A 221,837-nucleotide genomic window follows, 5' to 3' on the forward strand; every position below is an offset into this window, starting at 1 on the left:
ATCGGTAACTACTGGAGTGGGAGACCCTCTGGGAACGCCGATTCGCCGCCCCATTCATACTCCATTTCAGTAATTGAGAGCCGCAGGTACCGTCGAGGTGCCTGTGGCTTTTTTCATGTAATTCGGCCCCGAGTGGTAACACTAGCTAGAACTGCGGTAATACTATTTTATACCAACAATCCGAACTGTTGCTGTCGCTGCCAGCCGTTGCTTTCGTCTCCGTTATTGCTCGTCACTCGAGCCTTCGTCCATCCGGTCGAACAGTTGCCAGAGTCCGAAGAGGATAAAGAAAAACGCCAGTCCGATCGAGCCTCGTAGTGCCAGTTCCTCCCAGCCCGTTACCTCTGCGTGGACGAGACCACCTGCCCAGCCGCCGACCAGGACGGCGAATCCGGTCGCGACGACGAGCATGACCAAGAGCCGATCAGTGGGAACGTTCATCGGCGAACGTCGGTCACGGAGTCGGTTAACCGATGAGCCTGAATTTTATACTGGATCGAGCGGCCACGATTGCTATGATCGATATCGAGACGGAAACGGAACGGCGTCACGGAGTCACGTTCGTCAACGCGGCCGTGACGAACGAGCGATCGACACCGCAGTTGATTCTCCTCGAGCCACGTGTCGACGGACAGATCTGGTCGCCACGACCCGGGACGGCGACGGCGGCCGAGTGGACTGACGGTTCGTGGTCCGGCGTCGTCGAGCCGGGACGCACTCGTGGACTCGGATTTGCAACTCCCGAATCGCCGACGGACCGGCCACTCGAGTTCGTCTCCGCGACGCGCGTCTCGAGTGATGAGGTTTCGAGGCCGGAACGGAGGCTTGCGACGCTCGAGGGATGGTCGCCGACCAGTGCTGTCCTCGCTCGGGAGCCACGCGGATGATCGTCGCGGTCGGTGGCGGCAAGGGCGGCGTCGGTAAGACTACGGTCGCAGTAAACCTCGCGCGCGAACTCGGGGCGGTGGTCGTGGATGGTGATCTTGCGACAGGCGACGTCCCGAAAGGAGATGGACCACTCCTTCAGGACGTGCTGGCGGGACGGGTTCGTCCGGTCGCAGCGGTCGACGATCGTGACCCGATCAGGATGCTCTCGAGCGGCCGGACGCTCGCTGCCGCTCGTTCCTCGGATCTGTCGGCGCTTCCGGCAGTCCTACGGTCCCTCGAACGCGAGTTCGGCCGCGTCGTCGTCGACTGTCCGGCAGGGATCGCACGTGATGTGGGGTATCAGCTATACAGTGCGACGATAGCCGTCCTCGTAACGACACCCGATCGAGCTGCACTGGCGGATGCGATTCGGACGCGGGATCTCGCTTCGGATCTCGAGACGCCAGTTGGTCTCGTCGTTCTCAACCACGTTTCTCGAGACGGTGCGATCGAAACGACTGTCGATCGAATCGAGGAAACGCTCGGTGTCTCGGTATCTACCCTCGAAACGCGGTCGACCATCGCCGAGTCTTTCGAGTGCGGTCAGCCAGTCCGAGACGCTTTCCCTTCTTCTCCAGCAGTTGACTCCTTTGCGGAAATTGCCCGTCGAATCGATGCTATCGAGGAACGTGGAACTTCGTTACGATAAGTCACCAGCTTCGACTTCGGGCCAGTCGGCACCGGTCTCCGTCTTATCATTCGAGCAGAGGTCGTGATCGAACTCGATCGTCTCTGCTACTCGTCCATCGAATCGGAACTTCGGAACTGACAGCCGGTGGGTAACACCCATATTTTCTCCTGCCGTAATCGTCCGGAGGTCGAAGACGGCATCGACGAGGTGGCGGGTTACCGTCCGGTTCTCGGAACTCGTGGGTTTCAAGCAGTGGAGAACGGCGATTCCACGAGTTTCGTGCATTCGATCCACGATCCCGTTCAGGAACTCGAGATAGTCATCACGATTTGTGCGTTCGAGAGCGTTCATCGAGTCGACGACGAGGTTCGCACCGTCCGGTAGTTCGTCGACGAGTCGCGTGGCATGCTCGAGCGGGTCGTTCTCGAGGTGTCGAACAGTCGGATTTCCGGTTCGAACCGTAGCCGAGCCGATCGCAGCTTCGACGGCGGTGCCCGTTCGATCTGTCGTCAGGTAGAGCGTTCCCCGGGTTGCGGTCGCCTGGTAGAGGAACTGTTCCGATTGACTGGCCGGATCCGCTGTCAGCGCAATCGTCGTTCCTGGCGGGACACCACCCTGGAGAGCGCGATCGATGGCCTGGTTGCCGACCGGGAGGCGATTGTCGTTGTATTCACACCTTCTTCTGTACGATTCGGAGCCACCGACCGTTAGCCGTGCTGCGATATCGTCGAACGCCTCACGGGTCGCTGGTCCAGTCAATGGCGATTCGTGCTCCGGGATCGTCCCGAGAACCGGTGCCTCCAGTTTCGACTCGAGTACGTCCGTCACGCCGCTACTTTGGTTGATGACTATCCCTGCGATGGGAACGTCGAGCCGATGAGCGACGTCGATCGTCGTTCCGGCACCGCGCAGACCGCGATCGGTATTCGTGGCCACGACGACGACCCTGTCGGCGTACTCGAGTGCTTCGATCGCGTCGGGACCGGCTCCCGAGGGACAGTCTACCAGCACTCGTTTCGGACTCCGCCGCAGCCGACCGATTGCTGCCTCGAGATCGATCTGCTGAGTGGTCGTCGCTGCGGGGAGAACACCGACGTCGTCTGTTTCTGTCCGACTATGGGTGATTTCGTCGATATCCGTCGCGTTCTCGAGTTCCGCGATCGTTGGTTCTCGATCCACGTCGGCGAGGACGTGCAGGTTCGGTAGCTGTCGGTCGGCGTCGACTGCTACGGTCGGCGTTCCATTTCGCGCGAATGCATCCGCGAGGCCGAGCGTTATCGTCGTCTTTCCACAGCCGCCTTTCGCGCCAGCGATTGCGAGCATGACGCCGTTGGCCGCGTCTTCCTTTTTGAACCTCCAGATGCCGGTGCTCTCGCTCGAGTAATGACGGTGATGCGTATCTTCGAAATCGCGAACGAATCTCCGATGCCATAACTAATAACCAAAAGTGTAAATACAGTCTGGGTCGGATAAAATTCACGAAGTGAAGATTGGATGAAACGAAGCGAACGCACTCGCCGCCAGTGGCTGACCACCTGTGTCGCCACGACGGTTGGTCTTTCCGCACTCGCCGGTTGTACGGACAATTCCGACGAAACTGATCGTGAGAACGGAGCAGAATCGAGTACTAACGGTTCACTCGACGCAGGATGGCGAATGTACGGTGTCGACCTCGCTAATACTGGCCATCAGTCGAATGCATCTGGTCCGACGGAGGACGTCGACGTCGACTGGACGTTCGAAACCGGGGATTCGCTCGCAGCGACGCCGATCATCGTCGACGGCATCCTGTACGTCGGTTCCCACGACGAACATTTCTACGCACTCGACGCCGAAAACGGGGACGAAGAGTGGTCGGTCGATCTAGGAACGTCGGCTCGCCGAACTCCTGCCTATGCTGATGGCAACATCTACATCTCGGGGAGTCGAGAGTTGCTGTCGATCGATGCGGAAACCGGTGAGATTCGATGGCGCGAAGACGGAACGGATTCGAACCCCTATTATCCACTCATCGTCGACGAGGAAACTGGCATCGTCACTGACGATGAGTACATCTGGAGGTTCGACCCAAAGACTGGTTCGCTCGAGCAAGTGATCGACTTGCTTCCCGATCCGTTCGAGATGGGCGTCTCCGGAGCGCCTGCTATCGCTGACGGGATCGCATACGTCGGCTACGAGGATCGTCTCGGAGCGATCGATCTCGAGACCGGCGAACGGGAGTGGGAGTTCGAGAACGAGACCGGTGAGATATTCCACCAGATCAGCCCAGCCGTCGCGGACGGACTGGTGTACATTGGTGACGTCGACGGGAACTTTTACGCTGTCGACGCCGAATCTGGTGATCTCGAGTGGGAGTATAACGAGGCTACTGAGGTCGCCTCGAATCCGTCAGTAGCCGATGGGATGGTTTTCTTTGGTGATAGTGATCGAGTCGTCGCTCTGGAAGTCGATAGTGGAAATAAAGAGTGGGAAGCCGATGTTGGCCCGACACCAGATGTTCAGCCAACAGCTACCAATGAGACGATATATTTAGCTGTACATAGGTTTCTCTATGCAGTTGAGGCTAAGACCGGTAACAAAATATGGTCGCATGAATTTGGGTCTCATGTAGATGAACCACGTATAGGCACTAATTATGCAATGCAGGCTCCACCTATAATCGTGGACGGATCACTATACGTCACGACATCGAATAATAAGATTCACAAATTCAAGACTAGATAGGTATCGCATTATCTCAATCTTCGTACTCGAATTCCGGACCAGTACTCTCCCAAGTCACTGACTGATTCTCATCAGTTCCAATATTTCCAATACCTGGTGATCCTCGAGTCAAAAGCGTCGGGCTAGGAACGAAAGCGACAACCGGAACCGAGTTCTCGAACTCGATTGCCTCGACTGACCCTGCTTCGAGTTCCGTTTCGGGCCTAACGTCGAGATGCACGTCTTTATCCTCGCGAACGTACGTCGTCGAGTCCGTACTCGAGCCGTCCCCACTGGTGGATTTCACCTCGAATCTGGCGTACTCTCCCTGGACTTCGACCTGCCAGGCATCGAGTTGCAGGAAGAAGAACTGTGGCCACGGGATAACCGGTGCGCCGGGGAATCCGACCTCGTTCTCGTATTTCGATCCCAATGGAGCGTGTGTCGTTCCTGTGGGGTTCACAGGTCCCTCCTCTTCTGGCCGGACGGCAGGAACTTCCTCGCGTTCGACCGGTTCGAGTTGTAGATACGTCGGCGATCCGTCGACGGTGATGTGGACGTCCTCTTTCAGTGGTGAGCCGTCAGCTCTCGCCAGTTCGTCGTCCGATTCGTCCTCGAGGATGTGTTCCGAATCGGCTATCATTCCCTGGGTAAATCCGGCACTTTCCTCGAGTATGCCGTTCGCACCACCGAGGAGATCGTCGATCATGCTGTCGGCTGCGTCGTTCGAGTCGTCGTGAATTTCGCCCATTACGTCGATCCAGGCGTAGAGATTGTCGAAATATCGCTGCCGGAGTTCGACTCGTGCCATATCGGGTGGGTTCTCGTACTCTCCGTCGACTCCCTCGTAGACGAGTTCCTCTTCCAACTGCTCGACCTCGGACTCAAGTTCGTAGATCGGACTGTCTCCCTCGATCATTTCGAACAGATCGACCTCGAGCGGCTCGACTTCGGTAACGACAGTCACGTGTGTGATCGCTAGCTCGTTTTCTAACCACGCATCGAGGTAGCCGCTCTCGAGGTCTATCTTACCATCTGTCTCGTAATCGATCGCGGTCTCGAGATCGCTTTCACTGAGGATGTCTCGTGATTGAGCTTCGATTCGACTCTCGATCGTACTCTCATATCGTGTGCCGAACAGCTCGTCGAGCGCCTTACCGGGCGCATCGTCGAAATTACTTCCAGCCACAGGACCGACTGATCCTCCTTCCTCGAGTGCCGTCTCGATTCCTTTCGACCGATCGATGTTCGAATCAGGCGCGAAGGAGCCCGAAATCGTAAACGTAGCCGTGTATCTGATCTGTCTCTCTTCGGAGCGAATCGTTACGTTGGTTGCGTTCTCGTTGCCTTCCCACGTTGCTCGTTCCTGGACCGTGTTCCGAAACTCGACGTCGATATTGACGAGATCTCTATCTAGGTCGTCGGACTCGTCGTCGCACTCGGAAATCGTAACGTCAGCGTCATCGCTCGAGACGACGTGGTACTCCGATCCTTCGTAGGTGTGGTTCTCACTCCCAATCGGTCCCTCGCTGTAGTCGACACTGGGTAGAGTTCTGTGTTGTGTGGTGTCATCAGTGAGATCTACTTGGGTATCATAAATCCTTGATTTGCTATCAGACAACTCTTCACTCCTCTCTGCATCGTCACTCAGCCGTTCTATATCATCTAAAATACTATTAAAAACATCAATTTCTTCAGCATTACCTAACTCTTCCTGATAATGTGAATCCAAATACTCCTCTTCGAACCGCTCCGTCTCCACAAGCGTTTCGTTAAACTCGTCTTCCATATCACCCATTCTGAACGCCGTCGTCTCGGAAAAAGCAGCTTCGGCGAACGGATGCACCTGCAACTCGAGTTCCATCTCTCCTTCCACGTAATCTTCGAGCAGCCACAGCAACAATTCCTGTACCGTCGGCGGGTCCTCGAGGTCGCCATCCGCATCACCGAACAAATACTCGCTCTCACAGAGCGTTTCGAGGTCTTCAAGGTCGGCTTCAACGACGTCGTCACCGAGGTCGACGGCGAGACAGGCTGCAGCGCCACGCATCACGCGGTCCTCGTAGGGGTCGGCAGCCCCTTCGCCGAACGCGTCCTCTTGTACTGCAAAGACCGCGTCGTTTGCCAGCACCTCGGTGTGGTTGTGTGGCGTGACGTTCTCGAACGCTCGATCGGCTGGGTCGCTGTCGAGACGATCGTAGTAGGCTTTCGCCCACGTCAGTGCATACAGCCTGGTAGCGAGCGTTCGACTGAATCCCTCGTATCCGTCTGCCTCGAGGAATTCTGTCTCGAGTTGCTCTTCGAACTCCTGTGTTCGTTCTCGAAGTTCGAACAGCGTCGTGCCCACGGTGACGGTGACCTCGCGTTGTTCTCGAAGCTGGGTGTCTCGTCCATCGAGATGGATCGAGACGGGGTCGAGGGTCACTTCGAGCGTACCGTCGCCGGCCTCGAGGTCGACGCGATCGATCGCGTCTTCGATGCTTTCCGGGTCGTCCCAGTCGACGGACTCGAGTTCGACGGTCGTTTCGACGTCACGAAGTTCTTCTCCGGCAGCCGGAAGCGACTCCTGTGCCTCGAGGTAGATCAGTAGCTTCAGGTAACGTTCGAACTCGTCCTCGCGGGGATCGTCGATCGCGTTTCCGACGGGAGTGTCGGCCGTCGTCGCCAGCGGTGCTCTCGCGGCCTCGTCGGTCGCACGGAGTGTGGCCTCCCTGAGTTCGGACTGGACGAGCGGTTCCGTTCGGTCGATCGCGAGCATCGGATCGACGTCGGTCTCGGGCGTGTCGCGCGACTCGAGGATTCCGACGACGGTGACGCTGCTCACCAGGAGTAAGACGCCGATGATCGCGAACGGGACGCGTGCGCGTTCGTCGACGGTAAACGAGACGGTTCGTGGTCGGTTTCCGGTCATGGCTATGAGTCCCAGGTCTGGATCGTGATCGTCAGTTCGCCGACCGAGACCGACTCCGCGAGGAGCTCGCCGACCCGTTCGTTCGCGGCGTCGCCGTCGTACTCCTCGTCGATAGCGTCAATCTCGTCCGCGAGCGCTTCTTCAGTGATGTCCTCGGCGATCAATGCTGCGAGGCCGTTTGCTTCGTCGTCGCCGATGAGCCACTCCCAGAAATCCTCGAGAAACACGTTCCGGTCCTCGTCGCCGTAGACGAGTCGCTCGTTTGCGGCCGTCGCGTTCGCTCCCGTCCTGCTGAGTGGGCTCTCCCCGTCGTCGGGATCGTCGAACTCGACGTTGGTCGCGGCTGCGGTCTGCTGGTAGTGGTAGACCTTCAGTGACCGATCGATCCCCTGGCTCTCGAGGGCGTGCTGTGACGCCTCGTGGTCGAAGTAGCCGTCGACGATCCGTTCGGCGATCAACTCGGAGACTAGGGCGATTCCTTCCTCGCGGTCGTCGCCGTTCTCGTAGGCTTCCCTGATGGTCTCTTCCTCGAGGTCGGTCATCCCGCTCGAGACGGTCAACGTGGCGCTGCCGACGTCCTCGTCGGGTGGCGATCGCTGACCGGCAGTTGCTTCGCCCCGGACGGTAGCGTTCTCGTAGGGTTCCCAGACGGCGACGGCGTAGACGTGGTGGTTCGACCCCACGAGCGTACTGCCGATCGAGGCGTCGACGGCGTCTTCGTACTCGTCGCCGTAGGTGAGCAGTCGGTCGTCGTCGACCCGCGCGTTCGTCACTGCTGCGTCGGCGAGTAACCCGGTCGCCGGTCCGTACTCGGTTCGGTCGTACGTGTTCGCCGAGGTTTTTTCAGGTGGAACGAACTGATCACCCTCCTCGACGGCGCTCAGGTCGTACTGGACCGAAATCGTCGTGGCGGCGAGCGTCTCCGCAGTGCGATCGGCGTCCGTCTCCTCGAGTCCGTCGTCGGAGTCCTGCAGGTAGAGCCCGAGAACCAGGACGCTCGCGCTGACCAGCAAGAGCGCGAGTGCCACGTCGAGGACGGTGCTGACGGCTCTCTCGTTCACGGCGACCACACCTCCACGCGAAGCGTCCCGCCACGGACGTCTCCTGGCTCGAGTTCGACTGGAACCGGTCGTTCCGCGACGCCAGCGTTTTCTGGCGGATCCTCGAGTGCGTCGGGATCGAGAGCGTCACCAGCGGCGTCGAATCGTGCCTCGGTGACGAGGCGATTTTCTCCGTTCTGAACGGTCGTAACGGCAATCCGGACGTTCTCCCCCTCGGGAAGTGACGCCAGCCGAACCCGGTCCGCTATCGGTTCTCCCTCGCCACCGACAAACACGCCCGTCTCCGAGACGTCTTGCCAGACGCGCTCGAGAGTGACGTCTTCCGGCGAGCGGTCGGTCGTCTCCGAGAGCACGCCGGTGAGATAGCCGCTGTACAGCCCCAGTGCGATCCCGATCACTGCGACGGCGACGAGTGCGGCGAGCGGTTCGGTCTGTGCTCTACGCGTCGACGAGCGTAACATGGTATACCTCCGATTCTCCGGTCGCTGATCGCTCGAGGTAGCCGACTTCGTCGGTGTCTTCGTCGATCTCGATAGATCCTTCGTCCCGATCACATATCTCGACCGTCTCGCCGGCACCGTCGCTCTCGATCGTCTCCTGGCAGACGCGTGCTCCACTCGTCCAGATGTCGACGGTTATCGGGAACTGGAGCGTGTTACTCTCGATCGCGGTGTGATCGATCGTCACCTCGCCTGTTCCTTGCTCGGACGTAGTGTAGGTCTCTGCCTCCATTCCGTTCGCGCCCTCCGCCCGAAACGAGAAATCGACTGCGCGGTTCGTCTCGTACTCGAACGCGAGTTCGTCGGTCTGGATCCCCGGCAGGTCCTCGGTCGCCACGGATGCAGAGACGGCGGGTGTCGGCATCGTTCGCACCGTCGTAGCGCGCAACTTGCCGTCTGCAGATCGCCACTCGCCGGCGGTTTCCACGTGGGCCGTTTCGACGTCCTCGAGGAAGGCGTCGATCCCGGTCTCGCCGGGGGCCTCGATCTCTGCGGCGTACTCGTCTTCGATCGCCGTCCCGTGGGTGACGTTCTCGAGTCGGTCGTGGCCCATCACGGGGACGACCTGGCCGTAGGCGATACTCGAGTGGGCCGTCCCGTGCTCGTTTCGCATGGAGACGGTCTTGCCGTCGATCTTGACTGCGTTGGCCTCGTGTCTGTAGCTGGTTGTCGCTTCGTAGGTGTCGGCTCCGCTCGCTCGTTCGATGGTGTTTGCGGCTTCGGCCGCGTCGGGCGGCGGTCCGGTCGGGAGTCCGATCGCGACGGCGGCCATCGCGAGGCTGACGATGCTGACCGCCAGCCAGACGTACCACGCGTCGGCGGGCGCCTCGAGATCCATGCTCCCAGTGGCCCGACGTTCGTATTTAAACCTCAGCGCGGGAGTCGGCGGTCAGAACGACAGCAGGAGATCGATCGCGACCACGGTGATCACGTACACTGTCGTCGCCGAGAGCAGCGCCCGGCCGACGTGGTAACCAAAGAGCGCTCGATCGAGCCCGTAGCGCAGGGCATAGGAGAGCGGGATCAGGACGAAACAGAGCACGAGGACGAACGCGCCGATCGAGAGCGCGAGCGACTCGGTCGGGAACGCTGCCGACTCGGTCGTCGCCTCCACGTCGATTCCGCTCATCATGTCCGCGAGTCCGACCGTCGCGCCGGCGACAAGCGGTCCGAAGTAGGCGGCCGTGTTGTCCAGGGTTCCCGTTACCTGCTCGAGGTCGCGCTGGGTCTCGCGCTCGAGGTCCTCGAGTTCCTCCAGGTGGTCCGCCATCGCGACGATCGCTCGTCCTGCGGGCTGACCTTCGTCGGTGGCGATCGCGAGCAACGACGCCGTTCCCCGCGCTCGAGGACTCGGAACGTGCCGGAGCGCGCCGTACTCGCCGAGGAACGCTTCGTCGACGCCGACGTGGAGGCGACGCTGGAGGTCGGCGGCTGCCTCGAAGACATCACCCGTTTCTGCGGGCACGCGCTCGCCCGCGAGTGCGATCGCCGACTCGACGGATTCGCCCTCGGCGACCTGTCGACCGACGAGGTAGAGGGCGTCGGTGAGGTGTTTCTCGACGTCGCGAACGTAGTGACGGACCGAGAGTATCGGGCTGTAGACGGCCAGTAGCCCGATTCCACCACCGAGGCCGAGGCCTGCGATCGGTGCGAGGTGAGCGTAGCCGGCCTGTCCCGTCGCGACGTAGGCGACGCCGCCGATGACCAGGCCAGCCACGAACCGGAGCCACAACTTCTCCGGGAGATCGGGATGGGTACGATCGATCGACGGCGGCGGGAAGGCGACGGGTCGACGGACGAGCAGCCAGAGACTCGCGGCAACGAGAACAGTCGGAAGGACGACGTTGTACAGCAGGACGACCATCCAGATGTTGACCGAAACCCCGACCATCGGGACGGCCGGAACGAGCGCGACGAGCGCGAGGGGTAACATTACGCCGAACGCGAACAGCGCACTCGTGGGTGCACGGATCGCGGCCGTAAACGTCGCCATCTGTTCTCGAGTCCCGTTCAGGATCGCACCCAGCGCCCGGTCCAGCGTTCGCGACCGTTCGCCTTCCGGAGCGTCCTGGGCGGTCGCGAGCAGGTGACTCGAGCGTCGAAGGGCGGGAAACCGGTCGGCCCACTCGTCGGCGAACGACAGTAGCCCCGTCTCGGACGTCCCCATCGACCGGTCGACGTGGGCGGCGAGACTCGCCGACAGCGGGCCGCGTCCGGTGTCTGCCGCGAACCGGATCGCGCTCTCGAGGGAGGGCTGGACCTGCATCCGCAACACTGCCCGGCCGACGAGGTTGGGCGCGTCGCCGAGTGCTTCCGTGCGTCTGAACGCCGCGAGTAGCTTCGGAAGTTCGTGTACGACCTGGATCGTCGCGAGCGGAACGACGAGCAGGAAGAAGGCGAGAACGGCGACCGGTATCGACGTCACGGCGAGTGCGAGCAGCGGGACTGTCGAGACGATGCCGGCACCGTACCCTGCACGAACGACGGTTTCGGGGGCAACTTTCGACTCGAGAAAGGATAGCGACTCGGTGAGTTCCTCGCTCGCCTCGACCGGCCAGGGGTACAGCCTCGCGAGCGTACGGGCGAGCGAGACGAGGTTCGAAGTCGGGTCGTCTCTCATCGCTCCCGTTCCCGCTCGAGTCTTCGATCCGCGTACGCCGTGGCAACCTCTTCGGGATTCGTCCGCTCATCTGCCGCGAGCGACGCGAGCAGTTGCCGTCGCTCGTCGATTGCCTTTCGGACGTTCGCGTACGAAGTGTCCGGCCCAGTCAACTGATCGACGAGACGACTCTCGCCGCGGTCGATCCGGCCCGTCGGACGGGCGCTGTCGCCCTCGATAGTGTACAGCGGTTCGAACCGGATCTCGTCGCCGCTGCCGACGACTTCCTCGATCAGCGCGAGCCGTCGTTTTCGGCCTCCAGCCGTTCGGTAGGCCTGGACCGTGACCACCAGGTCGGTCGTGCCGAACGAGGAGGGTTCGACGTCCAGGTCCGAGACGACGCGTTCGTAGACTTCGTCCGCGCCGTCGCCGTGGATCGTCCCGAGGACGGCGTTTGCGTTCGCGCCGACGCGCATCGCTTCGTAGAGGACGCCCGCTTCCTCGCCGCGAATTTCACCGACGACGAGCGCCCCGTCGCCAAGCCGGAGTGCGGTCCTGAGCGCATCTTCGGGCGTGATCTCGGGCCCGTCTCCGGTTCCGGTCCGAAGCGCCTGGACGTCCCTGCCGACGGACTGGAGCGGATCGACCGGGAGTTCGGGCGTGTCCTCGATCACGACGGTCCGGACGTCCGGTGACAGTTCGTACAGCAACGTCCCGAGAAGCGTCGTTTTCCCGGCTCCACGGGTTCCCGCGATGAGCGCTGCCGCGTTTCGCTCGACCGCAACCGATAGAAGGGCCGCTGCTTCCGCCGGCATCGTTCCGTTCGCGACGAGTGCGGGCAGCGTGAAGCTGTCGTCGGCCTGCTCCCGGAACGCGAAGGCGGTCCCGTCGGCGACCGGATCGGTGACGCCGGCGATCCGCAGTTCGGTTCCGTTCTCGAGTGCAGCCGTCGCGTCGACTGTCGGCGTCGCCCGGGAGAACGCCCGTCCGCTAGTCCGGCGCACGCGAGAGCCCAGTGCTCGAGCGCCTTCGTCGGTCAGGCGGACGTTCGTCGCCATCGATTCGCCGTCGACGACGACCCGCAACGGGTTCGTTTCGACGGGGGCGGTTGCGTAGACGTCAGTTACCGCTGAATCGGCAAAGAGGTCCTCGAGAATCCCGTAGCCGGCCGTGTGTTTCGCGAGGATCGAACTCAACTGCGGATCGACCGGGCCGTCGCTGACGCGTTCGATCGCTCGTGATGCGGCTCGCTCGCCCTCGACGACACCCGTCGCGATCGCCTCGTAACCGTCGATCAGCCGCGATCGATCCTCGGCCGAGAGCGAGAGATCGACTACGTCCAGCGCGTACAGCGGGACGCCGTCGGCTCGAGCGTAGATCCGTGCCTCGCTACCGGTCTCGAGCGAGCGAACGTCTCGGAGGCTGGATTCCTCGCGCGAGCGATCGAGGACGTAGTGACCGATCTCGAGACCGACCGACGGCGTGAGATCGGTGTAGCTCTCGAGTCCGTCGGCGGCGGCGACCAGTCCGGCTTCGGCCCCGAGTTCGCCGATTCGATCGACGCGGGATCGAAGCTCCGTGGCGACCGCGAGCGGATCCGTGGCGGCGGTCTCAGCCAGTCGTTCGTTGTGATCGCCGACCAACTCGAGAAAGCGGCCGGCCGCACAGAAGAGTGCAACGGCGCGGTCGCCGTATCGGTATTCGAGACCGTTCGACCTGACCGTCAGCTGTCGGACTCTGTGGTCGACGAGCGCGTCGACGACGGTCCTTCGACACGATTCGTCGTCGATCAGGTCGCCCGAGCCGTCACAGTCGCTGGCGTCGACAACGAGGGTCCGATCCTCGAAGTGGGTCGTACACGAGCAGGGCCGATCCTCGCCATCAGCGGCGCTCAGTGCGAACAGTCCCTCGAGTCCGACGCGCTCCAGCGTGGCCTCGAGTCGGTCGGGACGGTCCCGGATCATTGGCTCGCGACGACGACGGGTTCGTCCCGCTCGTCTCGTTCGACGGTGAGCGTGAGGGTTCGGTGTTCGCCGACGCCGCCGAGTTCGACCGTCTCGTTTTCGTGCGGGTCGGCGTGGACGATCGGTGCGTCGATCGGGTGCTGGTGCTCGCTTCGGCCTGTCGCTGCGAACGTCGCGAGGCTTCCTGTCTCGTGGATCCGTTCGATCCGCAGGTACTCGACCGGCGTCGAGGTCAGCGAGTCGTCGGGGAAGGGAAGCGACACCGTTCGCCGCGGGGCAGGAACGCCGTCGGGCGTCGGCTCTTCGTTCTCGAGCAGCGACACCGCCGCGTCGTCGATCGCAGCGAGGTCGCTCTGGAACTGTCGCTCGGTACTCACCGCCGCAGCGTGGTCGATTGCAGGGATCGACAGGGCGACGAGCGCGACCGCGAGGAGCGCGACGAGAACGTACCGGATCATAGCTTCGCCCGGAGCGTCTCGAGAACGCTCATCTCCTCGTTTGTCTCTGCCTCTCGCGCCTCCTCGCGGTCTCTATCGTCTCCGTCGTCGGTCGGTATCGGCCGCTCGAGGTAGCGTTCCACTGAACGCTGATCCGCCGGTGTGACGGTCTTTTCGTCCTCACTATCGCCGCGTTCGTTCCTCCGGGGGTCTCCGGTACTCGTCTCGCTAGCCGTGGGTTCGAGGACGCGCTCGGCTGTCTGTCCCGGAGAGGGCTCGGTTTCGGACGTCGTGCGTCCGCTATCGGCGTCGTCGGTTGCATCGGTGGAATCGACCTCGTCCGCTCGATCCGCGCTCTTCGACGACTCGCTGACTCCACCATCTGCTTCCTCGAGTGCGTCCAGTCGCCGCTCGAGTCGATCCACAGTAGCGACGGCCGTCGCAGCCTGTCGTTCCACGTCGTCGTTGACCGCGCGTATCTCGCCGGTGAACCCCTCGAGCGCTCCCGTTCGTCCCTCGAGGTCGGCGATCCTGTGTTCGAACTCCTCGAGGCGGGATTCGAGGCGCTCGAGGTCCGAACGCGTCGACTCGAGGTCCGCGAGGTCGGCGACTGCGGCGTCGCCGTCGACGACCGCCCGTTCGACGGCGGCGAGTCGCTGTTCGAGTCGCTCGGTATCGGGCATGGCCCGTTTCGCCGCCCGTTCGTACTTAAACCTCAGTCTCGTGGGGCGCGACGAAATCGCTCGCCTGTGGACTATCGCCGCCGTGTGGGGTGTCGCGCGCTCGAATCCGGGCTGCGTGGACGGTTTCAGTCGCGTCGTCGACGACGACCACCTCGCCCGGACGCTCGGGCATGCGATCGGACAGCGACGCGTCGACATACGTCGGCTGGGCCGACTCGAGTGCCTCGAGGTCCGCACCGGCGGTTAGTCGGTGGGAGACGAGCACGTCCGACTGGGAGACACCGACTGGCGGGACGGCGCTCGGTCGCTGGGTTGCAGCGACGAGCGTGACACCCGGCGCGCGGCCGCGCGTGAGAATCGTCCGAAGCGCGGGTTCCGCGATGCCGTCGAAGAACGCGTGGGCCTCGTCGAGCAACAGCCACGGCAGGCGGTCGATTCGGTCCGTGACGCGAGCACGATAGAGCGCCTCCGCGATACCCCGACAGACGGCATTCATCGGTGCGGCGTCGAGTCCGGCAACGTCGACGACGGTCACCTCCGGGCCGGCGAGCTCGGCCGCCGAGAGGCCGTCAGGATCGAAGATCCCCCACGACTCTGCGAGCGTGAGGTGGTTGATCGCCGCTCGTCGGTCCGCCTTCGGTGCGTCCGCCGCGTCGACGGCGTCACACATCTTAGCGACCGCCGATTCAGTTCCGGCGGCCTGCCAGACCAGTCCGCCGGGTCCGCTCTCGGGCTCGAGTCCGAGCAGTTCACACCACGAGCGCGGGTCGAGCGCCGACGGGGAGACGGTAGGATCGTCGAGAACCTCCGCTGGAACCGGCTCGCCGTCGGCTGGGTCGGCGAGCGAGCGAAACGCCCCCATCGGATCGACGATAACGGGGGCGAGTCCGACCGACCGAGCCAGCGCCTCCGCGACGACCCCGAGCGTGTAGGACTTGCCGTAGCCTCGTTTCCCCACGACCAGCACTGCGTGCGGTCCGTCGAGGTCGAGGTAGAGGGGTGCGCCGTCGCTCCCGTCCAGCGCTCGATAGCTCCCGAGGTGTCCAGCAGGTCCGTCCTCGAGATCGGTGTCGCGTCCGAGTACGAAACTCATCGACGGGAGTTGTCCGGTGCTGTCGTTTCAACCCTCGGACGGGAGTTTAAGTCGGAAGGCGGGACCAGGCAGGGTATGCGATCGATAGCAATCGGCGACGAGCGTTGCTCGCGGCCGAACCCTGGCCGATCGTTCGTCGACGACGACCGTGGGATCGAGGGACTACCGATTCGGCTCGTGATCGCGCTCACCGTCGGCGTCGCCGCACTGGCGCTCATGCTGAACATGCTCGGCGGCATCGGCGACGTCGGCGACACCGAGGTTACGGTCGAAGTCGCCAACGACGATCAGGTCATCGAGGAAGGTGAGGACGTCGACGTCTCGATGTACGTGATCGACGAGAACGGAAACGATGTCACGGACGCGACGGTGCTCGTCTCGGCAGGCTCCGCACAGTTAGACGGCGTCGAAGAGGCCCACACCGGCGAGAGCGGGGCCGACGACCACGAGGCGATAGTTTCCCTCGAGAACCACGGGCTCCGGGCCGACCAGGACATGGGAACGCTCGAGATCGACGTCGTTCCGCCGTCGGATAGCAACTACATCGACGAACAGCCGAATCCGGAGATCATCGTCACTGAAGGCTAGTATGTTCGAACTCACGACTGCCGTCATCGTCGCCGTCGCGTTCGGACTGGTGCTCGGCGTCGGGCCCGCAATTACTGTCGGCGTTCTGACCGGCGGGTTCGCCGTCCTGGATCGAGCCGTCCCGCGTTCGGGAGCGGCGGTCGTCGCCCTCGTTCTCGCGGGACTCAACGGCTACGCCGTCGGCGTGACGGACGCTGCCACGTTCTCGAGCGACGCCACGGTTGCCAGCCTGTCGGTCCTCGTTGGCGGCCTCGTCGTCGCCGGACTCGCACTGTACGCGCACAGCCTAGCCGAAACGGTCGCCGACGACCTCCCGTTCGACGTCGCTCGGCCAGTCCGACGCGAGCGCGGACTCTCGGCGGAAGCGATCGACGCCGTCGACGGTGCGGGCTGGATCGTGGTCCGTTCGACCGGATCGGTTCGCGACGTCGACGGCTACCCACCGCTCGGACCCGAATTACGGGCGATGCTCGAGGAAGACACCTGGCGATTGCCGGCCGATCTACCGCTGTCGGCCCTCGAGTCGCGACTCGAGGCGCGGCTTCGAACGACCTACGATCTAGCGACTGTGTCGGCCTCGATCGACGAACGCGGTCGGGCGACGATCGCTGCAGCGCCGCCGTCGAACGAAATCGCGAACCGAATTCCGGAGGGGTGGCGGACCGTCACGGTGTGGGCCCTGCTGCCGACCGGTCTGGCGCCTGGCGACGTGGTTTCTGTCTCTCCGGAGACGGCGGCCGACACCGTCACGGGTCGGGTTATCGACATCGACCGCACCGACGAACTGGATCGAGGCGGGTCGATCGACGATCCGATCGAAATCGGGACGGTCTCCGATCGAGTCGTCCGTCCATCTACCGCCGAAACGCCCGGTGGGGAGGGTCGAATTACCGTCGCCGTTCCGACGACCGACGCCGGCACCCTGCTGGAACGCGATCGTGCCCGGATCGTGGCTACGTCCGGAACGCCGAACGCCGATCGTGCCGCGTTCGCCGTCCTCGAGCGTGCGGGCCAGTCAGTTCGTTCAGTATCCGTCGGCCGATTGCAGGCGGTGATCGAATCTGCCGATCTAGCCGTCACGCACGAGGACGTTCGCGTTCTCGCGGGCTGGATCGACGGCGAGGACGACGGCTGGATCGAAACGTCGGAAAGCATCCGACCACAGCTGGTCGTCGAACCCGACCTCTCGACGCTCGAGGCCGACGACGAGGTGTTCGTGGCCGGCGACTCGGTATCGCTGCGACGGATCGTCGACGATCAGGCCGACGTGGAACCGACGGAATCGGAGACTGCCCGTTCGCCGACGACGACGGAGCGACGGGCGGTGGAGGCGAGTTGACGATGTCGGACGTCGCTGTTGTGATCCTCACTGCGACGATCGTAACCGAGTGGACCGAAGTCGCGCTCGTCAACGTCTTCGGTTTCGCCGTCCTCGCGACCGTCGCTTCGATGGTCGTCTCGTTCGCCTACCGGCGGTACAGCACTCGCCCTGTTCCGCCCGGCGTCACGGCTCTCGTCGGTCTCGCCGTCGTCGGTGGCTGGCTGAACGTCGCCGGGATCGGGCGGTCGACGATCATCGACGAAACGTCGCTGTTTCACCACGCGACTGCCGTCTACTTCCTCGGGGCGTTTCTCACCGGCGTGGTCGGAGCGGAAGGCGGCCGTCACGTCGGCGACCACCTCGCTCGAGAAGTCTACGGGATCGATTCGGTGGCGGCGCCGGGAACGGCCGCGTCGATCGTCCGTGCAGGCAGACGATCGATCGAACTCGACCTCCCCGAGACGATCACGGACGCGGACGGCTATCCGCCTGTCGAGGAGTCGGTCAAACGAACGCTTGCGGGGAAACCGATGCTGTTCCCTGCACGTCTCTCCGTCGACGACCTCGAGTCCAGACTGGTCGATCGACTCGAGCGCGACTATGGAATCGGCTGTGCGACCGCCGATCTTGCGCCCGACGGGACGGTCGAGCGGCTGGCGATCGGCCGCCGGCGGTCGGGACTCCATCGGACGCTTCCGCCGGATACTGCCGCCGTCGCGATCCGTTCTGATCCGCCGGCGGACGCGAGCGTCGGTGATCCGATCGAGGTGTGGGACGACTCGAGTCACCTGGTCGCGACGGGGATGCTTCGAGCAACTGCGGGCGACGTCGTGACTATCGTGGTCGACGAGAACGACGCGGGTGCGTTCGACTGCGGGCCCGGAACACGGTATCGGCTGGTTATCCGTCCCGAGTCGCCTACTGCAGTTCCCGCGTTCGTCGCCGCTCTTCGTAGCGCGGACGAGACGATCGTCTCGGCATCGGTTCGACCGGAGTCGGAACTCGTGAACGAGTTCGTCGGGTGGATTCCGGGAACGGTCCTCGCCCTCGTGCGAGACGACGGGGACGAGGTTCTCCCGTTCCCCGACGACGAAGAGACGCTCGTCGCCGGCGACGACCTGTACGTGCTCGGGCCGCCGACCGCGGTACAGAACCTACAGTCGGCCGGCTGATGGGATCTCTCGTCACGGCCTCGAGACGGAACAGCGACGGTTCAGACGTCGACGTACTGTCTTTCCCACTCCCGTCGCTGTTCGATCTGTTCCACCCCCATATCGGTTATCTCGTAATAGTTCGTTCGCCGGTCGAGTTGTCCCTTCTCGACGAGTTCCCTGTTGACGAGGGTATCGAGGTTGGGATAGAGTCGGCCGTGGTTGATCTCCGAACTGTAGTACGTCTCGATCTCGCCTTTGACGTCCTGTCCGGACGGCTGGTCGGCGCCCGCGATTACGTACAGGAGGTCACGCTGGAATCCAGTCAAATCGTCCATGTTTCATCCGTTTAATTACACCACACGACTGACTATTTGTTATCGATCACGTATCGCGACTGTGCAGGCCGTTTTTGACGAGTTACTGTGTGTTGTATCCGATTGAGGGACGTTTTATCGTCCATAATGAATTTTTGATGACAGCAATCGATACGATCGACCGATAGGCGGTCCGTCGACTGCCGTCGATTTCATCGTGAGGTTCCGTATTCTGTCCGTATCGACGTTATTAGCTCCCAACACACAGCGTTTCGTCGTTCAATGTGTTCCCGGTTCGATCTCGAACCGTTTAGGTGTCGTCGATGGATACGCGACGGTTATGGCCCACTCTCACGCAGAGTCACCGCCGCGTCGCGGCGTACCGACAGTGCCACAGGTGGCACTGATCGGTCTGTTCGTGACGGCGCTGGTGACGGCGCAGGTGACTGCATCGAAGGTGCTCGCGTTCTCGATTCCGTTCTCGTTACCGGTTACGGGTTCGGAACTCGTCTTGCCCGGTGCGGCACTCGCCTACGCGCTCACGTTCATGGCGAGTGACTGCTATACCGAACTCTACGGTCGGCGAGCGGCCCAGATCGTCGTCAACGTCGCCTTCGCGTTGAATTTTGTCGTGCTCGCGCTCGTCTGGTCGACGATTGCGGCGCCGGCCGCCGAGACGAGCATCGATCCGGGCATGTTCGCCGACGTGCTCGGTGCGTCGACCAACATCGTCCTCGGAAGCCTGCTGGCGTACCTCGTCAGCCAGAACTGGGACGTGATCGTCTTCCACCGGATTCGCGAGTATACCGGTCGGAGCAAACTCTGGCTGCGCAATATCGGCTCGACGGCGACCAGCCAGGCGATCGACACCGTCATCTTCGTCGCGATCGCGTTCGCGATCGCTCCGGCACTGCTCGGCGTCGGGGTCGTGCTCCCGCTCGAGGAGATCGCGGCGCTGATGATCGGCCAGTACCTGCTGAAACTAGCCATCGCGGTCGTCGACACGCCGATCGTCTACGCGATCGTCGCACTCGTCCGCTCGCGAACCGACGGCGAGGTCGCGACGACGGCGTCGTAACTCGATTCTCCCGCTGTCTATCCGTCGCGAACGGCTGGAATTTTGTACCCCGCTCCTCACTGTCGGGTATGGACGAACGCGTTCGCGAACACGCCGAGGTACTGGTCGACTGGAGCGCTCGCATCGAGGAGGGCGACGACGTCGTCCTCTCGGTGGGTCCAGACGCACACGAACTGGCCGTCGCCGTCGCCGAGAAACTCGGCGAACGCGGGGCGAACCTGCTTGCAACCTACAGTTCCGGCGAGATCACGCGAGCGTACCTCCGCGCTCACGACGGCGAGTTCGACGAGAACCCCGACCACGAACGAGCGCTGCTCGAGGAGACCGACGTCTACCTCTCGATCGGCGGTGGGCGGAACACGAGCGCGACTGCTGACGTCCCCGGCGACGTTCGAAGCGAGTATCGCGACGCCCGCACGGAGATCCGAGAGGCCCGTTACGATACGCGCTGGGTGTCGACCTACCATCCGACGCGGGCGCTCGCACAGCAGGCCGAGATGGCCTACGAGGAGTACCAGGAGTTCGTCTACGACGCAGTCCTTCGCGACTGGGAGTCGCTGGCCGACGAGATGGCACAGATGAAAGAGCTGCTAGACGAGGGATCGGAAGTGCGACTCGTCTCCGAGGGGACCGACCTCACGATGCAGATTGACGACCGAACCGCCGTCAATAGCGCGGCCTCGGTCGCCTACGACTCGCACAACCTCCCGAGCGGCGAGGTCTTTACCGCACCCTACGGGACGGAGGGAGAGGTCACCTTCGACGTCCCGATGACGCTGCGTGGCGAGTCGGTCCGGAACGTCCGCCTCGAGTTCGAGGACGGCGAGGTCGTCGACCACGAGGCCGAACAGGGCGAATCCGTCGTCGGCGACATTCTCGAGGCCGACGAGGGGGCTCGGCGACTGGGCGAACTCGGGATCGGGATGAACCGTGCGATCGACCGCCACACGGACAACATCATGTTCGACGAGAAGATGGGCGACACCGTCCATCTGGCGGTCGGGCGCGCCTACGACGCCTGTCTTCCCGACGGCGAGTCGGGCAACGACTCCGCGGTCCACGTCGACATGATCACCGACGTCAGCGAGGATTCCCGACTCGAGATCGACGGCGAGGTCGTTCAGGAAAACGGCCAGTTCCGCTGGGAGTGAATCGCCCCCTCCCTGGCTACGAGTAAGGGGTGCTTACGGTCGTTTAGTCGGCGGTGAACACAGGAATCCGACGTATACTAATACGGCAATCGGTCGTCGTACCCAGTACCGCCTCGACCGGTGGCGGCCAGTAACCGGTTGGGACATCGCGTCCCTCCTCCCCCGTTTTCGACAGTTGTCTGCCCGCCCCGCCGGAGGCGGAAGATATCCGGCATCACCCGTCTTCGCCGACAGGCACACAGTTCTCCAGGCCCAACCGACGGTATGCGCGAGCAGCTTCGGGCAGGTGCCGCCATCTACAACGACGGTTACTACCACGCCGCTCACGACGCCTGGGAGGAGTACTGGCTCGACCTCGAGTCGGGGACCGACGACGAACTGTTGCTCCACGGGCTGATCCAGCTTTCCGGGGCCGTCTACCACGCCCGAACCGGTAACTGGGAGGGAGCGGTCGGACTCGCCGAGAGCGCGGACGACTACCTCGAGTCACTTCCGCCGACGTACCGAGACGTCCCGCTCGAGGGAATTCGATCGTATCTCGCCTCGCTCGCGGCGGATCCGGAACTCCTCGAGCGCAGACCGCCAGTTCGAATCGCACACGAGGGAGCGGTCCCGACGCTCGAGACGCTGGACGTCGCGGCAACGGCTATCGCGGCGGTCGTCCTCGCGGAGGAACTCGGGTTCGACGAGGAACCGGTCGCGAGGGCCCGAACGTACGCCCGACGGGACCTCGAAGCGGGCGAAGACGACAGCCAGTTCATCGCGTTGCTCTTCGATTTCGTTCGGGAGGACGACCACCGCGGCCTCGTCTACCAGCGGCTGTCGGAACACGTCAGCCGACGGCAGTCCCGTGAGGAAGACGTCGAAGGGCTGTTCGGGTAATCGATTGATTTCAGTACGTTTTCCTGCTCGATGTGGTAACGAGTTCGAGGCACATCCGGACGCGAACGCGGTCCAGCGCGGATTCTGCAGTCCCGCGTGTACGCTCGTGTCCTCGAGTTAAGTTCCTGAAATAACGCTTCGATTCTTTTTCGACGCTTGTCGTCCGACAACGAGACGCCGTCTCAGTCGTGCTCGGCGGAGTTGTCCTGTGGGTTGTATCCGAGCACTTCTCGAGCGCGATCGATCGAGTAGTACTTCCGGTCGTTGTCGGAGATGCCGTAGACGATTTCGTAGCCGTAGTCGGCCTGGATGCAGCGATCGAAGAGGTGTGCACAGTCGCGGTAGGAGAGCCACATCGCCTGGCCGCGCTCGTAGTCGATCGGCGGGTGGCCTTCGGTGAGGTTGCCGATCCGGACGCAGGCGACCGAGAGGCCGTACTCGTCGTGGTAGTATCGTCCCAGAGTTTCGCCGGCGGCCTTCGAGACGCCGTAGAGGTTGCCCGGCCGGGGAAGTTCGGAACCGTCGAGCAAGAAGTCGTCTTCCTCGCGGTACATCTCGGGTGTTCGCTCGTCGGTTTCGTAGGCGCCGACGGCGTGGTTCGAGGAGGCGAAGGCGACCTTCTCGACGCCGGCGTCGACCGCGGCCTCGTAGACGACCCTGGTGCCGTCGATGTTGTTCGGCAGGACGCTCTCCCACGGTGCCGTCTTACGGGGGTCGCCCGCGAGGTGGATGACGGCGTCGATCCCCTCCATCGCCTCGCGGACGGCCTCCTCGTCGGTGATGTCCGCGACGACGAACTCGCCCGGATGATCCTCCGTCGGCGGATCTCGATCCAGCAGCCGCCACTCGTAGTCGCGTTCGTCCACGAGACCGTCGAGAATCGCCGTCCCGACGCGCCCCGCAGCCCCAGTAAGGAGGACGGACTGTGCCATTCGTTCGGTGTGAGGGAAAGCGCCGATAAGTAACGTGCGATTCCGGACGGGTGCGGTCGTCGATGGCACGCGGACCACAATTCCCTTCCCGACCGCCGGCGAGTGCTCGAGTATGTCCGAAACGACGCCGACGGACGCCGAAGCCGCCTGTTTCGAGGCTGGAATCAAGTTCGGGTCGCTCTACCACCAGTTCGCCGGGACGCCGCTGTCGCCCGACAGCGCAGCGAGCATCGAGACCGCGATGGAAGAGGCCATCGAGAACCAGCCCCATTGCGAGGAGGTCACTGTCGACGTTCGCGAAGACGAACTCGAGGCCGCACTCGAGGAAGCGGCTGCCGACTACACCGAACTGACTGGCCGATTTCTCGAGGTCGAGATCATCGTCGACTACGATGGCTGTGAGGTCGTCACCCGAATGGCGATGGAAGACGGGTATCCGCTGATGCGACTCGAGTCGGTTCGGGAGCGGTAAGCCGGGAGTCGTTCAATGTCGGACTCTGGACAACTGCCAGTAGATTCATTTTAATTGAATCAGCTACTTTGGGTGTATGTCCACAGGCACCAATCAGTCGGGGACGATAGAGCGGGTCGGCTATCGGCTCGCGAGTGTAGTCGAACGGTGGATGCCGAGTCCATTCCTGTTCGCGATTCTCTTGACGTATCTGGTCTTCGTTGCAGCCCTCGTTCTGGGCGAGTTCGGTCTCATAGAGTCTGCAGAAGGGGGTGCTGCCGGTCCGTTCGCCCTGGTCGAACACTGGTTCGACGGGTTCTGGAACTTCCTCGAGTTCGCGATGCAGATGACGCTGATCCTGATGACTGGATTCGCGCTCGCGTATCATCCGCGGGCCAACGATCTGCTCGTCCGACTCGCCAAAGTGCCCGATACGGCGCCACAGGCAGTCATACTCGTCGCCGTGTTCTCGATGGCGATCGCCTGGATTCACTGGGGCTTTAGCCTCATTCTCGGCGCGATTTTCGCTCGCGAGATGGGGAAGGTCGCCTACGAGAAGGGTATCGACGTTCACTATCCGCTGCTCGCGCTGTCGGGATACATGGGGCTTGCGCTCACCTGGCACTGGGGGCTGTCCGGTTCCGCACCGCTGTTGCTCACGGATGCAGCCCAGGTCGGCGAAGGAACGGCGTTCCACATGGTCCCAGAGGAGGGGATTCCGCTCAGTCAGACGATCATGCACGGCTACGGTATCACGCTGACCGTTCTCTCCATCGTGTTCGCCGCGCTCGTGCTGTACCTCATCACGCCGTCCGGCGAACGGTCGCGCGACATCACGGAGTACATTCCCGAAAGCGAACTGTTCGATACCGCTGGTGACGGCGGTGAGACTGTAGAAACCGAGTCCGAACCGTCTGAGAAACCAGCCCCGGCCGAACGAATCGATAACAACCTCGTTCTCGGTGGGCTTATCGGATTAACTGGGTTCGGCTACGTCCTCTACCTGCTCGTTTCGCAGGGTATCGACGCACTGAACCTCAACGTCGTCAACTTCGGGTTTCTGATGGCCGGACTGCTCATCTGGACGAACCCCTCGGCGTACCGTGACAAGTTCGGCGAAGCGGCCACGGCCGCCGCGGGCGTCATCCTGCTGTTCCCCTTCTTCGCCGGCATCCAGGGGATCATGGCCGGCTCCGGGCTCGCTGCCGAAATCGCCGACGCCATGGTCGGACTCGCGACCGAGTCGACGTTCCCCGTCATCGCGTGGCTGACGGCCGCGATCGTCAACGCGTTCGTTCCGTCCGGTGGCGGCGAGTGGATCATTCTCGGGCCGTCGATCCTCGAGGCTGCAAACGATCTCGGCGTCGACCTCGGTCACGCCACGATGGCCTATGCGGTCGGTGACGCCCACACGAACCTGCTGAACCCGTTCTGGGCGATCCCGCTGCTGGCGATCACGCGAATCAAGGCTCGTGAGATGTTCGGCTACGCCATCGTGATGATGCTCGCGCTCTTCCCGTTCCTGGCAGCGGTCCTGTACCTGCTGCCGTACGAAGCGCTGGCGTTCTGAACACGAACAGCTACTCTCCGTTGCTTTTTTCGGCGATCGGTTCCGTCAGAAGCCTGCCACAACTGGAGTTCGAAAGCTGACGACACGATCCGTTTCGATCAGGCAGTCCACGTATCGCCCCACTCCGACTGGGGAATCGTAACCCGGTCCTGTTCACCCTCTCCGTCGACGGGTTCGACGACGATTGCCTGTATCTTCCCGACGGAACTCGTCTCCTTCTCGACGACTCTGTACTCGCCAGTGTCGGTTCCTTCGACGTTCCGGATGATGTCGCCGACCTCCATCGAACTAATGTCTTCCATCGTCGGGACAATCGACTGTCATTCGCTTAAGTCCGCCGGGCGTTCCGACCCGATGGGAGAGTATAGTAACAACTGCAACTATTTACACACTGATCGCACAGCTGTCGTGCGATCAGGTGTGCATTGACTTGCAGTGGCTACTATATTCGCATCGATCCTGGATCTGTGCGTATTCACGATTCGATCGATTACTGACCGCTCGAGCCGATTTTTACTTTCACTTTCGGGAAATCTTTTAACCACAGTCGCGGTGAACGTGGTAGCATGAGTCAAGCGACGCTCGGCGACGACGACGAACTGTTCGGCGAAGCGGCCAACGAGATGCGCGAGGACGTCGAGGCCTCGCTCGAGGAAGCGTGGGCAGCGTTGCCCGCGGCCGACGACGTCTGGGAGACCGACGCCGACAACGTCCTGGGCGTGCTCAACGGTCTCAACTCCGCGCTCGATGCCGGCAACGCCGAGGACCACCTCCGGGACGCCAAGAAGTGGTTCACCATGGGCAAGCGAGCCGACGCCTTCGAGGACGCCGACGACCTCGAGGCTGAGATCGCCGACCTCGAGGATGCGATCGAGGACATCGCTGCCGCCGGCGAGCAGGTCGGCGAACTGACCTCGACGATCCCCGCGCTTCGCGGTACGCTCGAGGAAGCCGGTCCCGACGAGAACGCTGACGAGAGCGACGACGAGGAGTGACGTAGCGGTCCGTCGTCGCTCGTCGACTACTTTACTTCCGGCCGCGAGACGTCTCGCTCGGCGACCGCCTCGAGCAGTTTCGCCAGCGCTGCACTCGCCAGTTCCAGTAACTCTTCGCCTCGATCGGCGTCTCCTTGCCGTGGATCACCGACGACGCCGTTGTCGGAAAACTCCGCGGAGTCGTAGGCCAGGTTCGCGTAACTGACCCATTCCCCCCAGCCGTCGGCAGCTCCCTCGCTCGCCTCGTCGATACGATCCTCCCGGACGAGGTCGGGTACGATGTGTCGGGCCAGCGCCGTCTCGAGCGGCCCGCCGTGGCCCATGTCGCTCGAGTGGTCGCCGACGGCGTCGAACCAGGTGAACGGGACCGCGTAGGCGTCGCCGTCCCTGGTGAGCCGCGCGCCGACTTCGCGCAGGGCATCGACGTTCCCGCCGTGGCCGTTGACGAGGACGACCCGTTCGAAGCCGTGCGAGGCGAGGCTCCCGACCGACTCGCGGACGTAGCTCCGGAAGGTATCCGCCGAAACCCACATCGTCCCTGGGAACTGGCGGTGTTCCTCGGCGACGCCGATCGGGATCGCCGGCGCGCGGACGACCTCGCGATCGATCCGCTCACAGCCGGCGTCGGCGATCGCTTCGGCGGTCAGGACGTCCGTACCGAGCGGCGCGTGCGGGCCGTGCTGTTCGGTGCTGCCGACGGGGACGACCGCGAGATCGGTCTCGCAGTCGCGGACGTCGGTCCAGGTCGCGTCCGTGAGGTGCATACGGGAGGACTCCGGCCGTGCGGACATGAAACCACCGACCCGGGCACCGTGGCGAGCGCAGGCTCAACGGGTTTGGTGCTGGTTGCTCTGTACCCGACTATGACCGACGATAGCCGCGAGCTCGGCGTCGAGTTCGGCGACCTGGGCGACGACCTCGAGGACGTCGAGTATCCGATCAGTCAGGACGACCTCCTCGACGAACACGGCGACCGCGAGATCGACTTCGGCGAGGAGACGATGAACCTCGAGGAACTGATCGGTCCGTTGAACGAAGACGAGTACGCCTCCTACGACGAAGTCCAGCAGGCGATTATGAATATGGTCGGCGACGAGGCGATCGGACGGAAGAATTACAGCGACCGGACGCCGCCCGCGATCGGCGAGGATCGCCAGGACGAGGGTGCGCCGGACCAGGAAGGCCAGCGCGAACAGGAGTCGTTCTAGTTTTAGTCGTCGTCACCGGCGTCGACGTCGATTTCCGTCCGCGCCTGTCGGCGCTGGGCTCGTTCGATGAACTCCTGTGGTAACTCGTCGATCTCGCCGGCCTGAACGCCCCAGAGGTGCGAGTAGAGTCCTTCGTTCTCGAGCAGTTCCTCGTGCGTTCCCCGTTCGACGATCTCTCCGCCCTCCAGAACGAGGATCGTGTCGGCGTCTTTGATCGTCGACAGCCGGTGGGCGATAGCGAAGGTCGTCCGGTCTTCGGCGAGTTCGTCGATCGATCGCTGGATGAGCATCTCCGTCTCGGTGTCGACGTCGCTGGTCGCCTCGTCCAGAACGAGAATGTCGGGGTCTTTGAGGATCGCACGAGCGATCGAGATCCGCTGGCGCTGCCCGCCAGAGAGCTTGACGCCGCGCTCGCCGACCTCGGTGTCGTAGCCGTCCGGGAGGTTCTGGATGAAGTCGTGGGCTTCAGCCATCTTCGCGGCCTCGACTACCTCCTCGCGATCGGCGTCGAACGTGCCGTACGTGATGTTCTCCTCGACGGTGCCGTAGAACAGGAACGTATCCTGGCCGACGTACCCCATCGACCGCCGGAGACTCGAGAGTGAGACGTCCCGGACGTCCTGGCCGTCGATCAGGATTTCGCCCTCGTCGACGTCGTACAGCCGGAGCAGGAGTTTCAACACGGTCGATTTCCCGGCTCCGGTCGGACCGACGAGCGCGACCGTATCGCCGCCGTCGGCTTCGAACGAGATGTCGTCGATGATCCGCTCGCTCTCGTCGTAGCCGAAGTCGACGTTCTCGTACTCGACGCGGCCGTCGTAGACCTCGAGTTCGTTCGCCTCCTCGTCGCGTTCGATCCGGCCCTCCTCGTCCATCAACCCGAAGATGCGCTCGCTCGAGGCCTCCGCGCGCTGGTACATGTTGATGACCTGGCCAAACTGGGCCATGGGCCAGACGAGTTGCTGAGTGTACATGATAAAGGCGACGAAGACGCCGGTCTCGAGCGTGCCAGTGAATGGGCCGGGCGCACTCTCCATGAACACCCAGTAGCCGCCCACGAGGAACGTGAGGACGAACCCGATCCCGGAGATCACCTGCAGGCCGGGGAAGAACTTGATCCGCAGCCAGATGGCGTCCCAGTTCTTGTCGTAGTAGTTGCGCGAGACGTCCTCGACGCGGTCGGACTCGAACGCTTCGGTGTTCGAGGATTTGATGACGTTGATCCCGCCGAGGTTGTTCTCGAGTCGCGAGTTGACCTTGCCGACCGACGAGCGGACGGCGGCGTACTTCGGCTGGATCTTCTTGACGAAGACGTAGGTGAAGATTGCGATCAGCGGCACGGGCGCAAGCGATACGAGCGCGAGCTGTGGGTTGAGCCAGAAGAGCAGGCCAGTGATCCCGACGACCATCACGATCAGTCGCGTCGCGGAGTTCATCCCCTCGTTCAGGAATCGCTCGAGCTGGTTGACGTCGTTGCTGAGCACCGACATCATCTCGCCGGTCTGTTTGTTCGCGAAAAACTCCATGTCCAGTCGCTGCATCTTGTCGTAGGTCGCGGTCCGGACGTCGTGCTGGACGCTCTGTGAGAAGGCGTTGAATCCCCAGTTGCGCAGCCAGTGGAAGATCGCTCCCAGCGTGAACGAGCCGGCGATCACGATCACGACGAACCAGAACTGCTCTAAATCGCTCGTCGGTAACCATGCCTCCGGCAGAACGACGAGCGGAACCTGTTCGGCGAACGCCGCGTCGTAGAAGATCGCGTCGATCGCGACGGCGAGCATCAGCGCGGGCAACAGATCCAGCGCACGCGCGAAGACGCTCGAGACCAATCCAACTGCCATCGAGAACCAGTATGGACGCCCGTACTCGAAGATCAGCCGTCGCATCGGACTTTCGACGTCCTCGCGCTGCTCTTCGAACGGATCGTCTTTCTCCCAGTCGACGCCGTCCATTACCTTGGCGTCCGGCTCCGCAGGTCATAAGGGTTTGCTACGAACCGAAACACGCCGGTTCTTCGCGAGCCGGTCACTCGTACTCGATTTCGACCTCGTCGCCGACCGCCATCCCCGTCTCGTTTGCGTACCCACGCGGGACCTCGAGCACGTACTGTGCCTGTCCGGTGTACTGCAGGTCTTCGCCGTCCTCGCCGGCTTCGGGAGCGCGTGCGTGTTCGATGGTCGTGATTTCGCGGTCGGCGTCGATGAAGACGATGTCGATGTCGAAGTCCATATCGCGCATAACGTACGTGCGCTCGCTCTCCCTGTCGTGAACGAACAGCATTCCCTCGCCGTCCTCGAGGGAGTCGTGGTCGCTCAACCCGGTGTATCGCTCGTCCCAGGTGTCCGCGACTTCGACGTCGACGGCCGCTTTCGGCTCGTCGCTCCCGTCCTCGAGGACGTGGACTTCCGCGCGGTCTTCGCCCCAGGGCGCCGAGACGACACCACCCTGGACGAGGAAGAATCCGACGAGCAAGACCGCCGCGACGACCAGTAGCGTCTTCCAGACGCGCTCGAGGACCATACTCGGTCTGCGACGCGAGAAAGTAAAGGTTATTCGGACGGGCCGACTTGGTTCGGGTGCGGGCTCGTGGTCTAGCTGGTTATGACGCGGCCTTTACAAGGCCGAGGTCGGTGGTTCGAACCCGCCCGAGCCCATTTCTCTGGCGAACAACACCGTGAGCCAGAGAAATGTATATGAGCGGCGGTTCGAACTAGACGAGACGCGCGCAACGTAGTGAGCACGTCTCGGCGTGGTTCGAACCCGCCCGAGCCCACTTCCCCCGCTGCGAGCAAACTCGCGAGCAGCAGGTATGTGGATCGAGGGCGGGTTCTAATCAGAGAGGAGCTTGCTCCGACCGTGGTTCGAACCCGCCCGAGCCCACTCTACTCGAGCAGCCCGCAGCTTTACCGACGTCTCATCTGTAAGCGAGTCGCCTGAACCGTTTCCAACCGCTCGTAACCGCGTCACTCGAGAATCCGTCGAACGTCTCGGACGATAATCCGTCCAGAACAGCCAAAGAATCCCTCCCCCGCTTTCGACTCGAGTCCGTTGTAATGGATCACTGTCGACCCCGTATTCGCATACGGGTCGGGAGTAGTCACTGCTTGAGTCGTGCGACGTTTTCCCGGATCTGGCTGAAGAACCCGTCCCCGGATTCTGCCTGCAACGCCGAGTGCAGCCTCGAGTTCTCGGGTTCGTCTCTGATGACGACCCGGAGGTACGGCTCGAGTTGTTCGAAATTATCGGAGAGCACGACGGTGTGGTTCTCCTCGTTGTGGTCGACGACGCCCGCGTCGGCCAGTTTCGGGACGTGGCACTGGACTGATGAGACGTAAACGCTTTTGTACTCGTTTTTCGCGACGTCGTCCGGTTCGACGTCGTGTTCCCAGCCGGCGATCTGTTCGGCGAGCGTGGATAGCTCTATCGGGTCCTCTCGGCCCCGCAGCGCGTAGAGGAGGTATCGCCGACGCCGGTTGGCGAGTAACTCGAGGATGGTGTCGGCCGAGAGTTTTTCCTCCGTTTGACTCGAGGTAAGGGATTCCATAACACAAGGTTACTTCCCGGAGCGGAAAAGCGTGACTTGAATATCCGTATATCCAACAGGCAGCCGTTAACGCGTGGAGGTACGATGCGTATCCGGTGCATACTTCGCCGTTTCTCGCCCGATTGGGCCGCAAACTCGATGAAACGGACGATCGCCGTCACGTCGTTCGATCCTCGTCGCAATTCGAAATCCTTTTTTATACGATGGACGGAGTGAGAGGTAAGCCGCCTTAGCTCAGACTGGGAGAGCACTCGACTGAAGATCGAGCTGTCCCCGGTTCAAATCCGGGAGGCGGCATCCGGATTCTACACGACTTCCATTCGAGAAGCTTGCCCGCTCGAGTGAAGATCGAGCTGTCCCCGTTCCCGCGAGCGAAGCGAGCGGGAAGTCGAAAGACGAGCGCAGCGAGTCTTTCGGAAGTTCAAATCCGGGAGGCGGCATTTTCCTGCGAACGAAGTGAGCAGTGAAAATGCTCCCGAGCGGATTTGTAATCCTGAAAGTCACGCGCAACGAGCGTAGCGAGTGAGCATGTCTTTCTTCGGTTCAAATCCGGGAGGCGGCACTTCTCACCGCGAACAACTCCGTGAGCGGTAAGAATGCGATCCGAGAGGCGGCATTGCATTGTTTCTATCCCGGTGAAAACGACTTCCGGGAGCGCGAATAGAATCCCTCCGCGCGGCGTTCAGAGAATCGATCGGAGACGTTTGGACGGGTTTGTGAAAACGTCCTTTATATGGGGAATTGATCCTTAGACCGTGATGATCGCGAAAAAACTACTCACGGCGTTCGTCGTGATGCTGCTGGTAACGGCCGCTATCTCCCCCGCCGCCGCAGCGAGCGGTGGTGAAGGAGAAGTCTCGGAATCGATCACCGTAACGATCGAAACCGATGAAGAGGAAACCCTCGTGACGGTCGAACGCGCTGGCTCGGCTGCAGCGGGCGCCGACGTGACGGTATCGCCGCTCGGCACCGAGACGAACGCCGAGGGAAGCTACGAAACCGACGCGAACGGGACGGTTTCGATCCCGACGCCCGACGCAGACGCGACCGTGGCCCTCGAGATCGAGACAGAGAACGTATCCGCGACCGGAACGGTGACGCTTCAGGCATACGACGGCCAGGAGCGGACGATCACCGTCGAACTCGAGGGCGACGCAGCGGTCTCGAGCGAAGTCGAGTCGGGTGAAGACCGTGAAAGCGAGAGCGACGAAGCTGATGACGAGACCCACGCCGACAACGAGGATGCCGCCGACGAAGCGGACGACGAGACCGACGAGGAGCGTGGTGTCTGGCTGACGGGACTGTTCTCTTCGGCGCTCGAGTTAGCCGCCGAGACGCCGGTCGTCGACGCCGAAACTGCTTCCGAGATCGGAGGCGAGTTCGCGTCGGGAGCAAACGACGATGGTGACGATACCGAGTCCGACCGAGACGAGGGGTCTGCTTCGATCGAGGCGGACGCGAACCTCGACTCGAACGCGAGCGTCGAGAACACGACTGAGGTCGGCGTCGAGAGCGAAACCGAAGCCGGTGTGTCCATTACGGGCGACGAATCCGATAGCGACGAGACGTCGAACGACTCGTCGGCCTCGGTCGAGGCGAACGCAAGCGTCGAGTCGAGTACCAGCGTCGAGGACTCGACCGAGACCACTGTCGAGAGCGAAACTGACGGCGAGATCGCTGTCGGTGGGTCGGACGGAGACGACGATACCCAAGGCTAACGTAGTCCAAAGCAGGGCGGAACTGTTCGGACGATAGTACTCGTCCGGTGCGCTTCGATCGCGTCCCCGCTACCGCTCCGCCGGCGATCGGCAGTTCAAAACACATTTGATCGAAGACGTGGTAATTCTCCGGTAAGCGACTTACAATCTTATGGACGCGTCGAGTCCGGTCGTCGTGTTGCTGCTACTGGCAGTCGCGGGACTCGTAGTAGCCGCGCCGGCGAGTGCGGCAGGAACGAGCGGAGATGGTGTGGTTTTCGATAGTGCGGACGGGGACGTAACGACTCTCGCGTCTACGGAAACGTTCGACGACGAGACGTCGGCCGACGTCGAAGACGATACGGTTTCGGATTCCGAGGACTCCGACGATACGGTCGCCGATTCCAACGACTCCAACGACGTGCTCGAGGATTTGGACGGTGACTCGGCAGACACCTCCGAGGACGACACCGACGCCGAGGACGATTTGTTCGAGGACACCGAGACGCTCGACGACGTCGACGAGACGATCGAAGAGTCGGACGAGGTCGTCGACGACGTGAACGAAACGGCAGGTAACGCGACTCCTTCGGAGATCATCGCCGAGACGGGCGTAATCGTCGGAGCGAACGGGACGGTACTCGATGCGGACCTCGAGGCTGACACCGAAGCGCCGACGAACGAGTCGGACGGCGAGACGGCAAGCGACGACTCGACTGACGACGACTCGGGCGAACCGGCGGCCAACGGGGAGTCGAACGCCGACGATGACGGTGACCTCACCGGCTCGATTCCTGGTGGAGCCGCGGGTGCAGGTGTCGCGGCCGGCGCGAGTGGACTCGCACTGCTTGCGCGCCGGTTCGGAACCGCCGCGGCGCTCAATTCGAGCCAGGGAGCGGGCGCGATCGGATCCACGTTCTCTTCGCTCCTGACAGCGGCTCGTGAGTGGGGCTGGCGGGTATTCGGTCTGTTCGGGTATCAGCGGTTCAGCGACGACGATCCCCTAGAACACGACGGACGGCGAACGTTGTACGAGTATATCCGGTCTTCACCGGGGTCGTACTTCAGCGAGATCAGCGAAGAGACCGGCGTTCCGCTTCAGTCGGCACGATACCACCTCCGAATACTCGAGTTCGAGAATCTGGTCGAGAGCGAACGGATCAGGGGACGCCGACGGTACGCTCCCGTCGGGGTCGACTCGGCCGAACTCGAGGCGGCGCTGAACGACGACGCGACGGCGGCCGTCCTCCGGACGCTGGCCGACGAGGGACCGGGTTCGGTCAGCGAACTCGCCCAGCGGCTCGGTCGCGACCCGAGTACGATCAGTCACCACCTGAACCGACTCGAGAACGAGGGGCTGGTCGAACGCGAACGTGAAGGGCGGAGCGTCGTTACCCGACTTCCCGACGACGTCGAACGGGCGCTCGACCGACGCGAACCCGCGGAGAGTACGGCCGCTTCCGTGGACATGGCGAGTCGTCCGTGAAGAGCAGAAATGTGATCCGAGGAAATAGGATTCGTTTCTGTCGTTTCACGTCGACTGGTACTGAACGGCACCCGCTACTGCCGGTCGCGGCAGATGTGTAGCCAGCTACTCGACCCGTCGCCTCTCGCTGCCGGATAGCGTTCTCAGTCGTCAGACCACGGCCGAGGATCGGCGTCGATCTCCGGATCGTAGCGGTGGCAGGCCACGGGACGGCCGTCGTGATCGACGGTCTCGGGCGAACAGCGCTCACAGACCGTTTCGATGGTGTCGGCGAGCCGAGCGGCCGCACGTTTGTGATCGTCGGTCGTGACGGCCGTGATCGCGTCGTCGACGGCTCGTTCGAGGTCGTCGTCGGGGATGGGATCGGGGAGACCGAACCGCTCGCGTATCGTTGTATCGGTCTGTCCGTGGTCGGCGAATTCCCCCGTCTCGAGCGTGAACCGGAACGCGGCGACGGCGGTCCACGTCTCGGGGGAGAGATCGGCGTTCGTTGGCGGAATCACCTCCGGGCAGCGGGTGTGGAACGAACAGCCGTCCGGCGGGTCGGCGGGGTCCGGAATCGTCTCCGTGAGCGGGCGTCCGAGGCTTCGGTCCGTGGGATCGAGACTCGGGACGGAACGGAGCAATACCCGCGTGTAGGGGTGGGCCGGCGCGTCGAGAACCTCGTCGATGGGGCCTCGCTCGACGATCTCTCCGAGGTACATTACTGCGACTCGGTCGCAAAACATGCGGACGGCGTCGATGTCGTGGCTGATGAACAGCACCGAGACGTCGTACTCTCGCCGGATGCGGTCGAGTAATGCGAGGACGTCGGACTTGACGCGGCTGTCGAGGGCACTGGCCGGTTCGTCCGCGACGATGAGGTCCGGATTGACGACGAGTGCGCGAGCGATCGCGATGCGCTGTTTCTCGCCGCCGGAGAACTCGTGTGGGTGGCGGTCGGCGTCGGCAGCGGACAGCCCGACGCGCTCGAGCAGGTCGGCGACGATCGCTCGACGTCGGTCGGCGTCGTCCATCCCGTGCAGTCGTAGCGGTTCCGCGACTGCTTCGCCGACCGTCATGCGCGGACTAAACGCGTCGTCCGGGTTCTGGACGACGAGCTGGACTCGTCGCTGGAACGCCCGGCGATCCTCGCCCTCGAGGTCGTCGACGGGAGTTCCTCCGAACCGGATCTCGCCGTCCGTGGCCGTCTCGAGGCCCATGATCGTTCGGGCGACGGTCGATTTCCCGCTGCCGGACTCGCCGACCAGTCCGAGCGCCTCGCCGCGGCGAAGGTTGAAACTGACGCCGTCGACGGCGCGGATGCGACCGACCTCGCGTCGGAGCCACCCTTTGTGGATGGGGTAGTGGGTCTTCAGGTCCTCGACGGTCAGGATGGGCTCGTCGGTCGCGGACGGATCAGTCATCCGTCTCACCTCCGGTCGTCCCGGCGACGGCGCCGTCCGTGAGGATCTCGCTCGGCTCGCCGTCGGGTGCGTAGTGGACGCAGGAGATTTCGTGCCGGCCCCGATCCCGGCCGGGTGGTGAATAAAATGTCGGCTGTTCGCCACCGGCACAGTCGTCGACAGCGTGGGGACACTCCTTCCGGTATCGACAGCCCGTGGTCGGGACGTCTGCTCGAGCGTAGCGACTGGAGCGACGTGTAACGCCCTCGTAGCTCTCGAACAGCGCCTGCGTGTAGGGGTGTGCCGGCCGGTCGAATACGTCGGTGACTGGTCCGCGCTCGACGATCGTTCCGCCGTACATGACCAGCACGCGATCGGCGAGCGAGGCGACCACGCGGAAGTCGTGGGTGATCAGTAGGACTGCGACGTCGCCGTCGGTCAGCGTCCGGAGGAGTTCGATCAGTCGTGCCTGGACGGTCACGTCGACGGCGGTCGTCGGTTCGTCGGCGATCAACAGGTCGGGGTCGGCTGCCAGCGCGATGGCGATGGCGACCCGCTGTGCCATCCCCTGCGAGAACTCGTGGGGGTAGTCGTCGACGCGGCGTTCGGCCTGTGGGATGCCGACCTCGCGGAGGAGTTCGATCGCGCGGGTTCGAGCCTCGGCCGTCGCACAGTCCTCGTGGATCTGGATGGTTTCGACGATCTGATCGCCGACGGTGTAGACGGGATCGAGCGCCTCCTGTGGTTGCTGGAAGACGTGTGCGATGCGGTTTCCTCGAATCTCTCGGAGTCGGTCTTCCGTCGCGTCGTGAAGCGGAACGTCGTCGAAGCGGACGGTGCCGCCGACGAGTTTCGCCGGCGGTTCTGGGACGATCCGGGTGAGCGACTCGCAGGTGACGCTCTTCCCGCTGCCGGATTCGCCGACGAGACAGACCGTCTCACCAGGGTCGACGGTGAAGCTCACGCCGTCGACCGCGTGAACCGTGTGGTCGTCGGCTCGAATGTGTGTCTTCAGGTTCTCGACCGAGAGCAGCGGTTCCCGGTCGGCCGTTCCGGACGTCGAGTCGGTCATCGGCGCTCACCTCGCGGATCGAGGGCGTCCCGGAGTCCGTCCCCGAGGAGTTTGAACGAGACCATCGTCAGCGTCAGTGCCAGCGCGGGGAGCGTGGATAGCCACCAGATCTGGTAGGCGGGAACCGACGCCCGCGTCTGATGCTGGCCGGCTATCTCCGCGGTGATCGATTGGCTGATGGTCGATCCCCAGGAGTCGACGCTCGCCTCGTGGAAGCCGAGAAACGCGACGCCTGCCTCGTAGAGGACGAGCAACGCGAGGAGGTGACAGACTGCCGGCAACAGCGTATTGGTGATGTTCGGAAGCACGTGACGCTTGACGACGTACAGCTCCGACGCGCCGAGACTGCGTGCGACGGTCACGTGTCCGTCGTCGCGACGCTGTAGCACCTCGCTTCTGACCAGACGGGCGATACCACCCCAGCTGAACAGCCCGAACGCGAGCAACAACACCAGCAACGACGGCCCGTAGTACATGTAGACGACGAAGTAGATGAGAATCGCCGGGATCGAGAGCTGTAGGTCGACGTACGACATCAGTAGCTTGTCGACGAGTCCTCCCCGAAGTCCGGCGATCACGCCCACGGCGGTCGCGATGGGGACGACGAGAACACCGCCGATAGCGAGCACGTACAGCGCCGGTCGAGCGCCAGCGAGCACGAGCAGTTCGGTTCGCTCACCCATACTGTCGGTCCCGAGCGGATACTGCAACGTTCCGTAGCAGGTCTCGTCGAGCGGATCGCCAGCCGTCGAGCCGAAACACTGCGCGTGGACCTCACTCGTAAAGCCGACGGGCGGGTTGTAGTGATAGACCGTCGGACTCGAGCCCGGATCGAGAAGCGGCCAGAGGAGGCCGACGATACCGAGCAGCACGAGGTAGCCGCCTGCCGACAGCACCAGCGGTCGTGAGCGGAGTCGGCGGAGCGTCCTGACGACCGTCCGTCGACGCTCGAGTGCGGGGACGATACCGTACGCGAGAACGACGACGATGGAGACGAGAAACACCCAGTCGATCCAGTCGCTGCGCCAGTCGGCGATCAGGTAGACGTGAGCGACCAGACTGTCGTAGAGAAAGAGTGCACCGACGATTGCGAGGCCGATCAGAAGCGTCGCTCGTGCGGGCGTGACGAATCGTCTCGACCGATTGATCTCGTCCCAGTCGACATCCTCGAAACGGGAGTTCGTGTCAGTTTGTGACGTGCCAGTACCACTCATGGAGGGCGTACGGTTCTGTTATAGAAATAACAATAAATAAATCCATTGATCGGTTTTGCCCATCAGGACACTCGTGGCGCCTGAACCCGATGTTGGGTTGAACGACCGACACTTTTAGTACGGTTTCGTGGTAACTTGGTCCATGGTCCCTGGTATCGGATATCGAGACAGTCCACTCACTCCGAAAATTCGAGAGAGATGACGTTCCTCCGAATCCTCGCCAAACGGTTCGTCGCAGGGCTGGTGACCGCCTGGGCCGTCCTGACGACCGTTTTTCTGGCTTTCTCGGCAACAGAGGACTGGGTCGCTTCCCGAATCGAGGGACGGATCCGCCACGCCAGCGGCGGCTTCGACCCGATTCCAGAGGAGGAACTCGAACAACAACTCGAGGAAGCGATGGCCCAGCACGCCGGTCCTAGAGACCTCGACCGACCGCTTCGCGAGCGGTACGTCGACTGGATGGGGAACATGGCGACGTTCGACTGGGGCTACTCTCACGAGACCGGCGAGGCGGTGTTCCCGCTCGTAATGAGCGCAACGGCCCGGACCGCAACGTACGTCCTTCCTGCGATCGTCCTCGCAGTGGCGCTGGGAATGGCCATCGGCCTCTACGCTGCACTCCGACCCGAGAGCCGACTCGCCGACTCGAGTCGAATCGGCTCGTACGTCCTCTTTGCAGCCCCCGGGTTCTGGATCGGTGGGTTGCTCCTCTCGTCCGCCCAGGAGGAAGTCATCGGCCCAAGCCCGTTGCTGTTCGATCACGTTCTCCCGATCGTACTCGTAGCGGTGACGCTGCTGGGCGGCTACGTCAGCTACTCGCGAGCACACGCACTCGAGTACGCGGCCGCGGATTTCGTCACGCTGGTCGAGGCGAAGGGAGGCGGTCCGTTGCTCGTCGCACGCCACGTCGTCCGAAATGCGGCGATACCGCTGTTCTCGATGCTGTTTACCGAGGCGCTCGGTCTGCTCGTCATCGGTATCTTCGTCATCGAGGTGTTGTTCGGAATCGAGGGGTTCGGACTGACGTTCTTCTTCGCTATCGACGCTCGCGACGTGCCGGTCCTGCTCGGCTCGACCATGGTCATCATCGCGGTCGGGATCCTCGGAAACATCGTTCAGGATCTGTCCTACCAGTTCCTCGATCCGCGCGTCGACGGGTGAGCAGACGCCGAATCGTTCTCGAACGAGAGCGTATCCGGGAGAACCGTCGGGTCCCGGAACTACAAGTGGACGAGTCGGCGATCGATCGGATGGTCGACTTTCCGTCGGCACCCTGGAACCAGTAACCCTGTCGAACAGCAGCGTCTCAGGGGCCCACGCCGTACTCGACGCGAGTCGCGACCTCGTTGCGCCGGAGGAACGGGAGCGTCCAGGGGGCGTCGTATCCCATGTAGAACGGTTCTCGGGCAGGTGTGAGGCCCGCACGCTCGAGCGTTTCCAGAAGTCGCTCGCTCTCGCGGGCCACGCGGTCGTCGGTACGGCGGCCGGCGAACCGGCGAACGGCGAGGATCCGTTCGGGAGCGGTGACGAGTTCGACATCGTCGCTCGTCGGCCGAGGCGCCGACTCGAGATCGTACTCTTGCGGGAGATAGAACGCCATCCGGACTTCTTCACCGTCACTCGAGGCGGTTTCGACCGGTGCCGTCATCGGTATCTGCTGGCTTTCCGCGCCGAGTTCGACGGGTGCAGTCATCGAGACGGAGTCGGCGCTCTCGTTTTCGCCGCTGATGTACCGGAACAGTCGGCGGAACGCCTCGCGATCGGAAGCGGCGGTCGTCTCGACGAGAATCGTCGGCGGATACCGACGGAGTTCGAACTCACCCACGCGGTCGACGACCGTGTACGGGACGGTCTCGGTCGTTCGTCGCTGGTAGAAACTCCAGAGGCCACTGGCGGTGACGATACCCGCGACACCGGCGAGACCGCCAGCCAGCGCCAGAGCAAGTGACGATTTCCGAACCATCGGGATTCGTAGAACGGCGGGGCCGATAGTTCTTGGCCCGAGACCGAGGACGGCCGAGCTATAGTAACAACTGAAACTGTTTGCACACCGATCGCACCGCTGTCGTGCGATCGGGTGCGCACTGACTTTCAGTGGCTACTATATTGGCAAGAAATCATTACGGTTCGGTGAGAGACCTCTTGATATGGGAAAGACGAACGCGGACGACCTCGAGTGGTCCACCCTCGAGCGCGGTGAGACGAAGTTCCGTCGAAAGCAACTCGCTGCGGCCGCTGGCGGCGAGGAACTCGGCTGTAGCCTCTACGAACTCCCCGAGGGACGCCGCTCGTGGCCCTACCACTACCACACCGGCAACGAGGAAGCGCTGTTCGTCCTCGAGGGAACCGGCACCCTGCGACTCGACGGCGAGACGCTCTCGCTCGAGGACGGCGATTACGTCGCCCTCCCGAGGGGCGAAGACGGCGCACACAGGATCGTCAACGACTCGGATGGGCCGCTACGCTACCTGATGCTCTCGACGATGACCGATCCCGACGTCACCGTCTATCCGGACTCCGGGAAGGTCGGCGTCTTCGCCGGTTCGCCACCTGGCGGCGACGGCGACCGGACCGTCAGCGGCTACTTCCGGGAGGACGACGCCGTCAGCTACTGGGAAGACGAAGAACAGGAGTCCTGATTACAGGTCCTCGAGCTCCCAGCCGACGAACGGGGCCTCGAGGTCGACGTCGAGCGCCTGGAGCACTCGAGCGAGTCCGAGGTAACAGCCCGCGAGCATCCCGATGCCGAGAATCCGCTCCTCGTCGTAGTGCTCGGCCAGCCGTTCGTGAGTCCCGTCGTCGACCGATCCCTCGACGAACGCCTCGACGTACTCGACGATAGCCGCGTGTTCGGGCTCGAGCCGATCGAGTTCCTCCGCTGAAATCGCAGCGATCTGTTCGGGCGTCATCCCCGCATCCAGCGCGACACGGACGTGCTGTTGCCACTCGTAGCTCGTCTCCGCGTAGTAGCCCGTCGCCAAAATGGCGAACTCCCGCTGGTGATCGGTGAGCCCGCTCTCCTGCCAGACCGTGGATCCATAGTCACGGAACGCCTCGAGCAAGTCGACGTTGCGCCCCATCGTTCGGTAGACGTTGAGGGTGCCGCCCTCGAGGGAGTGTTCGTCCGACCCGCTCTCGTCGTCCGAGAGCGTGTCGAGAAGTTCGCGCTTTTCGGGTGGCAGATCTTCCGGATCGGCGTACTCGATTCGTGCCATGGTGGTGGATATCTCTCGAGGGTGATTATGCTGTGGGTTACTGTCACGTGATAGGTTGCTGGAGTCGTTGGTTGCTCGCGACTCGAGGTGGCTGTTTAGAACGTCCGGGTGCGAGAATCGAACCCGACTGCGAGACTCGCTTCGCTCACGGCTTCGCCGTTCGCATTTTCGAGATCGTAAAGCGATCTCGCACCGCTCGTCTCGCGTGGTTCGATTCTCTGCGGATTCCTGCGGCTCACGTATTTGTTCGCCGCAGGAAGTCCGGGTGCGAGAATCGAACCACGGTCGATCGCTTCCTTCCTCACTTCGCTCGGAAGACTGCGCTCTCCCTGATTCGATTCTCGCCTTCCGGCTTTTCCACTCCTCACTTCGTTCATCGTGAAAAAGTCCGGGTGCGAGAATCGAACCCGCGTCTCAGCCTCCACAAGGCTGAAGGATAACCACTACCCCAACCCGGACACGCTTGCAGATTAGTTTACGCGTGGTCTGACTGAAATACGTTACGACTCGAGCACGGTAGTGTGGGTGTCCGTACCGTGCGATTTCCAGCCATCCGACCACACAACCGCACTCACAACCGAGACGTTTTTCGCTCGAGGCCAGCTAGACCCACCAACGCGTGGCCATCACCGACAAGATCTACGTCAAGAACCACCGCCAGCTCAGCTCCCAGCTCGAGACGAATATCCCCAAGGGCGCGTTCAAGGGGGCGACCCTCGACATGCTCTTCCAGGGCGAGGGCTTAGAGAAACTCGACGACGCAACCCAGGAGCGGGTACTGGACTTCTCGAGTGACTTTCTGGACTGTGCGTGTGACAACAACCCCTACTGTGGCTGCCCGGAACGGAAGTTCGTCCAGTACCTGCTGGACCTGCGCGCACAGGGGCTGGGACCCGATGCCATCGTCGACGTGATGACCGACGACTACATGGTCTATGCCTATCCCGGCGACGTCCTCTCCTTCCTGGACGACGGCGTCCGTACGCTCGAGGCGGCAGAAGCACTCGCAGGCGTCGAAGGAGACGGTGAGAAGCGAGACGAGATCCGGCAGGCAAAGCAGGAACTCGAGCGGTAGTCGGCTCCGTTATCGAAGCTGGTACGTTTCCTCGTCCTCGTCCAGATCGTCGAGCAGGAGGACTTCCTCTTCTTCGTCTTCCAGCCGATCCTGCAGGCCGTTGACGTACGCCTTGTACTCGTCGAGCTGTTCCCGGAGGTGTTCGGCCTCGAGTTCCAGCCGTTCGTGTTCCCGGATGAAGCTCTTGGGTACCTCGACGCTCGGTGGGAACGAGGCGTCGTCCTCGTCGGAGTCCGTGATCGTTCGAGACTCGAGTTCCGACTCCGGCACGACCGCCACCTGGCCGTCGTGTTCGACCAGCAGGTCGACGTAGTCACGGAAAACAGCGGACAACGAGATGTCGCGCTCCTCGGCGATGTCCTGGAGCGATTCGAACGCGTCCTCGTTCACGCGAAACGAGATGGTCTTGTTCTTGTTGCCCATTCGTCTCTCGTCAACCCGATTCTTGTTCGTGATACTTAACGCTTCGTCAGACGACCATCGCCGCAGCCGTCTACCCGACAGGCTATCCCGCTCGAGCCCGAACGACGACCCGATGGTTACGGATACGCCGGGAATTCACCACGTTACGGGAATCGTCGGTGATGCCCAGGAAGCCGTCGACTTCTACACTGGCGTCCTGGGTCTCCGACTCGTCACCCTGACGGTGAACTTCGAGGATATCCTCCAGCACCACCTCTACTTCGGCGACGCTACGGGATCGCCGGGGACGGTGTTCACCTGCTTTCCCGACCCGCACGGCGACACGGGTCGCGTCGGGAGGCCACAGGTCGAAACGGCGTCGTTTCTGGTCCCCGACGACGCCCTCGAGTACTGGCGCGACCGACTCGAGAAACGAGAGAGAGACGTCCAGTCGGTCGAGCGATTCGACGACCGCGCGCTCCGGTTCGAGGATCCGGTCGGGACGCGCCTCGAACTGGTCGCTGGAACGACCGACGAACTCGCGGCTGCCGGCGATCCGTGGACTGACGGCTCCGTCCCGGCCGACGCTGCCGTCCGTGGACTCCACGGGGTCTCGGTGCTGTCGGTCAACCCGTACGCGACCGCGGGCACGCTCGAGACGCTCGGATTCGAGTACGAAGGCGAACGGGACGACCGTGTCCGGTACCGGGCACCGGGAGCCCGGGCGACGGTCGTGGACGTCCTCGACCGTGACGCACCGTACGGCCGCGAGGGAACGGGGACGATCCACCACGTCGCAGTCCGCGTCGAGAGCGAAGACGACCTGCACGAGTGGCGCGAACTCTTCGACGACCGCGGGTACGACGTCTCCCGCGTGAAGGACAGACACTTCTTCCACTCGCTGTACGTCCGCGAGCCCGGCGGCGTCCTCTTCGAACTGGCGACCGAGACGGACGGCGTCGCCACGACTGACGAGAACGACCTCGAGCCGTCGATATACCTCCCGGACTGGTTCGAGCCGGATCGCGACCTGATCGAGAGCCAGTTGCCAGAGTTGACGGTTCCGCTGAATGGAGGACCCAGCGATGAACGACGATAGCGAAAGCGACGCCTCGAGGCGAACGCGACGGTCAGTTCCGGGTCCACACGGCGGACAACCCGTCGTCACCGCGGGCGCACCTGCACTGGCCGCGGACGCCGCCCTCGTTCTCTGTCACGGCCGTGGTGCGACCGCACAGGGCGTCGTCAACCTGTTGGAGCCGGTCTATCGCCACGGCGTTACCGTCATTGCGCCCCAGGCCGAGCGAAGCCGCTGGTTTCCCACCCCCGCGTCGGCACCACGGTCCGACAACGAGCCGTGGCTCACCTCGAGCGTCGAGTGCGTCGACGCTGCGCTCGAGGCTGCCCGGGAAATCGACGTTCCCGCCCATCGAACCGTCATCGGCGGCTTCTCGCAGGGTGCCTGCGTCGCCGCCGAGTTCGTCCGCCGCCGACCGGCGCGGTACGGTGGCCTCTGTTGTTTGTCGGGAACGCTACCGGGATCGAAAGCAGACGACCTGTCGATCGACACCGATTCCGACGGTAACGCGGCTCTCGAAGGGACGCCCGTACTCGTCGGCTACGGCGAAGACGATCCGTACGTCGATTCCGACCGCGTCGCGGAGACGGTTCGAACGTTCGAGGAGGCTGGAGCCACCGTCGACGAACGCGCCTACGCCGGTGTCGGCCACGAGGTCACCGACGACGAGTTCGACGCGATCGGTGCGTTGCTCGAGCGGATTCTCGAGGACGCAGCGTGACGACGACCACTAGTTAACCGGAGTCGGGAGCCATCCCCTTTTCCGCAAGCTCCTCGAGTGCTCCTTCGGACTTCTCGAGTCCCTCGAGGCCCATCCCCTTGAGGACATGGTCGGCTTTCGTGAACTGGATCTCCTCGTAGTCGACGATCTGGACGCGGTTTCCCCACGGATCGTGGAACTCGAGACCGGGAACGTCCAGTCGTTCGACGTCAGTCTCCTCGAGTCGCGCTTCGACGGTCTCGGCGTCGTCGACGACGAGCCCGAAGTGGCGAGCGTCGTCCGTCTCGACCGTTGCCTCGTCGGTTTCGGCGAGTGCGACGAACTGGTCACCCATGTCGAGAAACACCTTGGTGTCGCTTCGGCCGCGGAGTTCGAACCGGAATAGCGACTCGTAGAACTCGAGGGCCTCTTCCACGTCGCCGACCTCGAGGGCGACGTGGTTACTGCCGACGAGTCGAGCGCGATCCGGATCGTCGTCACTGGTGTCGGATTCAGAAGCGGTCACGGTCGCCGTACGACCTGGGGAGCGATACCGTCGCTGCTGGACAATGCAGCCGAAAAAACGAATCCGCCGAGTCGTCCTATGCCGTCGCTTCGGCGTCGTCGACTTCCTCGAGCTGCTCGAGTGCCTGGATGACGTCGCGGCGGTAGTTCTCGACCGGGGAGTCGTACCGCTCGCGGGACATCTGGGCGTACTCGTTGGTCGGCGCGGTCGACCCGCTCTCGGGTGCTTCCTGTTCGGCTTCCCACTCCTGGAACGCCTCGATGCGCTCTAAGGTGCGTTCGGCGGTTTCGACGACCCAGCGATCGCGGGTCGCCTCGTCGACGACCGAGATGGATTCGGGTCGGACGGAGACGTTGACGGTGCCGTCTTCGGTCTCGTAGGTTCGGGGTTTGCCGACGACGGAGACGTAGGCCGGCGGCTCGGTATCGCGGAGCGCTGCGGCTGCTTCCGGCTGGTACTGGCCGGCGTAGACGAAGAACGTCCCGGTCGGGTCGACGACCCGGCCGCGCCAGTACTCGCTGTCCTCGCCGACGTCTTCGGTTTCGGTGAGCGTTCCAACGAAGAACACGCGGTTCGCGCGGTCGCCCGTCGGCATGAGCGCGTAGTTGGGCGCGCGTTCGTCGTCGCTTTCCTTGAACGAATACGTCGAGTCGTTGAATTCCGAGGCGAAGACGCGGCGTGCGACTTCGCGGGTGAGTTCTGCCTGGCTCATGTTACATCGACCTCGCTTTGATCAGCAGGTCCTCCGCATCGGCTGGTCCGTCCAGTTCCTCGACCTCGTCGGCGAGCACGTAGCGGCCGAAGGTCGGCCCTTCGATCCGGTAGTAGGTGCCGACGACGTCGTCGGCGATCTCGTCCGCGACGATCGTCGTGTCGAGTGCGTCCATCGCCATGTCCTTGGCTTCCTCGAGACTGAGCCCCGTCAGTTCCTCGGTGGCGTCCTTGTCGAAGATGACTTCGTGGGCGTCGATGCCGTCGTCGACGACGGCCTTGATCCGGAGGTCGAACTCGCCTTCGACCTCGCCGTGTTCGTTACAGCGGCCGTTCTGGAGGACGCGGGTACAATCTTCCTTCGGACAGCGCTTGATCAGTCCGCTGCCGCTTTGCATGTCGACGAGCGCGCCTTCGATCTCGCTGGTGTCGTCGCCGACTTCGATATCTTCCTCGAGTTCCTCGATCACCGTCGTCGAGTTGAGTTTGACCGAGTATCGGCCCTGATACTCGTCGGTGACGATGTTACGAAGCTCGTAGACACCGCCTTCCTCGAGTGCGGGCAGGTCGGACTTGGCCCACTTGGTGAACTTGATCGTTCCCGTGGGGTCGCCCAGCAGCCCGACCTGGGCGACCGAGTCGCTCCGTGGGTCCCAGAGTTCGATGACCTTGGCGGTGAGGTCGATCCACTGCTCGGGTTCGTCGACGTCCTCGATTTTGGCGTCGTCGCTCGAGCCGCTCGCAATGTCTTCGCGCTCGAGGTCTGCCTCCTCGAGGTAGTGGTTGGTGACGCTGCGGCGTGCCTCGTCGGTCGGCACTTTGTACTCGTCGACGAGTGTCGTCAGGCGGTCCTCGATCTCGTCGACGCTGACGTCTATATGGTCTGAAAACTGCTCGTGTATGTCCTCGGCGTGCTGTCGTACGTCGCTCATTGTGTCACGCCTCCTCTTTCGTTTCACTGGGAGGCATACACCTATTCGCGCCCAATCCTATTTAAACTACGGTGACCGGAGCGAAAGTGGACGTTCCGTTCGAAACGCTCGAACCGTGGCTACCCGTCGTTTCCGTACTCCGACAGCGACTGGTCGGTCGTCTCTTTGCGGTGGCTCGTCGCCAGTCCCGCGAGGTGAGGCGTTTCGGGGACGATGAGTTCTTCACAGGCAGTCTGGCACGCGCCGGTACTTCCGGGAATACAGAACACCGGCGTGTCGACGGCGATGCCGGCTGTTGCACGCGAGGCGATCGCTCGAGTCCCGATCTCCTCCCACGAAAGGGCCCGAAACCGTTCGCCGAAGCCGGGCAGTTCGCGCTCGAACAGCGACGAGGTCGCCTCCGGCGAGACGTCGTCGGCCGTGACGCCCGTCCCGCCGGTCGTGACGACGACGTCGATGTCCCGCCGAGCGACGAGTCCCCGTACCGTCGTTCGAATCGACGAGTAGTCGTCCCGGACGAGCAGTCGTTCCTGGACCTCGTGGCCTTCGGCCTCGAAACACTCCTGGATGGTGTCGCCGCCGGGATCGTCGGGATCCTCCTCGTCCGCCTGTGCGCGTGAACTCGAGACCGTCACGATTCCGACGTAGAGCGGATCGATGATATCGTGACCGTGGTCGTCCGTGCTGCGTCGATCGCTGCGGTCGGTTGGCATGTGTACGTGTCCACAGTCCACCGCCATAAGATGTCGCGTCGGTTCCACCTTCGGAACGTTTTACTGCGTTTCGGACGACTTTCATCGCAGATGTTCGGACGCGGTGTCGCCGACGAAGTTCCGCCGGCCGTTCGATTCGTGCCGATCCTCCTCGCCAATCTGGTGCCGCTCGTCGGCGTCCTCGCGTACGGTTGGGAGCCGTCGACGCTGATCGTCATCTACGCCCTCGAGGTGATACTCGCGCTCCCGCTGGCGGCGGTGAAGGCGCTGTTCGCCGGACAGCCACCGCGAATCGAGGAGCTAGAGACAGACGAGGACGAGAGCGACTCGAGCGTGATCAGCGTCGGGAACACCGATCTCGCACGAAAGCGCGGGAGCGTCGAACTGGTTTCGTGGCTTCCGCCGGTCTATCCGCGGAACCTGCCGTTCGTCGGTGCAGTGCTCTTCGCGACCGTATGGGTCGTCCTCTTCGTCGTGGGTGCCCTGGCAGAGATCGCCGTCGGCGAGGCGCTCACACGACCGGAGGTCTGGCTTAGCGTCGCCGGACTGATGGTCGGACAGGGTCTCGAGACGTGGCACGACTACCTCCGTGATGGTCGGTACGAGACGGCGTCGCCGTACGCCGTCATCGAGACGCCAGCGCGTCAGGGGTTTTTCCTGATGGCCGTCTTGCTCTTCGTCGCGGAAGCCGGCGGGATTGCCGTGCTCGCGACGTTCGTCGCCGTCAAACTGCTCGTCGACTGGTCAGCGTTTCGCGCGACCCACGGCGGTGGCGGACGGTTCACGGGATGGCTCTCCGGACCCGAGAACGCGGGCGAACTTCCCAACCCACCACAGCTACCCGATGGCGATCCGGACGCTCGATGCAGGACGCATACGCGCACGGTACTGCTCACTGGACTTCTCAGCACGCTGGTGAAACCAGCCCCATTCTACACCGGCATGGTCCTTCTCGCGTGGTTCGTCACCCTCGCCGTCCTCGGCAGCAGTGGCGAGTACACCATCGTGCTTACGGCCGTCGTCACTCTCGGAGCGCTCGCGGCACTCGTCGCGTTTCTGGCGAGCAAGACCGCCGAACACGTCCTCGAGTACGCCCCGCTCGAGTACCGCCGGTACGACGACCGTCTCGTCGCGTACGACACGTGGGTCGAGGAACCGCAGTGGAGCGTTCCGATCCACGAGATCCGTGACGTCAGCCTCGTCTACGACCGGTTTCCGGATCGCGTATTCGACACCCGGACGCTCGAGGCACAGATGGGATGGGGTGACGACGAGACGACGCGAGAACTCGGCCCCGTCGTCGACGTCGAGTCGTTCGTCGGGTCGTTCGACTTGCCGGTTCGAACGGCCGAGTTGACGCTAGAGCCGATCGACCGCCGACTCGCTGGGCTCGCCGTCACCCCCATCGGTGTCGTCTTCGCTGGAGCCGGCGCGTTCGCGGCTGGTCCGTGGCCGCTGGTGGTCGCGTTACCGTACGTCGTGTTCGGCCTCCCCTTCCTCGCGCTCGTCCTGCAGTTGCTCTGGCGGCAGGCGTATCCGGATCCCGAATAACCGGGGTGGCGCTCGAGCCAGGTTAGACCGGGTCCTGGTCGGAGATAACGGTTGTCTCACCCATCGCCGTCGGCGCAGGATTGTCGTACTCCTGCCAGTCGTCGTCCATCTCGGCGTCGGTCAGCAGGCAGTCGTCCAGCCGGTCCTCGAGGTCGTCGAACTCGAGGTCGCGCCCGATCACCGCCAGTCGCGTCTCGCGGTCGCCCCACTCTTCGTCCCACTCGAGGTGAGGCTGGCCCTGCCGGTACGTCTCCTGGCGTTCTTCGGAGAAACTGGCGATCCAGCGGCCGGTCACCTCGAGGCTCGTCTCCGTTCCGGCGTAGCTCATCGTGATGGCCTGATCCTCGCGGCCGGCGATCCAGCACAGTCCTTTCGCACGCACGAGGCCGTCGGGCAGGTCGGCGAGGAGGGCCGCGAAACGTTCGGGGTGGAACGGCCGCCGACGGTGGTAGCCGTCGACGCCGATCCCGTAGCGTTCGGGTGGATGTGCGTGGTCGTGGCCGTCTCCGCTGTGCTCGTGACCGTAATCGTGGTCGCCGTCGCCCTCGTCCGCGTGGTCGGCTTCGATCGCCTGCTTCCAGCCCGCCGATTCGCTCGCGGCCTCGAGGTCGAACCGCTCGACGCCGAGCAGTTCGTCGGGATCGATCCCGCCGTACTCCGCCGTCACGACGTCCGCGCGGGGCTGGAGCGCCTCGAGCAAGGCGACGACTCGCTCGCGTTCGTCGGCGTCGACGAGGTCGCATTTGTTGACGACCAGCAGATCACAGAATTCGACCTGCTCTACGACGAGGTCCGCGAGCGGGCGCGTCCCGTCGTCCTCGCTTTCGCCTCGAACGGCAGGCACCTCGTCCTCGTCGAGGTCGACGTCGGCGAACCGGTCGTGGAACCGGCGAGCGTCGACGACCGTGACGACGGCCTCGAGATCGTATGGCCCACCAGCGGGACCACGGACGAACTGCCGCGCGATCGGTTCGGGTTCGCCTACTCCCGACGCTTCGACGACGAGGTGGTCGAACTCGTGTTCCTTCCACAGTTGAACCACCGCTCGCGACAGTTCGCCGCCGAGACTACAGCAGATACAGCCGTTCTCGAGCGCGACGACCTCCTCGCCGGTGGCGAGGTCTGTACGGGCTTCTACGAGGTCGGCGTCCACGTTTACAGCGCCGACGTCGTTGACCAGGACGGCGATATCGCGGTCTGCGGACTCGAGTAGTCCCGACAGCAGCGTCGTCTTTCCTGCGCCGAGTTCTCCACAGAGGACGGTGACCGGGACGGACATTCCTTACTGGTCCGCGAGCGCGAGTTCACGTCGTTCTTCCGGTTCGAACGGATCGGGGTAGTCGTTCCAGTCCGCTTCCATCTCGGCGTCGGTCAGGAGACAGTCGTCCAGCCGATCTATCAGGCCGTCCTCGTCGAACTCGCGGGCAATGAAGACGAGTCGGGTCATGCGGTCGCCCCACTTCTCGTCCCAGTCGTCTTTCAGGTCCGGTCGGGCGGCGAAGTACTGCTCGCGTTCCGCTTTCGGCAGGTTCGCCAGCCACGTTCCGGCCGGTCCCGCACGCACGGACGTTCCAGCCTTGTCGACGCCCATCGCGACGTCTTCCCGACCCGCACTCCAGAAGAAGCCCTTCGCCCGGATGATCTCGTCGGGGAGATCAGACAGCAGCGCGGCGATCCGCTCGGGGTGGAACGGCCGGTCGCGCTGGTAGACGAAGGAGGTGACGCCGTGTTCTTCCTGTGGGTCGTGGTGGTGGTCGTGCTGGAGTTCGTGCTTCCAGCCCGCGGAGTTCTGGGCGCGCTGAAAGTCAAAGCGTCCGGTCCCGAGAATTCCGTCGGGGTCGACGTCACCGAACTCCGTCCGGACGATCTGCGCACGCGGCTGGAGTCGCTCGAGAACGGCCTCGATCTCTTCCAGATCGTCGTCTGGAACGAGGTCACACTTGTTCAACAGGAGGACGTCACAGAACTCGATCTGATCGAGCAGGACTTCCTCCGGAACGCGTCCCGAGTGATCCTCGAGTTCGTCGCCGGTCAGCGCCGAACCGGAGTCGAACGACTCCCAGAAGCTGTGGGCGTTGACGACCGTCACCATCGTGTCCAGCCGGTAGGTGTCGGTCGGATCGAACTCCGCGTCCTCGAACCCGAGTGCGAACGTCTGGGCGACGGGGACCGGTTCGGAGATCCCCGAGGACTCGACCAGCAGGTAGTCGAACTCCCGGCGGTCGGCGAGTCGGCCGACCTCCTCGAGCATGTCGCCTCGCAGCCGACAGCAGATGCAGCCGTTGGACATCTCGATGATCTCTTCCTCGCTACCCAGGTCGGACTGCTGGGCGACGTGTTCGGCGTCGACGTTTACCTCGCCCATGTCGTTGACCACGACGGCGACCTCGAGGCCGTGGTCTGCAGTCAGGACGTGGTTGAGGACGGTGGTCTTTCCTGCGCCGAGACTTCCACTCAGAACGGTGACGGGGATACGGTCGTCAGTCATGGCTCGTTGTGAATACGAACTCTGTGTTTGTTAATGTTAGTTATTACGCCACCGGTGCCCTGTGAATAACAGATATTATTATATCCTATGTGGGGTTTCATATATGCCCGTAGTCAGCGTGTCGATGCCCGAGGAGTTGATCGAACGGCTGGACTCGTTCGCCGACGAGCACGGATACACCGGCCGAAGCGAAGTCGTCCGCGAGAGTGCTCGAGGCCTCCTCGGCGAGTTCGACGACAACGGTCTCGAGGACCGGCGTCTCGCGGGCATCGTCAGCGTGCTCTACGACTTCGGAAACCGGTCGATCGAGCGTCGCGTCACGGAACTGCGCCACGACTACGAACACGCCATCGTTGCGAACGACCACAGCCACGTCGCGGACTACTGTCTGGACCTGTTCGTGCTCGAGAGCGACCTCGAGGAAATCTCCGGGTTCATCTCCAGCTGTCGCGCGATCGAAGGTGTCGACACCGTCGACTACTCGTTCGTGCCGCTGGATGCCCCGGAGACGCTCGAGGAGGTCTGAACCGCTCACGCCGTCGCTTCCGGTTCCCGCTCGACCGTCAGCCGACCGTCGATCGCTCGACCGTAGATCGATAGCAATCGATCCACGACCTCCCGCTGGCTCACCTCTCTGGCTGCCTGCCGGCCGTTCGATCGCTCGCCCCGTTCGAGTCCCTCCTCGAGTCCACGAACGAGTTCGGCGTCGCTCGTCGCGACCGTGGAGGGGTCGACGCCCTCGAGTCGTTCGCGGACGTCGCCGACGTCGGTGGCGACGACCGGGAGGTTACAGGCGAGTGCCTCCTTGACGGAGGTCGGCGATCCCTCGTGTTCGGAGGTGAGCAGGAGTGCGTCCGCGGCGTTCATGTAGGTCGGAACGCGCTCGTGATCGACCCCGTGGACGACCTGAAGATTGACGGGGCGGTCGACCCGGTCGTCGACGGCGTCGACGATCTGCTTTGCCCGCGGATGGTTCTTGACCGTTCGCTCGGGTGGGTACGGGAAGAGGACGTGGTGTTCGTCCGGATCCCAGTTGACTCGTTCCTTCGCCGCGTCCGTCGGTTCCGGTCGAAAGAGATCCAGGTCGATCCCGAACGGCAGGACCGTACAGTCACTGCCCAGTTCCCGGCGCATGTCCTCCGTCATGACGACGACTTCCTCACAGCGGGGCGCACAGAACCGGCTGACCGGTCCGCCAGGCCCCTCGAGGTCGGTTCCCCACAGCGTGAGCACGACCGGCACCTCTCGCTGTGCGAGTGCCATCGGCGCGGTCAGCCCGTAATGGGCGTGCACGAGGTCGTAGTCGCCCTGTCGCACTTCCCGTCTCACCTGGGGGAAGAATCGGAGGTAGTCCAGGACGCTCCGCGATTCCTCCGCGGAGACGTGGCCGGAGACGGTGAGAGTGTCGACGGAGAGCCCGCGGGATTCGAGGGCGCTGATCTGCTGGTTCAGAAACGGTGACTCGTCGTAGGTCGTCAACACGAGGACGTTCACGCTCATCGATCGGTCGTCTCGGACGTCCGGCGTGGGACACATTGTTAATTCGTTCGCTTACGGAGACGGTCACTGCGAGACACCGGTTAAGGAGGGCGAACAGCCGTTTTCGATCCGACTTCGGCGATTCGGCGTCGATTCCAGCCGCCCGTTCGCCGTCGGTAACGCGAGTTTCGTCGCCGATCGATCGTCCGGACTCGAGCCAGAGATCGCTGTAAGGCGAGCCAACGCCGTCCGTCTCGGTGTAGCGTTCGGATTACAAAGGCCGACCGAGGGGTGGCTACGCCACATGTCGACAACGCTTGCGGGGCGGAACGTACTCGTTACCGGCGGCTGTGGCTCGATCGGAGCCGAAGTCGTCTCGGAACTGGTCGACGACGATCCCGACCTGATCCGTATCGTGGACAACAGCGAGCAGGGACTGGCGTCGTTCAGAGGATCGTTCGGCGACGTCGAGCCGACGATCGACTGCGTTCTCGCGAACATCCGGGACAAAGACCAGCTCGCGGTCGCGATGCGCGACGTCGACGTCGTCTTCCACGTCGCGGCGATGAAACACGTCCCGATGGTCGAGGACAACCCCTACGGGGCCGTCCAGACCAACGTCACCGGGACCAGAAACGTCGTCGAGGCGGCGGCCGAGGCCGGCGTCGATCGACTGCTCGGGGTCAGCACGGACAAGGCGGCGAACCCGACCTCGACGATGGGCTCGACGAAACTCATCGCCGAGCGAATCATCTCCTCGTTCGACAAACACCGGCCGCCCGAGGACCTCACGCTCGGCTCCGTCCGCTTTGGCAACGTCGTCGGAACGAAGGGGTCGGTCGTCCCCCTGTTCTACGATCAGCTCCGCTCCGGCGGCCCACTAACGGTGACCGATCCGTCGATGACCCGGTTCGTCATGCGACCGCGAGAGGCCGCCCGGTTCGCGATCGACTCCTGTCTCGAGATGGACGGCGGCGAGGTGTTCGTCAAGAAGATGCCCGCGCTGACCGTCGGCGACCTCGCGGAAGCGATGCGCGACCACTACGCGCCCCAGTTCGGCTACGATCCCGACGAGACCGAGATCGACCTGATCGGCCCGAAACCGGGCGAACGGTACCACGAGAAACTGGTCGCCAGAGACGAGATCCGGTACGCCGACGAGCGAGAGGACCGGTACGTCCTCTATCCGCAGGCGGAGAATCCCGACGTCTCGAACGACCTCGAGGACGAGTACACCTCCGCCAGCACGCGACAGATGTCCCACGACGAGATCGTCGAGATGGTTCGGGGGACGATCGACGACGTCGAGACGGACGACAGGGAAACGGTTGCACCTGACGGGGGAACTGACGTCCATAGAAACGATGAGTGACCGAGTCGGGGTCCTCGGTGCGACCGGCTACGTGGGAGCGGCGGTCGTTCAAGAACTCGGGGAGCGAGGCTACGACGTCCGGCCTGCGGCGGGATCGGATCACGAGGAGTATCCTGTGGTCGACGTCTGCGACCGGGAAGCAGTCCGCTCGTTCGTCGACTCCGTCGATTATCTGGTCAACGCCGCCGGACTGGTCGGAATCGACGCCTGCGAACGTCGCCCGGAGGCCGCCTTCGCGATCAATGGCCTCGGTGCCGCGAACGTCGCGTGGGCGTGTACACGCGCCGACGTTCCGCTCGTCCACCTCTCGAGCGTCGCGACGATCGGCGACCCCGACGACCTGCCGATCACCGCAGCTACCTCGAGAAACCCGACCACGACCTACGGACGCACCAAACTGGCCGGCGAACGCGCCATCCGGACGCTGACCGACGGCCACGTCCCATCGATCACGTTCTCCGTAACGAACGTCTACGGCGGCGGCGGTAGGTCGGTCGTCGACTACTTCCTCGAGCGAGCGACCGCCGGCGAGGACCTGACGGTCCACCGGCCGGGAACCCAGGAACGAGATCTGATCCACGTCCACGACGTCGCTTCCGGAATCGCAACTGCCGTCGACCGCCTCGTAGACGCCGACCCAGTCGCCCGATCGTACGTACTCGGCCGCGGCGAGTCCTACAGCGTCCTCGAGTTGGCGGAGCTGGTGGCTCACGAACGCGAAGCCGTCACTGGCTCTTCGGTCGGTATCGAACTCTGCGAGCGACCGAACTCCGGTTCACCCGTTCTCGAACGGTTCGACGTCGACCTCGAGCGCGTCCGCTCGGAACTCGGGGTCGAACCAGAGCGTAACCTCGAGGAGTGGGTGGAGATGGAACTAGAGCGGCGGCTCGAGCATCGAAGCAAGGTGCAGTAGGACGGGAGCGCCGAAGCCAGGACTCGAACAGGTGCGAGACGGTCGGCCTCACTTCGTTCGGCCGCGTGCGACTCGCGTGCTCGAGTCTGGCTTGTTCCGCGCCCGTTATACCAGATCCGTTCGCTCGGAGCTAGCGCTCCTCGCGAGAGTTCGGTAGAACGGGAGCGCCGAAGCCAGGACTCGAACCTGGGACAACCTCGTTAACAGCGAGGTGCTCTACCATCTGAGCTACTTCGGCTCAACTTCGAGTAGTCGAGTGTATTTGATAGGGCTTTCGTTTTCGCTTCCCGTGGTTCGACACCCTTTCACGCACCGCTCGAGTAGGATCGAGTAATGAGCGACGATTCGGACGACCACGGGAACCGCGACCGTGACGAGGAGTCGGACGACCTCGAAGCCGTACTGACTACCGTTCGCGACCGCGTCGACCCCGATGCGGACGAACGTGGGCGGCTCCGCGAGGTCGCGGACAGACTCACCGAACGTGCCGAGGCCGCGGCGACCGACCGCTGTGCGGACGCCGACGTCATTCTCGTCGGCTCGACTGCGAGAGGAACCTGGACCAGCGGTGACCGCGACATCGACGTCTTCGTCCGTTTCCCGCCGGATCTCGATCGGGAAACCCTGGAAGAGTACGGTCTCGCCGTCGGCCACGCCACACTCCCCGAGGGCCACGAGGAGTACGCCGAACACCCCTACGTCAAGGGCACCGTCGAGGGGTTCGACGTCGACGTCGTCCCTTGCTTCCGGCTCGAGTCGGCGACCGAGATCCAGTCTGCCGTCGACCGGACGCCGTTTCACAACCAGTACCTCCGCGAGCGACTCGACGACGACCTCGCGGCCGACGTCCGCCTCACGAAGCAGTTCCTGCGCGGGATCGGCTCCTACGGCAGCGATCTCCGGACGCGAGGGTTCAGCGGCTTTCTCACCGAACTTCTCGTCTGCGAGTACGGCGGTTTCCGGGAACTACTCGAGGCTGCACGCGAGTGGCACCCCCAGATCGAACTCGATCCCGAGGACCACGGCCGGGAGACGTTCGGTGACCCGCTCGTCGTCGTCGATCCGACGGACCCGGAGCGCAACGTCGCCGCCGTCTGTTCTGAAGAAAACGTCGCACGACTCCAGCACTACGCCCGCGAGTTCCTCGAGGACCCCAGCGTCGACTACTTCGACCCCGTCGACCCCGAACCGCTGACCGAGAGTGAACTCCAGAATCACCTCGAGCGACGCGAGACGACGCCGATCGCGGTTCGGTTCGACGCGCCGAACCTCGTCGAGGACCAGCTCTACCCACAGCTCGAGAAGTCGATCGAGGGGATCACCAGCGGACTCGACGACCGCGGATTCAAGGTCTTCCGCGGGACGGCGATCGCCGACGACGCCGCGGTAATCTTCGTCGAACTCGCCGTCAGCGAACTGCCGGCCGTCGAACGCCACGAGGGACCACCAGTCCACGTCCGAGGCCACGCAGAAGGGTTCTACGACGCCTACACCGACGACCCGGACGCCTACGGACCGTTCATCGAAGGCGGTCGCTACGTCACCGAACGCGACCGCGAGTTCACCACCGCACGGGAATTCCTCGAGAGCGACCGCCTCTTCGACGTCGGACTCGGCGCGCACATCGAGACAGCACTCGAGTCCGACTACGAAGTCCTGGTCGAGGACGAAGTGACGGCACTGCTCGAGGAGTTCGGTCGCGAATTACGACAGTACTTCGAGCCGTCGCCTCGTCGCTAAATATCGACGTCGTCTTCCAACCCGTGTTCTTCGAGGACGTCTTCGATCGTCGAAACTGCCCTGTCACCGATCTCACCGTCGGGTTCGATCGGTTCCCGGCCGTCGAACGTCTCGTGAACGATCGAGACGCTGTCGGCTAACACGTCGAGACTGTACCCGCCCTCGAGGACGAACGCCAGCGCCGCGTCGGTCCTGTCGGCCAGATCCCGGAGCCGATCGGTCATCAGGGCGTAGGCCTCCGACGAGAGACGGATTCGCGAAATCGGATCGTGACGATGGGCGTCGAACCCCGCGCTGACGATTAGCAGGTCCGGATCGTACGACTCGAGCGCGGCGGCGATCGGACCGTCGACGATTGCGAGGTACTCGTTGTCGTCGGTGCCGGCGGGCATCGGGACGTTCATCGTCGTCCCCTCGCCGTCCCCCGTTCCCGTCTCGTCGATATCGCCGGTGCCGGGATACAGTCCCTGCTCGTGAATCGAAACGAAGTAGACGTCGTCCCGGTCGTAGAAGATGTCCTGTGTCCCGTTACCGTGGTGGACGTCCCAGTCGACGATCGCGACCCGATCGACGTCGTAGTCGTCGGCCTCGAGCGCTCGCTGGGCGGCCACCGCGACGTTGTTCACGAAACAGAAGCCCATCGCGTCGTCGACGACCGCGTGGTGGCCCGGCGGCCGACCGATCGAGAACGGCGTCTTTCGGCCAGTCGCGCCCTCGAGTGCTTCCTCGACCGCCCAGCAAGCCTGTCCCGCGCTGTACCGGATCGCGTCCCAGGTCTCCTCGACGGCACCCGTATCCGGATCCCAGTTCCCACCACCCTCGGCACAGAACTCTTCGACTGATTCGACGTACGAGCGGTCGTGGACGTCCGCGATCGTATCGATCCCGACTGGATCGCCCTCCACGTACTCGACGCCGTGTTTTTTCTTCAGCCGCTCCCTGATCGCTCGCAAGCGGTCCGGCGTCTCCGGATGCCGTTTTCCGGGATCGTGTGCGAGACAGACCTCGCTGTAGCCAAATTGCATCTCACTCGAACAGCGAGAAGTACGTCTCGATGTCGTCGTCCGTGATGGTGCGTCGGTCGGCGTGTCGAGCGAGGATCGCCGCCGCCTCTGCTACGTTGTCGGCGTAGTCCTCGAGAATGTCCGCCAGCGCGATGCGAGCGTCCATCGAGACGCGGTATCGGTCGTCGATTTCCAGTCGTGCGATTCGGTCGACCGGCGCAACCGGTAACTCGAGGTCGTCCTTGTCGACGACCTGTTCGACGCCGAAGTCCTCCGCCATCAGGGTCTTGCGACCGTCCTCGGTCGCGTGTTCGGCGGCGTCGATTGCGAGTTCGCTCCCGTGTTCCTGGATCCGCGTTGCGAGTTCCTTCGACGCATCGGCACTCACCCGAAGATCGCCCGCGTTCCGCCGGATGATCGTGTCAACCGGGGCGAACGGGAGTTCGACGTTCATATCATGATAGGCGGAACTGACCCCCTTAACGCTTTTCCTAGCCGTTCGAGGCGTTCGTTCGCCGTCTCAGAACACGTCGTTTGCCTCGAGACGCCCGTCACGGACGACCCCTCGGGCGGTTACTTCCTCACCGAGGCCGACGTCGGCGTCGGTTTCGACGCTCATCGTCGTCTCGCCGTCGTCCAGGACGACCGGCTCACCGGCCTGGACCACGACGCCGGTGAACTCGAGTTCCTCGCCGTCGGTGGGATCGTCTTCGTCCTCACCCGAACCAGCCTCGTCGTCGCTACTCGCCGTGCTCTCGGCGTCGCTTTCACCGCCCGCGAAGTCCGAAAGCCCCGCGTTGTCGTCGCTTCCCTCGTCGGCTTCTGCAGTGGCACTCGAGTCGGACTCGAGCACCGTGATCGTCGACTGCCAGCCCGCGGAGGCCTCGAGGTCGTCCTGCCAGCCGTCCTGGATCTCGACGTCGCCCAGCGCGACCTCGTCGCCGGGACCGATCTCGAGGTCGGCCTTCTCACCCCAGAGCGCGACGCGGATGTCGTCGGTCGCGTCCTGTACTCGGATGTTGCGCACCTGCCCCTCGGAGCCGTCGTCGCGGTCGAAGGTCCGTTTCGGATCTGCCGAACGAACGACACCCGCGAGATCGACCGTCTGGCCGATCTCGGCGCCCTCGATCGGCGTGCTGTCGGGGACGTAGTCGACCTCCTCGTCGACCTCCTCGATCGCGCCACGGTTGCCGACGTGCAACTCGAGGTTCCCGTCCCGTTCCCGGACGTAACCGTCGACGACCTCGACCGTCGTGTCGGGCTCGAGTTCCTCGGCCAGATCCGCCTGCTCGTCCCACAGCGTCACGCGAATTCTGCCGGTCGAGTCGCCGAGCGTGACGTTCGAGACCTTCCCTTCGGAGCCGTCGTCGCGGTCGAAGGTTCGGACGCTGTCGGTGTCCAGTACGAGTCCGACGAGATTGACGTTCGAAAGGCCAAGCGAGAGGTCCTCGACGGCGTAGGTATCCGAAAGCTGGACGTCGATCTCGGTGTCCGGATCCGGTTCGGCCTGATCGACGCTGACCTCGACGCCGGAAAAGCCGTCCTTCGGCCGGCCCTTGATCCGCAACACGTCGCCCTCCTCGAGTTCGTCGGTCGCTGCCTCGGCGTGCTCGTCCCAGAACGCCGCTCGCACGGAGCCGGTCTCGTCGGCGACCTCGACGTTGACGACACGGCCGTCCTCGTCCTCACCGTCGCGTTCGAACGTCCGGACCTCGCCGATCGAGATCACCTTCGCGACGAACTTTGCCTCCTCCATTCCGGGTTCGATGTCCGCCACGCCGCCGACTTCGCTCTCGCCGACCTCGTGAGCGACGAGCATCGCCGCCGTCTCCTCGTCCGCGAGTCCACCCATCTGCTCTACTTTCTCCTCGACGGCCTCGCGAAACTCCTCGAGAGAGACGTCGGCCTCGAGATCCTCGTAGACACCCTCGATGTCGCTCATTCTATAGTTGTGCATGCATAGGCCGCGCATAAGCATTGTCCATTCGGTGGCGCTTTCTCTCGCCGAACCCGCGACAGTTCCGTCCGCCTGCTGGCGTTCTCGAGCGTTTCGGGACCCACGGTCGGTGCGGAGTCATACGACCGCTGGCCGCGTCTCGGTATATAAATCTGGGCGACGCGCTCGATCGAATGCCACGGTGACTCACGACGCGGGGCCGGCGTTTCGAAAGGGCTTTATTGGTATCCCGGCTACAAAGAGATGAGTCCTGATAGGGTAGTGGACTATCCTCTTGGCTTGCGGAGCCAGGGACCGGAGTTCAAATCTCCGTCAGGACGCTCACTTATCGCGGGCGCTTCGCATTGCTCAGCGCCCGCTCTTGCGTTCGCGACCTGACGTGCCCAACGCTCGCTGCGCTCGCGTTGGACTCCGTCAGGACGCTTCTACGGTGGATTGTCCGCCACGTTGAGATGTTCGAAGTCGTCGTGCTCGTAGGCACGTCGCCACAGTTTCAGCACGGCTCGAGCAACGAGTCGCGATTCCTCGACCTCGATACAGGACGAGACAGCAGTATCGGGTTCGGCGTCGGGTGGTTCGTGGAAGTGTCGTAGGGGAGAGTGTGGATTCGGATGGTTGTCGAAGCGCCAGTTCACGCCGGTTTCGTCGACGTAGTGGAATCGATAGGCTCCCGACGTGTACCACGTCACGTCGAGCCGACACCAGTCCGCAGCACCGATTCCGTCGGCGAAGCAGATCCGGACTTCCTGTGGGTCGAGGACGCTGTCGAACTGTGCCGTCTCGACGAGCGGTTCTTCCCCAGCGAATAGATCGCGGATACGCCGCATCACGCTTACATCCGGCGTCCCGAGATCGCTACTGCGCTCTTTCGGTGGGATTCCCGGTGTACCGTCGGTCATTAGGCAGGGAGATCACCGGCGTCGTTCGCGAACGAACCACGGGAGTCCGAGGCCGAACCGCTTTCGCCGTCGGGATCGAAGTCGTACAGCGAGAGGGCTGCCTGAGCGAGTTTCAGGTTCTCCTCGAGCGCTCGCCACCTCGAGACTGCGGTCCAGCCGTCGCCGTCGTCGGCCTCGAGTTCGACCGCGAGTTCGTCTGGGTCTATCGCATCGTACTCGTCCTGGAATTGCCGGATCTGTGATTTGAGGTCTCGGATGCCGTCGACGAGTTCGTCTTTCGTCAGCTCAGAGTGTAACTCCTGAATCCGACTCATCGCGACGGTCTCTCGAGAGCGTTTGTATCTCGTTCCTTTCCCGGCGTCGTCGGTATCGGCGTATCCCGCTTCGGCGAGCGTGTTCAGGTGCTTTCGAGCACTGGGTTCGCTCACCCTCGCACGTTTGGCGATCGACTTCGCGTACTGGTACGACGTGGTCTCGAGCAGCACCTCCTTGACGCGGTCGAACGGAGACGTCTCCGCTTTCCACTCGTCGACGACTGCATCGTTCACGTTGCCTTCCCAGAGCGGTTCCTCGGGCATTGGTCTGCTACCGGGTACGGCCTGGAACAAAAAATAGATTTCCTATAGATAGCTATATTTTCTTTCACGGCCGCAAGCTGCCCGACTGTCTCGACTAAATTGCACTAACTACTGAATTCGTTAGCTAACGCGGGTGAGTCTATCTCGAGGAGACTCGTTCGACTCTACGTCGACACGCCGCCAAGTCCGGTGAACCCGCCTATGCTGCCCCCATCAATACCGAGGGCGTAGACGAGGCCGACGCCGACGAGACCATATGCGAGCAACAGGACCACGAGTCGCGTTCCCTCGGGGAGTTCGTTGAACTGGTCGACAGCGGTGGCAGTGGCCTTTTCTGACATACTGATAGCCCAGCGGTTTCGAACCCAGGTGAATATGAATTCTGGCCGACCAGTAAACTACTCACCATGTAGTGGCTCGACGGGTCTTGGCCCAGGAATCACAACGCTCATCTCGAAACGTCAACGATTCGTACTGAATGCCCTCCAGACGCGAACTCCTCCTCGGCGTCGGAGCCGCGAGCACTGCGGCAGTCGCCGGCTGTCTCGGGAGTCGTACCGACGAGCCGGGAACCGACGACGACTACGCGTGGACCACCGTCGGCGCGGACCTCCGGAACTCGAGAACCATCTCCGACGGCGCGGCACCACGGGACGACCCGGACGTCGAGTGGTCGGTCGACCTCGAGTCCGGCATGGCGACGGGCGAACCGATCGTGACCGACGACACCGTTCTCGTGAACACGGGGCGCGACGTCGTCGCGTTCGACAGAGAGACGAGAGAACGACGCTGGTCGATCAATCCCGAGAACGAGCCCTACTCCTACTATGGCTCGCCGACGGTGTTCGACGATACAGCGTACGTCCCCGAACGCGAGACGCTGACGGCTCGAAATCTCGAGACGGGCGAGGTCGACTGGTCGTTCGACCTCGAGCGGATCATCAGCAATAGCTCCCTCACGGTAACGGACACGGACGACGGTCGGGTGTACGTGGCTGGCGGCAATACCGTCCACGCGCTCGACGCGGAGAGCGGCGAGGAACTGTGGGAGCAGGAACTGCTCGGGATCGCAAGCTACGTGATCGCGAAGTACGCGGACTGGCTGTTCGTCGCGACCAGGGGCGGGGAACTGTACCGGATCAACCGCTGGGAAGGCCGCATCGAGTGGCGACGGACGATCGAGGCTGGCATCTCGAGCGCGCCGATCGTCCTCACCTCGAGTGACCGCCGGGTCGGTCACGGCGTTGCGGTCGCGGGCGGTGACGGCTCGGTCACTTACTTCGATCTCAGCGGCAAACGTGAGTGGCGAACGGAACTCCACGCGTTCGGAAACGACGGCCTCGCGATCGGCCACCGGACCGTCTTCGCTCGGTCGGGTTCGACGCTGTACGCGCTCGACGCGAACGACGGTGACGAACGCTGGCGCGTCGACGTCGGACGTAGTTCCCGGAATCCGCCGATTATCGTCGGCGACACGGTGTACGTCGGCGGCGATCGGCTCCGTGCGTTCGACGTCGGCGGCGGATACGGGATTCGATCGCTACGGATCGGCGGGAAGCGGTTCGAGCGCGAGAGAACAGGCGATGTCAACTACGTTACCGCAGCCGATGGGAGGCTGTTCGTGACGACGGACGTCGGTCGGTTCGAGGGCGACGACACCGCGGAGTTGCTCGTGTTCTCCTAGGATACCGGAAGCTGCCTGCACGAGGCCTACTCGCCTCGAGTCCTCACTCGAACCGTGAGCGAACCGCACGCCCGAACGGACGGCAACGGCGACGAGGAGAACTCGAGTCGAGTCAGTAGACGCCACCTGCTCGGATCGGTGGCGGGTGCGAGCGTCGGCGTCGCGGGTCTCGGTGCTGCGACCGACTCGGCTTCGGCGGCGGGCTTCACCGGCTGTGACGACTGGCTGGACGCGCCCGCGGAGTATCCCGAGATCGATCTTACGAGTTCGAATCCGACCGCGTCGAACGTCGACGCCCTCGAGGACGAGGACGAATTCGCCGTCTACGTCCACGGCTGGCTCGGGCTCGAGACGAGCACGGACCAGGCGTACACGCTCGAGCAGGCGCTCGAGGACGAGGCGTACGACGCGCCGGTCGTCGCGGCGTCCTGGGAGGCGGACACGCTCAACTACTGGCGAGCGGAAGGGCGAACGGAGACGGCAGGTCGGCGACTCGCCTCCTGGCTCTCGACGGTGGCGGATACCGAGGACGCGACGATTCGCCTCGTCGGTCACTCGCTCGGTGGACGAGTCTGTCTCGAGACGCTGCTGGCACTGGAAGACACCGCCGTCGAGAGCGTCGCCCTCCTCGGCACCGCCGCGGACGACGATTCGGTCTGTACGGACGGCCGATACGCCTACGGCATCGCGACCAGCGGGGCCGACGTCTACAACTACCATTCGGGAGACGACGACAGCGTCTGTTACGGCTACGACGTCCAGTCGCTCTCGAGCGGCCTCGGCTGTGGCGGAGCCGACTGTACCGGGAGCCTGTTCACCGACGATCAGGGGACGACGCCGGAGGAGTACACGGACGTCGACGTGACCGATACGGTCGACGATCACTGCGATTACGCGAAACCAGACGTCGGCTGTGTGCCACGGGTCGTCGACGACTTCGAGTGACTCGAGTGTGGCCACTCAGGTACGAAAAGCGGGTGAGAGGAGTAAGCCCCCTTCTGTTCGTCCCGGCATTCGGCTGAGCGTCCGTGCCGTTCCGCGGAAACCGCGGGACGTTCGGGCTACCACGGCACGGACTTGCACCGGTGAGGGTTCGCCGTTCCATCGCTCCTCGGCCGTCCGGGTGCAGTCAATCGCGCCTGCGTGTTCGACGGCTCGCGCCGTCTCACTTGGTCGCGGTTCTCGCGTCGGAGACGCGTCGAACCGCGCTCGCGATTCGTGGATTCGAACCACGAGATATCGACTGCACTCCCTCTGCGGGTTATCTCCCCTTCCTTTCGGTCGGGTTCGCGCGCATCATCGGTCGGGCCGAGACGTGTCGTTTCTGTTCCAGAGCCAGCGGTCTCCCGCTCCGGACTTGCGCCCGGTCACCTGCCCGAACAGGTGGGGGGACTTTCCTCGCGGGCGTGACACATCCCGAAGGATGAATCACGTTGGACGGGGGACCGTTTCCGGCACCTCCGTCGCGGCAGCCAGGCTCTCTCTCCCACCTTTCCTAAGTCCTTCGGCCGAATAAGTCCCCCGGTCGCCGTTACAGCCGGATCGGAATGGAAGCGTTTTAGGAGCGGTGTTCCCATGTGCATCTGTATGTCCCAGCAGCGACAGGGCGTCGACCTATCCTACGAAGACGGGGCGCGCGCCGTGGAACTCGCGCGTGAAGCCGTCGAATCCTACGTGGAACACGGGCAACGAGAACAACCGGGAAGCATGCGAGAGACCTTCTACGAGCGAACGGGTGCGTTCGTCCGCCTCGAGTCGACGCGCGGCCGGGGCAGCTTGCGGGGCTGTGCCGGCGGCTACCGATCCGACGACCAGCTCGGTCACGTGATCGTCGACGCGGCGATCGAGGCCGCGAGCGAGGACTCCTGTGGCTCGGAGGTCACTCCCTCTGAACTCCCGAATCTCACTGTCTCTATCTGTGCGGTCAACAACGTCGTCCTCACGGACGACCCGGTGGCCGACCTCAAGCTCGGCAAACACGGCGTCGCCATCGACGGTAGCGGCGAGGGTGGCTGGCTCTACCCCACGGTTCCGGTCGAGAACGGCTGGAGCGAGCGCGAATACCTCGATCGCACCTGCCGTAAGGCCAAGCTCGCACCGGGGGCCTGGCAGGACGACGACGTCGTCGTCACCCTCTTCGAGGGCCAGGTCTTCCGTGAGCGGGCAGCCGACGGCAGCATCGAAGAAGTCTAACCGGCGACGAGACTTACCACCGCGCTCGAGACGTGTAGCTGCTGGTACTCGTGCCGTCGTATTTTCGCGGAGTCCGTTCTCGAGCGGGCGCTACGCCGAACCGTCAGCCGCTCCGCCGTCGGTGCTGGCCCGACCGTCGCTACTCCCGTTCGAATCCGCCGTCTCGACGAGGACGCGCGTCGCTTCGAACCATAGCTGGAGGGCGATCCAGAGTCCGGCGAGGTAGACGGTGACTCTCGCGAAAAAGGTATGCTCGAAACCGAGGCCGACGAGCGACACGAGTAGCTCCGAAGCGACCATCGCGACGTAGAACGTCAGCACGGCAAGAACGACGAACCTGACGAATAGCCAGTTCGCGAGTTCGAACGCCGACGCCGTCGGCTCGGGGGTGAACGCTGCCATAGCGGGGATCCATCGCGAAATCAGGTTAACTTTCCGATAGCTTCGGTCACGATGATCGTCCTTCGTCCTCGAGTCGTTGCTCGAGTTTCAACTCGAGCAGGTCGTCGAACGCGGTGAAGACGGCGTCGACGAACAGCCAGAGGACGGCGACGTTTCCGAGCAACAGGAGGGTGGTACCGAGCGGGCTGACCGGATCCGAAAGTATCGAGACGAGTCCGTTGACCACCAGTGCGAAGAGGCCGATGGCGATCAGTTTTACCGTCAGATGGTTTACGATGACACTTCGAGAGTGCTTCGTGGTCGTGGAGGGCTCCATACGAGATCGTTTGCTGGTGAACTATTCAATCCGTTGAACCGAAACCAACTCGTTCGGCGTCTGTCAGACACCGCTCGCTCGCTTCCTCGAGGTCGAACTCCCGGACGAGTTCGCCGTCGCGGATCAGTGGCTCGAGCAGCGGGTCGCCGTCTTCGGGACTCTCGCGGTCGGCGAGCGCGACGTGGTGGCCGCCGTCGGGGGTGCGGTAGACCTGCTTGACGCCCGAAAGCTTGCCGCGCTTGGAGATCGGTTCGCCCTCTACCTCGACGATGTCGAGACTGAAATCGACGCTCGGCGCGCTCGTGATGTGGCTGCCGACGCCGAACCCGTCCGCGACGTCCCGGAGGTTCCGGATGGCGTCGGGGCCGATGCCGCCGCTACAGAAGACGTCGACGTCCTCGTAGCCGTGGGCGTCGAGTTCCCACCGGACCTCGCGAATAATGTGTCGGAAGTCGCCCCGTCGGGAACTCGTCGTGTCGATTCGGACGCCGTCCAGTCGGTCGCCGAGCGTCTCGGCGGCCAGCAGGCTCTCGCTGACCTCGTCCCAGAAGGTGTCGGTCAGCGCGATCCGTGGCACGTCCTCGGGGACGGCCTCGTCGAACGCTTCCCAGGCCTCGTCCTGGTTGCCCTCGCCGAAACAGAACATGAGCGCGTGGGGCATCGTGCCGCCGGCCTCGCGCCCGAGAATCTCCCCTGCAGCGACGTGAGAGAAGCCGTCCAGTCCCGCGAGCAACGAGGCGCGTTCGACCGTCGCCGCGATCGAGGGGTGGACGTGCCGCGCGCCGAAGGAGAGCACGAGCGAGTCAGGTCCCGCGACCCGCGCCTCGAGTGCGGCCGTCGCGAAGCCGCTGGGCTGGGAGCAAAAGCCCAGCAGCGAGGTCTCGAGTTCGGCGAACTCGAGGTACGGCCCCTCGATTCGCATCACGGGGCCGCCGTCGAACAGCTGGCCGTCCGGCAGCGCGTCGACGTCTACGTTCCGCCCCTCGAGCAGGGTCGCGACGTCTTCGATCCCGGTGAAGACCTCGAACTCGCCGGTCGGGAACTGGTCGGCCGTGACCTCGGCGACGACGTGAGGGTTCTTTCCCGCGCTCTCGAGTGTCGTGCGGGTGCGTTCGAAGTAGGCGTCGGTTGCGTCCCCTTCGAGAATCGCCTCGGCAGGGACGGTTCCGAACGGATTCGTCATATCGCCGACTACCAGCGGCGCATAAAAAAGCTACCCGTCTGCGGCCGCTCGCGCCGTCGCGGAATCGGTAGCCGCCGGGGTCGCGGGCTGTGGCGGATCGATGGTCGTTGCGGTCCCGTCCGTTACCGTCTGCTCGCCCCCGATCGCCTCGAGGTCGTCGACGGTTGGCGCGCCGACGATTTCGACGGTGTCGCCCGCCACCTCGATTCGGTAGGCACCCGCGAACGGTTCGTCGTCTGGAATCCGGTAGACGCTCTCGTTTTCGACGGATTCGCCCTCGTTGTTCTCGAGCAGGGTTCGATAGGCGTCGGCGAAGGTGTCGGCGTCCTCGTCGCTCTGCCAGACGAGTCGCCAGACGTGGCCGGTTCGGTCGCCGTCTTCGTAGACCTGGAACGCGTCGCCGGCCCAGCCGTCGGTCGCCGGGTAGGAGTAGTTGTACGGCGAGCGCTCCGTTCCGCCCTCCGTGAGCGGTCGATCGACGACGCCGTTCGCCCACAGCGTCGCAAACAGGGTCGCCTCGCCGACGGTCTCCGCGTGTGGTTCGCCGTCGCGGGTAACCGGTTCCCAGTCGTCACTCGAGCGATCCTCGAGATCGACCTCGACGGGTCCGTCGTCGGGATAGCGTTCGGGGTGGATGATCTGGCTCGTGCTCGCGGGCCGGTCGTCGTAGGCGTCGTCGACGGCGTCCCAGCCCTCGCGCTCGTGGAGGTGGCCGACGAACGCGGGCCCTTCGGAGTAGGGGGCGTAGATCGAGAGGAACAGGCCGACGTTGAACGGCCGATCGACGGGCGCGGGTTCCGAACCAGTGGAGGCGCGTTCTGGAATGCACTGCCAGTCCGTCTCGCAGCGGTCGTCGTACAGTTCCGGTACGTAGTTTGCCTCTCCCTCGATCAGGCCGTCCTCGGCCCGCCGTTCGTCGAGCGTCGCGCTGTAACGGGCGAGTCCGAACTGCTGGTCCTGCAGTGCGTGTGTCAGTTCGTGGACCAGCGTCCCGCGGTCGATCCTGATCTCCTCTGTGTCGTCGGTCACGACGACGATCCGATCGTTCACGTAGTAACCCTGAACGGCCGTCCCGTAGAGGTCGTCTCGAGCCGTCGCGACGTCGGTCTCGCCGTCGACGACGAACGTCCCGCGCCACAGTTCGTTCTCGGCCGCCGTCGCCTCGCTCGCGCTGCGCTGGTCGCGCAACTCCGATCTGGTGATCACCTCGAGGTCGACGTCGTGGTGGAACTTCAGCCCGCGAACGACCTCGATGCGAGCCATCGACCGGTACTTGACGTCCTCGAGTTGGGCCTCGGTGAGCGGTTCGTCGCCGTCGAACGCGAACTCGTCGTCGTGGGCGTAGTCGCCGACGTAGCCGACCTCGCGGTCGGTATCGAACTCGTCCGGCGATTCGGGGAGCGTACAGCCAGCCAGCGCGACGAGTCCGACGAGGACGACGAGCGAACACAGCGCGAGTCGTCGCCGAGTCATTCGTCACCGGTCGTGTTCGTGACGTCACTCGCGTCCCGCTGGCGACGAACGAGCAACCAGATTCCCGTCCCCGACACTACCGCCACGGCGAGTGCTATCGAACCGGCACTGGAGCCGCCAATGCCCGGTATCGCGTCGGTTTCGTCGTCGTCGCCGTCGATATCGACCGACCCGACCTCGAGTTCGTCCTCGCCTTCGGGCGCTGCACCGTCCTCGACGTTCTCGAGGTCGTCGACCGACGGCGCGCGGACGACCGTTACGGTCTCGCCGTCGTCGCTTTGCTCGATGTAGTAGGCACCAGGATACCCACTTTCGATCACGTAGGTGTCCTGCCGGTCGTCGATCGCCTCCTCGTCGTAGAGACGCAGCAACTCGAGGTAGCCCTCGACGAACTCGGCGGCGTCCTCGCTCGAGGTCCACTCGGTCCGCCAGACGTAGGCGGTCTCCTCGAGGTTGTCGTCGGTTGCGTTCGCGTCGACGTCGTCGCCTACGTAGGTGACGAGTTCGTCGCCGGCCCAGCCGTCGGTGTAGGGCTGATCGTAGTCGTAGCCCGCGCCGTCGGTGAGGAACTCCTCGCGGTCGATCACGGACGGCTGGGCCGGATCGAACGCGCCGGCGGCGAACATCGCCACCATTCCGGCCTCGCCGATAGTCTCGTTCGCGACCCCGCCTTCGACCTCGAACTGCGACCACTCGTCGCTCGAGCGGTCCGGCACCGCGACGTCGGCGGGTTCGCGCTCCTCGCCGGGGCGGATCACTTCCGAGGAACTGGCCGGCGGGTCGTCGTATGCCTCGTCGACGGCGTCCCAGCCGTCTTGCTCGTGTAGGTAGTCGACGTACTCGGGACCGTCGCTGTAGGGCTGGAAGACCGAGAAGTACAGTCCCCAGTTCGGCTCGCTCGTCGGTGGCTGGCTATCGTCGGGGAGCACGCAGTCCCACTCGTCCTCGCAGCGTTGTTCGTACTCTCGGTCGACCCAGACGGCGTCACCCTCGATGAGGCCGTTCTTGGCGTTGTCCTGGTCGGTCGTCTCGCGGTCGTAGCTCGTCAGGTCGAAGTGCTGGTCCTGCAGGGCGTGGAGTAACTCGTGGCCGAGCACGACCTCGTCCAGTTCGGGCGTCTCCGGCGTATCCGAGACGATGACGATCTGGTCCTCGCCGGGATCGTAGTAGCCGTCGACGGTGCCGCCGTAGAGCGACTCGACTTCACCGACCGCGTCCGTCTCCCGGTCGACCATGAAAAGCGCCTCGTAGGTAACGCTCGCGTGCAGTTCCTCCTCTTCGGTGAGGTCGACGAAGACGTCGTCTTGCTCCTGGAACTCCTCGCGGTCGATCACGTCGACCGGCACCTCCTCTTCGAAGGTCAGCCCACGGATCGTCTCGACGCGGGCCATCGACCGGTAGACGACGGCCTCGAGTTCGTCGTCCTCGAGTGCGGCATCGTCGCGGTCGTCGACGGGGAGGTCGTCGTCGTACCAGTACCCCTCGACGTAGCCGACGGTGTCGGTCGTCGATGGACCGTCGTCGACGCCGTCCTCGAGCGCGGATTCCACAGGCGTAAACGGCACCACACCGGCGGCAACGACTGCGAGAAGGGCAATTACGGCGACCGCGAGAAGAGCGACGACCAACCGCGTTCGGGACGACGTCATGGGGATGTGTTACCGACCCGTAGGAAAGGGAGTGTAAAAAGGACGGCGGTCGGGACGGCGTCGTCCGAACGCGGTTTCGGCGAACGTTTTTACGCTCCGGTTCGAACGATTACACATGTCCATCGAACTCGAGCCAGAGCGGACGGCGCTGGTCGTCGTCGACATGCAAAACGGCTTCTGTCACCCCGACGGCTCGCTGTACGCGCCGGGCAGCGAGGAGGCCATCGAACCGATCGCAGACCTGATCGAGTGGGTCGACGACGCCGGCGCGTCGGTCGTCTACACGCGGGACGTCCACCCACCCGAACAGTTCGAGGATGCCTACTACTACGACGAGTTCGACCAGTGGGGCGAACACGTCCTCGAGGGTTCCTGGGAGGCCGAAGTCGTCGAGGAACTGCCGGTCGACGAGGCCGATCACGTCGTCGAGAAACACACCTACGACGCCTTCCAGCGGACGGAACTCGAGGGCTGGCTGAACGCCCGCGGGATCAAGGATCTCCTGTTCTGTGGGACGCTCGCGAACGTCTGTGTTCTCCACAGTGCCGGTAGTGCCGGCCTGCGTGACTTCCGTCCGATCCTCGTCGAGGACTGTATCGGTTACATCGAGGAAGACCACCACGAGTACGCCTTAGAGCACGCCGACTGGCTGTTCGGCGAGGTCGAACACAGTGACGACCTCGAGTTCGCGTAGGTAGGCGACCGGCCACGCCGCTGTCCTGCCCACTCGAGGAACGAGGGTTTTTGTCCTCTCCTTCGAAGAAGTCGATATGAGCGAGTTTACCTCGAGAGCGGGTGAGCGTCGATGAACGAGCGTCGTCTCAAGGTGATGTACATCCTCGGTTTCGTTCTCTGTACTATCGCACTCGTTTCGGCGGCAACGACCGGCGATATACTGTTTGCCGTCACCTTCGGGTTCGTTCTCGTCTACCTCGGCATCCGCTACTGGATGGTCTCGACAGGACGGCCGTAAAAAACGCGAACGCGTGCAGGCCTGCACGTATCGGCTACGGGTGCGATACGCGACGTATGGATCCCGTCGCGCTCCCTGCCGTCCCTCCAGCCGTCGAACTGGCGATCTACGGCTACTTCGTTCTCGTCGCAGCTATCGGCTGTTACCTGCACGGTCGACTCTGGTTCGGTGCCCGCGGGAGAGACGGAAACACCGTCCTCGAGGGATAGACCGAGTGCTATCAGGCCGCCGATCCGAACCAGTTCCGAACTGTCCGCTTTGTCAGCCGATTTGTCTACGTTCGTCGAGGTAGGCGGAAGACCTCTTCTGCCACAACAACGAACTCGAGTAATACATCTACAATCGGCAAAAACGATATACGTTCTTCCGTATTTGTGGGGAGTATGTCTACGAACGTTGGAGAAGTATGCGATGAAACGGACGATCGTTCGGTACGTCTCCCCGATATACGGTCCCGGCCCGACCACTCGACGGTATTGTTCGCCCACCCACGACACTTCGACGTTCGGTACCGGATCAACCCGTACATGGGTGGCCGCGTCGACACCGATCGCGCACGGGAACAGTGGCGAACGCTCAAGGACGCCTACGAGCGCTACGCGACCTCGGTCGCCGTCCTCGATCCCGCGGAGACGTGGACGGCGCTCGAGGACGGCGAGTACAGCGACGAGGACGCTGACGCCGTTTCACCCGCCCACTTGCCGGATATGGTCTTTTGTGCGAATCACGGGCTGGCGACCCCCGACGGAACAGGGGTCGTGCCGGCGACGATGGCCACCGACGAACGCGCGGGTGAACCGACTCACTTCGCGGCGTGGTGTGACGACCGCGGATACGAGGTGCTCGACGCGCCCGATTATCGGTTCGAAGGCACCGGCGACGCCATCTGGCACCCCGAAAAACGATTGCTCTGGGGCGGGTATGGCGTCCGGACGGACCAGCGAGTGTACGACGAACTCGCCGACAGGCTCGACGCGACCGTCCTCACGCTCGAACTCACGGACGACCACTACTACCATCTCGACGTCTGTTTCGCCCCGCTCGATGCGTCGACGGTCCTGATCCAGCCCGACGCGTTCACCGCCGACGGACTCGCGACGATTCGGACGGTCTTCGACCGCGTCCTCGAGGCCCCTCTCGAGGAGTCCCGGAATGGACTGGCCTGTAACTGCCACTGCGTCGACGGCGAGACCGTCCTCCTCGGCGCGGGCAATCCCCGGACTGAGCGCGTCCTCTCCGAAGCAGGGTTCGATCCCGTTCCGATTCCGACCGACGAGTTCCAGAAAGCCGGCGGCTCCGTCTGCTGTCTGAAACTCGAACTCGGCGCTCTCACCTGACGGCTGAACAGTGACCGATTCGGTCAGAAGAAGCCAGGCTCACTCGAGGAGAGCTGTCCATTCGCGGACCGTTCCCCCGTGCTCGTCGGCGAACGCTGCCGCGTCGTCGGCCGTGGAGAACGGGAGTAAATCCTCCCCCATCGCGCCTTCGACGTCGCTGTCGACGACGTAGTGCAGTTCCGTCGCGTCCGCGAAATCGTCCGCTGCGACGTGACTCGAGATGTACGTCGTGCCGTCACGTTCCTCGAGGTCGTAGTCGACGCTCGAGTAGTCGGTGACGAACCCCTCGCGGAGTTCCCAGCCGAGTCCGACTCGTTCCTCGTGGTAGACGACGAGTTCGGCGACACTGTCGAACCATGCCGGGCCGTCGCGCTCGTCGGGGTTTCCGTCGGCGTAGAATAGCTGTCCCGCGGGTCCGTAGTGGTCCTCGATCACCATCCCGCAGACGTCACAGGACTGTCCGTCGGTCAGGGCAACCGGCTCCGCGGGTGGCTCGTCGGCAGCGTCGTCCTCGAGACAGCCGGCGAGACCGGTTCCGGCGACGGCGATAGCCCCGGAAAGGACGCGACGACGCGAGAGACCACCGGAACGTTCAGTCCGGTGGTTACAGCATCGGCTGCTCGAGCCGTGCGGAGCTTGCCTGTCGTGGGTGTGAGTGCGTTCGGTCATAGTCGTCGTCGTCGAATCGCGAGTGCGGCGAGTGCGATCGGCAGGACGATCCAGGCGACGAGCGCCGCGACGAGGACCGGCGTCGAGAGGCCGGATTCGGCCAGGACAGACGCGAAGCCGGCGTCACCGGCGGCCCCGAGCGATCCCAGCACCAGCGCGCGGAAGATGCCGGTCGGGTTCGCCAGCAACATCGCGGAGACGGCGGCCTCGGAGAGGTCGAACGCCGCGATCACGCCGAGTCCGATCAGGTCGTGGACGAGGACGAACCACGCCCACGCGAGCAGCGAGACGCCGAGCGCGTGGGTCTTCTCGGGAACCAGCGTCGAGACGAGGACGCCGAGCGCGAGAAAGACCAGTCCGAGACCGATCGTCGCCAGCAGGAAGCCGGCGTAGGCGTCGAAGCCAGCCAGTCCGAACTCCTGGAGCAGGAAGAAACCAGCGGCCCCGAAGCCGATCAGCGCCGCACTCGAGAGGACGACCGCTCGACCGACGGCCGTCCCGACGACGATCAGTGCGCGATCGACCGGCAGGGCAAACAGCGTGTGCAGCCAGCCGCTCTCCTCGCGGCCGACGACCGCGTCGTAGGAGAACGCAAGCGCCACCAGCGGGACGAGATACACCGCGAGCACGGCCAGGCTCGCGACCGTTCGCTCGAACCCGTCGGGGCTGACGCTCGAGCCGCTGAACGTCGTCAGCCCGAGCGCGAACGCGGCGAAGATGGCGGTCAGCGCGACCGCCCACCGGCCGCGAACCGCGAGTCGGTACTCGGTCTCGGCGACGACCAGGAGCTGACGGTACCAGCGTCCCGAGCCCAGGCCGTCGACGCTCGTCTCGGTCTCGAGATCGGTCTCGGTCGCGTCTTCCGTCGGCGAGACCGTACTGTATCCGCCGTCCGGCCGCGGAATGGAGTCGTCGCTCGTGGCTTCCGGATCGACATCGGGGTCGACTGAGGGACTGTGTTCGTCGGTCATCGTGCGCTCACCTCCGCTGGCTGTTCGGCGTCGTCCGCGAGCGCGTCGTGGAACGCCGCCTCGAGTCCGGGTTCCCGGACCTCGAAGCGATCGACCATGTCCGACTCGAGTTCCGAGAGGAGCTCGAAAGCACGCTCGCGGCTGCAGGTCACTTCGATCGAGTCGCCGGCGTCGGCGACCTCGCCCCATCCCTGGACGGTGTCCAGGAGCCGGCTCCGGTCGTCGGCCGCGTGGAGGACGACGGTGACGCCGTCTCCGGCCGTCGTACGAAGGTCGTTGACGGGCCCGACGGCGCGAAGTTCGCCAGCCTCGAGGATGGCGACCTCGTCGCAGAGCCGCTCGACCTCCGAGAGGACGTGCGACGAGAGGACGACGGTCGCGTCGGTCTCGCGGTCGATGCGTTCGATGATCTCGTGGAAGGTGGCGACGCCGCGCGGGTCGAGTCCGGCGGTCGGCTCGTCGAGGACGAGTACCGGCGGTTCGCCCAGCAAGGCGGCTGCGAGGCCGAGCCGTCGTCCCATCCCGTTCGAGTAGCCCGAGACGGCGCGGTCAGCGGCGTCGTGCAGGCCGACCGTCTCGAGGGCGTCCGCGATTCGCTCGGCTCTCGCGTCGAGTCCGCGGATGCGGGCGTGGACGTCGAGGACTTCGCGGCCGGTCATCGAGGACGGGAAGCCGGCGTGTTCGGGCAGGAACGAGACGCGTTCTCGGACCTGGTGGCCGGCCTCGGCGACGTCGATGCCGCCGACCTCGATCGTTCCGCTGTCGGGTCGGTCGTGGCCGACCAGCAGTTCGAACAGCGTCGTCTTGCCGGCTCCGTTCGTTCCGAGGACGCCGAACGTCGATCCCGACGGGATCTCGAAGCTCGGCCCGTCGAGGGCGACGACGTCGCCGTACCGTTTGTGTACGTCAGTTATCGTGATCTCCATAGTACTCTCTCCAGTCGTCGTGTGGCGGTTCGGCGAGCGGTCGGTGGTCGACGATGCCGGGCGATTCGATCAGGGGGAACGAGCTTTCTGCCATCCGGACGGCGTCGAACGCCGGACTTTCGGCGAAGACGGCGGCCTGTGGCTGCTCCTGGACCAGCCGTTCGGCGCTGCCGGCGGGCTGGTGGCGCACTTCGCTGGTGCCGTCGCCGTCCAGATCGACCGCGCGGGCGTCCGACCAGTAGTTGCCGCCGTCGGTGGCGTTCCACTCGAGCTGGTCGTTTATCGTGGCGTAGGCCGACTGGTCGTTGGCGACGAAGCTGTTGCCGACGACGCGCTCGTCGGAGCTTCCAGCCGTGAACTGGATGCCGACCTCGTTCTCCAGCACCAGGTTGTCGACGACGTCGTTGCGGTGAGCGTTGTAGACGTAGAAGCCGTTTCCGTTGGCGACCACGGCGTTCCCGCTGATCTCGCTGTCGTCGACGTCCTTGACGAGGATCCCCTGGCCGCTGGGACCGTCGTTGTTGACGGCGGTGTTGTTCACGATCTCGAGGCCCTGCGAGACCATCAGCGCGTAGCCGACGTCGTTGTCGAACGCGACGTTGTTCTCGAGGCGGTTGTCGTCGGAGTACATGTAGTGGACCCCGTATCGGAGCTCCCAGATGACGTTGCCCTCGGCGACGACGCCTTCGGACCACGAGAAGTAAATCCCGTCGCGGGTCGTCGTGATGTAGTTGTCGCGTAGTTCGGCACCGTCCGCTCGGTCGAGGTGGATGCCGTTGCCACGGGTGGCCTCACTGACGTCCTCGCGGCCGGCGATGATCGACTCCTCGACGGTGACGTCTTCCGACTCGCCGATCCAGATGCCGTAGGTCGTCTCGGTGATTCGAAGGTCCGAAAGCGTCGATCCCGAGCCGTTGACCAGCACGCCTGCGTCCTCGTCGCTGCGTTCGTAGCCGGAGCCGCGGATCCAGACGTCTTCGAGAGTGATGTCTTCGGCGGTGACGTGGACGACGGTCCCCTCTCCACCGCCGTCGATCAGCGCCTGCCGGTCGGCCTCGTCGCTCGTCACGAGCGTGAGACCTGGCGTCTCGATCGTCACGTGCTCCTCGAATGCTCCCTCGAGGAGGACGGTGTCTCCGGGCTCTGCCGCGTCGACAGCAGCCTGGACGGAGTCGTACTCCTCGCCGTCGACGGTCGCGACGCCGGGTTCGGTCGGCTCTTCGGCGTCGTGGACGTCGGGCACCTCTGGAGTCCATCCCTCGACGGTCCGTTCGGCGTCGCTGCTCGAGCCGTCGGCCGCGACGACGGCCGCCGCGCCGATTACGGCCAGGACGACGAGAGCCAGGACGAGGAACCACGTCTCGGATCTCGTCACGGTGACTCACCTCTCGATGATCCGGGATCGGCCGTCGTTTCCGTGTTCGGCCCGGTTGCAGTCTCGGCGGTCGGTCCCGACTCGGATCGGTCGTCTCCGCCCCGCCACGAGCGAATCCTGTCTCGCAATCGGTCACGCCCGTCGCTCGTGAGTTCGGGGACGTCACCGATCGTCGCCTCCGAATCCCGCAGTGCGTACGCGGTGACGAGGAGGGCGAGTGCGAGTATCGTGAGGTACCCGCCCGGGGCGAACCACGCGAGCCCGCTGATGTTGGCGATCTCGTAGGTGCCGAGCAACGGGGGCGTGAACGGCTCGATGCCACGCATCGGTGCGTCGGGATCGAGCGAGTGTCCGGCCTGGTGAAGCCGGTACTGGATCGCCGCGAACATCACGACGAACACGGTCAGGGTGCCGGCGAGCTGACAGGTCAGGCCGAGTTTCAACTTGCGGACGGTCGGCGCGAGCGCGACGAACAGGCCGGTTGCGGCGACGGCGACGAACGCGAGCGGGCCAACCGACCACTCGGGTACCTCGATCGCCTTCGGGTGCACGTCGTAGTTGGGGTCGAGATACACCGGATCCGGATAGTAGAATCCGACGTACTGGTTCAGCCCCTGAGTCTCGGCGACGTCACCCTCGAGCCGTGGATAGGCGTACAGTTCCACGAACAGTCCGTCCGGATACTGTGGTGCCTCGAGGGTGATCCGCCACATCGGGAGCGCGAGCGCGACGAGCAACAGCACAGCCGCTGCGAGTGGGAGTGCACGCCGGAGTTCGGTGAATTTGGCGAGTCGGGACATGAGTGATGGGTGAGGGGAGTCGCGGGCGATCAGTCGGCCGGTTCGACGAGTAGTCGCGAGCGCATCTCGAGGTGGAGTGCGCTACAGAAGTACGCACAGTACATCCAGTAGACGCCGGGCTGGTCGGCCGTGAACGTCACTTCACGGGTCTCCTGTGGCGCGAGTTTGACGTTGATGTCGTACTCGGGGATCGCGAGCGAGTGGAGGATGTCTTCCTCCTGTTCGATGTTCGTCGAGCGGATCGTCACCTCGTCGCCTTCCTGGACGGTGATGTCCTCGAAGCCGAAGTGGTTGCGCTGGTTGTACATCTCGATGTGGACCTGATCCCCGTCGCGCTCGATGAAGTTGTCCTCGTCGGCGGGGGAGATGAAGTCCAGCTCGAGGTCGTCGGGATCGTAGACGCTGGCGGGGTCGAGCCGATCGGCCCGGACGATCGAGGCGTCGTGGGGTTCCGGGTAGGCGGGTGTGTCCTTGACCAGTTCCATGCCGGCGTCGTCGTCGCCGATGTAGAACAGCTGGTCGTTCTCGGGGAACACGGGTCCGACCGGGAGGAACCGGTCTTTCGAGAGCTTGTTGAGGACGATCAACCAGTCACCTTGTGGATCGCCGGTGTAGGATTCGGAGGCGATCAGGTGGCCGGGACTGTAGTGGACGTCGTGTTTCTCGATGACCGGATCTTCGGAGCCCATCTCGGCCTCGACTGCTGCTTCGATGTCCCACTTGACGACCTGGGAGTCGACGAACAGCGTCGTGTAGGCGTGACCGCGACCGTCGTAGGCGGTATGAAGCGGTCCGTTGCCGACGTTCACGCGTCCGACGACGGCGTCGTTGGGGTCGTCGACCTCGTTCAACTGGTCGATCTCGATGACCGTACAGGTGGGGTCGAGTTTCCCGGAAGCGATCGCGTACTGGCCGTCCGGCGTGACGCTGACACCGTGGGGGTTCGTCGGCACGTCGACGTATCGAACCAGTGGCTCGTCGCCGTCGTTGAGCGGGCTGTCTTCGGTGCCGTCGACGACGGGCACGCCGTTGAACTCCTCGTACTCGCCGGCCTCGACGGCCTCTTCGATTCGCGGGATGTTGAACGCGACGACGTAGTCGGTGTCGGCCGCGGTCATCTCGGATTCGGTGACGCCCTCCTCGCTGTTGTAACTGGTCGTGAAGAACCACTCGCCCTCCTTGCCGGAGTCGCCGTTGTCGAGGTTGCAGTCGACGCGGACGTCCCACTCGTGGTCGAACGGGTCCGGTGACATCGCCGAGAGGGTCGAGCCGTACTCGCTCGGGTCGTCGAGGTCGCGACCGTCGTTGGGAAGTGGGACACGGAGTTCGCCGACGCCGAAGACGTACCGGCTGTCGGGCATCAGCATACACGCGCCGTGGGTCCCCTGCTGGTTCGGCAGGTCGATGATCGCGTCGGTCTCGAAGTACTCGAGGTCGATGCGAGCCATCCGGCCGTTTGCCTTGTCATTGACGAACAGCCACTCGCCGTCGTACTGGTTGTCGGTCTGGCTGACGCGGGGGTGGTGGGTGTCACCCCACGTGTAGCCGCCCGATTCCTGGAGCATCTCGTGGGTTTCGTCGTCGAAGCCGTAACCGCGTGCGCTCTCGACGTTGAACACCGGGATGCGCATGATCTGGCGCATCGACGGGACGCCGTAGACGCGAATGTCTCCGGAGTGGCCCCCGGAGAGGAACGCGTAGTAGTCGTCGTGTTCTCCGGGCGGGACCGTAGCGTCGACGTCCGCGGCAGCCGGCTGGTCGTCACCGGAGAGCAATCCTGTACACCCTGCGAGTGACCCCATTGCCCCGGCCGCTGCACCGGCCTTCATGAAGTCTCGGCGGGGGATCCTGGCGAACAGCGGATCTTTGTCGCTGGCGTCGGCCTCGATAGTCTCTCGGTCGCTGGTTGGGTTAGTGTCGGACATTGTCTTTTGATTACGTGTCGTTTTTGTGCCTGTTCCCTGGGTCTGGCGTTCGGTACAGTCACAACTCGACAACCCGTCGTATTAGGGGCGTCTCGAATTCTCGTGTATCAGTAACTAGACCGAACGCGTTCGTCCGATCTTTTATATGGCCGGTCCAGCAGTCGTGGTCGCTCGGTCACCGTGTCCCGCGTTCGGTTCGGCATCCACTCCTGCGTCCGCGCCGAAACCATCAGAAAAGAAGGATAGTATTGGAGGCTCCGAAGCGAAACGACGGTCGTCTCCTCACTCGCGGAAAATACGGTACGCACCCTGGCCCGTCGCGACCTCTCGAGTCTCACCGTCCGGCGTCGTGCTCTCGACGGTGACTTCGCTGACGCCGACGCTCGAGCCTGCACGGACCACGTCCGCCGTCGCCACGAGGTCGCCCGTCGCCGGCCGAAGGTAGTTGACGTTCAGGTTGATCGTCGCGATACTCGCCGCGAACGGGTCCTCGAGTTCGGTCCGCAGGGAGAGGCCGCCGACGGTGTCGATCAGCGTGGCGGCGATGCCGCCGTGGATGTCCGGCCGCCGGTCGTCGTCGGCGTTCGGACGGGCGTTCGTCAGTTTTTCGTCGTAGGGAACTGCGAGAGTCATCGTTCCGGGGCCGACGTTCTCGACGCTCGTCCCGATCCACGAGAGGAACTCCTGGTGTTCGTCGATGTAGTGCTGGAGGAACTCCTCGAGGCTCGCGAACGTCTCGGGGTCCGGGTAGTCGTCGTCGGTCATGCCCACTCGTCCACGGTCGACCCCCTTTATGCCTGCGTTTCCGGGGTTTTGAGTTGGAAACGGTTTTTCGGGACGGCGGCGGATCTCGCTGAAACGTGCGTTTCACCCTGGAGAAGACGTTTATCCGTCTCCACCGATCACTCGCCTATGACGACCGACAGACGAACGCTGATCGCCCTGACCGGTGCGCTTCTCGCCGGTGGTGCCGGCTGTCTCTCCGACGACGGGAGTAGTGACGATTCCGGATCCGGAACGTCGACCGAAAACGCCGACGACGGCGGCGGATTCGAGGAGCACGACGTTCCCGACTTCCCGCAGGTAGACCCCGTCACCGACCCGGCTCTCGAGTCCGAACGTCTCGCCGAACAGGTGCGAGGGAACGTCGCCTTCTCGCTGGACGTCCTCGCGGAACTGCGGGCCGACCAACCCGACGAGAACGTCTTTTTCTCGCCGTACAGCATCTCCGTTGCCCTCGCAATGACCTTCGCGGGTGCACGCGGGGAGACTGCAGCGGAGATGGCCGACGCCCTGCGATACGAACTCGCCACCGAGGACGACGACCACACCCTGCGATACGAACTCGCCACCGAGGACGACGACCTCCACGCCGCCTTCGGCGCACTCGAGGACGAATTCGAGCGCCGCAACGAAGACGGCGAGGAGGTCGAACAGCCGGAGTGGTCCGAAGCGGAAGGCGACGAAGACGACCTTGGCTTCCAGCTCTCGAGTGCCAACGCTGTCTGGGCCGACGAGGGGTATCCGTTCGACGAGGAGTACTTCGAGTTACTCGAGGCCTACTACGGTGCCGGCGAGCACGTCGTCGACTTCGCCGGGAATCCGGAGGAAGCCCGCCAGGAAATAAACGAGTGGGTCGAAGAGCGAACGAACGATCGGATCGAGGACCTCCTGCCAGAAGGATCGATCGACGCCGCGACTCGACTCGTGCTCACAAACGCCGTCTACTTCCTCGCAGCCTGGGAGTACGACTTCGATCCGGCTGCGACCGAACCCGAGACGTTCACCGGGATAGACGGCAGCGAGACCGAGGTCGAGATGATGCACCAGAGTGCGGAACTGCAGTATGCTGACGTCGACGGCCATCAGCTCGTCGAGCTTCCGTACGCGAACGGCGACACGAGCATGATCGTCGTCTTGCCCGCGGAGGGCGAGTTCGAGGCTTTCGAGGAGTCGTTTACGGTCGACCGGCTCGCGACGATGCTCGAGGAGACCTCCCGACCGGAGGTCGACCTCGCGATGCCGCGGTTCGGCGTCGAATCGAAGTTCAGCCTCGTCGAGACGATGCGAGAACTGGGAATGGAGCGAGCGTTCGGCGGCGGCGCGGATTTCAGCGGGATGGTCGAGGGTGACGACGGCGGGCTGTTTGTCGACGACATCGTCCACCAGAGTTTCGTCGAGGTCGACGAGGAAGGGACCGAGGCCGCGGCCGCGACCGCGGTTATCATGGCGGAGTCGGCTCCGCCGGATCAGGTCGAGATGACCGTCGACCGCCCGTTCCTGTTTTACATTCGGGATCGGCCGACGGAGACGCCGCTTTTCGTCGGCCGGATCGTCGACGGCGAGACGCTGCAGGAGGAGTGAGCTCCGGCAGAGGGACTCGCGAACGGTCAAAGAGCGATTTCAGTGTGGCGAAAGCGTTTATCCACTCTCTGTGGAGGTTCGTACATGACTGTCGATAGACGGACCCTGATCGCCCTGACCGGTGCCCTCCTCGCCGGCGCTGCCGGCTGTACGTCCGACGACCGGGGAACACCCGAGGTCGGAGACGAAACTGCTGGAAACGACGGCGAGTTCGAGCAACTCGAGTCCTCCGACTTTCCCCGCCTCGAGCCCGTCACTGACCCCGACATCGATCTCGACCTGTTCGCCGAACAGGTGCGGGGTAACGTCGCGTTCTCGTTCGACGTACTCTCGCAGTTACGGAACGATCGGCCGGAGGAGAACGTTTTCTTCTCGCCGTACAGCATCTCGGTCGCGCTTGCGATGACTTACGCGGGCGCACGCGGTGAGACGGCGACGGAGATGGCCGACGCTCTCCAGTATGAACTCGAGAACGACCTCCACACCGTCTTCGGCGCACTCGAGGACGAGTTCGAGCGCCGCAATGAAGACGGCGAGGCGCTACGCGCCCCGGATGGCGAGCGGACGAAGTCCGCGAGCGACGGAGAAGAAGTCGAGAATCCGCAGGACGAAGGCGACGAGGACGACCTCGGCTTCCAGCTCTCGAGTGCGAACGCCGTCTGGACCGACGACGGATTCCTGCTGGCCGACGACTACCGCGACGTACTCGAGGCATACTACGGCGCTGGCGACCACGTGGTCGATTTCACGGATAGTCCGGAGGAAGCTCGCCAGGAGATCAACGAGTGGGTCGAAGAGCGGACGAACGACCGGATCGAGAACCTCCTCCCGCAGGGATCGATCGACGCTTCGACGCGGCTCGTTCTTACCAATGCCGTCTACTTCCTCGCGGCGTGGGAGAACGACTTTACCCACGACGAGACCGAGCCGGCGCCGTTTGTGGGGCTCGACGGAACGGAAACCGAGGTCGAACTGATGCACCAGACCGCACAGTTCCAGTACGCCGAGGTCGACGGCCACCAGCTCGTCGAACTCCCCTACGCCAACGGCGAGACGAGCATGATCGTCGTCCTCCCGGCCGAGGGCGAGTTCGAGTCCTTCGAGGAGTCGTTCACGGTCGATCGACTCGCGACGATGCTCGAGGAGACCTCGCAAACCCAGGTCGACCTCGCGTTGCCGAAGTTCGGCATCGAATCCGAGTTCAGCCTCGTCGAGGCGATGCAGGAACTCGGGATGGAACGGGCGTTCGGTGGCGGTGCGGAGTTCGACGATATGGTCGAGGGCGGCGGTAACGGGCTGTTCATAGACGACATCCGTCACAAGAGCTTCGTCGAGGTCGACGAGGAGGGAACCGAGGCTGCGGCGGCGACCGCCGTCACCGTGTTCTTCTCTGCACCACCGGACGACGCCGAGATGACCGTCGATCGGCCGTTCCTGTTCTACGTTCGGGATCGACCGACGGAGACGCCGCTTTTCGTCGGCCGGGTCGTCGACGCCGAGACGCTACAGGACGACTGAACGGTCTGCTGTACCGATGCACCGGCACAACCGTAAACGGTCGCGGTTACGTCGAAAATGACGTACAGCAGTCCGTATGGCGTGATCAGCGGTCGATCGCGTCGCTCGAACGAACCCGCACCTCGACGCGTTCGCCGACCTCGAACGCGCGGTCCGGGCAGATGAGCTTCGCGCCGAAGTCGCCGTCTCGAGCACAGAACAGCGAGAGGCCCGTGATCGGGTCGCCGTTCGCGGTGACGACGATGTCGTCCCAGGTGATCGTCCGGCCGTCCGCGACGCCGAGGTGGTCGCCGTTCAGCGAGACGCCCGACTCGTTTTCAGTACGGCCGAGCACACCACCGCCTTCGTAGTGGGGAATCCCGCCGTCGAGACTGCCTCCGCTATCCGCGCGCACGCCGACGAAGTACTCTCCGGGCGCGGGATGCGTCGGCGAGTCGAGAGCGGCGTAGGTCTCCCCCGTCGCGACGACTGTCCCCGTGCCATCCCACTCGAGCGGTTCCACCTCGTTCTCGAGTTCGAGCGGCAGCGACCCCGATGCCCGATAGGGGTTCTGATCGGGCCGACGGAAGCCGACGTGGAGGTGGTTGTCGACCCAGGGAGCGAAAAAGCCCGCCCGGACGAGCCGCCCGAGCGAGTCGCCGCGTTCGACCCGGTCGCCGACAGAGACGGCGGGATCGACGTGTAACACCCGAGCGGTCAATCCCTCGAGGGCGGCGGGACCCTCGCACTCGAGCAGGATCAAGTAGTCGTGGTCGGGCGCGTACGGTTTCGGCGGTGCGCGAACGGTCTTCGTCTCGAGGACGGTTCCCGAGACGGGACTTGGTGCGACCTCCGTCCGGCCGTCGCGGAGCGTCCCGGGATAGCAGTCGATCGCACAGCCGCTGTCGTGGGCTGCGTACGGCGAGTTGTACAGCGAAAAACGGGCATACTGGGATACCAAATCGTCGGGAAGCGTGACGGCCATCTGCTCGCCGCAACTCCGGTGCGAGAGCGTTTAGTCCCGTCGGACCAACGGTCTGACAATGCGCGTGTTCCGAGGCCGCGGGCCGACCGTCGACGCCGACCGCGAGGCGAGCAGGACGCTGCTCGAGGTCGCAGCCGACGGCGAGCGAGCGGTACGGGTCTGGACGCCACACCGACAGGTCGCCTTCGGCAGGCGCGACCGGCGACGCGACGGGTACGACAGCGCCCACAGCACCGCCGACGAACGAGGGTTCCCGCCGGTCGAGCGCGATGTCGGCGGTCGAGCCGTCGCCTACGACGGCGAGACGACGGTCGCGTTCGCCCGCGCCGAACCGATCGCGGACTTTCGACGCGGGACTGGAGAGCGATACGAGCGACTCGCCAGCGATCTCGAGGTCGGCCTCGCTTCCCTCCCGGGACTCGAGCGCGACCGACTCGCACACGACGAACCCGAAGACGCGTTCTGCCCCGGCACGCACTCGCTGTCGACAGCGGGACCGAATGGACGACTCAGGAAGGTCGCCGGCATCGCCCAGCGCGTCCGCCAGAACGGGGCGATCACGGCCGGCATCCTCCTCGTCGACGGCCGGGAGGAACTCGTCGGAGTGCTCGAGGCTGTCTACGACGCGCTGGCGATCCCGTTCGATCCTGACTCCGTGGGAACCGTCGCGACCGCCCGTGGACCCTCGAACCCCGACGTCGTACGACAGAAAGTCGAGGATGCACTCGTCGGTGACGCGGAGCCGACGGTCGAACCCGTCGGAGCCTTGCTCGAGGAGTCGACCGGACAGGACTGAGGTAGCGTTTTTCGGGCTCGATCCCGTTGGTCTCGCGTATGAACGCAACCGGCACTCGACGGCGGATGGAGGGGAGTCGATGACTGCCGACGGCCAGCCAGTCGCGGATCCCCGCTGGTCGGAACTGTGTGAGGACGCGACCGGGATCGCCGACCGGTACCGGGAGAACGGCTGGGACGTGGTCGTGCTCGACCCAGTGGCGGTGACTCCCCATGACGGGGACGACCGATCCGGCCTCGAGGTACAGGTGTCCGACGAGGAGTACGATCTGGTCGAGACGCTGGTCGACGACGGCTCGGCTTCGTTCGGGGACGCGGAGGTGTACTACCGCCCAGCCGACGAGGGAGACGACCCGGACGCCCTCGAGGACCGGCGGTTCGCTATTGTGGTCGAGCGAGACGCCGAAAACGAGATCGCCGTCTGTCTCCCGCTCACCTATTCAATCGCCGACGCACGCGAGACTCTCGAGGACGCCCTCGTCGACGAAGAGCTACTGATTCACGTCCACGCTGGAGCGGACGACCGCTGGGTAACGTTCTCCCACGACGATCCGTCGCTATTCCTCGAGGAGGCGGACGTTCGACGCTGGTGAGGGGGATCGTCCTGCGGGTAGAGACACCCGAAAGTATTCACCTGTGCTGACAGAATTTGGGAGTATGCGCCGCCGTCGACTGCTGGCGTCGGTCGGGACGATCCTCGCGGCCGGCACTGCAGGCTGTCTGGCTCGAGACGGGCCCAGTGAGGAGCGACCGACGATCCCAGGCATCCCGATGAACGACGACGAGACGCCAGACGACGCCGACGTCGAACTCTACGATACAGTCGGGATCCGTGTCCTCGATCCGGAGTCAGAACGCGTCCACTCGACCTCGAGGGGGAACGAACGCTACGCCGTTCTCGGTTCTGGAGACGAGGTCGACGACGCCGTCGATCTCGACGCCAACTCGAACGCCGACGGCCCCGGTGAAGAGCGGGAAAACCGGATCGTCGCCTACGCCGACGGCACCGACTTCGCCGAATCGTTCCTCCTGGTCGTCGAGATCCATACTTCGTCGGCTCCCGATCTCCTGCCGGAGTCGATCGAGCGAACCGACGACGGACTCCGTGTCTCCCTCTCGCTGACCGATCCGAACCAGTGGACCGACGATAGGGTTCCACACGCCGTCCTCTTCAGGATCGACGACGAGGCGCCGTCGCCCGACGGGATTTCGATCGACGTTTCAGGGTATCAGTAACCGACTCGAGTCGTTCGACCCGTCTTACTCGTCTGCGGAATCCTCTTGCTCGCGTAGCTCCTCGCTCGCCTCCCGAACTTCCCGCATCACCGAGGAAATCTTGTCTTCGGCCTCGAGTTCCTCCTCGACCGAGAGGTCGACGCCCTCGACCTCGAGCAAGAACTTCGCGATCTCCGTCGACTCGTACATCACGTCGTCGAGTTCCTCGGCGGTGAAGAAGTCACACATCGCGCCGTAGAGGAAGGTCGCACCGGCCTTCTGGACCTTTTCCTCGAACGAGGAACGAGCCTGGTTGACCGCCTGCGGCGTGTAGGTATCGGTCATGAAGGGAACGAGTTCGGGGAGATTCTCGCCGATCTTGGTCATCTCGACGCCAGTCTCGGTTCGGAAGTCCGAACAGAGCCGGGCGATAGCCCACTCGCGGGCGGTGATGTAGGTACGATCGCGAAGGAACTCGTTGACCCGCTCGTACTGTGCGCCGTCCATCTTCTTGAACCGGGCGTACTTCCGGACGTCCTCCGGAATGTCGGATTCCTCGGGTTCGGGGTCGGGAACGCCCGGCATGGCTCCCTCACCGTCGCTGTCGGCGTCGGCATCGGCTTCGTCACCGTCGACATCGGCATCGGCTTCGTCGTCGCTGTCTGCAGCGGATTCGTCCTCGCCGACGGCTGACTCGCTGTCGGAATCCGGATCCGTGTCGCTGTCTTCGACACCGTCGCGTTCCTCGTCCGATCGTTCCTCGTCCGGTTCGGCAACCGAATCTTCGTCGGCGTCTGCGTCGGCCTCGGATCCGGCGACGTCCAGTCCGTCCTCGTCCATGACCGCTTATTCCAACAGCCACGAGATAAGGATTGTTCTCGAGAGCGGCGTACCGAACCCGTACTCGGCGTGCTGGCGGGACGTATCTCGAGAAGCGTAAACTCCGATTCCGTGCCCCGAAGTTCTATCGGATTTAAGTTCGTGAGTGTTGTTCGACAGTATATGACACAGACGCCAGTCGTAGCCAAGGCCGTACGGACTCCACAGGGGAAAGAAGACGGCGCGTTCGCCGACCTGCGCAGCGAGGACCTCTCGGTGCCGCTGATCGACGAGATCCTGGCCGAGACCGGTCTCTCCGGTGACGAGATCGACGACCTGATGTGGGGCTGTGCCCAGCAGCGCGGCGAACAGGGTAACAACGTGGCCCGCGTCATCGCCTTGCTCTCGGAACTTGGCGAGTCGGTTCCGGCGACGACGATCAACCGCTGGTGTGCCTCCTCGATGCAGGCAGTCATCTCGGCCGCGGACGCCGTCGCAGCCGGCAACCGTGATGCCGTCATCGCCGGCGGCGTCGAGAACATGAGCCGCGTCCCGATGGGCGAGAACACCCACAACGTCCACCCGAAGATGGCCGAACTGTACAACATGGGCGAACTCCAGATGGGGATGACCGCCGAAAAGGTCTCCGAGGAGTTCGGCGTCAGCCGCGAGGAGCAAGACGAGTACGCCGCACGGAGCCAGCAGCGCGCCGCCGAGGCAACCGAGGAAGGCCGATTCGACGACGAGATCGTCCCGATCGAGACCGAGGACGGCACCGTCTCCGAAGACGAAGGCATCCGACCGGGAACGACGCCCGAGAAACTGGGCGAACTCCCGACCGTCTTCAAGTCCGACGGCACCGTCACGCCAGGTAACGCCTCCCAGATTTCCGACGGTGCCTCGGCCCTGCTGATCACCAGCGAGGAATTCGCCGAGGAACACGACCTCGAGATCCTCGCGGAGATCGGCATGAACAACGTCGCCGGCGTCGACCCGACCATCATGGGTGTCGGTCCGGTTCCGGCTACTGAGGGTCTGCTCGAGCGCAACGGCCGCGACATCGACGACTACGATCTCGTGGAACTCAACGAGGCGTTCGCGAGCCAGTCGATCTATTCGCGCGACCAGCTCGGTATCGATCCGGAGATCTTCAACGTCAACGGCGGTGCGATCGCGATCGGTCACCCGCTGGGTGCCTCCGGCGCGCGTCTGCCGGTGACGCTGATCCACGAACTCCAGAAGCGCGGCGGTGGCCTCGGGCTGGCGACGCTGTGTGTCGGCTTCGGCCAGGGTGCGGCGATCGAGTTCGAGGTTAACTAGGCTGATTCGTCTGGGCCTTTTGGTCCAGATTTTGCGAGCGAGGAACGGAGTGACGAGCGAGACAAAAGGTGGTCGCGCCAGGGTGCGGCGATCGAGTTCGAGGTTAACTGAGGCGGCTAATCTAGACCTTTTGGTCTCTTCGCGAGTAAAACGAGCGAAGGTCAGCGAGAGTTCTACTCTCGCCAGACAGATTTTGCGAGCGAGGAACGCAGTGACCGCGAGCAGCCGGTCGTTTCGCTTCTTTTGTTTCGTCACGAGCCGTCAGAACTAGCTGATTGTCCGTCATGTACTCTGCTGAGCGCCGATACGGTCGGTCGGAACGATAGTCGACGTTCGACCGAACGGGCCGAAACCCCACTGGTCACGACCGACCGCGTGAGTTGTGCTCGCCGGTTTCGTTAGAGGAAGTCGTCACCGAGAACGTCGTCGAGCAGACCGTCGAGGACGTCACCGGCAGGATCGGTTGGCACATCGTCGACCGGGTCAGTTGGGACGTCATCGACTGGATCGGTCGGGACGTCGTCGACCGGATCAGTCGGCAAGTCGTCTAGATCGCCTTCGTACTCGTTGACCGACTCTTCGACGATCTCTTGCTCCGAAACGCCGTCACTTATCTGTTCACTTACGTTCTCGATCTCTTCGTGTTGTTCGGTCGTCTCTGCAGCTGCCATACCCGATGCCATCGCAATCAGGACGACGAGGCCGATCGACAGCGCCACTGTACGCCGATGAGTCTTGAGCCACCGTGTGATCTTCATAGTGAATCTGCCCACGAGGGCAGCGAAAGGTCGACCGTTACCGTCGATAAACGATCGGAATCGTTCCGCTTCGAACGGCACATTTCGACGACTCAATCGTGCGTTTGATGTCTGAAACGCCGATTGCTTCGGGCCCTGATACTTGCAGGCAAAAGACGAATGTATCAGCGATTACGCCAGAGAAGAAATGACGTTCTACTGAAATCGCCCCTGAATCGACCTCCGAGTAGCCGACACCTGACAACGTAGGAACAGGGTACGTCGGCTGGACCGACCCGTTTTTGCTGGGCGTTTAGTATCCTCGAGTCCAAGATACCGTATGAACAGAATCCTGCTCGCGGTAATCGTCGGGATTCCGGTCGTCTGGCACGTCGCTCTCACGTTGATCACCTACTACGATGCCGGCCGTGTCGGACTCGAGCCGCCGCTGAAGTGGGCAGCGATTACGTTCTGTATCCCGCTGTTTGGCTTCTTTATCTACCTGTTCGAACGTAGCGAACTGTCCTACGATCCGGAAACCGACCCGTACAGGGGGAACAACTTCAACATTCATCCCTCGCGAGCGGACGACACGCCGATTCGATCGCGGGGTGACGATCAGCTCGAGCCGGAGGACCTCGAGGACGAGATCGAAGAGGGTGAGGAGAACCGGTAACAATTCGATTCGTTCGTGGACTACATTCTGAGTGCGTAGACGATGACGACCAGCCCGATCACCTGGCTCAGTTCGGAGGCGACGACGACGCCGGGTTCGGCGAGCGACGGCAGTCCCACGAGGAAGAACACCGAGAAGCCGCCGACGAAGAGGAAGAACGGGACGCCGAGTACCAAGACGAACCCGACGGCGAGATACAGCATCGGCCGACTCTCGTTGCGCCGGTAGCCCTGGTAGGCGATGTAGGCGATGCCGAGCCCGATGAACGCCTTCAGGACGTTGATCGCGAGCATCGCGGCCTCGAACTGATCTGGGTCCGCTGCCTCGGCTACCTGAAGTGGTACTTCGTACACGTTACATCTCCTCCACGAGACGGGTGAATCGGTCTGCCATGCGTTCGCTGCGGTCGATGCTGAATTCGAGGCCGTCGTCGTCGAGGTCGACGACGATCCGCTCCAGGTTCGTCGCGTACACCGTGTGGTGGTGTCCCTTCTTTGGGTCGGGCCTGGTCCGTTCGACCAGCAGATCACAGCGGCGCATATCCTCGAGTCGACGGTACACCGTCGGCCTGGAGACGTCACACCGCTCGCTGAGCGCGTTTGCTGACATGGGTTCTCGATAGATCTCGGTGAGGATGCGACGGGCCGTTTCGTCCTCCAGCAGGGCTGCGAGGTCCTCGAGTGGACGCTCCTCACTCACGATAGCTGTTTGCAGGTGGCATATCCATAAAGTCGTGACGGCGACTTCAGGCCGTGAAGCGGTGCTCGGGGCGCTATTGAAGTGGGTTTCGTTGGTTCACTCGAGATGCGTGATTCACTATTCGCGGCAGTCCGCAGTTCCGATAGCCGACACGGTACCATCGTTCGAGGACGATCTCGAGTGATCCGAGCGACGATCGTTCTGGCAATCACCATTTCGTTGCTCGTTGCAGGTGTCGCCGGTCCAGTGACGGCCACTGCCAGTGGATCGATCGATGCCGCCGCACCCAGTCAGGAGGTCGACGGGGAACCGGTGTTCGACGATCCCGACGAACTCGAGGCGTTCGTCGACGACGTCGTGGCCGAACAGCGCGAGGAACACGACGTCCCAGGCGTGACGGTCTCCGTCGTCGAGGGTGAGGAGACCGTCCTCGCGAAAGGATACGGCGATGCAGATGCAGCGACTGGCACTCCCGTAGAGGCAAACGAGACGGCGTTTATGGTCGGTTCGGTGAGCAAACTCGTGACCTGGACCGCCGTGATGCAGGGCGTCGAAGACGGGAAACTCGATCTCGACGAAGACGTCAACACTTACCTCGAGAATTCCGAGGTCGAGGTTCCAGAAGCGTACGACGAACCCGTGACCCTTCGTCACCTCGGGACTCACACCACTGGTTTCGATCCGGCGCTCGTTCCAGGGATCGTCGAGGATGGCGAGGAGGTGACGTCGCTCGAGACTGCGCTGGCCGAGAACGAACCCGACCGGATCGAACCGCCGGGCGAAACCGTCGCCTACTCCAACTACGGCACGGTACTCGCCGGTCACGTCGTCGCAGAAGCCTACGAGACGACGTTCGAGGAGTACGTCCAGTCGGAGGTCTTCGAACCGCTCGAGATGGACCACAGTACGTTCGCTCAGCCGGTTCCCGAGGACCACCCCGGCGAACTCGCGGCCCCACACGAACCGACCGGTGAACCGGCGGATCGCACGTACATCAACTGGCGGCCCGCCGGCTCGATGAGCGCGACGGCGACCGATATGGCGACGTTCACGAGCGCGCACCTCGAGGACGGTGCCGTCGACGACGCTCGCATCCTCGAGTTGGAGACGGTCGAGACGATGCACGATACCCACCACGAACGTCACGAGGCGGTCAACGACTGGCGGTACGGCTTCTACGAGTACGGTGCCGCCGATACTGATCTCGTCGCCCACTCCGGTGGGACGATGCACGAAACGACCAAACTCGTCTTGGCACCCGAGGATGACGTGGGTATCTTCGTGAGTTACAACGTCCGGAATCAGGTTGCGCCCCCGAACGTGGTCGTCGACGCTATCCTGGGGGAGTACGGCCTCCAGCCCGAACCGGAGACGCCCGAGGACGGGGAGTTAGCCGATGGTGCGAGCGATCGAGCCGAGACGCTCGCGGGCGAGTACCGGGCGTCGATGGTCCCCTCGTCCGGTCCCGAGCAGGTCGTCGATCCGATGGTTCGCCTCTCGGTCGACGCAGCTAGCGACGGAACCCTCGAGAGCGATACGCTCGGCATGGACGAACGGGAGTGGGTCGAAGTCGAGCCGTACGTTTACCACGAGGTCGACGGCCACGACGTCCTCGTCTTCGAGGTCGAGGACGGCGAGGTCGAGGCCCTGCATCGAAACAGTATGCCGATGCTGACCTACGAACCGGTTCCGACTCACGAGCGAACGATCGTCGTCGGTGGTCTCGCCGGCATCGCACTCGTCGGCTTCGCACTGTCACTCGTCGGCTGGATCGGACTCGCCGGCTGGCGACGCGTGCGCGGCTGGCGGACGGAAACCGCCCCGTCCCGATCCGGGCGGACAGCCTCCGGTTCGTTCCGCGACACGCTCGAGAACCGCCTCCGACGACCGTCGTGGCTCGCCCGCGCCGCTGGCATCGCGCTCCCTGTCCTCTCGCTCGCGTTCGTCGCGGGGTTCCTGTGGGGATTCGCGCTCGACGAGGAGTTCGCCTTCGTAACGATGCCGGTGCCGTTCCGCGTCGCGCTCTCGCTGCCACCGCTCGTGGGCGTGGTGACCGCCGCGACCGTCGTCGGGACCGTCGTCGCGTGGCAGCGTGGCTACTGGTCCCGGCGAGCACGAATCCACCAGACGCTACTCGCAGTGCTCGGACTCGCGTTCTGCTGGGTGTTACTCGAGTTCGGGTTCTTCGGCGTGTGAACGACGGAAACGACGGACCTCAGTCGTCGGCCGGTGTCGCGCCTGATCCTCCGATTTGATCGGCCGGAACGGTACCGTCCTCGTTCCAGCCGCGTTCGTCGTAGTACTCGTCGAGACCCGCTTCGAAGCCCGGAATCTCGTAGGGAACCTGATCGTCCTCGCGGTCGAAGCCACGCTGGTTGTTGAAGTGGCGCTCGAGCGCGACAACCTCGCCGCCGACCTCGAGCAATTCCTCGTACTCGGCGTCCAGCAGCGTCTCGAGTCGCTCCGGACTCACGAAGTCCCGCGAGAACTTGCAGAGCACGGCGCTGTCCTTGACGGCGTTGAGGTTCTCGAGTTCGACGAGTTTCGGCGGTTTGCCCTCGAGTCCTTTCTTGTCGAAGGCGTCGTCGGCGTCGACCAGCGGGTACTCGTAGGGATAGAACTCGCCGTACATGTGGTCTGCGCCGCGGTTTGCGGTGGCGAAACCGAGTCCCTGCCCGTTGAGCGTGCGGCCGTCGTGGGCGGAGAACTCCATTCCTTTGACCGTCCAGTTCTCGACGCCGAGGTCGTCGTGGATGCGGTCGACTCCCTCCGCGAGCTGGTCGCCAATCCCCTCGCGGTGGGCGATTTTCTCGACGAGGTCGTGGATCAACTCGGCGTTGCCGAACTCGTCCTCGCTGGCGAGGTAGGCCGCGACGACGTCGCCGGCCGAGATAGTGTCGAGTCCGAACTCGTCGCAGAGTTTGTTGGACTTCATCACGTCGACGATGTCGTCGACGCCCGAGTTCGAACCGAACGCCATCAGCGTCTCGTACTCGGGACCTTCGGTCTCGAGGTCGGTCTCCTCGTCCTTCGTCGGGAGTTTGCAGGCAAACGCACAGGCCGAGCAGGTCCCTTTCTTGTACTTCTTCTCTTCGACGCGGTCGCCGCTGATGTCGTCGATGTGCTCGTAGGAGAGTTCCGAGAAGTACCGCGTCGGCAGGGCTTCGACCGTGTTGGCGTACTCGGCGACGGAGGTCGTCCCCTGGCGTTTCATGATGTGGTCGGCTTGGGCTGCCTCGCCGTGGACTTCGGACTGGAGCGGCGGAATCTCGACCTCGCGGGTCGAGTCGCCGTCGAACGTGATCGCCTTCACGTTCTTCGATCCCAGGACTGCGCCGAGACCGCCGCGACCGAACGCCCGTTCCTTCGAGGTCATGATCGAGGCAAAGCGGACCTCGTTCTCGCCTGCGGGTCCGACGACGACCGTGTGTTCGGACTCCAGGCCGTGCTCCGATTCGATGTACTCGCACGTTTCTGAGACGGTCGCCTCCTCGAGTTCTGGGACTGCCTCGTATTCGACGCCGTCGTCGGTGACGTGGACGATCACGAGTTCGTCGCTCGCGCCGGTGACCTCGACGGCGCTGTACCCCGTCGCGGTGAAGTTTCGCGAGAGGAAGCCGCCAGCGTTCGAGGAGAGCAGGCCGTCGGTCAGCGGCGAGAGCCCCGTCGCGGACATCCGGCCCGTAAAGCTCATCGTGGAGTGCTGGAGCGGCCCCGTCGCGAGAAAGAGGCGGTTCTCGGAGCCGAGCGGATCGGCGTCGAACGGGATCCGATCGTGGGCGAGTGTCGTCCCGAGCGCACGGCCACCGATAGTCGACTCGAGGACGTCGTCGATCGACTCCGTGTCGACGGTTCGGTCGTCGAGGTCGATCGTACACAGCGGTCCGCGTACGTGTTTCATATGGGGGAGTGTGACACGCCCGGTCGCAAAACGATAACGGTTGTGGAGGCAACGGTGACAGCTCGAACTATCATAATTACATTCTACTATGTATTCGCACATGTAGACTTACGAATCGGTCGGGCCGAGAACGAACAAGTTATCGCCTGTAGCAAGATAGAACTGATTATAACTCTATATAGGTCGTGTAGATAGTCCACTGCCCTCTCGATGTATACCACACTCTCTGTCTCTGAGAGGGTGGATTCGGGAATACGACTTTCAATTCCGGATTCGAGCTATACTTAGGAAGTAATAGATGAATGTACAATAGTAGAATAAGTTATAGTTTAGGCCAGCGGAGGGAACCGCTTCGTTCTCTCTATCGAACTGTGAGTGTGGTGAACATACATATGCCGGCACGCCGTAACCGAGCCTATGGGTTCGCCTGCAGTGCTCGAGGAGCCACGCGCAATCGACATGCACGCTCACCAGCCGACCAGCGAATTTCTCCACGACGCTGGCGGCCAGATGATGCGAGATGCCGCCGACAGGTTCGGAACGGACCTCGAAACCGACACGTACGACAACATGCTCGAGGAGTATCGCGACGCCGGCGTCGGCCGCGCGGTTTTGCTCGGGTGGGACGCCGAGACGAACACTGGAAATCCACCGGTCCCCAACGACTACGTCGCCGAGGTTCGCGACGAGTACGACGACTTCTTCGTCGGGTTCGGTTCCGTCGATCCCCTCAAGGACGACTGCGTCGAGGAGGCGATCCGCTGCGTCGAGGATCTGGACCTCTCGGGGTTCAAGTTCCAGCAGATCGCCCAGGGGTTCGACCCCTCCGATCCCGAACACGAGGAACTGTGGGAGACGATCGAGGATCTGGGCGCGCCCGTCGTCTTCCACGGCGGTAACTCGACGCTCGGTGCGTGTTCGCCGGGCGGTCGCGGCCTGAAGATCAAGTACGGCAACCCCATGCTGATCGACGACGTGGCGGCGAACCATCCCGACCTGCAGATCCTCATCGCCCACCCAGCGTATCCCTGGGAGAAAGAACAGCTCGCCATCTGCCAGCAGAAGGGCAACGTCTACATGGACCTCTCGGGCTGGATGCCCCGGTACATCGACGATCAGGTACTCCACTACGCGAAGACGCTGCTCACGGACAAGGTTATGTTCGGCACCGACTACCCAATGCTCGAGCCGAAACCGTGGCTCGAGCAGTTCGCCGAACTCGAGTTCGACGAGGACGTACAGCGGAAAATCCTCTGGGAGAACGCCGAGGAATTTCTCGAGATAGCCACGTAGAGGCCGAGAGCGCCAGAACAAGTCTTCGAGGTACCGTTCGGTGTTCGGTCCTGGACGCCACGACTTCGAACAGATCGTACTCGAGCTATCTTTCTCGACGCTGATTGGTAAGCGATCGCGTAGCGTGCGGGCAGACGTGACCGTGGATCGATCCGCTTGCACCCCTCGATGTCGGATTCTACCCTGACGATTCCGACCCTCCAACCGACAAAACGTTGTGGCGCTACTCTGAGAGCTGGTCGCCTGACCGTGAAAGGTAACTTCTGATATTAATCGAACATTCTATATGATTCTCTACTGAACTGTATTTTTACTATGGGGATAATCGTAACGAGAACGTTTGTGGCCCAGTACTGGTCGATAAAAAGAGCGATCGGCGTCTTCACAGTGGGTGTGATAGTAGGTCTCGCCACTATCGCTTCGACCGATGGCATAGCTTCTGGGGGGCCAGGCCCCATTATTTTATTATGCTCTGGAGGCATTTTTGCTTTTTACGGGGCGTCTGAATTGATTCCTGCGGACAAAACGATCATTATTGGCTTATTCCGCATCGTGTGCGTACTATTTCTTATTATATTGATTACAATACTGTATGCGGTGTATGTGTTTGCTTCTGGAATGTGAATTACCGAATACTCGTTCCGCTTGGACTCCCCTCGGATAGGTATTCGCGTCTCAGCGATCATCCAGTTGAACACCTCGTCGGTCAGCAGACGGGTCGCAGGAGAAAGTCGTGGACGTAGTCAGCGGTGTGCGAGATTGATCTCGATCTCGTTTGTCGCACCGAGTAGGAGGTCCGGGAGTTCGTCGGCCATCAAGTCGCCGCGAAGACGGTTGGCGGGGCCGGCGATACTGAGCGCACCGATCGAGGCCCCGTCTTCGTCCGTGATCGGCGCTCCCACGGCGTGCACGCCGACGACCGACTCCTCCCGGTTGAACGCGTAGCCGCGGTCGCGAATCGACTCGAGTCGATCGAACAGTGCCGCCCGGTCGGTGATCGTCTCGGCGGTCTGGCCGGGGAGTCCGTGTCGTTCGAGGATCGTCTCGACGCGCTCGTCGGGGAGATGCGCCATGATCGCTTTTCCGGCCGCAAACTGGTGGAGAGGTGTCCGTTTGCCGATCCGGGCGTGGGTCTTCACCGAGTGGCGGCCCTCTGCACCGTAGATGTGGACGCCCATGCCGTGTTCCTCGACGACGCACCAGACCTTCTCGTCGGTCTCGTCTGCGAGCTCGTCGACCTTCGGCTTCGCGACGTCGAACAGCGGATGCCGGTTCCGGGCGTACACCCCGTAGTCGAGAAACCAGGTACTGATTCGGTAGCCACCGTCCTCCTGGACGAGCAGTCCTCGAGACTCGAGCGTCTTGACGTGTCTGTGTACCGTACTCTTCGCGAGTCCGAGTTCGTCGGCGAGTTCGGACACGCCTGCGTTCCCCTCGCGTTTGAGCGTATCGACGACGTCGAACGCGGTTTCGACGGTTTCGACCGGTCGATGACTCGAGTCGATTGCCATGTGTTGACAACACTCTGCCCTCTCGCAAAAACCTGTTCCCACTATTCGAACGATTCCTGCGTTCGCTTCGATCGCTCTTCGGACTGTCTCGAGTCAGCGGTCGTCCTTGACGAGTCGTTCCTGGCCGATAAACCGCGGCCGCTCGTCGATCGCGAGGAAGTTGTCGACGTCCTCGCGGGCCTCCTTTGCCTTCCCTTTCTCGGGATCGTAATCTCGCGAGCCCTCGCTGCCGAGTGCGTCGTACAGTTTCTCGAGGTCCTCGAAGTACAGTTCGGCGACGCCGTCGAACTCCGCGTTCTCGGGGTCGGTCGGGAGGATCGTGTTGTACTTCACGACGCCCTCTATCTCGCGGGCGATCGGAGTGTGGTTCTCCTGCCAGTAGTCGACGAACTCCTCGTGGGTCATCCCCTCCTGGCGGACGAGAAACGCCGAGTGTTTGTACAGATCGTCGGTATCACCGTCGACCTCGTCTTTCTGGACGATCTCCTCGCCGATGAAGCGGGGACGTTCCTCGACGGCGAGGAAGTTGTCGACGTCCTCGCGGGCCTTCGCCGCGACTTCCTTCGTCGGGTCGTAATCCCGCGATCCGGGGCTGCCGAGCGCCGCGTGGAGGTCTTCGAGGTCTTCGAAGTACAGTTCCGCCAGCCCGTCGAACTCGGCGTGGTCCGGCTCTGTGGGGAGGACCTGCTGGTATCGGACCACGCCCTCGATCTCCTTCGCAATCGGGGTGTGGTTCTCCTGCCAGTAGTCGACGAACTCCTCGTGGGACATGCCGTCCTGACGGACGAGTAAGGCGACGTGCTTGTACATCATGCTTGAATATCCCACACAGTCCAATAAACGTCCGGGTGCAGACGCCACTCGGTTTCGTTGCCCTGTGAGGTGGACCAGAATTTATGGTCGTCGGTTTGATTGGTACGAGTACGCATGACGTTCTACGATCGAGAGTTCATGGAGGGCACCCGTGGCACCCAGGCCGTCGACTGGGAACAGCGGATCGACACCCAGCGCCTCCGCCGGGAGCGCAAAGAGCGGGCACTCGAGCGCCTGCAGGAGACGGATCTGGGTGCGATGCTCCTGCTATCGGACCCGAACATCCGGTACGTGACCGGGCTGGCGATGACCGGCGGCAGCGGCGCGGATCACTATACGCTGTTGACCGAGGAGGGCGATGTCGTCCACTGGGACACTGCCGACCACGCGAGCAACCAGCGGTTCAACTGCCCCTGGCTCCACGATATTCGGTACGCCTGTCCCGGCCTCGGCAACGTCCCACGAGCGTCCGGTCGGGACTCCGCGCGTCGGTTTCTGCTCGAGACGATGGCCGAGGGCGTCGCCGAGGCGATGAACGAGTACGGCGTCGCCGACGAGCGACTCGGCGTCGACGTCGGCAACCGCGGATTGCTCGAGGCGCTCGAAGGGCAGGACCTCGAGACGGACGTCGAGACCTGTACCGCGGTCATGGAAGATGCTCGCAAGGTCAAGACCGAAGACGAGATCGAGTGTCTCCGTCAGGTCGCCGCCATCTGCGAGGCCGGTTTCCAGCGGATCACAGACGCCGCGAAGCCGGGGATGCGCGAGAACGAGGTCTGGGGCGAAGCGGTCCAGGAACTGTGGCGTCACGGTGCGTTCGTCGGCGGCGGCTACCTCACCTCGGGGCCGAACACGTGGCCGAAACACCAGGCCAACACCACCGATCGCGCCATCCGGCCGGGCGACCTCGTCTACGCCGACTTCTACAATATCGGTTACCTCGGCTATCGCTCCTGTTACTATCGCACGTTCTCGATGGGCGAGCCGACCCAGGAACAGAAAGAGGCGTACGAAACCGCTCGAGACAACCTCTACGACGTCCTCGAACGGATCGAGCCCGGTGCGACGACCGACGAGATCGCACAGGGGTTCCCGGACATGGCGGGCGAACACGCTGACTACTACGATGCCGATGAACACTGGCAGATGACGACTAACCACTGGGCCCACGGGCTCGGCCTCCAGTTGTACGAGGTGCCGCTGATCTGGCGCGGACTCTCACCCGACCATCCGATCGAGATCGAGGAGGGGATGACGATGGCCGTCGAGACTCAGGAACCCGCTGGACGGCAGGGCGTCCGGGTCGAGGAGATGGTCGTCGTTCGCGAGAACGGCGTCGAGATTCTGAGCCAGTGGCCCGTCGAAGAGATCACGGTGATCGATTACTGACCACCAGTTACTGACCCGAACTATTTGGTCGCGGAGGACGAACGACGACTATGCAGCTCGGGACTGGCCTCTTTACCGCCCAGCAGCGCCCGGACGACGACCGCGGGACGGCAGACCGCTACGACGAAATTCTCGCGCTCACCCGCGAGATCGAGGCCGCGGGACTGGACAGCGCGTGGGTCTCCGAACACCACTTCGCCGAGGACGAGTACCTCTCGGGGACGATGCCGACGCTCGGCGCGATGGCCGCCGTGACCGGCGACATAGAGATCGGCAGCTGTGTGGCACTCGGACCGCTGTACGATCCAATTAGACTCGCAGAGGACGCCGCAACCGTCGACGCGCTCGCGGACGGCCGGCTCACGCTCGGTCTCGCCATCGGCTCGAACCCCCGCGAGTTCGACGTCTTCGGCGTGCCACGCGACGAACGGGCCGAGCGCCTCGCCGACCTGATTCCGTTTCTCCGGGGTGCCTGGAGCGACGGCGACCTCGAGTACGACTCCGACTTCCACGACGTGCCGACCGACGTCTCCATCACGCCCAAGCCGGCCGACGGCTACGTCCCGATCATGCTCGGCGGCGCGGCGAAACCCGCAGTACGCCGAGCGGCCCGCACCGCAGAGGGATGGTGTGCTCCCTCCTCGCTATCTGTCGAAGGCATCCGCAAGCGCGTCGAGGACATCCGTCGGGTTCGCGACGAGGAAGACGTCGACGGTGACTTTACGATCTACGTCCTCCAGCACGGCTGGGTCGGCGACTCCCGTGAGGAAGCCTGGGAGACGATGAAGGACGGCTACCTCTACATCCAGCGCCGGTACGCCGAAATCTTCTCCGGCGAACCGGTCGCCGAACTCGAGCCCGAGCGCAAGCGCGAACTGAAAGAGCAGGCGATCTTCGGCACGCCCGAGCAGGTGGTCGAGGAACTCGAGACCTATCGCGGCGTGCTCGGCGACGACGTCCACTTCATCTTCCGGACCTACCACCCCGGCGTCGGGACCGAGGCAATGGTCGAGTGTGTCCACCGGCTCGGCGACGAGGTCGCCCCGGAGCTATCCTAGCCCGTCTTGTAGACGCCGCGCGCGTCGGCGATCAGGGTATCGACGGCTTCGCCGTCTCCACGAGGTTCCGACGGAGTCTCGCCGTCGTCGGCCGCGTACACGTCCACGTCGACCACGCCCACGTCACCCCCACACCGGACGACGTCGGCCTCGGCGTAGAGGTCGCCCGTTCCGGCGCTCAGGTAGTCGATCCGCATGTCGATCGTCGGCACCGGCTGGTCGACCTCCGAGACCAGCGCCGCGCCGCCGACCGTATCCGCGAGCGTGAACGTGACGCCGCCGTGAGCCATCAGTTCCTCTTCGTTCCAGGAGAGTTCCTCGGTCATCTCGAGGCGGCCTTCGGCGTGGCCGTCGGCACACTCGGTGATCTCGATCCCCAGCAGGGATGCGAAGGGCATCCCCTCGAAGAAGGCCTCGATATCCATACGCTCACTCTTCCATGCTGACCAATAAAAGTTCAGGCGTAGCAGACCGCTACCGGCCTTGCCAGTCGGGTTCGCGGTCCTCGAAGAAGGCGTCGATCCCCTCGTTTTTGTCCTCGGTCGCGAACAGCTGGGCGAACAGTTCGGCCTCGTACTCGATGCCGCTCTCTAAGTCCATCCGGGAGCCGGCTTTGACGGCCTCTTTCGCGAACTCGAGGGCGACGGGGCTCTTTTCGGCCATCGATTCGGCGAGGCCATAGGTTTCCTCGTCGAGTTCGTCGTCGCTTTCGCAGACGATATCGACGAGTCCGATCTCGCGAGCTTCGTCGGCGTCGATCAACTCGCCCGAGAGGATCAGCCGCATCGCCTGTCCTTCGCCGACGAGTCGCGGCAGGCGCTGGGTACCGCCGCCGCCGGGCATAATCCCGAGGTTGATCTCGGGCTGGCCGACCTTCGCCCGTTCGTGGGCGATCCGGACGTCACACGCGGTCGCGAGTTCGCAACCGCCGCCGAGAGCGTGACCGTTGAGCCGGGCGATAACGGGCTGGCGGAGGTCGTCGACCACCTCGTACACGCGCGGGCGTTTCGAAGCCTCGCGCTGTTCCAGGGCGTTTCGTTCGCGCAGTTCACTCACGTCGGCACCGGCGACGAACGCCTTGGCCTCGTCCGCCCCGGTGAGCACGACGACGCGGACGTCGCTGTCCTCGATCGCGTCGAACACCTCCTTCAGTTCCGCTCGAAGCGTCCCGTTCAGGGCGTTGCGCGCGTCGGGACGATGCATCGTCACCGTCGCGACGCCCGCGACGCGGTCGCCGACCTCGACCCGAACGGTCTCGCAGTCCGCGGCGACCTCTTCGACGGCCTCGGCACCGTCGACTCGATCGTCACTCATCGCCGCCACCTCCGCTGACGCCGACGATCTCGCCGTCCTCCCAGACGTAGAAGCCCTCGCCGGTCTTCTTGCCGAGTTTCCCCGCACGAACCTTTCGCTTGAGCACCTGCGGCGGCCTGAACCGTTCACCCAGTTCCTCGCGGAGATACTCGAGTATATCCAGTCGTACGTCTAACCCGACCACGTCGCCGAGTTCGATCGGTCCCATCGGGTGGTTGTAGCCCAGTTCCATCGCAGCGTCGATATCGTGCGGGTCGGCGACGCCCTCCTCGACCATCCGCATCGCCTCGACGCCGAGGGCGACGCCTAGCCGCGAGGAGGCGAAGCCGGGCGAGTCGGTCACTTCGACCGCCGTCTTGTCGATGTCCTCGACGAACTCGTGGGCCGTCGCGACCGTCTCCTCGCTCGCCTGCTCGGGGACGACGATTTCGACCAGTTCCATGATGTGGACCGGGTTGAAGAAGTGGAGTCCGATCACGCGGTCGTCGTGTTCTGCCGCGCTCGCGATCTCGGTGACCGACAGCGACGAGGTGTTCGTCGCGATGGTCGTCCCCTCGTCGACGACTCCCTCGACGTCCTCGAGGGTGTCCCGTTTCAGGTCGAGATCCTCCGGAACCGCCTCGATCACCAGGTCCGCTCCCTCGAGTGCCTCTGTGAGATCCGTCGTGCCATCGATCCGGGAGAGCGTCGCGTCGGCCTCCTCGCGGGTGAGTTTGTCGCGTTCGATCCCGCCCTCGAGGTTCGCTTCGATCGACTCGAGGCCGTTCTCGACGTACTCGGGTTCGACGTCTCTGACGACGATGTCGTGGTCGGCCATCGCCGTCACCTGCGCAATGCCGTGGCCCATGGTGCCAGCCCCAAGCACTGTGACTTGCATACACGACACATCCGGAACGACCCTCAAAGACGTTACTATTTCCGACATATGGGGCGAGGTAACGGCACACATATATGGCTACGGACAATACGCGACGAGCATGCGAGACGTCTATCTCGTCGGTGCGGGCCAATCGCCGTTCGGGGCGTTCCCGGATCGGAGTTACCGGGACCTGTTCGCGGAGGCGTACGAGGCCGCATGCGACAGCGTCGACCACGGGATCGACACCGAGGACGTCGACGAGGCCGTCGTCGGCACGCTCGGCGTCGGCGGCCGCCAGTTAGGGCTGTCGGGGCCGGCCGTGACCGAACACGTCGGTCTCCACAACGTCCCTTGCTCGAGAGTCGAGAACGCCTGCGCTGCAGGCGGATTCGCCGTCCGAAACGGCGTTCAGGCGATCAAGAGCGGCTTCGCCGACGTCGTCGTCGCCGGCGGCTACGAGGTGATGACCGACCTCTCGGACGACGTGACGAAGTACTGGCTCGGCGTCAGCGGCGAGACCGAGTGGGAGCGACTGACCGGGACGACCTTCTCTGGCGTCTACGCCCAGATGGCGAGTGCGTACTTGAACGAGTACGAGGCGACGACGGAAGATCTCTCGCGAGTCGCCGTCAAGAATCACGGAAACGGCGCGAAAAACCCCAAGGCACATCTGGGATTCGAGTGTTCGCTCGAGGACGCCACGAGCGCGCCGACCGTCGCGGACCCTCTCAATCTCTACCACTGCTGTCCGACCTCCGACGGTGCGGCGGTCGCGATCCTCGCGAGCGAGAACGTCGTCGGGGAGTACACCGACGAACGAGTACGAATCGCTGGCGTCGGCGCGGCGAGCGACCGGGTCGGCCTGGCCCAGCGGGACAGTTACACCGGCATCTCGGCATCGCAGGTCGCCGCCGAGACCGCCTACGAGCGGGCGGGCGTCTCCCCCGGCGACCTTGATTTCGCCGAGGTCCACGACTGCTTCGCGATCGCGGAACTGGTCGCCTACGAGGATCTGGGCTTCTGTGAGCCGGGATCGGCTCCCGAACTGCTCCGTGAGGGCAGAACCGATCCGGACGGCGACCTCCCCGTCAACACCTCGGGCGGGCTGAAGTCGAAGGGTCATCCCATCGGCGCGACCGGAACCGGCCAGGTCGTCGAGGCGTTCGACCAGTTGACCGGACGAGCGGGCGATCGACAACTCGAGAACCCACGGTACGGCCTGACCCACAACGTCGGCGGAAGCGGCGGCGTGTCGGTCGTTCACGTCTTCGAGCGCGAGGAGGTGGGACGATGACGCTCGGCATCGAGAGCGTCGGCGCGTACGCTCCGCGGTACCGGCTCACGGCCGACGCCGTCGAGGACGCCTGGGGCCAGTTCCACGGCGCGGGGATCTCGGAGACGGCGGTTCCCGCCGGCGACGAGGATACGCTGACGATGGCATCCGAGGCTGCAACGGAGGCGCTGGCGGCGAGCGCCCTCGAGCCGACCGACGTGGCCCACCTGCTGGTCGCCACGACGACGCCGCCGAACGAGGAGGGGGCGATCGCCGGGCGACTCGCGAGTTTCTTCGGACTCGCGGCGACGACCGAGACGCGGACGTTCACCGCGAGTACGCGGGCCGGCGTCGACGCGCTGACGACTGGCCTCGAGCGCGGCGACGGCCCCGTTCTTGTCGTCGCCAGCGACGCTCCGCGCGGCGCGCCGGACGACGAGATCGAACACGCCGGCGGCGCGGGCGCGGCCGCAGTCCTCCTGACCGCCGACGGCGAAGGCTCGGTTCGCGACCGCGCCGAACGCACGACGACGTTCCCCGGCACGCGATTCCGCCCCGCCGGATCGGACGAGACGACCGGTCTCGGAATCACCGGCTACGACCGTCAGGCGTTCACCGAGACCGTCACAGGCGTGGCCGAGGACCTCGAGTACGACCTCGGGTCGGCCGACGCCGTCGCACTCCAGTCGCCGAACGGAAAACTCCCCTATCGGGCGGCCGGTCCGCTCGGCGTCGAGGCCGAGACGCTCCAGGCTGGAACCACCGTCCACGACCTCGGCGACACTGGCGCGGCGAGCCCCCTCCTCGGGTTCGCGAGCGCGCTCGAGGCCGGCCACGAGGACGTCGTCCTGATCGGCTACGGCTCCGGCGGCGGCGCGTCGGCGATCGCACTCGAGGCGACCAACGTCGCGGTCTCGACGAGATTCGGGGGCGCGGAGACGCTCTCCTACGGCGAGTATCTGCGGATTCGGGGCGACGTCACCCCTGGCGAACCGGACGGCGGCGGCGCGTACGTCAGCGTCCCCAGTTGGAAGCGAACCCTCCCTCAGCGCCACCGGCTCGTCGCCGGCCGCTGCCGGGAGTGCGGCGACCTCGCCTTCCCACCCGAGGGGGCCTGTACGGGATGTGGGACGCTCGAAGAGTACGACGACGTCTCCCTGCCCGGGACGGGGATGGTCGAGGCGGCGACGGTCATCGGCCAGGGCGGTGCGCCGCCGGAGTTCGTCGAACAGCAGGCCAGGGAGGGCGCGTACGTCAGCGCCATCGTCGCGCTCGACGGTCCCGACGGCGGCACAGTCTCGACGCCGGCGCAAGTCCGTACCGTCGGTGAGGAGTCCGTCTCGCCGGGCGACCGCGTCGAGGCGACGATCCGTCGGATCTACACGCAGGAGGGCGTGACCCGGTACGGCTTCAAGATGCGACTTCGAGACTGACCTCGCTGTTCTCGGATCCGTAATCGACCGGTTCGAACTATTCGAACGCCTAGGGCGGAACGAGCAGCACGATCGTACATTGTTCCTCTACGACAGATATGGTATTACAGAAGTACATCTGTAAAGGTCTGTGGTCGGTCAGGCACGATGCCCACGTAGCACCGATTGTCGTTCGAATAGCTCGAACGAGTTCGTCGATCCGATACGAATCGTCTCCGCCGTTCGTGACTCGAAATCGGTACTGTCGTCGATAGATCGGCTGATGGCACCTGATTGCCACTATTCGAACGGTCCGCCGTCTGTTCCGCTCACGAGGTCTGTGAGTACTCCTCGACCCACTCCTGGAGGGTGATTCCCATTGCTGCCTCGGTGATGGCGTTCGAGGACGCGGAATTCGCGCTCTTGACGAGTTCGGCCTCGAGCGTCCGGGTCGGAATCTCGCCGAAGAAGTGCGGAATCGCCCGCTGGACGGCAAGCGGACAGCCAACCTCGTGTGCGAGGGCGTACCCGGAGATGGAGTGAGGAATCTCCTCGGTGGCGTACCGCGGGTCGGGATCGACGAGGACGTCGTCCTCGACGTGATCGGTGTACTCGTAGCACTTCCCCACGTCGTGGAGGAGACAGGCCGCGACAATCGTGTCGACGTCCGGCGTAGCACCGTGGAACTCCCGCTGTTCTCTCGCGGACTCGAGTGCAATCCGCGTGACGCCGCGGACGTGTTCGACGTTGGTGACCTCGTGGATGTTCCAGGCGTAGGGGACGTCCTCGATCCGTTGCCAGCCCCCTCGCCGCAGACCGAGCGTCCAGGCCTCGACGACGCGATTTCGGAGGTCGTCGTCGTCGATCTGCTCGAGTTCGGGAAACGCTTCACGGACTTGCGCGTCGTAGTCGATTTCGGACATGGTGATCGGTGGTCGAGTATCGGCAGTCGCTCCGGACAGTTCTGGCGGCACGTCGGTAGCGGCCGTAGTTTCTGGACTCTCGTAAATAAATCGTGAGGCCGGCGGTCTGTTCCCGGAGACCGCGCGCATCATAGCCGCTCGCCGCGAACGAACAGCCGTTTGCCGGCATCGCGGCTCTCGGCGTAGCCGTCGTCGTACTCCATCAACTGGAACAGCACTCCGGTCGCGTTCTCCGGCGAGAGAAACGCTTCGCCCCAGTGGTCGAACTCGGCGTGATCGACCACGGAGACGCCGTGCTCGGACAGCGCCTCGATCGCCGCCTCGAGATTCGCCACCTCGAGCGTGACGTGGTGGAGGCCGGGTCCGTTCTCCTCGAGGAAGGCGGTGAGAAACGATTCCGAGCCGTCCGCGGGGGCGATGAGCTCGAGCCGGGAGGCGTCGCCGAGTACGTACGTCGCCCACGCGAATTCCGCGTACTCGCTTCGTTCCTCGTGGATCTTCTCGCAGCCGAGCGCGAACAGGATCGATTCGGCGTCCTCGATCGAGTCGACCGCGATGCCGACGTGGTCGACACGCATTGCTGGCAGGTCGGCCATACGGTGGAAACGTGACTCGGAGAACATAGGTATTTGGTGGTTGTTCTCACTCCTCGAGGCTCGCGTGATCATACCGCACCGGTAGAACAAAGTTGGCGTCCCTCGACAACGGGAGTGTATGCTCAAGCTGGTAGAGCTACTCGTGCGACGGGACGAGTACAGCCACGAGGAGTTCGTCGAGCGGTGGCAGGGCGACCACGCCGAAATCGCTCGCGACCTCCCTGGACTGAAACGCTACAGCACGTCCGTACCGACGGATCCCGAGGCCGTCGAGTACGACGGCGTTCTCGAACTCGTCTTCGAGGACGAGGCGGCGCTGAACGAGGCGTTCGGCTCCGAGGTCGGGCAAGCGGTCCAGGAGGATGCCGCCGAGTTCGTCGACGTCGGGGCCGGGCCCCGGATGATCGTCGAGGAGACGGTCCACGTCGACGAGACATGACGTCGACGGCTGCCGAACTCGTCGCGACGCTCGAGGAGCTAGACGTCGAGTACGTCTTCGGCTATCCCGGCGGGAGAGTGATCGAACTGTTCGAGCACCTCCCGGAGTCCGACGTCGACGTGATCCGACCGCGCGACGAACGCGAGGCCAGCGTCATGGCCGAGACGTACGGCCGTCTCACCGGCCGTCCGGGTGTTCTCACGGGCCAGGGACCGTGGATCGGCAGTCTCGGCGCGATCGGTCAGATGGAGGCACGCCTCGCGTCTTCACCGATGGTCGTGCTCACCGAGGCTTCCGAACGCGGCGAGTACTCGACGCTGGCTCCCTACCAGCAGGCTCGAGGCGATTACGGCGGCCTCAGCTTGCCGGATATTCTCGACGGTGTCACCGAGGAGTGGTGGTTCCCGCGGACGCCGACCGAGACGCTCCGCTCCACCCAGCTCGCGTTCAAACACGCCGTCGCCGGTCGGCCCGGCCCGACTGCGGTGATTCTCGACGGCGACGCGATCACCGACGAGGTGCCCGCGGACCCGACGCCCCCGGCCTGGGACGCCACCGAACAGACGCGTACCTGGGATGCCAGGCCGACCGCGGAAGACGTCGCGGCGGCGGTCGAGACACTCGAGGACGCCGAACGCCCGGTCCTGATCGCAGGCAACGGCGTTCACGCAGCCCAGGCGTACGACGAACTCGAGGCGGTCGCGGCGGGCTACGACTGTGCCGTCGTCACCTCCTACCTGGGGAAGTCGACCTACCCGGAGACCGACGAGCGCGCGGCGGGCGTCATCGGGTCGTTTGGCCACGAGGGTGCAAACCGCGTCGTCAGCGAGGCCGACGCGTTGCTCGTCGTCGGCTGTCGGCTGAATCCGATGGACACCAACTGGCAGGCACCCGATTTCATTCGACCAGAAGAGCAGACGATCGTCCACGCCGACGTCGACACGCGCAACGCCGGCTGGGTCTACCCCGCCGACGTGGGGCTGATCGGCGACGCGAAAGAGAGCCTCGCGGCGCTCGCGGAAGCCGGCGGCGCGGAAAACGACTGGGCGCTCGAGCGCGCAGCCGAGGCCCGCGAGTGGTTCACGACCCCCGAGTGTCGGGACGACTCGAGTCCGATCAAGCCTCAGCGGGCCGCCAAAGAAATACAGCGAGTCGTAGACGACGAGACGATCGTCACTGCCGATTCCGGGAACAACCGGTTCTGGCTCCTCTACTACCTGCAGACGCCCGCCGTTCGAACGTACTTCGGCAGCGGCGGGGTCGGCGGGATGGGGTGGGCCCAGCCAGCGGCGGTCTCGGCGGCGCTTTCGACTGGGAAGGACGTGATCTCGGTCGCCGGCGACGGCGGGTTCTCGATGACGATGAACAGCGTCGAGACCGCCGTCGAGTACGGCGTCGCGCCGACGTTCGTCGTCCTGAACGACACCAGCCTGGGGATGGTCCGCCAGATGCAGACGGAAGACGGCGACATCGCCGGCGTCGAGTTCCACGACACGGACTTCGTGAAGATCGCCGAGGGCTTCGGCGCGGTCGGCCGGCGGATCATCGACCCCGACGCGCTCGCGGACGCCCTCGAGGAGGGAAAGGCGGCCGACCGTCCCCACGTCCTCGACGTGCGAATCGACCGCGAAGAGGACATGGCCGACCGGCTCGCCTCCTCGTTTTACGAGTCGGTGGGCGGACTCCACGAGTGAGACTGTGCGGACGAACACCAACCTATACGTGACCGATCGACACACTATCAGCGTATGACGAACACGACAGACGACGCGACCGTACTGGTAACCGGCGGAACCGGCTTCATCGGTTCTTACGTGGTACAGGATCTGCTCGAGCACGGCCACGACGTCGTGGCCTACGACCTCTCGACGGATACCGAGATCCTCGAGAAACTCGGCGTCGCCGACGACGTCGAGGTACGACGTGGCGACGTCTCCGAGCCGACCGACGTGATCCGAGCGGTGCGGGAGACAGGTGCGACCCACGTCGTCCACCTCGCCGCCCTGCTGACGACGACCGCTCGAGAGAACCCGCGTGCAGCGGCCGAGGTGAACATTATGGGGACGAACAACGTCTTCGAGGCGGCCCGAATCCTGGACGATCAGGTCGAACGCGTCGCCTGGGCGTCTTCGGCGGCCGCCTACGCGCCGCCGGCAAACTACGACGCAGAGTGGGTCGACGAGGACGAACTCGTCTACCCCGATACGCTCTACGGCGCGACCAAGGAGTACAACGAACACCAGGCGCAGGTCTATCACGAGGACTACGGACTCGACCACGTCGCCCTCCGGCCGACCGTCGCCTACGGGCCCTACCGCGAGACGGGGGGATCGGCGTTCCTGGCGAACATCATCGAAAAACCCGCGCTCGGCGAACCCTACAGCGTCGAGTACGGCGACCAGGCCATCGACTGGCAACACGTCGAGGATATCGCACAGGCGTTCCGGAAGGCGGCGTTCACGCCCGAAGAAGACCTCTCGCAGCGCGTCTACAACGTCCGCGGCGTCCTCGCGACGGTTCGCGAAGCCACCGAAGCCGTCGAAACCGTCATGCCCGACGCCGAGATCGACGTCTCCGACGACGGTGAACTCCCCTGGACCCAGAACCTGGACATGACGGCAGCACAGGAGGACCTGGGCTACGACCCCGAGTACGACCTCGAGTCCGGCTTTCGGAAGTACATCAACGTCCTGCGGGAGGAGGAAGGGCTCGAGCCAGTATAGACGATTACGATCGCCGCAGGCTCCTGCCGGGGGCGAACGTATTTACCTTGGTTTGTGGTGTCGCCCCACATGGCGCTCGAACGCACGCCAGTGGCGGATCACCCGCTCGACCCGTTGTCACCCGAGGAGATCGAAACGGCCTACGATGTCCTGACGCGCGAACGGGACGTTGGGGAGGACAGCCTCTGCATCAAGATCGAACTCGACGAGCCCGAAAAAGAGGTACTCGAGGCGTACGACGACGGTGGCGACGCCCCCGAACGGCGAGCGCGGATCGTCGTCAGAAACGGTGCCGAGCGAAAGACGATCGAGGCGGTCGTCTCGCTCTCGGACGACGCTGTAGTCTCGTGGGAGTACGTCGAGGACGCACAGCCCTCGATCGCGATCGAGGAGTTCGTCGCCTGCGAGGAGACGGTGAAGGCAAACGAGGAGTGGCAGGAAGCGGTCGAGCGACGCGGCGTCGAGGACACCGACCGCGCGATGGTCGACCCCTGGTCGGCCGGCCACGAGTTCATTCCGGCGGACGTCGATCGGTCGAAGCGGCTGGCCCACGGGCTGACGTTCCTCCGGCCGAGCGAGGACGACGGTGACGAGGGGTACGCGAAGCCGCTGACCGGCATCCACACGTTCGTCGACCTGGACCGGATGGAGGTCGTGAAGGTCGTCGACTACGGCCCGCCGGACGAGGACCAGCCGCTGCCTCCCGAGTGGATGGCTTATCGCGAGGACGACGTCGACCTGCGAGAGGACCTGACGGCGTACAACGTCGAGCAACCCGACGGCCCTAGCTGGAGCGTCGACGGCCACAAACTCGAGTGGCAGGGGTGGCACATGCGCGTGGGCTGGACCCAGCGTGAGGGGCTTGTACTGTACGATATCGGCTACGAGGACGACGGCGAGGTGCGATCGATCATCGATCGCGCATCGTGTGCCGAGATGTCGGTACCGTACGGGACGACCGACGTCAACGACCGGTTCAAGAACGCGATGGACGTCGGCGAGTACAACATCGGCCGGCTCGCCAAGTCGCTGACCAACGGCTGTGACTGTCTCGGGCACATGCACTACTGGGACGCCGTGATGAACACGGCTGACGGCAGGGCGAACGTGCTCGAGAACGCCATCTGCCTCCACGAGGAGGACAACGGAACCCTCTGGGAGCGAAGCGACTGGCGTACCGACACCGACGAGGTTCGTCGCCGTCGACGGCTGGTCGTCTCGTTCGTCGCCGCCGTGGGCAATTACGACTACATCTTCAACTGGTACTTCTATCAGGACGCCTCTATCGAGGTCGAGGTGCGACTGACGGGCATCGACAGCGTCTCCACCGTGGGGTCGGACGAGGACCCGTCGGGCTACGGCGAACTGGTCGCGCCGCAACTCAACGGGCCGATCCACCAGCACTTCTTCAACTTCCGGCTCGACATGAACGTCGACGACGGGCCGAACTCGCTCTATCGCGTCGAGAACCGAACGGTCCCGGTTGGACCGGACGGCACGGACCCGATGGGCGAGGCCGACGAGCGGACGCACAACCCCGGCGGCAACGCCTTCTACGCGAAGCGGGAGAAACTGACGAGCGAGGAAGACGCGAAAGACCTGATCGACCCGCTGAAGGGCCGGTACTGGCAGATCGTAAACGAAGGCGAGGAGAACCACCTCGGGAAGCCGACCGGCTACCGCCTCGTCCCTGGCGGCAACGTCGAGGCGGCAGTTCACCCCGACTCGAGCGTGATGGAGCGTTCCGGCTTCATCAGGTACCATCTGTGGGCGACGCCGTTCCGCGAGGACGAGCGTTTCCCGTCGGGTCGGTACCCGAACCAGCATCCCGGCGGCGCGGGACTACCGGCCTGGACCGAGGCTGATCGCGACCTCGAGGACGAGGACCTCGTCTGCTGGTACACCCTCGGCGTCAACCACGTGACCCGACCCGAGGACTGGCCGATCCTGCCCGTGCAGGTCTACAGCTTCAAACTTCAGCCGGACAACTTCTTCGGCGAGAGTCCGGCGATCGACGTGCCACCACAGCACGCCATCGAGGGACAGGACGTGCCGGGCCACGGTGCCTGTGGGACGGACGAGGCAGGCGCGGACGCCGACGACGACTGATCGTCGTTCGCGGTCAGCCCAAAACTCAGTCGCCCGACTCTCCAGACACGTCCTCGTCGCCGACGATCTCGCTGATCTCGTCGCTCTCGAGCAGGTCGACCAGGTTCGCTTCACCGGCACGGTAGGCCTCGCGGTCGGATTCGGACAGATATTCGTCGAGTCGGTCGTCCTCGAGTTTCCCCTCGAGTGCGTCGTCGATGTCTTCCGGATCGTATCCCGAGACTGGCATATGGTAACGCACGGCGCTGATTGACTTATAACGCGGGTGGGTCGTCGAAACGGGTGGAAATCTCTCGGCCGGCGAAACTAGCGGCTATCCACCGGTAACGCCTTCCGTTACCCCCAGGCCCAATATCGCGTTCGTGATCCGTGTGATATGGTAACGCCGTTCGACAGGCGAAACTTTCTGCGAGCGGGCGCTGCAGCGGCCGCCGGGGGATTCATCAGCGAAACGACGCTCGCCTACGAGGAGGGAGACGGCCTCGAGGCAGCCGTAACCGTCAGGCGCGACGAGTACGGCGTTGCGCACGTCTACGCCCGGGACGCTCGCGGTCCCGCTCCGGTTTTCTACGGCTACGGGTACGCGACGGCCCGCGACCGTCTCTACCAGCTCGAGCTGTATCGGCGGTACTACCACGGGACCGTGGCGGCGGTGCTGGGTGAGGAGTGGGTCGAGTTCGACCGCGAGGCACGGATCAACCACAGTAGTTCCGTCCCGCTGGCCGAACAGATCGAGACGCAACTCGACGACGAGCATCGGGCCGTCCTGCGGGCCTACGCCGACGGAATCAACAGACACATCGAGGCGGCCCGTACCGGCGAGAGCGACCGAGACGGGTTCCACCGGGGCTTCGTCGAGCACGACTTCGAACCGGAGCCATGGGACGTGGTCGACGTCGCGGGCGTCTTCGTCGCGACGATGGCCTTCTTCTCCGGCGTGAACCTCGAGACGCTGAACGCGGCCGTCCTCGAGGCCCTCGAGGAGCAGTACGACGAGGAGACCGCCTGGGACCTCTTCGAGGACCTCCAGTGGGGCGACGACCCGGACGCGCCGACATCGGGCGACGTACCGAACCCCGGCTTCGCGCCGCCGCTGTCGGAGTCGGGTATCTACGCCGAACGGGACGAACGAGTCGACGCCGGCAAGTCGGTCGAAGTCAGCAACCGGGTAACCGGCGGCGAGTATCGGCTCTCGAGCGACGCCGCGAGTGCGTTCGACCGCCACCGGGATCGAATGGACACGCTCGTCGAGGGGGCACACGAACTCGGGATTCCGACGACGGTCGGCTCGAACGCGCTCGCGGTCCACGGCGACGTCACCGAGAGCGGCGACCACCTCCTGATGGGCGGGCCGCAGATGGAGTTCTCCACGCCGTCCGTGATGTACGAGGTCGGCCTCCATGGGCCGGACTTCGACGTCGCCGGGATCACGGTCACGGGCTATCCGGCGATCATGTTCGGACACAACGGCGACGGGGCGTTCACCTCGACGGCGGGTATCGACAACAGCATCCAGACGTTCGTCGAGTCGATCCGGACGACCGACGACGGCCCGGACGAGTACGAGTTCCGCGACGAGTGGGAGGCAATCGAGGAAGACGAGCAGGTGATCGAGGTGGCCGACGGCGAGGACGTCTCCCACACGGTTCGTCGCACCCGACACGGCGTCGTCACCGACTACGACCCCGACGCGGGCGAGGCGATCGCGCAGACGCGAGCCTACGACGGCCGGGACATGCTCTCGTTCCGGGCGTTCTACGACGCGCAGTTCGCCGACGACGTCGAGTCCTACGGCGAGGCCGCACGCCAGTGTGACTACGCGCTCAACTTTATGTGGGCGGGCGAGGGCGGTATCGGCTACTTCCACCTCGGGCGCTACCCGGACGCCGAGGCCGTTCCCTGGGACACGCGACTGCCGGCGGACGGGACGCAGCACGAACTGACCGACGACGACTTCCTGCGGGCGGCCGACGGCGAGGTCCCCTACAGCATCAACCCGCCCGTCGGCTACTCCGCCCAGTGGAATAACAAGCCCGCACCGGATTGGGACAACGGCGACCGGAGCTACTCGTGGGGCGTCGACCACCGCGTCCAGCGGTTCGTCAACCTCGTCGAGCACGAACTCGAGACTACTGGCTCGGTCAGCTACGAGAACCTCAAGGAGATGGTCTACGACACTTCGTTCGTCGACCTGCGGGCAATCCGGTACAAGGAGTTTCTGCTCGAGGCGCTCGCCGACGCCGACCTCTCGGCGACCGAACGGAACGCGAAGGAGGCTCTCGAGTCGTGGGACGACTACCGGCAGGGTGACGGCGAGAACTACACGGGCCGATACCCGGTCGGCTACACGGTTTTCGACGAATTCTTCTCCCGACTCCTGGAGCGGACGTTCGCCCCGACGTTCGGCGACGTCTTCGAGCAGGCGCTGACGTTCCTCGACGACAACTACGGCCGGAGTACGCTCATGCGTGCGCTGTACCCCGACGAGACCGCACTCGACACTGCAGTCGACTACTTCGACGGCGACCGTGACGCGGTCTTCCAGGCAGCCTTTCGGGAGGCCGTTGCCGCGCTCGAGGATGAGTACGGACCGGACGTCTCGGAGTGGCGCAGCGAGGCCGAGGTGATCGACCTCGAGAACGTCACGCTGTTCGGCGTCCCGGTCGGCGTCGAGGAAGCCGGCGAGATGCCGTGGCTGAACCGCGGGACCGAGAACCACTTCGTCCGGATCGGCGACGGCGTCGAGCACGCCGAGAACGTGTTGCCGCCGGGCAACTCGGGCTACCGCTCGCCCGACGACGAACCGGCTCCCCACTACGCCGATCAACTCGAGTTATTCCTCGAGTTCGAGTACAAGGACCTCCTGTTTGCCGACGGCGAGGTCGCGGCCGCGACGACGGACCAGACGATCCTCCGGCCGAACGATGGTTCGCTCGGGAAACCGAAGAAGTCGAAGAAATCGCCGCCCCGGAACGAGTAACGCTCGCTCCGAAATCAGCGGTGGTCGTACACCCGCTTTACCTTCCCGACCTCCGTTCGCTCGATCGTCCCGTAGTCGACTAACTCGAGGGCATCGGGCCTGAACGATAGCGTATTTGCGAGGCGTTCGCCCATCTCCTCGCGGAGCGTGTCGCTATCGCCGTCGAAATCGGCCGCGAGTTCGACGGTCAACTCGAGGCGGTCCAGGTTGTCTTCCCGGTAGAGGTCGATCCGGTAGTAAGGTGCGACGTCGTCGAACTCGAGGACGACGTCTTCGATCTGGCTGGGGTAGAGGTTGACGCCGCGGACGATCAGCAGGTCGTCGGCGCGGCCGGTGACGCTGTCCATCCGCGCCATCGTGCGGCCACAGTCACACTTCTCGTAGGTGAGCGTGGTGAGGTCGCCCGTCCGGTAGCGAAGCACGGGCAGTGCTTCCTTCGTCAGCGAGGTGAGGACGAGTTCGCCCTCTTTGCCTTCGGGGAGCACCTCGCCGGTGTGTGGGTCGACGATCTCGGGGTAGAAGTGATCCTCCCAGACGTGCATCCCGTCCTGGGCCTCCGCGCACTCGACGGCGACGCCGGGACCGATCAGTTCCGAGAGACCGTAGTTCTCGATTCCCGTCGCATCGAGTCGTTCCTCGATCGCCTCGCGCATCGGTTCGGTACAGGGTTCCGCGCCGTAGAGGACCGTCGAGAGCGGGAGGTCGCGGGGATCGACGCCCATCTCCTCGGCGGTTTCGGCCAGATACAGCGCGTAGGAGGGCGTACAGCCGATCGCGTCGCTCTCGAGGTCCCGTGCGAGTTCGACCTGGCGTTGCGTGTTGCCGCTGCCGGACGGGATCACCGTTGCCCCAAGTGCTTCCGCGCCGCCGTGGAAGCCCAGACCGCCGGTGAACAGGCCGTATCCGTAGGCGTTCTGGACCGTGTCGCCGGGTTCGATCCCCGCTGCGGCCATCGAGCGGGCCATCACCTCGTCCCACAGTTCGAGGTCGCTCTCGGTGTAGGCGACGATCTTGGGCTTGCCGGTGGTGCCCGAGGAGGCGTGGATGCGCAGGATGTCGTCGTCGACAGCGAAGAGGCCGTCGGGATACTCGTCGCGGAAGTCTTCCTTGGTCGTGAACGGCAGTTTTTCGACGTCGTCGATTCCTCCTACGTCCCCGGGAGCGATACCGGCCTCCTCGAGCAGATTACGGTAGAAGGGAACGTTCTCGTAGGCTCGCTCGACCGTCTCGCGGAGTCGTTCGGACTGTAACTCGCGTAGATCCTGGCGAGTTTCGCGCTGGATACTCTCCGACATACGTCTCGTCTTCACCAATGATACCAACCACCAAAGATCTTGATTCGACTGACCCTCGAGCGAGAAACGAATGGGGTTACTCGAACTTCTCGAAGGGCTGGTCGCAGTCGTTGCAGTAGTGCATCGACCGACACAGCGACGGCCCTTTCGGATGCTCGCGGACGGTGTTCGTCGACTCGCAGTACGGACACGTCGCGCCGGTCTCGTCGCCGCTCGTCTCGACGCTGGGGTCGCGGCTCCGTCTCATATGCTTAGCCCGAACTCCCGCAGGTCCTCCTTGCCTCGCTCGGTCACCATCTCGACCGTCCACTCGGGACTCCAGACCAGCCGCAACTCGACGTCTTCGACGCCATCGACGGCAGCGACTTCCTCCTCGACTTCCTCGGTGAGCATGTCCCGTGCGGGACAGCCCGAGTAGGTGAGCGTCATGTCGACGGTCGCCGCGCCGTCCTCGAGGGCGACGCCGTAGATCAGCCCAAGGTCGACGATGCTGATCGGCATCTCCGGATCCTCGATCCCGTAGAGGGCGTCCCACACGTCGGCTTCGAGACCGGTCGCGTCCTCGCCGGTGGCGGGGAGGTCGTCCGCGGTCTCGCCCTCGCGGTAGTCGGTGTACGCACACGGCGTCGGGTCGTCGGGATCTGGAACGTTCGCGCTCATTCAGGTTTCTCCATGATCCTCGTCGGTTCGCTTCGCTCGAGTTCCCTGTACGTGTGCGTGAACTCGTCGTACAGCTCCGCCCACGCGTCGGTGTGGGTGCCGTCGCGACCCCGCTCGTCCGGCAGCAGGTCGTCGGTCACCGCGAACTCGAGGTCGTCCTCGTCGACATCGACCGGCACGGCCAGGTCCAGCGACTCGAGGTACGGAACGACGATCGATAGCCACTCTTCGCCCATCTCCTCGAGGGTGGCGTCGCGGAGCCCGAGGTCGACGATATCGTCTTCGACGTCCGTCGCTCGCGGCTCATCGCCGCTCGCACCCGCGCCGCGTGGCGGCGCGCACGGTTCGAAAAGCGTCAACGCGTGCGGGAACAGCCGATCCAGCGACTCCTGCAGGCGTTCGTGTCCATCCTCGCCGTCGGCGAGCCGTTCCAGCCAGTTCTGGGCGTGCTCGAGGTGGTACTCCTCTTCGCTTCGGATCTTGCCTACCCGATCCGCGATTTTGGGGTGCGTGGAGTCCTCGAGCGCCGCAAGCCGGACGTCCTCGGCGGCGTCGTAGAGGTACGACCGGAGGACGGCGTCGGCCCAGTCGCCCTCCTCGAAGGGGAGTTCGACGAGCGTACTGTGTCGGAAATCGTCGAGGTCGCGCTCGTAGACCAGGTCTCGCTCGCCGAGGCCGACGTCCTCGAGCACGTCGTACCAGAGGCGGGCGTGACCGAGTTCGTCCTGGGCGTTGTTCGCCAGCGCGAGGTCGGACTCGAGCGTCGGCGCGCGGACCTGCCACTCCGTGTAGCGTTCGGCGAGTACGAACTCGTCGTCGGCGAGTCGCTTGATCAGGGTCTCGAGGGCTCGTCGCTCGCGCTCCTCGAGGTCATTGGGATCGTCGAACGCGCCCATCAGTCGTCACCCCGCTGTTTCTCGGCGGTCGCCTGTTCGTCCTCGGATTCGATAACCTCGCGGGCGTCCTGGCCGGTCGTCCGGTAGGTCGTCGCCCAGCGGTAGCTCTTGTCGGTCGTGCCGCCGAAGGCGACGTCGTCGGCGTCGATCTCGCCGACCTCCTCTTTGGGGACGACCCAGAGGCTGTTGGTCGGTTTGCGGCGGCCGTGCTGGATGGCCGCGAACTGTTTCGCCATCTCGCGGTCCGGCGCGTGAACGTTACCGCAGTGGGTGTGGTACTCTCCGGTCTCTCCCTGTCGGAACACTTCCCAGATCATGATCAGTCGGCCGCCTGCGGCGCGTGGCCGCCGGCGGCTGTCGCATCGTCGTCGATCGTTTCGCGAACCCACTCGACGGCCTCCTGTGCCGCCTTCCGGCCGTTAATCTGGCCGCGTCCGGGCTCGTACTCGTTTTTCGCGATGGCGAAGAACTCGTCCCAGTCTAAGTCGTCCTCGACGACCTCGTAGGTGCCGTCGTCGCGTTCCCGGATACGGGGCTCGTCGGGAATCTCGAGGCCGTATCTCTTCGCCTTCGGGATGTACTGGTCGAGGAAGGCGTTGCGGAGTTCGTCGTTGGACTTCTGTTTCAGGCCAACGGAGGCTGCGAAGTCGTGGTGTGTGCTCTGGTCGTCGGTCGGCCCGAAGAACTGGATGATGCGAGGCCACCACTTCTCGAACGCTTCCTGGGTCAGCCGCTGTTCCTTCCGGGAGCCGGTCATCAGCTCCTTGAGGATGTCCTCGCCGTGTTTGACGTGGAACCCTTCCTCGAAACAGACTTTGTCCATGGCGTGGGCGTACGGCTCCCAACTGGTCCGTCGCAGCGTCGCCTGCCGGCGCATCGCCGCGCCGTCGACGAAGAACGCGATCATCGGCGTCTCGACCCAGTCGTCCATCGGATAGTGGAAGCAGTTGAGGAACTTCCCGTCGCCGTTCGCGAGGTCGTCTAGCATCTCCTCGCGAGTCTTGACGCCGAGCGACTCTGCGGCACGGTAGAGTAACTGGCCGTGGCCGATTTCGTCTTGCACCTTCGCGGAGAACGCCAGTTTTCGGTCGATGCTCGGTGCCTGCCGGATGAACGGGCGCTCTAGGTACGCCCCCATGATCTCGCTGTTGGCGTGGAACTCGATCATCCGCGTCGCCGCTTTCCGGTACTCCTCGGGGAGGTCGTCGGCGGGACTGAACTCCCGCGGCCCCGCTCGTTCTGTGACGGTGTCCAGATCCATAGTTTCGGCCGAACGAACGCTCGTCAGCGCCTTAGCAGTTGACCGCTATATGAAGAGGTTTTATAAGTGGTACTGTGTAACAATGCCCATACAGTCGATGATCGACGAATGCCTCGTGGTCGAGTTCCGGGTTCGGAACGACGGTTGCCCGCTCGCGGAAGCGACGGCAGCGGTCGACGTCGAGGTCGACGCCCAGCCACCACAACACCGATCCGACGGCTACGATCTCCTGCAGTTTAGCTCGCCCAGCAGCGACCGCCTCACGACGCAACTCGATGCGGACGAACGGATCTCGTACCTCCACGTCGCGACGACCGACGGCCGGAACCGGTACCGCTGCCTGTCGAAACACCCCTGTATCGTCCACGAACTGATCAACAACGGCCTCATCGTCGAGACCCTGCGATACCGCGACGGTGCCGCGATGATATTCGGCGCAGTCGTCGGCCGTGACGTCCTCAAAGGCGTCATGGAAGCGGCCGGCGAAACCGTCGGCGTCCAGCTCGAGCGAATCTACCCCCTCGAGTCGGAGGCCAGGGAGGTCCCCAGCCAGCGGTGGGATCTCACGCCCGCCCAGGAGGAGTGTATCCGGACGGCCCTCGAGATGGGGTACTTCGAGATTCCGCGTGCAGTCTCGACCGAGGAGGTCGCCGCCGAACTCGGAATCAGCAAGTCCGCGTTCCTCGAGCGGCTGCGTCGGGGCGAACAGGCGCTCGTGCAACAGATCTTCAGTTGATCCAGTAGATTCTTGGCCACCGCTGTTGGCGTGATACTGTATGACAGATATCGGTTCCGTCAGGGAGCACATCGAGAGCGACGCCTACTGTGAAACGCTCGGGATCGAACTCGAGGCCCTCGAACCCGGGACCGCGACCACTCGCCTCGAGATCACCGACGATCTGACGAACTTCCACGGGACGCCCCATGGCGGTGCGATCTACTCCCTTGCCGACGCTGCGTTCGCCGCCGCCTCGAACTCCCGCGGCGAGACGGCGGTCGCGCTCGAGACGAACATTTCCTATCTCGAGGCCGTCGAGGTCGGCACGGTACTGACCGCGACTGCCACGGAGAGCCACGACGCGGGCCGAACGGCCGAGTACGAGGTGGTCGTGACCGACGACGCCGACGATCGAATCGCGACGTTCCGGGGACGGGTGTACAGGCCCTGACGGTGCGAACGAGGCCGGACCCTCGTTTCAGGCGGTGATGCCGAGATACCTGTCGAGGACCTCCTCGTTGGCTTCCAGTTCCGTCGAACTCCCCTCGTAGACGATCTCACCCTGGTTGATGACGTAGTTGCGATCCGCGAGTTCGAGACAGACGTGGACGTTCTGTTCGACCAGCAGGACGGTGATCCCGCGCTCGTTGAGGTCGGCGACGATGTCCATCACGTCCTGGACGATGTAGGGAGCAAGTCCCTCCGTCGGTTCGTCCAGCAAGACGAGGTCGGCACCGCCGACCAGCGCGCGAGCGATCGCGAGCATCTGCTGTTCGCCACCCGACAGCGACGACCCCGCGTTGCCGGCGCGGGCTTTCAGGTTCTCGAAGGTATCGAGTGCCTCGCCGACCGACAGCGAGTCGGCGTCGGTCGCGCCGCCGTACTCGGCGATTTCTAAGTTCTCCTTGACGGAGAGTTCCGGGAAGATCCGACGCTCTTCGGGGACGAACGCGAGGCCGCGTTCGGCCGTCTTCGTCGCGTCGAGCCTCGAGACGTCGTCGCCGCGGTACGTGATCCGACCGGTCGTCGGCTCGAGGATGCCCATGATCGTCCGCAGCGTGGTCGTCTTCCCCGCGCCGTTGCGTCCGACCAGCGAGACGATCTCGCCGTCGTCGATCGAAAGCGACAGGTCCGAAAGCACCTGCGTCTCGCCGTAGCCGGCGTCGACGTCCTCGACTGCGAGCAACGGTTCGGCGCTCATTCGGTCATCCCTCCGAGATAGGCGTCCTGAACGTCCTGGTTCGCGGCGATCTCGTCGGGCGTTCCCTCCGCGAGGATCTCGCCGCGGTTCAACACGGTGATACGATCGGAGAGTTCCATCACGAGTTCGATGTCGTGTTCGACGAGCAACAGCGTCTGATCGACCAGCACCTCCTCGAGCAGGTCGATCGTCTCCTGTGTTTCCTCGGCGCTCATCCCGGCCGTCGGCTCGTCGAACAACACGAGATCGGGGTCGGTCGCCAGCACGACGCCGATCTCGAGGCGACGCTTGTCGCCGTACGCGAGTGCGTCGGCCTGCTCGTCGGCGACGTCCTCGAGGCCGACGCGGGCGAGGACCTTGTCGGTTCGGTCGTTCATCCGGTCGTAGCGATCGGTCGGCTTGAACAGCGACTCGAGGAAGTTGTACTCGTCCCGATCGATCGACTGGGCGGCCAGCCTGACGTTCTCGCGGACGGTCAGCCCGCCGAATATATTGGATATCTGGAACGAGCGGCCGATTCCGCGGCGAACCCGCTCGGGTGGCGAGAGGGCAGTGATCTCCTCGCCGTCGAAGTAGATATTGCCCTCTGTGGCGGGTAGTGCGCCAGTGACGAGGTTGAACAGCGTCGTCTTCCCCGCCCCGTTCGGGCCGATGATGCTCCGGAACTCGCCGCGTTCGACCTCGAGGTCGACGCGGTCGGTCGCGACGAACTGGCCGAACTTCTTGACCAGTCCGTCGGTCCGGAGGATCGTTTCGCCTGCGGTCCGTCGGTTGGATTCTGTGGTTTGCGTGGCCATCAGTCGTCACCTCGAACGGTCGATTCGTCGGGAGTCGGTTCGGGGCCCGGGCCGGAGCCACCCAGGTACGGCTCGAACTGGGCGGGCAGCGACACCAGCCCGCGCGGGAGGAAGATCACGAACAGGACGAAGATCGTCCCGAGCACCAGCCGCCACCGCTCGGTGAACCCGGTGAGGACCTCCTCGAGGCCGAAGAACACGCCCGAGCCGATGATCGGTCCGTACAGCGTGCCCATGCCGCCGAGGATGACCATCACGATCACTTCCCCGGAGTGGAGCCAGTACGCGAACGACGGCGTGGCATACCCCGCGTTGAGCGTGAACAGTCCGCCGGCCAGCCCAGCCAGCGCGCCGCTTATCACGAACGCGCGGCGCTTGTAGACGGTCGTCTCGTAGCCGACGAACGTCGCTCGCTGTTCGTTCTCGCGGATGGACTTCAACACTGCGCCGAAGGGCGACTCGAGCATTCGTCGCGTGAGCAGGAACGAGGCGACGAGCGTCGCCAGCGCGATGTAGTAGAACAGCGACTGGCCGGTCAACGCGACGGGGCCGACGAAGATAGCGATCTCCTCGAGGCTGATCCCGACCCCGGCGAGCCCGTAGTAGGCCGAGAGACCGAACAGCCCCTCGGAGCCGCCGGTGATCTCGAGTCGGTAGAGCATGTTGTAGAACAGTTCGGCGAACGCGAGCGTGATCATCGCGAAGTAGACGCCGGAGACGCGGATCGAGAGGTAGCCGACGAACCACGCGATCGCCGCCGAGATAACGATCGCGAGCGCGACGGCGACGAACGCGGACTGGCTCACGTGTACCAGGACGAGCGCGACGGCGTAGGCTCCGAGCGCGTAAAACAGCGCGTGTCCCAGCGAGACCAGTCCCGTATACCCCATCACGAAGTCGAGGCTGAGCGCGAACAGCCCCCAGATGAGGATCTCGATCATCAGCGTGACGGCGTACGTCGAGTACAGCGTGCCCGCGCCGAGCGGGACCAGCGCCAGCAGGCCGACCATCGCGAACCCGAGTCGTTTCCGGGTCTCCGGCTCGAGGAAGCCACCGCCGGAGCCGGTCAGCAGGTCGCCACCACCCTCGTCCTCGGGCGTTTCCGTTCCGAACAGACCGTGAGGTCGAAGCAGGAGAACAGCGATCATCAACAGGAAGATCACCGTCCCCTCGAAAAACGGCGCGTAGTGTCGCAACAGCGTCTGGATGATGCCCACGAGCAGCCCGCCGACGACGGCTCCCTTGAAGCTGCCGAGCCCACCGAGGACGACGATGACGAACGCCGGGATGATGACCGACATCCCCATCTCGGGATTGACGCTCTGGTAGCCGCCCAGGACGATCCCCGCGATTGCGGCCAGGGCCGCTCCGACGCCGAACACAAGCGAGTAGTACCGGTCGATGTCGATCCCGAGGTTCCGGACCATCTGCCGGTCCTGGGACCCGGCGCGGATGATCAGTCCGTACCTGGTGTACTCGAGCAGTGACCAGACGGCAAGCGCCATCGCCGCCCCGAAGACGATGATGAACAGGTTGTAGACGCTGGCCGTGAGGCCGAACACGCCGACCGTCCCCGACAGCATGGCGGGGACAGCGAGGTTGACGTTCCCGGGGCCCCAGACGAGGTAAATGAGGTCGTTGATGACCAGAACCAGGCCGAACGTCAGGAGAATGTGATAGAGCGGGTTTCGGCCGTACAGCGGCTGGACGGTGTATCGTTCGATGGCGACGCCGATGACGCCGACCAACAGCGGGGCGACGAACAGGGCGACGAAGAAGCCGGTGCCGCCGAAAGGGGCGACCAGCGCCAGTGCGAAGTACGCGCCGAGTGCGAACAGCTCACCGTGGGCGAAGTTGATGACGTGCATCACGCCGAAGATGACCGACAGCCCGGCGGCCAGCAGGACGTAGACGACGCCGATCGTCAGCCCATCGACGAGTGCTTGCAGGAATCCTCCGAGCATGATTATGGATACTGGCGTGCCATCTTACAGGCCACAGTTGGTATCCTCGCAGTCGGGGATCGCCTCCTCGCCGGACAGCTCCGCCAGGAGTTCGACGTCGGCGAGTTCGCCGTCGTCCGGCTCGACGCACTCGCCCATCCAGACCGGGTTGACTGCCTGCTGGTCACACTCCCGGAACTCGTTGGGGCCGAAGATGGTATCGTGTTCCATCCCCGAAAGCGTCTCCCGGACCGTCGTCGGATCGCGGGAGCCGGCCTCCTGGATCCCGTTTGCGAGCATCCGGATCGACTCGTAGCCGACTCGAGAGAAGTTGTCCGGCGGGTCGCCGTACTCGGATTCGTAGGCCTCGACGAACGCCTGGTTGTCGCCCGTCTCGAGGTCCGGAACGTATCGGACGCCACTGTAGACGTCGTATGCGCCGTCGCCCGCACCTGCTCGAACTGCGTGGAACGATCCCGTCGTGGTCACGATCGGAATCTCGTCTTGCAGGTCTCGAGCACTCGCCTGCGAGAGAAAGAGCGCGAGGTCGGCACCGGTCATCCCCACGACGAGCGCATCGGCCTCGTCGCTTGCGTCCGAGATCTGGCTGATAAACGCCTCGAAGTCGGTCGATCCAGGGTCCGAGCGGGTGATATCGACCTGCTCGTAGGAGTCACTGATCGACTCCATCCGGGACTCGACCTGGTTCAGAACCGATTCGCCGTACGCGTAGTCCGCGATGTGATAGAATATCTGATCGCCCAGTTCGTCGATCGTCCACTGGGCCATGACCTCCGCGATCTGTGCGGCGGACGTCTCGAACCGGAACACGTACTCGTTGCACTCCTCGCCGGTGATCGAGACGTCCGCTGCACCGGGCGCGTAGACGACCTCGTTTTGCTGGGCGAAGTCGTTGATCGCGAGCGCCGCGGAACTGTTGATACAGCCACTGAGGAACTGTGCACCGTCGGACTGGACGGCTGATTCGGCTTCTCGAGTCGCCGTCGCCGGATCGACCTGCGTGTCGTAGTCGTCGTACTCGATCGTGAAGTCGTACTCGTCGCTCTCGTTGACGTGTTCGATGCCGAGTTCGGTTCCCTGGAGGTGCTCCTGGGCGAGATCGCTGAATTCGCCGGTGAGTGGCTCGAGGATACCGAACTGTACTGTCTCGAACTCGTCGTCGTCGCCGTCGCCGGCGTCGGCTTCTTCGGGGTCGCCGACGCAACCGGCGATCCCCGACAATCCAGCGACGCTCCCTGCTGTGACGGCCTTGAGAACCTGCCGCCGGCTCCCGTGGGCATTGCTATCCCGAGGCATACCGTCAGTAGATTACAACACATTATAAAAATCTACCCCGTTTTGTGGGGGTTTTATATCAACAATGGGGCAATATTTGGCGGTTCTTTCGCTGATCGTTCGAAATATCGATCTGCCGGGGTCGACGTCGCCGACCGTCCCGTTCTCGTTTCGGCGCGTTCTCGGCCATCGTCGTCGGGATTTCGGTCCGGGTACTCGTTCGTCTCCCGACGCTCGAAATATAGTAGCTACTGAAAATCAGTGCGCACCCGATCGCACGACAGCGGTGCGATCGATGTGCAAACAGTTTCAGTTGTTACTATAAAACCCGAGTAAATGGTGGGCGAACGTTATCCCACCCCATCACAAGCATCAACTCATGTACCGGATACTGGTCGCACTCGATACCGATATCGACCGGGCGACCGCCCAGGCGTCGACCCTCGAGTCACTTCCAGCCGCATCCGAGGGGATTACGACGATCCTGGCTCACGTCTTCCAGGAGAACCCCGAGGGACGGTCGGTCCACGACCTCGAGAGCGTCCGTCACGTCGCGTCAGCGTTCGACGAGGCGGGGATCGATTACGAGTATTACGAGGCGAGCGGTGAACCGGCGCCGGAACTGGTCGCTGCGGCCGAGGCAACTGACGCGGACATGATCTGTCTGTCGGGCCGGAAACGGACGCCGACAGGAAAGGTCCTCTTCGGAAGCGTCACGCAGTCGGTCATTCTCAGCACCGATATGCCGGTGGTCACGGTCAGTCCGGAGCAGTAGTAGGAACGACCACTGGTAGCGCCGTCGACGACGATTAAAAAGCCCACGCATACGTGGGACGACAGTGATGGAGCCATGCGTAGTATTCGGTAGCATGACGACCGAGACCTGTCCCGCCTGGGACCCGTCACAGTGTGCGGGGACGACGGGTTGTCCACCACGTTGCCCTCGCTTCATCGACAAGCACGGGGAGCCAGTCCTGGTCCAGCCCTACGAGCCCACTCGCTTCGACGCGCTCGTCTCCATGTACGTCGACTATCCCGAAGCCCACCGATCGATGGGCATCCCGCCGGTCACCCGCGACCGGATCGAGGGCTGGCTCGAGCGACTGATCGACCGCGGCTACAACGTCGTCGCCGTCCACGAGGGATCGGTCGTCGGCCACGCGGCTTACTCGCCGTGCTCGAGTCTCGAACCGCAGTTCATCGTGTTCGTCGATCCGGCAGACCACGAGCGCGGGATCGGCAGCGAACTCTGTCGCCACGTGATCGCATACGCGGCCGACGACGGACGCGAGGCGCTCGTCCTCGACGTCGACGCCGCGAACGAACGCGCAGTCCACGTCTACCGACGAATGGGGTTCGAGACGGTCGACCGGGCCGGAAACGACCTCCGGATGCGGCTCTCCTTCGACGAACCGGTCGTCGAACGGGTGCAGTTACCGCCCGCCGAGCGGCCGAGCGCGGCGTAGCCATCGTCCGGGTTTTTCGGCCGGCAACGGTTGCACCCTCTCGTAGGTTGTGTACACACCACATGATTTTTGATGGGGGATGAAGGATTGTCGAGTGACGATGAGTTATACGCAGATAGAGACAGCACCGCGGGAAGAGATCCGAGAGCGACAGAACGAGCGGCTCCGGGAAACCGTCGAACGGGCCTACGAGAACGTCGAGTTCTACCGGAAAACGTTCGACGAGGCGGGCCTCTCCCCCGAGGACGTACGGACTGTCGACGACCTCCAGAAGCTCCCGTTTACGACCAAGGAGGACTTCCGCGACGAGTACCCCGACGGCCTCTTCGCCGTCGACGACGACGACATCCTGCGTATCCACGCCTCCTCGGGCACCACCGGCAAACCCAAGATCGTTTCCTACACCGAGAGCGACCTGGACGTCTGGAGCGAGGTCGTCGCCCGCTGTCTGGCCGCGTCCGGCGTCGAACCCGGCGACACGGTCCAGAACGGCTACGGATACGGCCTGTTTACGGGCGGACTCGGTCTCCACTACGGCATCGAGGAACTCGGTGCGACGGTCATCCCGATCGGCGGCGGCCAGACGCAGCGCCAGATCGAACTGCTCGAGGATCTCGAGAGTGACGTACTCACCTGTACGCCATCGTACTCGCTGTACCTGGCCGAAACCGCCGAGGAGATGGGCGTCGACGTCTCCGAGTTGCCGGTGTCGACGGTGATCTTCGGCGCGGAACCCTGTACCGACCCGATGCGCGAGGAGATCGAAGAGCGCCTGGACGTCACCGGAATCGACATCTACGGCCTCTCGGAGATCATCGGCCCCGGAGTTTCAAACGAGTGTCACGAGGCACAGGAGGGGCTCCACATCTGGGAAGACCACTTCTACCCCGAAGTGATCGACCCCCAGACCGGCGACCCGCTGCCGGAAGGGGAAGAGGGCGAACTCGTCCTGACGACGCTGACGAAGGAAGCACTACCGGCTCTTCGCTACCGGACGGGCGACCTCACGACGCTCACCTACGAGGAGTGTGAGTGCGGTCGAACGATGGTCCGCATGGACAACGTCACCGGTCGCGCCGACGACCTGCTGATCGTCCGCGGCGTCAACCTCTACCCCAGCGAGATCGAAGACGTCGTCCTCGAGTTCGATCGGGTTGCACCTCATTACCGGATCGACCTCTACCGCGAGGGGGAACTGGATCGACTCGAGCTCACGCTCGAACTCGCCGACAACTTCGACGGCGACCGGGCAGAACTCCGGGATCGCGTGCTCACCCGACTCGAGAACGTCCTCTCGTTTACCCCCGACGAACTGGACCTCGTCGAGCAGGGATCGATCGAACGGACGGAAGTCGGCAAGGTAAAACGCGTCTACGACCACCGATAGTCGCCGCTCGTCACGCTCACGGACAGGTGCTGACACCGTCGTCGTCTTCCTTTCTCGAGGCGTACGCCGGGTAGCGATCGCGTCCTGCATGCGATCAGCGATCACTCGCCATCAATCCTCCGTCGCGTCGCCGATTCCCATAAGCGAGGTAATTTATTTGTGTCCCCATTGGGATGTTCACGTATGGCATATAGCTACGAGCCACATCACTTCGAGGAGTTCGAGGAGGGCCAGGAGTTCCAGAGTGTCGGTCGAACAGTTACGGAGGCCGACTTCGTGATGCACTCGGCGCTGGCCGGCGACTGGACGGAACTGCACACCAACAAGGAGTACGCCGAGGACGGCCCGTTCGACGGCCGCATCGCCCACGGCCCGATGACGTTCGTCCAGGCGACGGGATTCGTCTACCGCACCGGTATCGTCGAACGCACCGCCTACGCGTTCCTCGGGATGAACTACATGGACCTGCCGAACCCCGTCTACATCGGCGACACGCTCTCGCTCGAGATGGAGGTCAGCGAAAAGAAAGATGTCGACCACGAGGACGCGGGTATCGTCGTCCTCGATACGGTGATGACCAACCAGGACGACACCGTCGTCTTCGAGGGCGACATGAAGTTCCTCATCAAGCGCAAGGAGTGACAGATGCGGATTCGCGACGAGAACGGCGTCCGGTATCTCGCGTTCGATCGGCCCGAAGTCCGAAACGCGTTCACCGCTGACGTCGCCCGCGAACTCGCGGAGTCACTCGAGGACCTCGACCACGAGACGCTCGACGCGGTCGTCCTCACGGGCGAGGGCGAGGCGTTCAGCGCCGGTGGCGACATCGAGGCGATGGCCGAACGCGACGAGACGACGGCGGAGGCCTACGACCGCGTCCGGGCGACGCTGGGACGGGTCGCCGAAGCAGTGTTGACCGCTCCGGTCCCCGTCGTGGCGAAAGTCGACGGCGACGCCGTCGGTGCCGGCCTCTCACTGGTCGCCGCCGCGGACTTCGCCTACGCCGCCGAATCCGCGAGGTTCGGTGCCTCGTTCATCAACGTCGGTCTCGTTCCCGACATGGGCGGGACCGTAACCCTGCCCCGACTGGTCGGCCTCCGGACGGCCAAAGAACTCGCCTTTACCGGGAAACTGATCGACGCCGAGACCGCCGCCGAATTCGACCTCGTCAACGAGACGGTCCCTGACGACGAACTCGACGACCGGATCGACGAGATTTGCGAGACGCTTGCTTCCCGACCCACCGAAAACGTCGGCCTCGCGAAGCGAGCGATCCACGACAATCTCGGTCGGTCCTGGCAGGACGGCCTCGAGCGCGAAGCGTACGTCCAGTCGCTGGCGTACGATACGCCGGCCCACGAGGAGGGTGTCGACGCCTTCCTGAACGATCGGCAACCGGAGTTCGACTAGTGGGTCGAGTATAGACACGAGGACTTATTGCATTACACCGACATTTCTACGCAATGGTCCTCCGATCGTGGTATCCAGATCACCCTCCGACGTGGTCGACCGTCATCACTGGCTGTATCGCCCTGCTGTGGCTTCCGCTCAACTCGATTGCTCTCGAGACGATCGACTGGCTGTGGGTGTCGGGTGGAGCTATCGTCGGCGTGATTGCGCTGGGCCCCGTCGCTCGTTCGCTCGCCGAAACCCGTGTCAGTGCCTGGGACCGAGTCGGTAAGAACGGGCGACGGATCGTCGTTCTGTGTATCGTCGCCGCAGCGGTGGCTGCTGGTCTCTGGATCGACGCTCCGCCAGTCCCTACCGTCAGTTTCGTCGGCGGGTTCATGATCGCTATCTCCGTACACGTCGCGATGCACGTCGTTCACTTCGGCGAGATCCGTGGCTGGCTATAACTGGTCGCCTCGTCGCTGCTCTGAGATGCCTACCTGTCAGATACATAGTTTACTATCGAATGTGGCATTTTGGTGGGGTATGTGCCGTCCTGTTCCACACTTCGAACGGACGCTCGACCAATCGCTACGGAATCGACACTCATCCGCTCCAGTGCTCGAAATCCGAGAGCAGTATTACTCTGTGTCTTGGAAACTCAGACGTAGAAGACTGTGAACCCGGCTGGCAGCTCTCGTAGAAACAGATACCGAGAGACAGACGCGACTGAAAGTCCCAACCGTCGAGCGTAATTGGCCTGTGGGAGATGAACTATAGATTATGTATAGCAGATACTATCGAAGATGAGTGATGAGAGACCGTCCTCGCTGGCAACACAATCACGTTCGTGGCCATCCAACACTCGACCGATCATGACGGATCGAGACCACGTCCAGAATCCGGTCGAATCGCTCCTCGAGCGAACCGTCGAACAGGACAATATCGTCGAAACGATCGTCGAAGACCCGGTCGAAAACGTGCTCGAACGCTCCGAAAAGTAGTCGTTTCGCTCCCGTTACTCTGCTTCCGGCGCTTCGAGCTGGTCTTCGGCGTAGATCGACTCGACTTCGTCCTCGAACTCGTCGAGGATCGTCCGTCGCTTCTTCTTCATCGTCGGCGTCAGCATCTCGTTGTCCTCGGTGAACTCGACCGGCACCAGCCGGTACTCCTTGATCGTCTCGTGAGATTCGAACCGTTCGTTGACCGCTTCGACCTCCCGGTCGATCCGGTCTTTGACCCACTCGTGGTTACAGATCTCCTGGGCGCTGTCGGGGAGGTCGACGCCTTCGTCTTCCGCCATCCGCTCGAGGGCGTCGACGTTGGGCACGATCAGCGCGCCGACGAACTTCTCGCTGTCGCCGACGACCATACACTGTTCGACGGGTTCCCGTGCGGCGAACGCGTCCTCGATCGGGGCCGGTGCGACGTTCTTCCCGGTCGAGAGCACCAGCAGTTGCTTGCGCCGTTCGTGGAAGACGATGTAGCCGTCGGGCTGGATGGTGACGATGTCGCCGGTCCGGAACCACCCATCCTCGGTGAAGGCCCGATCGGTCGCTTCGGGTTTCTCCCAGTACCCCTCGGCCACGTTCGGCCCCGATACCAGCAGTTCGCCGGTCTCGCCCTCGGTGTCGGCGGCTTCGCCGTCGGGGACGACCGAGTCGTCGACTTTGACCTCGCAGTCGACGACCGACGGACCGACGGTCCCGATCTTCGGCTCTTCGGGCGGATTCGTGGTGACGACCGGTGCCGTCTCGGTCAGGCCGTACCCCTCGAGGATGGGCAGCCCCATCCCGTGATAGAGCGTACAGAGGTCCGGCGAGAGGCTGCCACCGCCGCTGACGAGCATTTCGATGTTACCGCCGAGTGCCTCCTTGACCTGGCTGAAGACCAGTTTGTCTGCAAGCGACTGTTTCGCCTCGAGAATCGGTCCTGGACTTTCGGCCCGGTGATACTCCCGGCCGACGTCGGTCGCCCAGTTGAAGATCCGCTCTTTGACCGGTGATTCGGTCGCCTGCTCGCGAATCGCGTCGTAGATCTTCTCGTAGACGCGCGGAACGCTCGTTGCCCCTGTCGGCTGGACGGCACTGAAGTCCTCCTTGAGCGTGTCGGAGCTTTCGGCGTAGGCGATGGTCGAACCGGCCGCAAACGGCAGGAAGTGACCGGCCGTCCGCTCGAAGACGTGAGCTAGCGGCAGGTACGAAACCATCTTGCTGTCGCCGTCGATCGTCGGCGTCTCCTCGCCTTTGTCCGGTCGCGGGCCCACCCGTCGGTAGACCTGGTTGACGTTCGCCCGGAAGTTCCGGTGGGTGAGTTTGACGCCTTTCGGCTGCCCCGTCGTCCCGCTGGTGTAGATGATACTCGCCAGATCGTCCATCTCGGGTTCGTCGAGCCACTCCTGGTAGGCGTCCGAATCGAACGCCTCGTCGCCGAGTTCGTAGACGTCGGCCAGCGTGTAGACGTCGTCGCGGTCGTCGTACCCCTCGAGTTCGTCCATCGAGACGATGAACTCGAGGTCGAGGTCGTCTTCGACCTCGAGAATCCGTTCGAGCAGTTCCTCGTTCTCGACGACGACGCCGTCCGCGTCCGGATCGTCCAGCAGGTACTGAGCTTTCTCGGGCGAGGAACTCTTGTAGACGGTGGTGACGACCGCGCCCGCGGACAGGAGGGCGAAGTCGGTGTGAGCCCACTCGAGACGCGTCTGGGCGAAGACGCCGACGCGGTCGCCGGTTTCGATCCCGAGTTCGCGGAAACCGGCCGTCAATGCTCGGACGATTTCACCCATCTCGGCATATGTGAGGCTCCGATACTCGCCGTCGGGGGCAGCAGGGAAGGCGACCTCGGAGAGGCTCCGGTCGTAGACACCGCCCTGGTACTGCTGGGCAACCGCGTCGGTGTTCCGAATTACCGTTTTCTCGAACATTCGGCCGAGCGGTTCCATTGCAATCACGTCGCTTTCGAACTCCCGTTCCGCAGTTTGCCAATCCATGGTTTGGCGTACCATGAACCTGAACCTACATGAAAGGTGGGTATAATACGCCGTTACTTGAACAAAATAAATGGTCTGGAAGAAAGAATAACCGATTCTGCCGCTCCGGGTGCAATCAGTTTTCGTCGTAAATCCGATCGACCCGATCCTCGAACCGCTCGAGGATGACGCGGCGTTTCTTCTTCATCGTCGGCGTCAGCATCTCGTTCTCCTCGGTGAACTCCTGTGGAACGAGTTCGAATTGCTTGATCTTTTCGTACGACTCGAAGTCCTCGTTGACCCGGTCGACTTCCTCCTGGATGTACTCGTGGACGCGTTCGTCGTCACAGAGGTCTTCCGGATCCTCGGGCAGATCGATTCCCTCCTCGTCAGCCCACTCGCGGACGTGTTCCGTGTTGGGGACGAGGAGTGCACCGATGAACTTCTCGTCGTTGCCGAGCACCATCGCCTGTTCGACGACCTCGCTTGCCGCGAAGGCGTCCTCGAGCGGGCCGGGTGCGACGTTCTTCCCGGTCGAGAGGACGATGATCTGTTTGAGGCGGTCGCGGAACTCGACGTAGCCGTCGGGACGGAGATGGACGATGTCGCCGGTGCGGAACCAGCCATCCTCCGTGAACGCGCGATCGGTCGCGCTCGGTTTCTCCCAGTAGCCGTCGGTGACGTTCGGCCCCTTCGCGAGGAGTTCGCCGACCTCGCCGGGGTCGTCGAACGCATCCTGGTTTGCGACCGATTCGTCGATCCGAAGTTCGACGTCGGGCAGTGCCGGGCCGATCGTTCCGATCTGGGGTTCTTCGGGTGGGTTGACGGTGAGCACGGGCGCGGTCTCGGTCAGGCCGTACCCCTCGTAGATCGGCAGCCCCATCGCGTGATAGAGCGTACACAGTTCGGCCGAGAGGCTCCCGCCACCGCTGATCAGGATCTCGATGTTGCCACCCAGCGCCTCTCGAACCGTCGAGAAGACGAGTTTGTCCGCGAGTGCCTGTTTCGCCGAGAGGATCGGCCCCGGATCGTCGGCTTCCTGGTACTCGACGCCGACGTCGGTCGCCCAGTTGAAGATCCGCTCTTTGACCGGCGATTCGCTCGCCTGTTCGCGGATGGCGTCGTAGATCTTCTCGTAGACCCGTGGGACGCTCGTCGCCGTGTTCGGCTCGACGGCAGCGAAGTCCTCCTGGAGCGTGTCGGGATCTTCCGCATAGCCCACGCAGGCGCCGCTGGCGAACATCAGGAAGTGACCGGCTGTCCGCTCGAAGACGTGAGCCAGCGGCAGATACGAAACCGTCAGTGCGTCCTCGTCGATCGACGGCACGTCGTCGTCTCTATCCGGCCGCGGTGCCATCCGTTTTCGGATCTGGTTGACGTTCGCCCGGAAATTACCGTGTGTGAGCTGGACGCCCTTCGGCTGGCCCGTCGTTCCGCTCGTGTAAATCAGGCTCGCGAGATCGTCCATCTCGGGTTCGTCGACCCACCCCTGGTAGGCCTCGAGGTCGAAGGTGTCCTCACCGATCTCGTAGACGTCGGCCAGCGTGTAGACGTCGTCGCGGTCGTCGTACCCCTCGAGTTCGTCCATCGAGACGAAAAACTCGATGTCGAGGTCGTCTTCGACCTCGAGGACACGCTCTAGGACTTCCTCGTTCTCGACGACTACGCCGTCGGCGTCGGGATCGTCGAGCAGGTAGCTGACTTGATCCGGGGAGGAGCTCTTGTAGACGGTCGTGATCACTGCGCCGGCCGTGAGCAGTGCAAAGTCCGTCTGCGCCCACTCCATCCGGGTGTTCGAGAAGATGCCGACGCGGTCGCCGGTTTCGACCCCCAGTTCGCGAAAGCCGGCCGCGAGATTGCGAACGATGTCCCGCATCTCGGCGTAGGAGATAGTCCGGAACTCACCCGGTGCAGCGGCGGTCAGCACCGAGTCGGTCAGCGACCGCTCGTAGACACCCCCCTTGTACTTCTGGGCCGGACGGTTGGCGTTCCGCTCGGCCGCATTCTCGAACATTCGCCCGAGCGTCGTCTCACCGATTACCTCGTCGTCGTATTCTCGTTCGGCTTCCCGCCAGTTCATATACTGTGTGAGGGAACCTCCCGTGCGATAAAACGTGGTGAAACGTGTTCCACCTGTACTCTCGTTTATTACCGGACGAAAGCCCGACGACGGTAGCGTGAGACGGAAATCAATCGTTTCGTGGAACGTCACAACTATAGTAGCCACTGCAAGTCAATGCATGTCTGATCGCACGACGGCTGTGCGATCAGTGTGTAAATAGTTGCAGTTGTTACCGTAGCGACGAATGGTTTCCCCGGACTACTCCGAATCGTCCAGATAGCCGAGCGCGCCACGAACGTTCAGTCTGGCCTCGGCACTGGCCTTGTGATCGCCCCACGTGTCGGCCATCTCCGTCGACGTCGCGAAGTGCTCGAGGACGGCCTCGTCGTCTGCGAGGTCTTCGCGTGTTTCCTCGACTGTCTCGACCCACTCCGAGAGAACGGTCGCGTACTCCTCGAGGGCCTCATCGAGGTCGTCGCCGACGTACCGTGGTCCGAAGTGCGTGTACAGTAAGACGTCGGGGTCGATCGTTTTCAGGGTCTCGAGATCCTCGAGACACTGCTCGAGGTCGAAATCGGACGGCGGCGAGGTCTCGACGATCCGTTCGCGGTCGGGAACCCAGATTCCTGCCGCGTCGCCGGTGAAGACCGCGTCGTTCGCGGGATCCTCGAAGACGACCTGGTGGAACGCGTGTCCCGGCGCAGCGTGGACGCGCAGTTCGTGGTCCTCGAGGTCGATTACGTCGCCGTCCTCGAGTTCGACGATGCGCTCTTCGGGGATCGGCTCCGGTTCGACGTAGTACTGCCACTGCTCGCCGACGGCCGATTTCGTCCCTGCGACCAGCCGACCGGGGTCGGCAAGCAGGCTCGACCCTACTGCCGGAATACAGACGTCGGCGTTGGGACATGCCTCGGCGAGAAAGCCCGCGCCGCCGGCGTGATCGAGGTGGATGTGGGTCACGGCGATGACTGCGAGATCCTCGCGAGCGATGTCGAGTTCGTCCAGCGCCTCGAGAATCCGTTCGTGGTTGGTTCCGATCCCCGTCTCGACGACGGCGGGCCGATCCGCGTCGAGAATGTAGGCGGCACCGTAGCCGTTCGTATCGTACATACCGGTGTCGACGTAGTAGAGGTCCGAACAGTCGCCGGCCGTCACTTCGGTGAGCGTACCGTCTTCCATACACCGATCAACCGATCGGCGAGGTAAAAGTTCTCGTGGTATCGGAACTCAGTCTTCGGGGACGTCTTTCCACTCGCCAATACCCGACGGATCGAGGTGGACGTGTGCGTCGCCGACGTCCTCGAGGGCGCGCAGACGGTCGACGAGTTCGGATTCGATGTCGTGGGCCTGTCGGAACGGCATGTCGCCGTCGACCTCGACGTGGACCTCGACTTCGAGGACGGTGCCGTCGTAGAAGACCGCGAGGTCGTGGACGCCCTCCACGTCGGGGTGGGATCGCAACGTTTCCGCGATCGTCGCTCGCTTCTCGGGGTCGGGCGCGGCACCGACCAGGTAGTCGAGGTTCTCGCGCCCGATCTCGACGCCCTGGTAGACGACCAGGATGCTGACCAGTCCGCCAGCGATCGGATCGAGCAGTGGCTGGCCGAGCAGGACGCCGACGATCCCGACGGCGGCGGCGATCGTCGTGTAGATGTCGTTCAGACAGTCGATCGCGAGCGCCTCGAGCGCGGTCGACCCGAGGTCGGCGTTGACGTACTCGGTGTAGCGATAGACGAGGTACATATCGACCATTGCAAACGCCAGCGCCGCGAGCAGGAGGGGGTTCGCCTCGGGCGGATCGAGGACGAGCAGCCCCTGGACGGACTCGTACAGCAGCGACAGTCCGAGCACGGCGAGGACGGCCCCGACGAACAGCGCCGTCAGGGGTTCGATCCGGTCGTGGCCGTGCGGATGTGTGTCGTCCGGTTCGTCGTAGGCACTCTTTCCCCAGACGAGGACGACCACGCTCGAGATCAGGTCCGCGACGGAGTGAGCCGCGTCCGCGAGCAGAGCGACGCTGCCGAAAACCAGGCCGGCAGCGCCCTCGACGACGATCTTCGCGGCGTTACCGAGAACGTTCACCCACGCTGCCCGCGCGAACCCGGTCCTCCCGTCGCGGTCGACCATGAGTTGGTTTAGAGAGAGTCTAAACTTGTGTCTTTCCCTATACGAACGGGCCCGGTTCCGCAATCCTCATGGCGATCCTGTTAGAATTGTGGGCTAACGCGCTCGACGCCGGGCGATGGGGCCCGCCCGATCCAACTGCCGCGCTCGCACGACCTCGTGGGCGGCTGACGGTCCCTGTCTACCAGTCAGCTATGGCAACGGACCACCCACTCGTTCGACTCGAGACGCTCGCACTGATCGCCATCGGCGGGTTCGCCGGTTCGAACCTCCGCTTTTTCACGCTCGGCGTGTTCGGCGAGATTCCGGCCGTGTTGCTCGTCAACGTCCTCGGCAGTTTCGCGCTCGGCTTCCTGGTCTACGAGGCCGAGTACGCGGGGCTCGTCGGGAAACAGTCGCGGGTCGTCTTCACGACCGGCTTTCTCTCCTCGCTGACGACCTACAGTACGTTCGCGGTCCAGACCGCTACCGCTGGGGACCCACTGGCCGTGCTCGTCATCGTCGCCGGTAACTACGGTCTCGGCTTCACGGCCGTCATCGCGAGTCGGTCGGTCGCGCGTCGCGTCACTGCCGGCACCCGGTCGGCTCCCGGAGGTGAGACGGCGTGAGCGTCGCCGCCTCGCCGCTGCTCGCCGACGCACTCGCGGTCACGTTCGACCCCGAACCCGCACACCTCGTCGGCACCGGCGGCGCCATCGGCGCACTGTTGCGCCACTGGGTCTACCTGCAGTTCTCGAGCGAGGAGTTCCCGTGGCCGACGCTCGCGGTGAACGTGATCGGCAGTTTCGTCTTCGGGCTGGCAATCTTCGCCGGTGCGGGCGAGTCGGCGATCCAGTTGATCGGCATCGGTGCCTGTGGCTCCTTTACTACGTTCTCGTCGTTCTCCGTCGAGACCGTCCAGCTGTACGAACGCGGCGACCGGCTGCGTGCGGTCGTAAACGCCGCCGCGAACCTGCTCGTCTCGCTCGCGGCGATCGGGCTCGCGTGGGGGATCGTCGCCGTCGTCTAAAAAACGGGCTCCGGAACTACAGCAGTTCCGCGAGCAAGATTGCTGCCAGTCCGAAGTAGATCAACAGTGCGGTGACGTCCTTGACCGTCGTGATCAGCGGGTCGGATGCGGCGGCCGGGTCGAAGCCCAGTTTGTTCATGAGCCAGGGGATCACGTAGCCGACGATCGACGCGACCACACAGACCGTGACGAGGCCGACGAAGACGACCAGCGCCAGCTCGAACGCGTACGGCTCGTTCATCTGCCAGACGTACGCAGCCGAGGCACCGATACCGCCGATGATCAGGCCGATCAGTAGACCGATCAGCCCCTCGCGGGCGAAGTGACGCATCGCGTTCCGGTCGTCGATCTGTCCCAGCGCCAGCCCACGGACGAAGATGGTCGACGCCTGCGTACCGACGTTACCGCCCATGTCCATGATCACCGGGACGAAGAACGCAAGCGCGACGACGCCCTCGAGCGTTTCCTCGTGATGTTCGATCACGCCACCAGCGAGCAGCCCGCCCGCCAGCGCGACGATGAGCCACGGCAGTCGCAGCCGGAGGATACGCGGAATCGAGGACTCGAGGATCGCCGTGCTTCGGGACTGCTCGATGTCGGCGAAGGAAAAGCCCGCGCTCTTGAGGATGTCCTCGGTCGCCTCCTCTTCGACGACCTCGATCATGTCGTCGGTCCGGAGGACGCCGACGAGGACGCCGTCGTCGTCGACGACGGGCATCGCGGGGAAGTCCCGATCGACGATCTCGTCGACAGCGAACTCGGGGTCGGCGTCGGCGTTGATCGTCACGAGGTCGGTGACCATGTGGTCCTCGACGACGTCGTCCTCGGGAGCGTTGAGCAGTTCCCGGAGGGACATGACGCCGACGAGTCGCCCCGCGTTGTCGGTGACGTAGAGGTAGTAAACGGTCGTTTCCTCGGCGGTCGGTTCGAACTTGCGGAACTCTTCGATTGCCGGCCCGACGAACGTCTCCTGGGTGACGGCGACGTACTCGTCGTCGGTGAGTTCGCCGGCGCGATCCGCGTGGAACTCGAGGTCGCGGCCGCTAGCAGCCCCCATAGGTCTCACCTCGTACGTGCGACCGGATGACGCCTGCGAACTCGCCCTCGAGAAGGTCGAGAATCAGTTCCTCGAGCGTCGGAAGCCGCTCGCGAGCACGCTCGTTGATTGCCGTATCGATTCGAAGTCCACTGCTGTGGTTAGTGTCCAGCATACAGACGCAATTCTTTAGACGTCTCTAATTAGGATTTTCCTTTGTGACTAACACTGGATTTAATTCACATGAGGGTCGTTCACATAACTGTCGCCTCCGTTTTATTTCGACCCGGCAACAGTTTCGGGGATCGGTAGTTCCGTCAGTCCCACACGTTTAACAGGACACTGAGTGATGGTCTGATATGAGCGTTCGGCGCGACTTCTGGTCGATCTATCGCGAGGCACTCCCGATCCTACTGATCGCACTCGGCGGCGGACTCTTTGCCGGGTTAGTGCTCGAGGGCATCCTCGAGAGCGTCGAGCGGTTCCCAGGGTTGCTCGTGATGGTCCCCGTCTTCCTCGCGACCCGGGGGAACGTCTACGGCGCGCTCGGCGGTCGCATCTCGAGTGGACTTCACCAGGGACTGCTCGAGCCACGTTTCGAGCGGAACGAACGGCTCGTCAACGCAGTTCTCGCCTCGTTCATCAACGGAATCGGCATCTCGATCGTCATCGGCGTCGTCACCTGGCTCGCCTTGCTGGTGATCGGCTGGGAGGTTGCGGCGCTGTACGAACTGGTCGGCATCATGTTGATCGCTGGTGTTCTAACGTCGGTCGTCCTCATCTTCGGCCTGCTCGCGCTGATTTTCGCGGGCTACAAGTACGGCTACGACCCCGACAACCTCGTCGGTCCGATCGTCACCACGCTCGGCGACATCTTCGGGATGCTCTTTATGCTGTTCGCGATCACCTTCGTGGAGGTGCTCGTCTGAATGGTCGTCACGCAGGGTTCGCTCGGGACGTGGAACTGGAAGTCGATCGTCAGCAACATGTTCCCGCTGCTCGTCGTCCTCTCGATCATCGTCCTCTGGGCGGGGATCACCCTCGAGGGCGCCGAGGCAATGTTAGAGCAGTACGCCATCCTCGCGGTGATGGTGCCGACGATGGTCGACATGGGCGGAAACCTCGGCGCAATCTTGAGTTCGCGACTCTCGACGCGGTTCCACCTGGGGACGACGGAACTCGACCCGACCGACCGCGTGCTGTGGGCGAACGTGGGTGCGATCCTCGCGCTCGCGGCGACGATCTTCACGGCGCTTGCGATCGGTGCCTACGCGCTGGGGATCGTCATCGGGTCGCCGCTGCCGCTTGCGACCTTGCTTCTCATCTCGCTGGTCAGCGGGATGTCGGTCGCAGTCATCGCGATCGTCTTCAGTTTCGCAGCGACCTACGGTTCGTATCGGATGGGGATCGACCCCGACGACACGACGATCCCGATCGTCACCAACGTCGTCGACGTCTTCGGGATGGTCATCTTTATCGGCGTCTCCGCGGTCGTACTCGGATTCTAAATCCCCGTCATCCTCCCGTCATACTGTCGTCTGACGCAGTCTCAGGGCTCGAGTGTCTGACTGAGGTTCAAGTAGTCCGGTGTTGCCGTCGTGGGTATGTCAGTCGACACGGCCCACGAACGCAACCGACTCCGCTACGACCTCCTCCACCGGGTGATCGCACGATGACGACGACGATGACGATCGCCGTCACGGTGGCGCTGACGCTTCTCGACCTGTTCCGGACGATGCCAGTCCGAACGCGAGTCCGGGCCCGCGAACGGTTCCGACTGGTCGTCTCCTTCGCTCTCGCGGTGGCCGTCGTGGTCCTCGGGACCCTGCTGTATCTCGAACTCGTCGGCCTGATCCTCGAGCTCCTCGGGTGAACGACGCGACCGTCCCGTCCCCGCCGAAACGTGTGACTAACTATCACTCGTCCTGACGGAGGGAGAGATATGCTTCCGCCGGTCGCGAACCGCTTCGTCGCGGGCGAAACCGCGGCCGAAGCGATCGACCACGCCCGCCGGCAGGCGAAGCTCGGTATCGATCCGATGGTCAACCTGCTCGGGTCTCACCACGCCGACCGACCGGCTGCCGAGGCCGACGCCGCCGAGTACCGCCTGCTCGTCGAAGACCTCGCCGAAGCCGACCTCGAGGGCGAACCCGCCATCTCCGTGAAACCGACACAGATCGGACTCGACTGCGGCGAGACGGTCTTTCGTGACCTGCTCGGCGGCGTCCTCGAGGCGGCCGTCACCCACGACGTTTTCGTCTGGCTCGACATGGAAGAGCATACGACCGTCGACGCCACGCTCGCGGCCTACGAACGGTTCGCCCGACTCTCCGACGGTCGGGTCGGCGTCTGCCTTCAGGCCGACCTCGAGCGCACGCTCGACGACCTCGAGCGGCTCGCGGACGTTCCGGGCAAGCTACGGCTCGTGAAAGGCGGCGCCTACGACCGTCCGTCAGAGATCGCGTACACGACGGATACACGGATCGACCAGGCCTACCGACGACTCCTCGATCGAGCGTTCGAGACGGTCGAGGGACCCGTCGTCGTCGCCACCCACGACCCCGAAATGATCGAGTACGCGACCGACCGCGCCGACGGGACCGACCTCGAGTTCCAGTTCCTGATGGGCGTCCGGCCGCGGGCACAGCGAACGCTCGCGACGGAGTACGACGTCTGTCAGTTCGTCCCCTACGGCACGCGCTGGAAGCGGTGGGCGATAAACCGGGCGAAACGCAACGTCGGGTTCACCGCGCGAGCCGTCGCAGAGACGCTGGTTCCGCTCGGCAACGGGGAGACGTTCGAAGAAGAGGTCGGCGTATCGGTGCCGGTCCACGAATCGCCGGCGACGTCAGGGCTCGAGTCGACGGGTGAGTGACCGGCCGACGTTCAGTACCGACAGGGCCGGCGCCGGCCGTCCGCGTTCGTAGACGAGCAGCGGGATGGTCTCGGCGCCGAAGTACTCCTTGAACCGGAAGACACCGTTACGAAAGTCCGGCGGCGAGCCCCGGAGTTCGTACGTCTCGTACCCCTCGTCGATACCCCACTTGATCGCGTGCTCGTGGAGCAGTTCGGGTGCGTGGTACTCGAACTGATCCTCGGTAACGCCAGTGAACAGGTGTTGCAGCGTCGACTGCTCCTCGTCGAGCAGGTACATGTACTGGCCGCGGGCTTCGCCGTCGACCTCGAGGGTGAACAGCTTCAGCCGATCCTCGAGCCGAGGGAGTTCCCGGAAGAACGCAAGGGGGTGAGTCGGCAGTCCCACGCGGTCGGCGACGGTCGCGTAGTCCTCGTAGAACGCCACGCAGTTCTCCTCGCTGATCGCCTCGTCGACGACCTCGAACTCGTAGTCGTGACCACGTCTGATCCCGCGACGGCGCTCGCTGTCCATCTCCGAAAAGAGCGCGTCCCACCCCCGCGTCAGGTCGAGCGTGAACCGACACGAGAGGATCGTCGGCTGGTATCCCTTCGACTCGAGGAAGTGGTTGTAGCGGACGTAGTTCTGGTCGTAGACCCGGAGTTCGTTGTAGAGGACGGTGCCCCGACAGACGTCGCCGACGGCGTCTAGCAGCATCTCGAGGGCGTCTTCCTCGTCGGTCATGGTGACCGGGCCGCCGTAGCCGGGCCGGATCGAACTCAGTCGCTTCACTCGGCCGAGGTCCGTGACGAAGTTCGGGAAGACGGCGACGGGGTTGCCTTTCTTCGAGACCAGCAGGTGGTGTGGCTCGTGGCCGATCCCCTCCTCGACCGCCCGCAGCCACTCGTAGCGGTGGTAGACACACCCCAGTTCGGACTGTTCGACCACGTTGTTCCACTGGTTCCGGTTTGCCTCCGCGACGGAACCCAGCCGTTCTACCTCGAGAGCCATCGTGGAGGTCCTTTCAGGTAATTTCTCATAACTACGTTCACACTACCCCTCGTTTGGTGAGCCGTACACGCCGACGACGGGGTGTATTCGCCGCTTACACCGTCTCTGACTCTCCGTCGCACGCCCTCGCGTACGTCGACAGCGCGTAGGCCATCCAGGCCTGACACCACCGCATCAGGGTGAACCGTTTCGTGTAGAAGCGCCGCTGCTGGTAGTAGAACTGGCCGTCGCCGGCGTACAGCGCGTCGGTCGCCCAGTCGATGATCCGACGGGCGAACTCGAGGTCGCCCGCCTCGGTGAACGTGATAATTCCCTGGGCGGCCGCGTGGGTATCTCGGGGGTACACGCTCGACTCGTCCCAGTTGGACGCGCCGTCGTCCTCGAACAGCTCTTCACGGTAGAACGACAGTCCGCGTTCGATCGTCGCGTCGAACCGACTCGAGCCTGTAAGCTCCTGGTACCGGAGCAGCGACTCGAGGATGAAGCCGTTGTGGAAGTTGTCCATCGAGAGGTGAGAGGCCGTCGGCGGATCGGTGTACATCCAGCCGCCCGTCGCGGTCTGTTTGCTCGCGACGTAGTCGAGGATCGCCTCGCCCGCCTCGCACCATCGCGGCTCGTCGAAGTACGCTCCGAGTTCGAGCAGGAGCCGCGCGCCGAGTGCGTTCGCGTTGAGGGTGTAGGGTTCGCTCACCTCGTTTCCCCCACCGTTCTCGGCCGTATAGTTGATTCGCGCACCCTCGTCGAACTCGGTGTAGTCGAGGTCCTCGAAGACGAACTCGGTCGCCGTCCGCGCGACTCGTGCGTACGTCGGTTCCTCGAGCGCGTCCGCGGCCTGGAGCAGCGCTTGCACCGCGTAGGTGGTCGAGACGACGCCCGACACCTCGCCCGGCGTCGAGGCCGTCTCGCTCGAGAGGTCCTGCAGGGGGTGTCTGTGCCCGCCGCCACAGAAGCCGCGACACCAGTCGTTGTCTTCCGCGAGCAGCCACTCGACGAGATTCTGTGCCTCTCGAGCGTACGTCTCGTCGCCAGTCAGCGTGTAGATGTCGAGGTTCGCCATCGCGAACAGCGCCGCACCCTTGTAGTTGCGCCGTTGCTCGACCTCGAAGTACGGACGCAGGTTGATCGGCGCTCGCTTGATCCCCTCCTGGACCGCGAGGTTCAGCAGTTTGCTCTCGAACGGAAGTCGCTGGAGGTAGACGCTGCTCAGCCCGTCGGCGTAGTCCCAGCCGGTGTAGTCTCGCTCGCGTGCGTACGCGAGCGTCTCGCGACAGCGCCGGACGATGGGATCGCTCGAGGCCGATTCGTCTCTCCGTCGCTCGGTCGTTCGCGTCGCGTTCATCGTCGACTCCGGGTCGGGTTCGGCAGTCGTTTCTCCGCCTGCTCTGCGGACGATCGCGGTACAGACGTCCCCGGAAGCTGCTCCAGGAGTGATGCCGGCGGCGTCAGCCACGCGCCGAGATCTGTCGGCTCGAGATCCCAGCTCGCCCCGGGCGAGAGCAGCGTCGACAGCGACTCCCGGAGCGTCTCCCGATCCCTGTTCGTCGCCGCGAACTGCAGTTCCCGGAGCGGGAACACCATCTCGCCTCTCGGTTCCGGCGAGCCGACGGGCAACTCGTGGCCGAGGTCGAGTCGGTCGGCGACCAGCGTCGAGGCGAACCGATAGCCGAACTCGCTGGCCAGCGCGTACGACGCCCAGAACTTCGGGTTGATTTCCATAAGTACGGGCGTCCCGTCCGTCCGGCGTTTGAACTCGACGAGTGCGACGCCGTGCCAGCCGACCTCCTCGAGCAACCGCCGTGCGGCCGTCGCGACCGCCGCATCCGGCTCGAGCCGGAGGTGCGTCCCGCTGCCGCCGTGACGGGGCACCGACCGAAGTTCCTCGTGTGTCATCGTGAGTGCGACCTCGCCGTCGACACAGAGTAACCCACAGGCGTGGGTCGAACCGGAGCCGTCGACGTACTCCTGGACCAGTACCTCGCCGTCCGGAGCGACGCTCGCGATCCGATCGTAGGTCTTCCAGAACTCGCCCGGGTCGTCGACCGGTGCCGTCGTCACGCCGCCGTTCTCCCACCGTGCCTTCAGGAAGAGGGGAAAGGGGAGGACGCCGTCGGGGGTCGCCCGGCCGTCCGCCTCGAGGTTGGCGACGACGTCCGAGTACTCCATCGGCGTCTCGAGACCGAGCCGTTGGCCCCGCCGCAACGTCTCTTCTTTGTCCGCCGCAGCACGGAAGGCGTCTCTCGAAGGGAGACAGAGCGCGACGTCTCCAGGAATCGATTCCCGGATCGTCTGGACTGCCGCCATCGAGTCGTAGCCGACCGGAAGGACGACGTCCGGTCGATCCCGCTCGATCGTCTCGAGCAGGGCCGTCGGATAGTCCGGATCGTCAGGAGGTGGAAGGACTCGGCCAGCGTCGCAGTACGTCGAGCGCAGAAGCCTGCTGTGTGGCGACGTCCCGACGCCGACCACCGTCGCCTCGAGGTCCTCGCTTAGCTCCGTCGCGATCGCCAGGGCGTTGTCGTAATCGCCGTCGAGCAGGAGGACCGTCGGTGGAACCGCGTGCATGGACGGGGCCGCATCGCCCAGTTCAAAAAGTAACAGGTTGATGAGATGCTGGTCGATCCACCTACTCCAGCCGGAGTGGGGCTATCGGGCTGCGTTCGGTTCGTAACGCCGCCGTACGTGTCGGACTGTCCGCGAGACCCGAACTCGAGACGTCGACTGCTACTCTCGGCTTATCGTCTCTAGCTCGCTGCTAACTCCTCGAACGCTGTCGCAGCCGTCCGCGTCCCTTTCGAGATAAGCACGTCGCCACCCTGGATCTCGGCATCGGCGTCGCCGACCAGCAGCCAACCCTCGTCGGGTCGGCGGATGGCGATTACGGACATCGTCGACTCGGTATCGGGGACGCCGCCAACGATCGTCGTCCCATCGAGATCGCTTTCCGGCGCGACCTCGACGCGGGTGATGATCTCGTCGCTCTCCTCGACGGCCAACTGGACGACCGGGTGGACGTCGATCTCTCGAAGAACGCCCTCGCTGATGTCGATCGCGGCGTCGCTGATGACTTCGGTGGCACTGCCGAGGTGGATCAGTCCCCGCAGCGCGACCGGATCTGAGGCGTCCGCCGCTGCCCGGAGCGTCCAGGCCTCGAACCGCGACTCGAGCGCGTCGACTTCCACCTCGAGGTTCTGGACCTCCTCCGCCAGCGCGTCGCTGTCGAAGAGGACGGCGCTGTAGGCCAGGTCGACGGCCAGTTCCGAGAGGTTCTTCATGTGGACGATGGTGTCGACCGCCCGTTCGAGGTCCTCGATGTCGGGCGCGTCGACGACCGGCGGCTCGTAGGTCGTCCCGGTCATCGTCTCACAGACGTCGCCGATCGCGACGTCCGGGCCACGCAGGAGCGCGACGTCGTCGGCCTCGATCGTCGTCTCCGGGCCGGGGTTGAGCAGCCACTCCTCGCCACGACGAAGCGCGATAACGCGAACGCCGGTCTCGGACTCGAGGTCGATGTCGGCAAGCGTTCGTCCAACGTAGGACGAGTCGGGAGCGACGACCCCACGGACGAGCGTCTCGACGGCCTCGGGAAGCGCCGCCCGCATCGCCTCCGGGAGCCCGATGTCCTCTAAGACGACCTTCGCGATGTCGCCGGCCGCGTCACTGATGTCGTCGGCGGCGGTGACGATTCCCAGAACGGGCGCGAGCTGTTCGGCGTCGTCCGGGTTCCGGACCGCCATCATCAGCCCCATTCGCGCCCGCATCTCGAGGAGGTCCATCCGTTCCTCGAGGCGCAGTACCTCGTGGGCGATCTCCTCGCTCGAGTGCAAGACCGCGGAGTACGAGAGGTCGATGAGCAGCTCCGCTGTGTCTTTCATCTCGACGAGCACGTCTTTGACGTTGACTGGCTCGTACTCGATCGGTACCGACGCCTCGCCCTCGAGCGGGTCCATATGTAATCAACTCTCGGCCGGTCCAAAAAACGTTTGCCGCTCGTCCGGCCACACTGCCTTCCGATACGGTTTTGGACGGCCGTCATGAATCAACGACTAATGCTCGACCGGACGTACGTACGAGAGAACCCCGACGAGGTTCGCGACGCCCTCGACAATCGGGGCGCCGACGTCGACCTCGACGAGATTCTCGAGATCGACGAACGGTGGCGAGAACTGAAAGCCCGTGGTGACGAACTGCGCCACGAACGCAACGAGATCACCGACCGGATCGGCAAACTGGTCTCGGAGGGTAAACGAGACGAGAAAGACGAGGCTATCGAGAAATCGAGAGAGCTCAAGGCCGAAATCGAGGACGTCGAGGCGGAGGCCATCGAACTCCAGGCCGACCTCGAGCAGCGAATGCTCGAGATCCCTCAGGTCCCTCACGAGAGCGTCCCACTGGGCGTCGACGAACGCCACAACGTCGAGGATCGGCGCTGGGGATTCGACGACCTGCGTGACCTGCCCGAGGACGTGACGCCACACTACGAACTCGGCGAGGAGATGGACATCATCGACGAGGCTCGCGGAGCCAAAACGACCGGCTCCGGCTTCTACTTCCTCAAAGGCGACGGCGCACGCCTCGAGCACGCCCTGATCCAGTTCATGATGGATATCCACCGCGAACAGGGCTATGTCGACCTCTTCCCACCGGTGCCGGTCAAGAGCGAGTCGATGCGTGGCACCGGTCAGCTCCCCAAGTTCGCCGACGACGCCTACCGACTCGGCGGCAGCAACGAGGAGGAATACGAGGACGACGACCTCTGGCTCTGTCCGACCGCGGAGGTGCCGGTCACCAACATGTACGCCGACGATATCCTGCTCAAGGACGACCTCCCGCTGAAACACCAGGCCTACACGCCGAACTTCCGGCGCGAAGCCGGCGAACACGGAACCGAAACCCGCGGCATCGTCCGCGTTCACCAGTTCAACAAGGTCGAACTCGTCAACTTCGTCGAACCCGAGAACAGCTACGATCGACTCGAGGGCCTGCTCGACGAAGCCGAGGAAGTCCTCCAGCGACTCGGCCTACCCTATCGCATCCTCGAACTCTGTACCGGCGATCTCACGTTCGCCAGCGCCAAGACCTACGACATCGAGGTCTGGGCACCCGGCGACGACATGGACGACGGCCCCGACCGCGGCGGCCGCTGGCTCGAGGTCTCGTCGGCCTCGAACTTCGAGGACTTCCAGGCCCGCCGTGCGGGTCTTCGCTACCGGCCCGAGCGCCACGAATCGGCCGAGTACCTCCACACCCTGAACGCGTCGGGAGTCGCACTGCCCCGCGTGATGGTCGCGCTCCTCGAGTACTACCAGAACGAGGACGGCACGGTGACGGTTCCCGAAGCCCTGCAGCCGTACATGGGCGGTCAGGAAGTCATCGAGGGCCACGAGAAGGTCGGCGAGGCTGCACTGGGTGCCGGCGAACGCGAATAGCCGCTGTCTCGCGGAACTCGAGTCGAACCGACGCGTCTCCCTAATCGTATTGTAATTCGCGCTGGCGGCAGTGATCTCGTTTTCCAACGTCCTCGCGACGTAAGTTCGATGTGAATTTAACGGCACGAGAGGGGATGAAACCGTCTATTGTATGCTTTCGGCGGCTAATCCGAGTCAGCCAGACGGACTGTCTAACCACAAAGCATATTCCACATGCCTCTGACTGACTCGATAGGACGGTGGACAGCCGGGTAGGGGTACTCGCGGTTTCTGTCCACCGATTTATCACCCCTCGAGAGACACGTCTGTCCCCGTTTAGTGGTTCTTCGCGCGAGTCTGAGCTGTGACGTCGCGCCGAACGCGATCCGGACTATCAGCGAAGTCGGCGTAAAAGACGCGAGTGGTGGTTTCTTCGAACGGTGCACGAACGAAGAGGGCGCACCGAAGAAACTACCGAGACCGTTAGATGTAGTCGATCGTTTCCGGCAGCTCGAGCTTCATGCCCTTGCGCTCGCGGATCTCCATGATCTTCTCGCGCTGGAGCGAGTCGGACATGACCTCGAAGCCGGCGTTTTCGGTGTTCCAGGAGGCACGACCCTCGGTCGCGGAGCGAATGTCGCTCGCGAATCCGATCATCTCGCCGACGGGTGCGATACCCTCGACGACCATGAGGTCACCTTCCTGGTACATGTCGTCGACGCGGCCACGACGACCCTGGATCTCGCCCGAGGCGGCACCCATGTGGTCGTTAGGCACGTCGATACGGACGTCCTGCATCGGCTCGAGCATCTTGATCGTCCCGTCGATCAGGGCGTTGTGAAGCGCCTGTCGGGTTGCGGGGATGACCTGTGCCGGGCCACGGTGGATGGTGTCCTCGTGGAGTCGAGCGTCGTGCAGACGGATGAGCGTCCCCTGGACTGGCTCGTTCGCGAGTGGGCCGTTGTCCAGTGCTTCCTCGAACCCTTCGATCACCAGCTCCATCGTCTCGTTCAGGTGCTGGATACCCTTCGTCTGGTCGAGCAGGATGTTCGTCCCGTGGATGTGCTCGACGTTCTGGGAATCGTCTTTCTCCATGCCGGCGTCCTGCAGGGCCTCACGGCGTTCCTGCTCGGGCATGTCCATCGACGCCTCGCCGAGCTGGATCGTCTCGACGAGTTCGTTCGCCATCGGTTCGATGGAGATGTAGAAGCGGTTGTGGCGGTTCGGCGAGATACCCTCGACCTCCGCGCTCGCTTCCTGGGGCTGTTCGCGGAAGACGACGATCGGTTCACCGGTGTTGACCGGGATCCCCTGGTTCTTCTCGATACGCTGGGTGATGACCTCGAGGTGAAGCTCACCCTGTCCGGAGATCAGGTGCTCGCCGGTGTCCTCGTTGATGTTGATCTGGATCGTCGGGTCTTCCTTGGAGACCTGACGCAGCGTCTCGATCAGCTTCGGCAGGTCGTCCATGTTCTGTGCCTCGACGGACTTCGTAATGACGGGCTCGGAGATGTGTTCGATCGACTCGAACGGCGTCATCTCCGTGCTCGAGACGGTCGAGCCGGCGATGGCGTCCTTGAGGCCGGTGACGGCTGCGATGTTACCCGCAGGTACCTCCTCGACTTCCTCGCGTTCGCCACCCATGTAGATGCCGACGGACTGGACGCGGTTCTTGCCCGCAGTCCCGGAGACGTACAGCTCCTGGCCCTTCTCGAGGCTACCCGAGAAGACGCGGCCGGAAGCGACTTCGCCGGCGTGTGGGTCCATCGCGATGTCGGTGACCATGAAGACGACCTCGCCGTCCTCGTCGACGAGGCGCATCTCCTCGGCGAGACCGGACTCGGCGTCACCACGCCAGATACGTGGCACACGGCGGGGCTGTGCGTCGACAGGGTTCGGGAAGTGCTCACAGACCATGTCGAGCACGACGTCCGACAGCGGCGTCTTCTCGTGAAGCTCCTGACGCTTGTCCGACCGCTCGAGTTCCATGATCTCGGCGAAGTCCATCCCGGTGCGCTGCATCGAAGGCATCGAGACGCCCCACTTGTAGAGAGCGGATCCGAAGCCGACGGTCCCGTCCTCGACGGAGACGGTCCAGTCGTCGACATCGTCCATGTCCTCGGTCATGCCGCGGATGAGTTCGTTGACGTCGCGGATGACGGCGAGGAGCCGCTCCTGCATCTCCTCGGGACCTTCCTGCAGTTCGGAGATCAGGCGGTCGACCTTGTTGATGAACAGGGTCGGCTTGACGCCTTCGCGCAGTGCCTGGCGCAGGACGGTCTCGGTCTGGGGCATCGCGCCTTCGACGGCGTCGACGACCACCAGTGCACCGTCGACGGCACGCATCGCTCGGGTGACGTCGCCACCGAAGTCGACGTGGCCCGGCGTGTCGATGAGGTTGATGAGGTGGTTCTCGCCCTCGTACTCGTGGGTCATCGAAACGTTTGCCGCGTCGATGGTGATCCCACGTTCCTGTTCGTCTTCCTCCGTGTCCATCGCGAGCTGTTCGCCGGCAGTCTCGTCGGAGATCATGCCCGCGCCAGCCAGCAGGTTGTCGGAGAGGGTTGTTTTCCCGTGGTCGACGTGAGCGGCGATGGCGATGTTCCGGATGTTCTCCGGTTCGTCCATCAGCCGTTCACACTCTTGGACGATCTTCTTGCGTCGGCCCATATACACCCTGTTACCGGTAGCGGGGTCAAAAGGGTAGTGTTTCGTCGTCGGGAGAATCCGACGCGTATCCCGGTTGGGACGCGTGAATATCCGGATTGCGTGAGGTAACAACACACATGAATCGGCAGCAGTTTCCGGAAACACCGCTTGTACGTCCCGTCTCGCGGCCTGCGCAACCGGGCGTAAGAGACATACTTCGAGGGCACTTGGTAGGGATACACATGGATATTCGCGTCCAGGGTCCAGGCCCAACCTCCCCGTTTCTCAGCGCCCGCGACCTCTTCGAAACCGAACACGACCTCTCGTTGCCGGTCTACGTTCGTCTGCAGGACGACCCCGACGAACGCACCTGGGCCGGCCACTACGACGACCGCCACGTCCTGAACATCTCGAGACAGGCCGCCTCGAGCGCGATGGCCCGCGAACTCGCCCTCCACGAGTTCGCACACATGGCCCGGTACGAACAGGAACACCCCTCCCACATCCAGTCGACCGAGGAAGTGCTCTTTCTCGCGCTGGCCGGCAAGAGCGTCGAACGGCGCAAACTCTCCCACTGCTACCAGATCGCCAACCACATGAAAGACATCTACGCCGACGACATCACGCTCGCCGTCGGCCCCGGCGAAAAACTGCTCGCCTATCTCGAGTCGAGTCTCGCTGCCGCCGTCGCTGACCGTCCCGACACCCCTTCCCGGCCGGGCCTCGAGCGACTCTCCGCGAGCGCCGACCCCGACATCACGGCCGTCAACGCCGCGTTCGCGCTCGCGCTCGCGGAACGACACGGCCTCGTCACCGACGAGAGTCACCGACTGTACGACCTCGCACACGCCGCCGCACTCGACGCCCCCAACGTCGACTTCGAGGGGTTCAAGCGCCGCTTCCGGGAACTCGCAGCGGATCCCGACTCGAGTAGCTACCGGCAGGTGCTCGTCGACGCGACGCGGGACTACGTCGGTGGGGAAGGACCTGCGGCGGACTGATTCGAGAGTGGTGGACGGCCCCGGGTGATCCTGACTTCGATGCTGCGGAGGAACCGGTCTTGAGATCCAGACGGTCTGTTTTCGTCAATTGAGTGCTCATTAGACACCACGTCAGTCCTGCGGGTGTGACACTCGACATCGCAGTGTTGGTCCATGTCGTACGTCGACCAACGTCGTTCGTCACGAATTATATTCATTAGATTTCTAATATTCTCGTAAAATGCAATGTCCGATGATAGTCACGGACGGTTGAATCTCGACCGACGAACGTTACTTAAACGAACGAGCGCCGCATCTGCCGTTGCACTTCTCGGAGCGACCGGAAGTGCTGTCGCAACGGACGACCTGCAGGAGGGTGTAGTAAACGAGGTCTCACTCGATACTGACGGGTACGACGATCTGGAAGAAGCTTCGATAATCTTTTTGAAACGTAAAGAGCGCGAAATCGTCCGCACTAAAATCCATTCGGCGCACGAAGTGAACCCGGAGGGAGCAGACGAAGACGCCGATCCAACGAAGGTTAGTTACAGCCTCTCTTACGACGATACGACCGGAGTCGAAGTCACTGAAGCGCAGGACGTGGCTCGGCTGGAAAGCGGTGATTTCACGCTTGAGCGGACCGAGACTACGACGACTCTGACGGAGCATTTGCGTGATAATTCGCTACAACAGAGTGACGACGTTAAAATAAACATCCCTGAGGAACCGGAACTTGGAAATCTCGGTGACGCGGCAACGTGGGTTCAAACCGAATCGAGCGAGTGTGGTCCTCTTGCTCGAACGAACCTCGCGATTGAGTATACGCCGACTAGCGGTGATTACGATATCGACGACTCTATTGGCATTTTCGAAACGGCTGACGGGGAGACGTGTGACGGCGAAGAGTTCGGCGATCGGTTCCCCTGTAGTGATCTTCCGCCGGGAGTCGACTGTGATATTCCGGATGCATTCAACACGACGTGGCACGTCGACAGCTCAGACGACTCTCTTACGTCTGCGGAAGCTGAATACTACAACAATGATTTCCCCATCATTCCGGAATCGACCGCTGATCACAGTCAAGATACGTGGTTTGATGGGAACGAACTGAACGTGGAAGGAACAGTTGATCACTCGGGTACACTTGGGTTCCGTACAATAATTGATTTCCTCTTAGGAAGTGACGCTGGCGTCCTCTTTTACTGATTTCCCTCCGATTTTCGAGAAGTCACCTGACTTCCCGAGACATTCTGTGTCTCGTGTTTGATACCCATCCTCGAGCTTTCGGCTTACACGTTTTCCGTATCTGCGTACGCAGCGAAGACATCTTCAAGTGATGCACGTTCGGTCTCGAAATCGATGACGTCGATTCCAGCTTCTTCGAGAGCGACGAGCACGTCGGTTCGAACGCTCGCGGATTCACAGCTGACAATCACTCGGCTCTCGTCGACCCACGCATCTTCGACGCCCTCGACTGCCATTACGGCGTCAGGAACCGATACAGGCCCGTCCGCCAATGTGATGACGAGCCGTGGCCCTCCGTCGATACGGGCCTGAAGTTCCGAAACGGATGCTTCGGCGACCATCGTCCCTTCAGAGATGATGCCGACTCGATCACAAATAGTCTCGACTTGGGCAAGCTGGTGCGACGAAACGAATACAGTGGCTCCGCGCTCGTTCTGTTCACGGATCAGTTCTCGGATGCGAGCTGCGCCGCTCGGATCGAGTCCGGCGATCGGCTCATCCAAAATTAACAGGTCGGGCTCGCCGACAAGCGCCATCGCAAACCCAAGCCGACGGACCATTCCCTGTGAGTACCCATTTGCCTTTTGTTCCGCAGCATCTAGTAATCCAACGCGTTCGAGGACGTCTTCAGGGTCAGTGTCGACTCCGCGAACCGAACACGCGAACTCGAGATGTTCGTATCCCGTGAGATTCGAGTATGGTGTAAATCCCTGTGGGAGAGCACCCGTTCGGGACTTCACTGCAAGTTCGTTTGACTGTACGTTCCGACCGAAAACGCGAACTGTTCCATCAGTTGGACGCAGGAAGTTCAACAACAAGCCGATGGCTGTCGTTTTTCCGGCACCGTTCGGACCGAGAAAGCCGTATCGTTCTCCGGGATGGACCTCAAGTGAGAGGTCCGAAAGGGCAGTAATGTGACCGAACGTTTGAGTTACTGACTCGAACTCTATTGCGGGAGTATCGTTTGTCATTGTGAATTACGTAAGTGATAGCCGTCGGAGTCTGTTGTACGTGATTACCAGCGGGACGAAAATCCACAACCCGAGGACGCAGACGGCGACCGGCCAAGAAAGATGTAGCGGCACCGCGGCTACCTCCGCGATCTGTGTTCCGACAACGGTGGTACCGAAGCCGTCGATATCCTCGTGGGGCGCGAGGTGGACCTTCGGGATGATTTCTTCGTAGGGGGCCGAAGCAAGTATTAGATACGCCTGTCGTGGGTCGACACTATACGCGTCAGGGAATAGCCCAAGAGCGTTAACGGCGATTTCGTGCCAGTTGAACGTGAAGCCGATAAACACCGTGAACACTGCAGCCGCCACTCGTCGTGGCGTCGCGAATAGCGACGACAGAGCGAACCCAATACTCAACCAGACGAATCCGTACCCGATCGTCGCCGCGGAGAACGCGGCGTAGAATCCGGCTTGGGCCGTCTCGAATTGAACGAGAATCGTTATCCAGCCGACGAGGAGACCAGTACCGATCACGGCTGTAAGAATGATTCCTCTGCCAAGCAATGTTCCAATTAGTATGGCCGCGCGCGAACAGGGAAATGCAAGTACGGTTTTGAGTTGTCCGGTCGCTCGAGGAGTAACGACCGCTCCGTACCCGAGCACTAAGCCCAGTAGCGGAACGAGGAACACAAACGAATTCACGTGGAACGTATAACTCATGAACCCGTACACGGCGTAGACGGCATCGTACGTCTCCGGATATTCGAGGAACGTATACCGGCTGCCTCTTCCTCCTTCACCTTCTACGGGGCGAATACTGCTTACAATTCGCCAAGCAGAGAACCCGAAGAAAGCGATGAACAGAGCAACTAGCCGCGACCATCGAAACTGGCGAATTTCCATCTTGGCGATTGCAGCCGTTATTCTCGCTTGTGCGACTGTGTCTGCCGGTGTCGTCCGACCAGACCCATCGGACGAGTCGACGAAAGGAGCCAACTTCACGACAGAATCACCTCCCGTCGAAATCCGAGGTATCCGATCGCGAGTGGACCGCAGATCCAGGCAAAGAGAACGAGGATGGCAACTGGTCCCGTTACGAACAACAACAGTGTGTCCGGTGATTGGCTTCCGCTCGAGAGGGCGACTTCGAGTGATGGATACATCGTGTCGAAGAGTGTTGCAATCACCGTTGAATATCCGTGAAACGGATGTCCGACGATTGCCAGTGGGGCAGACCCGAGCGTCCACACTGCGCCAAATACAAGTCCGAAATAGCCCACAATCGCGCCGCTCAATGCGTGTAACCGACTGGAAAGAAGTGAAGACACGGCGATAGCGATGGAGACGAGCGCAGTGCCGAAAAGCACAGTCGGAACACTTGCCAGTAAGTGGCCGTACGGTGACGCCATCATCGGATTCGTTACGAATATCCCGAACAATCCGGCAAGGACGCCGACAAAAATAATTCCTGAAAAGACGAGTATTCGCGCGAGCGCCTTTCCAATGTATATATCGAATCGAGTTACCGGAAGTGATCCGAGTACCGTAAGCGTCCCGTCATCTCGTTCTGAGGCAATTGTGCCGTAACCGAAAAGGAACGCGAACAGCGGAAGCAAAACGACATAAATGTCGATGCCGTGAAACCAGTAGGCGGCTGAAACCGTGTGCCCTTCCTCGAGAACGACGAAGGTTGCCCCTTCGGACGACCCGATCGTATCTTCCGAAACCCATACAATTGGTGCAACGAAAGCAACGAACACGGCGGCAGCAATAACGCGATTTGTCGTCGATCGACTGATCAACTGGCACTCAAGTAGAAACACTTGATACGGCCGGCGGAGGTCGTAGTTCCTCGGCCACCTCTTCCAGTAAGTTTTGTCCGAACACTTATTTGAAACTCTCCAACGTTCCATTAGCCGTAATCTAATTTGAATATAGTGTAATAAAACTATACCGATTATAATATATCTTTTGAGGGAATTGCCATCTAACGCAGGATCTATATTCAAAAATTAGTCGATGAAACAACGGTGGCATTTTTGCGATACTTTTCATAGAGTGATGCTCCCCACGTTCGGAATTGATCGTGGTTTCCAAAAACAATTCCGTGAACTGTACCGTGCTCATCGTAGACTAGCACAATTACGTGATCGTCCGTACGAACGAGACCGATCGGCTCTGTGGGCCCATCGTATACGTATATTACACCATTGAACGCAGTAGAAAGGTCGATCACGCTGCTGGATCGGATGCCTTCTAATCCGGCTGATCCGATAACCAACTCGACTGACTGGTGTTGCTCCAAGACTGTTCGATGCGCATCAAGGAATTGCTGTGTAACGGTCGGTGCGAACGTGTATACCTCAGTTGCGGATTGAACAATTTCGATAACTTTCTCGAGTGGCCCGTTCGGATATCCTGATTCTCGAATATTCACTTCACACTGCATAAGGATTTCTGCAGGGATATCTTCGAAGCAATTTGGCGCATATTTAGCAATCGTGGTTAACCTTTGAAGGTGTTCTGCACGCTCGATCTCCTCAATAAAATCAGTCATAGCCGCTTCTACGAGCGATACAAGACAAATTTGGTTATTTGATTGCTGAATCCACCCTTCCTTTTCGAGCTGGTTCAGATTACGTAGGATCGTCCGTCGTGTCGCATCGATGTCGCTTCGAGTTCCGAAACCGTCTTCGGTGACTGTGTGAGCGCTCGCAATATCTCGTACCGCGCTGATGAACCAAATAGTTTCGCGAGTGCGACACCACCACCCATATCTATCAGCTATATCGTAAAAATGTATATTCTTTAACCCTAATTGAATAAACCGATGATACTACGAATAGCAGAACACAAATAAAGTGATTGGGGATATCACACTTTTCAGTCGCATCACTCCTGTCCGTCGGGGTTTTGAAATAAATTGGCGTTATAGAATGGTTCCTTCAAGATCAACAGCGACGGCTCGACGTTGAGATTTTCAAACGCCGATTCCGGGAACTCGCAGCGGATCCCGACTCGAGTAGCTACCGGCAGGTGCTCGTCGACGCGACGCGTGACTACGTCGGCGGCGAGGGCCCTGCGGCGGACTAACGGGGAGTGACTATCGATCTAGCACGGATCGATAATATCCGAATCGGGATCGTCTATCGCGCCCATAGTCAAATCCGGATTGCCATTTTCATCTTCGAATACGTAAACGACGGCTCCGAGAGGATCGGCGTCGAATTCAGCCAGGTTCCAGCTTCGCAACCACTCGTCGTCACCGTCGAACCGACCCTGAACGGTGTACGAAACCTGTTCGGGTCCCCAGCGACAATCGAACACGGATTCCCAGAACTCCTCTTCGTTTACCGTCCGTTCTGCGACAACGTTTCCGTCGTCCACGACACGGATCTCGATAGGCGGAGGGTCGTCGACAGGGTCTATTGCATGACGACGGCAGGTAATCCAGGATAACTCGACACCGGTCTCGAGACGGGACGTACATCCTGCTGTACTGATCGTCGAACCCGCTCCGAGCGAGACCAATAGTTGGCGGCGTTTCATGTTCTCACCGAAATGTGGGTGGATGAGTATTTCCTGAAACTATATTTGTCATTCGAAAGCAACGCTGTCGCTACTGGTCCGCGAAAAACGAATAAGAAACCGCGTAGTTAGCGTGCGGCAGCCGCGACGCGCTCTTTCTCCTCTTTCTGACTGACGGCGTACGTCTGGACGTCGTAGTTGGCCGCGCCGATGAGCTGGCTCGCGATCGCTTCCTCGACGGACGTGGCCGTCTTGAACGAGTCGTTGTGAACGCCTTCGGCCAGGAACTTCAGTGCCTGGTCGACTCGGCGCTGTGGGGCGACGTCGACGGCCTTCGGGACGGAGATGCCACCGTACTTCAGGCGGACGGTCTCCTCTCGAGGTGCCGCGTTCTCGACGGCGGTCACGAGCACCTGGATCGGATTGTCCTCGGTGCGCTCGTGGATGATGTCGAAGGCGTCACGGACGTAGTTGAGCGTCTTCTGCTTCTTGCCCGTGTTCTCCTCGGTCTGCATCAGACGGTTGATGAAGCGCTCGACGATCGAGATCTGGGACTTCTTGAACTGCTTGCTGGCGTGTCGGCCAGCGGTGTGTGCGACCGGCGTCACCGTGATGTAACGCTCGGTCGAAGGGTCCGAATACTCGATCTCGCCGATCTCCCACTCGCCGAAGAGGTCCGCCGAGACGTCCGCACCGCCCGCGGGGGCGTCCGGGTCCGGCTGATCTTCTGCCGACATGGTTATCGCACCGGCTTCTCCGCGTTTCCGCGAACGAGTTCCTTCAGCGCGACGCCGTTGACCTTGTCGACCTTGTAGTTGACACCGGAGAGGTCACCCATCGCACGACCCTTCGCCCCACCGATACCGGCGATGGTCACTTCGTCGTGCTCGTCGATGAACGAGATGGCACCGTCACCGGGACAGAACGCGGTGACCTGCTTCCCGTTCTTGATCAGCTGCACTCGAACGCACTTTCGGATCGCCGAGTTAGGCTGCTTTGCTTCGATGCCGACTTTCTCGAGTACGATACCTCGACCCTGTGGTGCGCCCTCGAGCGGGTCGGACTTCTCGCGAAGCCCACGGGCGCGGCGCGCGTAGTCAGAGTCGGACCACCGCTGGTTCTGGCGGTCCTTCTTGAGCTTGCGCGCGGCGTATTTGCCGTTTGCCATAGGAGCCGCTATCCGTCGGAGCCACTTAAGCGACCCGTTTCGAATCGGCGTTACGGCTCGAGAGCGCTCGAGGTACCCCGCTCGAGGGATCTGAGCGCGTTTCACGAATCGAGTTACGGCCGGAGAATCGGTTAGCGTCCCTCGGAAACCGAGAGGTTTCCGAACGCGGGGAGACCGTCTCAGCCCGTACGTTCGACCAACAGCGACCGATCGAGGTCTCCAACGGAGTCGCGTCCGGAGAGCCCCATCGTCAGGTCCAGATCCGCGAGGAAGTTCCGACAGACCTCCCGGACGCCGTCCTCGCCGTCGATCGCGAGCCCGTAGGCGTACGGTCGTCCGAGAAGGACCATCTCCGCACCGAGTGCCAGCGTGACGACGGCGTCCGCGCCGCGCCTGATCCCGCTGTCGAACAGTACCGGCGCGTCGCCGTACCCCTCCGACTCGAGGTGATCCACTACCCGCGGCAGCGCCTCGATCGCCGGCAGCGCGTTGTCGACCTGTCGCCCGCCGTGGTTCGAGACGATCACGCCGTCCGCACCCGACTCGAGCGCCAGTACCGCATCCTCGTGGTGGACGATTCCCTTCACCAGGATCGGGAGGTCCGTCAGTCCGGCGAGCCACTCGAGGTCGTCCCATGTGAGCGAGGCGTCGCCGAAGACGTCGACGAACTGCATGACGGCGCTGTCCTGGTTCTCCTGGGGGTCGCCGCCGACCAGATCCTCGAAGACGGGGTCGGTGAAGTAGTTGCCGACGCCCTCGCCGTCGAGGAAGGGGAGATAAGCCTGTTCGACGTCGCGTTCCCGCCAGCTGATGACGGGCGTGTCGACGGTGACGACGAGCGCGTCGTACCCCGCGTCCTCGGCACGCTCGACGAAGCTCTGCGTCAGGTCGCGGTTCGAACTCCAGTATAACTGGAACCAGGCGGGCTCGTCGCCGACGGCTTCGGCCACGTCCTCGAGCGGGTCCGTCGCGGCCGTACTCTGGACGAACGGCAGCCCGAGGTCGGCGGCGGCCCGCGCTGCTCCCGTCTCTGCCTCCTCGTGGAGGATCGACTGGACGCCGATCGGTGCGAGGCCGACCGGTGCCTCGTACGTCTCGCCGAATAACTCGACCGAGAGGTCCCGGTCCTCGACCCCCTGTAACATCCGGGGAACGATCCGCCACTTCGAGAACGCCTCGCGGTTCTCGCGTTCGGTCCGTTCGGCGCCCGCACTACCGGCGACGTAAGCGTAGGCTTCGGGCTCGAGTGTCTCGCGTGCTTCGGCCTCGAGGTCTTCGAACCGTGGCGGTAGCGTCGGCGTTCTATCGGCCAGCATCCCCTCGGTATAGACTTCTACCAGCCGTTCGCGACCGTACGACGGCGAGTTCGCGTCGTTGCTCATGAGCCCGGGATTCGAAACCCGGCGGAAAATAGGTTGTGGTGAGTTACCACGCAGCTCGTTTGGTTACACGAGCCGAACGTCGTCCACGCTAAAGGGGTGTATTGTTCCGATAACGAAGCACAGGGAATTCGAGCGTATCAGTACGACCTGTTGTTGACGAGGTACTTCTGTGAACATCACGACACCGATGTAGCCGACGGTGAATAGTCGATATCGTTCCGTCGGACACGACCGAGGATGGCTAAATCAACTGGATGTCGTCGATCCCGAAGTGCCGATCGACCAGCCGCCGGGCCGCGTCGATCGTCCGGCCGTTCGAACCGATCGCGACACCGCGGTCCTCCTGGGCGACCTCGACGTAGGCGACCGTGTCCTCGTTCTCGCTGATCGTGACGTTGTACACTGCGGCGGGCGCGAGGGTGTTCGCGACGAATGTCTCGGGGTCGTCGGCCCCTTCCACGAGTCGAACCGGCATACCGACCCGTTCCTCGAACCGTGAGACGGTTCGCCCACCGGGACCGATCGCCTCGCCGATACGGTCGTTTTCGACGACGATCAGCAGGCGGTTCTCGCTCTCGCCAGTGACGATGCAATCCCGACCGTTTACCCCCGTCACGTCTTCGAACGCGGCGAGGTACTGGCGGGTGTCGTCGTCGAGCGTGACACCCATCTATTAGTCGGCCTGACCGCCGGCATCGCCGCCGGAATTGATCGATCCCATCCGCAGATCCACGTCGCCCGTTCCGAGCTTGATCGGTTTGCCGACGATGACGTTCTCGGTGACGCCGTGCAGTTCGTCGACCTCGCCGTGGATCGCAGCGTTGAGCAGGTGGTTGACCGTCACCTCGAACGCCGCACGCGCGAGGACGGACTCCTTCGAACCCGAGATACCGTGGCGACCAATCGACTCGATCTCGCCGCGGTTGGTCATGATGTCTGCGACCAACATCAGGTGCCGGACGTTGACGTCGTCCAGACCCTGCTCTGCGAGCGTGTTGTTCGTCTCCTCGATGATCGCCTCACGAGCGGCCTCGATGCCGAGGTTGTGGTGGATCTCGTGGATGTTGTTACACGTGGTCCGGGAGGCGTCGACGCCCTCGATATCGAGTACGTCGCCGAAAGCCGATCCTTCAGTGTAGAGGACGAACTCCTCGCTGCCGTCGTCCATCTCTTCCCGTCGAATGACGACGCGGGAGATGTCCTCGATCCCCTTGAACGTGATGTCGCGCAGTTCCTCGACGAGCTGGAGCAAGTCGCGATAGGACGGTTCCTCGGGGCCAAACTGGATCTCGGTTCCCTGCTGGACCGTCTCCACGCCAAGCGAGTCCTCGATGATCTCGGCGACTTCCTCCGGTTCGATCATCCGCTCCTCTAAGGTGTCCTCGTTGAGCGAGATCTGAACGCGCATGTCCGCGACGTTCGTCGAGACGTCACCCAGCGCGAGGATCTTCGTCGCCTCGATGTTCCAGACGACCTCGTGGGCCTTCTCGCGCTCGGTGGCGTACTCGTCCTCGAGGTGGACCGTCATCATCGGCGTGTCCGGGGTCTTCCGGGCGTCGACCAGCTCGATCAGCCGCGGCAGCCCCTGGGTCACGTCAATCTCTGCGACCCCCGCGTAGTGGAACGTGTTCATCGTCAGCTGCGTTCCCGGCTCCCCGATGGACTGGGCCGAGACGGTGCCGACGGGGTCGAGCGGTTCGACGCGCGTATCGACGTAGCGCGTCTCGACGGCCTTCGCGAGTTCGTCAGCGTCTTCGACGGTCGCGTCCTCGCGGCCCTCGAGTTCCTCGTAGACCTTGTCCTTGAGTCGCCGTGGGAGGTCGGCGTCCTCGACGACTGCGATCGTGTCGTCGTCGACGTCGTACTCGACTTCAGTCATCGGAGGTCACCTCCGGTCCGTCGACGGAGAGACGATCGTCCGCATGCTCCGAGAGGTTCGTCGGTCGCGGCCTCGAGCCGAGGAACTCCTGTTTGTCCTCTTCGGAGTCGAACTCGGAGTCGAGCACGCGGTCGGCGATCTGTGCGACGTCGATATCGTTGTCCTCGCCGGAGGAAACCTTCACGGGCGAGGTGCCGTCTTCGCCGAACTCAAACTGGACGATGGTGTCCGACGTGTCGCGGACGGTGCCGTCGTACTGGGTCTCGAGTTCGGAGAGGGCGTTGATCAGTCGGCGCTGCAGATACCCGGACTTGGAGGTACGGACTGCAGTGTCGACCAGCCCCTCGCGGCCGCCCATCGCGTGGAAGAAGAATTCCCGTGGGGTAAGGCCCGAGGTGTAGGAGTTCTCGACGAACCCGTGTGCCTCCGCGGAGAGGTCGTTCTCCGCGTAGTGGCTGAGCGTCCGGTTCTCGTAGCCGCGGTTGATTCGCTCGCCTCGAACTGCCTGCTGGCCGACACAGCCGGCCATCTGGGTCAGGTTCAGCATCGACCCACGCGCACCGGACTCGGCCATGACGACCGCCGGGTTGTCGTCGGTGAAGTGTTCGTCCGCGATGTTCCCGGCGTTGTCACGCGCACGCGAGAGCGTCTGCATGATCTTCATCTCGAGGGTCTCGTCGATCGTTCGGCCCGGCAGGGACTCGAGTTCGTTCCGTTCGTAGGCCTCGATGAGTTCTTCGACGCGGTCGTAAGCGTCGTCGATCGTCTCGTTGATGCGGGCCTGTGCTTCCTCGGGGATGGTCTCGTCGTCGATGCCGATCGAGAACCCGAAGTGCATGATCGAGCGCATCGCGAGCGTCGAGACCTCGTTGATGAAGATCCGGGCGCGGGTCTTGCCGTAGATCTTCGTGATGGTGTCGACGATTTCTCCGCCGAACTCGCCGACTTCGTCCTCGGCGATGGTGCCCTCGATCAGCTGGCCGTCTTCGATGACGACCTTCTCGCCGACGGTGCCCGTGAACTCGAGGTTGAGGTCGTCGGGCAGCAGCTCCGAGAAGACGTCGTAGCCGGTCCAGAACGGCTTGTCCTCGTCGTCGATGCCGCTGGGTTCGGGCAGTTCGTCGATGCGGGTTGCCCGAAGTAGGTCCAGCGCCTGGGTCTCGTTGAACCGTGGATTGTCGTGGGTCAGCAGGTAGGTGCCGGAGATGTGGTCCTGGATTGCGCCGATGATGTTCTCACCGAACCGTGGCGAGAGGATCTGTTCTTGCACGCGCATGAGGACGCGGGCCTCGGCGCGGGCCTCCTCGTTCTGGAGGGCGTGCATGTTCATCTCGTCGCCGTCGAAGTCGGCGTTGTACGGCGGGCAGACGACGGTGTTCAGCCGGAACGTCTTGTACGGCATGACCACGACCTCGTGGGCCATGATCGACATCCGGTGCAGCGACGGCTGGCGGTTGAAGATGACGATGTCGCCGTCGATGAGATGGCGGTTGACCTCCCAGCCGGCTTCGACCTTCTCCGCGAGCTGTTCGCAGTTCTTCTCGGTCACCTTCAGTCGGCGACCGTCCGGTCGGCGGACGTAGTTCGCACCGGGGTGACCCTCGGGGCCGTTGGAGACGAACCGGCGGGCCTTCTCTACGTTGCGCTCGGTGACGTTCATCGTCTGGGTCATCTCCTTGGCCACGCGGTCCGGGACGCCGACCTCGTTGAGCGAGAGTGTCGGGTCCGGCGAGATGACGGTACGTGCCGAGAAGTTCACGCGCTTCCCGGACAGCGAGCCACGGAAACGACCCTCCTTCCCCTTGAGACGCTGTGAAAGGGTCTTCAGCGGGCGACCGGAGCGGTGTCGCGCCGGCGGCGTTCCCGAAATCTCGTTGTCCATGAAGGTGGTGACGTGGTACTGCAGCAGTTCCCAGAGGTCCTCGATGATCAGCTGTGGCGCGCCGGCCTCACGATTCTCCATGAACCGCTGGTTGATCCGGATGATGTCGACCAGCTTGTGGGTGAGGTCGTCCTCGCTGCGCTGGCCGTTGTCCAGCGTGATCGACGGCCGCGCCGTCACGGGCGGTACCGGCAGCACGGTTAGGATCATCCACTCGGGCCGGGAGCGTTCGGGGTTGATGCCGAGCACCTCGATGTCCTTGTCCGGAATGTTTTCGAACCAGTCCCGGATATCGCTCGGCATCAGCTTGTTCGTGTCCTCCTCCGTGAGGTCGATGTCCAGAGCTTTCTCGATGGCCTTGCGCTGGCTCTCGCGGGGTCGGAACGAGCCCGAGAGGATTTCGTTGACCCGGCTGAGGTCGATGTCGGTCTCCTCGGCGAGTTCGTCCGGCGACATCCGCTCGGCGTCTTCGGCCTGGCCCTGCATCGCGGCGGCGATGCGCTGGGAGTACTCGCTCGTGAGCACCTGCTGGACCTCGTAGTACGTCGTCGGCTTTTCGTGGTCGATGTCGTACTGAATCTCGCCACAGAACGGACAGCGGTCCTTCTTGCGTGCCTGCCGGATCGCGGCCTTGGTGACGTCGTTCAGGTCGCGACTGAGCTTCCGGGCCTCGTCGATCTGGCCGTGGAACTCCTCGCGTTCGTCTTCGGTCAACAGCAGCCGGGAACACTCCCGACAGGTTCCCCGAAGCAGCCGCCGAATGAGCTTCGTGAAGCCGACGTGGATCACCGGCGCGGCCAGTTCGATGTGACCGAAGTGGCCGTTACACGACCCCGAGTGCTTCCCGCAGGTCTTGCACTCGAGGCCGGGGTCGATGACCCCGAGCCGCGGATCCATCAGCCCCATGTCGATGGGGAAGCCGTCGTCGTCGTAGGTGTCCGCGGTGATGATCTTCGTCGCGCTCATCTCCCGGTACTCCTCGGGCTCCATGAGCCCGAAGTTGATCGCTCCGATGTCTTTGGGTGTGGTGTTTCGCATTGTGGGTTAGACGGCGTCCTCCAGTTCCAGTCGCGGTGCGATACCGAGGGCCTTCATCTCGTCGAGCAAGAGCTTGAACGCGTAGCTCATCTCGATCTCGTGGATGTCGGTCTCCTCGTCACAGTTCGGACAGTAGACCCGCCGTTGTTCGACGTTCTCGACCGCACTCATCCCACACTGTGCACAGATCGGGATGTACTCGCGGTCGGACTCGTCCAGCAGTCGTTCTTTCAGCGTCATCGCCGCACCGTGGCCGATGAAGACGTCCCGCTCCATCTCCCCGATACGGAGACCGCCCTCGCGGGCACGACCCTCGGTGGGCTGGCGGGTAAGCACCTGCACGGGCCCGCGAGAACGGGCGTGCAGCTTGTTCGAGACCATGTGGTAGAGCTTCTGGTAGAAAATGATCCCGACGAAAATCTCGGCCTCGATCTTCTCGCCCGTGATGCCGGAGTACATCGTCTCCTTGCCCGCGGAGTCGAAGCCGGCCTCCTCGAGCCCTTCGCGAAGCGCGGACTCGTCTTCGCCGAGGAACGGCGTCCCGTCGACGCGCCGTCCCTCCATCGCGCCGAGTTTACCGCCGATCATCTCGAGGATGTGTCCGACGGTCATTCGCGAGGGCAGCGCGTGTGGGTTCAGCACGAGGTCGGGGACGACTCCGTCCTCGGTAAACGGCATGTCCTCCTGTGGCGCGAGGTGGCCGACGACCCCCTTCTGGCCGTGTCGCGACGCGAACTTGTCTCCGAGTTCGGGGATCCGTTCGTCACGAACGGAGACCTTCGAGAGCTTCGAGCCGTCCTCTCCTTCCATCAGCGTGACGGTGTCGACGACGCCCGATTCGCCGGAGCGCATCGTGACGGAGGTCTCGCGTCGCTTCTGGGGTGAGAGACCGCCCATGTCGTCGGGCTCCTCGAGGAATCGTGGCGGGCTCGTCTTCCCGAGCAGCACGGAGTTCTCGTCGACTCTCGTCTCGGGGTTGACGAGGCCGTCCTCGTCGAGGTGGGAGTAGGCTTCCTCGCCGCGTGCTCCGCGAACGTCCTGGGAAGGAATCTCGAAGCGGTCCTCCTGGCCGCCGGGGTAGCGGCGTTCCTCGCCCTCGTAGGTCCGGAAGAAGTGCGAGCGGGCGAGTGCGCGTTCGACGCTGGCCTTGTTCATGACCAGGGCGTCCTCGATGTTGAACCCCTCGTAGCTCATTACGGCGACGACGAAATTCTGGGCTGCAGGTCGGTCGTCGAAGCCGATCTGCTCGGTCGTCTGGGTCTTGACCATCGAGAGCTGCGGGTAGTGCAGCAGGTGCTGGCGCGTGTCCGGGCGAATGCGGTAGTTCGCGCTGGGCAGTCCCAGCGACTGCTTGATCATCCCCGCACCCATCGTAATACGCGGACTGGCGTTGTGCTCGGGGTAGGGGATCATCCCCGCACCGATCCCGAAGATCAGCTGCGGGTCGATCTCGAGGTGTGTGTGGTCCTCGGTGAGGTCGTCTTCGTCGACGGCGACGAGGATGTCCTCTTCCTCCTCGGCGTCGATGAACTCGACGTAGCCGTGGTCGACGAGGTCCTCGAACTCGAGGTCGTCGTCCTGCAGTGCCTCGATCTCTTCCTGAGAGATGCGGGGCTCGCCGTCCTCGACGACCAGCAGCGGTCGCCGGGCACGGCCCGCGTCGGCGTTGATGATCACTTCCCGCGTGCGATCCTTGACGGAGACGTTCACCATCTCGCTGACGTCGCCGATCCGTCGCGCTTCGCGGATCTGTTCTGCAAGCTCGTGGGGGTTCGGATGGGTGCCCACGAGCGACCCGTTGACGTATACCTTGGCTTCTCGTTGTTGGCTACTCATTGTTTAGTCGTCTGCCGGCGTCGTTCGTTCGATTCCCTCGATACCCGGAATGCCCTCGACGCCCATCGAGGCCAGTTCACGCTTGAGCGCCTGTTCGTCCTCGATGTTCTGTGAGAGCTCCATCGCCTGCGCGAAGTTCTTCACCAGGCCACAGTTCGGTCCCTCGGGCGTCTCGGAGGGACAGATGCGACCCCACTGGGTCGCGTGCAGGTCCCGTGCCTCGAAGTGCGGTTGCGAGCGCGACAGCGGCGAGCGCAGCCGCCGGAGGTGCGAGAGAACGCCCATGAAGTCCGTCCGGTCGACAAGCTGGCTCACACCGGAGCGGCCGCCGACCCAGTTACCCGTCGCGATCGGGTGCTCGAGTCGCTCGGTCAGGACGTCCGAGCGGACGACCGTCGAGACCGAGAGGTTCCGGTTTCGCATGTTCGCGCGCTCGAGCTGGTACTTCACGTCCCGGGCCAGCTTGTTGAGTGCGGTCCGGAACAGGTCTCTCATCAGGTCGCCGCTGACCTTCAGGCGCTTGTTGGCGTAGTGGTCCTTGTCGTCGGACTCGCGTCGACCCAGCGCGAGTTCGAAACAGGCTTCGGCCATCCGACAGAGGTAGTGGGCCTTGTTGATCCGGACGTCCTCTTCGTCGACACCCTCCTCGTGGAGGTGCGGCAGGAGATAGCGGTCGATGACGTAGTTGGCTCGCTTGAGCTGGTAGTTTTTCCCCTGGCCCGAGGCGACGCGTTTCCCGAGTGCCTCGATCGCTTCTTCCTCGGTCTGGACGTCCGCCTCCTCCAGATTCTCGAGCATGTACTTGACGACCTCGGGGTCGTTCGAGACCTTGTGGACGATCTCCTCGTCGCTCTCGAGGCCCAGCGCACGCACGAGCGTGACGAAGTTGATCGATCCCGACACCGAGGGGAACGATACTTCGAGCAGTCCGTCGCGGGTTCGCTCACACAGCACCAGTGCGCGGTAGCCACGGCGCTGCGAGAAGGTCTTTGCGACCTGAATCTCGTCGCCGTACTTGGTGTCGTACTCCGCGAGGATCTTGTTCGGCGCGAGGTCCTCGCTGGTCATCAGCACGCGCTCGGAGCCGTTGACGATGAAGTAGCCGCCCGGGTCGGCTGGGTCTTCACCGATCTCGATCAGTTCCTCGTCGGAGAAGCCGGCGATGTTACACTTGTCGGAGCCGACCATGATCGGCATCCGGCCGATCTTCGTCTCCGTGGAGTCGACGACCCGCTGGTCGCCCTCCTCACCCTTGACGATCGACATCTCCATGAAGACCGGCGCGGAGTAGGTGATGTTACGAAGCCGGGCTTCCTGCGGATAGAGCAGTTCCTCCGAGCCGTCGGCCTCCCGAACCCGGGGCGTGACGACGCGAACGTCGCCGAGTTCGACGTGTACTGGCTCCTCGCCTTCCTTGTCGCCGATGTCCGTATCGATCGTCTCCTTCTCGTCGACGACCTCCTGCATCCCCCGGTTGAGGAAGGCGTTGAACGAGCGATAGTGATGTTCGGCGAGCCGTTCCCTCGAGAAGTATTCGCGCGAAATGTCCCGTCGTTTGTCTCGGTCGAGTTCAATTGCCATTTATTCCACCACGAGTCGGTATACGACTGCCTGGTCGGTTGTTCGTGAATCCCGAACGATCTTGATGACGTCGCCGACCTCTGCCTCGTCCGGCAGGGCAGCGTCGTTGCGTTTGATCTTCGGTAGGTCTGTACGGTCGATGTCGTACTCGGCGAGCACCTCCTCGAGTGTCTCCTCCTCGAGGACGGTGTGGTCCGGCACGAGTTCGTGTTGGCTTACGTCTACCATGTTGTTGTGATGTGCGTGTGGGCTATCGGGAGAGAAGCGGCTGTCACGAGATACTACAGCCAGATAACGGTGGGAACCATTTAACGGTTACTAAATCGCACGAAAAGCACAGCTAACCGGCCTGGCGAACCTGACCGGAGGGAACGATCACACGTGTCAATAGCCAGTTCTCGGTTAAATTCCTTGGGGTAGTGAGAGTCGTCACCAATCGTGCTGTGTGTCGGCGTGACACGTTACGGCCGGGAGTTGCCGGCAAAGTCTTCAGAACGCTCCTTCCGGAACTCCAATCATGGATCACGACTTCGGCCCGTTAGACGTGACCGTCCGCGGGCCCGGTGACCTCGAGGTCGTCGTCGTCGGCGGCGTCCACGGCGACGAGCGAAACGGGATCCGTGCAGTTCGTCGCCTGCGGGAAGCCGATCTCGACCTGCAACGGAGAGTCGCGTTCGTCCTCGCGAACCCGCCCGCAATCGAGGCCGGCGAGCGCTACCTCGAGTCGGATCTCAACCGTTCGTTTCCCGGCGATCCGGACGGTAATCGGGAAGAACGGATCGCCGCCAGACTCTGCGAGCTGGTCGACGGCCGGACGACGCTCTCGTTGCACGCGACCGAGGCCGAGCCTACGCCGTTCGCGCTCGTTCACAGCTCGCAGGAACGCGAGTTCGAACTGGCCGCGGAGTTGCCCGTCCCGTACGTCGTCGACCACTGGGGCGTCAACGAGCAGACGATCACGACGTGTGGGTTCACCGTCGAAATCGAACTCGCTGCGGAGAACACAGAGCGGGAGACGCTGGCCGCACAACACCAGGCTCGCTCGTTTCTCAGGCGAGTGGACGCGCTTCCCGGTGAGCCACCCGAGTCCGATCCGGACTTCTTCCACATGGGCGAACCGATTTCCAGACCCGACGGCGACTCCTACGAACTGTTCGTCGAGAACTTCGAACGCGTCCCCGAGGGAACGGCCTACGCGAGCGTGGACGGCCGCGAGCTAACCGCAGACGAGACCTTCTGGCCGATACTGATGTCCGAGAGTGGTTCCGAAGGCATCCTCGGGTACAGCGGTCGGCAGATCGGCGAGTCACTCGAAGACGTACGAGAGACGTGGCTAGACGAAGACGGCGAATAACCTAGAGATATCCCAGCAACGTCCCGACGAGCACCACGACCCACAGTCCGACGCCGACGAGTAGCATGTCGTTGATCCGGCCGGTCCGGACCGCTCGCCGCGTCCCGCCGGCGGCGATCAGTCCGAGTGCGATGACGACGAGCATCCGCTGGAACACGACGTCGATCGGCAGTACGTCGACGCCGACGAGCCCGTAGTCGAGCCAGATCGCGACCGCCAGCGAGACCGAGGCGGCGACTGCCGCGTCGAGTCGTCGCTCGAGACCGCTCGCGATGACGTAGGTCGCCACCGGAAGCCCGACGGCGATGAACGGGTAAAGCATCGCTGCGATCATGTGGGGCGTAAGCACGTCGACGGTTCGATCCAGCGCGATACCGCCGATCCGGACGCCCAGGATCACCGCGATGATCGTCCCCGCCAGGATCAGGTGACGCGGCTCGAGGCGGTCGGCTGCGGCCGCGAGTCGGGCACGATCCGAATCGGTCAACTGGTCGTCGATCCGGTCGCCGGTTCGCTCGAGGACGGTGCCGTCGCCCTGCTTTCGGTTCCGCCCGGAGGCGAGTGCGAGTCCGGCCGACACCGTCGCCATCGCCGTCAGGTCGACCTTCGTCGCCCAGCCGTCGGCGTCGGAGGGGCCGCTGTTGTCGAGGTAGATCCGCTGGACGTCCTCCTGGACGTCGACGCCGGGAATCGCCATCAGGTCGTTCTCGAGGCGCAACTGTGCCTCTTCGACGCCGTCGACGCGGTGACGAAGCGTGAACCAGTCGAAGTGTTCGGAGTGAGTCTGCATGACGACCCACCGGTCATCGGGATCTGGACTCTCGTAGGCTCGGATGTGGTACCGGTAGCCGTAGTACTCGCCGTCCTCGAACTGGGTGGTCTCGGTGGTCCAGTAGGACTCCTCGTCCGGGCCGGGGTCGACGTACGCGTAACGGGTCGCGCCGTCGGCCTGCGACCACGGGATGTCGGTCGGCGAGACGGGACGTAGCGGGTCGTCGGTCTCAGTTCCGACGCCCGCAGACCCGTTCGTCTCGCCCGTTTCGGCCCCGTTCTCGTCCGTTTCGTGTTCGTGTTCGTCGTCAGCTAATCCGACCAGTTCGTCGGCGTCGAAGTGGTCGTGATCAGCTTCTTCCCACTCGCCCTCGCCGTGTTCGGCCAGTAACTGGAGCGTCTCCTCGGCGTCGCCTCGTACGACGACGTTCAACGGACTCCGTTTCTCGTGGGTCTGTCGCTGGTTGAGGTACGGCCAGAAGCCGCTCTCGCTGTCCTCGAGCGTGACGATTTCCGGTTCGTGTCGATCCGTTTCGTCGGGCGCGACTCGCTCCGTCGACGGCGAGAACAGCAGCGACGGGCCGCCTACGAACAGGAACGTGACCGCGAGGACGGCGATTCCGACTCCGATGGAACGTCGCATTTTGAACGACTAACGAGTGACTCTATATAGAGATGATGATAGCTGGAACGAGCCAGGGGAGATCGAGTCGGCGGAGTGAGCCGTAACTCAGGCGTCCGGACCGACGGTCAACACGGGAACGGGAGACTCACGAACGACTCGCTGGGAGACGCTTCCGACGACGTTGTTCTCGTAGTCGTCGCCGCTCGTCCCCATCACGATCAGGTCGACGTCGTGAGCGTCGGCGTAGTCGATGATGCGTTCTGCGGGATGGCCCGTATCGACCGCCGTCTCGACGTCGATACCTCGGTCGGCCGCTCGAGTCGCCGCCTCGTCGGTCGCCTCGCGCGCGGTTTCCTCGAGGTCCGTTCGAACCTGTTCGACGCGTTCGTCGTCGAGGACGAGAAACGCGCGGTCGTCGACGACCGAGAGGACGTGTACCGTCGCGTCCCGCGTCGTCGCGACGTCGAACGCGTGGTCGGCAACGGTCGCGGCGTGGTCGCTCCCGTCGGTGGGAAAGAGGATCGTCTCGTACATCTAGTCGAACCACTGGCGCGGGAGGAAAAAGACCTTCTCAATTGCCGCCACCCTTCGCTGCGTTCCGTTCGTGTCCGCTCACGACCGTGGCTTCCAGGTTACCTCGATTTCGATCGTCTCGCGTGTCCCCCGAAACATCGGGGAGCGTTCGACGACATCGACGCTGAGGTCGACGGTCTCGGGTGGATTGAGTGCGACCGTCTTGTTGCCGACCGACACGCGCACCTCTTCGCCGTCGCCGACCTCTCCCTCGCGAAACTCCTCGCCGAGGTGTTCGAAGTACGCCGCCAGTTCGTCCCGTGAAAGCGTCACGTCGGCCGTCGTCCGGTCTGCCATGCGCTCGACTCACGACCCGCCGCGTAAAAGTATGGAGGGCGAACGCGTTTCTAACTCCGATTTACTGCTCGAGACACGCGTGAAATATCGGCCTACGCTGTCGTCGAGACCGGGAGAGACACTACCGGAACGAGGCGTGGCTTTTTGACCGCGGACCGGCAACCTGTTGACGATGGACGTAGCCGCTACCGTCGGAATCGTCGCCCAGCGCGACAACGAGCGTGCACATCGCCTCGCCGCCACGCTCGTCGACGACCTCGAGGAGTCGTTCGACGTGACCGTCGCCGTCGACGAACTCACCGGCGAGGCGATCGACGCGGACGGAATCCCGGTCGACGCCATGGCGGGACGTGACCTCGTCGTGAGCATCGGCGGCGACGGGACCCTTCTGTTCGTCGCCCGCGAAATCGGCTCGACGCCCCTGGTTGGCGTCAATCTCGGCGAGGTGGGCTTTCTCAACGCCGTTTCCCCCGACGACGCCCTCGAGGTCGTCGACGACCTCGTCGGGACCCTCGTTTCGGGAGATGATCTCGAGGAACGCGAACTTGCCCGCCTGCAAGCGACCGGCGAGGACGCCGACTGGACGCTCGAGCCTGCGCTCAACGAGGTGCTGGTCCACGGCCCACGCCGGGGACCGGGTGGCGGCGTGACGGTCGAGGTCCGCGTCGACGGCGACCGCTACGCCGAGAGCCACGCCGACGGCGTGCTGGTCTCGACGCCGACCGGATCGTCGGCGTACAACCTGAGCGAGGGTGGCCCGCTGATCCGGCCGTCGGCCGACGCCCTCGTCGTCACCCAGATGGCCGCTACCGATCCACTGCCGCCACTGGTCGTCGACGCCGACGCGACGCTAACGCTCTCCCTCTCGGGCCCCGACGTCGGCTACGTAATCAGCGACGGTCGCAATCGGCAACGCCTCGAGTTGCCCACGACGGTGTCGGTCTCGCTGGCCGACGAACCAGTGACACTCGTCGGTCCAGAGCCGGACTTCTTCGAGGGACTCGAGAAATTGGGCTAGTTCAGTTCCCCTCGACCAGCCGCTCGAGTTGCTCCGGCGGCACGGCTCCCCGCGCAGCGTAGCCGTCGTGGACGAACGTCGGGACGCCGGTGATGCCCTCCCCTCTGGCGTCGTCGAATCGTTCCTCGAGTTCCGCTCGGAGGTCCTCGTCGTCGATCGCGGACTGTATCTCGTCGGCCGGGAGTCCGACGTCCGCCGCGAGTTCGAGCAGGACTTCCTCGTCGCCGATATCCCGCCCGTCTTCCCACAGCGCCGCGTAGATCGCCTCGTCGAACGCTTCCCACTGGCCGGGGAACTCCTGTGCGACGTACCACGACGCGAGCTGTGCGTGCAACGAATCCACCTCGACCGCGATTTCCTGGGCCATCTCGACACCGTACTCGTCCTGAAGCCGGCGGACGTTCTCCCTGGCTTGCTCGAAGTACTCCTCGTCTTTCCCGTCGTCGACGTCGTGATCGATCGATCCGTCGGAATTTCGCTTCCCGGCACGGAGGTCGTACGGTTGCCACTCGATCTCGAGTGGTTCGTCTCGCCGCTCACGGTACTGCTCGAGTGACTGTCTCCCCAGGTAACAGAACGGACAGACGTAGTCGGCGTACAGCTCGAGCCGATCGGCAGTATCGCTCATGTGAGCAGTTACGTCTCGGCACGCAAAAGTCGGGCGGCAGCGGCGTCGTTACCCAGTACTCTCGGTCTCCGGTTCCTCTGTCGTCCCCGTCGACTCCGGCAGGTTGGGATCCCGGTACGGATTCCGACCGTACGCCGGCAGTTCGTCCTCGAGTTGCGCTTTCAGGACGCGCCGAAGCCGGTTCAGGCTCGTCGTGTCGAGCCCGTACTGGGCGGCCAGCCGCTCGAACGTTTCCTCTTCGGTGATGTCGTGGGCGCGATACTGGCCGAACAGTTCCTCCATCCGATCGGGCGACAGCGACTGGACGTCGACGTCGTCCAGTCCGAAGTACGAGCGTCGGTCGACGTCGACGACGTGGCGGATCACGACGAGTGCAACCTTCGGAATCGCCCGCTGACTGCCGAACTCGGTGAGGTCGATCTCGTCCATGACGCCGAGTGCAAGGTCTCGCTGCCACGGCGTCAACTCGAGGGCGTTACACAGCGCCTGGGTCGTCCGGAGCCGGTCCAGCCGGTGTGCGCGCTCGCTGTAGCCAGGCGTCGCCGCGTGCTGTTCGTCGTGGAGGCGGCGGACGCTCTCCGAGAGGTCCGCGTCGGCCGACTCCGCCCGGCCGATGACGGTCGCACTCGGGGTCACGACGCCCCACTGTCGCACGGTCGAATCCCGCTGTACGTCCGCTCTCGAGAGGGAACCGGAGCCGGGACGCGTCTCGAGGCGGCGCTCGGAGCGAACGTCGCCCCCGGAGCCACCGGCGACGGCTCCCGCCGATTCGCGTCCTGGAGGGTGGTCGACACCGTCGTCTCTCATCTCGTGTGTCGGTGAGAGAGGGAGACTGAAAAAGGCTCGTACCCGCTACAGTATCGGATACTGCGACTACTAGCCGTACTAACCCGTTTGACCGGCGTCCGAACCGATCGCTACCGACGTAATAGCCACGAAAAGCCCTTCGTAGCTTCACCTTGTGACCAGAGATACTTAAAGGAGTTCGACCGTCTCGAGAGAGCAACGGCTCGGACCTCGAGAGCCAGAGAACGAATCTCCCGTCGTATCTCTACCTTGTAACGGGAAGCACTTAAAGACGAGTGGGGGCAGCCGAATCGATGATTTCGTCGACGAACTCGTCCAGCCGACCAGGGTCGGGACCGTCGCAGGCGTGTACCGCCGGATCGATCTCGCGTTCCGGGTGGGCGAACTCGCGACCGACGGCGTCACCGATCTCCTCGTCTCCGTCGCCGGTTCGTTTCCGCTCGAGCAGGTCGCGAACGAGTTCGAGCCGCTCGTCGTCGAAGACGGTCGGGGCCTGTTCGGAGAGAAACTCCGCGAAGGAAATGGCCGGCAGGTCGTGCTCGCCGCGCTCGCCGGTCGTCCGGAGGTAACGGGCGTACATCGCCGCACGACAGATCGTGAGGTTGCGCTTGACGGTGGGACGCGTTTGCGTCTCGGCGTACCGTTTGTCGTCGGCCGCGACGGTTTCCGTTCCGTCGTCGGTGCGGACGACGTACTCGAGGGCGTCGCCGTCGTCCTCTCGTCTCTCGACGATCGGATAGGTCTCGCCGTCGCGCACCAGGTGTTCCGAGAGGTACTTGCGGTAGTTCGTACCTGCGATCGCACGCCAGTCGTGGTAGAGGTCTATCGGGTTGTAACTCCGTTCCACGTACGCGCTCAGGTCCCGAGGATCGTACTCCTCGCGGTAGCGAATCGGGCTCCGAACTATATCGATGGCACTCTCGTTCGAGTCGGCGAGCAACTCCGCGAACCGTCGAATGTCCAGCCCCTGAAACTCGAGGTCGTCGCGGTCGTCGACGATCGTCTCCTCGGGGCCCTCGAGGTGTGCGTACTGTCGTAGATCCCTGGGGACGAAGACGAACGCGACGTCGTAATCGCTGTCCGGCCCGGCCCCGCCCCAGCCGTGGCTGCCGTGGGCGACAGCCAGCGGGATCACGATCTCGTGACGCTGCTCGAGAGTAGATAGCGCCTCGTCGACAGCCTCGAAGACGTGCTGTGGGACGGTGCTCACGGCTGTACTCGAGTAGCGTCCCGGGAAAAGCCCTTCGTAGCTTCACCTTGTGACCAGAGACACTTAAAGAGAGACCGCGATCACTCGCGGTGCCAGCGGGTAGCCGCCGCTCGAGAGTCGATAGCGACGGCAGGAATTTCCCGTCGTATCTCTACCTTGTAACCAGAGGCACTTAAAGAAACGAACCTGGACGATCTGGGGGGCTCTCGAGAACGACACAGCCACGGCTCGAATGCGAATCACCAGGAGAACGCAGTCGACGACTTCCCGTCGTATCTCTACCTTGTAACCAGAGGTACTTAAAGAACCGTTCGGATACCCAACTGTTTACTCGCCGGGCCCCCATTCCGAGACTGATGTCACGCGCTGCCCACTGGTCCCTCCTGCTCGCACTCGCCCTCGTCGTCCTGCTCGCGGGCTGTACTGCCTTCGGCGACGAACCGACTCGGGACGACCGTGCGGTCGCCGCCCTCGAGAATGCGACCGAATCGGTCGAGGACGCCGAAACGTACCGGTACGAGACCGAAATCACCGTTATCGGTGCACCCGGTGAACTCATCGAGGGCGACTCGACCGGCGTCGTCGACCACGACGAGCGGTCGATACACGCGAACACGACCTTCCAGGGCGAGACGCTCGAATCCTACACGATCGACGACACCGTCTACCAGGAGTGTCCGTCGCCGTGGGGCAGCTGGGAGGTCGACGACGTGATGGGCGACGACTGGACGTCCGAAGCACCTGCCCACTCGCAGCTCGCCCTGTTCGAGAGCGGCGACCTCCACTGGAACGGGACCGAGACGATCGACGACCGGGAGGTGGTTCGGCTGACCGGTTCGCCGTCGGAAGACGCTCTCGACACCGACGACACTGCCGGTCCAGTCTTCGACTTCGGCGGCCCGAGCATCGAGAACGCAGCGACGACGCTCCTGATCGACGCCGAGACCGACCGGCCAATCGAGACGACCCTCGAGTTCGAGGTCGCCGACGGCGACGAGACGGTGTCGGCGTCGTCGACGACGACCTACTCGGCGTACGACGAAGACGTCTCGATCGAGGTGCCGGACGAGGTCCACGACGATCAGTACGAACTCGGCTGTCCACAGGGTTGGCGCTACTGATGGTGCTGTCGCTCGGAATCTAAGGCCTCGAGAAGACGACTTCCCGTCGTATCTCCATCTTGTAACCAGAGACACTTAAAGGACGAAACGGGACGTTTTCGCTCGACTACCATACCCTCTCGGAACGGCGTAGTCACGGCTCGAACGCAGATCACGCGAAGAATACAGCCGACGACTTCCCGTCGTATCTCTACCTTGTGACCAGAGACACTTAAAGACCGGTCGGCTCGAGGGGATCGGGTACGCCTTCCGAAAGGTTGAATCGCTCCCTACCCTGAATGCGGGCAATGAGTCACCAGCTTCCGGACGTGCAGGCAACGTCCCCCGAGGTCACCGTCGGGCTGAGTCAGGTCGGTGTCACCGGCGTCGAGAAACTCGTCAAGATCGCCCGCGAGGACAAGCGCCCGATCGTCCTCACCGCCGAGTTCGAGGTCTTCGTCGACCTCCCCGCGTGGCGCAAGGGTGCGGACATGAGCCGCAACATGGAGGTCATCGACGAAATTCTCGAGGACGCGACCCGCGAGGAGGCCTACCGCGTCGAAGAGGTCTGTGGCGACGCCGCCGAACGACTGCTCGAGAAACACGACTACACCTCTACCGCGAAGGTCGCGATGGAAGCGGAGTTCATGCGCCGCGAGCAGACGCCCGCGAGCGACCGCGAGACCCAGCACACCGTCGACATCATCGCCTCTGCGACCGCGACCGAGGAGGGCACGCGCGAGGAGATCGGCGCGGAAGTCACCGGAATGACCGTCTGTCCCTGCTCGCAGGGGATGTCGGCCGCACGCGCGAAGCAGACGCTCGAAGATCTGGGCGTCGAGGAAGAGACGATTACGGAATTCCTCGATCAGGTGCCACAGCCGGGCCACTCCCAGCGCGGACACGCGACGCTGACCGTCGAAGCGAACGGTGATCCGGACGTCGACCTCAACGACGTCATCGATCTCGCCCGTGACTCGATGAGCGCACGAATCTACAACCTTGCAAAGCGACCCGACGAGGACCACATGACCTACGAGGCCCACGCGGACGCAAAGTTCGTCGAGGACTGCGTTCGCTCGATGGCCGAAGGAGTCGTCGACGAGTTCGACCATCTGGACGACGACGCGGTGATCACGATGAAACAGTCCAACGACGAGTCGATCCACCAGCACAACGCCCACGCCGAGCGCGTCGTCGAGATGACGACGTTGCGTGAAGAAGTCAACGGCGACGAGTAGTACTAGTCCCGTTCCAAACGTCGACTGGAGGGCCGAATCGAACTGCACCGACGGATTCGACCCTGCAGTTCAGGCCTGGACCGCCACTAGAACGTCAATGGCTCCCCTTCTTCCCAGCGGGGTACGAACTCTTCCTGGACGTTCGCGGCGAACTCCGGGTCCTTCAGGTCGATCATTCCGAACGCATCACCAGAGGCGAGCGGATTTGGAATCTGGATACAGACCTCGACGCCGTCGATGACGTTGAACGATCCCGTGACGTTGTCGTTGGTCCGGACGTGGAAGTCGTCCCGGCCCTGCAGCGAATTCCGGTACCGCTGGCCGACGTTTTCCGACAGCGCGTCGACCAGACTACGGCTCATCAATACGTTAACCGTTACACCACGGTCGAGTGCATCCTCTAGCTGTGCGAGAACGTCTTCCCCGGCGGTTTGCATGTCCCGCTGGGGGACCGGGTTCGCGGCGATCATCACGATGTCCTGGTCGGCTGCCGCGAGCCGTTCTAACAGCAGATCTTTCGTCTCGTCGGGGCCGACTGCGGCGGTCCAGAACTTCTCCTCGACGGGTTCGGCCGCGTCGAGTTCGTCCGAGAGTTCGTCGACGATCGACTCGTACTGGTCGGCTTTCTCGTCGAGTTCCCGTTTCTTGTCCTCGAGTAGCCGGTCGAGCGCGGTCGCAGGCTCGACGGCGACGTACTTTTTGGGTCGACTCGCGGTCTGGCTCCGGACGAGGTTGTACTGCTCGATGCTGTTCAGGACGTCGTAGATTCGCCCCATCGGAACGTCGCTCGCGCGCGACAACTCTTTGGCCGTTGTGGGGCCGGTGTTCAGCAGCGATCGGTACGCTCGAGCCTCGTACTCCGAGAGCCCGAGATCCCTGAGACTGGCCATGTTCGAAACGAACCGGCCGAAGAAACATAAACACTGTGGTAGTTTGATGGGAGAGCTATTCGAGCGTGTCAGGCCACAAATCTACTCTAGAACGGACTGGACACGTTCGCTCAACTCCTCTGGAGTTTCGGCCGGTGTCGAGGTCTCGTCGCCGTGTTCGACGCGTGCCGTTCCCTCCTCGAGGTCGTCCGTCGCGTCCGGAACGACGACCTTCTCGTGGTCGGCCATCCGGAGCGCCGCGCGGTGAAGATCCGAACCTGGGTCGTCCGCGACGTAAACGACGAGCGGCCCCTCGAGCAGTCGGGAGACTGCCGTCGCGTACTGTGCGATCTGGACGCCGAACCGTTCGCTCGCGCCCGCGAAGGCCTCGAGCGTCTCGCGTGCGTACTCGCGGTACTCGTCGTCGCCGGTCAGCGCTGCGAGGTCGATCAAGGCGTCCGCGAGGGCGACGTTCGCGTCCAGCGGCCGGAGCGGTCGTTCGACCAGTCCGACGCCCTCCGTCGTTCCGTCGAGGAACGAGTCCCCGTCGTGGAGTCGATCGATCGTCGTATCCGCGACAGCCGTCGCCTCCTCGAGGACGCCGGTATCGAGCGTGCTCGCGGTCGTCGTCAGCGCCGTCAGCGCGCGGGCCTGATTCGTCAGCAGCGGATCGTTCTCGTCGCTCGAGTCAGTATTCGCGTGGGCGTGTGCGACGACGCCGTCGGAGATGAGGCCCTCGCGTAGCGTCTCGAGTGCGCGCTCGGCGTACCGGCGTGCGCGTTCGTCGTCGGTGTAGGCGTAGTAGGTGAGCAGGCCGTCGATCGCCAGCGCGTTCGGCCCGGCGAAGACGCCGTCGTCGACCGGCGGGTCGTCCGCAGCCTCGCGGTTGGTTGCGTCGATGCCGTGAGCCGCTGCCTCGCCGGGTGCTTGGCTGTTGGCGAAGGCGTCGACGTCGCCGTTCCACAGCGTCGTCGTCAGGAACTCGATCGTCCGTTCGGCGGGCTCACGGTACTCGTTGCTGCCGGTGAGTAGGTAGGCGTTCGCGAACGCGCGCACGAGCGCGCCGTTGGAGTCCAGCAGTTTCTCGTGTTGCAGTCCGGACCAGTCGCGATCCGTCGCGAACCGGTAGAAGCCGCCGTCGTACTCGTCGAGCAGGTTCGCGCTCACCGCGTCGAACGACCGTAATGCCATCTCGCGGTCGCGCTTGAGCGCGAACTCGAGGGCGTCGGGTAGCGGGAACTTCGGACTCTCGCCCCAGCCGCCGGCGACCTCGTCGTAGGTATCGGTGAGGTGGCCGAGCATGCCGGTTTCGATCTCTGCGGTGAGTTTACCCGCTGGTGGCTCGTCCTCCCGGAGCGGTCGGGGGATACGGGCCGCGCCGCTGCCTTTCGTCTGCCACATGGTCCGGACGCTATCGAGTACCTGCCGCATCCCGTCGGGGCCGAGATAGCCCGCGCCCGTGAGGACCTTTCCATCGGGAGCGAGGAAGACGGTCGACGGGAACCCACCCATATTGTATCGGTCGCGGACGCGCGGGTAACGGTCGACGTCGACCCGAATCGGGACGAAACTGTCGTTGACGTTCGCCGCGATGCGTGGCTCCCCGTAGGTCTCGTCGTCCATCTCGTGGCAGTGATCGCACCACGTCGCAGTCAGCGAGAGCAACACCGGGATATCGGCCTCCGCAGCCTCGTCGAAGGCCGCCTGTCCCCACTCGCGCCACTCGACGCGCGTCGTATCGTTCATATCCGACCCTCGTCTGTCGCGGGCGTAAGCCCTTCGTTCGTCTCCTCGGCCCCGGTTCTGTCAACTCGGTCCCGGCGCCTTCAGCGCGAGCGACCGAGAGTAAAGGGTTTTCAGGCTCGGTCGGCTATATTCCGTCATGCTCCGGTGGATCTTCGCGCTGTTGCTCATCCCGTTTCTCGATGCGATGTTGCTCGGCATCGTCGTCTGGGAGCTCGCCGCTATCACCTGGGTCGGGATGGTACTACTCGTCGTCCTGACCGGACTGATCGGAATGCTACTCGTCCGTGCGGAGGGACGGCGAACGATACGGAAGATGCAACGCTCGCTGGCTCAGGGAGAGCCGCCGACGAACGAACTGTTAGACGGCGGGCTGTTGATCGCCGCCGGAGCCTTCCTCCTGACTCCGGGACTGGTGACGGACCTGATCGGATTCCTGCTGGTGATCCCGCTCACCAGGATCCCGATCCGTGCCGGCCTCAAGCGGTACGTGATCGTTCCCTACGCCGACAAGAAGACGGGCGGTCTCGCGAGCGGCCAGGTCTGGACGGTCGGTTTCCCCGAGGACGTCGACCCGACCCAGGGCGGCGGACCGGCGGGATCGTCCGGGTCCTCGAGTAGCGGTGGGACGTACGACCTCGGTGAGGACTCTTACACGGTTGATCTCGGTGAGAGTGACACGACTGACGAGGAACCGGACGACAGCGACCCCTTCGCTCGGTAGGGGTTCGCACGGAACGATCGGAAAGAAACGCTTAAACATACCACCGCGCAATGAACGAGTGCGAAGCGGGCCGATAGCTCAATTAGGTTGAGCGCCACTCTGATAAGGTGGAGGCTCTCGGTTCAAATCCGAGTCGGCCCATATTCTCGCGGCGAACAAATTCGTGAGCCGCGGATATGGAATCCGATCGGATTTGAAGTAGAGAAGTCGCAGTCCGCGCAACGAGCGAAGCGAGTGAGCAGAACCGTCTTCGCGTAGTTCAAATCCGAGTCGGCCCATACTTCTGGGGCGAGCAAACTCGAGAGCGACTACGGAATCCAACTTGAGGTGAGCAATAATAGAAATCGCCGAATCGTCGGCGACGATCACGCGTCGATCAGTCGTCTGCGGCCGCGGCTTCTCCTTCCTTGATGTGGTCGACGATCTCGTCGGTCTCGGCGACGAACTCGTCGACGTCGACCTCGTTCCCGTGAAGGATCGTCGAGAAGTACCGCGTCTCGCTTGCGATGTTGACCGTCTCCTCGAGTTCGACCTCCGACACCTCGTCCAGTCGTGCCTCTTGCTTGTGGAAGTAGGTGCAGTACGGACAGCTGATAGCGGCTGCGACGCCGACGCCGACGAGGGCCTTCTCGCGTGCGGTCAGTTCGGTCTCGCCAAACGTGAGGTCTCGAAAGAGCCCCCAGCTGTGGTCGCCTGCCGGTTCCGCGATCGTTTCCATCCAGCTCGGAACCTGTCCGAGGGACTCTTCGATCTCCATTCGTGCTTGTTCTGATACCATAATGATAGTCCTCCGCAGAAACGGCTACGATTCGGTACGTCACGTAGCTATCTGGCGGGATTTCGTCACCGGTTACCGTCGATGCAGACAATGATTCCCGTTCACCACCTGCAACTGAACTGATCCGCGTCCTCATTCCGACGAGTCGGCAGCCAGTTGTCGCGCGTCCCGTCGGTAAGAGGCGTAGATCGATTCCGCCCACTCGCGGGCCTCGGGCGCATCCGTGTCGACGAACGCCTGTACCGTTCCGTTGATCGGGTTGTAACAACTGATCCCGATCCGGTCATCGAAGAGACAGACGCCGTACGGCGGGAGGTCGTCGTGAACCAGTATGGTGAGGTTCCCGCTCTCGAGCGGGCCGGTGCAGTGGTCAGGATACTGCGAGCGGACGTACCTGGCGACACTCGGCGGATCGACGATTTCCGCGTCCATTCCCTCGAGAACGCGATTCCGAAACTCGTCGCGGCAGGGCTCGAGCAGGGCCAGGTCGGAGCCGACGAACCGGAATCTGTCGGTCTCCCCTAGCAGGGAAGTAAAGCGGTTTATCGGCTGATACGGTCCGTCAGCGTCGGCGACCGTTACGACGGCGTCCGACGCCATGTCGATCGTAAAGCCGTCCGCTTCGTTCGGTAGCCGCTCCCAGACGTCCCGGAGTTTGTGCTCGGTGTCGATCCGCTCGAGGAGGTCCCGCATTCCTGACGCGACGAACGCTCCCAGTTCCGTCGCCTCGTACTGATGACCGTTCCTGACGACCCAGTGGCGTTGCTCGAACTGCCGTACCAGTCGGCTGACTGTCGACGACGATGCGCCGGTCACGTCTCGAAGCTGGGATCGACTTCGGGGTCGGTCGGCTAACGCAACGAGGGCACTGACCCTGTGTTCCGACCGAGCGAGGAACGCGATGTCCTCGAGCGACGTATCTGCAGGGCTCTGTAACATAGTGGTCGTACGTCAGGGAGTATCATAGCTTTAGGCCACGATTCGAGTGTATTTCTCCGCAACAGCCACTATCTCGACATCAAAACTCCAATTTAGTACGACGATTCGAAAACGATAGCTCTGCCTCGTCGGCTCGAGTTCCGCTCTCGAAGAGCGTTACTCGAGCGCGTCGGCGACGACCTCGATCGGCGTCGGTGGCTTCTCGCCTGCGGGTCGGTTCTCGAGTTGGGTACGACAGGATGCGCCGGGGGCGACGACGCGGTCGCCGTCGCTGTTTGCGACCTGGTCGTAGAGGATGCTCGCGATGGCGTCGCTCATCGAGCCGTGTTCGGCCTCGTAGCCGAAGGAGCCGGCCATGCCACAGCAGCCCGAGTCGAGCGGGTCGACTCCGTACCCGGCCCGGCGGAGGACGCCGACGGCGTGGTGGTCTTTCGCTGTCGCCTTCTGGTGGCAGTGTCCGTGGTAGGTCAGGTCCTCGTCGGTCGCGTCGAACGCGATGGACTCGTCCAGCCGGAACGTGTCCACGTACTCGCAGACGCCGTACGTTGCGCTTGCGACCGTCTCGACTGTCTCGTCGTCGAGCAGGTCGAGGTAGTCCGACTGCAGCATGACGGCGTCGGAGGGTTCGACGACGACCACATCGTACCCGTCTGCAACCTCCGGCGCGAGGTGCTCGACGTTCTCGACGGCGGTGTCGCGGGCCTGCTCGAGAAAGCCCTTCGAGAAGGCAGGGCGGCCGGTATCGCCCAGTTCGTCGGGGACGGCGACGTGGACGCCCGCGGCCTCGAGGACGCGAACGGCGGCTCTGCCGGCGTCGGGATTGCTGTAGTTAGTGTAGGTGTCGGGGTAGAGGACGACCTTCCGTTCGGCCTCCGATTCCGGAACTGTACAGCCGCCGCGTTCGTCGAACCAATCGCGGAACGTCTGTCCGTGGAACGTCGGCAGCGGCCGGTTAGAATCGATGCCGAGCGTGGTTTCGAGCAGCCAGCGTGCGCCGGGCACTTTGGGAAGGATATTCGACAGCGGCGCGAACCGGCTACCGAGCCTCGAGAGCGAGTCGACGTTCGCGAAGAGCCGATCCCGGAGCGTCGCGCCGTTTCGCTCGTGGTACTCGTGAGTCACTTCGGCCTTGAGCTTCGCCATGTCGACCTCGCTCGGACAGTCAATGGCACAGCCCTTGCAGCCGATACAGAGCCCCATCACCTCCTCGACGAACTCGTCGGAGAAGGCCTCACCGGGCTCGAGGTCGCCGCTCATCGCCTGCCGAAGGGCGTTCGCTCGGCCGCGGGTGGCCGTGATCTCCTCCTGGCTGGCCCGGTAGGTCGGACACATCACGCCGCCGGTCGTCGACTGCTCGCCGCGACAGCCACCACAGCCGTGACAGAGTTCGACCATCCCCTGGAACCCGTTGTCGTTGTCCCACTCGAGGGTCGGCTCGAAGCCGGAGTCGAACTCGTAGTCGGGGTCGAACCGGAGGTTCTCTCGCAGATCTGTCGGGTTTTCCTCGCGGAAGACGACCTGGCCCGGATTCAGGATCCAGTCGGGATCGAACGCGGTCTTGAGATCCTGGAACGTCTCCCAGAGTTCCTCGCCGTACCGTTTTCGGTTCCACTGGGTGCGGGCGCGACCGTCGCCGTGTTCGCCCGAAACGGAGCCGTCCAGTTCGACCACGAGGTCGGTCACGTCGTCGGCGATGCCGTGCAACTGGTCGAGTCCGGTTTCGGTCTTCGTGTTGATCAGCGGCCGGACGTGAAGGACACCGGGGCCCGCGTGGGCGTAGAAGGTGGCGTACGTGTCGTGTTTCTCGAGGATCGCCTCGAACCGCTCGACGAACGTCGGGAGGTTCTCGGGTGGGATCGCGGTGTCCTCGATGAACGAGATGTGTTTCTCGTCGGTGGTTCGCGAGAGCAAGATCGGGAGCCCCGACTTGCGCAGTTTCCACAGTTTCGCGCGTTCGGCGTCGTCGTAGGCCTCGAGCGCGTCGATCGCCAGCGCGTCGGCCTCGAGTGTGGGCGCATCGCCGGCTGGCTCGCCGTCCGCGGTTGCGTCGGGACAGCGATCCGCGAGCAGTCCCGCGACCTGTTCGCGGCCGTGGTCTGCGTCGTCGGCGTAGAATTCGACGAGGAGGACGGCGTTCGTTCCCTCCGGCAGGATTTCGGTGACGGGACCGAACTCCGCGGTACCCCGGGCCAGGTCGATCAGCACGTCGTCTAACACTTCTACCGCCGCTGGATCGTGCTCGAGGATCGGTGCGACGTCTTCCATCGCGTCGTGGAGGTCCCGGTAACACAGCAGGGAGACGGCCTTCGTTTCGGGAACCGGCTCGAGCGAGACGGTCGCTTCGGTGACGATCGCGAGCGTCCCCTCGCTGCCGGCCAGCAATCGTGCGAGGTTGACGGTGCCGGGTTCGCCGGTTTCTTCGCCACCCGGAAGGGTATCCCCTCGAGCCTCGGCGACGAGTCGATCCAGGTTGTAGCCGGAGACGTTGCGTTTGAGGTCGGGATAGGTCTCGTCGATCAGATCGTCCTTCTCCGCTACGATGCGTTGCACCTCGGCGTAGATCCGCCCCTCGAGGTCGCCGTCGGGGTCGGCGCGCTCGTCGATCTCCTCGAGCGTGACCTCGCCAAACTCCGTGACGGTCCCGTCGGCGAGCACGACCTCCGCGGATTCGACGTAGGCGTCGGTCTTGCCGTACTTCAGCGAGTGTGATCCGGTCGAGTTGTTGCCGATCGCGCCGCCGATCGCGCTCTTGTCACCCCATGCGGGGTCGGGCGCGAACTTCAGGCCGTGGGGGGAAAGCGCCTCGTTGAGCGTCCCGAGGACCGTTCCGGGCTGGACCGTCGCGAGCGCCTCGTCGGGATCGATCGCCCGAATCTCGTCCATGTGCCGCGTAAAGTCCAGGACGACGGCTCGGTTGACCGTCTGTCCGGCCAGACTCGTCCCACCGCCACGCGGGAGGACCGGAATCTGTCGCTTCGAACAGTACTCGAGAACGGCGGCGACGTCGTCGGTCGACTCCGGGAAGACGACGGCGATTGGCGTCATCTCGTAGGCGCTGGCGTCCGTTGCGTACAGCTGGCGGGAGTACGAATCCGCCCGGACGTCACAGCCGACGAGTTTCTCGAGGTCGGCGACCAGCGCCGGCCGATCGACGTCGTCGCTCCGGTAATCGTAGTTCGTACGCCGGTCCGTCGCTGGATCGGCGCTCGGCTCGAGGGACATATCCGTCCCTTGCCGCTTGGTAACTTAAACCGTCGGCTTCTCGGCCGTCGACCCATCGGACAAACAAGGTTCGTCCCCCAGCGTCGATTCCAGTGTCGTGTCACCCTCACGGAACGACGCGGTCCGTCCCCGACCAATTCATAGATAATATATCTATATCTGATTATTTACTATATGTTGTTGGTGGGTAGGGTGTTCGAAAAGGCTGTCTTGAACACTATGAAAGAAGGTATGAACCGAACCCTATTATCAGGTTGCCTCCAATTTATGTGGATATTGGAAGCAAAGGAGTTGTAGGGCCAATATATGCGCCATTCCGAAATAGTGTCTGTAGGTCGGCAGTTGGACAGATATACAAAATATATTACTGTATTCGTCTCGTCGAAGCGATGGGAACGATTGCGTCCGAGTACGGCACTGGTTTCGTCCGCTCGAGCACCGAAATCCCTCAGCTTCTTCTCGACTCGACAACAAATCAGCTATCGAGGCTGTTTCCCGCTCGATTCGATCACCGCAATACCTATTGTGCTATTGACGGAGTATCACGTATGCTGGATTTCGTTCAGCTCGAGGCGGACCTCGACCAGGAAGAGCGGATGATCCGCGACACCGCCCGGGAGTTCGTCGACGAACACGTCAGGCCCGATATCGGCGACCACTTCGAGGAGGGAACCTTCCCGACGGAGCTGATCCCGAAGATGGGTGAGCTCGGGTTTTACGCGCCGAACCTCGAGGGATACGGCTCGCCGAACGTCTCCGAGACGGCCTACGGACTCCTGATGCAGGAACTCGAGGCCTGTGACTCGGGACTGCGGTCGATGGCCTCGGTCCAGGGCGCGCTGGTGATGTACCCGATCCACGCCTACGGCAGCGAGGAACAGAAAGAAGAGTGGCTGCCGAAACTCGGGCAGGGCGAGGCGGTCGGCTGTTTCGGTCTGACCGAACCCGAACACGGCTCGAACCCCTCGGGGATGGAGACCTACGCCACTGAGGACGGCGACGGCTACGTACTCAACGGCTCGAAGACCTGGATCACGAACTCGCCGATCGCGGACGTCGCCGTCGTCTGGGCTCGCGACCGCTCCGCGGACGAGGAGCCGGTGCGTGGATTCCTGGTCGAGACCGACCGCGACGGCGTCACGACCAACAAGATCACCGAAAAGCTCTCGCTGCGGGCCTCGATCACGGGCGAGATCGGGCTGAACGACGTCTCCGTCCCCGAAGAGAACGTCCTGCCGGGCGTCTCCGGGATGAAGGGGCCGCTGTCCTGTCTCACGCAGGCTCGCTACGGCATCGCCTGGGGTGCGGTCGGCGCGGCTCGAGACGCCTTCGAGGAGGCGCGCCAGTACGCCCAGGACCGCGAGCAGTTCGGCGGACCGATCGGTCGGTTCCAGCTCCAGCAGGGGAAACTCGCGGAGATGGCGACCCAGATCACGCTCGCCCAGTTGCTCGCCTACCGGCTGGCCGAACTCAAGGAACGCGGCGACATGCAGCCACAGCACGTCTCGATGGCCAAACGCAACAACGTCCGGATGGCCCGCGACCAGTCACGAGTCGCCCGCGAGATGCTCGGTGGCAACGGGATCACGACCGACTACTCGCCGATGCGACACATGGCCAACATGGAGACGGTCTACACCTACGAAGGAACCCACGACATCCACACGCTGGTCCTGGGCGAAGAACTGACTGGTATCCCGGCGTACCAGTAACTCGCCCTCCCGCTCGAACACCGACCGAAGGAAAACGACTTTGCTCGCTCTCTCGGAACCACACCCCGATGGCCGACTCGAACGCCAGCCCGGGGCCGAAACCGAAGGTCGCACGTCTCATCGAGAAGTACGACCTCGAGGGAGTCGGTGCCGACCTCGAGGCTCGCTGGACGCGGACCGAGAACCGCGAGAGCCTCCGTTCGCTCGCTGCGTCGTTCAACGAACGGCTGCTCCGGGCGGCACTCGCCGAGGCGGACGTCGATACGATCACGGCAGACGTCTCCCACCTGTACGAACTCCTGAGCGGCGAGACCGGGAGTCGTGGCGAACGAACGCAGGTCGAACGACGCCTCGAGCGCGAGGGAATAGACGTCGCGACGCTCACCGACGAATTCGTCTCCTACGGCGCGATCCGATCATATCTCACCGGCTATCGAGACGTTACGCCGCCGTCGAACGACGACGACGGTCACGATCGAGGAAACGTCGCGGGGACCATCGAAGGGCTGCGCCAGCGGACCGTGTCGGTCACCGAGAGCAAACTCGAGTCGCTTCGCGAATCCGACCGCCTCGAACTCGGGCCACACCGAGTGCTCGCCGACGTTCAGGTCCTCTGTGAGGGATGTGGCAAACAGTACGACGTCGCCGACCTGCTCGAGTCGGGCACCTGTGACTGCTTCGAGTAGTAGTCGTCACACACCATGACATAACAGACGTACTGATGTTACGGGTTAGATCGTCGTTCGGATACAGTACCAGACGAGGACGGAAACGGACGGAAACGAACGTGAGGCGGCGAAAACCGGTCGAAAGACGGCGAGAAAAACACTCGAGTGACGTCGCTATATCTCGGTGATCCGGTCGTGGCTGTCGTCGATCGCCTCGGCGTCCTCGGGGAGCAAGGCGACGACGAGGAAGTCGGTGTACTCCTCGAAGTACTCGACGAGCGCGGCGATGCGGTTCGAGTCCAGCGCCTCGAGGGAGTCCAGGAGCATGAACGGCACCTCGTCGTAGACCTCGTGGACGAGGTAGCCGGCGAGTGCGAAGATCAGCCCGGTGACCTCGCGTTCGCTCTCGCTCAGGTGGTCGATCGTGTCCTCGTAGGTCCGGCCGTCGCCGGTGCTGCGGACGATGTGGAGATCGAACGCCGTCTGCTCGACCTTGCGCCGTCCCTCCCGGACCGTCTCGCCGACGCGCTCGATCCAGATCCGATCGATGTTGTCGTACTCGAGAACCTCGAGGACGGCGTCCATGTGGTCGTTGAACGACTCGACGGCCTCGCGTTCGATTCGGTCGATCCGCGTCCGCAGTTCTTCGAGTTGCTCGCGGATCTCGTCGCGTCGCGTCTCGAGGCGCTCGCGGTCCTCGAGTGCCGACTCGATCTCGTCGATCTCGTCGGTCGTCGTCTCGAGGTCGCGTTCGAGCCGTCCGAGCGAGAACTCGAGTTCGTTCGCTCGGCGGTTGAGTTCGAGCAGGCTCTCGTCCGAATCGCTGCTCTCACTGCCCTTGTCGGTCCCCTCCTCGAGTTCCGCAGCTTCGTCCTCGAGCCGTTCGATCTCGGTCTCGAGTTCGTCGCGTCGGTCGGTCAGTTCTTCGAGCCGTTCTTCCCGTCGATCGATCTCGTCGGTGACGTCGTCGAGTCGATTCTCGACGCGTTCGCGTTCCTGGCGACTCTGCTCGAGTTCCCGTCGTTCGGATCGGAGCGATTTGATCCGTTCTTCCAGGTCGTCGCGCTCGGAGAGTTTCTGCTCCTGGAACGAACGCAGGCGATCGATGGTGTCCTCGATTTCCTCTCGCCTGACTTCGCTGCCGCAGGTCCAGCACCGGACGCTCTCTTCGTCCTCGAGGAGCTGTTCGGTCACTGCTTCGGCGCTGTTGTCGCTGTCGCTCCCGCCGGCGAGTAGCTCCCGAATCTCGGGGTGAGAGCCCTCGAGCATCTCCTCGTTGAACTGGACGATGCTCTGGAGTTGGCTGACGACGCCGTCTATCTCCTGGGATCGCCGCTGGAGTTCGTCGATCTCTTCGTCGACGGCGTCCCGGTCGAGCGACTCGACGTCCGGTAATTCGTCGCGTTCTGCGTCGAGTTCCTCGCGTTCGTCCCGCAGCGCGGCCAGACTCTCGCGTTCCGTTTCGAGGTCGAACCGGACGTCCTCGAGGTCGGATCGTCGCTCCCGAAGCTCCGAGAGCTTCTCCTCGAGCTGATCGTCCTGCTGTCGCTCCTGGGATTCGGCGTCTTCGATCGCCTCCTTGACCGCCTCGAGTTCGTCGCGTTTGTCCTCGATCTTCCCCTCGAGGTCGGTCCGCTGTTGCTCGAGTCGCGGAAGATCGCTTTTCAGGGCGTCCAGTCGGTCGAGTTCCTCGTTGATCTGGTCTTTTTCGGCAGTGAAACGAGTGATCTCGGCCTCGATCTCGTCGGTGTCGACGGGCCGAAGCATGATCTCGCGGAGGTCGTCTTCGGTCGTGACCGCCCGGCGTGCAGGATTCGACTCGAGTAGAAAAGCGAATAGATCGGCGAGTTCGGCGTCCCCGAGGTAGGGTTCGCCGCCCATGACGGTCGTGCCACCGCTGCGACGGAGCGTCCGGCGATAGGTCTCGTCGTCGAGTTCGAGTTCGGCGTACCCTTCGTCGGCGTCCGCCTTCAACGAGGCGTACTCGCCACCGAGGGAAGCCATAAACGCCTGCAGCAGGGAGGTTCGGTTCGTCGCGTTCCGGCCTGCGAGGACGGTAATTCCGGACTCGAGTTCGACGGTGGTTTCGTCGATCCCGCCGATATTGCGGGCGTGTAGCCGAGCCTCTCGAGTAATAGACTCCTGTGTAGCCATTGTTCGAATAACTTCCCAGGTTAGTGATAAACCTTTGGTGTCTGGGGGGTATTTGCGTCAGTAGGCTCTCCACTCGCCGATAGTATAGATCAAGAAACTATGTTCGATATTTGCTATTTGTGGGTGAGTATCTGCAGGTTCCGGACTATAAGAGAGTCCTACTGAGCGCCTTGATCGAAGGGGACGGAGTTACTTGTCGTTCGACAGTTTGCTGTCATCGATCCCGAGCGAATGACAGTTTAGTGCTATGTTCTGCTAACTATTTTCTGCATGCTATTTCTATCGAGCGCAACCGGTACTCCCACTCGAGTGGCTGTGCTGTAGTTTATATACGATACCGCGGCCAACCGGGACATGGTTGATCGAACTCAGCCATCACGACGGACTGCCCTTCGAACGATCGGCTCGCTCGCGACCGTGCTGACAGCGACAGGTGTAGCGGGTGCACGCTCGAGTCCCTCGGCCGATTCGTCGACCGACTGCCGACGGAACGCCCAGCGATACGTCGCCACGGTCGATCGAATCGTCGACGGGAGACACGTCGTACTCCTGCTCGAGGAAGACGGTGAGACTGTCGACCAGCTCGTCGTTCCGGCCGAGGAGATGGACGTCGAAGAGACCGACATCCTGATCGTTCTCGTGGAGGACGACGAGTTACTCGCCTACTGGCACATCCCGGAACGACCGTCCGACTGACCGCAACCGTCTGACTACCCGCTCAATCACACTCCACCGGATCGAACCGCGATAGATGATTCGTAACGACCGTCATATCTACCACTGTTTCCAAAACTGGCTGGCTTCCAAAACACATCACGACAGAACGTCTTAAATGATGAACGAATTTATGTATGGTCCGGTCGATGGTCCGTGCATGCGACTCGAGAACGAGACAGTCGTTATCACAGGTGCGGCATCGGGAATCGGTCGGGAGACCGCGACGCGGTGTGCCGAGGAGGGGGCACGCGTCGTCGTAACGGACATCGACTCGAACGGTGGCCAGTCGGTCGTCGACGAAATCGACGACGACGGCGGCGAGGCAGTCTTCTACGATCTCGACGTCACCGACAGCGAGCAGTTCCACGCCGTCCTCGAGGAGGTCGCCGACAGCTACGGACTGGACGTGCTGGTCAACAACGCCGGCACCGGGCATCCGGGCGGTAGTCTCGAGACGATCGACGACTCGATCCGCGACTTCGTTATCGACGTGAACGTCAAGGGCGTCTGGAACGGCTGTCACGCCGCCCTGCCACACATGAAAGAGCAGGGCCACGGCTCGATCGTCAACGTCGGCTCGCTTGCCAGCATCCTCGGACTCCCCAAGCAGGCGGCGTACTCGATGACCAAGGGTGCGGTGTTGAACCTCACTCGTGCGATCGCCGCCGAAGCGGGCCCCTACGGTATCCGGGCGAACACGGTCTGTCCCGGCTTTACCGACACCCAGTTGCTCGACCAGTACCTCGCCCAGCGGGACGATCCCGAGAAGGCCCGCGAGGAGATGGCCGAAGACTACCCGCTCAAGCGCCTCGCCGAACCCGAAGAGATCGCGAGTGCCATCCTGTTTCTGGCCAGCGACGAGGCGTCGTTCGTCAGCGGTCACGGACTGGTCGTCGACGGCGGCTTCTCGACCTGCTGATCACTCCTCGAGGATCAGCCCGACGTTCGCCAGTTTGTCACCCGCGATCACGGTCGCTTCCTGCGTGAGTGCGTACAGGATCCCGTCGCGGTCGGCGGTCGCCTCCTGCAGCGGCTCGTACGTCGCGGGGTCGTAGACCGTCCCGAGTTTCTGCCCGTCCTCGACGTGGGCGCCGACCTCGAGCGACGGCTCCGGCCGGAAGAGCCCGGAGTCGTCCGCGGCGACGCGACCGAGGTGGTTTCGTGCAACCGGTGGCGTCTCGTCCGGCGGCTCGCCCGGTAGCATATCGAGGTAACGCAGGACGTTCAGCAGCCCCTCGACGCCCAGTTCGACGGCCTCCTCGAGGATCTGCTTGTTGTGTGCGAGTTCGGGCGTGATCGACGGGATGCCGTCCTCGGCGGCCGCGACGCGGAGTTTGCCGGCGAACCCGCGCCGGTGCCACTCGTCGGAGGCGTCGTCGTCGGCCTCTTCGCCCAGCAGGAGGTCGGTCCCGTACGCTTCGGCGAGTTCGCGGGACTGCTCGTCGCCCTCGCGGAAGACCACGTGTGGGAGCATGTTCGGGCTGCCCGTGTGGAGGTCGACGATAGCGTCGGCCGTGCCTGCGTACTCCCAGAGCGTATCGGCCATGCGCTGGTGGAGCGTGCCGTTGGCGTCGCCGGGCCAGACCCGGTTCATGTTCGGGTTGACGCTGTCGAGCACCTCCGGCGTCGTGTAGGAGACGCGATCGAACGTCAGCGGGTTCGCTACCGGGACCGCGACGACGGTTCCCGAGAGCGACTCGAGCGGGAGCCGTTCGTGAAACCGCCGCAGGACTTCCGTTCCGTTTATCTCGCGGCCGTGCTGGGCCGCCTGCACGTAGAGAGTCGGCTGCTCGTCGCCGTCACCGCCGCGGTAGGTGTGTACGGTCGTCGTAAGATCGACGCCCGAGGAGAGGCGCGCGAGCGTCACGGTTTCGGCCGTGTGAGTCCCGTCCATGACCGTGGGTTTTCGTTCCGACCGTTTGTACCTGCGGGGGAGTATTGCCACGTGCGAGACCGAGACCACCACGGTTTTCACCCCTGCTGTCGTCGCCGACGATATGGGAGACCTCACTGCGACGCTGCACACGAGCAAAGGCGACATCGACGTCGAACTCTACGACGAACGCGCACCGCGTACCGTCGAGAACTTCGTCGGCCTCGCGACCGGCGAGCAGACCTGGACCGATCCCGAGTCCGGCGAGAACGTCGAGGGCGAACCGCTGTACGACGACGTCCTCTTCCACCGAATTATCGCGGACTTCATGATCCAGACCGGTGACCCGACGGGAACCGGTCGGGGCGGCCCCGGCTACCAGTTCGACGACGAGTTCCACGACGAACTGCGCCACGACGACGAGGGAATCCTCTCGATGGCAAACTCCGGTCCCGACACGAACGGCTCGCAGTTTTTCATCACGCTGGACGCCCAGCCCCACCTCGACGGTCGCCACGCCGTCTTCGGCAAGGTGACCGACGGCATGGACGTCGTCCGCGAAATCGGCTCCGCGAAAACCGACGGGAACGACCGACCAGCCCAGGACATCCTGCTCGAGTCGGTCACGATCCACGACTGATACGGATTGCTGTAACGATGTACCGGCGCAACCGCCGCACGGGTCGGGTTGCGCCGGAAATGACTTACAGTAAACCGTATGAACCGATTCCAGTCGGGTTACCGTTGCGACCACAGGACTGTTGTGGTCCGTCGAACTGATTTTCAGCGACCGTCGGACTGCGAACCGAAACGGTCTCGAGGGACGATCGACTCGATTCGGTCGACATGCCCTCGGAACCCGTTCCATCTCGACGAACGCTTCTCGCGCTGACTGCGACGACGGTCGGGACAGCGATCGCTGGCTGCTCGAGTCGCGACGAGACCGACGACGAACGCACCGACGACGAGATGTCGGAAGCGGATGCGCCGACCGATCCGGAGATCGACTCTCGGTCACTCACTGCGACGCTCCATACGAGTGAGGGCGACATCGAGGTCGAACTCTACGCCGAACGCGTCCCACAAACCGTCGCGAACTTCGTCGGCCTCGCGACCGGAGACCAGCCCTGGGTCGATCCGGAGACAGAGGAGGTAGTCGAGGACGAACCGCTGTACGACGACGTGCTCTTTCATCGAATCATCGACGACTTCATGATCCAGACCGGCGACCCGACGGGAACCGGTCGTGGCGGCCCAGGCTACCGGTTCGAAGACGAGTTCCACGACGACCTGCGCCACGACGACGCTGGCGTCCTCTCGATGGCAAACTCCGGCCCCGACACGAACGGCTCACAGTTTTTCATCACGCTGGACGAACAGGAACATCTCGACGGCCGCCACGCCGTCTTCGGCAAGGTGACCGACGGGATGGACGTCGTCCGCGACATCGGCGCCGTCGAGACTGACGAGAACGACCGGCCGGTCGAAGACATCCTGCTCGAGTCGGTGGCCGTCCACGACGAGTAGCGCCCTCGTTCTGGATCCTCGAGTTCGTGTAACGTTTAGGGAGGAGTCGGCCGTATCGTGGATATGGGCTGGACAGCCGCCGACATTCCCGACCAGGAAGGTCGAACGCTCGTCGTTACCGGCGCGAACAGCGGTATCGGCCTCGAAACGACCCGTGAACTCGCGCGACACGGTGCGACGGTCGTCATGGCTTGTCGGGACCTCGAGCGCGGTAGGCGAGCACTTCGCGACGTCCGCGCGGACGTTCCGGACGCCGACCTCCGACTCGAAGAGTGTGACCTTGCCAGTCTCGCGTCGATCCACGAGTTCACCGACCGACTCGAGGGCGAGGCGATCGACGTCCTCGTGAACAACGCCGGAACGATGGCGATTCCGCGTCGCGAGACCGTGGATGGCTTCGAGATGCAACTGGGCGTCAACCACCTCGGACACTTCGCGCTCACCGGCCTGCTCCTCGAGCAGTTAGCGACCGACGGCGAGGAGCCGGCACGAGTCGTTACGGTCTCGAGCGGCCTGCACGAACGCGGCGAGATAGAGTTCGACGACCTCCACGGCGAGCAGTCCTACGACAGGTGGGACGCCTACAGCCAGTCGAAACTCGCGAACGTCCTCTTCGCCTACGAACTCGAGCGGCGGTTCCGAACGGCAGGCGAGAACGCCGAGAGCATCGTGGTCCACCCGGGCTACGCCGACACCCGACTCCAGTTTCGTGGCATCGAGGGGCGAGGGACGTGGCTCCGGACGGCGATGCGTCGACTCAGCAACGCCGTCCTCGCCCAGTCGCCCGAACGCGGCGCGTTACCGACGCTGTACGCCGCGACTGCGCCGGATGCCGAAGGCGGCGCGTACTACGGTCCTGGCGGCCTCATGAACATGCGCGGGTCGCCCGACCGACAGGCCTCGTCCGAGGCGTCCTACGACCGCGAGACTGCCCGTCGGCTGTGGGAGCGATCCGTCGAACTGACCGGCGTCAGCTATAGTAGCCACTGCGAGTCAGTGCACACCTGATCGCACGACAGCTGTGCGATCAGTGTGTAAATAGTTGCAGTTGTTACTATACGACCTGCCGCAACCCGCGAAAACGGCTCGGACCGGTGAGGAGTCGGCGCTCGAGTCCCGGGACTGACCGAGGGCATCGAGTCGACACCGAAACGCACATCCCGAACCGGCGACAACTGCCGACTGTCTTCTTGCGAGGGTAGCCAAGCAGGCCAACGGCGGTGGGCTTAAGACCCGCTCCCGTAGGGGTCCGAGGGTTCAAATCCCTTCCCTCGCATACCGACTCGAACACCTGTGAGAGTCGTGTATGCGAGAAGCGGGATTTGAATTAGACGAGTCGCAGCGCCCGAGCGAAGCGAGGGGAACCGTCTCGGGCGTGGCTCAAATCTAACTTTCCCGGTTTACCCCCTCTAGAAACCGCCGCTCCTCGGTTAAAGTCGACCGCAGTATCTGCAAGTCCCAACGGACTTAGGAACAGTCACTTTTCCCCTCGAGAACGGGTCTTCCTGTAAGAACACTCATGGACAGAACGGAGGCGTTTCGCGTTCTCGCCAGCGCCGATCGCCAGCTCGTACTCCACGAACTCCTGGAACGGGACGACGAGGCCACGATCAGGAAACTCTCGAGACAGGTGGCTGCTCGACGGCATCGAATCCCGCCACCGAAGATCGACGAGACTGCTGTCGATCGCGCGCGAATTCGCCTGATTCACTCTCACTTCCCGTACCTGTCGGACGTGGGCCTGATCGACGTCGAATGGGACGAGAGAAAAGTCGTACTCGCCGACAAGGAACGCGTCGATCAGTTGCTCGAGGCCGCCGAGCTGTTAGATACCTGGCCGCCGACTGATCTGTTAGATCATCCGTCATAGTGGACGAGTCGGGACTCGTCGGTCGGTAAACTCGGCTAGTCGACCCAGAGAGCACTCGAGAACGACGTCCTGATACTGGACGGTTCCGAGCAGGGAGTCTGGCAACTCTGCTCGTCGACGTCGGCGAATCCGCTCGAGAGCACCGATCCGCCACTCGATCCGTCGCTTCGTCGTCTTCTATGGCCGGTAGAAGTTTCACGGCGCTGGGACCGATAGACGATCCGGCTATGGCCGACGAGACGAACGCGCGGAGCAGTTCGGTGTTCCGCTGGACCGTTATCGAGGGCAACCGGTTCGCGGTCACGGCCCTGCTGCTCGGCGGTATTCTCCTCTTGCTCTGTATTCTCCTCGTCGTCAACCTCTTCCCTCGAGAACCGGGAGAACCGCTCTACCTGCTTCTCAGTGCCTTTCTCGGCGGGAATCTCACGCTGATTACGGTCGTTATCGCGATCAACCAGCTGGTGTTCTCGCGGGAACTTGGCTCGCCCGGCGACCTCGAGCAGCGGACGCGAAACGCAGTCGAGTATCGTAACGAGGTCCAGTCGGTGATGGATCAGGCCGTGAGTCCGGTGCGGCCGGGGTCGTTCCTGCTGGTGTTACACGAGAACCTCGGCGAGCGGGCACAGCGGTTGCGCGAGACGACGACGGACTCGCCCGGCGAAACCGACGGACTCTCCACGGAAATCGACGAACTCGCCGGGAAGCTCCGTGGCGACGTTCGGATGGTGACGAAGGCACTCGATACGCCTGCGGCCGACGAGCAGATCTTCGGTGCGATCGCGGCGACGCTCGGCACGACGCAGGCCCAGCAGCTGTACGAACTCTCGCGGATCGAGACCGAGTACGAAGACGACCTCTCGACCGAGCAGCGGGATCTGTTCGAGTCGATTCGCGAGCACCTGCTGCACATCGACGTCGCCCGGAAGTACTTTCGGACCGTCTACATCACGAAGGAACTGTCCTTTCTCTCCCGCACCCTGCTGTTCGTCGGCGTCCCAGCGCAGTTTCTCACTGCCGCGACGCTGGCCGTCTACGACCTGGCGGCGATCGAGGCGCTGCCGGCCGCCGCCATCGTCGGCGCGACGCTCGTCGCACTGATCACCTGTTTCGCGCCGCTTGCGATTCTGGCCTCGTTCGTCCTGCGACTCTCGTGGGTCGCCCAGCGCAACGCGACGGTCATGCCGTTTGCCGCCTCGGAGAAAGACTACACGCTCTGAGCGAGTTCCCGTTCCCGTTCGCTCTCCTCTTCGTTCCCGGAGCCTGCAGGTGAAAGCGTTTCATCCGCTCGACCGGTACCACGCCCGACGATGGGAGGGGCCGACCGGAACGGATCGCGGATCGCCGACAACCGCCTGGCGGTCACGATAGTCGTCGGCTCGCTGGTGGCCGTCGGCGTGCTCGCGGTCCTGTTCTGGTCCGGATCGTCCGACCGGCTCGTTCCTGCCTACGGCCCCGCACCCGACGCAGTGCCGCTGTATCTCCTCTTCGTGATCGTCGGAGTCGTTCTCCTGATCTGGAGTTGGCAGCGGGTCCTCTCGTTGTTTCGGTGACCGTTTCGACCGTCGCGCTCAGTTGTTTCCGAGTAGTTTTCGGAGCTTTTCGATCGGCGTCTCGCTCCGTCGGCCGCTCGAAGCCTGCCCGTCGGTCTGTTCCGAGCTAGATATTGCTCGTTGTTCCTTCATAGTGGTCTGTTTACCCTTCACACAGGTGGGCCTGCTGCGTCCAGTTCCGAGGCTGGAACGACAGCCGTATTGATCGGTTGTAACGCTTCGGTCGACGGCCGTCAGTTCGGAAGCTGTGCGTTCGGCATCACGAACCCGGCACCGAGGTAGACGACGCTACCGGCGACGAGCGCGGCCGGCAGGCCGACGAGGAACTCCATCTCGGCGAACCCGGTCGCGAGCAGGATGATTCCCGCAGCAGAGAACGCGAACCCGCCAGCCAGTCGGTGGAACTCCCGGAGCGGCGTGTCGTCGTTTTCGGGTGCCAGATCCTCGAGTTCACCGTCTTCGTCGGCCAGCATGAAAATCGGGAGGAAGAGGAACACCCCGATACCGACCAGCAGTCCCGAGATGCCGCCGATTGCGACGTTCTCGAGCGCGATGTAGCCGACTACGGCGAAGATGAGGACGTCCATTACACCCGCTGCCAGTCCGATCCGCGTCGGCGTTATCGGTCCCTCTTCGAACGCTGTTGCGTCGGTTTCCTGCGTTTGTACCATATCAGCTTCTTAGTTATTCGAACTGTTATAAATACTTGCTATTTCAGGGTGAAATCACTCGCCGACCGTGCCACAGACGGGGCAATCGTCACCGCCGCATGCCGGAAACGGCCCGTGCGCGTCGCAGGTTCGGATCGGCGCAGTCACGCTCGTGAGTGAGGACTCGACCGGAAAAGTTCGCTCGCTCTTATCCGTTGTCTCCCGTCCGGAACGACAGGTCCAGCGCCGGCGCGGAGTGAGTCAGCGCCCCCATCGAGATCACGTCGACACCTGTCGCAGCGTAGTCGGCGACGTTCTCGAGTGTGATCCCGCCGCTGGCTTCCGCCAGCACGCCGTCGTACTCCTCGAGTCGCTCGACGGCGTCTCGGGTCTCCGCGGGCGTCATGTTGTCCAGCAGGACGACGTCCGCACCGGCCTCGGCCGCACGCGACGCGTCGGCGACGCGTTCGACCTCGACGTCGATCTTCGTCGCGAACGACGTTCGCTCTCGGAAGTGCTCGATCGCTCCCTCGAGTCCCATCTCGGTGACGTGATTGTCCTTGACCATCACCATGTGTGAGAGATCGAGCCGGTGGGTGTCGCCACCGCCGGCGACGACGGCTCGCTTCTCGAGGCCTCGCAGTCCGGGCGTGGTCTTGCGTGTCGCGGCGATGCGGACGTCGTCGGCTTCGGTTCGCGCCTCGTCGACGACGCTCCGCGTCCGCGTCGCGATTCCCGATGCGTGGCCGGCGAGGTTCACCGCGACGCGTTCCCCGCGGAGCACCTCGCGGGCTGGACCCTCGACGCGAAGCAGTTCGTCGCCCGGTTCGATGCTGATGCCCGCCTCGAGTCGGTCCGTGACCTCGACGCCGAGGTAGTCGAAGACGGCGACGGCGGCCTCGAGACCGGCGACGACGCCCGCTTCTTTCGCGACGAGTCGGCCGGTCGTCTCGCCGGGGACCTGGTTCGTCACGTCGTGGTGGCCGACGTCCTCGCGGAGCCAGCGTTCGACCTGTGCGTCGGTGATCATGTGGCTGCTGTCGACCGGGCTCCCGATAAACGACCCGCTTTTGGCGATGCCCCCGGATCCGGCGCTGTCCGACGACGTGTGGCTACTGGCGAACTATTAAGTAGATTTCACGTAATGAGTGTGATGAGTTACCATGCAAGAGACGGTTCGGCGCTGGCTCCCGGCAGCGATCGTCCTCACCGGCGTCGGCTACATCGCCGCGGCCCCGGACGAGCCGCTCGCACTCCAGCTCCTGTTCAAGGCGATCCCGATGGTACTGATCGTTCTATACGCGATCACCCTTCTCCCGAGAGACAGGCGCCCGATCCACGTCCTGATTCCGGTCGGACTCGGCTTCTCGCTGGTCGGCGACGTCACGCTCCACTGGTTCGTCGTCGGTCTCACGGCGTTTCTGATCGCCCACCTGTTCTACCTCGCAGGATTCCTGACTTGAGTCCGGACGACGACCGCTCGAGTCGCGTCGATCGCCCCGCTCGCACTGTTTGGCTTCCTCGTCGGTGCCGAACTCCTCGACGCTATCAGGGCGAGTGGCGACACCGAACTGCTCGTTCCGGTCGCGGCCTACGTCGCCGTCATCCTGTTGATGGCCTGGGTCGCAATCCTGACGGGGAACCGCTGGGCGGCCGCCGGAAGTCTGCTGTTCGTCGCCTCCGATACGGTTCTGGCGTGGAACATGTTCGTCGAAGCTGTCCCCTACTCGGGGGTGTTGATCATGACGACCTACTACGGCGCACAGTTGCTCATCGCCCGGAGTCTGGCCGATTTCGACTGATCAGGGCTGGCTCCCGGCGACCGCTTCCCGGTCGTCCCCGTCGACGACGTAGTGACAGCCCTTCGACTCCGCGTTCTCGCTCGCGGCACGAGCGATCAGCACGGCCGTGACGGTTGCGTTCCGCAGTTCGTAGAGGTCACGAGCAGTACGGGTCCGGACGTAGGCGTCGACCTCGCCCTTGAGTCGCCGGAGGACGCTGCTCGCACGGGATATTTCGTCGGGGTCGCGCTCGAGGCCGAGGTACTCGTCCATCGTCGCCTGTAGCCGGGTGAACTTCTCGGCGGCGAACCGTTCCGGGAGGTCGGGGTCGCTGTCGCGGAGTTCCGGCGCGTCGACGACGGTCGGCTCGAGGTCGCGGGCCGCGGCGTCCTCGCCGGCCCGTAGTCCCCAGACCAGCCCCTCGAGCAGGCTGGTACTCGCCAGCCGGTTCGCGCCGTGGACGCCCGTGCGGGCGCACTCGCCGACGGCGTACAGTCGCTCGAGGCTCGCGCGGCCACGGTCGTCGACGTCGATCCCGCCACAGAGGAAGTGCTGGCAGGGAGCGACCGGAATCTCTTCGCCGTCGACCCCGCGGTCGCGGCACTTCTCCGCAATGGTGGGGAACTCGTCCTCGAACTCGCCCTCGAGCGTACTCACGTCCAGGACGATCTCGCCGGTCTCCTCGCGTTCGGTCGCGACGGCGCGGGCGACGACGTCCCGTGGCGCGAGTTCGGCGTCGGGGTGGTAGTCTGGCATGAATCGCTCGCCGTCGCCGTTTCGCAGTACAGCCCCCTCGCCGCGGAGGGCTTCGGACAGCAAGAACGGATCGTCACCAGCGTACACCGTCGGGTGAAACTGCACGTACTCGAGGTCCTCGACGTCCGCACCAGCGAGAGCAGCCATGGCAATCCCGTCGCCGGTGGCGTCGTCGGGGTTGGTCGACCGTTCGTAGAGCGCGCCGATGCCACCGGTCGCGAGGACGGTCGCGCCGGCGAAGATCGGCTTTCCGGTCGCTTCTTCGTCGGTAAGGACGCCACTAATTCGTCCCTCGTCGGTGATCAACTCGAGTGCGGCGGTATCCTGTCGCACCTCGATTCGGTCGTGGTCGTCGACGTAGTTCAGGAACGGCCGCAGGACGTGGCTTCCAGTGGCGGCGTCGACGTGAAGGATGCGACGGTCGGAGTGGGCTGCCTCTCGCGTGTAGTCGAACTCGCCGTCGTCGGTTTCGTCGAACGGAATCTCGAGGGTATCGACGAGAACGTCCTCGACCGCGTCGTCGGCGTGTTCGACGAGGACGTCCACGGCGTCGGGGTCGGCGGTGCCGTCGCTGGCCTCGAGCACGTCTTCCTTGAGGCTCCCGGGATCGCCACGGGTCGTCGAGATGCCGCCCTGGGCCCAGTCGGTGCTGGCGTCGTCGGGTCGTTCGGCCTTGGTCACCAGCAGTACATCGCTTCCCTCGCGTGCAGCGGCGAGTGCGGCCGCACAGCCAGCGATACCGCTGCCGACGACGAGGACGTCCGTGGTGTCGTGTTCGGCGGTCATGGTTAGATCTCGAGCATGCGGTCGAGTGCGACCTTCGCGAGTTCCTTCTCCTCGGAGGCGACCTCGATCACGTTGCGTTCTCGACCCTCGGCGAGTTCCTCGAGCACCCACGCGAGGTAGTTGGGGTCGATCTGGCGCATGGCGTTGCAGTCCATGCAGGCCTCGCCACAGAGCGGGAGCACCTCGACTTCGGGGTGCCACCGCTGCAGGTGGTTCGTGAGGTGGATCTCGGTGCCGATCGCCCACGTCTCGCCGGGGTCGGCGTTCTCGACGGTCTCGCAGATGGTGCTCGTCGAGCCGACGACGTCGGCGGCTTCGACGACCTCGCGGCGACACTCGGGGTGGACGACGACGTTCGCGTCGGGGTTGTCCTCGCGAATCTCCTCGATGTGGTCCTCGCGGAACCGTTCGTGGACCTGGCAGTAGCCGTCCCAGAGGACGATGTCGCTCTCGGTGACCTCTTCAGCATCTTTGCCCTCGGGATCCCACGGGTCCCACGTCGCAATCTCGTCTTCCATCCCGAGCCTGTGGGCCGTGTTCTCCCCGAGGTGCTTGTCCGGCAGGAACAGCACCTTGTCGCCGCGTTCGAACGCCCACTCGAACGCGCGGTGGGCGTTCGAGGAGGTACAGACCAGCCCACCCTGGCTCGCACAGAAGGCCTTCAGGTCGGCGTAGGAGTTCATGTACGTGATCGGGACGATGTCGGCGTCGGGCGCGGCCGCGGTGATCTCCGCCCACGCGCTGTCGACCTGCAGGGCCTCGGCCATTCCTGCCATCGGACACGAGGCCTCCATCGACGGGAGGATCACCGTCTGGTCGTCGTCGGTGATGATGTCCGCGCTCTCGGCCATGAACGTCACGCCGCCGAAGACGACGTACTCGGCGTCCGCGTTGGCTGCCTCCTTCGATAGCTGGTAGGAGTCACCGATGAAGTCGGCGTGCTCGACAATCTCCCGTCGCTGGTAGTTGTGCCCGAGGACGACGACGTCGTCGCCCAGTTCCTCGAGCGCGGCCTCGATGCGCTCCGTTCGCTCCTCCGTCTCGAGGTCCCGGTATCGAGGCGGCAGTTGCTCGAGGTTGTCGTATTTGAACAGACTGAGATCGGTCTCCAGTTCCGCCGTTTCCATTTTGACCATCTTGCGACACCTGTGGTAGCCTACACGTCACAGGCCACTATTGAATAACTTTTTCCTTCGATACTGCAATATGGTGGATTACCATCGACGGGTGATGTGATTGGCGGGCGAGTCAGCCGTCAATTGGTCGGACCGTAGGTCCGAGACGAACGCCACGATGGGGGCGGACCGAGAACCGTGGTACCGTCCTTCACTATTTTGTGTACTGTTTCCGTTGGTAGGGACATGCAGGCCGTCAAAATCACCGAACACGGAGACACGGACGTCATCGAGTACGGCGAGTATCCCGACCCAAAGGTCGGCCGCGACGAGGTGCTGGTCGACGTGAAAGCCGGCGCGCTCAACCACCTCGACATCTGGACGCGCCGTGGGCTGCCGACGCTCGACCTCGAGATGCCTCACATCCCCGGCAGCGACGGCGCGGGAGTCGTCGAGGAGATCGGCGAGGACGTCACGCGCTTCGAGGAGGGCGACCGTGTCGCGCTGTCGGCCGGCGTCGGCGACTTTCGGATGGACGACCCGACGCTCGATCCGAACTACCACATCATCGGCGAGCACGTTCCCGGCATCCACGCCGAGTACGCCGCGATCCCCGAGGACAACTTGATTCCGGTCCCCGAGGATGTCGACTGGACGGTCGCTGGCTCGAGTTGCCTGGTCTTCCAGACCGCCTGGCGGATGCTGATAGACCGTGCGGATCTCGAGGTCGGCGAGAAAGTTCTCGTGCTCGGTGCGAGCGGCGGCGTCGGCCACGCCGCCTTACAGATCGCCGACTACGCCGGCGCGGAGGTGTACGCGACCGGCAGCACCGAGGAAAAACTCGAGTACGCCCGCGAGCACGGCGCGGACTCCGTCTGTAACTACGAAGAGGAGAACTTCGCAGATTGGGTACGTTCGGAGACCGGCGGTCGGGGGGTCGACGTCGTCGTGGAACACGTCGGCGCACCCACGTGGCGGGACTCGATCAAGAGCCTGACGAAAGGAGGGAGACTCGTCACCTGTGGCGGCACCGCCGGCGGCAATCCCGAGACGGACATCCCGCGAATCTTCTGGAACCAGCTCCAGATCATCGGCTCGACGATGGCGACGCCCGATCAGGTCGACGACGTCATGGAACTGGTCTGGGACGGCACGCTCGAGCCTGCGATCCGGGAGGAACTCCCGATGAGCGAGAGCGCCCGCGCTCACGAGATCATCGAGGGTCGCGAGGGTTTCGGCAAGGTCGTCGTTCGGCCGGACAGCGAACTCGAGTGAGCGGATTGCCGTCCGTATGAAAAAGGTGGGATGGGGATGTACGCCGTGACCTCGAATCGGGTCACGCGTAATCGGTGGCTCGGTCCCCGTTCTCTCGCGTTCACTGGGGTGCGTGACCCGTATCGTCGTGTACGCTCGTTTCGTACGATCTACTGTCCGTGTTGCAGTGGATCGTATCACGCGATACGCTTCCCGATCACCGGACTTGCTATCGCCCGACGACGGTCGTTACTCCGTGCTCCACCAGCATAAAGAATGCGATTGTTTACCACACTCATGACTGGTCAGTATTCCGTCCCAGTTTCACCCTCGAGTCGCTCGTAGTGCTCGTTGATGACCGAGAGCGTCGCGACCAGAGCGCCGAGGACGACGGGACCGAAGAACAGCCCCATGATCCCGAAGGCGTAGATCCCGCCGAGGACGCCGAGGATGATGACGGCCGGACTGATCTCGGCGTACCGATCGACGACGATCGGCCGCAGGTAGTCGTCGGCGACCCCGACGATAACCGCGCTGTAGACCGCCAGTCCGATCGCCAGGATAGGCTCGCCCGTCAGGAGGAGGTAGAGGACGGCCGGCCCCCACACGATGAAGGCCCCGATCAGCGGTACCAGCGAGAAGATGACCATGACGAACGTCCAGAACGCGGCGTTCGGAATACCGGTCGCGAACAGTCCCAGCCCCGCGATCACACCCTCGATGATCGCGATCAGGACGTGTCCCGCGAGTACGGCCCAGGTGACCTCCTCGAGTTCGTCGTAGAGGTCGTCCTGGACGTCGTCGGGAAGCGGCGTCATTTCCCGGAGCCAGTCCAGCAAGGCGTCGCCCTCCTTGAGCAGATAGTACAGCAAGAACAGTGCCAGTCCGACTCCGATCAGCGTGTGCGTGAGCACGCCGAACCACGCGGTCGTCTGCTCGAGCAGTATCGTTCCGATCTGTTCGGCGGAGTCGGCTACGGTCTCGGTGATGTCGACCTCGATTCCGGTCTCGTCCTCGAGTCGATCCTCTATCTCGGCTATCTGAAGGTCCTCGGGGTCGACTTCCTGGAGGAGGTTTGCTGCGTCGCCGGCGACGACGACGGCGACGAGCACGAACGGGACGAGGAAGCCGACGATCGCGAATCCGACGAGCAAGAACGCGGTGATCGTCGGCGAGATCCGCCGCTCGAGTCGTCGCTGGACAGGGTACAGCAGGAACGCGATCAGGATCGCGGCGAGGACGTACTGGAGAAACGGATCGACGAGTTGCCAGGAGAGGTACGCGAAGACGGCAAAGAGCGCGAGGAGGTAGCCCCTGCTGAGGTTCACGGGGAGTTCGACCACGCTTGGCCCGATAAAACCGTCCCAGACCTGTTCGTCGCGGAGACTGTCGTGATCAATCGCCACACGGCTTCAAGGGTCTGGTTCACCTATTTATAACCGGATGCCTACCCAGATAGATCCCCTCTCCCTGTCTGGCGATCTGCTCTACGCCGTCAAGACCGAAGACGAGACCGACACCGATCGGTTACGCGAACGGCTCGCGACGCTCGGTCGTTCCCAGCTAGGACCGGCGCTGTCGAGTCGCGAGCGAAAACTCTCGTTCTGGCTCAACTGCTACAACGCCTACGCACAGCTCCGTCTGGAGGAGGAACCGGGGATCCTCGAGGGTGGGTTTCTCGACCGATGGAAGTTCTTCGGCCGGGATCGGGTGCCGGTCGCCGGCTGCTGGCTGAGTCTCAACGACATCGAGCACGGACTCCTGCGCAGTTCGAAACACCCGTGGGGACTGGGCTACCTGCCGCGACCGTTCCCCTCGTCGTTCGAGCGGGAGTTTCGACTCGAGCGCTGCGATCCACGGGTACACTTCGCACTCTGCCGGGGCTCAGAGAACAGCCCGCCGATCGCGATCTACTCGCCGGCCGACGTCGACGAGGAACTCGACATCGCGATCGAATGGTTTCTCGAGGAGAACGTCGAGTACGACGCCGAGACGGACGTCGCGTCGATCCCGCGCTTTTTCCGCCGGTACCGCGGTGACTTCGGCGGCAAGCGCGGGATCGTCGAGTTCCTCCGGCGGTACAACGCGATCTCGGACGACGCGACGCCGACGCTCGAGTACGAGGCCTCCGATCGAGCGCCGGATTTCGATCTGGACCTCGAGCTAGACGAGTTGCGTCCGTAGTTCACTCGTCTCCGTCCTCGAGGCGGACGACGGTCGCGTCCGGAACGGCCCGCATCACGCCGCGGACGGCCCGTTCCGCGTTTCCTCGCGAGGCGTACCCCTCGCCGCTGTCGGCGACGATGTTGCCGTTCCAGTGGACGAGTCGCCACCGCCACTCGTCGGCCCGATCCTGATACACCTCGAACCGGCTGGTCCGGCCACTCCTGCTCGAGCCGTCGTCCCCGGACGTTCTCGAGTTTTGGTCCCTGAGGACTCCGTCCGGTGGCATCGTCGCCATCGCCGGATCCGTCGACGAATCGCTCTCGTGTCGTTCCCCGATACTGATCCCGGCCGTCTCCTCTTCGTCACGGTCTTTCTCCGTCACCTGGAGACTCGAGCCATCCGGGTCGTCCCACTCGAGATCGATGCCCAGTCCGGCGACTGGCGGATCGGTATCGTCGTCGTAGCCGGCCTCGATCCCCACGGTGAGCCGTGCCGGAATCGTAGCATCGACGGCGATTCCGCCGTTCTCGATTCGAACGCCGTCGTCCTCGAGGGCGGCCGCGAGCGACCGGAAGACGGCCGCGACGTCGGTTCGATCGACGGAACGCTCGAGTCGGTGGTCGACCGCTGGATCTGTGTGTGAGTCGCTCATCTCGAGCCCGTTCTACCACGAACCGAGACGTAGTGGTTTCGCCGGTACTGGCGTCTTACGCGAGAACTCGAGAGGTGATGGGCTCGGGGGACGAGAGCCGGTGTGTTTTTATAATTTCACTGTCTTCGCTCGCTCGTGACTTCCAGCGAGTGGCACGGCGACCGAGACGCCGTGCTCGAACGAGACGACCACACCTGCCGGCGCTGTGGAGCATCGAGGAGCGGCGACGACGAGACGGTGTTGCACCTCTATCCAGTGGGTGACGTTCCACTCGAGGGCTCGGTCCACGAGAGCGCGCTCGTCACCGTCTGTTCGCCGTGTTTCGCGTCTCTGCAGCGGTCGCCGGCCGGCGACGCGGTTCGCCTCGAGTCCGACGACCTCTTCGATCTGGTCCGCGAGATGACCCAGCGACAGGGCGTGACCATCTCCGCTGTCGCGTCGTTCGCGTCGCTCGCGACGTCGCTGCCCGACGAACTCGAGGACGACGACACAGCGGCGCCCGAATACGTCCGGGCCCGCCGCGAGGTCTTGCTCGCGATCGACTCCGTTCCCTCGCGACTCGAACGCCTCACGGTTGCCGAGACGGACCACCTCGGGGAAGCGGTCACGGAACCGCTCGAGGCGGTCGTGGATGCGGCGACGCAACTCCAGTCGGAACTTCGGCAACTCGTCGGACTCGGCGAGTCGATCGTCGCCGGCCTGGATCGCTGTCACGGCTGTCTCGAACCGCTCGAGGCCGAGGATCGGTGTCCGACCTGTGACCTCGAGCGTCGCGACGTCGACGACTGGCGCGACGAGGACGGCGAGGTCGCGTTCCAGTTGCTGTACGACGAGGTAAACGAATCCCTACAGGGAGCGTCGGATACGACGGAGACGCTGACAGAGGGTTCGGCGACGTTGGCGACGCAACTCCAGTCGTAGTCGCGACCGGGTTTTGATTCGGTTACGCGTGACAGTCCGGATCCGTAATTCGAACGTCTATACGGCTCCCTCCCGTAATGACTTCGACGTGCCCACCGAAGACAGTCCGGACGACTCAGCCAGCGAATCCTCTTCGATCGATGACGGGAGAACGGTGAGCCGCCGGCGACTGCTACGCACGGGGATCAACACCGGCATCGCCGCCACCCTCGTCTGGGGGGTCGGTGCAGCGAATTACGTTTCCTCCGACGACCTCGGTACGATCACGTACGCACTCGCCCGTCCAGAACCCGATGCCGACTCGCTCGAGCGCCGGACGAAGTCGGTGCCGGTCGCGTGGCACGAGAGCCTCCGACTTGCCTTCGACGCCCAGGACGCCATCCACGACCTGGGACTCTCACCGCTCGTCTCCTCGTTCGTCGTTCCAGGCAGCTACGACGAACCGGAAGCTTCGATCAGTGTCGACGCGACCGAAGAAACGGTCGCGGAGCGACTCGAGGAGGTAACCTCCGACATCCCAGTCGACGTCAACGTTCTCGACAATCTGCCCGAAATGCCGGACGAAGAGCCCGACACCGACCAGGCCTATCAGGTGTCGGAACTCGAGCCCGAACGCGTTCCCGGCGGCGTCGTCTGTGAGACCGACCACGGTTCGGGAACGCTCACGCCGGCGCTGTTCGACGCCGAAACCGGTTCGCGGTACTTCGCGACGTCGAATCACGTCTTCGGCGAGGAAGGAACCCTGGAGGAGCAACACCGGTCGGAACCGCTCGCAATTCGTTACGAGGACGCCGCCCGTCAAATCGGCGAAGTGACGCGAGGGTATCCGGCCGCCGACCTCGTTCAGGTCGAACCGGTCGACGACTTCCGGCCGGCGACCGAGGTCGAACGCGCCGATCCCGCCCGCGTCATCGGCCAGTTCACTCGAGACGGACTGGCTGACCTGATGGCGCGTGACGGCGCACTCGAGAAGATCGGTGCCTTCTCCGATCGCACTGCCGGCGAGATCGAGGGGGTAAACGCCGTCACCTGCTACGCCGGCGAGATCTGCAAACCCGGCCAGCTCGTCTGGGGTGACGAGGACAGTCTGACGGACGGCGACAGCGGCTCCGCGAACTTCCGACGAGATCCCGAGAATCCCGACGACTACGTCCTCGTCGGCGGGATCAACAACGCCCGGACGTGGTGGCCCGGCGGTGACTTCACGTGGGGGACCGCTGCGTACCACCTGCTCGAGGAGTACGGCCTTCACTTCTGACGGTCGAGCTACTCGTTCAGCGAGCCGTTGTCGTCGAATTCCGGGTCGAAGAGGTCCTCGATCCGGCAGTCGAAGTGGTCGGCCAGTTTGAACGCCAGTTCCAGCGACGGATCGTACCGGTCGCGTTCGATTGCGTTTATCGTCTGTCGGGTGACGTCGACGGCCTCCGCGAGGTCTCCCTGGCTGATATCCGCCGTCTCGCGCCGTTCGGAGAGATCGTTCTCCATACTATCGATGCGTGACGATACCGTAGCAGAGACCCCAGAGGAGGAACAGTGCCGACGCGACGTAAATTCCACCCCACATCGTCTCCGTGATCGTCACGTAGCCCGCTGCGCCGAGGACGTACAGTGCGGGAACGATACTGATGCCGACCACGAACGCGACGGACATCGTCAGGCTGCTGGCGCGTTCTACCAGTCTCTCGTCCCGTTCGTCGTAGAACCGAACGTTGCTGACTGTCGGCACCAGGTAGGCGACGACCGCGCCCAGCCAGACTCCCACGAGGTAAATCGCCGTTCCCGCGAGCTGTTGGCCGATCACGAGCCCCGCGAGCAATCCGACGATCGCTATCGCGAAGATGCCGTACACGAGCCGTTCGTACCGCCGGCGGGTACGCTCCGGCGAGCTTGCAGTCGGTAACATGGTGTCGGACATGCTTTACAGTAAAGTCTACTTTACACCCCACAATAAATTCACCGATGGTAGCTTTCCCTACATGTCTTCGAGCCCGAAATCGGTCGTCGACTGGCGTTCGAAAACCGAACGTTACCGAAAGTCAACAGCTCCCGTACCCGACGACCAGCTTTACCACTCGAGCCGTCGTACTCGACGATGTGTCCAGGAACGAGGGAAAACAGCTACTCGAGGGCGGACGAGGGCGACTCGCCCGGCTGCTCGTCGACGCCGTCCTCGTCGTCTGCTGGATCGCCGTGGTGACGCTGGCGTTCCGAGTAGCCGACTGGCCGCTCTCGACGTACTACGTCGTCGTCTTCGGCGGGATCGTCGTCTACTCGCTGGCGCTCGAGCCGTGGGCGTGGCGAGAGTGACACGGTTTGCTGTAAGTCAGTGACGGCACAACCGCGACCTGTCTTGCGGTTACACTGGGAATTCGTTACAACAGACCGTCTGAAAAAGCGAGTGCGATTATAGTTCCGTCGCGGCCTCGAGTGCGATATCGATCGCGCGCCCGACGTTGTTCTTCGCTTTCTCGGGGAGTTCGTCGTCCTCGGTGTCGGTTCCCTTCTGGGTGCCTTCGACGAGGTTGCCGTCGACGGTACAGATCGCGCCGGCGCGCAGTCCTTTCCGGCGGGCCAGCGAGAAGACGGCGGCGGCCTCCATCTCGACCGACAGCATGCCGGCGTCCTCCCAGTCGGCAACGTATTCGTCGGTTTCGGCGTAGTAGGCGTCGTCGGAGGCGATCGGGCCGACGTGGACGTCCTCGTCGTTGGCTTCCGCGGAGTCGACCAGCGCGGAGAGCACGTCGTAGTCCGGAACGGCGGGGTAGGAGACGTCCTCGTAGCGTTTCGAGGTGCCCTCGTTTTTCGCCGCACCGGTCGCGACGATCATGTCGCCGATCTCGATGTCGGACTGCAAAGCGCCGGTCGTGCCGACGCGGACGAACGTCTCGACACCGACGTTAGCCATCTCTTCGATCGCGATCGCCGCGGACGGGCAGCCGATCCCCGTCGAGCAGATCGTCAGTTCGCGACCCTCGTAGGTCGCGTTGACGACCTTGTACTCGCGGTTCTGTGCGACTGTCTCGGCCTCGTCACAGTGGCTGGCGATACGGTCGACCCGACCCGGATCGCCCGGAATGAGCGCGATATCGGTCAGGTCTCCCTCCTCTACCAGCAGATGCGGTTGGGTTCCCATACCGACGGCTTCCGTCGGTGGCGAGAAAAAAGGTTCGAGACCGTCGTTCGGACGTGGCGATCTGCGGCGAACGCGCCGTCGTCCGTCTCAGTCCTGCGCCGACACCTCGACCTTACCGGGTGTCACCCGAACCGTCGCTCGGTCGACTACAAACTCCACCACCGACGCCGTCCGGTCGTCTTCCCCATCCCTCGGGACCAGCGCGTCGAGCGCTTCCGGATCGACGTAATCGTACAGCCGCGTACTCGAGTCGGTAGCATCTTCGTCGTGGTATCGTGCAAGGGCCGTCGCAACGGCGATACTTGCCGATTCACCCTCCGTTCGGTCGTACTGGACGCGCCGCCCGCAGTTGCGCCCGTTCGACTCATATATCCCTCTTTCCGTCATGTCTCTCAGTCACGAGAACGTGACTGTCTACTCGACCACCCAACGTTCGCCGACATATAATTATCGTCAGACGACACTTCCTGAAAACCCTATGGTACTGGATCACACGCCGTAACCTCTCGTTTCAGTACCAGGAATCGAGAAACTCCGCGACCCGTTCCGCCGTCGGTGCACTGCGTGCCCCCCCTTCGCTCGCGGTGAGTGCGCCACAGGCGTTCGCGTACTCGAGTGCCCGCTCTAGGTCGCCGTCGGGAAGTGCCACCGCGAGGAAGCCGGCGGCGAACGCATCGCCCGCACCGGCGGTGTCGACCGGATCCACGTCGAACCCGGGGTGTTCGTAGGTCATCTCGGGGGTGTGGACCTTCGCCCCGTCGCCGCCGTGTTTGACGACGACGATCCGATCGCTAAACTCGGAGCCGACGTGTTCGTACTCGCCCTCGAGCAAGGAGGCGACCTCCCTGTCGTTCGCGAAGACGACGTCCGCGAGTTCGAGCGCGTCGCCGTACTCCCGGTTCTCGAGTCGGCGGCCGGGATCGAAACTGATCGTGAGGTCTGCGTCGCTCGCGACCTCGGCGATCGTTGCGGCGGTGTCGGGACGCTGGCTCGTGAGGTGGACGTGATCGGCCGATCGGATGCGTTCGGGGTCGATATCTTCGGGGCCGACGGCCTCGTTGACGCCGTCGTTGCCCAGCACCGCGACCTCTCCCTCGTCGTCGACGAGGAGGTACTTCACTGCCGTCTCCGCGTCGTCGACCACCCGGAGTCCGTCGAGGGAGACGCCCGCCGACTCGAGTTCGCGTCTGGCGAGGACGCCGTTGTCGTCGTCACCGACGCTACCGATGAGACCGGTTTCGACCTCGAGGCCGGCGAGTGCGGCGGCGACGTTTGCAGCACTGCCGCCGCCGGACTGGGACTGCGAGCGGATCGCGGACTCGCCGTCGGGTTCCGGCAGTCGATCGATGCGGAGAGTCACGTCCCAGTTGACGTGGCCGGCGGTAAGCACTGTGACCATACGTTGGATGGTTGAACGTGGATGCCCGCGGGGAAAAGTCTAGCCGACGACGAACAGCAAGGTGTTGTGAACGCCGGGCCCGAGACCGATAGCAGCGATGAGCGCGAGGACTGTCCGGGCCTGTCTGGGCTCTTCCTCGACGTACTCCTTGAACAGTCCGAGTATCACGAGCGCGAGCAGGACTTTTACGAGCACGAACAGCCAGCCGCCACCGATATAATCGGCAGTCGGTAGTGCTGTCCCGGCCTCGAGAATCATCCGGGAGACCGGGACCTCCTCGCTGGCACCGAGCACGTCGTAGCCGATCGCCGTCGAGATGCCGTCGAGCGTATGGCCGAAGACGACGAGCGCCCCCGTCGCGCCCGTCGTCGCCGCGACGTCGGTAAACCAGAGCCCGAGCGCGAGCCAGGCGAGTGCGGTAACGATGCCGGAGACGACGACGGCGATCACCGGCCAGAACGGTTCGAAGGTCCCGGCACCCAAGCTTCGACCGATCGCCAGCATCGCGAAGACGGCGAAGAAGCCGGTGCCCGTAACCCCAACGACTCGTTCGATCGTCGGCTGGAGACCGCCCTCGTAGAGGAAGATACCGACGATCCAGGCGAATCCCGCGATGATCGCCGTAATCAGGTAGACGCCGGGCGAAGTAAACAGTACCTCGATGTTCTCCGGATAGGCGCCGGTCCGGTAGAGGACGTGTAACGTCGACCCGAACATCATCCACGGCACGAAGGCTACGACCGTCCGATCGGTTACCGGCGGCTCGAGTTCCCACAGCAACGCCAGCACGCCGCCGAGCACCACCAGGATCGGCACGAGGAGATACCACGGCGGGAGGACGAACCCCTCTGGTAACACCATACGTTCATTGGCTCAGACCAGTACCAAACCGTTTCCGATCGTTCCTCGGTGGCGGAGAGTCCAGTTTGTGAGAGCAGCTAGACTTCCCAGGGTTCGCCGGTCGTCTCCCCGAACAGTTCCCGCATGAGCGTCACGATGCTCTCCGGCGGGAACTGGCCGTGTTCGGTGACGATCGCGTCGACGTGGCGCGGCGGCGTCACGTCGAACGCCGGGTTCTCGACGGCGAGATCGTCGTCCTCGTCTCCGGGACCGACGGCGAGGTCAGTCCGTTCTTCCGGCGAGAGTACCTCGTCTTCGGCACGGTTCTCGATTTCGACCGTGTGGCCGGTCATCGTGTCCGGGTGGAGCTTGATCGTCTGGGCCGCGACCATCACCGGGACGCCGCGTTCGCGGGCGTTGACCGCCAGCCCGCTGGTCCCGATCTTGTTGATGACGCTGCCGTCCGCTGCGATACTGTCCGCGCCGACGAGGACGTGATCGGCATCGTTCAGGTACCGACGCGCCGCGTTGTCGACGATCAGTGTCACCGGAACACCCATCTCGCGAAGCTGTCGAGCCGTGATGTGGCCTTGCTTTCTGGGCCGGGTCTCCTTGACGATCGCCTCGATCGACTTGCCGTCCTCGAGTGCTTCCTCGATACATGCCAGTGCGTCCGTCGAGTGGCAGTGAGTCATCACTACGTCGCCGTCCCGAAGTCGGTTCGCCCCGACTTCGCCGAGCCTGGTCTGGGCCTGTTCGAGGTCGGACTGGAACCCCTCGGCGCGGGTGATGATCGACTCTCGCAGGTCGGGGACCGTCTCGCCGTCCATTCCCCGGAGCACGTACCGGAGGGCGTTGGGGAGGCTGACGGCCGTCGGCCGGGTCTCGTAGAGCGTCCTGGCGGCCCCCCGTAGCTGCTCCTGGAACGTCGCCGGCGTCTCGGCGTCCGAACGTCGAGCCTGGGTCGCAAGCGCTGCCGCGGCCGCGTCAGCGATGGTTGCTGCGCCACGAATCTCCATCGTCGCGATGTCGTCCGCGGTCTCGAGGACGGTCGGGTCGACGCCGGCCTCGGGGTCGTCTGTGCTCATGGCACCGGTCTTGGAGCCCGCAGGACAAAAGGGATCGGGCGGCTTTTTGACTGTCCGGAGAATCGGTCCGCTATGGACCGGAGCGAACTCGCCCCGATGATCGATCACACCGTACTCGGCCCCGAGACCACTCCCGGCGAGATCCGGGCGCTGCTCGAGGAGGCCGATGAGTACGGAATGAACGCCTGTATCCCACCGTACGCCGTCGCGGAAGCGGCGGAGTACGCACCCGAGGTGACGCTCGCGACCGTCGTCGGCTTCCCGCACGGTCAGCACTCCTCGGGAATCAAGCGGCGCGAAGGCGTCAGGGCCTGGCAAGCCGGCGCGGACGAACTCGACGTCGTGATCAACGTCGGACGGCTGAAAGACGGCGAAGACGACGTCGTCAGGGCCGAAATCGCCGAGATCGTCGCTGCAGTCCCGATCCCGGTCAAAGTGATCATCGAGACGGCGTTGCTCTCCGAGGCGGAGAAACACCGCGCTTGCGAGGCTGCGGTGGCCGCAGACGCGGCGATGGTCAAGACCTCGACCGGGTTTGCAGACGGTGGTGCGACCCTCGAGGACGTCGAACTCATGAGCGAATACCTTCCCGTGAAGGCGAGCGGCGGTATCGGCAGCTACGAGGATGCGATGGCCATGATCGACGCCGGCGCGGAGCGGATCGGTGCCTCGAGCGGCGTTGCGATCCTCGAGGGAGCGCCGGCAGACCGTCGGTAATCGGTTACTTCTTCTCGAGTCGCATCGGCTGGCGTTTCCCGTAGGTGAGCGTCCGCCAGACCCACTCGACGGGACCGAACCGGTACCGGTTCAGCCAGGCAACCGACAGCGGTACCTGGATCGCCCAGATCAGGACGACGACGCCGAGGAGTTCGGCTCTGTTCAACTCCCCGAACAGGGTGAGTCCGTGACCGTAGAAGATCGACGTGGCCAGCACCGTCTGCAGCAGGTAGTTCGAGAATGCGGTCCGACCCACCGCCGAGAGTGCGGTCGTCACGAGTCCGCCGGCAGCGGCCCGACAGAGCAGCATGATTCCGGAGACGTACGCGAGCGCCAGCAACAGCGACCCCCAGTAGTTGAACTGGTGGCCGATCAGGAGCACCTGTGCGGTGTTCCAGTCGACCAGTTCGCGGTACCAGACGCCAGTGAGGATCAGCGCCAGCCCCGTCGTCCCGCCGGCGACGAGTAGTCGCCGGTAGAACCGCGTACTCCGCTCGTTCGAGAGGACGCCCCACTTGTAGAGGGCCATCCCGACGACCATCAACCCGCCGAGCATCCAGAACGTCTCGGTGATGAACCCGACCGTGTGAAGCATGAGCGAGGTCTCGACGCGATGGTCCATCTGCTCGAGCCAGCCGCCCTGATACGTCGCGATCTCTTCGTCGATCGCGTCCGGATCCGCGCCGGTGCCCGCGAGCATCGCCTGTTCGATCTCTGCCTGGGTGGTCGCGTCCGCCATCATGTATCCAGCGCCGCTTACGAGGTAGAAAAGCGCCGGCAGCGCGAACATGACGAGTCCGAGCAGGAGAAGCCGTTTCGCCGACCAGTGGCGGACGAATACGAGCACGAGTCCACAGAGCGCGTACGAGACGAGGATGTCGCCGTACCACAGCAGGTAGGCGTGACCGAGCCCGATCACGAGCAGCCAGAACACCCGCCGGAAGTGAAGTCGACGTGCCGGCTGGCTCTTCCGTTCTTTCGACTCGAGAAAGAGGACGATACCGGCCCCGAAGAGGAAGGTAAACAGCGTGACGAACTTCTGTTCGAAGAAGACGTGGCTGACGAACCAGGCGACGTAGCTTGCGCCGGAGAAGTCACCGTACAGCGTCGGGTTGTACGTTCCGATCATCGGCATGGCGAACAGCCAGATGTTGATGACCAGGATTCCGAGCAGGGCGAATCCCCTGAGGACGTCGAGACCCAGGATGCGATCCCCGGGAGCGGTCGGTCCGGGGTCGCGCTCCTGTTCGCTTGCGCTCTCCGTCTCGTCTCTCTCCATAACCGGCGAGTCTTCGGTCGACATACGCGAGTACCTGAAATATAGCTAACATCTACTTATATGCTCCGGCGGCTGACTGCTGGACGGTCACGCCCGTTCGATTTCTCGCCGCCGTTCAGCGACGCACTAATAGCGGTGTGACAGAGGTAGAGGGGTGTCTCGAGCCAGAGAGATCTCGCTCCCGGCACACAGCAGGATCTGAGTCGGAGCGGCAGTTCCGAACGCAATCAGACGGTTGCTGTACCGATTCCCGGCACGATCGCAGGACGTGTCTCGAGTGTGTCGGAACTGACCTACAGTAGTTCGTAGCCGAACGAACCGATCAGAACTGTTCCCACATCAGGTCGTCGACGGTGTCCTCGCGTGCTTCGAACTCGACGTTCGCCTCGCCATCGACTCGAAGATGGTCGGCATCTTTCCGTGGCTCGTCGTCGCCCCACTCGAGGAGGCGTATCTCGTCGAACACGGCTTCACGAGAGCCCGACTCCGGCGGCGACAGGATAAGATAGACGTCGATGTAGGTTGCGTCTGCAGGCCGATTGAGTCGGTGGTGAAACCGATCCCACTCGCCGCCGGTGCCGGAGAGGTCGAACCGATCTCGTTCGAAGGAGCCGCCGCTTGTGTCGTCGTACCACGAAATCGATAGCTCGAGTCCGTCCTCGTGATCGAACCGATAGACGCCGGTGATCGACAACTCCTCGCCATCGATCGGCAACCGCAGCCGTGGACTGAGGATCGCGTTATCGACGTTATCTTCGTGTCGAGCCAGTCGCAAGCCGCTTCCCTCGTCGCGGCCAAGCGGCGGTCCGGCGGATCGTCCGTCCCGCCCGAACCGCCAAAGCGGACCTTCGAACCGCTGGTCGTCGACGACGTAATCTCCGAACTGCCCCGTGACGAACCGATCGCGTCCGAACTCGACTGTCCCCTCGAGAACGTCGACCGAATCGACCCAGCTTCCGGTGCTCGCGTATACATCGCTCGTTCCCGAAACGGTGGTATCGACGGTCTCGCTCGACCAGGAAACAGCTTCTGTATCGGCGATTCCCGTTCGTGTCGGCAGGATCGAGTCGTCCGAACGGACTGCAGTCTCTCGACCGATTACCGAACCGAGTCGACCGGCGACGCCTTTCGGGACGTATCCCTCGAGCAACACCGGATTGATCGATGCTCGAACGACGCCGTCCTCGGTGACGTGTGCCGTGAGGACGTACGACCGAAGCGTCTCCCAGAGTTCCTGATCGAAGACGAGGTTGCCGAGCGTCCAGGCGACGAGCGCGCCGTGTCGTCGTTCGATCCCGCCGACGACGTGGGGATGGTGGTTGACGACCAGGTCTGCCCCGGCCTCGGCAGCGACGTCAGTGAGGGTTTCCAGTCGCGGAGTCGGCTCTCGCTGGTACTCGTTCCCGCCGTGTATCTGTACGACGACGACGTCTGCCCGGGCTGTCGCCGATTCGACGGCCTCCGAGAGTCGCGTTTCGGTCGGTGCTGCGACTCCGGCCGAACCGGGAACAGAGAGCGATTCGTCCCCGTCCTCGAGGGTATGGGTTTCGTCTACTCCGTGATCTGCCGACCAGTCGATATCGTATGCCGTTCCGGTGACGGTCGTACAGGAGAGATAGGCGATGTCGATCCCGTTCCGAGACACGATCGCTGGCTCCCAGGCCGCATCGCTGTCCATTCCTGCACCGGAGTAGGAAATTCCCGCCGAATCGAGCGTCGAAACCGTCTCCTCGAGTCCAGGGGTCAGCGCGTCGAAGACGTGGTTGTTACCGAGTGCGACGTAGTCGACGCCCGCGTCCGCGAGTGCGTCGGCCGCGACCGGATGGCTGACGAACCCGTATAACTTCTCGGGATGTCGCCAGTCGCTGGTCGTCAACGGTGTCTCGAGATTGACCGAGGTGACGTCTGCGTGCTCGAGAACTGGTTCGATGTGTGAGAGAATATCGCGGTGATCCGCGAGGCGTCTCGCCGGATCAATTTCGTACCGTGGTGACAGTGCGTCGCTGTTTTCCTCGTAGAACCGCCGCCCGAACATCACGTCGCCGCCGAAACTGAGCGAGACGGCTTCCGCATTCGGCGTCAAGACTATCCGTATCGGTTCGTCCGGAACCGCTTGCCCAAGTTGGGTGAGATACGCCTCGTGTGATGCTCGGAGCCAGACTGGGCCGTCGGCCTCGAGTTCGAATCTCCCGTCCGCGTCGGTTGTCGTCTCTGCGAGAACGGTCGTTTCCCGAACCGCTTCGATGGCAGCGTCTTCGATTGGCTCCCGGTCGATATCGACGACAGTCCCGATAACCGACCCTTCGACGCTCCGTGTCCGTTGTGGTTCGTCTGTTTCGTCCGACCGAGGGTACACCGAACAGCCACCGATGACCGAAGCGGTCGCCGCTCCGACGCCGGCCAGCGCCTGGCGGCGATAAATACTCTCGTCCATTCGTCATGTATATCGAAATAGTATAATATTATAGAATTGTCGATTTTATTTCTCTGTTACACTCGAATCTATAATGGTGTATTGGGGAGTATTTATTGGTGTGGGGGCAAGAGACGGCACTGACGCGGTTTCTCCTCGAGCGATCACCGCTATCCGATCTCTTCTCTCGTCGGTCACGATATGCGCTCGTCACCTGGCCTCGTCGGGTTCGGCCGCTACCGAACGTGTGCGACCCCTGTTCTGCGACGGACCGGATCGATAAAAAGTATTTATTCTCTCAGTGTCAGTTACGAACTGGTCAAATGGACTACGAATTTTCACACGACCCGTCCTACACGCTCGGGACGGCACGACTCGAGAACGGCGAAGAGATTACGGTCGAGGGCGGTTCGATGGTTTCGTACACCGAACACGTCGAGATGGAGACCCACAGCAGTTCCGGTGGATTGCTCTCGTCGGTGAAAGATTCGGTGCTCAGCGGCGAGCAACTGTTTCGCAACACGTTTACTGCGACCGCGAACGGCCAGACCGTCCAGTTCGCCCACACCCAGCCCGGCGACATGCGAGCTCTGGAACTTGCAGGCGATTCGGTGTACGTCCAGTCGGGATCGTACGTCGCGAACGGCCCCGGCATCGAGACCGACTCCGTCTCCGGCGGACTCGACTCGTTGCTCGGCGGCAAAGGACTGTTCTTCCTCGAGGCCAGCGGCACCGGCCACCTGTTCGTCGGCAGCTACGGCGGCATCGTCGAACGGAAACTCGAGCCGGGCGAGCAGTTGACGGTCGACGCCGGGCACTCGGTCGCCTGGGACGAGTCGGTCGAGTTCTCCACTCACCGCGTCGGCGGCCTCAAGAAGACGATGCTGAGCGGCGAAGGGTTCGTCATGACGTTCGAGGGCCCGGGACGGGTCTTCCTGCAGACCAGGGACTACGACTCGCTTCTGGCGGATATCTCGGCGAACATCGACCCCGAGTAGTCGGTCATTCGTCCCCGAGAATCTGCTCGATCAGTTCGGAGTCGTCCCCGCCGAGCGCGGAGCGAATCAGCAGGTGGCCGCCGAGCACCGACGGACTGATCACCGTATCCGCGCCGGCCCGCTCGAGTTTCTTCGTGTTCTCGCGGTCGGTTGCCGCGGCGACGATGCGGGTTTCCGGCGCGAGCTGTCTGGCGGTGAGGATCGCCAGCGCGTCCTGTGCGTCTTCGTCCGTCGCGACGACGATCCCCGCCGAACGGTCGACTTTCGCCCGCTCGAGAGGTCCTTCGTCGCTCGGATCGCCTGTGACGACCGGGACGTCTTCCGACGAGAGCTCGTCCGCTGCGGTGGCGTCGTTGGTGACGACGACGAACTGGCGGTCACCCGCTGCGAGTTCGTCGACGATCGGTGCCGTCAGTTTGCCGTAGCCGAGCACGAGGAGGTGGTCCTCGAGCAGTTCGAGTTGGGATTCGGTCATCTTTCCGAGTGTCTTCGTGATTCTGGACTGGATCGCGGGGCCGACGAGCGCCCCGACCGCGATACCGAAACTGGCGACGCCGAGCACCAGCACCGACATCGTAAACAGCAACGCCTCGGTCGAGTCGGGGTTCGGCGTCACGTCGCCGTATCCGACCGTACTCGAGGTGATCAACGTGAAGTAGAACGCGTCGAGGATGGTGTCGATGTTGTCGAAGTCCTCGCGCAGGGCGTAGCCGCCGATGGTACCGTACAGCTGAACCCCGAACAGTGCTGCACCGGCGGCCAGTTGGGTCGTCGTCAGCGACAGCGAGTTGGTAAACCGGTCGCGACTGACGAGCAATACCGGAATCGTAATCAGCGAGACGGCCACGAGCGGCAGCGAGTAGTGGCTTGCCTGCAACAGCCCCTGCGCTGCGGTCAGGGGTAACAACAGCAGCGTCGTCCACCAGCCGGCCCGCAGCCCGCGCCGGAGCGCGAGCGCGCTTCCGACCATCATGAAGCCGGTGAGCGCGCCGGTAAAACCGGCGGCGCTCTGGACGGGATCCGGCAGGTATGGGGCCAGCGGTCCGTCGGCCGCGGGAAGCCCGATGTTGACGATCGCCGTCGCCACCGAGAGCAACGCGACCGTCAACGCGAGTGCGACGGCGACCCGGGAGGACCGGAGGGAAATCCCGTCGGAAAACAACGTCCGAAGCGACCGGTCGGCCATACGCCTGCTTTTGCCGTCGGCAGATAAACGTTTTCGTCTCCGTCACCGCCCGTCGAGAAAGGCGTCGGCCGCCGCCTCGCCGTCCGCGTACAGCGACTCGAGAAAGCCGGGACTGCGCTCGAGTTTGGTCCGCCAGCCGAGGTCCGGCCGGCCGAAGCGGATGCGTTCGATCTCGGTGTGGGTGAACTTCTCCGGCAGGTAACCCGCCTCGATCCAGTCGTTGACGTGTCTGACGAAGCTTATCTCGCCGTTGAGCGACTTGTTCCCCGCGAGTTCGTTGCGACGGTCGGCGATGCCGTCGGCCGACTTCGGGACGCGACCCCGTCGCTCCGGGTTGATCTTGATGACCCAGATTTCGTCCGGATCCGGCGTCTCGCGGTTCGTCACGAAGTCTTTGACCGGCGGATTCTTCGAGAACAGGCCGTCCCAGTAGTAGCTGCCGTCGACTTCGACGGCCCGGAAGACGTAGGGGATCGCGGCCGAGGCGAGGATCGCTTCGGGTGAGAGTTCGTCTTCCCGAAAGAGCCTGAACTCGCCGGTGAGGACGTCGATCGCGCTGATCAACAGCGCGGGTTCGCTGCCGTCCAGCAGTCCCGGAACGGCCTCGAAGTCGACGTGTTCCTCGAGCAACCGGAGAAACTCCCGTCGGCTCCACAGCGCTGCCGGCGACTGATAGGGGCTGACCTCCGGGAACGGAACGCCCATCCGCTCGAGTCGGCTCCCCCAGCGGATCGCGCTGTTGGTCAGTCGGTCGACCGGCTCGTTAGCTGCCATCTCCGCCCAGTAGTCGGACAGCAGTTCTCCCGGCTCGTGATCTGGATGCTCGCGACCGTACCACGAAAGCAGCGCACAGACGGCTCCACCGGAGGTGCCGCTGAAGGCGACGATTTCGACGTCGTCCTCGAGGGTGGGATCGCTCAGCAGCCGATCGAGAACGCCCGCAGTGAAGGCCGTGTGGCTGCCACCACCCTGGCAGGCGATGGCAACCGACGACGTGTCAGAGGGCACGTCGTCCCGTATCACGACCGGTCCGAAGTTCGTTCGGCCTGCGAACCACGATCCCGGGAGCGGTAGCTACTTGCCTCCGGCACCGATACCGCCACGCATGGCAATCGAGTGGAAACTGTTCGCGGATCTCGCCGAGTACGCAGGCGAGAAACACGTTGCGGTCGACGTCTCCGCCGGAGACACCGTCGAGGACGCCCTCGAGGAACTGCTCGACGAAGTGCCGGAACTCGAGGACCGCGTCCTCGCGGACGGCGACCTTCGATCCCAGATCAACGTGCTTCGCAACGGGACGAACGTTCTGGTCGAAGAGGACGGACTCGAGACGCAACTCGAGGGCGGCGACGAACTGGCGCTGTTTCCGCCGGT

General features: G+C 63.4%; 219 protein-coding genes, 7 tRNA genes, 1 other RNA gene and 2 pseudogenes (1 of these 229 running past the window's edge). 99 read left to right on the forward strand and 130 right to left on the reverse strand.

Annotated features, from left to right (window positions below):
- Positions 1 to 222: 222 nt before the first annotated feature.
- Positions 223 to 441 (reverse strand): hypothetical protein, encoded by a 219-nt coding sequence (locus BLR35_RS00005; RefSeq protein ID WP_090375518.1) that lies wholly within the window; start codon positions 439 to 441, stop codon positions 223 to 225.
- Positions 442 to 515: 74 nt separating this feature from the next.
- Between BLR35_RS00005 and BLR35_RS00010 the strand changes: the two genes are divergently transcribed.
- Together BLR35_RS00010 and BLR35_RS00015 are read left to right on the forward strand one after the other, a co-directional pair.
- Positions 516 to 887 (forward strand): DUF7857 domain-containing protein, encoded by a 372-nt coding sequence (locus BLR35_RS00010; RefSeq protein WP_090375521.1) that lies wholly within the window; start codon positions 516 to 518, stop codon positions 885 to 887.
- The gene (locus BLR35_RS00015) at positions 884 to 1,576 is read left to right on the forward strand and encodes a MinD/ParA family ATP-binding protein (protein WP_090375524.1); all 693 of its coding nucleotides are present in this window, start codon (positions 884 to 886) and stop codon (positions 1,574 to 1,576) included. Before BLR35_RS00010 ends, BLR35_RS00015 begins: the two co-directional genes overlap by 4 nt.
- On the opposite strand, the gene BLR35_RS00020 is transcribed toward BLR35_RS00015, so the two are convergent.
- Positions 1,568 to 2,881: a DUF7125 family protein gene (locus tag BLR35_RS00020; protein WP_090375528.1), complete on the reverse strand. Its 1,314-nt coding sequence runs from the start codon at positions 2,879 to 2,881 to the stop codon at positions 1,568 to 1,570. The genes BLR35_RS00015 and BLR35_RS00020 overlap by 9 nt on opposite strands.
- 333 nt (positions 2,882 to 3,214) lie before the next feature.
- Here BLR35_RS00020 and BLR35_RS00025 point away from each other — a divergent pair, with 333 nt between their 5' ends.
- Positions 3,215 to 4,282: an outer membrane protein assembly factor BamB family protein gene (locus BLR35_RS00025; protein ID WP_090375531.1), complete on the forward strand. Its 1,068-nt coding sequence runs from the start codon at positions 3,215 to 3,217 to the stop codon at positions 4,280 to 4,282.
- Positions 4,283 to 4,295: 13 nt separating this feature from the next.
- Here BLR35_RS00025 and BLR35_RS00030 read toward each other — a convergent pair whose 3' ends face one another.
- The 9 genes from BLR35_RS00030 to BLR35_RS00070 are packed head-to-tail and all read right to left on the reverse strand — an operon-like array spanning position 4,296 to position 15,509.
- Positions 4,296 to 7,172: a DUF7286 family protein gene (locus BLR35_RS00030; protein WP_090375535.1), complete on the reverse strand. Its 2,877-nt coding sequence runs from the start codon at positions 7,170 to 7,172 to the stop codon at positions 4,296 to 4,298.
- 2 nt (positions 7,173 to 7,174) lie between these two features.
- A complete protein-coding gene (locus BLR35_RS00035) occupies positions 7,175 to 8,233 on the reverse strand; it encodes a DUF7284 family protein (protein WP_244510158.1) in 1,059 nt (352 codons plus the stop codon).
- Positions 8,230 to 8,694 carry a DUF7285 family protein gene (locus BLR35_RS00040; protein ID WP_090375541.1) on the reverse strand — a complete coding sequence of 155 codons (465 nt, stop codon included), beginning with the start codon at positions 8,692 to 8,694 and terminating at the stop codon, positions 8,230 to 8,232. Before BLR35_RS00040 ends, BLR35_RS00035 begins: the two co-directional genes overlap by 4 nt.
- Positions 8,672 to 9,571: a DUF7283 family protein gene (locus BLR35_RS00045; protein WP_090375544.1), complete on the reverse strand. Its 900-nt coding sequence runs from the start codon at positions 9,569 to 9,571 to the stop codon at positions 8,672 to 8,674. The genes BLR35_RS00040 and BLR35_RS00045 overlap by 23 nt, the downstream gene beginning before the upstream one ends.
- 51 nt (positions 9,572 to 9,622) lie before the next feature.
- The gene (locus BLR35_RS00050) at positions 9,623 to 11,353 is read right to left on the reverse strand and encodes a secretion system protein (protein ID WP_090375547.1); all 1,731 of its coding nucleotides are present in this window, start codon (positions 11,351 to 11,353) and stop codon (positions 9,623 to 9,625) included.
- Entirely contained in the window at positions 11,350 to 13,296 is a 1,947-nt protein-coding gene (locus BLR35_RS00055) for an ATPase, T2SS/T4P/T4SS family (RefSeq protein WP_090375549.1), read from the reverse strand. Before BLR35_RS00055 ends, BLR35_RS00050 begins: the two co-directional genes overlap by 4 nt.
- Positions 13,293 to 13,754, reverse strand: a complete 462-nt coding sequence (locus tag BLR35_RS00060; RefSeq protein ID WP_090375552.1) for a DUF7311 family protein — start codon at positions 13,752 to 13,754, stop codon at positions 13,293 to 13,295. Before BLR35_RS00060 ends, BLR35_RS00055 begins: the two co-directional genes overlap by 4 nt.
- Positions 13,751 to 14,416 (reverse strand): DUF7310 family coiled-coil domain-containing protein, encoded by a 666-nt coding sequence (locus BLR35_RS00065; protein WP_090375554.1) that lies wholly within the window; start codon positions 14,414 to 14,416, stop codon positions 13,751 to 13,753. Before BLR35_RS00065 ends, BLR35_RS00060 begins: the two co-directional genes overlap by 4 nt.
- A gap of 25 nt (positions 14,417 to 14,441) precedes the next feature.
- A complete protein-coding gene (locus BLR35_RS00070; RefSeq protein WP_090375557.1) occupies positions 14,442 to 15,509 on the reverse strand; it encodes an ATP-binding protein in 1,068 nt (355 codons plus the stop codon).
- A 75-nt stretch (positions 15,510 to 15,584) separates the two neighbouring features.
- Between BLR35_RS00070 and BLR35_RS00075 the strand changes: the two genes are divergently transcribed.
- Genes BLR35_RS00075 through BLR35_RS00085 form a run of 3 tightly spaced genes read left to right on the forward strand, consistent with a single transcriptional unit; the run spans position 15,585 to position 18,590 of the window.
- Positions 15,585 to 16,097: a DUF7382 domain-containing protein gene (locus tag BLR35_RS00075; protein WP_090375560.1), complete on the forward strand. Its 513-nt coding sequence runs from the start codon at positions 15,585 to 15,587 to the stop codon at positions 16,095 to 16,097.
- Between the two features lies 1 nt (position 16,098).
- Complete coding sequence (locus BLR35_RS00080; RefSeq protein ID WP_090375561.1) at positions 16,099 to 17,436, forward strand: DUF8167 domain-containing protein; 1,338 nt, start codon at positions 16,099 to 16,101, stop codon at positions 17,434 to 17,436.
- A 2-nt stretch (positions 17,437 to 17,438) separates the two neighbouring features.
- Positions 17,439 to 18,590, forward strand: coding sequence for a DUF8167 domain-containing protein (locus tag BLR35_RS00085; protein ID WP_090375565.1), 1,152 nt, complete (start codon positions 17,439 to 17,441; stop codon positions 18,588 to 18,590).
- Between the two features lie 41 nt (positions 18,591 to 18,631).
- Here the strand turns inward: BLR35_RS00085 and BLR35_RS00090 are convergent, their stop codons facing one another.
- Positions 18,632 to 18,907, reverse strand: coding sequence for a PadR family transcriptional regulator (locus BLR35_RS00090; RefSeq protein WP_090375568.1), 276 nt, complete (start codon positions 18,905 to 18,907; stop codon positions 18,632 to 18,634).
- A gap of 319 nt (positions 18,908 to 19,226) precedes the next feature.
- On the opposite strand from BLR35_RS00090, the gene BLR35_RS00095 reads away from it, so the two are divergent.
- The 3 genes from BLR35_RS00095 (at position 19,227) to BLR35_RS00105 (ending at position 21,997) form a co-directional block, all read left to right on the forward strand.
- Positions 19,227 to 19,964 carry a queuosine precursor transporter gene (locus tag BLR35_RS00095; RefSeq protein ID WP_170830929.1) on the forward strand — a complete coding sequence of 246 codons (738 nt, stop codon included), beginning with the start codon at positions 19,227 to 19,229 and terminating at the stop codon, positions 19,962 to 19,964.
- 68 nt (positions 19,965 to 20,032) lie between these two features.
- Entirely contained in the window at positions 20,033 to 21,115 is a 1,083-nt protein-coding gene (locus tag BLR35_RS00100; protein ID WP_090375577.1) for an aminopeptidase, read from the forward strand.
- Positions 21,116 to 21,379: 264 nt separating this feature from the next.
- Entirely contained in the window at positions 21,380 to 21,997 is a 618-nt protein-coding gene (locus BLR35_RS00105) for a DUF309 domain-containing protein (RefSeq protein WP_090375580.1), read from the forward strand.
- Between the two features lie 182 nt (positions 21,998 to 22,179).
- Here BLR35_RS00105 and azf read toward each other — a convergent pair whose 3' ends face one another.
- Entirely contained in the window at positions 22,180 to 22,929 is a 750-nt protein-coding gene (gene azf, locus BLR35_RS00110; protein ID WP_090375584.1) for an NAD-dependent glucose-6-phosphate dehydrogenase Azf, read from the reverse strand.
- 112 nt (positions 22,930 to 23,041) lie between these two features.
- Between azf and BLR35_RS00115 the strand changes: the two genes are divergently transcribed.
- Together BLR35_RS00115 and BLR35_RS00120 are read left to right on the forward strand one after the other, a co-directional pair.
- Positions 23,042 to 23,401, forward strand: a complete 360-nt coding sequence (locus BLR35_RS00115) for a dihydroneopterin aldolase family protein (protein WP_090379520.1) — start codon at positions 23,042 to 23,044, stop codon at positions 23,399 to 23,401.
- A gap of 76 nt (positions 23,402 to 23,477) precedes the next feature.
- Positions 23,478 to 24,950, forward strand: coding sequence for a short-chain fatty acid transporter (locus tag BLR35_RS00120; protein WP_090375587.1), 1,473 nt, complete (start codon positions 23,478 to 23,480; stop codon positions 24,948 to 24,950).
- 98 nt (positions 24,951 to 25,048) lie between these two features.
- On the opposite strand, the gene BLR35_RS00125 is transcribed toward BLR35_RS00120, so the two are convergent.
- Positions 25,049 to 25,252 carry a hypothetical protein gene (locus tag BLR35_RS00125; RefSeq protein WP_090375590.1) on the reverse strand — a complete coding sequence of 68 codons (204 nt, stop codon included), beginning with the start codon at positions 25,250 to 25,252 and terminating at the stop codon, positions 25,049 to 25,051.
- Positions 25,253 to 25,516: 264 nt separating this feature from the next.
- Between BLR35_RS00125 and BLR35_RS00130 the strand changes: the two genes are divergently transcribed.
- Positions 25,517 to 25,945 (forward strand): DUF5790 family protein, encoded by a 429-nt coding sequence (locus tag BLR35_RS00130; RefSeq protein ID WP_090375593.1) that lies wholly within the window; start codon positions 25,517 to 25,519, stop codon positions 25,943 to 25,945.
- 26 nt (positions 25,946 to 25,971) lie between these two features.
- On the opposite strand, the gene BLR35_RS00135 is transcribed toward BLR35_RS00130, so the two are convergent.
- Positions 25,972 to 26,709, reverse strand: coding sequence for a creatininase family protein (locus BLR35_RS00135; RefSeq protein ID WP_090375596.1), 738 nt, complete (start codon positions 26,707 to 26,709; stop codon positions 25,972 to 25,974).
- A gap of 99 nt (positions 26,710 to 26,808) precedes the next feature.
- Between BLR35_RS00135 and BLR35_RS00140 the strand changes: the two genes are divergently transcribed.
- Entirely contained in the window at positions 26,809 to 27,153 is a 345-nt protein-coding gene (locus BLR35_RS00140) for a DUF5789 family protein (protein ID WP_090375599.1), read from the forward strand.
- A gap of 2 nt (positions 27,154 to 27,155) precedes the next feature.
- Here BLR35_RS00140 and BLR35_RS00145 read toward each other — a convergent pair whose 3' ends face one another.
- On the reverse strand, positions 27,156 to 29,105 hold the full coding sequence (locus BLR35_RS00145; RefSeq protein WP_090375602.1) for an ABC transporter ATP-binding protein: 1,950 nt from the start codon (positions 29,103 to 29,105) through the stop codon (positions 27,156 to 27,158).
- A 73-nt stretch (positions 29,106 to 29,178) separates the two neighbouring features.
- The gene (locus tag BLR35_RS00150) at positions 29,179 to 29,673 is read right to left on the reverse strand and encodes a DUF192 domain-containing protein (RefSeq protein WP_090375605.1); all 495 of its coding nucleotides are present in this window, start codon (positions 29,671 to 29,673) and stop codon (positions 29,179 to 29,181) included.
- A 60-nt stretch (positions 29,674 to 29,733) separates the two neighbouring features.
- Between BLR35_RS00150 and BLR35_RS00155 the strand changes: the two genes are divergently transcribed.
- Positions 29,734 to 29,807 (forward strand) — tRNA-Val (locus BLR35_RS00155).
- 443 nt (positions 29,808 to 30,250) lie between these two features.
- On the opposite strand, the gene BLR35_RS00160 is transcribed toward BLR35_RS00155, so the two are convergent.
- Entirely contained in the window at positions 30,251 to 30,697 is a 447-nt protein-coding gene (locus BLR35_RS00160) for a DUF7344 domain-containing protein (RefSeq protein ID WP_090375609.1), read from the reverse strand.
- Positions 30,698 to 30,920: 223 nt separating this feature from the next.
- Here BLR35_RS00160 and BLR35_RS00165 point away from each other — a divergent pair.
- The 3 genes from BLR35_RS00165 to BLR35_RS00175 all read left to right on the forward strand — a co-directional run bounded on the left by BLR35_RS00165 (position 30,921) and on the right by BLR35_RS00175 (position 33,880).
- Positions 30,921 to 30,994: transfer RNA gene (locus BLR35_RS00165), tRNA-Phe, on the forward strand.
- 461 nt (positions 30,995 to 31,455) lie between these two features.
- On the forward strand, positions 31,456 to 32,415 hold the full coding sequence (locus BLR35_RS00170) for a hypothetical protein (RefSeq protein ID WP_090375612.1): 960 nt from the start codon (positions 31,456 to 31,458) through the stop codon (positions 32,413 to 32,415).
- Positions 32,416 to 32,665: 250 nt separating this feature from the next.
- Positions 32,666 to 33,880, forward strand: coding sequence for a winged helix-turn-helix transcriptional regulator (locus BLR35_RS00175; RefSeq protein ID WP_139169217.1), 1,215 nt, complete (start codon positions 32,666 to 32,668; stop codon positions 33,878 to 33,880).
- Positions 33,881 to 34,023: 143 nt separating this feature from the next.
- On the opposite strand, the gene BLR35_RS00180 is transcribed toward BLR35_RS00175, so the two are convergent.
- The 3 genes from BLR35_RS00180 to BLR35_RS00190 are packed head-to-tail and all read right to left on the reverse strand — an operon-like array spanning position 34,024 to position 37,551.
- Positions 34,024 to 35,286 (reverse strand): ABC transporter ATP-binding protein, encoded by a 1,263-nt coding sequence (locus BLR35_RS00180; protein ID WP_090375618.1) that lies wholly within the window; start codon positions 35,284 to 35,286, stop codon positions 34,024 to 34,026.
- Entirely contained in the window at positions 35,279 to 36,337 is a 1,059-nt protein-coding gene (locus BLR35_RS00185) for an ABC transporter ATP-binding protein (RefSeq protein ID WP_090375621.1), read from the reverse strand. The genes BLR35_RS00180 and BLR35_RS00185 overlap by 8 nt, the downstream gene beginning before the upstream one ends.
- The gene (locus BLR35_RS00190) at positions 36,334 to 37,551 is read right to left on the reverse strand and encodes an ABC transporter permease (RefSeq protein WP_090375623.1); all 1,218 of its coding nucleotides are present in this window, start codon (positions 37,549 to 37,551) and stop codon (positions 36,334 to 36,336) included. The genes BLR35_RS00185 and BLR35_RS00190 overlap by 4 nt, the downstream gene beginning before the upstream one ends.
- A gap of 198 nt (positions 37,552 to 37,749) precedes the next feature.
- Between BLR35_RS00190 and BLR35_RS00195 the strand changes: the two genes are divergently transcribed.
- Positions 37,750 to 38,712: an ABC transporter permease gene (locus BLR35_RS00195; protein ID WP_090375626.1), complete on the forward strand. Its 963-nt coding sequence runs from the start codon at positions 37,750 to 37,752 to the stop codon at positions 38,710 to 38,712.
- 145 nt (positions 38,713 to 38,857) lie between these two features.
- Here BLR35_RS00195 and BLR35_RS00200 read toward each other — a convergent pair whose 3' ends face one another.
- Positions 38,858 to 39,514 carry an SOUL family heme-binding protein gene (locus BLR35_RS00200; RefSeq protein ID WP_090375629.1) on the reverse strand — a complete coding sequence of 219 codons (657 nt, stop codon included), beginning with the start codon at positions 39,512 to 39,514 and terminating at the stop codon, positions 38,858 to 38,860.
- A 184-nt stretch (positions 39,515 to 39,698) separates the two neighbouring features.
- Here BLR35_RS00200 and BLR35_RS00205 point away from each other — a divergent pair, with 184 nt between their 5' ends.
- Positions 39,699 to 40,190 (forward strand): cupin domain-containing protein, encoded by a 492-nt coding sequence (locus BLR35_RS00205; RefSeq protein ID WP_090375632.1) that lies wholly within the window; start codon positions 39,699 to 39,701, stop codon positions 40,188 to 40,190.
- Here BLR35_RS00205 and BLR35_RS00210 read toward each other — a convergent pair whose 3' ends face one another.
- Both BLR35_RS00210 and BLR35_RS00220 read right to left on the reverse strand, forming a co-directional pair.
- Entirely contained in the window at positions 40,191 to 40,766 is a 576-nt protein-coding gene (locus BLR35_RS00210) for a carboxymuconolactone decarboxylase family protein (RefSeq protein ID WP_090375634.1), read from the reverse strand.
- A gap of 386 nt (positions 40,767 to 41,152) precedes the next feature.
- Positions 41,153 to 41,224: transfer RNA gene (locus BLR35_RS00220), tRNA-His, on the reverse strand.
- 161 nt (positions 41,225 to 41,385) lie between these two features.
- Here BLR35_RS00220 and BLR35_RS00225 point away from each other — a divergent pair.
- A complete protein-coding gene (locus BLR35_RS00225) occupies positions 41,386 to 41,841 on the forward strand; it encodes a DUF5814 domain-containing protein (RefSeq protein WP_090375641.1) in 456 nt (151 codons plus the stop codon).
- A gap of 9 nt (positions 41,842 to 41,850) precedes the next feature.
- On the opposite strand, the gene BLR35_RS00230 is transcribed toward BLR35_RS00225, so the two are convergent.
- Entirely contained in the window at positions 41,851 to 42,264 is a 414-nt protein-coding gene (locus tag BLR35_RS00230; protein ID WP_090375643.1) for a DUF8146 domain-containing protein, read from the reverse strand.
- Between the two features lie 112 nt (positions 42,265 to 42,376).
- Between BLR35_RS00230 and BLR35_RS00235 the strand changes: the two genes are divergently transcribed.
- Positions 42,377 to 43,342 (forward strand): VOC family protein, encoded by a 966-nt coding sequence (locus BLR35_RS00235; RefSeq protein ID WP_090375646.1) that lies wholly within the window; start codon positions 42,377 to 42,379, stop codon positions 43,340 to 43,342.
- Complete coding sequence (locus tag BLR35_RS00240) at positions 43,329 to 44,042, forward strand: alpha/beta hydrolase (RefSeq protein WP_090379523.1); 714 nt, start codon at positions 43,329 to 43,331, stop codon at positions 44,040 to 44,042. The genes BLR35_RS00235 and BLR35_RS00240 overlap by 14 nt, the downstream gene beginning before the upstream one ends.
- 13 nt (positions 44,043 to 44,055) lie before the next feature.
- Here BLR35_RS00240 and BLR35_RS00245 read toward each other — a convergent pair whose 3' ends face one another.
- From BLR35_RS00245 to BLR35_RS00260, 4 genes are all read right to left on the reverse strand, one after another.
- Positions 44,056 to 44,547 (reverse strand): VOC family protein, encoded by a 492-nt coding sequence (locus BLR35_RS00245; protein WP_090375647.1) that lies wholly within the window; start codon positions 44,545 to 44,547, stop codon positions 44,056 to 44,058.
- A gap of 76 nt (positions 44,548 to 44,623) precedes the next feature.
- Complete coding sequence (locus BLR35_RS00250; protein WP_090375651.1) at positions 44,624 to 45,259, reverse strand: RPA family protein; 636 nt, start codon at positions 45,257 to 45,259, stop codon at positions 44,624 to 44,626.
- Between the two features lies 1 nt (position 45,260).
- A complete protein-coding gene (locus BLR35_RS00255; protein WP_090375654.1) occupies positions 45,261 to 46,190 on the reverse strand; it encodes a replication factor A in 930 nt (309 codons plus the stop codon).
- Between the two features lie 119 nt (positions 46,191 to 46,309).
- Positions 46,310 to 46,903, reverse strand: coding sequence for a MogA/MoaB family molybdenum cofactor biosynthesis protein (locus tag BLR35_RS00260; RefSeq protein ID WP_090379526.1), 594 nt, complete (start codon positions 46,901 to 46,903; stop codon positions 46,310 to 46,312).
- A gap of 90 nt (positions 46,904 to 46,993) precedes the next feature.
- Between BLR35_RS00260 and BLR35_RS00265 the strand changes: the two genes are divergently transcribed.
- On the forward strand, positions 46,994 to 48,454 hold the full coding sequence (locus tag BLR35_RS00265) for a DUF6498-containing protein (RefSeq protein ID WP_090375657.1): 1,461 nt from the start codon (positions 46,994 to 46,996) through the stop codon (positions 48,452 to 48,454).
- 22 nt (positions 48,455 to 48,476) lie between these two features.
- On the opposite strand, the gene BLR35_RS00270 is transcribed toward BLR35_RS00265, so the two are convergent.
- Both BLR35_RS00270 and BLR35_RS00275 read right to left on the reverse strand, forming a co-directional pair.
- Positions 48,477 to 49,733: a CobW family GTP-binding protein gene (locus BLR35_RS00270; protein ID WP_090375660.1), complete on the reverse strand. Its 1,257-nt coding sequence runs from the start codon at positions 49,731 to 49,733 to the stop codon at positions 48,477 to 48,479.
- A gap of 3 nt (positions 49,734 to 49,736) precedes the next feature.
- Entirely contained in the window at positions 49,737 to 50,942 is a 1,206-nt protein-coding gene (locus tag BLR35_RS00275; protein ID WP_090375663.1) for a GTP-binding protein, read from the reverse strand.
- A gap of 103 nt (positions 50,943 to 51,045) precedes the next feature.
- Between BLR35_RS00275 and BLR35_RS00280 the strand changes: the two genes are divergently transcribed.
- Complete coding sequence (locus BLR35_RS00280; RefSeq protein ID WP_090375666.1) at positions 51,046 to 51,468, forward strand: CopG family ribbon-helix-helix protein; 423 nt, start codon at positions 51,046 to 51,048, stop codon at positions 51,466 to 51,468.
- Between the two features lie 5 nt (positions 51,469 to 51,473).
- Here BLR35_RS00280 and BLR35_RS00285 read toward each other — a convergent pair whose 3' ends face one another.
- A complete protein-coding gene (locus BLR35_RS00285) occupies positions 51,474 to 52,442 on the reverse strand; it encodes a glycosyltransferase (protein WP_090379529.1) in 969 nt (322 codons plus the stop codon).
- A gap of 283 nt (positions 52,443 to 52,725) precedes the next feature.
- Between BLR35_RS00285 and BLR35_RS00290 the strand changes: the two genes are divergently transcribed.
- Complete coding sequence (locus BLR35_RS00290; protein WP_090375667.1) at positions 52,726 to 53,793, forward strand: SDR family NAD(P)-dependent oxidoreductase; 1,068 nt, start codon at positions 52,726 to 52,728, stop codon at positions 53,791 to 53,793.
- On the forward strand, positions 53,786 to 54,706 hold the full coding sequence (locus tag BLR35_RS00295) for an NAD-dependent epimerase/dehydratase family protein (RefSeq protein WP_090375670.1): 921 nt from the start codon (positions 53,786 to 53,788) through the stop codon (positions 54,704 to 54,706). Before BLR35_RS00290 ends, BLR35_RS00295 begins: the two co-directional genes overlap by 8 nt.
- Before the next feature lie 165 nt (positions 54,707 to 54,871).
- On the opposite strand, the gene BLR35_RS00300 is transcribed toward BLR35_RS00295, so the two are convergent.
- A tRNA-Asn gene (locus BLR35_RS00300) sits at positions 54,872 to 54,944 on the reverse strand.
- A 95-nt stretch (positions 54,945 to 55,039) separates the two neighbouring features.
- Here BLR35_RS00300 and cca point away from each other — a divergent pair.
- Complete coding sequence (cca, locus tag BLR35_RS00305; RefSeq protein ID WP_090375674.1) at positions 55,040 to 56,446, forward strand: CCA tRNA nucleotidyltransferase; 1,407 nt, start codon at positions 55,040 to 55,042, stop codon at positions 56,444 to 56,446.
- Here cca and BLR35_RS00310 read toward each other — a convergent pair.
- The 3 genes from BLR35_RS00310 to BLR35_RS00320 form a co-directional block, all read right to left on the reverse strand.
- Positions 56,443 to 57,471 (reverse strand): histone deacetylase family protein, encoded by a 1,029-nt coding sequence (locus tag BLR35_RS00310; RefSeq protein WP_090375677.1) that lies wholly within the window; start codon positions 57,469 to 57,471, stop codon positions 56,443 to 56,445. The two genes, cca and BLR35_RS00310, sit on opposite strands and share 4 nt — an antisense overlap.
- Before the next feature lies 1 nt (position 57,472).
- Positions 57,473 to 57,904, reverse strand: coding sequence for a histone (locus BLR35_RS00315; RefSeq protein WP_090375679.1), 432 nt, complete (start codon positions 57,902 to 57,904; stop codon positions 57,473 to 57,475).
- A gap of 66 nt (positions 57,905 to 57,970) precedes the next feature.
- Positions 57,971 to 59,392 carry a single-stranded DNA binding protein gene (locus BLR35_RS00320; RefSeq protein ID WP_090379531.1) on the reverse strand — a complete coding sequence of 474 codons (1,422 nt, stop codon included), beginning with the start codon at positions 59,390 to 59,392 and terminating at the stop codon, positions 57,971 to 57,973.
- A gap of 262 nt (positions 59,393 to 59,654) precedes the next feature.
- Between BLR35_RS00320 and BLR35_RS00325 the strand changes: the two genes are divergently transcribed.
- Positions 59,655 to 59,727 (forward strand) — tRNA-Arg (locus tag BLR35_RS00325).
- Between the two features lie 105 nt (positions 59,728 to 59,832).
- Here BLR35_RS00325 and BLR35_RS00330 read toward each other — a convergent pair.
- The 3 genes from BLR35_RS00330 to BLR35_RS20455 all read right to left on the reverse strand — a co-directional run bounded on the left by BLR35_RS00330 (position 59,833) and on the right by BLR35_RS20455 (position 61,225).
- Complete coding sequence (locus tag BLR35_RS00330; protein WP_211704955.1) at positions 59,833 to 60,306, reverse strand: toxin-antitoxin system TumE family protein; 474 nt, start codon at positions 60,304 to 60,306, stop codon at positions 59,833 to 59,835.
- Positions 60,306 to 60,884 carry a winged helix-turn-helix domain-containing protein gene (locus tag BLR35_RS00335; protein WP_090375685.1) on the reverse strand — a complete coding sequence of 193 codons (579 nt, stop codon included), beginning with the start codon at positions 60,882 to 60,884 and terminating at the stop codon, positions 60,306 to 60,308. The genes BLR35_RS00330 and BLR35_RS00335 overlap by 1 nt, the downstream gene beginning before the upstream one ends.
- Positions 60,885 to 61,048: 164 nt before the next feature.
- Positions 61,049 to 61,225 (reverse strand): hypothetical protein, encoded by a 177-nt coding sequence (locus BLR35_RS20455; RefSeq protein ID WP_170830930.1) that lies wholly within the window; start codon positions 61,223 to 61,225, stop codon positions 61,049 to 61,051.
- 137 nt (positions 61,226 to 61,362) lie between these two features.
- Here BLR35_RS20455 and BLR35_RS00340 point away from each other — a divergent pair, with 137 nt between their 5' ends.
- Both BLR35_RS00340 and BLR35_RS00345 read left to right on the forward strand, forming a co-directional pair.
- Complete coding sequence (locus BLR35_RS00340) at positions 61,363 to 62,568, forward strand: outer membrane protein assembly factor BamB family protein (RefSeq protein ID WP_090375687.1); 1,206 nt, start codon at positions 61,363 to 61,365, stop codon at positions 62,566 to 62,568.
- A 54-nt stretch (positions 62,569 to 62,622) separates the two neighbouring features.
- The gene (locus BLR35_RS00345; protein ID WP_090375690.1) at positions 62,623 to 63,513 is read left to right on the forward strand and encodes an alpha/beta hydrolase; all 891 of its coding nucleotides are present in this window, start codon (positions 62,623 to 62,625) and stop codon (positions 63,511 to 63,513) included.
- 30 nt (positions 63,514 to 63,543) lie between these two features.
- Here the strand turns inward: BLR35_RS00345 and rnpB are convergent.
- Positions 63,544 to 64,056: RNase P RNA component (rnpB, locus tag BLR35_RS00350), an RNA gene on the reverse strand.
- Between the two features lie 99 nt (positions 64,057 to 64,155).
- On the opposite strand from rnpB, the gene BLR35_RS00355 reads away from it, so the two are divergent.
- A complete protein-coding gene (locus BLR35_RS00355; protein WP_090379537.1) occupies positions 64,156 to 64,761 on the forward strand; it encodes a TIGR00296 family protein in 606 nt (201 codons plus the stop codon).
- A 90-nt stretch (positions 64,762 to 64,851) separates the two neighbouring features.
- Here BLR35_RS00355 and BLR35_RS00360 read toward each other — a convergent pair whose 3' ends face one another.
- The 5 genes from BLR35_RS00360 to BLR35_RS00380 are packed head-to-tail and all read right to left on the reverse strand — an operon-like array spanning position 64,852 to position 69,784.
- Positions 64,852 to 65,163: a hypothetical protein gene (locus BLR35_RS00360; protein ID WP_090375693.1), complete on the reverse strand. Its 312-nt coding sequence runs from the start codon at positions 65,161 to 65,163 to the stop codon at positions 64,852 to 64,854.
- 46 nt (positions 65,164 to 65,209) lie between these two features.
- Positions 65,210 to 65,479 (reverse strand): hypothetical protein, encoded by a 270-nt coding sequence (locus tag BLR35_RS00365; protein ID WP_090375696.1) that lies wholly within the window; start codon positions 65,477 to 65,479, stop codon positions 65,210 to 65,212.
- A 25-nt stretch (positions 65,480 to 65,504) separates the two neighbouring features.
- Positions 65,505 to 66,662: a nicotinate phosphoribosyltransferase gene (locus BLR35_RS00370; protein ID WP_090375699.1), complete on the reverse strand. Its 1,158-nt coding sequence runs from the start codon at positions 66,660 to 66,662 to the stop codon at positions 65,505 to 65,507.
- Positions 66,663 to 66,692: 30 nt separating this feature from the next.
- Positions 66,693 to 68,135 carry an Hvo_1808 family surface protein gene (locus BLR35_RS00375; protein ID WP_090375702.1) on the reverse strand — a complete coding sequence of 481 codons (1,443 nt, stop codon included), beginning with the start codon at positions 68,133 to 68,135 and terminating at the stop codon, positions 66,693 to 66,695.
- A complete protein-coding gene (locus tag BLR35_RS00380; RefSeq protein WP_211704956.1) occupies positions 68,132 to 69,784 on the reverse strand; it encodes an Hvo_1808 family surface protein in 1,653 nt (550 codons plus the stop codon). Before BLR35_RS00380 ends, BLR35_RS00375 begins: the two co-directional genes overlap by 4 nt.
- Before the next feature lie 115 nt (positions 69,785 to 69,899).
- Here BLR35_RS00380 and BLR35_RS00385 point away from each other — a divergent pair, with 115 nt between their 5' ends.
- From BLR35_RS00385 to BLR35_RS00390, 4 genes are all read left to right on the forward strand, one after another.
- The gene (locus BLR35_RS00385) at positions 69,900 to 70,478 is read left to right on the forward strand and encodes a cysteine hydrolase family protein (protein WP_090375704.1); all 579 of its coding nucleotides are present in this window, start codon (positions 69,900 to 69,902) and stop codon (positions 70,476 to 70,478) included.
- A gap of 111 nt (positions 70,479 to 70,589) precedes the next feature.
- Positions 70,590 to 70,757, forward strand: coding sequence for a hypothetical protein (locus BLR35_RS20460; RefSeq protein ID WP_170830932.1), 168 nt, complete (start codon positions 70,590 to 70,592; stop codon positions 70,755 to 70,757).
- A 56-nt stretch (positions 70,758 to 70,813) separates the two neighbouring features.
- Positions 70,814 to 70,966 carry a hypothetical protein gene (locus tag BLR35_RS20465; RefSeq protein WP_170830933.1) on the forward strand — a complete coding sequence of 51 codons (153 nt, stop codon included), beginning with the start codon at positions 70,814 to 70,816 and terminating at the stop codon, positions 70,964 to 70,966.
- Between the two features lie 318 nt (positions 70,967 to 71,284).
- Positions 71,285 to 72,094 carry a dimethylarginine dimethylaminohydrolase family protein gene (locus BLR35_RS00390; RefSeq protein WP_244510159.1) on the forward strand — a complete coding sequence of 270 codons (810 nt, stop codon included), beginning with the start codon at positions 71,285 to 71,287 and terminating at the stop codon, positions 72,092 to 72,094.
- Between the two features lie 39 nt (positions 72,095 to 72,133).
- On the opposite strand, the gene BLR35_RS00395 is transcribed toward BLR35_RS00390, so the two are convergent.
- The 7 genes from BLR35_RS00395 to BLR35_RS00425 form a co-directional block, all read right to left on the reverse strand.
- The gene (locus BLR35_RS00395) at positions 72,134 to 72,763 is read right to left on the reverse strand and encodes a nitrous oxide reductase accessory protein NosL (RefSeq protein WP_090375710.1); all 630 of its coding nucleotides are present in this window, start codon (positions 72,761 to 72,763) and stop codon (positions 72,134 to 72,136) included.
- Positions 72,760 to 73,734 (reverse strand): ABC transporter permease, encoded by a 975-nt coding sequence (locus tag BLR35_RS00400; protein ID WP_090375714.1) that lies wholly within the window; start codon positions 73,732 to 73,734, stop codon positions 72,760 to 72,762. The genes BLR35_RS00395 and BLR35_RS00400 overlap by 4 nt, the downstream gene beginning before the upstream one ends.
- Positions 73,731 to 74,660 carry an ABC transporter ATP-binding protein gene (locus BLR35_RS00405; RefSeq protein ID WP_090375717.1) on the reverse strand — a complete coding sequence of 310 codons (930 nt, stop codon included), beginning with the start codon at positions 74,658 to 74,660 and terminating at the stop codon, positions 73,731 to 73,733. The genes BLR35_RS00400 and BLR35_RS00405 overlap by 4 nt, the downstream gene beginning before the upstream one ends.
- Positions 74,641 to 76,035: a nitrous oxide reductase family maturation protein NosD gene (gene nosD, locus BLR35_RS00410; protein WP_090375720.1), complete on the reverse strand. Its 1,395-nt coding sequence runs from the start codon at positions 76,033 to 76,035 to the stop codon at positions 74,641 to 74,643. The genes BLR35_RS00405 and nosD overlap by 20 nt, the downstream gene beginning before the upstream one ends.
- Positions 76,032 to 76,835, reverse strand: a complete 804-nt coding sequence (locus BLR35_RS00415) for a hypothetical protein (RefSeq protein ID WP_090375723.1) — start codon at positions 76,833 to 76,835, stop codon at positions 76,032 to 76,034. The genes nosD and BLR35_RS00415 overlap by 4 nt, the downstream gene beginning before the upstream one ends.
- A 29-nt stretch (positions 76,836 to 76,864) precedes the next feature.
- On the reverse strand, positions 76,865 to 78,760 hold the full coding sequence (gene nosZ / locus BLR35_RS00420) for a TAT-dependent nitrous-oxide reductase (protein ID WP_090375726.1): 1,896 nt from the start codon (positions 78,758 to 78,760) through the stop codon (positions 76,865 to 76,867).
- Positions 78,761 to 79,042: 282 nt separating this feature from the next.
- Positions 79,043 to 79,525 carry a PaaI family thioesterase gene (locus BLR35_RS00425; RefSeq protein ID WP_090375730.1) on the reverse strand — a complete coding sequence of 161 codons (483 nt, stop codon included), beginning with the start codon at positions 79,523 to 79,525 and terminating at the stop codon, positions 79,043 to 79,045.
- Between the two features lie 147 nt (positions 79,526 to 79,672).
- On the opposite strand from BLR35_RS00425, the gene BLR35_RS00430 reads away from it, so the two are divergent.
- Positions 79,673 to 81,124 carry a serpin family protein gene (locus BLR35_RS00430; protein WP_090375733.1) on the forward strand — a complete coding sequence of 484 codons (1,452 nt, stop codon included), beginning with the start codon at positions 79,673 to 79,675 and terminating at the stop codon, positions 81,122 to 81,124.
- A gap of 84 nt (positions 81,125 to 81,208) precedes the next feature.
- Complete coding sequence (locus BLR35_RS00435; protein WP_090375736.1) at positions 81,209 to 82,642, forward strand: serpin family protein; 1,434 nt, start codon at positions 81,209 to 81,211, stop codon at positions 82,640 to 82,642.
- Positions 82,643 to 82,727: 85 nt separating this feature from the next.
- Here BLR35_RS00435 and BLR35_RS00440 read toward each other — a convergent pair whose 3' ends face one another.
- Positions 82,728 to 83,606 carry a DUF8155 domain-containing protein gene (locus BLR35_RS00440; protein WP_090375739.1) on the reverse strand — a complete coding sequence of 293 codons (879 nt, stop codon included), beginning with the start codon at positions 83,604 to 83,606 and terminating at the stop codon, positions 82,728 to 82,730.
- A gap of 58 nt (positions 83,607 to 83,664) precedes the next feature.
- On the opposite strand from BLR35_RS00440, the gene BLR35_RS00445 reads away from it, so the two are divergent.
- From BLR35_RS00445 to BLR35_RS00455, 3 genes are all read left to right on the forward strand, one after another.
- Positions 83,665 to 84,402 carry a lipoyl protein ligase domain-containing protein gene (locus BLR35_RS00445; RefSeq protein ID WP_090375742.1) on the forward strand — a complete coding sequence of 246 codons (738 nt, stop codon included), beginning with the start codon at positions 83,665 to 83,667 and terminating at the stop codon, positions 84,400 to 84,402.
- 79 nt (positions 84,403 to 84,481) lie between these two features.
- Entirely contained in the window at positions 84,482 to 84,994 is a 513-nt protein-coding gene (locus BLR35_RS00450) for a DUF7529 family protein (RefSeq protein WP_090375745.1), read from the forward strand.
- A 64-nt stretch (positions 84,995 to 85,058) separates the two neighbouring features.
- Complete coding sequence (locus tag BLR35_RS00455) at positions 85,059 to 85,637, forward strand: hypothetical protein (RefSeq protein WP_090375748.1); 579 nt, start codon at positions 85,059 to 85,061, stop codon at positions 85,635 to 85,637.
- Positions 85,638 to 85,661: 24 nt separating this feature from the next.
- Here BLR35_RS00455 and BLR35_RS00460 read toward each other — a convergent pair whose 3' ends face one another.
- The gene (locus BLR35_RS00460) at positions 85,662 to 86,456 is read right to left on the reverse strand and encodes a DUF5806 family protein (RefSeq protein WP_090375751.1); all 795 of its coding nucleotides are present in this window, start codon (positions 86,454 to 86,456) and stop codon (positions 85,662 to 85,664) included.
- 162 nt (positions 86,457 to 86,618) lie between these two features.
- Between BLR35_RS00460 and BLR35_RS00465 the strand changes: the two genes are divergently transcribed.
- Positions 86,619 to 87,755 carry a thiolase family protein gene (locus BLR35_RS00465; protein WP_090375757.1) on the forward strand — a complete coding sequence of 379 codons (1,137 nt, stop codon included), beginning with the start codon at positions 86,619 to 86,621 and terminating at the stop codon, positions 87,753 to 87,755.
- 398 nt (positions 87,756 to 88,153) lie between these two features.
- Here the strand turns inward: BLR35_RS00465 and BLR35_RS00470 are convergent, their stop codons facing one another.
- Positions 88,154 to 88,513, reverse strand: a complete 360-nt coding sequence (locus tag BLR35_RS00470) for a hypothetical protein (RefSeq protein WP_139169218.1) — start codon at positions 88,511 to 88,513, stop codon at positions 88,154 to 88,156.
- Between the two features lie 319 nt (positions 88,514 to 88,832).
- Between BLR35_RS00470 and BLR35_RS00475 the strand changes: the two genes are divergently transcribed.
- A complete protein-coding gene (locus BLR35_RS00475) occupies positions 88,833 to 89,168 on the forward strand; it encodes a hypothetical protein (RefSeq protein WP_090375762.1) in 336 nt (111 codons plus the stop codon).
- 20 nt (positions 89,169 to 89,188) lie between these two features.
- Here the strand turns inward: BLR35_RS00475 and BLR35_RS00480 are convergent, their stop codons facing one another.
- Positions 89,189 to 89,521 (reverse strand): DUF7521 family protein, encoded by a 333-nt coding sequence (locus tag BLR35_RS00480; RefSeq protein ID WP_211704957.1) that lies wholly within the window; start codon positions 89,519 to 89,521, stop codon positions 89,189 to 89,191.
- A 1-nt stretch (position 89,522) separates the two neighbouring features.
- Entirely contained in the window at positions 89,523 to 89,867 is a 345-nt protein-coding gene (locus tag BLR35_RS00485) for an ArsR/SmtB family transcription factor (protein ID WP_090375766.1), read from the reverse strand.
- A gap of 180 nt (positions 89,868 to 90,047) precedes the next feature.
- On the opposite strand from BLR35_RS00485, the gene BLR35_RS00490 reads away from it, so the two are divergent.
- Positions 90,048 to 92,063: a serine hydrolase domain-containing protein gene (locus BLR35_RS00490; protein ID WP_170830934.1), complete on the forward strand. Its 2,016-nt coding sequence runs from the start codon at positions 90,048 to 90,050 to the stop codon at positions 92,061 to 92,063.
- 19 nt (positions 92,064 to 92,082) lie between these two features.
- Here the strand turns inward: BLR35_RS00490 and BLR35_RS00495 are convergent, their stop codons facing one another.
- Positions 92,083 to 93,768, reverse strand: coding sequence for an aldehyde ferredoxin oxidoreductase family protein (locus BLR35_RS00495; protein WP_090375773.1), 1,686 nt, complete (start codon positions 93,766 to 93,768; stop codon positions 92,083 to 92,085).
- A 417-nt stretch (positions 93,769 to 94,185) separates the two neighbouring features.
- On the opposite strand from BLR35_RS00495, the gene BLR35_RS00500 reads away from it, so the two are divergent.
- The gene (locus tag BLR35_RS00500; protein WP_090375776.1) at positions 94,186 to 95,061 is read left to right on the forward strand and encodes an amidohydrolase family protein; all 876 of its coding nucleotides are present in this window, start codon (positions 94,186 to 94,188) and stop codon (positions 95,059 to 95,061) included.
- Positions 95,062 to 95,804: 743 nt separating this feature from the next.
- On the opposite strand, the gene BLR35_RS00505 is transcribed toward BLR35_RS00500, so the two are convergent.
- Positions 95,805 to 96,572 carry an IclR family transcriptional regulator gene (locus BLR35_RS00505; RefSeq protein WP_090375779.1) on the reverse strand — a complete coding sequence of 256 codons (768 nt, stop codon included), beginning with the start codon at positions 96,570 to 96,572 and terminating at the stop codon, positions 95,805 to 95,807.
- A 93-nt stretch (positions 96,573 to 96,665) separates the two neighbouring features.
- On the reverse strand, positions 96,666 to 97,382 hold the full coding sequence (locus BLR35_RS00510) for an EthD domain-containing protein (RefSeq protein WP_090379543.1): 717 nt from the start codon (positions 97,380 to 97,382) through the stop codon (positions 96,666 to 96,668).
- A gap of 117 nt (positions 97,383 to 97,499) precedes the next feature.
- Here BLR35_RS00510 and BLR35_RS00515 point away from each other — a divergent pair, with 117 nt between their 5' ends.
- Positions 97,500 to 98,774, forward strand: coding sequence for a M24 family metallopeptidase (locus BLR35_RS00515; RefSeq protein ID WP_090375782.1), 1,275 nt, complete (start codon positions 97,500 to 97,502; stop codon positions 98,772 to 98,774).
- Positions 98,775 to 98,824: 50 nt separating this feature from the next.
- Positions 98,825 to 99,832: an LLM class flavin-dependent oxidoreductase gene (locus BLR35_RS00520; RefSeq protein WP_090375784.1), complete on the forward strand. Its 1,008-nt coding sequence runs from the start codon at positions 98,825 to 98,827 to the stop codon at positions 99,830 to 99,832.
- On the opposite strand, the gene BLR35_RS00525 is transcribed toward BLR35_RS00520, so the two are convergent.
- From BLR35_RS00525 to BLR35_RS00535, 3 genes are read right to left on the reverse strand one after another with little or no spacing between them, the layout of a single operon-like run.
- Positions 99,829 to 100,257, reverse strand: a complete 429-nt coding sequence (locus BLR35_RS00525; RefSeq protein ID WP_090375786.1) for a PaaI family thioesterase — start codon at positions 100,255 to 100,257, stop codon at positions 99,829 to 99,831. The genes BLR35_RS00520 and BLR35_RS00525 overlap by 4 nt on opposite strands.
- A 49-nt stretch (positions 100,258 to 100,306) precedes the next feature.
- Positions 100,307 to 101,146, reverse strand: coding sequence for an enoyl-CoA hydratase/isomerase family protein (locus BLR35_RS00530; protein ID WP_090379548.1), 840 nt, complete (start codon positions 101,144 to 101,146; stop codon positions 100,307 to 100,309).
- The gene (locus BLR35_RS00535; protein WP_090375787.1) at positions 101,139 to 102,023 is read right to left on the reverse strand and encodes a 3-hydroxyacyl-CoA dehydrogenase family protein; all 885 of its coding nucleotides are present in this window, start codon (positions 102,021 to 102,023) and stop codon (positions 101,139 to 101,141) included. The genes BLR35_RS00530 and BLR35_RS00535 overlap by 8 nt, the downstream gene beginning before the upstream one ends.
- 100 nt (positions 102,024 to 102,123) lie before the next feature.
- Here BLR35_RS00535 and BLR35_RS00540 point away from each other — a divergent pair, with 100 nt between their 5' ends.
- Both BLR35_RS00540 and BLR35_RS00545 read left to right on the forward strand, forming a co-directional pair.
- Positions 102,124 to 103,299: a thiolase domain-containing protein gene (locus BLR35_RS00540; protein WP_090375789.1), complete on the forward strand. Its 1,176-nt coding sequence runs from the start codon at positions 102,124 to 102,126 to the stop codon at positions 103,297 to 103,299.
- Positions 103,296 to 104,711, forward strand: a complete 1,416-nt coding sequence (locus BLR35_RS00545; protein ID WP_090375791.1) for a zinc ribbon domain-containing protein — start codon at positions 103,296 to 103,298, stop codon at positions 104,709 to 104,711. Before BLR35_RS00540 ends, BLR35_RS00545 begins: the two co-directional genes overlap by 4 nt.
- Positions 104,712 to 105,019: 308 nt before the next feature.
- Here the strand turns inward: BLR35_RS00545 and BLR35_RS00550 are convergent, their stop codons facing one another.
- Positions 105,020 to 105,613, reverse strand: coding sequence for an HD domain-containing protein (locus tag BLR35_RS00550; protein WP_090375793.1), 594 nt, complete (start codon positions 105,611 to 105,613; stop codon positions 105,020 to 105,022).
- A gap of 128 nt (positions 105,614 to 105,741) precedes the next feature.
- Positions 105,742 to 106,209: a VOC family protein gene (locus tag BLR35_RS00555; RefSeq protein WP_090375794.1), complete on the reverse strand. Its 468-nt coding sequence runs from the start codon at positions 106,207 to 106,209 to the stop codon at positions 105,742 to 105,744.
- A gap of 118 nt (positions 106,210 to 106,327) precedes the next feature.
- Between BLR35_RS00555 and BLR35_RS00560 the strand changes: the two genes are divergently transcribed.
- The 4 genes from BLR35_RS00560 (at position 106,328) to BLR35_RS00575 (ending at position 111,480) form a co-directional block, all read left to right on the forward strand.
- Positions 106,328 to 106,648, forward strand: a complete 321-nt coding sequence (locus BLR35_RS00560) for an EthD family reductase (RefSeq protein ID WP_090375796.1) — start codon at positions 106,328 to 106,330, stop codon at positions 106,646 to 106,648.
- Positions 106,645 to 108,342 (forward strand): thiamine pyrophosphate-binding protein, encoded by a 1,698-nt coding sequence (locus tag BLR35_RS00565; protein ID WP_090375798.1) that lies wholly within the window; start codon positions 106,645 to 106,647, stop codon positions 108,340 to 108,342. Before BLR35_RS00560 ends, BLR35_RS00565 begins: the two co-directional genes overlap by 4 nt.
- 54 nt (positions 108,343 to 108,396) lie before the next feature.
- Positions 108,397 to 109,371, forward strand: a complete 975-nt coding sequence (locus BLR35_RS00570) for an NAD-dependent epimerase/dehydratase family protein (protein ID WP_090375800.1) — start codon at positions 108,397 to 108,399, stop codon at positions 109,369 to 109,371.
- A gap of 69 nt (positions 109,372 to 109,440) precedes the next feature.
- The gene (locus BLR35_RS00575) at positions 109,441 to 111,480 is read left to right on the forward strand and encodes a primary-amine oxidase (RefSeq protein ID WP_090375802.1); all 2,040 of its coding nucleotides are present in this window, start codon (positions 109,441 to 109,443) and stop codon (positions 111,478 to 111,480) included.
- A 25-nt stretch (positions 111,481 to 111,505) separates the two neighbouring features.
- On the opposite strand, the gene BLR35_RS00580 is transcribed toward BLR35_RS00575, so the two are convergent.
- Entirely contained in the window at positions 111,506 to 111,709 is a 204-nt protein-coding gene (locus tag BLR35_RS00580; protein ID WP_090375804.1) for a DUF8027 family protein, read from the reverse strand.
- Positions 111,710 to 111,856: 147 nt separating this feature from the next.
- Between BLR35_RS00580 and BLR35_RS00585 the strand changes: the two genes are divergently transcribed.
- Positions 111,857 to 114,460 carry a penicillin acylase family protein gene (locus BLR35_RS00585; protein ID WP_090375806.1) on the forward strand — a complete coding sequence of 868 codons (2,604 nt, stop codon included), beginning with the start codon at positions 111,857 to 111,859 and terminating at the stop codon, positions 114,458 to 114,460.
- Between the two features lie 14 nt (positions 114,461 to 114,474).
- Here BLR35_RS00585 and paaK (BLR35_RS00590) read toward each other — a convergent pair whose 3' ends face one another.
- From paaK (BLR35_RS00590) to paaA, 6 genes are all read right to left on the reverse strand, one after another.
- Positions 114,475 to 115,755 (reverse strand): phenylacetate--CoA ligase PaaK, encoded by a 1,281-nt coding sequence (paaK, locus tag BLR35_RS00590; protein WP_090375808.1) that lies wholly within the window; start codon positions 115,753 to 115,755, stop codon positions 114,475 to 114,477.
- A 76-nt stretch (positions 115,756 to 115,831) separates the two neighbouring features.
- Positions 115,832 to 116,002: a 1,2-phenylacetyl-CoA epoxidase subunit PaaE gene (paaE, locus tag BLR35_RS20470; RefSeq protein WP_170830935.1), complete on the reverse strand. Its 171-nt coding sequence runs from the start codon at positions 116,000 to 116,002 to the stop codon at positions 115,832 to 115,834.
- Entirely contained in the window at positions 115,999 to 116,415 is a 417-nt protein-coding gene (gene paaD, locus BLR35_RS00595; RefSeq protein WP_090375811.1) for a 1,2-phenylacetyl-CoA epoxidase subunit PaaD, read from the reverse strand. Before paaD ends, paaE begins: the two co-directional genes overlap by 4 nt.
- Entirely contained in the window at positions 116,412 to 117,311 is a 900-nt protein-coding gene (paaC, locus tag BLR35_RS00600) for a 1,2-phenylacetyl-CoA epoxidase subunit PaaC (RefSeq protein ID WP_090375814.1), read from the reverse strand. The genes paaD and paaC overlap by 4 nt, the downstream gene beginning before the upstream one ends.
- Positions 117,311 to 117,628 carry a 1,2-phenylacetyl-CoA epoxidase subunit PaaB gene (gene paaB, locus BLR35_RS00605; protein WP_090375817.1) on the reverse strand — a complete coding sequence of 106 codons (318 nt, stop codon included), beginning with the start codon at positions 117,626 to 117,628 and terminating at the stop codon, positions 117,311 to 117,313. Before paaB ends, paaC begins: the two co-directional genes overlap by 1 nt.
- Positions 117,629 to 117,630: 2 nt before the next feature.
- Complete coding sequence (gene paaA, locus BLR35_RS00610) at positions 117,631 to 118,572, reverse strand: 1,2-phenylacetyl-CoA epoxidase subunit PaaA (protein WP_090375819.1); 942 nt, start codon at positions 118,570 to 118,572, stop codon at positions 117,631 to 117,633.
- Between the two features lie 97 nt (positions 118,573 to 118,669).
- On the opposite strand from paaA, the gene BLR35_RS00615 reads away from it, so the two are divergent.
- Complete coding sequence (locus BLR35_RS00615) at positions 118,670 to 119,308, forward strand: helix-turn-helix domain-containing protein (protein WP_090375822.1); 639 nt, start codon at positions 118,670 to 118,672, stop codon at positions 119,306 to 119,308.
- Between the two features lie 40 nt (positions 119,309 to 119,348).
- Complete coding sequence (gene paaI, locus BLR35_RS00620; RefSeq protein WP_090375825.1) at positions 119,349 to 119,741, forward strand: hydroxyphenylacetyl-CoA thioesterase PaaI; 393 nt, start codon at positions 119,349 to 119,351, stop codon at positions 119,739 to 119,741.
- A gap of 27 nt (positions 119,742 to 119,768) precedes the next feature.
- Here the strand turns inward: paaI and BLR35_RS00625 are convergent, their stop codons facing one another.
- Genes BLR35_RS00625 through BLR35_RS00640 form a run of 4 tightly spaced genes read right to left on the reverse strand, consistent with a single transcriptional unit; the run spans position 119,769 to position 124,548 of the window.
- Complete coding sequence (locus BLR35_RS00625; RefSeq protein ID WP_090375828.1) at positions 119,769 to 120,491, reverse strand: ABC transporter ATP-binding protein; 723 nt, start codon at positions 120,489 to 120,491, stop codon at positions 119,769 to 119,771.
- On the reverse strand, positions 120,488 to 121,288 hold the full coding sequence (locus tag BLR35_RS00630; protein ID WP_090375831.1) for an ABC transporter ATP-binding protein: 801 nt from the start codon (positions 121,286 to 121,288) through the stop codon (positions 120,488 to 120,490). The genes BLR35_RS00625 and BLR35_RS00630 overlap by 4 nt, the downstream gene beginning before the upstream one ends.
- Positions 121,288 to 123,252 (reverse strand): ABC transporter permease, encoded by a 1,965-nt coding sequence (locus BLR35_RS00635; RefSeq protein ID WP_090375834.1) that lies wholly within the window; start codon positions 123,250 to 123,252, stop codon positions 121,288 to 121,290. Before BLR35_RS00635 ends, BLR35_RS00630 begins: the two co-directional genes overlap by 1 nt.
- Positions 123,253 to 123,276: 24 nt before the next feature.
- On the reverse strand, positions 123,277 to 124,548 hold the full coding sequence (locus tag BLR35_RS00640; RefSeq protein WP_090375838.1) for an ABC transporter substrate-binding protein: 1,272 nt from the start codon (positions 124,546 to 124,548) through the stop codon (positions 123,277 to 123,279).
- 358 nt (positions 124,549 to 124,906) lie between these two features.
- Between BLR35_RS00640 and BLR35_RS00645 the strand changes: the two genes are divergently transcribed.
- From BLR35_RS00645 to BLR35_RS21065, 7 genes are all read left to right on the forward strand, one after another.
- Entirely contained in the window at positions 124,907 to 125,302 is a 396-nt protein-coding gene (locus tag BLR35_RS00645; protein WP_090375841.1) for a universal stress protein, read from the forward strand.
- A gap of 94 nt (positions 125,303 to 125,396) precedes the next feature.
- On the forward strand, positions 125,397 to 125,993 hold the full coding sequence (locus BLR35_RS00650; protein WP_090375844.1) for a GNAT family N-acetyltransferase: 597 nt from the start codon (positions 125,397 to 125,399) through the stop codon (positions 125,991 to 125,993).
- Between the two features lie 100 nt (positions 125,994 to 126,093).
- Positions 126,094 to 127,380 (forward strand): phenylacetate--CoA ligase PaaK, encoded by a 1,287-nt coding sequence (gene paaK, locus BLR35_RS00655; protein ID WP_090375847.1) that lies wholly within the window; start codon positions 126,094 to 126,096, stop codon positions 127,378 to 127,380.
- A 183-nt stretch (positions 127,381 to 127,563) separates the two neighbouring features.
- A complete protein-coding gene (locus BLR35_RS00660) occupies positions 127,564 to 128,022 on the forward strand; it encodes a MaoC/PaaZ C-terminal domain-containing protein (protein WP_090375850.1) in 459 nt (152 codons plus the stop codon).
- A 3-nt stretch (positions 128,023 to 128,025) separates the two neighbouring features.
- Positions 128,026 to 128,790: an enoyl-CoA hydratase/isomerase family protein gene (locus tag BLR35_RS00665; RefSeq protein WP_090375853.1), complete on the forward strand. Its 765-nt coding sequence runs from the start codon at positions 128,026 to 128,028 to the stop codon at positions 128,788 to 128,790.
- A 53-nt stretch (positions 128,791 to 128,843) separates the two neighbouring features.
- Complete coding sequence (locus BLR35_RS20475; RefSeq protein ID WP_170830936.1) at positions 128,844 to 129,236, forward strand: hypothetical protein; 393 nt, start codon at positions 128,844 to 128,846, stop codon at positions 129,234 to 129,236.
- A 408-nt stretch (positions 129,237 to 129,644) separates the two neighbouring features.
- The gene (locus BLR35_RS21065; protein WP_280139346.1) at positions 129,645 to 129,773 is read left to right on the forward strand and encodes a hypothetical protein; all 129 of its coding nucleotides are present in this window, start codon (positions 129,645 to 129,647) and stop codon (positions 129,771 to 129,773) included.
- 14 nt (positions 129,774 to 129,787) lie between these two features.
- Here the strand turns inward: BLR35_RS21065 and BLR35_RS00675 are convergent, their stop codons facing one another.
- The 4 genes from BLR35_RS00675 to BLR35_RS00690 all read right to left on the reverse strand — a co-directional run bounded on the left by BLR35_RS00675 (position 129,788) and on the right by BLR35_RS00690 (position 135,926).
- Complete coding sequence (locus BLR35_RS00675) at positions 129,788 to 131,758, reverse strand: AMP-dependent synthetase/ligase (RefSeq protein WP_090375856.1); 1,971 nt, start codon at positions 131,756 to 131,758, stop codon at positions 129,788 to 129,790.
- A 115-nt stretch (positions 131,759 to 131,873) separates the two neighbouring features.
- The gene (locus BLR35_RS00680; RefSeq protein ID WP_090375858.1) at positions 131,874 to 133,817 is read right to left on the reverse strand and encodes an AMP-dependent synthetase/ligase; all 1,944 of its coding nucleotides are present in this window, start codon (positions 133,815 to 133,817) and stop codon (positions 131,874 to 131,876) included.
- 240 nt (positions 133,818 to 134,057) lie between these two features.
- Entirely contained in the window at positions 134,058 to 134,978 is a 921-nt protein-coding gene (locus BLR35_RS00685; RefSeq protein ID WP_090375861.1) for an MBL fold metallo-hydrolase, read from the reverse strand.
- A 48-nt stretch (positions 134,979 to 135,026) separates the two neighbouring features.
- Positions 135,027 to 135,926: a cation diffusion facilitator family transporter gene (locus BLR35_RS00690; RefSeq protein ID WP_090375864.1), complete on the reverse strand. Its 900-nt coding sequence runs from the start codon at positions 135,924 to 135,926 to the stop codon at positions 135,027 to 135,029.
- A 191-nt stretch (positions 135,927 to 136,117) separates the two neighbouring features.
- Here BLR35_RS00690 and BLR35_RS00695 point away from each other — a divergent pair, with 191 nt between their 5' ends.
- Both BLR35_RS00695 and crcB read left to right on the forward strand, forming a co-directional pair.
- Entirely contained in the window at positions 136,118 to 136,531 is a 414-nt protein-coding gene (locus BLR35_RS00695; protein WP_090375867.1) for a fluoride efflux transporter FluC, read from the forward strand.
- The gene (gene crcB, locus BLR35_RS00700) at positions 136,528 to 136,932 is read left to right on the forward strand and encodes a fluoride efflux transporter CrcB (RefSeq protein ID WP_090375870.1); all 405 of its coding nucleotides are present in this window, start codon (positions 136,528 to 136,530) and stop codon (positions 136,930 to 136,932) included. The genes BLR35_RS00695 and crcB overlap by 4 nt, the downstream gene beginning before the upstream one ends.
- A 16-nt stretch (positions 136,933 to 136,948) precedes the next feature.
- On the opposite strand, the gene mgtE is transcribed toward crcB, so the two are convergent.
- Both mgtE and BLR35_RS20480 read right to left on the reverse strand, forming a co-directional pair.
- Positions 136,949 to 137,989 carry a magnesium transporter gene (gene mgtE / locus BLR35_RS00705; protein WP_090375873.1) on the reverse strand — a complete coding sequence of 347 codons (1,041 nt, stop codon included), beginning with the start codon at positions 137,987 to 137,989 and terminating at the stop codon, positions 136,949 to 136,951.
- A complete protein-coding gene (locus BLR35_RS20480) occupies positions 137,976 to 138,143 on the reverse strand; it encodes a hypothetical protein (RefSeq protein ID WP_170830937.1) in 168 nt (55 codons plus the stop codon). The genes mgtE and BLR35_RS20480 overlap by 14 nt, the downstream gene beginning before the upstream one ends.
- A gap of 184 nt (positions 138,144 to 138,327) precedes the next feature.
- Here BLR35_RS20480 and BLR35_RS00710 point away from each other — a divergent pair, with 184 nt between their 5' ends.
- From BLR35_RS00710 to BLR35_RS00725, 4 genes are all read left to right on the forward strand, one after another.
- Complete coding sequence (locus tag BLR35_RS00710) at positions 138,328 to 138,897, forward strand: magnesium transporter (protein ID WP_090375876.1); 570 nt, start codon at positions 138,328 to 138,330, stop codon at positions 138,895 to 138,897.
- Complete coding sequence (locus BLR35_RS00715; protein ID WP_090375879.1) at positions 138,898 to 139,476, forward strand: magnesium transporter; 579 nt, start codon at positions 138,898 to 138,900, stop codon at positions 139,474 to 139,476.
- A gap of 164 nt (positions 139,477 to 139,640) precedes the next feature.
- The gene (locus BLR35_RS00720; protein ID WP_090375883.1) at positions 139,641 to 139,841 is read left to right on the forward strand and encodes a hypothetical protein; all 201 of its coding nucleotides are present in this window, start codon (positions 139,641 to 139,643) and stop codon (positions 139,839 to 139,841) included.
- A 69-nt stretch (positions 139,842 to 139,910) separates the two neighbouring features.
- On the forward strand, positions 139,911 to 140,843 hold the full coding sequence (locus BLR35_RS00725; protein WP_090375886.1) for a proline dehydrogenase family protein: 933 nt from the start codon (positions 139,911 to 139,913) through the stop codon (positions 140,841 to 140,843).
- On the opposite strand, the gene BLR35_RS00730 is transcribed toward BLR35_RS00725, so the two are convergent.
- From BLR35_RS00730 to BLR35_RS00745, 4 genes are all read right to left on the reverse strand, one after another.
- A complete protein-coding gene (locus BLR35_RS00730) occupies positions 140,817 to 141,833 on the reverse strand; it encodes a lipid II:glycine glycyltransferase FemX (RefSeq protein WP_090375889.1) in 1,017 nt (338 codons plus the stop codon). The genes BLR35_RS00725 and BLR35_RS00730 overlap by 27 nt on opposite strands.
- A gap of 94 nt (positions 141,834 to 141,927) precedes the next feature.
- Positions 141,928 to 143,172 carry a prenyltransferase/squalene oxidase repeat-containing protein gene (locus BLR35_RS00735; protein WP_090375892.1) on the reverse strand — a complete coding sequence of 415 codons (1,245 nt, stop codon included), beginning with the start codon at positions 143,170 to 143,172 and terminating at the stop codon, positions 141,928 to 141,930.
- Positions 143,169 to 144,395: a carboxylate--amine ligase gene (locus tag BLR35_RS00740; RefSeq protein WP_090375894.1), complete on the reverse strand. Its 1,227-nt coding sequence runs from the start codon at positions 144,393 to 144,395 to the stop codon at positions 143,169 to 143,171. Before BLR35_RS00740 ends, BLR35_RS00735 begins: the two co-directional genes overlap by 4 nt.
- Positions 144,396 to 144,574: 179 nt before the next feature.
- A complete protein-coding gene (locus BLR35_RS00745) occupies positions 144,575 to 145,780 on the reverse strand; it encodes a potassium channel family protein (protein ID WP_090375897.1) in 1,206 nt (401 codons plus the stop codon).
- A 99-nt stretch (positions 145,781 to 145,879) separates the two neighbouring features.
- Between BLR35_RS00745 and serS the strand changes: the two genes are divergently transcribed.
- Entirely contained in the window at positions 145,880 to 147,259 is a 1,380-nt protein-coding gene (serS, locus tag BLR35_RS00750; protein ID WP_090375900.1) for a serine--tRNA ligase, read from the forward strand.
- A gap of 462 nt (positions 147,260 to 147,721) precedes the next feature.
- On the opposite strand, the gene BLR35_RS00755 is transcribed toward serS, so the two are convergent.
- The gene (locus BLR35_RS00755; RefSeq protein WP_090375903.1) at positions 147,722 to 149,908 is read right to left on the reverse strand and encodes an elongation factor EF-2; all 2,187 of its coding nucleotides are present in this window, start codon (positions 149,906 to 149,908) and stop codon (positions 147,722 to 147,724) included.
- A gap of 221 nt (positions 149,909 to 150,129) precedes the next feature.
- Between BLR35_RS00755 and BLR35_RS00760 the strand changes: the two genes are divergently transcribed.
- Together BLR35_RS00760 and BLR35_RS00765 are read left to right on the forward strand one after the other, a co-directional pair.
- Entirely contained in the window at positions 150,130 to 150,888 is a 759-nt protein-coding gene (locus BLR35_RS00760; protein ID WP_090375906.1) for a DUF5781 family protein, read from the forward strand.
- A gap of 225 nt (positions 150,889 to 151,113) precedes the next feature.
- Positions 151,114 to 152,073 (forward strand): twin-arginine translocation signal domain-containing protein, encoded by a 960-nt coding sequence (locus tag BLR35_RS00765; protein ID WP_090375910.1) that lies wholly within the window; start codon positions 151,114 to 151,116, stop codon positions 152,071 to 152,073.
- A gap of 83 nt (positions 152,074 to 152,156) precedes the next feature.
- Here the strand turns inward: BLR35_RS00765 and BLR35_RS00770 are convergent, their stop codons facing one another.
- The 4 genes from BLR35_RS00770 to BLR35_RS00785 all read right to left on the reverse strand — a co-directional run bounded on the left by BLR35_RS00770 (position 152,157) and on the right by BLR35_RS00785 (position 155,622).
- Positions 152,157 to 153,083 (reverse strand): ABC transporter ATP-binding protein, encoded by a 927-nt coding sequence (locus BLR35_RS00770; protein WP_090375914.1) that lies wholly within the window; start codon positions 153,081 to 153,083, stop codon positions 152,157 to 152,159.
- Between the two features lie 6 nt (positions 153,084 to 153,089).
- On the reverse strand, positions 153,090 to 154,067 hold the full coding sequence (locus BLR35_RS00775) for an ABC transporter permease (RefSeq protein ID WP_244510161.1): 978 nt from the start codon (positions 154,065 to 154,067) through the stop codon (positions 153,090 to 153,092).
- On the reverse strand, positions 154,064 to 154,978 hold the full coding sequence (locus tag BLR35_RS00780) for an ABC transporter permease subunit (protein WP_244510162.1): 915 nt from the start codon (positions 154,976 to 154,978) through the stop codon (positions 154,064 to 154,066). The genes BLR35_RS00775 and BLR35_RS00780 overlap by 4 nt, the downstream gene beginning before the upstream one ends.
- 92 nt (positions 154,979 to 155,070) lie before the next feature.
- A complete protein-coding gene (locus tag BLR35_RS00785; RefSeq protein ID WP_090375918.1) occupies positions 155,071 to 155,622 on the reverse strand; it encodes a transcriptional regulator FilR1 domain-containing protein in 552 nt (183 codons plus the stop codon).
- A gap of 407 nt (positions 155,623 to 156,029) precedes the next feature.
- On the opposite strand from BLR35_RS00785, the pseudogene BLR35_RS20905 reads away from it, so the two are divergent.
- Both BLR35_RS20905 and BLR35_RS20145 read left to right on the forward strand, forming a co-directional pair.
- Positions 156,030 to 156,158, forward strand: a pseudogene (locus BLR35_RS20905) (DUF5781 family protein); the annotation flags it as partial.
- A gap of 6 nt (positions 156,159 to 156,164) precedes the next feature.
- Positions 156,165 to 156,524, forward strand: a complete 360-nt coding sequence (locus tag BLR35_RS20145; protein ID WP_139169220.1) for a hypothetical protein — start codon at positions 156,165 to 156,167, stop codon at positions 156,522 to 156,524.
- Positions 156,525 to 156,721: 197 nt separating this feature from the next.
- Here the strand turns inward: BLR35_RS20145 and BLR35_RS00800 are convergent, their stop codons facing one another.
- The 9 genes from BLR35_RS00800 to BLR35_RS00840 all read right to left on the reverse strand — a co-directional run bounded on the left by BLR35_RS00800 (position 156,722) and on the right by BLR35_RS00840 (position 167,587).
- On the reverse strand, positions 156,722 to 157,330 hold the full coding sequence (locus BLR35_RS00800) for a 30S ribosomal protein S7 (protein ID WP_090375925.1): 609 nt from the start codon (positions 157,328 to 157,330) through the stop codon (positions 156,722 to 156,724).
- Between the two features lie 2 nt (positions 157,331 to 157,332).
- Positions 157,333 to 157,761 (reverse strand): 30S ribosomal protein S12, encoded by a 429-nt coding sequence (locus BLR35_RS00805; protein ID WP_005580585.1) that lies wholly within the window; start codon positions 157,759 to 157,761, stop codon positions 157,333 to 157,335.
- A 179-nt stretch (positions 157,762 to 157,940) separates the two neighbouring features.
- Positions 157,941 to 159,143, reverse strand: coding sequence for an alpha-hydroxy-acid oxidizing protein (locus BLR35_RS00810; RefSeq protein ID WP_090375927.1), 1,203 nt, complete (start codon positions 159,141 to 159,143; stop codon positions 157,941 to 157,943).
- Between the two features lie 241 nt (positions 159,144 to 159,384).
- Positions 159,385 to 159,813: a NusA-like transcription termination signal-binding factor gene (locus BLR35_RS00815; protein WP_090375930.1), complete on the reverse strand. Its 429-nt coding sequence runs from the start codon at positions 159,811 to 159,813 to the stop codon at positions 159,385 to 159,387.
- A 3-nt stretch (positions 159,814 to 159,816) separates the two neighbouring features.
- Positions 159,817 to 161,022, reverse strand: coding sequence for a DNA-directed RNA polymerase subunit A'' (gene rpoA2, locus BLR35_RS00820; protein ID WP_090375933.1), 1,206 nt, complete (start codon positions 161,020 to 161,022; stop codon positions 159,817 to 159,819).
- Positions 161,015 to 163,942: a DNA-directed RNA polymerase subunit A' gene (locus BLR35_RS00825; RefSeq protein WP_090375936.1), complete on the reverse strand. Its 2,928-nt coding sequence runs from the start codon at positions 163,940 to 163,942 to the stop codon at positions 161,015 to 161,017. The genes rpoA2 and BLR35_RS00825 overlap by 8 nt, the downstream gene beginning before the upstream one ends.
- A 6-nt stretch (positions 163,943 to 163,948) precedes the next feature.
- On the reverse strand, positions 163,949 to 165,778 hold the full coding sequence (rpoB, locus tag BLR35_RS00830; protein ID WP_090375939.1) for a DNA-directed RNA polymerase subunit B: 1,830 nt from the start codon (positions 165,776 to 165,778) through the stop codon (positions 163,949 to 163,951).
- Between the two features lie 3 nt (positions 165,779 to 165,781).
- Positions 165,782 to 167,359: a DNA-directed RNA polymerase subunit B'' gene (locus BLR35_RS00835; protein WP_090375942.1), complete on the reverse strand. Its 1,578-nt coding sequence runs from the start codon at positions 167,357 to 167,359 to the stop codon at positions 165,782 to 165,784.
- Positions 167,360 to 167,587 (reverse strand): DNA-directed RNA polymerase subunit H, encoded by a 228-nt coding sequence (locus BLR35_RS00840; protein ID WP_090375945.1) that lies wholly within the window; start codon positions 167,585 to 167,587, stop codon positions 167,360 to 167,362.
- A gap of 289 nt (positions 167,588 to 167,876) precedes the next feature.
- On the opposite strand from BLR35_RS00840, the gene BLR35_RS00845 reads away from it, so the two are divergent.
- Positions 167,877 to 168,713 carry a M14 family metallopeptidase gene (locus BLR35_RS00845; protein ID WP_090375949.1) on the forward strand — a complete coding sequence of 279 codons (837 nt, stop codon included), beginning with the start codon at positions 167,877 to 167,879 and terminating at the stop codon, positions 168,711 to 168,713.
- A 1-nt stretch (position 168,714) separates the two neighbouring features.
- On the opposite strand, the gene BLR35_RS00850 is transcribed toward BLR35_RS00845, so the two are convergent.
- From BLR35_RS00850 to BLR35_RS00860, 3 genes are all read right to left on the reverse strand, one after another.
- Positions 168,715 to 170,127: an SAM domain-containing protein gene (locus tag BLR35_RS00850; protein WP_090375952.1), complete on the reverse strand. Its 1,413-nt coding sequence runs from the start codon at positions 170,125 to 170,127 to the stop codon at positions 168,715 to 168,717.
- 87 nt (positions 170,128 to 170,214) lie between these two features.
- Positions 170,215 to 170,643 carry a universal stress protein gene (locus BLR35_RS00855; protein ID WP_090375954.1) on the reverse strand — a complete coding sequence of 143 codons (429 nt, stop codon included), beginning with the start codon at positions 170,641 to 170,643 and terminating at the stop codon, positions 170,215 to 170,217.
- A 78-nt stretch (positions 170,644 to 170,721) separates the two neighbouring features.
- On the reverse strand, positions 170,722 to 170,979 hold the full coding sequence (locus BLR35_RS00860; protein ID WP_090375957.1) for an amphi-Trp domain-containing protein: 258 nt from the start codon (positions 170,977 to 170,979) through the stop codon (positions 170,722 to 170,724).
- 172 nt (positions 170,980 to 171,151) lie between these two features.
- On the opposite strand from BLR35_RS00860, the gene BLR35_RS00865 reads away from it, so the two are divergent.
- Entirely contained in the window at positions 171,152 to 171,997 is an 846-nt protein-coding gene (locus BLR35_RS00865) for an NAD(+)/NADH kinase (protein WP_090375961.1), read from the forward strand.
- Position 171,998: 1 nt separating this feature from the next.
- Here BLR35_RS00865 and BLR35_RS00870 read toward each other — a convergent pair whose 3' ends face one another.
- The 3 genes from BLR35_RS00870 to BLR35_RS00880 all read right to left on the reverse strand — a co-directional run bounded on the left by BLR35_RS00870 (position 171,999) and on the right by BLR35_RS00880 (position 174,642).
- A complete protein-coding gene (locus BLR35_RS00870; RefSeq protein WP_090375964.1) occupies positions 171,999 to 172,625 on the reverse strand; it encodes a DsbA family oxidoreductase in 627 nt (208 codons plus the stop codon).
- 48 nt (positions 172,626 to 172,673) lie between these two features.
- Complete coding sequence (locus BLR35_RS00875) at positions 172,674 to 173,432, reverse strand: DNA-directed RNA polymerase subunit epsilon (RefSeq protein ID WP_090375967.1); 759 nt, start codon at positions 173,430 to 173,432, stop codon at positions 172,674 to 172,676.
- A gap of 265 nt (positions 173,433 to 173,697) precedes the next feature.
- Complete coding sequence (locus tag BLR35_RS00880) at positions 173,698 to 174,642, reverse strand: nucleotidyltransferase domain-containing protein (protein WP_090375971.1); 945 nt, start codon at positions 174,640 to 174,642, stop codon at positions 173,698 to 173,700.
- A gap of 356 nt (positions 174,643 to 174,998) precedes the next feature.
- Here BLR35_RS00880 and BLR35_RS00885 point away from each other — a divergent pair, with 356 nt between their 5' ends.
- Positions 174,999 to 175,763: a hypothetical protein gene (locus BLR35_RS00885; RefSeq protein ID WP_090375973.1), complete on the forward strand. Its 765-nt coding sequence runs from the start codon at positions 174,999 to 175,001 to the stop codon at positions 175,761 to 175,763.
- Between the two features lie 287 nt (positions 175,764 to 176,050).
- Complete coding sequence (mptA, locus tag BLR35_RS00890) at positions 176,051 to 176,983, forward strand: GTP cyclohydrolase MptA (protein WP_090375975.1); 933 nt, start codon at positions 176,051 to 176,053, stop codon at positions 176,981 to 176,983.
- Positions 176,984 to 177,069: 86 nt separating this feature from the next.
- Here the strand turns inward: mptA and BLR35_RS00895 are convergent, their stop codons facing one another.
- The gene (locus BLR35_RS00895; RefSeq protein WP_090375977.1) at positions 177,070 to 177,873 is read right to left on the reverse strand and encodes a TrmB family transcriptional regulator; all 804 of its coding nucleotides are present in this window, start codon (positions 177,871 to 177,873) and stop codon (positions 177,070 to 177,072) included.
- A gap of 81 nt (positions 177,874 to 177,954) precedes the next feature.
- Complete coding sequence (locus BLR35_RS00900) at positions 177,955 to 179,598, reverse strand: DUF255 domain-containing protein (RefSeq protein ID WP_090375980.1); 1,644 nt, start codon at positions 179,596 to 179,598, stop codon at positions 177,955 to 177,957.
- Positions 179,599 to 179,734: 136 nt separating this feature from the next.
- On the opposite strand from BLR35_RS00900, the gene BLR35_RS00905 reads away from it, so the two are divergent.
- Together BLR35_RS00905 and BLR35_RS00910 are read left to right on the forward strand one after the other, a co-directional pair.
- Positions 179,735 to 180,319, forward strand: a complete 585-nt coding sequence (locus BLR35_RS00905) for an FxsA family protein (RefSeq protein ID WP_090375983.1) — start codon at positions 179,735 to 179,737, stop codon at positions 180,317 to 180,319.
- Between the two features lie 67 nt (positions 180,320 to 180,386).
- Positions 180,387 to 180,460 (forward strand) — tRNA-Ile (locus BLR35_RS00910).
- Positions 180,461 to 180,695: 235 nt separating this feature from the next.
- On the opposite strand, the gene BLR35_RS00915 is transcribed toward BLR35_RS00910, so the two are convergent.
- From BLR35_RS00915 to BLR35_RS00925, 3 genes are all read right to left on the reverse strand, one after another.
- Positions 180,696 to 181,097: a carboxymuconolactone decarboxylase family protein gene (locus BLR35_RS00915; RefSeq protein WP_090375986.1), complete on the reverse strand. Its 402-nt coding sequence runs from the start codon at positions 181,095 to 181,097 to the stop codon at positions 180,696 to 180,698.
- A 132-nt stretch (positions 181,098 to 181,229) separates the two neighbouring features.
- Complete coding sequence (locus BLR35_RS00920; RefSeq protein WP_090375988.1) at positions 181,230 to 182,036, reverse strand: helix-turn-helix transcriptional regulator; 807 nt, start codon at positions 182,034 to 182,036, stop codon at positions 181,230 to 181,232.
- A 156-nt stretch (positions 182,037 to 182,192) separates the two neighbouring features.
- Positions 182,193 to 185,258 (reverse strand): FAD-binding and (Fe-S)-binding domain-containing protein, encoded by a 3,066-nt coding sequence (locus tag BLR35_RS00925; RefSeq protein WP_090375992.1) that lies wholly within the window; start codon positions 185,256 to 185,258, stop codon positions 182,193 to 182,195.
- Between the two features lie 548 nt (positions 185,259 to 185,806).
- Between BLR35_RS00925 and BLR35_RS00930 the strand changes: the two genes are divergently transcribed.
- Both BLR35_RS00930 and rdfA read left to right on the forward strand, forming a co-directional pair.
- A complete protein-coding gene (locus BLR35_RS00930) occupies positions 185,807 to 186,970 on the forward strand; it encodes an acyl-CoA dehydrogenase family protein (protein WP_090375995.1) in 1,164 nt (387 codons plus the stop codon).
- Positions 186,971 to 187,038: 68 nt separating this feature from the next.
- On the forward strand, positions 187,039 to 187,656 hold the full coding sequence (rdfA, locus tag BLR35_RS00935; protein ID WP_090375998.1) for a rod-determining factor RdfA: 618 nt from the start codon (positions 187,039 to 187,041) through the stop codon (positions 187,654 to 187,656).
- A gap of 156 nt (positions 187,657 to 187,812) precedes the next feature.
- Here the strand turns inward: rdfA and BLR35_RS00940 are convergent, their stop codons facing one another.
- Positions 187,813 to 189,792: an archaea-specific SMC-related protein gene (locus tag BLR35_RS00940; protein ID WP_090376001.1), complete on the reverse strand. Its 1,980-nt coding sequence runs from the start codon at positions 189,790 to 189,792 to the stop codon at positions 187,813 to 187,815.
- Between the two features lie 354 nt (positions 189,793 to 190,146).
- Here BLR35_RS00940 and BLR35_RS00945 point away from each other — a divergent pair, with 354 nt between their 5' ends.
- Positions 190,147 to 190,488: a hypothetical protein gene (locus BLR35_RS00945; protein WP_090376004.1), complete on the forward strand. Its 342-nt coding sequence runs from the start codon at positions 190,147 to 190,149 to the stop codon at positions 190,486 to 190,488.
- A 178-nt stretch (positions 190,489 to 190,666) separates the two neighbouring features.
- Positions 190,667 to 191,428 (forward strand): SDR family NAD(P)-dependent oxidoreductase, encoded by a 762-nt coding sequence (locus BLR35_RS00950; protein WP_090376010.1) that lies wholly within the window; start codon positions 190,667 to 190,669, stop codon positions 191,426 to 191,428.
- On the opposite strand, the gene BLR35_RS00955 is transcribed toward BLR35_RS00950, so the two are convergent.
- Positions 191,429 to 192,403, reverse strand: a complete 975-nt coding sequence (locus BLR35_RS00955; RefSeq protein WP_090376012.1) for a succinylglutamate desuccinylase/aspartoacylase family protein — start codon at positions 192,401 to 192,403, stop codon at positions 191,429 to 191,431.
- A 103-nt stretch (positions 192,404 to 192,506) separates the two neighbouring features.
- Here BLR35_RS00955 and BLR35_RS00960 point away from each other — a divergent pair, with 103 nt between their 5' ends.
- From BLR35_RS00960 to BLR35_RS00990, 7 genes are all read left to right on the forward strand, one after another.
- Positions 192,507 to 193,022, forward strand: coding sequence for a peptidylprolyl isomerase (locus tag BLR35_RS00960; protein WP_090376015.1), 516 nt, complete (start codon positions 192,507 to 192,509; stop codon positions 193,020 to 193,022).
- Between the two features lie 329 nt (positions 193,023 to 193,351).
- Positions 193,352 to 193,909: a peptidylprolyl isomerase gene (locus tag BLR35_RS00965; RefSeq protein ID WP_090379560.1), complete on the forward strand. Its 558-nt coding sequence runs from the start codon at positions 193,352 to 193,354 to the stop codon at positions 193,907 to 193,909.
- A gap of 63 nt (positions 193,910 to 193,972) precedes the next feature.
- Entirely contained in the window at positions 193,973 to 194,917 is a 945-nt protein-coding gene (locus tag BLR35_RS00970; protein WP_090376017.1) for an oxidoreductase, read from the forward strand.
- A gap of 184 nt (positions 194,918 to 195,101) precedes the next feature.
- Positions 195,102 to 195,185: transfer RNA gene (locus tag BLR35_RS00975), tRNA-Leu, on the forward strand.
- Between the two features lie 243 nt (positions 195,186 to 195,428).
- Positions 195,429 to 195,779 carry a DUF7344 domain-containing protein gene (locus tag BLR35_RS00980; RefSeq protein WP_090376019.1) on the forward strand — a complete coding sequence of 117 codons (351 nt, stop codon included), beginning with the start codon at positions 195,429 to 195,431 and terminating at the stop codon, positions 195,777 to 195,779.
- 179 nt (positions 195,780 to 195,958) lie between these two features.
- On the forward strand, positions 195,959 to 196,996 hold the full coding sequence (locus BLR35_RS00985; protein WP_244510163.1) for a DUF7972 family membrane protein: 1,038 nt from the start codon (positions 195,959 to 195,961) through the stop codon (positions 196,994 to 196,996).
- A 90-nt stretch (positions 196,997 to 197,086) separates the two neighbouring features.
- The gene (locus tag BLR35_RS00990; RefSeq protein WP_090376025.1) at positions 197,087 to 197,329 is read left to right on the forward strand and encodes a hypothetical protein; all 243 of its coding nucleotides are present in this window, start codon (positions 197,087 to 197,089) and stop codon (positions 197,327 to 197,329) included.
- Between the two features lie 233 nt (positions 197,330 to 197,562).
- Here BLR35_RS00990 and BLR35_RS00995 read toward each other — a convergent pair whose 3' ends face one another.
- Positions 197,563 to 198,000, reverse strand: a complete 438-nt coding sequence (locus BLR35_RS00995; RefSeq protein WP_090376027.1) for a hypothetical protein — start codon at positions 197,998 to 198,000, stop codon at positions 197,563 to 197,565.
- 187 nt (positions 198,001 to 198,187) lie between these two features.
- Complete coding sequence (gene nadC, locus BLR35_RS01000; RefSeq protein ID WP_090376030.1) at positions 198,188 to 199,009, reverse strand: carboxylating nicotinate-nucleotide diphosphorylase; 822 nt, start codon at positions 199,007 to 199,009, stop codon at positions 198,188 to 198,190.
- A gap of 133 nt (positions 199,010 to 199,142) precedes the next feature.
- Between nadC and BLR35_RS20910 the strand changes: the two are divergent.
- Positions 199,143 to 199,781, forward strand: a pseudogene (locus BLR35_RS20910) (lysoplasmalogenase).
- Here BLR35_RS20910 and BLR35_RS01010 read toward each other — a convergent pair.
- Both BLR35_RS01010 and nadA read right to left on the reverse strand, forming a co-directional pair.
- A complete protein-coding gene (locus BLR35_RS01010; RefSeq protein WP_090376033.1) occupies positions 199,782 to 201,302 on the reverse strand; it encodes an L-aspartate oxidase in 1,521 nt (506 codons plus the stop codon).
- Positions 201,303 to 201,304: 2 nt separating this feature from the next.
- Positions 201,305 to 202,438: a quinolinate synthase NadA gene (gene nadA / locus BLR35_RS01015; RefSeq protein WP_090376036.1), complete on the reverse strand. Its 1,134-nt coding sequence runs from the start codon at positions 202,436 to 202,438 to the stop codon at positions 201,305 to 201,307.
- 225 nt (positions 202,439 to 202,663) lie between these two features.
- Between nadA and BLR35_RS01020 the strand changes: the two genes are divergently transcribed.
- Positions 202,664 to 203,692, forward strand: a complete 1,029-nt coding sequence (locus BLR35_RS01020) for a zinc-binding dehydrogenase (RefSeq protein ID WP_090376039.1) — start codon at positions 202,664 to 202,666, stop codon at positions 203,690 to 203,692.
- A 284-nt stretch (positions 203,693 to 203,976) separates the two neighbouring features.
- Here the strand turns inward: BLR35_RS01020 and BLR35_RS01025 are convergent, their stop codons facing one another.
- Positions 203,977 to 204,999, reverse strand: a complete 1,023-nt coding sequence (locus tag BLR35_RS01025; protein WP_090379563.1) for an AI-2E family transporter — start codon at positions 204,997 to 204,999, stop codon at positions 203,977 to 203,979.
- 115 nt (positions 205,000 to 205,114) lie between these two features.
- Here BLR35_RS01025 and BLR35_RS01030 point away from each other — a divergent pair, with 115 nt between their 5' ends.
- Positions 205,115 to 205,855: a DUF547 domain-containing protein gene (locus BLR35_RS01030; protein ID WP_090376042.1), complete on the forward strand. Its 741-nt coding sequence runs from the start codon at positions 205,115 to 205,117 to the stop codon at positions 205,853 to 205,855.
- Between the two features lies 1 nt (position 205,856).
- Here BLR35_RS01030 and BLR35_RS01035 read toward each other — a convergent pair whose 3' ends face one another.
- Entirely contained in the window at positions 205,857 to 206,489 is a 633-nt protein-coding gene (locus BLR35_RS01035) for an amphi-Trp domain-containing protein (RefSeq protein WP_090376044.1), read from the reverse strand.
- Between the two features lie 135 nt (positions 206,490 to 206,624).
- On the opposite strand from BLR35_RS01035, the gene BLR35_RS01040 reads away from it, so the two are divergent.
- Both BLR35_RS01040 and BLR35_RS01045 read left to right on the forward strand, forming a co-directional pair.
- The gene (locus tag BLR35_RS01040; RefSeq protein WP_090376047.1) at positions 206,625 to 207,410 is read left to right on the forward strand and encodes an HNH endonuclease; all 786 of its coding nucleotides are present in this window, start codon (positions 206,625 to 206,627) and stop codon (positions 207,408 to 207,410) included.
- An 88-nt stretch (positions 207,411 to 207,498) separates the two neighbouring features.
- The gene (locus BLR35_RS01045) at positions 207,499 to 208,668 is read left to right on the forward strand and encodes a hypothetical protein (protein ID WP_090376050.1); all 1,170 of its coding nucleotides are present in this window, start codon (positions 207,499 to 207,501) and stop codon (positions 208,666 to 208,668) included.
- Between the two features lie 8 nt (positions 208,669 to 208,676).
- Here BLR35_RS01045 and BLR35_RS01050 read toward each other — a convergent pair whose 3' ends face one another.
- Positions 208,677 to 208,895, reverse strand: a complete 219-nt coding sequence (locus tag BLR35_RS01050) for a helix-turn-helix transcriptional regulator (RefSeq protein ID WP_090376055.1) — start codon at positions 208,893 to 208,895, stop codon at positions 208,677 to 208,679.
- 1 nt (position 208,896) lies between these two features.
- Positions 208,897 to 209,325 (reverse strand): DUF2178 domain-containing protein, encoded by a 429-nt coding sequence (locus tag BLR35_RS01055; protein WP_090376058.1) that lies wholly within the window; start codon positions 209,323 to 209,325, stop codon positions 208,897 to 208,899.
- 179 nt (positions 209,326 to 209,504) lie between these two features.
- On the opposite strand from BLR35_RS01055, the gene BLR35_RS01060 reads away from it, so the two are divergent.
- Positions 209,505 to 209,717 (forward strand): DUF8119 family protein, encoded by a 213-nt coding sequence (locus tag BLR35_RS01060; RefSeq protein WP_090376060.1) that lies wholly within the window; start codon positions 209,505 to 209,507, stop codon positions 209,715 to 209,717.
- A gap of 97 nt (positions 209,718 to 209,814) precedes the next feature.
- On the opposite strand, the gene BLR35_RS01065 is transcribed toward BLR35_RS01060, so the two are convergent.
- The 5 genes from BLR35_RS01065 to BLR35_RS01085 form a co-directional block, all read right to left on the reverse strand.
- Entirely contained in the window at positions 209,815 to 210,543 is a 729-nt protein-coding gene (locus BLR35_RS01065) for a nucleoside phosphorylase (RefSeq protein WP_090376063.1), read from the reverse strand.
- Between the two features lie 87 nt (positions 210,544 to 210,630).
- The gene (locus BLR35_RS01070) at positions 210,631 to 210,930 is read right to left on the reverse strand and encodes a HalOD1 output domain-containing protein (RefSeq protein ID WP_090376066.1); all 300 of its coding nucleotides are present in this window, start codon (positions 210,928 to 210,930) and stop codon (positions 210,631 to 210,633) included.
- A gap of 124 nt (positions 210,931 to 211,054) precedes the next feature.
- Positions 211,055 to 211,942 carry an ATP-dependent ribose-1-phosphate kinase gene (locus tag BLR35_RS01075; RefSeq protein WP_090376069.1) on the reverse strand — a complete coding sequence of 296 codons (888 nt, stop codon included), beginning with the start codon at positions 211,940 to 211,942 and terminating at the stop codon, positions 211,055 to 211,057.
- Between the two features lie 39 nt (positions 211,943 to 211,981).
- Positions 211,982 to 212,803: a DUF63 family protein gene (locus tag BLR35_RS01080; RefSeq protein WP_090376073.1), complete on the reverse strand. Its 822-nt coding sequence runs from the start codon at positions 212,801 to 212,803 to the stop codon at positions 211,982 to 211,984.
- A 77-nt stretch (positions 212,804 to 212,880) separates the two neighbouring features.
- On the reverse strand, positions 212,881 to 213,870 hold the full coding sequence (locus tag BLR35_RS01085; RefSeq protein WP_090376076.1) for a ribose 1,5-bisphosphate isomerase: 990 nt from the start codon (positions 213,868 to 213,870) through the stop codon (positions 212,881 to 212,883).
- A 72-nt stretch (positions 213,871 to 213,942) separates the two neighbouring features.
- Between BLR35_RS01085 and deoC the strand changes: the two genes are divergently transcribed.
- The gene (deoC, locus tag BLR35_RS01090) at positions 213,943 to 214,587 is read left to right on the forward strand and encodes a deoxyribose-phosphate aldolase (RefSeq protein WP_090376080.1); all 645 of its coding nucleotides are present in this window, start codon (positions 213,943 to 213,945) and stop codon (positions 214,585 to 214,587) included.
- A 4-nt stretch (positions 214,588 to 214,591) separates the two neighbouring features.
- On the opposite strand, the gene BLR35_RS01095 is transcribed toward deoC, so the two are convergent.
- Complete coding sequence (locus BLR35_RS01095; RefSeq protein ID WP_090376083.1) at positions 214,592 to 215,890, reverse strand: DUF418 domain-containing protein; 1,299 nt, start codon at positions 215,888 to 215,890, stop codon at positions 214,592 to 214,594.
- Between the two features lie 298 nt (positions 215,891 to 216,188).
- A complete protein-coding gene (locus tag BLR35_RS01100) occupies positions 216,189 to 218,300 on the reverse strand; it encodes a CapA family protein (RefSeq protein WP_090376086.1) in 2,112 nt (703 codons plus the stop codon).
- Between the two features lie 302 nt (positions 218,301 to 218,602).
- Between BLR35_RS01100 and BLR35_RS01105 the strand changes: the two genes are divergently transcribed.
- Complete coding sequence (locus tag BLR35_RS01105; RefSeq protein ID WP_090376088.1) at positions 218,603 to 219,277, forward strand: TIGR00266 family protein; 675 nt, start codon at positions 218,603 to 218,605, stop codon at positions 219,275 to 219,277.
- A 4-nt stretch (positions 219,278 to 219,281) separates the two neighbouring features.
- Here the strand turns inward: BLR35_RS01105 and BLR35_RS01110 are convergent, their stop codons facing one another.
- Positions 219,282 to 220,463, reverse strand: a complete 1,182-nt coding sequence (locus BLR35_RS01110; RefSeq protein WP_090376091.1) for an NAD-binding protein — start codon at positions 220,461 to 220,463, stop codon at positions 219,282 to 219,284.
- A 42-nt stretch (positions 220,464 to 220,505) separates the two neighbouring features.
- Positions 220,506 to 221,471, reverse strand: coding sequence for a patatin-like phospholipase family protein (locus BLR35_RS01115; protein WP_090379566.1), 966 nt, complete (start codon positions 221,469 to 221,471; stop codon positions 220,506 to 220,508).
- A 97-nt stretch (positions 221,472 to 221,568) separates the two neighbouring features.
- Between BLR35_RS01115 and BLR35_RS01120 the strand changes: the two genes are divergently transcribed.
- Positions 221,569 to 221,837, forward strand: partial view of a ubiquitin-like small modifier protein 1 gene (locus BLR35_RS01120; RefSeq protein ID WP_090376094.1) — the 5' portion only. It continues 16 nt past the right edge of the window; only the first 269 of its 285 coding nucleotides appear in the window; it begins with the start codon at positions 221,569 to 221,571; its stop codon lies beyond the right edge, outside the window.

The sequence above is a fragment of the Natronobacterium texcoconense genome (genome assembly GCF_900104065.1).
In the GTDB taxonomy this organism is placed as follows: Archaea; Halobacteriota; Halobacteria; order Halobacteriales; family Natrialbaceae; genus Natronobacterium; species Natronobacterium texcoconense.

Bases quoted from the DNA above. Each gene is read 5' to 3' on its own strand.
- BLR35_RS00005 (WP_090375518.1), bottom strand. From the start codon at position 441: ATGAACGTTCCCACTGATCGGCTCTTGGTCATGCTCGTCGTCGCGACC.
- BLR35_RS00010 (WP_090375521.1), top strand. From the start codon at position 516: ATGATCGATATCGAGACGGAAACGGAACGGCGTCACGGAGTCACGTTC.
- BLR35_RS00015 (WP_090375524.1), top strand. From the start codon at position 884: ATGATCGTCGCGGTCGGTGGCGGCAAGGGCGGCGTCGGTAAGACTACG.
- BLR35_RS00020 (WP_090375528.1), bottom strand. From the start codon at position 2,881: ATGCTCGCAATCGCTGGCGCGAAAGGCGGCTGTGGAAAGACGACGATA.
- BLR35_RS00025 (WP_090375531.1), top strand. From the start codon at position 3,215: ATGTACGGTGTCGACCTCGCTAATACTGGCCATCAGTCGAATGCATCT.
- BLR35_RS00030 (WP_090375535.1), bottom strand. From the start codon at position 7,172: ATGACCGGAAACCGACCACGAACCGTCTCGTTTACCGTCGACGAACGC.
- BLR35_RS00040 (WP_090375541.1), bottom strand. From the start codon at position 8,694: ATGTTACGCTCGTCGACGCGTAGAGCACAGACCGAACCGCTCGCCGCA.
- BLR35_RS00045 (WP_090375544.1), bottom strand. From the start codon at position 9,571: ATGGATCTCGAGGCGCCCGCCGACGCGTGGTACGTCTGGCTGGCGGTC.
- BLR35_RS00050 (WP_090375547.1), bottom strand. From the start codon at position 11,353: ATGAGAGACGACCCGACTTCGAACCTCGTCTCGCTCGCCCGTACGCTC.
- BLR35_RS00055 (WP_090375549.1), bottom strand. From the start codon at position 13,296: ATGATCCGGGACCGTCCCGACCGACTCGAGGCCACGCTGGAGCGCGTC.
- BLR35_RS00060 (WP_090375552.1), bottom strand. From the start codon at position 13,754: ATGATCCGGTACGTTCTCGTCGCGCTCCTCGCGGTCGCGCTCGTCGCC.
- BLR35_RS00065 (WP_090375554.1), bottom strand. From the start codon at position 14,416: ATGCCCGATACCGAGCGACTCGAACAGCGACTCGCCGCCGTCGAACGG.
- BLR35_RS00070 (WP_090375557.1), bottom strand. From the start codon at position 15,509: ATGAGTTTCGTACTCGGACGCGACACCGATCTCGAGGACGGACCTGCT.
- BLR35_RS00075 (WP_090375560.1), top strand. From the start codon at position 15,585: ATGCGATCGATAGCAATCGGCGACGAGCGTTGCTCGCGGCCGAACCCT.
- BLR35_RS00080 (WP_090375561.1), top strand. From the start codon at position 16,099: ATGTTCGAACTCACGACTGCCGTCATCGTCGCCGTCGCGTTCGGACTG.
- BLR35_RS00085 (WP_090375565.1), top strand. From the start codon at position 17,439: ATGTCGGACGTCGCTGTTGTGATCCTCACTGCGACGATCGTAACCGAG.
- BLR35_RS00090 (WP_090375568.1), bottom strand. From the start codon at position 18,907: ATGGACGATTTGACTGGATTCCAGCGTGACCTCCTGTACGTAATCGCG.
- BLR35_RS00095 (WP_170830929.1), top strand. From the start codon at position 19,227: ATGGCCCACTCTCACGCAGAGTCACCGCCGCGTCGCGGCGTACCGACA.
- BLR35_RS00100 (WP_090375577.1), top strand. From the start codon at position 20,033: ATGGACGAACGCGTTCGCGAACACGCCGAGGTACTGGTCGACTGGAGC.
- BLR35_RS00105 (WP_090375580.1), top strand. From the start codon at position 21,380: ATGCGCGAGCAGCTTCGGGCAGGTGCCGCCATCTACAACGACGGTTAC.
- azf (WP_090375584.1), bottom strand. From the start codon at position 22,929: ATGGCACAGTCCGTCCTCCTTACTGGGGCTGCGGGGCGCGTCGGGACG.
- BLR35_RS00115 (WP_090379520.1), top strand. From the start codon at position 23,042: ATGTCCGAAACGACGCCGACGGACGCCGAAGCCGCCTGTTTCGAGGCT.
- BLR35_RS00120 (WP_090375587.1), top strand. From the start codon at position 23,478: ATGTCCACAGGCACCAATCAGTCGGGGACGATAGAGCGGGTCGGCTAT.
- BLR35_RS00125 (WP_090375590.1), bottom strand. From the start codon at position 25,252: ATGGAAGACATTAGTTCGATGGAGGTCGGCGACATCATCCGGAACGTC.
- BLR35_RS00130 (WP_090375593.1), top strand. From the start codon at position 25,517: ATGAGTCAAGCGACGCTCGGCGACGACGACGAACTGTTCGGCGAAGCG.
- BLR35_RS00135 (WP_090375596.1), bottom strand. From the start codon at position 26,709: ATGCACCTCACGGACGCGACCTGGACCGACGTCCGCGACTGCGAGACC.
- BLR35_RS00140 (WP_090375599.1), top strand. From the start codon at position 26,809: ATGACCGACGATAGCCGCGAGCTCGGCGTCGAGTTCGGCGACCTGGGC.
- BLR35_RS00145 (WP_090375602.1), bottom strand. From the start codon at position 29,105: ATGGACGGCGTCGACTGGGAGAAAGACGATCCGTTCGAAGAGCAGCGC.
- BLR35_RS00150 (WP_090375605.1), bottom strand. From the start codon at position 29,673: ATGGTCCTCGAGCGCGTCTGGAAGACGCTACTGGTCGTCGCGGCGGTC.
- BLR35_RS00160 (WP_090375609.1), bottom strand. From the start codon at position 30,697: ATGGAATCCCTTACCTCGAGTCAAACGGAGGAAAAACTCTCGGCCGAC.
- BLR35_RS00170 (WP_090375612.1), top strand. From the start codon at position 31,456: ATGATCGCGAAAAAACTACTCACGGCGTTCGTCGTGATGCTGCTGGTA.
- BLR35_RS00180 (WP_090375618.1), bottom strand. From the start codon at position 35,286: ATGACTGATCCGTCCGCGACCGACGAGCCCATCCTGACCGTCGAGGAC.
- BLR35_RS00185 (WP_090375621.1), bottom strand. From the start codon at position 36,337: ATGACCGACTCGACGTCCGGAACGGCCGACCGGGAACCGCTGCTCTCG.
- BLR35_RS00190 (WP_090375623.1), bottom strand. From the start codon at position 37,551: ATGAGTGGTACTGGCACGTCACAAACTGACACGAACTCCCGTTTCGAG.
- BLR35_RS00195 (WP_090375626.1), top strand. From the start codon at position 37,750: ATGACGTTCCTCCGAATCCTCGCCAAACGGTTCGTCGCAGGGCTGGTG.
- BLR35_RS00200 (WP_090375629.1), bottom strand. From the start codon at position 39,514: ATGGTTCGGAAATCGTCACTTGCTCTGGCGCTGGCTGGCGGTCTCGCC.
- BLR35_RS00205 (WP_090375632.1), top strand. From the start codon at position 39,699: ATGGGAAAGACGAACGCGGACGACCTCGAGTGGTCCACCCTCGAGCGC.
- BLR35_RS00210 (WP_090375634.1), bottom strand. From the start codon at position 40,766: ATGGCACGAATCGAGTACGCCGATCCGGAAGATCTGCCACCCGAAAAG.
- BLR35_RS00230 (WP_090375643.1), bottom strand. From the start codon at position 42,264: ATGGGCAACAAGAACAAGACCATCTCGTTTCGCGTGAACGAGGACGCG.
- BLR35_RS00235 (WP_090375646.1), top strand. From the start codon at position 42,377: ATGGTTACGGATACGCCGGGAATTCACCACGTTACGGGAATCGTCGGT.
- BLR35_RS00240 (WP_090379523.1), top strand. From the start codon at position 43,329: ATGAACGACGATAGCGAAAGCGACGCCTCGAGGCGAACGCGACGGTCA.
- BLR35_RS00250 (WP_090375651.1), bottom strand. From the start codon at position 45,259: ATGAGCCAGGCAGAACTCACCCGCGAAGTCGCACGCCGCGTCTTCGCC.
- BLR35_RS00255 (WP_090375654.1), bottom strand. From the start codon at position 46,190: ATGAGCGACGTACGACAGCACGCCGAGGACATACACGAGCAGTTTTCA.
- BLR35_RS00260 (WP_090379526.1), bottom strand. From the start codon at position 46,903: ATGCCAACCGACCGCAGCGATCGACGCAGCACGGACGACCACGGTCAC.
- BLR35_RS00265 (WP_090375657.1), top strand. From the start codon at position 46,994: ATGTTCGGACGCGGTGTCGCCGACGAAGTTCCGCCGGCCGTTCGATTC.
- BLR35_RS00270 (WP_090375660.1), bottom strand. From the start codon at position 49,733: ATGTCCGTCCCGGTCACCGTCCTCTGTGGAGAACTCGGCGCAGGAAAG.
- BLR35_RS00275 (WP_090375663.1), bottom strand. From the start codon at position 50,942: ATGACTGACGACCGTATCCCCGTCACCGTTCTGAGTGGAAGTCTCGGC.
- BLR35_RS00280 (WP_090375666.1), top strand. From the start codon at position 51,046: ATGCCCGTAGTCAGCGTGTCGATGCCCGAGGAGTTGATCGAACGGCTG.
- BLR35_RS00285 (WP_090379529.1), bottom strand. From the start codon at position 52,442: ATGAGCGTGAACGTCCTCGTGTTGACGACCTACGACGAGTCACCGTTT.
- BLR35_RS00290 (WP_090375667.1), top strand. From the start codon at position 52,726: ATGTCGACAACGCTTGCGGGGCGGAACGTACTCGTTACCGGCGGCTGT.
- BLR35_RS00295 (WP_090375670.1), top strand. From the start codon at position 53,786: ATGAGTGACCGAGTCGGGGTCCTCGGTGCGACCGGCTACGTGGGAGCG.
- cca (WP_090375674.1), top strand. From the start codon at position 55,040: ATGAGCGACGATTCGGACGACCACGGGAACCGCGACCGTGACGAGGAG.
- BLR35_RS00310 (WP_090375677.1), bottom strand. From the start codon at position 57,471: ATGCAATTTGGCTACAGCGAGGTCTGTCTCGCACACGATCCCGGAAAA.
- BLR35_RS00315 (WP_090375679.1), bottom strand. From the start codon at position 57,904: ATGAACGTCGAACTCCCGTTCGCCCCGGTTGACACGATCATCCGGCGG.
- BLR35_RS00320 (WP_090379531.1), bottom strand. From the start codon at position 59,392: ATGAGCGACATCGAGGGTGTCTACGAGGATCTCGAGGCCGACGTCTCT.
- BLR35_RS00330 (WP_211704955.1), bottom strand. From the start codon at position 60,306: ATGACCGACGGTACACCGGGAATCCCACCGAAAGAGCGCAGTAGCGAT.
- BLR35_RS00335 (WP_090375685.1), bottom strand. From the start codon at position 60,884: ATGCCCGAGGAACCGCTCTGGGAAGGCAACGTGAACGATGCAGTCGTC.
- BLR35_RS20455 (WP_170830930.1), bottom strand. From the start codon at position 61,225: ATGTCAGAAAAGGCCACTGCCACCGCTGTCGACCAGTTCAACGAACTC.
- BLR35_RS00340 (WP_090375687.1), top strand. From the start codon at position 61,363: ATGCCCTCCAGACGCGAACTCCTCCTCGGCGTCGGAGCCGCGAGCACT.
- BLR35_RS00355 (WP_090379537.1), top strand. From the start codon at position 64,156: ATGTCCCAGCAGCGACAGGGCGTCGACCTATCCTACGAAGACGGGGCG.
- BLR35_RS00360 (WP_090375693.1), bottom strand. From the start codon at position 65,163: ATGGCAGCGTTCACCCCCGAGCCGACGGCGTCGGCGTTCGAACTCGCG.
- BLR35_RS00365 (WP_090375696.1), bottom strand. From the start codon at position 65,479: ATGGAGCCCTCCACGACCACGAAGCACTCTCGAAGTGTCATCGTAAAC.
- BLR35_RS00370 (WP_090375699.1), bottom strand. From the start codon at position 66,662: ATGACGAATCCGTTCGGAACCGTCCCTGCCGAGGCGATTCTCGAAGGG.
- BLR35_RS00375 (WP_090375702.1), bottom strand. From the start codon at position 68,135: ATGACTCGGCGACGACTCGCGCTGTGTTCGCTCGTCGTCCTCGTCGGA.
- BLR35_RS00380 (WP_211704956.1), bottom strand. From the start codon at position 69,784: ATGACGTCGTCCCGAACGCGGTTGGTCGTCGCTCTTCTCGCGGTCGCC.
- BLR35_RS00385 (WP_090375704.1), top strand. From the start codon at position 69,900: ATGTCCATCGAACTCGAGCCAGAGCGGACGGCGCTGGTCGTCGTCGAC.
- BLR35_RS20460 (WP_170830932.1), top strand. From the start codon at position 70,590: ATGAACGAGCGTCGTCTCAAGGTGATGTACATCCTCGGTTTCGTTCTC.
- BLR35_RS20465 (WP_170830933.1), top strand. From the start codon at position 70,814: ATGGATCCCGTCGCGCTCCCTGCCGTCCCTCCAGCCGTCGAACTGGCG.
- BLR35_RS00390 (WP_244510159.1), top strand. From the start codon at position 71,285: ATGGGTGGCCGCGTCGACACCGATCGCGCACGGGAACAGTGGCGAACG.
- BLR35_RS00395 (WP_090375710.1), bottom strand. From the start codon at position 72,763: ATGACCGAACGCACTCACACCCACGACAGGCAAGCTCCGCACGGCTCG.
- BLR35_RS00400 (WP_090375714.1), bottom strand. From the start codon at position 73,734: ATGACCGACGAACACAGTCCCTCAGTCGACCCCGATGTCGATCCGGAA.
- BLR35_RS00405 (WP_090375717.1), bottom strand. From the start codon at position 74,660: ATGGAGATCACGATAACTGACGTACACAAACGGTACGGCGACGTCGTC.
- BLR35_RS00415 (WP_090375723.1), bottom strand. From the start codon at position 76,835: ATGTCCCGACTCGCCAAATTCACCGAACTCCGGCGTGCACTCCCACTC.
- nosZ (WP_090375726.1), bottom strand. From the start codon at position 78,760: ATGTCCGACACTAACCCAACCAGCGACCGAGAGACTATCGAGGCCGAC.
- BLR35_RS00425 (WP_090375730.1), bottom strand. From the start codon at position 79,525: ATGACCGACGACGACTACCCGGACCCCGAGACGTTCGCGAGCCTCGAG.
- BLR35_RS00430 (WP_090375733.1), top strand. From the start codon at position 79,673: ATGACGACCGACAGACGAACGCTGATCGCCCTGACCGGTGCGCTTCTC.
- BLR35_RS00435 (WP_090375736.1), top strand. From the start codon at position 81,209: ATGACTGTCGATAGACGGACCCTGATCGCCCTGACCGGTGCCCTCCTC.
- BLR35_RS00440 (WP_090375739.1), bottom strand. From the start codon at position 83,606: ATGGCCGTCACGCTTCCCGACGATTTGGTATCCCAGTATGCCCGTTTT.
- BLR35_RS00445 (WP_090375742.1), top strand. From the start codon at position 83,665: ATGCGCGTGTTCCGAGGCCGCGGGCCGACCGTCGACGCCGACCGCGAG.
- BLR35_RS00450 (WP_090375745.1), top strand. From the start codon at position 84,482: ATGACTGCCGACGGCCAGCCAGTCGCGGATCCCCGCTGGTCGGAACTG.
- BLR35_RS00455 (WP_090375748.1), top strand. From the start codon at position 85,059: ATGCGCCGCCGTCGACTGCTGGCGTCGGTCGGGACGATCCTCGCGGCC.
- BLR35_RS00460 (WP_090375751.1), bottom strand. From the start codon at position 86,456: ATGGACGAGGACGGACTGGACGTCGCCGGATCCGAGGCCGACGCAGAC.
- BLR35_RS00465 (WP_090375757.1), top strand. From the start codon at position 86,619: ATGACACAGACGCCAGTCGTAGCCAAGGCCGTACGGACTCCACAGGGG.
- BLR35_RS00470 (WP_139169218.1), bottom strand. From the start codon at position 88,513: ATGAAGATCACACGGTGGCTCAAGACTCATCGGCGTACAGTGGCGCTG.
- BLR35_RS00475 (WP_090375762.1), top strand. From the start codon at position 88,833: ATGAACAGAATCCTGCTCGCGGTAATCGTCGGGATTCCGGTCGTCTGG.
- BLR35_RS00495 (WP_090375773.1), bottom strand. From the start codon at position 93,768: ATGAAACACGTACGCGGACCGCTGTGTACGATCGACCTCGACGACCGA.
- BLR35_RS00500 (WP_090375776.1), top strand. From the start codon at position 94,186: ATGGGTTCGCCTGCAGTGCTCGAGGAGCCACGCGCAATCGACATGCAC.
- BLR35_RS00505 (WP_090375779.1), bottom strand. From the start codon at position 96,572: ATGGCAATCGACTCGAGTCATCGACCGGTCGAAACCGTCGAAACCGCG.
- BLR35_RS00510 (WP_090379543.1), bottom strand. From the start codon at position 97,382: ATGTACAAGCACGTCGCCTTACTCGTCCGTCAGGACGGCATGTCCCAC.
- BLR35_RS00515 (WP_090375782.1), top strand. From the start codon at position 97,500: ATGACGTTCTACGATCGAGAGTTCATGGAGGGCACCCGTGGCACCCAG.
- BLR35_RS00520 (WP_090375784.1), top strand. From the start codon at position 98,825: ATGCAGCTCGGGACTGGCCTCTTTACCGCCCAGCAGCGCCCGGACGAC.
- BLR35_RS00525 (WP_090375786.1), bottom strand. From the start codon at position 100,257: ATGGATATCGAGGCCTTCTTCGAGGGGATGCCCTTCGCATCCCTGCTG.
- BLR35_RS00530 (WP_090379548.1), bottom strand. From the start codon at position 101,146: ATGAGTGACGATCGAGTCGACGGTGCCGAGGCCGTCGAAGAGGTCGCC.
- BLR35_RS00535 (WP_090375787.1), bottom strand. From the start codon at position 102,023: ATGCAAGTCACAGTGCTTGGGGCTGGCACCATGGGCCACGGCATTGCG.
- BLR35_RS00540 (WP_090375789.1), top strand. From the start codon at position 102,124: ATGCGAGACGTCTATCTCGTCGGTGCGGGCCAATCGCCGTTCGGGGCG.
- BLR35_RS00545 (WP_090375791.1), top strand. From the start codon at position 103,296: ATGACGCTCGGCATCGAGAGCGTCGGCGCGTACGCTCCGCGGTACCGG.
- BLR35_RS00550 (WP_090375793.1), bottom strand. From the start codon at position 105,613: ATGTCCGAAATCGACTACGACGCGCAAGTCCGTGAAGCGTTTCCCGAA.
- BLR35_RS00555 (WP_090375794.1), bottom strand. From the start codon at position 106,209: ATGGCCGACCTGCCAGCAATGCGTGTCGACCACGTCGGCATCGCGGTC.
- BLR35_RS00560 (WP_090375796.1), top strand. From the start codon at position 106,328: ATGCTCAAGCTGGTAGAGCTACTCGTGCGACGGGACGAGTACAGCCAC.
- BLR35_RS00565 (WP_090375798.1), top strand. From the start codon at position 106,645: ATGACGTCGACGGCTGCCGAACTCGTCGCGACGCTCGAGGAGCTAGAC.
- BLR35_RS00570 (WP_090375800.1), top strand. From the start codon at position 108,397: ATGACGAACACGACAGACGACGCGACCGTACTGGTAACCGGCGGAACC.
- BLR35_RS00575 (WP_090375802.1), top strand. From the start codon at position 109,441: ATGGCGCTCGAACGCACGCCAGTGGCGGATCACCCGCTCGACCCGTTG.
- BLR35_RS00580 (WP_090375804.1), bottom strand. From the start codon at position 111,709: ATGCCAGTCTCGGGATACGATCCGGAAGACATCGACGACGCACTCGAG.
- BLR35_RS00585 (WP_090375806.1), top strand. From the start codon at position 111,857: ATGGTAACGCCGTTCGACAGGCGAAACTTTCTGCGAGCGGGCGCTGCA.
- paaK (WP_090375808.1), bottom strand. From the start codon at position 115,755: ATGTCGGAGAGTATCCAGCGCGAAACTCGCCAGGATCTACGCGAGTTA.
- paaE (WP_170830935.1), bottom strand. From the start codon at position 116,002: ATGAGACGGAGCCGCGACCCCAGCGTCGAGACGAGCGGCGACGAGACC.
- paaD (WP_090375811.1), bottom strand. From the start codon at position 116,415: ATGAGCGCGAACGTTCCAGATCCCGACGACCCGACGCCGTGTGCGTAC.
- paaC (WP_090375814.1), bottom strand. From the start codon at position 117,311: ATGGGCGCGTTCGACGATCCCAATGACCTCGAGGAGCGCGAGCGACGA.
- paaB (WP_090375817.1), bottom strand. From the start codon at position 117,628: ATGATCTGGGAAGTGTTCCGACAGGGAGAGACCGGAGAGTACCACACC.
- paaA (WP_090375819.1), bottom strand. From the start codon at position 118,572: ATGGATCTGGACACCGTCACAGAACGAGCGGGGCCGCGGGAGTTCAGT.
- BLR35_RS00615 (WP_090375822.1), top strand. From the start codon at position 118,670: ATGATCGACGAATGCCTCGTGGTCGAGTTCCGGGTTCGGAACGACGGT.
- paaI (WP_090375825.1), top strand. From the start codon at position 119,349: ATGACAGATATCGGTTCCGTCAGGGAGCACATCGAGAGCGACGCCTAC.
- BLR35_RS00625 (WP_090375828.1), bottom strand. From the start codon at position 120,491: ATGAGCGCCGAACCGTTGCTCGCAGTCGAGGACGTCGACGCCGGCTAC.
- BLR35_RS00630 (WP_090375831.1), bottom strand. From the start codon at position 121,288: ATGGCCACGCAAACCACAGAATCCAACCGACGGACCGCAGGCGAAACG.
- BLR35_RS00635 (WP_090375834.1), bottom strand. From the start codon at position 123,252: ATGCTCGGAGGATTCCTGCAAGCACTCGTCGATGGGCTGACGATCGGC.
- BLR35_RS00640 (WP_090375838.1), bottom strand. From the start codon at position 124,548: ATGCCTCGGGATAGCAATGCCCACGGGAGCCGGCGGCAGGTTCTCAAG.
- BLR35_RS00645 (WP_090375841.1), top strand. From the start codon at position 124,907: ATGTACCGGATACTGGTCGCACTCGATACCGATATCGACCGGGCGACC.
- BLR35_RS00650 (WP_090375844.1), top strand. From the start codon at position 125,397: ATGACGACCGAGACCTGTCCCGCCTGGGACCCGTCACAGTGTGCGGGG.
- paaK (WP_090375847.1), top strand. From the start codon at position 126,094: ATGAGTTATACGCAGATAGAGACAGCACCGCGGGAAGAGATCCGAGAG.
- BLR35_RS00660 (WP_090375850.1), top strand. From the start codon at position 127,564: ATGGCATATAGCTACGAGCCACATCACTTCGAGGAGTTCGAGGAGGGC.
- BLR35_RS00665 (WP_090375853.1), top strand. From the start codon at position 128,026: ATGCGGATTCGCGACGAGAACGGCGTCCGGTATCTCGCGTTCGATCGG.
- BLR35_RS20475 (WP_170830936.1), top strand. From the start codon at position 128,844: ATGGTCCTCCGATCGTGGTATCCAGATCACCCTCCGACGTGGTCGACC.
- BLR35_RS21065 (WP_280139346.1), top strand. From the start codon at position 129,645: ATGACGGATCGAGACCACGTCCAGAATCCGGTCGAATCGCTCCTCGAG.
- BLR35_RS00675 (WP_090375856.1), bottom strand. From the start codon at position 131,758: ATGGATTGGCAAACTGCGGAACGGGAGTTCGAAAGCGACGTGATTGCA.
- BLR35_RS00680 (WP_090375858.1), bottom strand. From the start codon at position 133,817: ATGAACTGGCGGGAAGCCGAACGAGAATACGACGACGAGGTAATCGGT.
- BLR35_RS00685 (WP_090375861.1), bottom strand. From the start codon at position 134,978: ATGGAAGACGGTACGCTCACCGAAGTGACGGCCGGCGACTGTTCGGAC.
- BLR35_RS00690 (WP_090375864.1), bottom strand. From the start codon at position 135,926: ATGGTCGACCGCGACGGGAGGACCGGGTTCGCGCGGGCAGCGTGGGTG.
- BLR35_RS00695 (WP_090375867.1), top strand. From the start codon at position 136,118: ATGGCAACGGACCACCCACTCGTTCGACTCGAGACGCTCGCACTGATC.
- mgtE (WP_090375873.1), bottom strand. From the start codon at position 137,989: ATGGGGGCTGCTAGCGGCCGCGACCTCGAGTTCCACGCGGATCGCGCC.
- BLR35_RS20480 (WP_170830937.1), bottom strand. From the start codon at position 138,143: ATGCTGGACACTAACCACAGCAGTGGACTTCGAATCGATACGGCAATC.
- BLR35_RS00710 (WP_090375876.1), top strand. From the start codon at position 138,328: ATGAGCGTTCGGCGCGACTTCTGGTCGATCTATCGCGAGGCACTCCCG.
- BLR35_RS00715 (WP_090375879.1), top strand. From the start codon at position 138,898: ATGGTCGTCACGCAGGGTTCGCTCGGGACGTGGAACTGGAAGTCGATC.
- BLR35_RS00720 (WP_090375883.1), top strand. From the start codon at position 139,641: ATGACGACGACGATGACGATCGCCGTCACGGTGGCGCTGACGCTTCTC.
- BLR35_RS00725 (WP_090375886.1), top strand. From the start codon at position 139,911: ATGCTTCCGCCGGTCGCGAACCGCTTCGTCGCGGGCGAAACCGCGGCC.
- BLR35_RS00730 (WP_090375889.1), bottom strand. From the start codon at position 141,833: ATGGCTCTCGAGGTAGAACGGCTGGGTTCCGTCGCGGAGGCAAACCGG.
- BLR35_RS00735 (WP_090375892.1), bottom strand. From the start codon at position 143,172: ATGAACGCGACGCGAACGACCGAGCGACGGAGAGACGAATCGGCCTCG.
- BLR35_RS00740 (WP_090375894.1), bottom strand. From the start codon at position 144,395: ATGCACGCGGTTCCACCGACGGTCCTCCTGCTCGACGGCGATTACGAC.
- BLR35_RS00745 (WP_090375897.1), bottom strand. From the start codon at position 145,780: ATGGACCCGCTCGAGGGCGAGGCGTCGGTACCGATCGAGTACGAGCCA.
- serS (WP_090375900.1), top strand. From the start codon at position 145,880: ATGCTCGACCGGACGTACGTACGAGAGAACCCCGACGAGGTTCGCGAC.
- BLR35_RS00755 (WP_090375903.1), bottom strand. From the start codon at position 149,908: ATGGGCCGACGCAAGAAGATCGTCCAAGAGTGTGAACGGCTGATGGAC.
- BLR35_RS00760 (WP_090375906.1), top strand. From the start codon at position 150,130: ATGGATATTCGCGTCCAGGGTCCAGGCCCAACCTCCCCGTTTCTCAGC.
- BLR35_RS00765 (WP_090375910.1), top strand. From the start codon at position 151,114: ATGTCCGATGATAGTCACGGACGGTTGAATCTCGACCGACGAACGTTA.
- BLR35_RS00770 (WP_090375914.1), bottom strand. From the start codon at position 153,083: ATGACAAACGATACTCCCGCAATAGAGTTCGAGTCAGTAACTCAAACG.
- BLR35_RS00780 (WP_244510162.1), bottom strand. From the start codon at position 154,978: ATGGAACGTTGGAGAGTTTCAAATAAGTGTTCGGACAAAACTTACTGG.
- BLR35_RS00785 (WP_090375918.1), bottom strand. From the start codon at position 155,622: ATGACTGATTTTATTGAGGAGATCGAGCGTGCAGAACACCTTCAAAGG.
- BLR35_RS00800 (WP_090375925.1), bottom strand. From the start codon at position 157,330: ATGTCGGCAGAAGATCAGCCGGACCCGGACGCCCCCGCGGGCGGTGCG.
- BLR35_RS00805 (WP_005580585.1), bottom strand. From the start codon at position 157,761: ATGGCAAACGGCAAATACGCCGCGCGCAAGCTCAAGAAGGACCGCCAG.
- BLR35_RS00810 (WP_090375927.1), bottom strand. From the start codon at position 159,143: ATGAGCAACGACGCGAACTCGCCGTCGTACGGTCGCGAACGGCTGGTA.
- BLR35_RS00815 (WP_090375930.1), bottom strand. From the start codon at position 159,813: ATGGGTGTCACGCTCGACGACGACACCCGCCAGTACCTCGCCGCGTTC.
- rpoA2 (WP_090375933.1), bottom strand. From the start codon at position 161,022: ATGACTGAAGTCGAGTACGACGTCGACGACGACACGATCGCAGTCGTC.
- BLR35_RS00825 (WP_090375936.1), bottom strand. From the start codon at position 163,942: ATGCGAAACACCACACCCAAAGACATCGGAGCGATCAACTTCGGGCTC.
- rpoB (WP_090375939.1), bottom strand. From the start codon at position 165,778: ATGAGTAGCCAACAACGAGAAGCCAAGGTATACGTCAACGGGTCGCTC.
- BLR35_RS00835 (WP_090375942.1), bottom strand. From the start codon at position 167,359: ATGGCAATTGAACTCGACCGAGACAAACGACGGGACATTTCGCGCGAA.
- BLR35_RS00840 (WP_090375945.1), bottom strand. From the start codon at position 167,587: ATGGTAGACGTAAGCCAACACGAACTCGTGCCGGACCACACCGTCCTC.
- BLR35_RS00845 (WP_090375949.1), top strand. From the start codon at position 167,877: ATGGATCACGACTTCGGCCCGTTAGACGTGACCGTCCGCGGGCCCGGT.
- BLR35_RS00850 (WP_090375952.1), bottom strand. From the start codon at position 170,127: ATGCGACGTTCCATCGGAGTCGGAATCGCCGTCCTCGCGGTCACGTTC.
- BLR35_RS00855 (WP_090375954.1), bottom strand. From the start codon at position 170,643: ATGTACGAGACGATCCTCTTTCCCACCGACGGGAGCGACCACGCCGCG.
- BLR35_RS00860 (WP_090375957.1), bottom strand. From the start codon at position 170,979: ATGGCAGACCGGACGACGGCCGACGTGACGCTTTCACGGGACGAACTG.
- BLR35_RS00865 (WP_090375961.1), top strand. From the start codon at position 171,152: ATGGACGTAGCCGCTACCGTCGGAATCGTCGCCCAGCGCGACAACGAG.
- BLR35_RS00870 (WP_090375964.1), bottom strand. From the start codon at position 172,625: ATGAGCGATACTGCCGATCGGCTCGAGCTGTACGCCGACTACGTCTGT.
- BLR35_RS00875 (WP_090375967.1), bottom strand. From the start codon at position 173,432: ATGAGAGACGACGGTGTCGACCACCCTCCAGGACGCGAATCGGCGGGA.
- BLR35_RS00885 (WP_090375973.1), top strand. From the start codon at position 174,999: ATGTCACGCGCTGCCCACTGGTCCCTCCTGCTCGCACTCGCCCTCGTC.
- mptA (WP_090375975.1), top strand. From the start codon at position 176,051: ATGAGTCACCAGCTTCCGGACGTGCAGGCAACGTCCCCCGAGGTCACC.
- BLR35_RS00895 (WP_090375977.1), bottom strand. From the start codon at position 177,873: ATGGCCAGTCTCAGGGATCTCGGGCTCTCGGAGTACGAGGCTCGAGCG.
- BLR35_RS00900 (WP_090375980.1), bottom strand. From the start codon at position 179,598: ATGAACGATACGACGCGCGTCGAGTGGCGCGAGTGGGGACAGGCGGCC.
- BLR35_RS00905 (WP_090375983.1), top strand. From the start codon at position 179,735: ATGCTCCGGTGGATCTTCGCGCTGTTGCTCATCCCGTTTCTCGATGCG.
- BLR35_RS00915 (WP_090375986.1), bottom strand. From the start codon at position 181,097: ATGGTATCAGAACAAGCACGAATGGAGATCGAAGAGTCCCTCGGACAG.
- BLR35_RS00920 (WP_090375988.1), bottom strand. From the start codon at position 182,036: ATGTTACAGAGCCCTGCAGATACGTCGCTCGAGGACATCGCGTTCCTC.
- BLR35_RS00925 (WP_090375992.1), bottom strand. From the start codon at position 185,258: ATGTCCCTCGAGCCGAGCGCCGATCCAGCGACGGACCGGCGTACGAAC.
- BLR35_RS00930 (WP_090375995.1), top strand. From the start codon at position 185,807: ATGCTGGATTTCGTTCAGCTCGAGGCGGACCTCGACCAGGAAGAGCGG.
- rdfA (WP_090375998.1), top strand. From the start codon at position 187,039: ATGGCCGACTCGAACGCCAGCCCGGGGCCGAAACCGAAGGTCGCACGT.
- BLR35_RS00940 (WP_090376001.1), bottom strand. From the start codon at position 189,792: ATGGCTACACAGGAGTCTATTACTCGAGAGGCTCGGCTACACGCCCGC.
- BLR35_RS00945 (WP_090376004.1), top strand. From the start codon at position 190,147: ATGGTTGATCGAACTCAGCCATCACGACGGACTGCCCTTCGAACGATC.
- BLR35_RS00950 (WP_090376010.1), top strand. From the start codon at position 190,667: ATGCGACTCGAGAACGAGACAGTCGTTATCACAGGTGCGGCATCGGGA.
- BLR35_RS00955 (WP_090376012.1), bottom strand. From the start codon at position 192,403: ATGGACGGGACTCACACGGCCGAAACCGTGACGCTCGCGCGCCTCTCC.
- BLR35_RS00960 (WP_090376015.1), top strand. From the start codon at position 192,507: ATGGGAGACCTCACTGCGACGCTGCACACGAGCAAAGGCGACATCGAC.
- BLR35_RS00965 (WP_090379560.1), top strand. From the start codon at position 193,352: ATGTCGGAAGCGGATGCGCCGACCGATCCGGAGATCGACTCTCGGTCA.
- BLR35_RS00970 (WP_090376017.1), top strand. From the start codon at position 193,973: ATGGGCTGGACAGCCGCCGACATTCCCGACCAGGAAGGTCGAACGCTC.
- BLR35_RS00980 (WP_090376019.1), top strand. From the start codon at position 195,429: ATGGACAGAACGGAGGCGTTTCGCGTTCTCGCCAGCGCCGATCGCCAG.
- BLR35_RS00985 (WP_244510163.1), top strand. From the start codon at position 195,959: ATGGCCGGTAGAAGTTTCACGGCGCTGGGACCGATAGACGATCCGGCT.
- BLR35_RS00990 (WP_090376025.1), top strand. From the start codon at position 197,087: ATGGGAGGGGCCGACCGGAACGGATCGCGGATCGCCGACAACCGCCTG.
- BLR35_RS00995 (WP_090376027.1), bottom strand. From the start codon at position 198,000: ATGGTACAAACGCAGGAAACCGACGCAACAGCGTTCGAAGAGGGACCG.
- nadC (WP_090376030.1), bottom strand. From the start codon at position 199,009: ATGATCACCGACGCACAGGTCGAACGCTGGCTCCGCGAGGACGTCGGC.
- BLR35_RS01010 (WP_090376033.1), bottom strand. From the start codon at position 201,302: ATGACCGCCGAACACGACACCACGGACGTCCTCGTCGTCGGCAGCGGT.
- nadA (WP_090376036.1), bottom strand. From the start codon at position 202,438: ATGGTCAAAATGGAAACGGCGGAACTGGAGACCGATCTCAGTCTGTTC.
- BLR35_RS01020 (WP_090376039.1), top strand. From the start codon at position 202,664: ATGCAGGCCGTCAAAATCACCGAACACGGAGACACGGACGTCATCGAG.
- BLR35_RS01030 (WP_090376042.1), top strand. From the start codon at position 205,115: ATGCCTACCCAGATAGATCCCCTCTCCCTGTCTGGCGATCTGCTCTAC.
- BLR35_RS01035 (WP_090376044.1), bottom strand. From the start codon at position 206,489: ATGAGCGACTCACACACAGATCCAGCGGTCGACCACCGACTCGAGCGT.
- BLR35_RS01050 (WP_090376055.1), bottom strand. From the start codon at position 208,895: ATGGAGAACGATCTCTCCGAACGGCGCGAGACGGCGGATATCAGCCAG.
- BLR35_RS01055 (WP_090376058.1), bottom strand. From the start codon at position 209,325: ATGTCCGACACCATGTTACCGACTGCAAGCTCGCCGGAGCGTACCCGC.
- BLR35_RS01065 (WP_090376063.1), bottom strand. From the start codon at position 210,543: ATGGGAACCCAACCGCATCTGCTGGTAGAGGAGGGAGACCTGACCGAT.
- BLR35_RS01070 (WP_090376066.1), bottom strand. From the start codon at position 210,930: ATGACGGAAAGAGGGATATATGAGTCGAACGGGCGCAACTGCGGGCGG.
- BLR35_RS01075 (WP_090376069.1), bottom strand. From the start codon at position 211,942: ATGGTCACAGTGCTTACCGCCGGCCACGTCAACTGGGACGTGACTCTC.
- BLR35_RS01080 (WP_090376073.1), bottom strand. From the start codon at position 212,803: ATGGTGTTACCAGAGGGGTTCGTCCTCCCGCCGTGGTATCTCCTCGTG.
- BLR35_RS01085 (WP_090376076.1), bottom strand. From the start codon at position 213,870: ATGAGCACAGACGACCCCGAGGCCGGCGTCGACCCGACCGTCCTCGAG.
- deoC (WP_090376080.1), top strand. From the start codon at position 213,943: ATGGACCGGAGCGAACTCGCCCCGATGATCGATCACACCGTACTCGGC.
- BLR35_RS01095 (WP_090376083.1), bottom strand. From the start codon at position 215,890: ATGTCGACCGAAGACTCGCCGGTTATGGAGAGAGACGAGACGGAGAGC.
- BLR35_RS01100 (WP_090376086.1), bottom strand. From the start codon at position 218,300: ATGGACGAGAGTATTTATCGCCGCCAGGCGCTGGCCGGCGTCGGAGCG.
- BLR35_RS01105 (WP_090376088.1), top strand. From the start codon at position 218,603: ATGGACTACGAATTTTCACACGACCCGTCCTACACGCTCGGGACGGCA.
- BLR35_RS01110 (WP_090376091.1), bottom strand. From the start codon at position 220,463: ATGGCCGACCGGTCGCTTCGGACGTTGTTTTCCGACGGGATTTCCCTC.